The sequence below is a fragment of the Ruegeria sp. R14_0 genome (assembly GCF_017743975.1).
Classification (GTDB): Bacteria; Pseudomonadota; Alphaproteobacteria; order Rhodobacterales; family Rhodobacteraceae; genus Ruegeria.
In genome coordinates, this window is record NZ_JAGHRC010000003.1 from 284248 (window position 1) to 513055 (window position 228808).

General features: G+C 58.5%; 227 protein-coding genes, 4 tRNA genes and 1 pseudogene (2 of these 232 running past the window's edge). 82 read left to right on the plus strand and 150 right to left on the minus strand.

Features of this window, described 5'->3' with window-relative positions:
* The 8 genes from J7416_RS11145 to maiA form a co-directional block, all read left to right on the plus strand.
* Positions 1–721: the 3' portion of an MBL fold metallo-hydrolase gene (locus tag J7416_RS11145; RefSeq protein ID WP_209224839.1), read on the plus strand. It extends 230 nt beyond the left edge of the window; 721 of the gene's 951 nt are visible here — the last part of the coding sequence; its start codon lies beyond the left edge, outside the window; it ends in the stop codon at positions 719–721.
* Positions 722–792: 71 nt separating this feature from the next.
* Positions 793–2415, plus strand: a complete 1623-nt coding sequence (locus J7416_RS11150) for an FAD-dependent oxidoreductase (protein ID WP_209224840.1) — start codon at positions 793–795, stop codon at positions 2413–2415.
* 5 nt (positions 2416–2420) lie between these two features.
* Entirely contained in the window at positions 2421–2609 is a 189-nt protein-coding gene (locus J7416_RS11155) for a DUF2783 domain-containing protein (RefSeq protein WP_170422352.1), read from the plus strand.
* A 19-nt stretch (positions 2610–2628) separates the two neighbouring features.
* Complete coding sequence (locus J7416_RS11160; RefSeq protein ID WP_209224841.1) at positions 2629–3663, plus strand: TRAP transporter substrate-binding protein; 1035 nt, start codon at positions 2629–2631, stop codon at positions 3661–3663.
* 3 nt (positions 3664–3666) lie between these two features.
* The gene (locus J7416_RS11165; RefSeq protein WP_209224842.1) at positions 3667–4215 is read left to right on the plus strand and encodes a TRAP transporter small permease; all 549 of its coding nucleotides are present in this window, start codon (positions 3667–3669) and stop codon (positions 4213–4215) included.
* On the plus strand, positions 4212–5528 hold the full coding sequence (locus J7416_RS11170; protein ID WP_209224843.1) for a TRAP transporter large permease: 1317 nt from the start codon (positions 4212–4214) through the stop codon (positions 5526–5528). The genes J7416_RS11165 and J7416_RS11170 overlap by 4 nt, the downstream gene beginning before the upstream one ends.
* 45 nt (positions 5529–5573) lie before the next feature.
* A complete protein-coding gene (locus J7416_RS11175) occupies positions 5574–6119 on the plus strand; it encodes a VOC family protein (RefSeq protein WP_170422358.1) in 546 nt (181 codons plus the stop codon).
* A gap of 87 nt (positions 6120–6206) precedes the next feature.
* Positions 6207–6839, plus strand: coding sequence for a maleylacetoacetate isomerase (maiA, locus tag J7416_RS11180; protein ID WP_209224844.1), 633 nt, complete (start codon positions 6207–6209; stop codon positions 6837–6839).
* A 243-nt stretch (positions 6840–7082) separates the two neighbouring features.
* On the opposite strand, the gene J7416_RS11185 is transcribed toward maiA, so the two are convergent.
* The 9 genes from J7416_RS11185 to J7416_RS11225 all read right to left on the minus strand — a co-directional run bounded on the left by J7416_RS11185 (position 7083) and on the right by J7416_RS11225 (position 15328).
* Positions 7083–7511, minus strand: a complete 429-nt coding sequence (locus tag J7416_RS11185; protein WP_209224845.1) for a MarR family transcriptional regulator — start codon at positions 7509–7511, stop codon at positions 7083–7085.
* A gap of 186 nt (positions 7512–7697) precedes the next feature.
* Positions 7698–8426, minus strand: a complete 729-nt coding sequence (locus J7416_RS11190) for a metallophosphoesterase family protein (protein ID WP_209224846.1) — start codon at positions 8424–8426, stop codon at positions 7698–7700.
* 118 nt (positions 8427–8544) lie between these two features.
* Positions 8545–9354, minus strand: a complete 810-nt coding sequence (locus J7416_RS11195) for an HpcH/HpaI aldolase/citrate lyase family protein (RefSeq protein ID WP_209224847.1) — start codon at positions 9352–9354, stop codon at positions 8545–8547.
* A gap of 14 nt (positions 9355–9368) precedes the next feature.
* Positions 9369–10169, minus strand: a complete 801-nt coding sequence (gene hpaH / locus J7416_RS11200; RefSeq protein WP_209224848.1) for a 2-oxo-hept-4-ene-1,7-dioate hydratase — start codon at positions 10167–10169, stop codon at positions 9369–9371.
* Positions 10166–11020 carry a fumarylacetoacetate hydrolase family protein gene (locus tag J7416_RS11205; RefSeq protein ID WP_209224849.1) on the minus strand — a complete coding sequence of 285 codons (855 nt, stop codon included), beginning with the start codon at positions 11018–11020 and terminating at the stop codon, positions 10166–10168. The genes hpaH and J7416_RS11205 overlap by 4 nt, the downstream gene beginning before the upstream one ends.
* Positions 11017–12414, minus strand: coding sequence for a pyridoxal-dependent decarboxylase (locus tag J7416_RS11210; RefSeq protein ID WP_209224850.1), 1398 nt, complete (start codon positions 12412–12414; stop codon positions 11017–11019). Before J7416_RS11210 ends, J7416_RS11205 begins: the two co-directional genes overlap by 4 nt.
* A gap of 85 nt (positions 12415–12499) precedes the next feature.
* Complete coding sequence (gene hpaD / locus J7416_RS11215) at positions 12500–13342, minus strand: 3,4-dihydroxyphenylacetate 2,3-dioxygenase (protein ID WP_209224851.1); 843 nt, start codon at positions 13340–13342, stop codon at positions 12500–12502.
* A 91-nt stretch (positions 13343–13433) separates the two neighbouring features.
* Positions 13434–14942 carry a 5-carboxymethyl-2-hydroxymuconate semialdehyde dehydrogenase gene (gene hpaE, locus J7416_RS11220; protein ID WP_209224852.1) on the minus strand — a complete coding sequence of 503 codons (1509 nt, stop codon included), beginning with the start codon at positions 14940–14942 and terminating at the stop codon, positions 13434–13436.
* Positions 14939–15328 carry a 5-carboxymethyl-2-hydroxymuconate Delta-isomerase gene (locus J7416_RS11225; protein ID WP_209224853.1) on the minus strand — a complete coding sequence of 130 codons (390 nt, stop codon included), beginning with the start codon at positions 15326–15328 and terminating at the stop codon, positions 14939–14941. The genes hpaE and J7416_RS11225 overlap by 4 nt, the downstream gene beginning before the upstream one ends.
* A 109-nt stretch (positions 15329–15437) precedes the next feature.
* On the opposite strand from J7416_RS11225, the gene hpaR reads away from it, so the two are divergent.
* Positions 15438–15914, plus strand: a complete 477-nt coding sequence (gene hpaR / locus J7416_RS11230) for a homoprotocatechuate degradation operon regulator HpaR (protein WP_247744242.1) — start codon at positions 15438–15440, stop codon at positions 15912–15914.
* A gap of 4 nt (positions 15915–15918) precedes the next feature.
* Here hpaR and J7416_RS11235 read toward each other — a convergent pair whose 3' ends face one another.
* The 8 genes from J7416_RS11235 to J7416_RS11270 are packed head-to-tail and all read right to left on the minus strand — an operon-like array spanning position 15919 to position 24468.
* Positions 15919–17271: an aminotransferase class III-fold pyridoxal phosphate-dependent enzyme gene (locus J7416_RS11235; RefSeq protein ID WP_209224854.1), complete on the minus strand. Its 1353-nt coding sequence runs from the start codon at positions 17269–17271 to the stop codon at positions 15919–15921.
* The gene (locus J7416_RS11240; RefSeq protein ID WP_209224855.1) at positions 17268–18083 is read right to left on the minus strand and encodes an IclR family transcriptional regulator; all 816 of its coding nucleotides are present in this window, start codon (positions 18081–18083) and stop codon (positions 17268–17270) included. Before J7416_RS11240 ends, J7416_RS11235 begins: the two co-directional genes overlap by 4 nt.
* Positions 18084–18794 (minus strand): type 1 glutamine amidotransferase, encoded by a 711-nt coding sequence (locus J7416_RS11245; protein ID WP_209224856.1) that lies wholly within the window; start codon positions 18792–18794, stop codon positions 18084–18086.
* Between the two features lies 1 nt (position 18795).
* On the minus strand, positions 18796–20088 hold the full coding sequence (locus J7416_RS11250) for a glutamine synthetase family protein (protein ID WP_209224857.1): 1293 nt from the start codon (positions 20086–20088) through the stop codon (positions 18796–18798).
* 7 nt (positions 20089–20095) lie between these two features.
* Positions 20096–21352 carry a cytochrome P450 gene (locus tag J7416_RS11255; protein WP_209224858.1) on the minus strand — a complete coding sequence of 419 codons (1257 nt, stop codon included), beginning with the start codon at positions 21350–21352 and terminating at the stop codon, positions 20096–20098.
* A complete protein-coding gene (locus J7416_RS11260; protein ID WP_209224859.1) occupies positions 21333–22937 on the minus strand; it encodes a tripartite tricarboxylate transporter permease in 1605 nt (534 codons plus the stop codon). The genes J7416_RS11255 and J7416_RS11260 overlap by 20 nt, the downstream gene beginning before the upstream one ends.
* Positions 22937–23470, minus strand: a complete 534-nt coding sequence (locus J7416_RS11265; protein WP_209224860.1) for a tripartite tricarboxylate transporter TctB family protein — start codon at positions 23468–23470, stop codon at positions 22937–22939. Before J7416_RS11265 ends, J7416_RS11260 begins: the two co-directional genes overlap by 1 nt.
* Before the next feature lie 59 nt (positions 23471–23529).
* Positions 23530–24468 carry a tripartite tricarboxylate transporter substrate-binding protein gene (locus J7416_RS11270; protein WP_209224861.1) on the minus strand — a complete coding sequence of 313 codons (939 nt, stop codon included), beginning with the start codon at positions 24466–24468 and terminating at the stop codon, positions 23530–23532.
* A 175-nt stretch (positions 24469–24643) separates the two neighbouring features.
* Here J7416_RS11270 and J7416_RS11275 point away from each other — a divergent pair, with 175 nt between their 5' ends.
* The 4 genes from J7416_RS11275 to J7416_RS11290 are packed head-to-tail and all read left to right on the plus strand — an operon-like array spanning position 24644 to position 29622.
* The gene (locus tag J7416_RS11275) at positions 24644–26128 is read left to right on the plus strand and encodes an aldehyde dehydrogenase (RefSeq protein ID WP_209224862.1); all 1485 of its coding nucleotides are present in this window, start codon (positions 24644–24646) and stop codon (positions 26126–26128) included.
* A 44-nt stretch (positions 26129–26172) separates the two neighbouring features.
* The gene (locus tag J7416_RS11280; protein WP_209225081.1) at positions 26173–27438 is read left to right on the plus strand and encodes an aminotransferase class III-fold pyridoxal phosphate-dependent enzyme; all 1266 of its coding nucleotides are present in this window, start codon (positions 26173–26175) and stop codon (positions 27436–27438) included.
* Positions 27435–28367, plus strand: coding sequence for a homoserine kinase (locus J7416_RS11285; protein ID WP_247744243.1), 933 nt, complete (start codon positions 27435–27437; stop codon positions 28365–28367). Before J7416_RS11280 ends, J7416_RS11285 begins: the two co-directional genes overlap by 4 nt.
* Positions 28368–28389: 22 nt before the next feature.
* Positions 28390–29622, plus strand: coding sequence for a Tm-1-like ATP-binding domain-containing protein (locus J7416_RS11290; RefSeq protein ID WP_209224863.1), 1233 nt, complete (start codon positions 28390–28392; stop codon positions 29620–29622).
* Positions 29623–29751: 129 nt separating this feature from the next.
* Here the strand turns inward: J7416_RS11290 and J7416_RS11295 are convergent, their stop codons facing one another.
* The gene (locus J7416_RS11295) at positions 29752–30459 is read right to left on the minus strand and encodes an IS6 family transposase (RefSeq protein ID WP_209224864.1); all 708 of its coding nucleotides are present in this window, start codon (positions 30457–30459) and stop codon (positions 29752–29754) included.
* A gap of 245 nt (positions 30460–30704) precedes the next feature.
* Entirely contained in the window at positions 30705–31574 is an 870-nt protein-coding gene (locus J7416_RS11300) for a LysR substrate-binding domain-containing protein (protein WP_209224865.1), read from the minus strand.
* Positions 31575–31691: 117 nt separating this feature from the next.
* On the opposite strand from J7416_RS11300, the gene J7416_RS11305 reads away from it, so the two are divergent.
* Both J7416_RS11305 and J7416_RS11310 read left to right on the plus strand, forming a co-directional pair.
* On the plus strand, positions 31692–33233 hold the full coding sequence (locus J7416_RS11305) for a trimethylamine methyltransferase family protein (RefSeq protein WP_209224866.1): 1542 nt from the start codon (positions 31692–31694) through the stop codon (positions 33231–33233).
* Between the two features lie 16 nt (positions 33234–33249).
* Positions 33250–34341, plus strand: coding sequence for an aminomethyltransferase family protein (locus J7416_RS11310; RefSeq protein WP_209224867.1), 1092 nt, complete (start codon positions 33250–33252; stop codon positions 34339–34341).
* Positions 34342–34567: 226 nt separating this feature from the next.
* Here J7416_RS11310 and J7416_RS11315 read toward each other — a convergent pair whose 3' ends face one another.
* Positions 34568–35185: a crotonase/enoyl-CoA hydratase family protein gene (locus J7416_RS11315; protein WP_348540262.1), complete on the minus strand. Its 618-nt coding sequence runs from the start codon at positions 35183–35185 to the stop codon at positions 34568–34570.
* On the opposite strand from J7416_RS11315, the pseudogene J7416_RS11320 reads away from it, so the two are divergent.
* A pseudogene (locus J7416_RS11320) lies at positions 35138–35275 on the plus strand (DUF2924 domain-containing protein); the annotation flags it as partial. The gene J7416_RS11315 and the pseudogene J7416_RS11320 overlap by 48 nt on opposite strands.
* Entirely contained in the window at positions 35272–36954 is a 1683-nt protein-coding gene (locus J7416_RS11325) for a recombinase family protein (RefSeq protein ID WP_209224868.1), read from the plus strand. The pseudogene J7416_RS11320 and the gene J7416_RS11325, both read left to right, overlap by 4 nt.
* A 375-nt stretch (positions 36955–37329) precedes the next feature.
* On the opposite strand, the gene J7416_RS11330 is transcribed toward J7416_RS11325, so the two are convergent.
* Positions 37330–37419 (minus strand) — tRNA-Ser (locus J7416_RS11330).
* A 202-nt stretch (positions 37420–37621) separates the two neighbouring features.
* On the opposite strand from J7416_RS11330, the gene J7416_RS22840 reads away from it, so the two are divergent.
* From J7416_RS22840 to J7416_RS11370, 8 genes are all read left to right on the plus strand, one after another.
* The gene (locus J7416_RS22840; RefSeq protein WP_209224869.1) at positions 37622–38830 is read left to right on the plus strand and encodes an SPOR domain-containing protein; all 1209 of its coding nucleotides are present in this window, start codon (positions 37622–37624) and stop codon (positions 38828–38830) included.
* A gap of 16 nt (positions 38831–38846) precedes the next feature.
* The gene (locus J7416_RS11340; protein ID WP_348540263.1) at positions 38847–40013 is read left to right on the plus strand and encodes a D-alanyl-D-alanine carboxypeptidase family protein; all 1167 of its coding nucleotides are present in this window, start codon (positions 38847–38849) and stop codon (positions 40011–40013) included.
* Positions 40010–40636 carry a dTMP kinase gene (gene tmk, locus J7416_RS11345; RefSeq protein ID WP_209224870.1) on the plus strand — a complete coding sequence of 209 codons (627 nt, stop codon included), beginning with the start codon at positions 40010–40012 and terminating at the stop codon, positions 40634–40636. Before J7416_RS11340 ends, tmk begins: the two co-directional genes overlap by 4 nt.
* Before the next feature lie 7 nt (positions 40637–40643).
* Positions 40644–41765 (plus strand): DNA polymerase III subunit delta', encoded by a 1122-nt coding sequence (locus J7416_RS11350; RefSeq protein ID WP_209224871.1) that lies wholly within the window; start codon positions 40644–40646, stop codon positions 41763–41765.
* Complete coding sequence (locus tag J7416_RS11355; protein ID WP_209224872.1) at positions 41762–42568, plus strand: TatD family hydrolase; 807 nt, start codon at positions 41762–41764, stop codon at positions 42566–42568. The genes J7416_RS11350 and J7416_RS11355 overlap by 4 nt, the downstream gene beginning before the upstream one ends.
* Positions 42565–43362 (plus strand): MBL fold metallo-hydrolase, encoded by a 798-nt coding sequence (locus tag J7416_RS11360; RefSeq protein ID WP_209224873.1) that lies wholly within the window; start codon positions 42565–42567, stop codon positions 43360–43362. The genes J7416_RS11355 and J7416_RS11360 overlap by 4 nt, the downstream gene beginning before the upstream one ends.
* A gap of 64 nt (positions 43363–43426) precedes the next feature.
* The gene (locus J7416_RS11365; protein WP_209224874.1) at positions 43427–44359 is read left to right on the plus strand and encodes an AEC family transporter; all 933 of its coding nucleotides are present in this window, start codon (positions 43427–43429) and stop codon (positions 44357–44359) included.
* Positions 44360–44429: 70 nt separating this feature from the next.
* Positions 44430–45122: a CbiX/SirB N-terminal domain-containing protein gene (locus J7416_RS11370; protein WP_209224875.1), complete on the plus strand. Its 693-nt coding sequence runs from the start codon at positions 44430–44432 to the stop codon at positions 45120–45122.
* Between the two features lie 16 nt (positions 45123–45138).
* On the opposite strand, the gene J7416_RS11375 is transcribed toward J7416_RS11370, so the two are convergent.
* The 5 genes from J7416_RS11375 to J7416_RS11395 form a co-directional block, all read right to left on the minus strand.
* Positions 45139–46149, minus strand: a complete 1011-nt coding sequence (locus tag J7416_RS11375; RefSeq protein WP_209224876.1) for a diguanylate cyclase — start codon at positions 46147–46149, stop codon at positions 45139–45141.
* Positions 46146–46733 carry a heme NO-binding domain-containing protein gene (locus J7416_RS11380; RefSeq protein ID WP_209224877.1) on the minus strand — a complete coding sequence of 196 codons (588 nt, stop codon included), beginning with the start codon at positions 46731–46733 and terminating at the stop codon, positions 46146–46148. Before J7416_RS11380 ends, J7416_RS11375 begins: the two co-directional genes overlap by 4 nt.
* Before the next feature lie 121 nt (positions 46734–46854).
* A complete protein-coding gene (locus J7416_RS11385; RefSeq protein ID WP_209224878.1) occupies positions 46855–48414 on the minus strand; it encodes a trimethylamine methyltransferase family protein in 1560 nt (519 codons plus the stop codon).
* Positions 48415–48534: 120 nt separating this feature from the next.
* On the minus strand, positions 48535–49227 hold the full coding sequence (locus tag J7416_RS11390) for an HAD family hydrolase (protein WP_209224879.1): 693 nt from the start codon (positions 49225–49227) through the stop codon (positions 48535–48537).
* A 25-nt stretch (positions 49228–49252) separates the two neighbouring features.
* A complete protein-coding gene (locus tag J7416_RS11395) occupies positions 49253–49537 on the minus strand; it encodes a DUF3572 domain-containing protein (protein WP_209224880.1) in 285 nt (94 codons plus the stop codon).
* A gap of 87 nt (positions 49538–49624) precedes the next feature.
* Between J7416_RS11395 and J7416_RS11400 the strand changes: the two genes are divergently transcribed.
* Complete coding sequence (locus J7416_RS11400; protein ID WP_209224881.1) at positions 49625–51013, plus strand: diguanylate cyclase; 1389 nt, start codon at positions 49625–49627, stop codon at positions 51011–51013.
* A gap of 5 nt (positions 51014–51018) precedes the next feature.
* On the opposite strand, the gene J7416_RS11405 is transcribed toward J7416_RS11400, so the two are convergent.
* The 4 genes from J7416_RS11405 to J7416_RS11420 are packed head-to-tail and all read right to left on the minus strand — an operon-like array spanning position 51019 to position 52923.
* The gene (locus J7416_RS11405; protein WP_209224882.1) at positions 51019–51492 is read right to left on the minus strand and encodes a periplasmic heavy metal sensor; all 474 of its coding nucleotides are present in this window, start codon (positions 51490–51492) and stop codon (positions 51019–51021) included.
* Complete coding sequence (locus J7416_RS11410; RefSeq protein WP_247744245.1) at positions 51489–51842, minus strand: hypothetical protein; 354 nt, start codon at positions 51840–51842, stop codon at positions 51489–51491. The genes J7416_RS11405 and J7416_RS11410 overlap by 4 nt, the downstream gene beginning before the upstream one ends.
* Positions 51835–52449 carry an RNA polymerase sigma factor gene (locus J7416_RS11415; protein ID WP_209224883.1) on the minus strand — a complete coding sequence of 205 codons (615 nt, stop codon included), beginning with the start codon at positions 52447–52449 and terminating at the stop codon, positions 51835–51837. The genes J7416_RS11410 and J7416_RS11415 overlap by 8 nt, the downstream gene beginning before the upstream one ends.
* 6 nt (positions 52450–52455) lie before the next feature.
* A complete protein-coding gene (locus tag J7416_RS11420; protein ID WP_209224884.1) occupies positions 52456–52923 on the minus strand; it encodes an EF-hand domain-containing protein in 468 nt (155 codons plus the stop codon).
* Between the two features lie 190 nt (positions 52924–53113).
* Between J7416_RS11420 and J7416_RS11425 the strand changes: the two genes are divergently transcribed.
* Positions 53114–53512: a DUF983 domain-containing protein gene (locus tag J7416_RS11425; protein ID WP_209224885.1), complete on the plus strand. Its 399-nt coding sequence runs from the start codon at positions 53114–53116 to the stop codon at positions 53510–53512.
* Positions 53513–53537: 25 nt separating this feature from the next.
* Positions 53538–54239 carry an NUDIX hydrolase gene (locus J7416_RS11430; RefSeq protein WP_209224886.1) on the plus strand — a complete coding sequence of 234 codons (702 nt, stop codon included), beginning with the start codon at positions 53538–53540 and terminating at the stop codon, positions 54237–54239.
* A gap of 23 nt (positions 54240–54262) precedes the next feature.
* On the opposite strand, the gene J7416_RS11435 is transcribed toward J7416_RS11430, so the two are convergent.
* The 34 genes from J7416_RS11435 to J7416_RS11595 form a co-directional block, all read right to left on the minus strand.
* The gene (locus J7416_RS11435; RefSeq protein ID WP_209224887.1) at positions 54263–55930 is read right to left on the minus strand and encodes a ribonuclease J; all 1668 of its coding nucleotides are present in this window, start codon (positions 55928–55930) and stop codon (positions 54263–54265) included.
* Positions 55927–56706, minus strand: a complete 780-nt coding sequence (locus J7416_RS11440; RefSeq protein ID WP_209224888.1) for a type III pantothenate kinase — start codon at positions 56704–56706, stop codon at positions 55927–55929. The genes J7416_RS11435 and J7416_RS11440 overlap by 4 nt, the downstream gene beginning before the upstream one ends.
* An 11-nt stretch (positions 56707–56717) precedes the next feature.
* Positions 56718–57467, minus strand: a complete 750-nt coding sequence (locus J7416_RS11445) for a biotin--[acetyl-CoA-carboxylase] ligase (RefSeq protein ID WP_209224889.1) — start codon at positions 57465–57467, stop codon at positions 56718–56720.
* A 54-nt stretch (positions 57468–57521) separates the two neighbouring features.
* Positions 57522–58964 (minus strand): NADH-quinone oxidoreductase subunit NuoN, encoded by a 1443-nt coding sequence (nuoN, locus tag J7416_RS11450; RefSeq protein WP_209224890.1) that lies wholly within the window; start codon positions 58962–58964, stop codon positions 57522–57524.
* A gap of 15 nt (positions 58965–58979) precedes the next feature.
* Entirely contained in the window at positions 58980–60524 is a 1545-nt protein-coding gene (locus tag J7416_RS11455; protein ID WP_209224891.1) for an NADH-quinone oxidoreductase subunit M, read from the minus strand.
* Complete coding sequence (gene nuoL / locus J7416_RS11460; protein WP_209224892.1) at positions 60524–62671, minus strand: NADH-quinone oxidoreductase subunit L; 2148 nt, start codon at positions 62669–62671, stop codon at positions 60524–60526. Before nuoL ends, J7416_RS11455 begins: the two co-directional genes overlap by 1 nt.
* A 7-nt stretch (positions 62672–62678) precedes the next feature.
* Positions 62679–62984 (minus strand): NADH-quinone oxidoreductase subunit NuoK, encoded by a 306-nt coding sequence (gene nuoK, locus J7416_RS11465; RefSeq protein ID WP_005984024.1) that lies wholly within the window; start codon positions 62982–62984, stop codon positions 62679–62681.
* 4 nt (positions 62985–62988) lie between these two features.
* Complete coding sequence (locus J7416_RS11470; protein ID WP_209224893.1) at positions 62989–63591, minus strand: NADH-quinone oxidoreductase subunit J; 603 nt, start codon at positions 63589–63591, stop codon at positions 62989–62991.
* A complete protein-coding gene (locus J7416_RS11475) occupies positions 63588–63995 on the minus strand; it encodes a carboxymuconolactone decarboxylase family protein (RefSeq protein WP_209224894.1) in 408 nt (135 codons plus the stop codon). Before J7416_RS11475 ends, J7416_RS11470 begins: the two co-directional genes overlap by 4 nt.
* Positions 63992–64684, minus strand: coding sequence for a DUF4259 domain-containing protein (locus J7416_RS11480; RefSeq protein WP_209224895.1), 693 nt, complete (start codon positions 64682–64684; stop codon positions 63992–63994). The genes J7416_RS11475 and J7416_RS11480 overlap by 4 nt, the downstream gene beginning before the upstream one ends.
* The gene (gene nuoI / locus J7416_RS11485; protein WP_039524264.1) at positions 64684–65178 is read right to left on the minus strand and encodes an NADH-quinone oxidoreductase subunit NuoI; all 495 of its coding nucleotides are present in this window, start codon (positions 65176–65178) and stop codon (positions 64684–64686) included. The genes J7416_RS11480 and nuoI overlap by 1 nt, the downstream gene beginning before the upstream one ends.
* Positions 65179–65180: 2 nt before the next feature.
* Positions 65181–66218 carry an NADH-quinone oxidoreductase subunit NuoH gene (gene nuoH / locus J7416_RS11490; RefSeq protein WP_209224896.1) on the minus strand — a complete coding sequence of 346 codons (1038 nt, stop codon included), beginning with the start codon at positions 66216–66218 and terminating at the stop codon, positions 65181–65183.
* Between the two features lie 207 nt (positions 66219–66425).
* Positions 66426–68447: an NADH-quinone oxidoreductase subunit NuoG gene (gene nuoG, locus J7416_RS11495; RefSeq protein ID WP_209224897.1), complete on the minus strand. Its 2022-nt coding sequence runs from the start codon at positions 68445–68447 to the stop codon at positions 66426–66428.
* 3 nt (positions 68448–68450) lie between these two features.
* Complete coding sequence (locus J7416_RS11500; protein WP_209224898.1) at positions 68451–68855, minus strand: DUF5333 domain-containing protein; 405 nt, start codon at positions 68853–68855, stop codon at positions 68451–68453.
* A gap of 98 nt (positions 68856–68953) precedes the next feature.
* A complete protein-coding gene (locus tag J7416_RS11505; protein ID WP_348540264.1) occupies positions 68954–69304 on the minus strand; it encodes a hypothetical protein in 351 nt (116 codons plus the stop codon).
* A 71-nt stretch (positions 69305–69375) separates the two neighbouring features.
* Entirely contained in the window at positions 69376–69879 is a 504-nt protein-coding gene (locus tag J7416_RS11510) for a DUF3291 domain-containing protein (protein WP_209224899.1), read from the minus strand.
* Positions 69876–70292, minus strand: coding sequence for an MAPEG family protein (locus J7416_RS11515; RefSeq protein ID WP_209224900.1), 417 nt, complete (start codon positions 70290–70292; stop codon positions 69876–69878). Before J7416_RS11515 ends, J7416_RS11510 begins: the two co-directional genes overlap by 4 nt.
* A gap of 5 nt (positions 70293–70297) precedes the next feature.
* Entirely contained in the window at positions 70298–71596 is a 1299-nt protein-coding gene (gene nuoF, locus J7416_RS11520; protein WP_209224901.1) for an NADH-quinone oxidoreductase subunit NuoF, read from the minus strand.
* A 12-nt stretch (positions 71597–71608) separates the two neighbouring features.
* Positions 71609–71830: a DUF5337 domain-containing protein gene (locus tag J7416_RS11525; protein WP_209224902.1), complete on the minus strand. Its 222-nt coding sequence runs from the start codon at positions 71828–71830 to the stop codon at positions 71609–71611.
* A 33-nt stretch (positions 71831–71863) separates the two neighbouring features.
* Positions 71864–72970: an NADH-quinone oxidoreductase subunit NuoE gene (nuoE, locus tag J7416_RS11530; protein ID WP_209224903.1), complete on the minus strand. Its 1107-nt coding sequence runs from the start codon at positions 72968–72970 to the stop codon at positions 71864–71866.
* Between the two features lie 21 nt (positions 72971–72991).
* Entirely contained in the window at positions 72992–73534 is a 543-nt protein-coding gene (locus J7416_RS11535) for a hypothetical protein (RefSeq protein WP_209224904.1), read from the minus strand.
* Positions 73531–74754, minus strand: a complete 1224-nt coding sequence (locus J7416_RS11540; protein ID WP_171092178.1) for an NADH-quinone oxidoreductase subunit D — start codon at positions 74752–74754, stop codon at positions 73531–73533. The genes J7416_RS11535 and J7416_RS11540 overlap by 4 nt, the downstream gene beginning before the upstream one ends.
* The gene (locus tag J7416_RS22805; protein WP_280636839.1) at positions 74754–74876 is read right to left on the minus strand and encodes a hypothetical protein; all 123 of its coding nucleotides are present in this window, start codon (positions 74874–74876) and stop codon (positions 74754–74756) included. The genes J7416_RS11540 and J7416_RS22805 overlap by 1 nt, the downstream gene beginning before the upstream one ends.
* A 1-nt stretch (position 74877) precedes the next feature.
* On the minus strand, positions 74878–75054 hold the full coding sequence (locus J7416_RS11545; RefSeq protein ID WP_170422563.1) for a hypothetical protein: 177 nt from the start codon (positions 75052–75054) through the stop codon (positions 74878–74880).
* A gap of 2 nt (positions 75055–75056) precedes the next feature.
* Positions 75057–75659: an NADH-quinone oxidoreductase subunit C gene (locus tag J7416_RS11550; RefSeq protein ID WP_209224905.1), complete on the minus strand. Its 603-nt coding sequence runs from the start codon at positions 75657–75659 to the stop codon at positions 75057–75059.
* Positions 75660–75670: 11 nt separating this feature from the next.
* Complete coding sequence (locus J7416_RS11555; protein ID WP_037307875.1) at positions 75671–76204, minus strand: NADH-quinone oxidoreductase subunit B; 534 nt, start codon at positions 76202–76204, stop codon at positions 75671–75673.
* Positions 76195–76560, minus strand: a complete 366-nt coding sequence (locus J7416_RS11560; protein WP_209224906.1) for an NADH-quinone oxidoreductase subunit A — start codon at positions 76558–76560, stop codon at positions 76195–76197. The genes J7416_RS11555 and J7416_RS11560 overlap by 10 nt, the downstream gene beginning before the upstream one ends.
* Positions 76561–76736: 176 nt before the next feature.
* A complete protein-coding gene (locus J7416_RS11565; protein ID WP_209224907.1) occupies positions 76737–77525 on the minus strand; it encodes a crotonase/enoyl-CoA hydratase family protein in 789 nt (262 codons plus the stop codon).
* A 9-nt stretch (positions 77526–77534) separates the two neighbouring features.
* Positions 77535–78389: a hydroxymethylglutaryl-CoA lyase gene (locus tag J7416_RS11570; protein WP_170422569.1), complete on the minus strand. Its 855-nt coding sequence runs from the start codon at positions 78387–78389 to the stop codon at positions 77535–77537.
* Positions 78390–78455: 66 nt separating this feature from the next.
* A complete protein-coding gene (locus tag J7416_RS11575; RefSeq protein WP_209224908.1) occupies positions 78456–80384 on the minus strand; it encodes an acetyl/propionyl/methylcrotonyl-CoA carboxylase subunit alpha in 1929 nt (642 codons plus the stop codon).
* A gap of 3 nt (positions 80385–80387) precedes the next feature.
* A complete protein-coding gene (locus J7416_RS11580; protein ID WP_209224909.1) occupies positions 80388–80813 on the minus strand; it encodes an ASCH domain-containing protein in 426 nt (141 codons plus the stop codon).
* Positions 80813–82417: a carboxyl transferase domain-containing protein gene (locus J7416_RS11585; protein ID WP_209224910.1), complete on the minus strand. Its 1605-nt coding sequence runs from the start codon at positions 82415–82417 to the stop codon at positions 80813–80815. Before J7416_RS11585 ends, J7416_RS11580 begins: the two co-directional genes overlap by 1 nt.
* Positions 82414–82890 (minus strand): hypothetical protein, encoded by a 477-nt coding sequence (locus tag J7416_RS11590; protein WP_209224911.1) that lies wholly within the window; start codon positions 82888–82890, stop codon positions 82414–82416. The genes J7416_RS11585 and J7416_RS11590 overlap by 4 nt, the downstream gene beginning before the upstream one ends.
* Positions 82887–84413, minus strand: a complete 1527-nt coding sequence (locus tag J7416_RS11595; RefSeq protein ID WP_209224912.1) for an AMP-binding protein — start codon at positions 84411–84413, stop codon at positions 82887–82889. Before J7416_RS11595 ends, J7416_RS11590 begins: the two co-directional genes overlap by 4 nt.
* A gap of 136 nt (positions 84414–84549) precedes the next feature.
* On the opposite strand from J7416_RS11595, the gene J7416_RS11600 reads away from it, so the two are divergent.
* On the plus strand, positions 84550–85155 hold the full coding sequence (locus J7416_RS11600) for an OmpW family outer membrane protein (protein WP_209224913.1): 606 nt from the start codon (positions 84550–84552) through the stop codon (positions 85153–85155).
* Positions 85156–85208: 53 nt separating this feature from the next.
* On the opposite strand, the gene J7416_RS11605 is transcribed toward J7416_RS11600, so the two are convergent.
* The 3 genes from J7416_RS11605 to J7416_RS11615 form a co-directional block, all read right to left on the minus strand.
* Positions 85209–86372, minus strand: a complete 1164-nt coding sequence (locus J7416_RS11605; RefSeq protein ID WP_209224914.1) for an isovaleryl-CoA dehydrogenase — start codon at positions 86370–86372, stop codon at positions 85209–85211.
* 155 nt (positions 86373–86527) lie between these two features.
* Positions 86528–87718, minus strand: coding sequence for a DegT/DnrJ/EryC1/StrS family aminotransferase (locus J7416_RS11610; RefSeq protein ID WP_209224915.1), 1191 nt, complete (start codon positions 87716–87718; stop codon positions 86528–86530).
* Between the two features lie 39 nt (positions 87719–87757).
* Entirely contained in the window at positions 87758–88429 is a 672-nt protein-coding gene (locus J7416_RS11615) for an HAD-IA family hydrolase (RefSeq protein WP_209224916.1), read from the minus strand.
* 133 nt (positions 88430–88562) lie between these two features.
* Here J7416_RS11615 and glmU point away from each other — a divergent pair, with 133 nt between their 5' ends.
* From glmU to J7416_RS11635, 4 genes are read left to right on the plus strand one after another with little or no spacing between them, the layout of a single operon-like run.
* Positions 88563–89918, plus strand: a complete 1356-nt coding sequence (gene glmU, locus J7416_RS11620; RefSeq protein WP_209224917.1) for a bifunctional UDP-N-acetylglucosamine diphosphorylase/glucosamine-1-phosphate N-acetyltransferase GlmU — start codon at positions 88563–88565, stop codon at positions 89916–89918.
* Between the two features lie 3 nt (positions 89919–89921).
* A complete protein-coding gene (glmS, locus tag J7416_RS11625; protein ID WP_209224918.1) occupies positions 89922–91745 on the plus strand; it encodes a glutamine--fructose-6-phosphate transaminase (isomerizing) in 1824 nt (607 codons plus the stop codon).
* 3 nt (positions 91746–91748) lie between these two features.
* Positions 91749–92291, plus strand: a complete 543-nt coding sequence (locus J7416_RS11630; RefSeq protein WP_209224919.1) for a pyridoxamine 5'-phosphate oxidase family protein — start codon at positions 91749–91751, stop codon at positions 92289–92291.
* A gap of 8 nt (positions 92292–92299) precedes the next feature.
* Positions 92300–92986, plus strand: coding sequence for a DNA alkylation repair protein (locus J7416_RS11635; RefSeq protein ID WP_209224920.1), 687 nt, complete (start codon positions 92300–92302; stop codon positions 92984–92986).
* Here J7416_RS11635 and J7416_RS11640 read toward each other — a convergent pair.
* The gene (locus J7416_RS11640; RefSeq protein ID WP_209224921.1) at positions 92974–93396 is read right to left on the minus strand and encodes a hypothetical protein; all 423 of its coding nucleotides are present in this window, start codon (positions 93394–93396) and stop codon (positions 92974–92976) included. The two genes, J7416_RS11635 and J7416_RS11640, sit on opposite strands and share 13 nt — an antisense overlap.
* A 90-nt stretch (positions 93397–93486) precedes the next feature.
* Between J7416_RS11640 and moaA the strand changes: the two genes are divergently transcribed.
* Positions 93487–94494, plus strand: coding sequence for a GTP 3',8-cyclase MoaA (moaA, locus tag J7416_RS11645; RefSeq protein ID WP_209224922.1), 1008 nt, complete (start codon positions 93487–93489; stop codon positions 94492–94494).
* Between the two features lies 1 nt (position 94495).
* Positions 94496–95794, plus strand: coding sequence for a 3-deoxy-D-manno-octulosonic acid transferase (locus J7416_RS11650; RefSeq protein ID WP_209224923.1), 1299 nt, complete (start codon positions 94496–94498; stop codon positions 95792–95794).
* A gap of 81 nt (positions 95795–95875) precedes the next feature.
* Here J7416_RS11650 and J7416_RS11655 read toward each other — a convergent pair whose 3' ends face one another.
* The 7 genes from J7416_RS11655 to J7416_RS11685 all read right to left on the minus strand — a co-directional run bounded on the left by J7416_RS11655 (position 95876) and on the right by J7416_RS11685 (position 103824).
* Complete coding sequence (locus J7416_RS11655; protein WP_209224924.1) at positions 95876–97039, minus strand: M20 aminoacylase family protein; 1164 nt, start codon at positions 97037–97039, stop codon at positions 95876–95878.
* 59 nt (positions 97040–97098) lie between these two features.
* Entirely contained in the window at positions 97099–98241 is a 1143-nt protein-coding gene (locus tag J7416_RS11660) for an MFS transporter (protein ID WP_209224925.1), read from the minus strand.
* 70 nt (positions 98242–98311) lie between these two features.
* The gene (locus tag J7416_RS11665) at positions 98312–99589 is read right to left on the minus strand and encodes a DUF3422 domain-containing protein (RefSeq protein ID WP_209224926.1); all 1278 of its coding nucleotides are present in this window, start codon (positions 99587–99589) and stop codon (positions 98312–98314) included.
* Positions 99590–99696: 107 nt separating this feature from the next.
* Entirely contained in the window at positions 99697–100053 is a 357-nt protein-coding gene (locus J7416_RS11670; RefSeq protein WP_209224927.1) for a VOC family protein, read from the minus strand.
* 157 nt (positions 100054–100210) lie between these two features.
* Positions 100211–101662, minus strand: a complete 1452-nt coding sequence (locus tag J7416_RS11675; RefSeq protein WP_209224928.1) for an NAD(P)(+) transhydrogenase (Re/Si-specific) subunit beta — start codon at positions 101660–101662, stop codon at positions 100211–100213.
* Positions 101663–101675: 13 nt separating this feature from the next.
* Positions 101676–103247: a Re/Si-specific NAD(P)(+) transhydrogenase subunit alpha gene (locus J7416_RS11680; protein WP_209225085.1), complete on the minus strand. Its 1572-nt coding sequence runs from the start codon at positions 103245–103247 to the stop codon at positions 101676–101678.
* Between the two features lie 127 nt (positions 103248–103374).
* Positions 103375–103824 carry an isoprenylcysteine carboxylmethyltransferase family protein gene (locus J7416_RS11685; protein ID WP_209224929.1) on the minus strand — a complete coding sequence of 150 codons (450 nt, stop codon included), beginning with the start codon at positions 103822–103824 and terminating at the stop codon, positions 103375–103377.
* A gap of 220 nt (positions 103825–104044) precedes the next feature.
* On the opposite strand from J7416_RS11685, the gene kynU reads away from it, so the two are divergent.
* Positions 104045–105238 carry a kynureninase gene (gene kynU / locus J7416_RS11690; RefSeq protein ID WP_209224930.1) on the plus strand — a complete coding sequence of 398 codons (1194 nt, stop codon included), beginning with the start codon at positions 104045–104047 and terminating at the stop codon, positions 105236–105238.
* On the opposite strand, the gene J7416_RS11695 is transcribed toward kynU, so the two are convergent.
* The gene (locus tag J7416_RS11695; RefSeq protein WP_209224931.1) at positions 105231–105809 is read right to left on the minus strand and encodes a TetR/AcrR family transcriptional regulator; all 579 of its coding nucleotides are present in this window, start codon (positions 105807–105809) and stop codon (positions 105231–105233) included. The genes kynU and J7416_RS11695 overlap by 8 nt on opposite strands.
* 99 nt (positions 105810–105908) lie before the next feature.
* Here J7416_RS11695 and J7416_RS11700 point away from each other — a divergent pair, with 99 nt between their 5' ends.
* Together J7416_RS11700 and J7416_RS11705 are read left to right on the plus strand one after the other, a co-directional pair.
* On the plus strand, positions 105909–106373 hold the full coding sequence (locus J7416_RS11700; RefSeq protein ID WP_209224932.1) for a (2Fe-2S)-binding protein: 465 nt from the start codon (positions 105909–105911) through the stop codon (positions 106371–106373).
* Between the two features lie 3 nt (positions 106374–106376).
* Complete coding sequence (locus J7416_RS11705; RefSeq protein WP_209224933.1) at positions 106377–108617, plus strand: molybdopterin cofactor-binding domain-containing protein; 2241 nt, start codon at positions 106377–106379, stop codon at positions 108615–108617.
* Positions 108618–108663: 46 nt separating this feature from the next.
* Here the strand turns inward: J7416_RS11705 and J7416_RS11710 are convergent, their stop codons facing one another.
* The 3 genes from J7416_RS11710 to J7416_RS11720 all read right to left on the minus strand — a co-directional run bounded on the left by J7416_RS11710 (position 108664) and on the right by J7416_RS11720 (position 112252).
* Positions 108664–109443, minus strand: a complete 780-nt coding sequence (locus tag J7416_RS11710) for a gamma-glutamyl-gamma-aminobutyrate hydrolase family protein (RefSeq protein WP_209224934.1) — start codon at positions 109441–109443, stop codon at positions 108664–108666.
* A 225-nt stretch (positions 109444–109668) separates the two neighbouring features.
* The gene (locus J7416_RS11715) at positions 109669–110094 is read right to left on the minus strand and encodes a heme-binding protein (protein ID WP_209224935.1); all 426 of its coding nucleotides are present in this window, start codon (positions 110092–110094) and stop codon (positions 109669–109671) included.
* A gap of 25 nt (positions 110095–110119) precedes the next feature.
* Positions 110120–112252 (minus strand): malate synthase G, encoded by a 2133-nt coding sequence (locus J7416_RS11720; RefSeq protein WP_209224936.1) that lies wholly within the window; start codon positions 112250–112252, stop codon positions 110120–110122.
* A 204-nt stretch (positions 112253–112456) separates the two neighbouring features.
* Here J7416_RS11720 and pepN point away from each other — a divergent pair, with 204 nt between their 5' ends.
* The 5 genes from pepN to J7416_RS11745 all read left to right on the plus strand — a co-directional run bounded on the left by pepN (position 112457) and on the right by J7416_RS11745 (position 118988).
* Entirely contained in the window at positions 112457–115009 is a 2553-nt protein-coding gene (gene pepN, locus J7416_RS11725; protein WP_209224937.1) for an aminopeptidase N, read from the plus strand.
* Positions 115006–115434, plus strand: a complete 429-nt coding sequence (locus tag J7416_RS11730) for a hypothetical protein (protein ID WP_209224938.1) — start codon at positions 115006–115008, stop codon at positions 115432–115434. Before pepN ends, J7416_RS11730 begins: the two co-directional genes overlap by 4 nt.
* Positions 115435–115634: 200 nt before the next feature.
* Positions 115635–116822, plus strand: a complete 1188-nt coding sequence (locus J7416_RS11735; protein ID WP_247744247.1) for a hypothetical protein — start codon at positions 115635–115637, stop codon at positions 116820–116822.
* Positions 116823–116892: 70 nt separating this feature from the next.
* A complete protein-coding gene (gatB, locus tag J7416_RS11740; RefSeq protein WP_209224940.1) occupies positions 116893–118404 on the plus strand; it encodes an Asp-tRNA(Asn)/Glu-tRNA(Gln) amidotransferase subunit GatB in 1512 nt (503 codons plus the stop codon).
* 164 nt (positions 118405–118568) lie between these two features.
* Positions 118569–118988, plus strand: a complete 420-nt coding sequence (locus J7416_RS11745; protein WP_209224941.1) for a DUF4177 domain-containing protein — start codon at positions 118569–118571, stop codon at positions 118986–118988.
* A gap of 9 nt (positions 118989–118997) precedes the next feature.
* Here J7416_RS11745 and J7416_RS11750 read toward each other — a convergent pair whose 3' ends face one another.
* Positions 118998–119369, minus strand: coding sequence for a VOC family protein (locus tag J7416_RS11750; RefSeq protein ID WP_209224942.1), 372 nt, complete (start codon positions 119367–119369; stop codon positions 118998–119000).
* A gap of 40 nt (positions 119370–119409) precedes the next feature.
* On the opposite strand from J7416_RS11750, the gene J7416_RS11755 reads away from it, so the two are divergent.
* Positions 119410–119946: a winged helix-turn-helix transcriptional regulator gene (locus J7416_RS11755; protein ID WP_209224943.1), complete on the plus strand. Its 537-nt coding sequence runs from the start codon at positions 119410–119412 to the stop codon at positions 119944–119946.
* Between the two features lie 18 nt (positions 119947–119964).
* Here the strand turns inward: J7416_RS11755 and J7416_RS11760 are convergent, their stop codons facing one another.
* Entirely contained in the window at positions 119965–120219 is a 255-nt protein-coding gene (locus J7416_RS11760; protein ID WP_209224944.1) for a BolA family protein, read from the minus strand.
* A gap of 106 nt (positions 120220–120325) precedes the next feature.
* Here J7416_RS11760 and J7416_RS11765 point away from each other — a divergent pair, with 106 nt between their 5' ends.
* Entirely contained in the window at positions 120326–120952 is a 627-nt protein-coding gene (locus J7416_RS11765; protein WP_209224945.1) for a DnaJ domain-containing protein, read from the plus strand.
* A 38-nt stretch (positions 120953–120990) separates the two neighbouring features.
* Here the strand turns inward: J7416_RS11765 and J7416_RS11770 are convergent, their stop codons facing one another.
* Entirely contained in the window at positions 120991–121995 is a 1005-nt protein-coding gene (locus tag J7416_RS11770; protein ID WP_209224946.1) for a Hint domain-containing protein, read from the minus strand.
* Between the two features lie 283 nt (positions 121996–122278).
* Between J7416_RS11770 and J7416_RS11775 the strand changes: the two genes are divergently transcribed.
* The 5 genes from J7416_RS11775 to J7416_RS11795 all read left to right on the plus strand — a co-directional run bounded on the left by J7416_RS11775 (position 122279) and on the right by J7416_RS11795 (position 128283).
* Positions 122279–122884 (plus strand): PEMT/PEM2 methyltransferase family protein, encoded by a 606-nt coding sequence (locus tag J7416_RS11775; protein ID WP_209224947.1) that lies wholly within the window; start codon positions 122279–122281, stop codon positions 122882–122884.
* 148 nt (positions 122885–123032) lie between these two features.
* Entirely contained in the window at positions 123033–124019 is a 987-nt protein-coding gene (gene cobS / locus J7416_RS11780) for a cobaltochelatase subunit CobS (RefSeq protein ID WP_170422659.1), read from the plus strand.
* Positions 124020–124139: 120 nt separating this feature from the next.
* Positions 124140–126017, plus strand: coding sequence for a cobaltochelatase subunit CobT (gene cobT / locus J7416_RS11785; protein ID WP_209224948.1), 1878 nt, complete (start codon positions 124140–124142; stop codon positions 126015–126017).
* A 69-nt stretch (positions 126018–126086) separates the two neighbouring features.
* Complete coding sequence (locus J7416_RS11790; protein WP_209224949.1) at positions 126087–127877, plus strand: aminopeptidase P family protein; 1791 nt, start codon at positions 126087–126089, stop codon at positions 127875–127877.
* A 64-nt stretch (positions 127878–127941) separates the two neighbouring features.
* The gene (locus J7416_RS11795; RefSeq protein WP_209224950.1) at positions 127942–128283 is read left to right on the plus strand and encodes a DUF427 domain-containing protein; all 342 of its coding nucleotides are present in this window, start codon (positions 127942–127944) and stop codon (positions 128281–128283) included.
* A gap of 14 nt (positions 128284–128297) precedes the next feature.
* On the opposite strand, the gene J7416_RS11800 is transcribed toward J7416_RS11795, so the two are convergent.
* Complete coding sequence (locus J7416_RS11800; protein WP_209224951.1) at positions 128298–129623, minus strand: FAD/NAD(P)-binding protein; 1326 nt, start codon at positions 129621–129623, stop codon at positions 128298–128300.
* Between the two features lie 605 nt (positions 129624–130228).
* On the opposite strand from J7416_RS11800, the gene J7416_RS11805 reads away from it, so the two are divergent.
* Entirely contained in the window at positions 130229–131596 is a 1368-nt protein-coding gene (locus J7416_RS11805) for a DUF3179 domain-containing protein (RefSeq protein ID WP_209224952.1), read from the plus strand.
* On the opposite strand, the gene J7416_RS11810 is transcribed toward J7416_RS11805, so the two are convergent.
* The 17 genes from J7416_RS11810 to J7416_RS11890 form a co-directional block, all read right to left on the minus strand.
* Positions 131593–133278, minus strand: a complete 1686-nt coding sequence (locus J7416_RS11810; protein WP_209224953.1) for a chloride channel protein — start codon at positions 133276–133278, stop codon at positions 131593–131595. The genes J7416_RS11805 and J7416_RS11810 overlap by 4 nt on opposite strands.
* A gap of 100 nt (positions 133279–133378) precedes the next feature.
* Positions 133379–135028, minus strand: coding sequence for a DNA repair protein RecN (gene recN / locus J7416_RS11815; protein ID WP_209224954.1), 1650 nt, complete (start codon positions 135026–135028; stop codon positions 133379–133381).
* Between the two features lie 35 nt (positions 135029–135063).
* Positions 135064–135906 (minus strand): outer membrane protein assembly factor BamD, encoded by an 843-nt coding sequence (locus J7416_RS11820; RefSeq protein WP_209224955.1) that lies wholly within the window; start codon positions 135904–135906, stop codon positions 135064–135066.
* Positions 135907–136033: 127 nt separating this feature from the next.
* The gene (gene lpxC, locus J7416_RS11825) at positions 136034–136954 is read right to left on the minus strand and encodes a UDP-3-O-acyl-N-acetylglucosamine deacetylase (protein ID WP_209224956.1); all 921 of its coding nucleotides are present in this window, start codon (positions 136952–136954) and stop codon (positions 136034–136036) included.
* Between the two features lie 213 nt (positions 136955–137167).
* Entirely contained in the window at positions 137168–138787 is a 1620-nt protein-coding gene (gene ftsZ / locus J7416_RS11830; RefSeq protein ID WP_209224957.1) for a cell division protein FtsZ, read from the minus strand.
* Positions 138788–139136: 349 nt separating this feature from the next.
* The gene (locus J7416_RS11835) at positions 139137–139550 is read right to left on the minus strand and encodes a hypothetical protein (RefSeq protein ID WP_348540265.1); all 414 of its coding nucleotides are present in this window, start codon (positions 139548–139550) and stop codon (positions 139137–139139) included.
* Complete coding sequence (gene ftsA, locus J7416_RS11840; protein ID WP_058279582.1) at positions 139537–140871, minus strand: cell division protein FtsA; 1335 nt, start codon at positions 140869–140871, stop codon at positions 139537–139539. Before ftsA ends, J7416_RS11835 begins: the two co-directional genes overlap by 14 nt.
* Positions 140872–140879: 8 nt before the next feature.
* Positions 140880–141875, minus strand: a complete 996-nt coding sequence (locus tag J7416_RS11845) for a cell division protein FtsQ/DivIB (RefSeq protein WP_209224958.1) — start codon at positions 141873–141875, stop codon at positions 140880–140882.
* Positions 141863–142780, minus strand: a complete 918-nt coding sequence (locus J7416_RS11850) for a D-alanine--D-alanine ligase (RefSeq protein WP_209224959.1) — start codon at positions 142778–142780, stop codon at positions 141863–141865. The genes J7416_RS11845 and J7416_RS11850 overlap by 13 nt, the downstream gene beginning before the upstream one ends.
* Positions 142781–142888: 108 nt before the next feature.
* Positions 142889–143818 (minus strand): UDP-N-acetylmuramate dehydrogenase, encoded by a 930-nt coding sequence (gene murB, locus J7416_RS11855; RefSeq protein WP_209224960.1) that lies wholly within the window; start codon positions 143816–143818, stop codon positions 142889–142891.
* A gap of 53 nt (positions 143819–143871) precedes the next feature.
* Positions 143872–144162 carry a hypothetical protein gene (locus tag J7416_RS11860; RefSeq protein WP_209224961.1) on the minus strand — a complete coding sequence of 97 codons (291 nt, stop codon included), beginning with the start codon at positions 144160–144162 and terminating at the stop codon, positions 143872–143874.
* The gene (locus tag J7416_RS11865) at positions 144159–144413 is read right to left on the minus strand and encodes a DUF2484 family protein (RefSeq protein ID WP_209224962.1); all 255 of its coding nucleotides are present in this window, start codon (positions 144411–144413) and stop codon (positions 144159–144161) included. Before J7416_RS11865 ends, J7416_RS11860 begins: the two co-directional genes overlap by 4 nt.
* Positions 144414–144424: 11 nt before the next feature.
* Positions 144425–144658 (minus strand): DUF2484 family protein, encoded by a 234-nt coding sequence (locus J7416_RS11870; RefSeq protein WP_209224963.1) that lies wholly within the window; start codon positions 144656–144658, stop codon positions 144425–144427.
* A gap of 76 nt (positions 144659–144734) precedes the next feature.
* Positions 144735–146144, minus strand: coding sequence for a UDP-N-acetylmuramate--L-alanine ligase (murC, locus tag J7416_RS11875; RefSeq protein WP_209224964.1), 1410 nt, complete (start codon positions 146142–146144; stop codon positions 144735–144737).
* A complete protein-coding gene (locus tag J7416_RS11880) occupies positions 146141–147238 on the minus strand; it encodes a UDP-N-acetylglucosamine--N-acetylmuramyl-(pentapeptide) pyrophosphoryl-undecaprenol N-acetylglucosamine transferase (protein WP_209224965.1) in 1098 nt (365 codons plus the stop codon). The genes murC and J7416_RS11880 overlap by 4 nt, the downstream gene beginning before the upstream one ends.
* Positions 147238–148401, minus strand: a complete 1164-nt coding sequence (gene ftsW / locus J7416_RS11885; protein ID WP_170422710.1) for a putative lipid II flippase FtsW — start codon at positions 148399–148401, stop codon at positions 147238–147240. The genes J7416_RS11880 and ftsW overlap by 1 nt, the downstream gene beginning before the upstream one ends.
* A 164-nt stretch (positions 148402–148565) precedes the next feature.
* Entirely contained in the window at positions 148566–148859 is a 294-nt protein-coding gene (locus tag J7416_RS11890) for an antibiotic biosynthesis monooxygenase (protein WP_209224966.1), read from the minus strand.
* Positions 148860–148993: 134 nt separating this feature from the next.
* On the opposite strand from J7416_RS11890, the gene J7416_RS11895 reads away from it, so the two are divergent.
* Positions 148994–150172, plus strand: a complete 1179-nt coding sequence (locus tag J7416_RS11895) for an NAD(P)/FAD-dependent oxidoreductase (protein ID WP_209224967.1) — start codon at positions 148994–148996, stop codon at positions 150170–150172.
* Here J7416_RS11895 and J7416_RS11900 read toward each other — a convergent pair.
* From J7416_RS11900 to mraZ, 9 genes are all read right to left on the minus strand, one after another.
* On the minus strand, positions 150169–150543 hold the full coding sequence (locus tag J7416_RS11900) for a glycine zipper family protein (RefSeq protein ID WP_209224968.1): 375 nt from the start codon (positions 150541–150543) through the stop codon (positions 150169–150171). The two genes, J7416_RS11895 and J7416_RS11900, sit on opposite strands and share 4 nt — an antisense overlap.
* Before the next feature lie 104 nt (positions 150544–150647).
* A complete protein-coding gene (gene murD, locus J7416_RS11905) occupies positions 150648–152048 on the minus strand; it encodes a UDP-N-acetylmuramoyl-L-alanine--D-glutamate ligase (RefSeq protein ID WP_209224969.1) in 1401 nt (466 codons plus the stop codon).
* A 150-nt stretch (positions 152049–152198) separates the two neighbouring features.
* A complete protein-coding gene (gene mraY / locus J7416_RS11910) occupies positions 152199–153281 on the minus strand; it encodes a phospho-N-acetylmuramoyl-pentapeptide-transferase (protein ID WP_209224970.1) in 1083 nt (360 codons plus the stop codon).
* A 39-nt stretch (positions 153282–153320) separates the two neighbouring features.
* Positions 153321–154712, minus strand: a complete 1392-nt coding sequence (murF, locus tag J7416_RS11915) for a UDP-N-acetylmuramoyl-tripeptide--D-alanyl-D-alanine ligase (protein ID WP_209224971.1) — start codon at positions 154710–154712, stop codon at positions 153321–153323.
* The gene (locus J7416_RS11920) at positions 154709–156190 is read right to left on the minus strand and encodes a UDP-N-acetylmuramoyl-L-alanyl-D-glutamate--2,6-diaminopimelate ligase (RefSeq protein WP_209224972.1); all 1482 of its coding nucleotides are present in this window, start codon (positions 156188–156190) and stop codon (positions 154709–154711) included. The genes murF and J7416_RS11920 overlap by 4 nt, the downstream gene beginning before the upstream one ends.
* A 22-nt stretch (positions 156191–156212) precedes the next feature.
* Entirely contained in the window at positions 156213–158000 is a 1788-nt protein-coding gene (locus J7416_RS11925) for a penicillin-binding protein 2 (protein WP_209224973.1), read from the minus strand.
* A complete protein-coding gene (locus J7416_RS11930; RefSeq protein ID WP_170422727.1) occupies positions 157997–158365 on the minus strand; it encodes a cell division protein FtsL in 369 nt (122 codons plus the stop codon). Before J7416_RS11930 ends, J7416_RS11925 begins: the two co-directional genes overlap by 4 nt.
* A complete protein-coding gene (gene rsmH / locus J7416_RS11935) occupies positions 158362–159354 on the minus strand; it encodes a 16S rRNA (cytosine(1402)-N(4))-methyltransferase RsmH (protein WP_209225087.1) in 993 nt (330 codons plus the stop codon). The genes J7416_RS11930 and rsmH overlap by 4 nt, the downstream gene beginning before the upstream one ends.
* A 4-nt stretch (positions 159355–159358) precedes the next feature.
* Complete coding sequence (gene mraZ, locus J7416_RS11940) at positions 159359–159862, minus strand: division/cell wall cluster transcriptional repressor MraZ (RefSeq protein ID WP_209224974.1); 504 nt, start codon at positions 159860–159862, stop codon at positions 159359–159361.
* A 903-nt stretch (positions 159863–160765) separates the two neighbouring features.
* On the opposite strand from mraZ, the gene J7416_RS11945 reads away from it, so the two are divergent.
* Positions 160766–160990, plus strand: a complete 225-nt coding sequence (locus J7416_RS11945; protein ID WP_209224975.1) for a DUF1127 domain-containing protein — start codon at positions 160766–160768, stop codon at positions 160988–160990.
* A 410-nt stretch (positions 160991–161400) separates the two neighbouring features.
* Here J7416_RS11945 and J7416_RS11950 read toward each other — a convergent pair whose 3' ends face one another.
* The gene (locus J7416_RS11950) at positions 161401–163794 is read right to left on the minus strand and encodes a UvrD-helicase domain-containing protein (RefSeq protein ID WP_209225088.1); all 2394 of its coding nucleotides are present in this window, start codon (positions 163792–163794) and stop codon (positions 161401–161403) included.
* 178 nt (positions 163795–163972) lie between these two features.
* On the opposite strand from J7416_RS11950, the gene J7416_RS11955 reads away from it, so the two are divergent.
* The 3 genes from J7416_RS11955 (at position 163973) to J7416_RS11965 (ending at position 169154) form a co-directional block, all read left to right on the plus strand.
* Positions 163973–165127 carry an alpha-hydroxy acid oxidase gene (locus tag J7416_RS11955; RefSeq protein ID WP_209224976.1) on the plus strand — a complete coding sequence of 385 codons (1155 nt, stop codon included), beginning with the start codon at positions 163973–163975 and terminating at the stop codon, positions 165125–165127.
* A gap of 127 nt (positions 165128–165254) precedes the next feature.
* Complete coding sequence (locus J7416_RS11960) at positions 165255–168692, plus strand: pyruvate carboxylase (RefSeq protein ID WP_209224977.1); 3438 nt, start codon at positions 165255–165257, stop codon at positions 168690–168692.
* A 78-nt stretch (positions 168693–168770) separates the two neighbouring features.
* Complete coding sequence (locus tag J7416_RS11965) at positions 168771–169154, plus strand: MAPEG family protein (protein WP_209224978.1); 384 nt, start codon at positions 168771–168773, stop codon at positions 169152–169154.
* A 15-nt stretch (positions 169155–169169) separates the two neighbouring features.
* Here the strand turns inward: J7416_RS11965 and J7416_RS11970 are convergent, their stop codons facing one another.
* The gene (locus tag J7416_RS11970) at positions 169170–169322 is read right to left on the minus strand and encodes a hypothetical protein (protein WP_209224979.1); all 153 of its coding nucleotides are present in this window, start codon (positions 169320–169322) and stop codon (positions 169170–169172) included.
* Between the two features lie 148 nt (positions 169323–169470).
* Here J7416_RS11970 and J7416_RS11975 point away from each other — a divergent pair.
* The 4 genes from J7416_RS11975 (at position 169471) to J7416_RS11990 (ending at position 171260) form a co-directional block, all read left to right on the plus strand.
* Positions 169471–169545, plus strand: a tRNA-Gly gene (locus tag J7416_RS11975).
* Between the two features lie 34 nt (positions 169546–169579).
* Positions 169580–169654: transfer RNA gene (locus J7416_RS11980), tRNA-Gly, on the plus strand.
* A gap of 86 nt (positions 169655–169740) precedes the next feature.
* A complete protein-coding gene (locus tag J7416_RS11985; RefSeq protein WP_209224980.1) occupies positions 169741–170607 on the plus strand; it encodes a GNAT family N-acetyltransferase in 867 nt (288 codons plus the stop codon).
* A gap of 50 nt (positions 170608–170657) precedes the next feature.
* The gene (locus tag J7416_RS11990) at positions 170658–171260 is read left to right on the plus strand and encodes a hypothetical protein (protein ID WP_209224981.1); all 603 of its coding nucleotides are present in this window, start codon (positions 170658–170660) and stop codon (positions 171258–171260) included.
* Between the two features lies 1 nt (position 171261).
* Here the strand turns inward: J7416_RS11990 and J7416_RS11995 are convergent, their stop codons facing one another.
* Entirely contained in the window at positions 171262–171501 is a 240-nt protein-coding gene (locus J7416_RS11995; RefSeq protein WP_209224982.1) for an Lrp/AsnC ligand binding domain-containing protein, read from the minus strand.
* 154 nt (positions 171502–171655) lie between these two features.
* On the opposite strand from J7416_RS11995, the gene hisB reads away from it, so the two are divergent.
* Together hisB and hisH are read left to right on the plus strand one after the other, a co-directional pair.
* A complete protein-coding gene (gene hisB / locus J7416_RS12000) occupies positions 171656–172243 on the plus strand; it encodes an imidazoleglycerol-phosphate dehydratase HisB (RefSeq protein WP_209224983.1) in 588 nt (195 codons plus the stop codon).
* Positions 172244–172882, plus strand: a complete 639-nt coding sequence (gene hisH / locus J7416_RS12005) for an imidazole glycerol phosphate synthase subunit HisH (protein ID WP_209224984.1) — start codon at positions 172244–172246, stop codon at positions 172880–172882.
* A 4-nt stretch (positions 172883–172886) separates the two neighbouring features.
* Here hisH and J7416_RS12010 read toward each other — a convergent pair whose 3' ends face one another.
* A complete protein-coding gene (locus tag J7416_RS12010; protein ID WP_209224985.1) occupies positions 172887–173288 on the minus strand; it encodes a DUF2147 domain-containing protein in 402 nt (133 codons plus the stop codon).
* 134 nt (positions 173289–173422) lie between these two features.
* Here J7416_RS12010 and hisA point away from each other — a divergent pair, with 134 nt between their 5' ends.
* Positions 173423–174145 (plus strand): 1-(5-phosphoribosyl)-5-[(5-phosphoribosylamino)methylideneamino]imidazole-4-carboxamide isomerase, encoded by a 723-nt coding sequence (hisA, locus tag J7416_RS12015; RefSeq protein ID WP_209224986.1) that lies wholly within the window; start codon positions 173423–173425, stop codon positions 174143–174145.
* A gap of 78 nt (positions 174146–174223) precedes the next feature.
* Here hisA and J7416_RS12020 read toward each other — a convergent pair whose 3' ends face one another.
* Complete coding sequence (locus J7416_RS12020) at positions 174224–174670, minus strand: DUF302 domain-containing protein (RefSeq protein ID WP_247744248.1); 447 nt, start codon at positions 174668–174670, stop codon at positions 174224–174226.
* A gap of 417 nt (positions 174671–175087) precedes the next feature.
* Between J7416_RS12020 and J7416_RS12025 the strand changes: the two genes are divergently transcribed.
* From J7416_RS12025 to J7416_RS12040, 4 genes are all read left to right on the plus strand, one after another.
* On the plus strand, positions 175088–177133 hold the full coding sequence (locus J7416_RS12025) for a fused MFS/spermidine synthase (protein WP_247744249.1): 2046 nt from the start codon (positions 175088–175090) through the stop codon (positions 177131–177133).
* A gap of 148 nt (positions 177134–177281) precedes the next feature.
* Positions 177282–178043 carry an imidazole glycerol phosphate synthase subunit HisF gene (gene hisF / locus J7416_RS12030; RefSeq protein WP_209224987.1) on the plus strand — a complete coding sequence of 254 codons (762 nt, stop codon included), beginning with the start codon at positions 177282–177284 and terminating at the stop codon, positions 178041–178043.
* Positions 178040–178357, plus strand: coding sequence for a phosphoribosyl-ATP diphosphatase (locus J7416_RS12035; RefSeq protein ID WP_209224988.1), 318 nt, complete (start codon positions 178040–178042; stop codon positions 178355–178357). Before hisF ends, J7416_RS12035 begins: the two co-directional genes overlap by 4 nt.
* A 73-nt stretch (positions 178358–178430) precedes the next feature.
* Complete coding sequence (locus tag J7416_RS12040; protein ID WP_209224989.1) at positions 178431–179006, plus strand: hypothetical protein; 576 nt, start codon at positions 178431–178433, stop codon at positions 179004–179006.
* 5 nt (positions 179007–179011) lie between these two features.
* Here J7416_RS12040 and J7416_RS12045 read toward each other — a convergent pair whose 3' ends face one another.
* The 4 genes from J7416_RS12045 to rlmB all read right to left on the minus strand — a co-directional run bounded on the left by J7416_RS12045 (position 179012) and on the right by rlmB (position 181307).
* A complete protein-coding gene (locus J7416_RS12045) occupies positions 179012–179482 on the minus strand; it encodes a CoA-binding protein (RefSeq protein ID WP_209224990.1) in 471 nt (156 codons plus the stop codon).
* 198 nt (positions 179483–179680) lie between these two features.
* On the minus strand, positions 179681–180133 hold the full coding sequence (locus tag J7416_RS12050) for a YHS domain-containing (seleno)protein (protein ID WP_209224991.1): 453 nt from the start codon (positions 180131–180133) through the stop codon (positions 179681–179683).
* A 105-nt stretch (positions 180134–180238) separates the two neighbouring features.
* Positions 180239–180394, minus strand: coding sequence for a hypothetical protein (locus tag J7416_RS22845; RefSeq protein WP_348540267.1), 156 nt, complete (start codon positions 180392–180394; stop codon positions 180239–180241).
* 139 nt (positions 180395–180533) lie between these two features.
* Positions 180534–181307 (minus strand): 23S rRNA (guanosine(2251)-2'-O)-methyltransferase RlmB, encoded by a 774-nt coding sequence (gene rlmB / locus J7416_RS12060; RefSeq protein ID WP_209224993.1) that lies wholly within the window; start codon positions 181305–181307, stop codon positions 180534–180536.
* Between the two features lie 116 nt (positions 181308–181423).
* Between rlmB and J7416_RS12065 the strand changes: the two genes are divergently transcribed.
* Positions 181424–181507: transfer RNA gene (locus tag J7416_RS12065), tRNA-Tyr, on the plus strand.
* Positions 181508–181595: 88 nt separating this feature from the next.
* Here J7416_RS12065 and J7416_RS12070 read toward each other — a convergent pair.
* The 7 genes from J7416_RS12070 to J7416_RS12100 form a co-directional block, all read right to left on the minus strand.
* Positions 181596–182717, minus strand: coding sequence for an alanine racemase (locus J7416_RS12070; RefSeq protein ID WP_209224994.1), 1122 nt, complete (start codon positions 182715–182717; stop codon positions 181596–181598).
* On the minus strand, positions 182714–183961 hold the full coding sequence (locus tag J7416_RS12075) for a D-arabinono-1,4-lactone oxidase (protein ID WP_209224995.1): 1248 nt from the start codon (positions 183959–183961) through the stop codon (positions 182714–182716). Before J7416_RS12075 ends, J7416_RS12070 begins: the two co-directional genes overlap by 4 nt.
* 86 nt (positions 183962–184047) lie before the next feature.
* Entirely contained in the window at positions 184048–184569 is a 522-nt protein-coding gene (locus J7416_RS12080) for a DUF2478 domain-containing protein (RefSeq protein ID WP_209225091.1), read from the minus strand.
* Between the two features lie 72 nt (positions 184570–184641).
* Positions 184642–185307: an NnrU family protein gene (locus J7416_RS12085; protein WP_209224996.1), complete on the minus strand. Its 666-nt coding sequence runs from the start codon at positions 185305–185307 to the stop codon at positions 184642–184644.
* Between the two features lie 109 nt (positions 185308–185416).
* Positions 185417–187483, minus strand: coding sequence for an ABC transporter permease subunit (locus J7416_RS12090; protein WP_209224997.1), 2067 nt, complete (start codon positions 187481–187483; stop codon positions 185417–185419).
* Positions 187480–188529 carry a betaine/proline/choline family ABC transporter ATP-binding protein gene (locus tag J7416_RS12095; protein WP_209224998.1) on the minus strand — a complete coding sequence of 350 codons (1050 nt, stop codon included), beginning with the start codon at positions 188527–188529 and terminating at the stop codon, positions 187480–187482. Before J7416_RS12095 ends, J7416_RS12090 begins: the two co-directional genes overlap by 4 nt.
* A gap of 10 nt (positions 188530–188539) precedes the next feature.
* Positions 188540–189490, minus strand: coding sequence for an ABC transporter substrate-binding protein (locus J7416_RS12100; protein WP_170422782.1), 951 nt, complete (start codon positions 189488–189490; stop codon positions 188540–188542).
* A 417-nt stretch (positions 189491–189907) separates the two neighbouring features.
* On the opposite strand from J7416_RS12100, the gene J7416_RS12105 reads away from it, so the two are divergent.
* On the plus strand, positions 189908–190570 hold the full coding sequence (locus J7416_RS12105; RefSeq protein ID WP_209224999.1) for a DNA-3-methyladenine glycosylase I: 663 nt from the start codon (positions 189908–189910) through the stop codon (positions 190568–190570).
* 41 nt (positions 190571–190611) lie between these two features.
* Complete coding sequence (locus tag J7416_RS12110) at positions 190612–191304, plus strand: hypothetical protein (RefSeq protein WP_209225000.1); 693 nt, start codon at positions 190612–190614, stop codon at positions 191302–191304.
* Positions 191305–191307: 3 nt separating this feature from the next.
* Here the strand turns inward: J7416_RS12110 and J7416_RS12115 are convergent, their stop codons facing one another.
* Positions 191308–191706: a cytochrome c gene (locus tag J7416_RS12115; RefSeq protein ID WP_209225001.1), complete on the minus strand. Its 399-nt coding sequence runs from the start codon at positions 191704–191706 to the stop codon at positions 191308–191310.
* Positions 191707–191797: 91 nt separating this feature from the next.
* On the opposite strand from J7416_RS12115, the gene J7416_RS12120 reads away from it, so the two are divergent.
* On the plus strand, positions 191798–192235 hold the full coding sequence (locus J7416_RS12120; protein ID WP_209225002.1) for a DMT family transporter: 438 nt from the start codon (positions 191798–191800) through the stop codon (positions 192233–192235).
* Here J7416_RS12120 and J7416_RS12125 read toward each other — a convergent pair.
* The 3 genes from J7416_RS12125 to J7416_RS12135 form a co-directional block, all read right to left on the minus strand.
* Entirely contained in the window at positions 192219–192905 is a 687-nt protein-coding gene (locus J7416_RS12125; RefSeq protein ID WP_209225003.1) for an ABC transporter ATP-binding protein, read from the minus strand. The genes J7416_RS12120 and J7416_RS12125 overlap by 17 nt on opposite strands.
* Complete coding sequence (locus tag J7416_RS12130) at positions 192898–194193, minus strand: lipoprotein-releasing ABC transporter permease subunit (RefSeq protein WP_209225004.1); 1296 nt, start codon at positions 194191–194193, stop codon at positions 192898–192900. Before J7416_RS12130 ends, J7416_RS12125 begins: the two co-directional genes overlap by 8 nt.
* 64 nt (positions 194194–194257) lie before the next feature.
* Positions 194258–195244, minus strand: a complete 987-nt coding sequence (locus J7416_RS12135) for a DUF6492 family protein (protein ID WP_209225005.1) — start codon at positions 195242–195244, stop codon at positions 194258–194260.
* Between the two features lie 336 nt (positions 195245–195580).
* Between J7416_RS12135 and J7416_RS12140 the strand changes: the two genes are divergently transcribed.
* A complete protein-coding gene (locus J7416_RS12140; protein ID WP_209225006.1) occupies positions 195581–195940 on the plus strand; it encodes a hypothetical protein in 360 nt (119 codons plus the stop codon).
* On the opposite strand, the gene J7416_RS12145 is transcribed toward J7416_RS12140, so the two are convergent.
* Together J7416_RS12145 and proS are read right to left on the minus strand one after the other, a co-directional pair.
* The gene (locus tag J7416_RS12145) at positions 195937–196830 is read right to left on the minus strand and encodes a glycosyltransferase family 2 protein (protein ID WP_209225007.1); all 894 of its coding nucleotides are present in this window, start codon (positions 196828–196830) and stop codon (positions 195937–195939) included. The genes J7416_RS12140 and J7416_RS12145 overlap by 4 nt on opposite strands.
* A complete protein-coding gene (gene proS, locus J7416_RS12150; RefSeq protein WP_209225008.1) occupies positions 196814–198154 on the minus strand; it encodes a proline--tRNA ligase in 1341 nt (446 codons plus the stop codon). Before proS ends, J7416_RS12145 begins: the two co-directional genes overlap by 17 nt.
* Positions 198155–198322: 168 nt before the next feature.
* Between proS and J7416_RS12155 the strand changes: the two genes are divergently transcribed.
* From J7416_RS12155 to J7416_RS12175, 5 genes are all read left to right on the plus strand, one after another.
* Positions 198323–199687 carry an FAD-dependent oxidoreductase gene (locus J7416_RS12155; RefSeq protein ID WP_209225009.1) on the plus strand — a complete coding sequence of 455 codons (1365 nt, stop codon included), beginning with the start codon at positions 198323–198325 and terminating at the stop codon, positions 199685–199687.
* The gene (locus J7416_RS12160; protein WP_209225010.1) at positions 199687–200661 is read left to right on the plus strand and encodes an isopenicillin N synthase family oxygenase; all 975 of its coding nucleotides are present in this window, start codon (positions 199687–199689) and stop codon (positions 200659–200661) included. Before J7416_RS12155 ends, J7416_RS12160 begins: the two co-directional genes overlap by 1 nt.
* 89 nt (positions 200662–200750) lie before the next feature.
* Positions 200751–201824 (plus strand): AI-2E family transporter, encoded by a 1074-nt coding sequence (locus J7416_RS12165; RefSeq protein ID WP_209225011.1) that lies wholly within the window; start codon positions 200751–200753, stop codon positions 201822–201824.
* A gap of 1 nt (position 201825) precedes the next feature.
* Positions 201826–202503: a DnaA/Hda family protein gene (locus tag J7416_RS12170; protein ID WP_209225012.1), complete on the plus strand. Its 678-nt coding sequence runs from the start codon at positions 201826–201828 to the stop codon at positions 202501–202503.
* A gap of 61 nt (positions 202504–202564) precedes the next feature.
* On the plus strand, positions 202565–204109 hold the full coding sequence (locus J7416_RS12175) for a Ppx/GppA family phosphatase (protein ID WP_209225013.1): 1545 nt from the start codon (positions 202565–202567) through the stop codon (positions 204107–204109).
* A gap of 3 nt (positions 204110–204112) precedes the next feature.
* On the opposite strand, the gene J7416_RS12180 is transcribed toward J7416_RS12175, so the two are convergent.
* The 6 genes from J7416_RS12180 to scpA all read right to left on the minus strand — a co-directional run bounded on the left by J7416_RS12180 (position 204113) and on the right by scpA (position 209569).
* Positions 204113–204487 (minus strand): hypothetical protein, encoded by a 375-nt coding sequence (locus J7416_RS12180; RefSeq protein ID WP_209225014.1) that lies wholly within the window; start codon positions 204485–204487, stop codon positions 204113–204115.
* 37 nt (positions 204488–204524) lie between these two features.
* Complete coding sequence (locus J7416_RS12185; protein WP_209225015.1) at positions 204525–205520, minus strand: endonuclease/exonuclease/phosphatase family protein; 996 nt, start codon at positions 205518–205520, stop codon at positions 204525–204527.
* 3 nt (positions 205521–205523) lie between these two features.
* Positions 205524–206204 (minus strand): molecular chaperone DjiA, encoded by a 681-nt coding sequence (locus tag J7416_RS12190; RefSeq protein WP_170466360.1) that lies wholly within the window; start codon positions 206202–206204, stop codon positions 205524–205526.
* Between the two features lie 9 nt (positions 206205–206213).
* Entirely contained in the window at positions 206214–206738 is a 525-nt protein-coding gene (locus tag J7416_RS12195) for a GNAT family N-acetyltransferase (RefSeq protein WP_209225016.1), read from the minus strand.
* Positions 206735–207337 (minus strand): VOC family protein, encoded by a 603-nt coding sequence (locus tag J7416_RS12200; RefSeq protein WP_209225017.1) that lies wholly within the window; start codon positions 207335–207337, stop codon positions 206735–206737. Before J7416_RS12200 ends, J7416_RS12195 begins: the two co-directional genes overlap by 4 nt.
* A 105-nt stretch (positions 207338–207442) precedes the next feature.
* Positions 207443–209569 carry a methylmalonyl-CoA mutase gene (gene scpA / locus J7416_RS12205; RefSeq protein ID WP_209225018.1) on the minus strand — a complete coding sequence of 709 codons (2127 nt, stop codon included), beginning with the start codon at positions 209567–209569 and terminating at the stop codon, positions 207443–207445.
* Between the two features lie 168 nt (positions 209570–209737).
* On the opposite strand from scpA, the gene J7416_RS12210 reads away from it, so the two are divergent.
* Positions 209738–210184 carry a DUF4174 domain-containing protein gene (locus tag J7416_RS12210; protein WP_209225019.1) on the plus strand — a complete coding sequence of 149 codons (447 nt, stop codon included), beginning with the start codon at positions 209738–209740 and terminating at the stop codon, positions 210182–210184.
* Between the two features lie 76 nt (positions 210185–210260).
* Here the strand turns inward: J7416_RS12210 and J7416_RS12215 are convergent, their stop codons facing one another.
* Positions 210261–212306, minus strand: a complete 2046-nt coding sequence (locus tag J7416_RS12215; protein WP_209225020.1) for an acetyl/propionyl/methylcrotonyl-CoA carboxylase subunit alpha — start codon at positions 212304–212306, stop codon at positions 210261–210263.
* A gap of 117 nt (positions 212307–212423) precedes the next feature.
* Entirely contained in the window at positions 212424–212627 is a 204-nt protein-coding gene (locus tag J7416_RS12220; RefSeq protein ID WP_170422834.1) for a hypothetical protein, read from the minus strand.
* A gap of 650 nt (positions 212628–213277) precedes the next feature.
* On the opposite strand from J7416_RS12220, the gene J7416_RS12225 reads away from it, so the two are divergent.
* Complete coding sequence (locus J7416_RS12225) at positions 213278–214429, plus strand: DcaP family trimeric outer membrane transporter (RefSeq protein WP_209225021.1); 1152 nt, start codon at positions 213278–213280, stop codon at positions 214427–214429.
* Positions 214430–214515: 86 nt separating this feature from the next.
* Here J7416_RS12225 and J7416_RS12230 read toward each other — a convergent pair whose 3' ends face one another.
* The 3 genes from J7416_RS12230 to J7416_RS12240 form a co-directional block, all read right to left on the minus strand.
* Entirely contained in the window at positions 214516–214869 is a 354-nt protein-coding gene (locus J7416_RS12230) for a hypothetical protein (RefSeq protein WP_209225022.1), read from the minus strand.
* A 127-nt stretch (positions 214870–214996) separates the two neighbouring features.
* Positions 214997–215482: a DUF6497 family protein gene (locus J7416_RS12235; RefSeq protein ID WP_247744250.1), complete on the minus strand. Its 486-nt coding sequence runs from the start codon at positions 215480–215482 to the stop codon at positions 214997–214999.
* A gap of 87 nt (positions 215483–215569) precedes the next feature.
* Positions 215570–217102 carry an acyl-CoA carboxylase subunit beta gene (locus J7416_RS12240; protein ID WP_209225023.1) on the minus strand — a complete coding sequence of 511 codons (1533 nt, stop codon included), beginning with the start codon at positions 217100–217102 and terminating at the stop codon, positions 215570–215572.
* A gap of 183 nt (positions 217103–217285) precedes the next feature.
* Between J7416_RS12240 and J7416_RS12245 the strand changes: the two genes are divergently transcribed.
* Positions 217286–218491, plus strand: a complete 1206-nt coding sequence (locus J7416_RS12245) for a multidrug effflux MFS transporter (RefSeq protein ID WP_209225024.1) — start codon at positions 217286–217288, stop codon at positions 218489–218491.
* Positions 218492–218555: 64 nt separating this feature from the next.
* Positions 218556–219956 (plus strand): helix-turn-helix transcriptional regulator, encoded by a 1401-nt coding sequence (locus J7416_RS12250; RefSeq protein WP_209225025.1) that lies wholly within the window; start codon positions 218556–218558, stop codon positions 219954–219956.
* Between the two features lie 70 nt (positions 219957–220026).
* Here J7416_RS12250 and J7416_RS12255 read toward each other — a convergent pair whose 3' ends face one another.
* From J7416_RS12255 to J7416_RS12280, 6 genes are all read right to left on the minus strand, one after another.
* Entirely contained in the window at positions 220027–220266 is a 240-nt protein-coding gene (locus J7416_RS12255) for a YdcH family protein (protein ID WP_170422847.1), read from the minus strand.
* A gap of 90 nt (positions 220267–220356) precedes the next feature.
* Positions 220357–222015 carry a choline dehydrogenase gene (betA, locus tag J7416_RS12260; protein WP_209225026.1) on the minus strand — a complete coding sequence of 553 codons (1659 nt, stop codon included), beginning with the start codon at positions 222013–222015 and terminating at the stop codon, positions 220357–220359.
* Positions 222016–222083: 68 nt separating this feature from the next.
* Positions 222084–223592, minus strand: coding sequence for a choline-sulfatase (betC, locus tag J7416_RS12265; protein WP_209225027.1), 1509 nt, complete (start codon positions 223590–223592; stop codon positions 222084–222086).
* A complete protein-coding gene (gene betI / locus J7416_RS12270; RefSeq protein ID WP_209225028.1) occupies positions 223589–224161 on the minus strand; it encodes a transcriptional regulator BetI in 573 nt (190 codons plus the stop codon). The genes betC and betI overlap by 4 nt, the downstream gene beginning before the upstream one ends.
* An 87-nt stretch (positions 224162–224248) precedes the next feature.
* On the minus strand, positions 224249–225157 hold the full coding sequence (locus J7416_RS12275; protein WP_209225029.1) for a DMT family transporter: 909 nt from the start codon (positions 225155–225157) through the stop codon (positions 224249–224251).
* Between the two features lie 40 nt (positions 225158–225197).
* Positions 225198–225797 carry a LysE/ArgO family amino acid transporter gene (locus J7416_RS12280; RefSeq protein WP_209225030.1) on the minus strand — a complete coding sequence of 200 codons (600 nt, stop codon included), beginning with the start codon at positions 225795–225797 and terminating at the stop codon, positions 225198–225200.
* An 86-nt stretch (positions 225798–225883) separates the two neighbouring features.
* On the opposite strand from J7416_RS12280, the gene J7416_RS12285 reads away from it, so the two are divergent.
* Positions 225884–226774, plus strand: a complete 891-nt coding sequence (locus J7416_RS12285; protein WP_209225031.1) for a LysR family transcriptional regulator ArgP — start codon at positions 225884–225886, stop codon at positions 226772–226774.
* A gap of 9 nt (positions 226775–226783) precedes the next feature.
* Here J7416_RS12285 and J7416_RS12290 read toward each other — a convergent pair whose 3' ends face one another.
* Both J7416_RS12290 and J7416_RS12295 read right to left on the minus strand, forming a co-directional pair.
* Positions 226784–228058: a permease gene (locus J7416_RS12290; RefSeq protein WP_209225032.1), complete on the minus strand. Its 1275-nt coding sequence runs from the start codon at positions 228056–228058 to the stop codon at positions 226784–226786.
* 170 nt (positions 228059–228228) lie between these two features.
* Positions 228229–228808 carry the 3' portion of a YebC/PmpR family DNA-binding transcriptional regulator gene (locus J7416_RS12295; protein WP_209225033.1) on the minus strand. Its footprint extends 161 nt past the window's final position, so the window shows 580 of its 741 coding nt (coding positions 162–741); its start codon lies off the right edge, out of view; its stop codon occupies positions 228229–228231.

The window sequence follows — 228808 nt, forward strand, 5'->3', positions numbered from 1 at the left end:
GACCCACTACCATGCCGTTCGTGTTCTGGGTGCCAGCGCTTTTGGCGCGCAACAGATCCTGATGTCGGACATGGCCCGCGCCATGGTCGTGGAACGGGGTAAAGAGGACTGGGATAGCGAGTTCCAGCGCTTTCCCCGCCTGTTCGAAGGCCATGAGAGCATTCCCGGCCTGACTTGGCCGACCACCACCTTCAGCGACACAATGACCGTTTATCTGGGCAACCGCCGGGTCGATCTGATGCATCTGGGGCGCGCTCATACCGCGGGCGATATCGTCATCCATGTGCCTGATCAGAACGTCATGTTTACTGGCGACATCGTGGAATATCACTCCGCCTGCTATTGCGGCGACGGGCACTTTGGCGACTGGGGCGATACGCTGGATCAGATCAAGTGGTTTGACGTCGACGCAATTGCGCCAGGTCGAGGCGATGCTTTGGTGGGCAAAGACATGGTCAACGCTGCCATCGAAAACACGCGTGACTTTGTCGAAAGCACCTACCGCCCCGCAGCCAAGGTCGCGGCACGCGGCGGGTCCCTGAAAGAAGCATGGGATGCCGTGCGGGCCGAGTGTGATCCCAAATTCGCCAGCTACGCGATCTATGAACACTGCCTGCCCTTCAACGTCGCCCGCGCCTATGACGAGGCGCGCGGTATCGATACTCCCCGCATCTGGACCGCTCAGCGCGATTTGGAAATGTGGGAGGCCCTGCAGGGGTAAAAAGCGTCGGCCCGGCTGCTCGGCCGGGTTTCCAACCAAAGCGAAACGCGCGCAGCCAGAGGACAAAACAGATGTTCGATGATCGATATACGCTTGCCTACAAGCGTTATCCCTACAAGAAGTCGACCGATCAGGATGCTGCGACTCCGGTGCGTCATCCCGTCGTTGTGATGGGTGGTGGCCCGGTGGGTGTCGCCACAGCGCTGGACCTTGGGCGTCAGGGCATTCCGACACTGGTACTGGATGACCACGAAGGTGTCGGCATGGGATCGCGTGCCATTTGCTTCGCCAAGCGCTGCCTTGAGATTGCGGACCGCTATGGATGCGGAAAACCGATGGTCGACAAAGGCGTCGTCTGGAACCTTGGCAAGGTCTTTCACAAGGATGACCAGGTATTCGAATTCAACCTTTTGCCCGAAGAAGGTCACGAATACCCCGCCTTCATCAACATGCAGCAGCCCTATTTCGAAAGCTACCAGCTGGATCGTTTCGAAGAACTGCAGAAACAGGGCGCGCCGATCGAAATTCGTGGCAAGAACCGTGTGGATGCGGTCGAGGTTCACGACGACCACGTCACCCTGTCGATCATGACGCCGGACGGCCCTTACACTCTTGAAGCAGACTGGCTGATCGGCTGCGATGGAGCGTCCTCACCTCTGCGGACGATGTTGGACCTTAATTTCACGGGCAAAGTCTTTCAGGACAGTTTCCTGATTGCCGACATCAAGATGAAAAACGACACCTTCCCGACGGAACGCTGGTTCTGGTTCGAACCGTCGCACGGATCGGGGGCCTCTACCCTGCTGCACAAGCAACCAGATGACGTTTGGCGCGTGGATTTCCAGATCGGATGGGATGTCGACCGCACCGAAGAGATGAAGGAAGAAAACATTCGCCGCCGCCTCGACGCATTCTTGGGGGACGGGGTTGAATATGACTTGGTCTGGTCATCCATCTACACATTCCAATGCAAGCGCATGGACAGCTTCCGACACGGCCGCGTGTTCTTTGCGGGCGACGCAGCCCATCAGGTGTCCCCATTTGGCGCGCGCGGCGCAAATTCGGGCATGCAGGATGTCGATAACCTTGGTTGGAAGTTGGGCATGGTCATTCGGGGCGAAGCCCCCGAAAGCCTGTTGGAGACTTACGACGCCGAACGTATCCACGGAGCGGACGAAAACATTCTGAATTCGACCCGGTCCACCGATTTCATCACTCCGAAAACCGATGCAAGCCGCACGTTGCGCGATGCCGTTCTGTGCTTGTCGCAAAAGTATGAGTTTGCGCGCCCGATGGTGAACTCAGGTCGGTTGTCGGTCCCCTGTACCTATGATGGCTCACCGCTCAACTCGGCGGATGCGTTGGATGGCCCGTCGCGATCTCGTCCCGGTTCGGTCTGCCCGGATGCTCCGCTAGGTGGTGATTTCCTTCTGTCCAGACTTGGCGACAAATTCGTCTTGATGACCATCGATGCAGATGCGCCCGATATGATCGAAGAAGACGGCATTAAAGTCACGCGCCTCGCCCTGTCGGTCAAGGACGACAAAACCGGTGCGCTGAAAAAACGGTATCTGGGTGAAGCCGACAGCGCTGTTTACCTGATCCGTCCGGATCAGCACGTGGCAGCCCGCCGCCCCAGCTTTGACGAGAACTCAATCCGCGCATCCATCCGACGCGCTGTCGGTAAGGAGTAACACCCATGACTGACTTGATCTTGACCCCGAACATCGACGGCGTCGACGATTTCTACGCTGAGCTTCTGGCCGCTCATGAGGGGTTGGAGAAAGACGAAAGCGATGCATTGAACGCCCGCCTGGTCCTGGTTTTGGCCAACCATATCGGCAACCGCTCGGTTCTGAGCGAGGCGATCAAAACTGCCGCGAATTAATCCATCTAGGGAGGATACCATGAAACTGAAATTTAAGGCCCGTGCCCTTGCATGTGTTGGTGCTACGGCCATCGCTATCTCGTTTGCATCGGCCTCGATGGCCGAGACGACGCTGGCCCTGTCCAGCTGGCTGCCGCCACGCCACCCGATCGTGACAGGCGCGATCAAACCCTGGGCAAAACAGGTTGAAGAGGTTACGGACGGTCGCGTCACTGTCCGCGTTCTGGCCAAGCCACTTGGCCCGCCGCCCGCACACTATGATATGGCGGCCGATGGAATTGCCGACATTACGTACGGCCTGCATTCCTTCACCACGGATGACCGTTTCACCCGTTCGCGGATCGGCCAGTTCTCATTCATTGGCGATGATGCTGTGGCGGGTTCCAAGGCGTTCTGGAACGTGTATTCCGGTCCTTTGGAAGCGCAGAAAGAGCATGAAGGCACCAAGTTACTGGGACTATTCGTGCACGGCCCGGGTATGCTGCACAACAACGTGCGCAAGATTGAAACCGCAGATGATTTTGCTGGTCTGAAGATCCGCGTTCCGGGCGGCTACATTTCCGATCTGATGTCTGGCATGGGCTCGACGACGCTCTTCATGTCCTCGGGCGAGGTCTATGAGAAACTGTCTCGCGGTGTGATTGATGGGGTGACCTTCCCCTACGACGCGCTTGCCGCCTTCAAGCTGACCGAGGACGTCAAATACACGATGACGGTGCCCGGGGGCCTCTATAACACCACCTGGTTCATGGTGATGAACGAGGACAAGTGGAACGAGATCTCGGCAGAAGACCAGGCCGCCATTGAAGCAATTTCTGGTGAGGCTTTTGCCGCGCTGGTTGGCGAAGCTTGGATCGGCGCGGACGAGAAGGGCAACGCAGCCGCAGAAAAAGCCGGGATCGAAGTCTATGAAGCCCCGGCTGCTGTTTTGGACACGATCAAATCCCAGGCAGCAGATGCCGAAACCGCTTGGTCCGAAGCCATCTCGGCAGATGGTTACGACGGAGCGGCGGCTTTGGAAGAACTGCGCAAGCAGGCAGGCGTGGACTTCTGATCCATGGAGCGGCTTCGCCATCGTTTCCCCGACCAGCCCCCGGAAGAGGGGCTGGATATCGGGCTGCTGCTAGACAGATCACTTGGTGCGGGTGCCGCTCTGATCCTGTTTTGTCTGATCCTGATCACTTGTGTGGATGTGATCGGGCGCTACTTTCTGAATGCACCTCTGACCGGTGCATTCGAACTGACTGAAATTCTGTTGGCAGCTTTGGTGTTCCTTGCGCTTCCGTTGACGACAGAACGACGGGAACATGTCGAAGTTGACTTGCTGAACATGGCCCTCGGCAAACATGCCCAGCGCCTGCTTTCGGCCTTTGCCGGGCTTTTTTCGGCGGCGCTTCTGGCCACTTTCTCGTGGCGCCTGTTCACCCATGCGGCCAAGGCGGCCCACGACGGTGCCGTTAGCAACGCACTAGAAATTCCGCTGGCGCCCTTTGGCTATCTGGCGGGCGTGTCCTGCATGGTCTCCGCCTTCATTGCCTTTCTGCGCGGGTTTCAGCCGCCGAAAGAACGTAACGCCGACAAGACCGCTCCGGAGGCTTTACCGTGATTGAATCCCTCATCGGTTTCGCAATCCTTCTTGGGCTGATCCTGTTACGGGTGCCGATTGCCTTTGCCATGGCCGCAGTCGGAGGCTTTGGCTTTGCCTATATGCGCGGCTGGGAACCAGCCTGGGCGATGACCGGCCAAGTGGCGTTCGATACCGCTTTGTCCTACAGCCTGTCAGTCATTCCGCTCTTTATCTTCATGGGCAATGTTTTGGCCGGATCTGGTGTCGCGCATGGCCTTTTTGCGGGCGCTGATCGCTTGTTCGGCAGGCTGCGCGGTGGTTTGGCCATGGCGTCGGTGTTCTCTTGCGGTGGATTTTCTGCAGTGTGCGGGTCCTCGCTGGCAACAGCGGCAACCATGTCCAAGGTCGCCATGCCCTCGATGCGCAAATTTGGCTATGATGACCGGCTCGCGACCGGCTCCATCGCTGCCGGAGGAACGCTGGGCATTCTGATCCCACCCTCGGTCATCCTGATCATCTATGGGCTACTGACCGAAACCAACATCGCCAAATTGTTCATCGCCGGTATCATTCCGGGCATCATCGGTGTTCTGCTGTATCTCGGCGCAGTGATGGTTGCAGTTCGCGTGAACCCTGCCCTCGCACCCGAAGAAGAGAACACCGAACCAATGAGCCGAACCGATCTGGTTGGTGTCTTCTGCGTGCTGGGCCTGTTTCTGTTCATCATGACCGGGATCTACGGCGGGTTTTTCACCCCGACCGAGGCGGCGGGTATGGGCGCAGGTGCATCCGTGCTGATCGCAGCGGCCTTGCGGACCATGACGTGGAGCGCATTCTTCACGGCAACAATGGATTCCATCCGCGCGACCGCGATGATCTTTGCGGTCATCATCGGGGCGGAACTCTTCACCAATTTCATCAACTTCGCCGGGCTACCTGATGCGTTGTCCAGCTTTGTGATCGACAACGAAATGCCGGTCTGGGCCGTGATCGTGTTCATCATTGTGGTCTATTTGGTGCTCGGCTGTGTGCTGGAAAGCCTGTCGATGATCTTGCTGACAGTGCCCGTCTTCTACCCGCTGATGTTCGAGCTGGAGTTTGCAAACGAACTGCTGCTCGACCCGGAAAACGCACTGATCTGGTTTGCCATCGTCGTCGTCGTTGCGACCGAGATCAGCCTGATTACACCTCCGGTCGGCATGAATGTCTTCGTGCTCAAAGGCGTTCTTCAGGACGTTTCTCTGGCCACAATTTTCAAAGGCGTCCTGCCCTTCTGGATTGCTGACATCGTGCGGCTGACGCTTCTGATCCTCGTTCCCTCACTATCGCTCTGGTTAGTGGGACTGATGTGAACCGCGCGACCCCTTAAATCTTGCCTCTCAAGAAAGGAGGACACGATGAAAATCGAGAAAATCCACCACGTCGCCTATCGCTGCAAAGACGCCAAGGAAACCGTTGAGTGGTATGGAAAGATGCTGAACATGGATTTCATCCTCGCCATTGCCGAAGATCATGTTCCCTCGACCCACGAGCCGGACCCCTACATGCATCTGTTCCTGGATGCGGGCGACGGTAACGTTCTGGCGTTTTTTGAACTGCCGACCAAGCCCGAGATGGGGCGCGACCCGAATACGCCGATCTGGGTGCAGCACATCGCTTTCAAGGTCAAAGACCGTGCCACACTGATTGAATTCAAGGAACACTTGGAGGCCAACGGCGTCGAAGTCCTTGGCGTGACCGACCATTCGATCTTTCACTCGATCTATTTCTTCGACCCCTCGGGCCACCGGATCGAGCTGGCTTGCCCTGATCCTGACGAAGAAGCCATGCTGGCACGGATGGACGAAGTGAAATGGCTGATGCTCGAAGATTGGTCAAAGACCAAGAAAGCACCCAAGCATGCCGATTGGCTGCACGCAAAAGAGCTCAACAAAAACGCCTGATGCGCTGCCCGCGGCGGATATCCGATCCGGCGCGGGGCACGTTTGCCGCGGCATATACGCGAAACACTAGGACCATTGGGGAAGGTCATGAAACTCTACTCTTATTGGCGTTCTACGACCTCATACCGGGTTCGGATTGCCCTGAATCTCAAGGGGCTCAGCTATGAGATCTGCCCCATCAACCTGGTCGCCGGAGAGCAGAAAGGGCCCGACTACACCGCCCTCAACCCCGGCAAAGGCGTTCCAACACTTGACCTTGGGGATGGCACGCTTTTGACCCAGTCGCTGGCGATCATCGAATATCTGGACGCCACGGTGCCCGAGCCTCGGCTGTTGCCAACAGACCCGCTGCAGCGTGCTCGCGTACAGGCTGCGGCTCAGACCATTGCGATGGACATCCACCCGGTGAATAACCTCAGGGTCATGTCATATCTCAAGGCCAATGAGGGGCTGACAGCTGACGGCCAGCTTGACTGGTTTCGCCATTGGATGGCCGAGGGGTTTGCCGCCTATCAGGCATTGTTGCCCAAAGGCACGGCCTTCAGCTTTGCGGACAGTCCTGACCTTGCCGATATCTGCCTTGTTGCTCAGCTGTTTAATGCGCATCGCTGGGGCGTAGATATGTCCCCCTTCCCTCGCCTACTTGAAATCGAGGAGCGCGCTCTTTCCCTTTCAGCGTTCAACGACGCACGCCCTGAAAACCAGCCTGATGCGACCTAAAATCAAATCATGAACTCTATCTTTCGTGGGTCAGAAGTTCGCACACTGCCTCGACAGACATTCCGCTCGTTAACCCGGCCTGGCCTCCTTTAAGGTAATGAGGCACTCACCTTTGGCGGTGCGGTCCGAGGCGACAATTTTCGTTTGGGATTTGGCGAATTCACCGGCCCTCCGCGGACAGCGCATCACCTGTAGCGTCATCAGCACCTTGGGCTGAGGTCAACTTTCCCAATGCACAACCGACTAGCTGGTCTTAGCGACTTTCAATAGCGCCGAAATACCTTGCTCCAACGCTTCACGATCTTCGGGGGCCATCGCATCAAGCATGCGGTTGGCGCGTTCCTGAACCTTTGGCTGCAAATGCTGAAACTGGCGCACCCCTTCGGGCGTACAACGATAGACACGGATCCTGCGGTCCTCGCCCGAGATCTCGCGAACGATAAGTCCCTTGTCATCAAGGCGCTTTGCAGCCCGGCTGACTTGTACTTTGTCCAAAGTTGTCCGATGGGCCACGTCCAACGACGTCATACTCTCTGCGTTTGCGAGCAAGAACAACAACCGCCATTCCTCTCGCGACAGACCCAGTTCACGCTCATAGACGTCCGTTAGATTTCTTGAGAAAGCTTCAGACGCCACAGCCAATCGGTATGGGAAAAATGAATCTAGCTGCATACTCGTTCAAAGGTAATTCAGTATGGTTTCATCTGCAACGATTTGTTTTTTTCGAGCGCCCCAGACCAAACTTCGATCTGTTTTCTGTGCTCTATCAGAATTTATCGGCCGGGATCATGTCCGGGTACATTTCGCATCCCGATCCGTCTCTTGATCCAATCCGCAAAGCAAGGCTTTCGAAACCAGTCAGGGCGCAAGCAGCTTGCGACCCTGCGCATCTAGCGTCCAACACTGAGTTCCTTCCAATACCACTGCGGTCAGCGCGTGCCCATATCCTGCTCCGGTATCAATATTGACCCGATTACCATGATGTTCTGGCGCCGGCACGTGGCTGTGCCCGTGTACGATCAGCCAAGGATACTCACCTTCATGATCCAAAAACTCCCCGCGTATCCAGATCAGATCATCGCGGTCTTGTTGGTCCAAAGGAATTCCCGGTCGAATACCCGCGTGGACAAGTAACACGTCCCCGGTCAGGTGGAAGGACTGCAGATTGCTCATAAAGTCCAGATGCGCCTGCGGTACGACCTGTTTGGCTTGCGCGTGAACCTGATAAATCCGATCTCCGTCCTCGACCTCTACCCCGTAGGACTTCAACGTCTCAACACCGCCAATCCGAGGATGAAGCCAGTGATAGCCGACGAGCAGGCGGGCATCGTTGCGCGGATAGTCCTCTAGGAACATCGCGTACATCTGGTCGTGGTTCCCACGGAGAAAGGTCCAGTTTTTGCCCTCGGCTTGGCCTTGGATCAGAAGGTCAAGAACGTCTCGGCTATGGGCACCTCGATCAGTGTAGTCGCCAATAAAAACCACCTTGGCGTCTGGGCCACCGTCGCGCTCGATCCGCGCCAGTGCATCTTGCAGCATATCCAACTGGCCGTGGATATCACCGATTGCGTAGATTGGTTCTGACATCATCTCCTCGTGTCACATCACGCAATGGGCCGGTTATTGGGTCCACTCGATCTCAAAATCTTCCCGAAAGGCAAAGCGGGTTAAGTGCGCTTCGATCACCTCTTGCCACTTTGTTAAATCACCCGGAGGTCTCGGCGGCGTCGGATGCGACCTGTTCCGGCAGCAAGCTCAATGCTGTTTGTGCAGCCTGCCGTATCGCCTTTGCAAACAACGTGACGTCGATATCGGTGGCCAGAAATGTCACCCCCAGGTCCAGACACTTGCGCTGCATTACCGGATCGAGCGTCAGGATGCCCGCCGCCTTGCCCGCCGCAACGATACGTTGCAGCGCGTCCAAAACCGCCTCAACGACTTCGGGGTGTCCCGCATTTCCGATATGTCCCATGTCCGCTGCCAAGTCTGCCGGTCCGACGAAAACGCCATCCACATCCGTGGTCAAAATGTCATCCAAAGCCGCCAGTCCAAGACGATTTTCCACCTGAACCAAAAGGCAAATCTGCTCGTCTGCCGTTTTCAGGTAATCAGGAATGGCGGCGAACCGGGATGCGCGCGCCAGGGATGAGCCCACACCCCGGACCCCATGAGGCGGATACCGCACAGCTCGCACCAGTTGCCGCGCCTGATCACCGCTTTCCACCATTGGAACAAGAATGCTTTGAATCCCGGCGTCCAAGTATTGCTTGATCATCCAGGTCTCGCCAATCGGCAGGCGCGCAACTGCAGCACTACCCGACCCTTCGATCACCCGCACCTGTTCAAGGATCGAGCGGAGATCGTTTGGTGCGTGTTCACCATCGACCAACAGCCAGTCAAAATCCGCAGTCGCGGCGATCTCGGCGGTATAGGCGTTGGCCATTCCGATCCAGCAACCGATCTGCGGATGCCCGGCCGTAAGCGCTGCTTTAAATGAATTCTTTGGCGCGGGCATATGCGACGCTCCTTTCAGGCAAAATTGATATCGACCGAGCCGAATGGCCCAAAATCTGCGTGGATTTCTGTGCCGGGCGGGCATTCGACGGGGCGGATAAAACTACCAGACAGGATGATCTGCCCGGGTTCGATGCTTTGGCCATATTGTGCCATGCGACGGGCCAGCCAGACGACGCTTTCGATCGGGTCGTTCAATACACCCGCGCCCAGACCGGTCTCTTCGATCTCACCATTGCGGAAAGTCAGCGCGCCTACCCAGCGCAGATCGAAGGCGTCGACCGCGTGGCGTTCTGTGCCCAAAACGATGCCAGCATTGGCGGCATTGTCGCTGATTGTATCGTAGACGGTGCGCGCCTTGCCACTTTCGGGGTCTATACGCTGAATGCGGGTGTCCAGAATTTCGATGGAGGGCGCGACATAGTCAGTGGCGGCAATCACGTCTTCGCGCGTGACGTTTTGGCCCCCGACGGAGGACTTCATAATGAACGCAATCTCGGCCTCAATCCGTGGCTGTATGAAGCGACCAGCAGGGACTGTACCGCCATTCCCGAACGCCATGTCATCGAACAGGATACCACTGTCGGGAATGTCGATATTGAGCGCACATTGCATCGCCTTGGAGGTCAAGCCGATTTTCCAGCCTATGACCTTGCGCCCTTCCGCCAGCTTTTGCCGGTAGATCGCATTTTGCACGGCATATGCGTCATCCATCCCGATCTCAGGGTGGCGCAGGCTCAGCAGACCGATCTGCTGTCCCGTGCGTTCTGCCTGCAGCAGATCGGCCGCGGCGTGGGCGTGATCTTCGGGCGTCATGGCTGTTCATCCTCGACCGTGTTGCGCAGCGTACCAATACCGTCGACCGAGACTTCAACAACGTCACCCGGGGCAAGATACTTTGGCGGATCAAACCGCGCACCTGCGCCGGTGGGTGTTCCGGTGACAATGATGTCCCCCGGCTGCAGCGTCATGAAGGTCGAGATATACTCAATCTCGCGCCTGATCGGGAACATCATTCGGTTCAGGGTATCGTCCTGCCGCAGCTCGCCATTCACGTGGGTCTGAATGCGCGCGTCATCCAATTGCGCTGCGTCGGTAAACGGCACCAGCCACGGGCCGATCGCACCGGAATTATCCCAGTTTTTGCCTTGGGTTACGTTGAACTTTGCATGTCGAACCCAATCACGAATTGTACCTTCGTTGCACAGGGTCAGCGCCGCAATATGGTCATACGCGTCCGCTTGCGAAATCCTGCGGCCGGACTTGCCGATCACGATGGCCACCTCTCCTTCATAGTCCAGCGTGTGGTTTTCCGGCGGACGGATCAACGGACGGTTATGCCCTGTGAAGCCACTGGCAAAGCGTGGGAACAGTGACATGAACTTTGGCTGCGCGCTGCCATCTTTATATTCCGCATTCCGATCCGGGAAATTCACACCAACACAAAGGATACGGCGCGCATCCGGCATCACCATTTCATAGGTGAAATCGGTATGTGTGACAGGTTTTCCTTCGGCTGCGCGGACCAACTGGTCGAAGGCGCCGGCGGCGATCACCTCATAGAGGCTGGCGTGTTCAGAGAAGACCTCATTCAGCGCAATTGCACCGCTATCGGTGATTGCTCCGAAAAACGTTTTTCCATCAGTGGCATAGGTTGCAAACTTCATGCAAGCGTCTCCCAAACCTCATGAATGACATCTGCGGCCATCAGCACGTCATCCCGTGTTGTATCGAACTGCCCGACCTGAAAGCGGATGATTTTGCGACCGTCGAACATGCCCTGCGTCAGGTAAATCCTGCCGTCATCGTTCAGCGCGTCCACCAACTGTTGCTGCATTTCATCATCGCCGGGGCAGCGGAAGGAAAACAGGCTGAGGATCGGGGCGGTCGTGATCTCGAACCCCTCCATTGCCTCAATTTTCTGAGCAACTTCGTTGGCCCAAGTCACGTGGTTTCGGATACGCGCGCGCAGCCCGTCGAGACCATAGGACCGCAACAGAAACCAGATTTTCAACGCACGGAAGCGGCGGCCCAGCGGGATCGTCCACTCGGAATAATTTGTGACTTCTGCCCCCGTGGTCTTCAGGTACTCAGGCTCAATTTTCAGGGTGTTGAGCTGCGGCGTTGCGTCCTTCAGAAACTGGATCGCGCAATCAAACTGTGCCCCCAACCATTTATGCGGATTAAACACGATACTGTCATAGCGCTCGGCCCCCGCCCACAGAGCGTCGCGGAATTCGGGACAAATCATGGCGGACCCGGCCCAGGCGGCGTCCAGATGGGTGTAGAGGTCGTGCTTGGCAGCGATATCCGCTACGGCCTCCAGATCATCACAGGCACCGACACCTGTGCCCCCGGTGATTGCGATGATCCCCGCGGGGACGTGCCCGCCCGCGATATCGCGTTGGATTGCGGCCTCCAGCATGTCGGGGTCAATGGCGAATGTCGGCCCGTGCGTAGGCAGCTTTACCAGATTGTCCTGTCCGATACCGGCAACCCAGCAAGCCCGGTCAATCGACGAATGAACCTGGTCCGAGCAATAGATGCGCAAGGCCCCCTTGGCGTTCAGCCCCTGTCGATTGCCGGTAAAGCCCGTCGCACGCTCGCGCATGGTCAGGACCGCCGACAACGTCGCCGAGGACGCGCTGTCCTGAATGACCCCGGTCATACCGTCAGGCAGGCCAAGTGCCTGACGCAGCCAATCAACCATTACGCCTTCAACTTCGGTCGCGGCGGGCGAGGTCTGCCACAACATGCATTGCGCAGCGATTGTGGTGACCAGCATCTCTGCCAGCATTGAAGGCGGTGCGGCGTTAGCTGGAAAATAGGCGAAGAAACGGGGATGCTGCCAATGCGTCATCCCCGGCATGACGATCCGCTCAAAGTCACCCATGATGGCTTCCATCGGCTGTCCTGTTTCCGGTGGCGATGGTTCAAGCTGACTGGAAATGTCCCCCGGTGCAGTTTGCGCCCGAACCGGGCGTTCTGACAGGGTTTGGTGATAGTCGGCAGCCCATTTGGAGATCTGCTGCCCCCACTGTGCAAATTCGTCCCAGTCCATGCGTTCGCTTTCTTCTACCGCAATCTTCGATCAGGATTGATCGTCGCGGATTGTGTGCAAGTAAGTGTGTTGAGTTGCGCCGGATTCAGACCGAAAAGCTGATGTTTGCCTGACCCGTTCCCGAGCTGCCAAAGTAGGGGGTATAGATATCGATCTCGCCCTTGTAGCTGCCCCACCCAAGCGCGCCGAACAACAGCGCCGTGTCGTTCATCGCGCATTCTCCTGTGCATTTTTTGGCGTAATCAGGAAGAAGCTCCAGGAATTCTTCAAACCGCCCTTGTTCCCAAAGTTCTATAACTCTCAGGTCCATCTGGCGATTGAACTCACCATTTACGGCATTCAGCCCATCGACCGAGCGTTCGTTTGGCGTGAAATCATGGCTCAGCGAGCCAGATGCCAGGATCGAGACGTTACGACCCGAGCGCCGGATGCCTTCGGCGATGGCCTCGCCCCAAACACGGTTTTCCTGAATTGACGAGAACTGGTTGACCGCAACAGGCAGCACCCGCGCGTTCACCCCGTCATTGATGAAGTGCATCGGCAGCAGCGTGCCATACTCCATGCCCATGTCGGGATGCGAATGACCCAAGGCCCGTTCCCCTCGCTCGCGCAGAACGTCGAGAATGGTTTCGCCCAGTTCCTGATCGCCTTGATAGTCGAATTCCATATCCGCCAGCATGTGCGGCAACTCATGACTGATGAAGCGCCCCTTGTGGTGCGCTTTCGTATTCAAATGGAAACCCTGATTGGTGATCCAGTGCGTATCGAACACAACAAACGTATCTACTTTGCGATCAATCGCATCCTGACGCAGGCGCGCATACCCATCGATGGCGGGTTGCCGGATGCCTTTGTATTTTGGCATCGTATGGGACATCCAGATGCTAGGCACATGCGTGATTTTCGCAGCCTGTACGATCTTTCCCATGACAGTTCCTCCTTATTGCGATGGGGATAGCCCGGATTTCACGGGCTGAGTATAGGATACCCGGCCCGATTTCGGCACCGGTTTCCCCAAATCATTTGCCCAGCTGAGTGATCTTGTGCTGACCGGTGGCGAAACCGATGTGCTTTTGCTCCATATAGAACTCGAACGACCAATCGCCGCCGTCCCGCCCAATGCCAGACGCTTTGACACCGCCGAATGGTGTCGGCAAGTGGCGGACGTTTTCCGAGTTGACCCAGATCATTCCCGCCTCCAGCCGATCCGTAAAGCGCAGGGCGCGCGTCAGGTCATTCGTCCACACGTATCCGGTCAGACCATAGGGCGTGTCGTTGGCTATCTGCAGCGCTTCCTCTTCGGTCGAGAACGGAATTGCAGTCAAAACCGGGCCAAAAATCTCTTCGCGCGCAATGCGCATCTGGTTGTTGGCATTGGTAAACAGCGTTGGACGAACGAAGTAGCCCTCGTCCCCTACCGTCATCCCACCTGCGGCTATGGTTGCGCCATCTTCTTTTGCGATGTCGAAATAGCTTGTGACCTTGTTAAAGTGCTCCTCGGTCACCAATGGTCCGATCTCGGTCGCCGGGTCCAAGGGATGACCGACCTTGATCTTGTTCACCCGCTCGACCAGCTTGGCCTCGAACGCCTCCTTGATGGTGTCCTGAACCAGCAGACGCGAAGAGGATGTGCAGCGTTCACCGTTGATCGAGTAGATCATGAAAATCACGGCATCCAGAGCGCGGTCCAAATCGGCATCATCGAACACAATAACCGGGTTCTTGCCGCCCAATTCAAGATGGTTGCGCTTGAGCGTATCTGCCCCCTGCTTGGTGATCAGGCTGCCCGTGCGGCTTTCGCCCACAAACGCAATCGCGCGGATTTTTGGATGCTCGCACAGAGCCTTACCGGCATCTTCACCGAAACCGTTCACGGTGTTCAAAACACCTTTAGGCAGCCCAGCCTCTTCGGCGATTTCCACCAGCAAACGGGCTGTGAGGGGGCTGGCCTCGGCTGGCTTGTGAACCACCGTGCACCCAGCCGCCAGCGCGGGCGCGATTTTCCATGTGGACAGCATAAACGGCGTGTTCCAGGGGGTAATTACGCCAACAGGCCCAATAGGAACGCGGGTTGTGATATTCATCAGTGTCGGCGATTTCAAATGCTGACCATCCCGCGCCTGCACGACCTGATCCGCAAAGTACCGAAAGTTCTCGGCCCCGCGCAGCGCCGCCTTGGACATGAATTTCAACGCCTGGCCAGTATCCCAACATTCGCAAAGGGCGATTTCTTCGGCCCGCGCCTCGATTGCCTCGGCCACACGGATCAGGATCTTGCGCCGCTCGTTTGCCGGCATGTCACGCCAGTCCGCAAAGGCGTCAGCTGCAGCATTGGCTGCAGCGTCGATGTCGTCCGAGTTACCTTGGGCCACCTCGCAAATTACGCTTTTGTCGACAGGTGACGTATTCAAAAACCGACCCGCGGCCCCTTCCCGGTTTTCGCCCGCAATACGGTTCTTTATTCCGTCTTCCTGAAAACGCGCCAGCAGCCCGTGCAGCTTTTCAATGTTCTGCTCCAATGTACTCATTTCGGTTCCTCCAGATGATCGCGGATTGTGCCGCATTTCGGGGAAAGCTTTGCATCGATTTCACGCAACTCGGACGACAGTGCGATCGAATGCGTTTTCATTACGGGGGCAAGAAAACTGCGGGCGGTCTCAAACAGCTGCGTGATGACTTCCTGCTTGACCGCGTCGCTCCTGCCCTCACGCAGGCGCACCGAAACATCCACGAACCCGTGTTTGGCGTCGCCATCAGCAATCGAATAGTGATCAACGCGTGTCGCGCGCACGCGCAATCCCGCCATGGGCAATGCGTCCAACTCAGTAGCAGATTGCCTGATCGCATCGCACAGCCCGGCCATATCCACCACGTGCTCAAGGTTTCCGGAGTATTCGATATGGATGTGCGGCATGGCCCTACCCATCATTACTTGCGATGTTAATTAATATTATTGCTATCGGATGTTGCGGCATCGAGTCAATCAATTTATTTAACATGTGATGTAAATTGAGGTTGGTTCCTTGCCAGACGCGCCACAAATCCAAAATGCCACCACCCTTCCCACAACGACGCAGTCCCTTCCGGTGTCGCTGATCCGCGCGCGCGAGGCGGTCATGGCACCCATCCGCAAGATGCTGCAGAAAGCCGGCATTACAGAGCAGCAATGGCGCGTTTTACGTGTCCTGAGTGAGAACGGGAGGACAGACGCCGGTATGCTGGCCAATCGCGCCGCACTCATGTCGCCCAGCCTCAGCCGGATCATTCAGTCGATGGAAAACTCAGGGCTGGTGTCCCGCGAGGCCGACCAAAACGACCGCCGCCGTCAGTACATCTCAATCACGGCCTCTGGCCAGGCAATCATCGACACCCATTTGGCCGAGGCATCGGACATCGCGGCATATTACCGCGACATCCTCGGAGACGAAGACCACGACACTCTCGTCGCCTTGTTGCAAAAGCTTGCGTTGGGTCTCGACGACCAAAGCCAGGATACTTAGGGGATCACACCGACCCCAGGCCTTTGTCCAAAGACGTGAGAAGCGTGTTCACGTCATCCTCGCTCAGAACCAGAGGCGGAGAGAGAATGATGTTGTTACCCGACACACGCACCATGGCACCGGCGTCATAAGCCGTTTTCTGCACCTTACCGATCGTCGCTTTGTCGATCGGGGCCTTGGTGCCCCGATCGGAAACAAGCTCTAACGCACACATCAGACCATATCCGCCGCGCACGTCACCGACCAGATCGTACTTCTCACCCAGTCTCTTAAGGCCAGCATGCAGTTGCTCACCGCGCGCTGCGGCATTGTCTTTGACGTTCAAGCGCTGCGTTTCTTTCAGGCACGCAATCGCGGCCGCGGCGCCAACCGGATGTCCGGAATAGGTGTACCCCGACCCGATTGCGGCCTTGCCGGAGGTGTCATTTTCGAAAACGTCCGAGACAGCATCGCTGATCATCACCGCGCCGAACGGGAAGTATCCGTTTGTGATCGCCTTGGCCGTCACGGCCATGTCCGGCTTTACCCCAAAACGTCGCGACCCGCTCCACGCGCCGGTCCGCCCGTAGGCCGTAATCACTTCATCCGCGATCAGCAGAATTCCGTGCTTGGAACAGATCTCGCGGACTCCGGGCATGAAGCTTTCGTGCGGGGGGATCACCCCACCTGCGCCCAAGACAGGCTCCATGATCATCGCCGCAATGGTCGAGGGATCCTGGAACTTGATCTCATCCTCCAGCGCCGCAAGACACAGTTGCGCCAGCTTTTCCGGGTCGGTTTCACCAAACGGGTTTCGATAGGTGTACGGCGAAGGAATATGATGGCAGCCGGGCATCAGCGGTTCGTATTGCGTCCGGAAGTTCGAGTTTCCGTTTACCGATGCGCCCAGCGTATGCGTTCCGTGGTAGCCTTTCTTGAGGCTCAGAAACTTCACCCGCCCAGCTTCGCCCCGCACTTTGTGATACTGCCGCGCAAGGCGCAGAGCGATCTCTACGCCGTCTGACCCTCCAGACGTAAAAAACGCGCGCGACAACCCATCCGGTGCAAAGAACTCACGCAGCATCCAGCTGAGCTCGATCACCAGATCGTTGGTCGTTCCGCGGAAAATTGAATAATAAGGCAGCCGGTTCAACTGTTCCGAAATGGCATCTTTCACTGGCTGGCACGAGTAGCCCAGATTTACGTTCCACAGGCCGCCTACCCCGTCCACAACTGAGTGGCCATCGACATCGGTGATACAAACACCTTCGCCGCCGACGATAATCTCGGGCGGGTTCGCAAGGCTGTCGGCAGGGTGAGCCATCGGATGCCACAGGTGGCGTGCATTGTTTTCTTTGAGGAAATTGCTGTCCTTCATGAGATCACCTGTTGTGTCATGGTTTCGTCGCCCCATTGCAGCGGCAAGTCATCGAAGTCGCGGGGGAACGTGCCACCCAGGGCAGTTGAGGCGCGTTTGGCCTCTTTCAAAAGCTTCAGTGCGATGTCGCGCAGTTTCTCCGGCTTGGCGCGTACACTTGGAACGGCAACGGCCAATGACCCAAGAACACGCCCGCCCTCTCCGAACAGAGGCACACCAACCGAGGTTACGCCCTCGTCAAATCCACCGGTTACCGTGGCAACGCCGAACCGGCGCACATTGTCGATTTTGCCTTTCAGAACTGCGGGGTCAGAAATCGTCTGATCCGTGTATCTGGCAAGCGGCCGGCTCATGACGCGTGTCTGCCATTCGTCGGGACAAAAAGCCAAGGCCGCAAGGCCGGATGACGTTGCATGCAGCGGCAACATCTCGGAGATGTCGAAATTCACCTGAATGCCGTGAAGACTGGGGTCGAAGTGGACCACCGGGGACAATGCGTCGCCTTGCAGCAGGCTGGCATGGGCCAGTTCGCCCACGGCTTCGGACAGCTCGAACACGATTGGCTGCAAGAGTTTTCGTACCGGGAAAAGCGTCTCACGCAGGGCAGAAAGCCTGAGCAGCGCCGGTCCAAGCCGATACGCGCGTGTATCGGGGTGTTGTTCAAGAAACCCGTTTTCCGCGAGCTCTGTCAGATGGCGATGCACCGTCGCCTTGTCACGGCCGGTAAGGCGTACAAACTCTCCCAATCCGATTTCTGACCGGTCACGGGCGAAATGCGAAAGAAGATCGAGTGCTTTTGTGATCGTTCCCATTTAACGCCCTCCGTACTCGAAGAATGCTGCAATTTCATTCGCAAATGCCACGCGATCTGCAGGGCCTTGCTCAATCGATGCACGCGCCACGCGGGTGACTTCTTCGCCAACATAATCGGCATATTCTTCGACAAGGTCCGCGATGAACTCTTTGGTCATTTCGGGGTGATGCTGGACGGTGAAAACATGGTTCCCGATGGCATAGCCCGCGATTGGGCAACCCGGGCTTTCAAACACTCGCTGAGCACCATCGGGCAAAGCGCCGACCTGTTCGATATGCGACCCATACAGCTGCCATCCATTCCGATGGTTCGACCAAGGCGCAAGCGCGACGCAATTGGTTTCGATCCGGCCATGCGCCCAGCCTTCCGGATTTCGAACAATTGGTGCGCCCAGAGTCTTTGCAATGATCTGATGCCCGAAACATGCGCCAAAAATCGGAACTTTACGGTCAGTGAGGTCTTTGATGAGCCCTTCAAGCTGCTGCATCCATGGCTCATTCTCGGTGACTGACGCGGGGCTTCCGGTGATCATCACCCCGTCATATTCCGAAAGGTCGTCGGGGAATTCTCCCTTGCAAACCCAAAAAGCCTCGACCTCCCAATCGGGGCGGACTTCGGTAATCAAAGTGGCGAATTTTTCGTCATCCAACGGGCGCGCCTTTGCAAAGGCGCTAAAGTCGGTGTTGGTGACAAGGGTCGCAAGTCGCATATCAGATAAACCACACGTAAAAGTCGAGCAGAGCGTCAGGCTCCAGTTCGCGCGTCTTACGGAATTCCCGCTCCTTCATGAAGGCATGATTTTCAACCAACTCGCGCCCGACCGCATCGACCAACGCCGTGTCGGCCTGCAGGTCTTGAATCGCCTTGCGCAAGTTGGGGGCCGTACCGGTACGGGCGTCCACCGTGTCAAAGCCGTCTCCGGTCTCGATGGGTGGTAAGTTCATCTTGCCCTCATACCCAAGCCGGGCTGCTTGCAGGACAGCTGCGGCTGCGGTGTAAGGGTTGGCGCTGGCGTCAGCCATACGATGCTCCAGACGGGCTTTTGCGCCACCCTCCCCAGACACGCGCGTCGTGACACCGCGGTGATCGCCGCCCCAGTTTTTCCAGTATCCGGAAAGGGATGAGGGCTGCAGGCGGCGATACGATCCCGCGGTAGGCGCGATCAGACCGGCCAACCCCTCGTGATGGTGAACAAGGCCCGCAAGGCAACCGCGCGACAGGTCGTTCAGATGGTCCGGGCCACCGACCTCACCGGTCGCCAGCGCATTCTTGCCCTCGGCGTCCTGAAACGAGAAATTGATGTGCATGCCGGACCCACCAAGCTCTGACAGCGGCTTGGGCAGGAATGTCAGGACAATGCCGTGGTCCAGAGCAATCTCGCGCGCCATCTGGCGGAAAAGGACGATGTCATCCACGGCGGTCAGCGCGTCATCGAAAGTCAGAGTGTACTCGAACTGAGGGCTGTCATACTCGGCCGTGATCAGATCCAGCCTGAACCCCATTTCCAGCGCCTTGTTCCAGATCACGTCGTTGATCCGCATAGGGTCCGCAAAAGGCCCCGTACCGTACACACCGCCACCGGGTGCATCGTAGGGGCGCAACCGGCCATCTTCACCGCCTTGCAAAGCGTAAGCCTCCAGCTCGATCCCAAGCATCGGTTTCAAACCGTGCTTTTCCCAATCGGCCACCGCGCGCTTCAAGGCACCGCGCGGACATAAAGACAACGGAGAGCCATCGGCGTCATACAGATCACCCAAGACAATCGACGTATTGGGCTCCCAACCCTTGCGAACGTCGTCGCCGCGCCAGCGCAATTCCATATCCGGCGCGCCTTCGCGCACCTTCGCATGCGGCGCATCCAGCAGAAGATCACGGTCGTAGTGCACGCCGAAGGTTGCACGTGCAAAACGGGTCGAGGCATCACCGATCTTGCTGGCGGGCGTGTACTTGCCGCGTGGGATCGACAAGTGATCGATGAATAAAGCTCGTAAACGGTTGGACATTTGAAACCTATTGCAAAGTGACGCGAACAGGCATCCGTTTGATGCCGTTTACAAAATTGGATCGGACAAAGGCCTCGGGCCCTTCAGGTTCGATGGTTTTGATGCGTTTTACCAATTCCTCGAACAGCACCCGCACCTCAAGCCGAGCCAGATGCATTCCCAGACAAACATGCGGCCCGCCCTGCCCCCATCCCAGCTGGCGATTGGGCTTGCGTGACAGGTTCAGGCGATACGGGTCTTCGAACATGGTCTCGTCCCGGTTGGCGGAAATGAACCAGTAAAGAACCTTGTCGCCTTCCTTGATCTGCTGACCATGGACTTCGACATCCTTCATCGCCGTCCGGCGGAAATAGGTCGCGGGTGAAGCCCAGCGCACAATCTCATCTGCGGCTGTGCCCCAAACCTCACCCGATCGCATCTCTTCCAGTAGACCATCCTGCCGCGCGATCGCCTGAATCCCTGCCGCGATGGAGTATCGGGTTGTGTCATTGCCCGCAGCAACCAACAGGCAGAAGAAGTTTCGGAACTCGGTTTCCGAGATCGTTTCACCATTTTCATCGGGCTGCAGAATGAGGTGAAGAATACCACTGGTGTCACCGGTCGCATTTTTCTTGTCCATAAGCGTGCGAGAATACTCGTACAGCTCGGCACCTGCGGGCGAGTTGAACGGCATCAGGCGATAGGCGTCCGTCTCCATCTTGTCGACCACGTGTTCGGTGAAATCCGGATCGGAGTTGGCCATCAAGGCATCACCTTTGTCCACCAGCCATGGCAGGTCTTCGTCCGGAACCCCCAGAATTTGGCCCAGCATCCGCATCGGTAGTTCCCGCGCGATGTCGCGCGTCGCGTCGAAACTTCCCTTTTCCAACGCCTTATCCAAAATCGGGCCGCAGAGATCGCGAATCTGATCCTCGAAACCGGCCACAACTTTGGGCGAGAACGCCTTGGCCACTTTCATGCGCACTTTGCGGTGCTCTGTCCCATCGGTTTCCTGAAAGGTGCGACGGGCCATGTATTCCTCGTATGTCTGATCCTCCATACGAATGCCACGCGCAGATGAGAATGTTTCGACGTCCCGCACCATTTTGTCGATATCCGCGTGGCGGGTGATGGACCAATACCCCTTGCCGCCCTCGAATTCGGACCAGTGGCAGGGTGCTTCGCGCCGTAACCGGGCGAATGTGTTGTAAGGCGCGCCGTCGGCGAAACTGTCATGCGAGCCGAGGTCCGCGAACCCGTCGTCTTCAGGAACCCACATGGTCATAGAAACGCCTCCGTCTTTGTTGTTTCTTGCGATTTTCAAAGTGTCGATGCGAACGGCCCGAAATCCGCTTGGCAAAAGTGTTGGATGCCTTTTTCTGCATCGAACGGCGATCAACAGGCCGCCATTCCCGCCAAACCCGCCAGATAGTCGAAACGAGGATGATCACGATGATGCAGAACAGCAGGAACGCGATTGGGCGATCAATGAAGTCCAACGGGGTTTTGACCCGCGCCAGGGACGCCCGCAGCTTGACCTCCATGATCCCTCCCAAGACCATTCCCAGGATGATCGGAACGATTGGCATATTCAGGCGCTTAAGGACAAACCCAAGCAAACCGAACACAGCCGCGATGATGCAGTCCATCGCAGAGTTACGGATCGAGTAAACGCCCACAAAGCTGAGCAACAGGATGCACATCCCCAGAAAGCGGTTTGGAATACGCGTCAGGTGGACAAGCCAACCCGTCGAGACCAAAAGGAAGCCAACCACTATGACGTTCAGGACCAATAGCGCGATGTACAGCGCGACGACAAAGTCCATGTCATTCTGGAACAGCCCCGGCCCCGGCACGACGTTGTGCACATAGAAAACCGACAGCATCATCGCCGTCAGGGCTTCACCCGGAATGCCCAGCGCCAACAGCGGGATCATGGCCGCCGCAGGGACAGCGTTGTTGGCCGTTTCCGACGCGATCAGCCCTTCGGACGAGCCATGGCCGAACGCTTTGGGGTTCTTCGACAGCTTGCGCGCCGACGTGTAGGACATGAACTGAGCCGTGAACTCCCCGACCCCCGGGATCATGCCCATGACCACACCAAAACTGGCCGAGATAGCCGCAACGCGCGGATGACGGGCCAGTTCCCGAAAACCCTGGAACAACGAGCCGCGCGACCGGGGCAGCCGGATCTTCTCATCATCCATCGTCAGCAACAAAAAGGCCTGCGACAGCGCGAACAGGCCCAGAACGACCACGATCAGGTCAAGACCACCCGCCAACCAGCTCTGCCCGAAGGTGAAGCGGCGCGTATAGGCAGCCGGCTCCAGACCAACTGTTCCGATCAGGATGCCAAACCCCGCAAGCGCGGCCGCAATCGCCATCTGGCCTTTGTGGGCGACGACCACCAGCACAAGGCCAAGCAAGGCTGCAAGGAAGATCTCACGAGAGCCGAACATTGGCGCGATTTTCGCAAGCACAGGCGACAGAAAGATCAGGCAGATGACCGAGAACAAGCCGCCCAGAAAGCTGGCTGAATAGGCCAGAGACAGCGCTCGCCGACCCTCGCCCCGCAATGTCATCGGGAACCCGTCATATGTGGTCAACGCATTCACGGCCGTGCCGGGCGTGTTGATCAGGATTGCGGGAATGGACCCGCCATACATTGACGAACCGTAAATACCCAACAGCAGCGTCAGCCCTACAATCGGATCCATCGAGAATGTCGCGGGCAACAAGATAGCAATGGCAACAGCTGGCCCGACACCGGGAATGGCACCGATGGCCACGCCACCGACGGCGCCCACCAGCAGGGCAAGCATCACGTCCCAGCGCGCCAGAACGTCAACGGCTGAAAAGATCAGATCCATCAGAGATACACCAAAAAGAAGGTCCGGACCGAGTCCGGCAGGAACTCGTAGATTTGCGCGCCCGGAATACTGACGCCCAGAAACCCCTTGAACAGCACAACCATCGCAATCGCGAAAGCGGCTGCAATTCCCACTGCAAGTCGCGTCCGATAACCCAAGCGGTACGTAAGCGCGCAGGCGAAGACGATGCTCATGGGCATGAAGCCTAGGCGCGGAACGGCCGCAACGTAGACCAGGAACCAAACGAGAAATTCCAAAGGCTCTGCCCAACGACGCGCTTCGACCCAATCCAGTGCATTGGGTTTTCTGCGTCGCATCAAGCGGTAATGGACCGCAAAGCCCGCAAGCATCGTGATCAGCGCGATTGCCGGCCACAAACGAGGCTGGCTGCCGATATTGCGCGCCTTTTCGGTCCATTCAGTCTGATTGCCGATCTGCGACAGCAAGACCAAAGTTACGATCAGACCTGCAACAACAAACACAACCTGACCGGATGTCTTCGTCTTGACCTGTAAAAGCTCGGAATTGTCCATTCGAAGTTGACCCTAGCAGAGTTGAGAGGGCGCGCTCGCGCCCTCTCGCAAGATCGCAATTACTGGCCCAAAGCTTCTGAGATGGTACCCAGTGTTGCTTTGTCTTCTGCGATAACAGCAGCGCTTTCGTCAGCATTCAGCCAGTAGACCAGCGCACCAGTTTCTGCGGCCAATTGTTGTGCCCGCTCGCTTTTGACCGTTTTCTCGGCAACGGCAGCAATCTTGTCGCGCACATCCGCCGGGGTGTCCTTGGTCACGAACAGGCCGTTCCACAGGGAAATGTCCAGGGTCGGTTCAACTTCGCCAATCGCTGGCGTGTCAGGCACCTTGCTGATCCGCTCACCCGTGATCGAGACCAGCACATTCACGTCGTCAATGCATGGCAGGATGAGTTGCAGCGTGGTGTTGATCACATCCGCATCGCCAGAGGCCAGCGTGTTGCAATCCAACGCGTCAAATGCAGCGTCCCCGCCCCATTCAAACCCCATGGTCGAAGACAGGGCTTTGGTGACTTGGGTCGGCGTCAGAACATCGCCAAAATGCCCCAAGAAGACTTCGTTTTCCTTGGCATAGTCAGCCAGCTCCTGCATCGACGAGTATGGAGCATTGCCAGAGGTGGCGATGACAAACGGATAAGTCAGAAAGATACCAATCGGATCGAACTTCTCGGGCGTCAGTTCGGGAATATCGATCTCATGACCGATCAAGGAAACCGCCGGAACGAAAGAGCCGATGGTGTAGCCATCCGCTGGGGCCGTTGCCACCTCGACCGCGCCGGGGAACGGACCACCACCACCGCCGGGCTTGTTCACCACCGCCGCTGGCACGCCGTATTCCGCCTGAAAGTCTTCGGCGATCATCCGCGTCAGCACGTCTTCCAAATCGCCCGGAGGCCACGGAACAATAAAGCTCACGGGTTTTTCGGGGTATTCGGCCAGGGCCGAACCGGCCAGACCAATAGCAAGTGCGGCCAGTGCGGCCTTGGCTTTGTTGGACATATCATCTCCCTGCGACGCGTCGCTACGTTGGTTTATTATTTGAACCTTTAGTATCATTTATTTTGAATTGGATTCTTCACCTGTCAACAAAAAAATCATCATTGACAAATGCAGGTTTAAAGTTCGACACTTTTTTTGACACCTGAGGTTCATTATTCAAACCATGAGGCCCAACTTGGACACTGCAAGAATTGAGGAACTTCGGTCCCGCGCCATTCCACCGGCGCGCCACCTGATTGAAGGCACCCCTCACCAGGCATCAGACGGCGGCACATTGGACGTTGTTTCGCCCATCGACGGTTCGATCCTGACGACCATGCCCAAGGGCACGCGAGACGATGCGCGGCTGGCAATCCGTTCCGCGCGATGTGCTTTTGACGACGGAAGGTGGTCCGGGTTGCCCCCCTCTTCTCGCAAGAAAACACTGCTTAAGTGGGCTGATCTGATTGAAGAAAACGCGGAAGAGCTGGCCGTTTTGGGTGTGCGCGATAACGGCACGGAAATCGGAATGGCCTACAAGGCCGAGCCCCTCAGCGCCGCTGGAACGATCCGCTATTTTGCCGAAGCGGTCGACAAAATTTACGGAGAGATTGCCCCTACAGCTCCGGACGCACTTGGACTTGTGCATAAACACCCGGTCGGAGTTGTTGGTGCGATCGTGCCGTGGAACTTTCCTTTAATGATCGGCAGCTGGAAGCTGGGCCCAGCGCTTGCTGCGGGCTGCACAGTGGTTTTGAAACCCGCAGAAACAGCCTCGATGACCCTGATCCGTCTGGCCGAGCTTGCTATCGACGCCGGACTGCCACCCGGCGTTTTCAATGTCGTGACCGGAGAAGGCGCTGTCGTTGGGGCCGAAATCGCGGAATCTCATGATGTCGATGTTCTGGTTTTCACCGGATCTGGCGCGACGGGGCGGCGGTTGATGGAGGCCTCGGCGAAGTCCAACCTCAAACGCGTTTATCTGGAGCTTGGCGGGAAATCCCCAAACATCGTCTTCGCCGATGCACCTGATTTGACCGAGGCCGCGAAAGTGTCAGCCGCTGGTATTTTTCGCAACTCCGGTCAGGTCTGCGTTGCCGGGTCGCGACTGCTGGTGCAGCGCGATGTTCACGACAAACTCGTCGAGATGTTGGTCCAGAATGCCGAAGCCATGCGGGTTGGCGACCCGCTGGATCCAAACACCCAAGCGGGCGCTGTGAACTCGGAAAACCAACTGGCGCAGAACCTTGCGTTCGTTGACGAAGCCCGCGCCGCCGGTCGCACCATTGCCACGGGCGGCACGCGTATCCTGCAAGACACAGGCGGGACCTATATGGCGCCCACGATCATCACGGACGTGCAGCCCGATGACCGCGTCGTCTGCGAAGAGGTTTTTGGCCCGGTTCTGACGGTGCAACCGTTCGACACCGAAGAAGAAGCAATCGCACTGGCCAACGCATCAAAGTTCGGTCTGGCTGCGGGCCTGTGGACGGCCGACCTATCGCGCGCTCATCGTATGATCGCCAAAATTCAGGCCGGTGTGGTGCACGTCAACACCTATGGCGGCGCGGACATCACCGTACCGCTGGGCGGGGTAAAGCAATCCGGAAACGGGCATGACAAGTCCTTGCACGCCTTCGATAAATACCTGGACTTAAAGACTGCGTGGATAAAACTCTGAGACGAGGATTTTGCGTGACCCTTCCTTCTAAGTCAGTCGAACTTATGGAACGCAGGGCCAAATTGTTGGGCCCTAACGTTTCGACGTTTTATGACGAGCCCGTGCATTTTGTGAAAGGCGAAGGCGTTTGGCTGTGGGACGCCGATGGCCGCAAATATCTGGATTGCTACAACAACGTCCCCCATGTCGGGCACTGCAATCCGCGCGTGGTCGAGGCGATCTGTCGTCAGGCGTCGACCCTGAACACTCACACGAGATACCTGCACGACGGTATTCTTGATTACGTCGAAAAGCTGACGGGAACCATGGATGCCTCACTCGACACCGCCATCCTGACCTGCACCGGGTCCGAGGCCAATGACATCGCGCTGCGTATGGCCGAAGGAATGACGGGCAAACGAGGCATCATTGCAACCGACGCAACATATCATGGCAATACCGCGCTGGTCAGCCAACTGGGCAAGTCTAATGTGCCCACAGTCGGGTTCGGGCTGGATCAATACTTCAGGTTCGTCGACGCCCCGGACAGCTATCGCAACCCGGACCCGGATGGTGCGGTTTTTGCCGACGCGGTGGCCGAACAGATCGCCGAACACGAAAAGTCCGGCGTTGGTTTTGCGGCCTTGGTCGTTTGCCCCTATTTTCTGAACGAAGGGTTTCCAGATCACCCCGAGGGATGGTTGAAGCCCGTGGCCGAAGTTGTTCGAAAGGCTGGTGGTCTTTTGATCTGTGACGAGGTTCAATCGGGCTTTGGACGCACAGGCACGCATATGTGGGCGCATCAAAAAATGGGCGTGGTGCCGGATGTCGTCACGATGGGCAAACCGATGGCCAATGGGCATCCGGTGGGTGGCGTGGTTACACGCGGCGAAATCCTCTCGACCTTCCGCAAGGGGTACCGCTACTTCAATACGTTCGGCGGGAACCCGGTCTCCTGTGCCGCGGCGATGGCCGTCTTGCAGGAAATGGACGATCATGACCTGATCGAAAATGCGAAAACCGTCGGAGAACATGCGCGTTCGCGGCTGACCCTCTTGAAGCAGAGGTACGAGTTTATTGGCGATGTCAGAGGATCAGGCCTGATATTCGGCGCCGAAATGGTTCTGGACCGTGAAAGCAAGGAACCCGCCAGTGCGTTCACCGATCGCGTTATCAATGCCATGCGCCATCGCGGCATTATCCATTCCAAATTGGGCAGGCATAAGAACACCCTGAAAATTCGCCCCCCGATGCCATTTTCAATCGAAAATGCGGACCTTCTTTTCGATACGCTGGACGAAGTTCTAGCTGAAACGCCCCTGACGCGATGAAAAAGATCGTAGAGAAGGCCCTCCTCCAATGGGGCATGGAAGATGCCGAATGGTCGTTGGTGGCTGCGCGCGAAAACCACGTCTACCGCGTGCGTGACGGAACAACCTCCTACGCATTGCGTCTGCATCGCGAGGGCCTGCACACAGCTGCCGAGCTTCGATCGGAACTCCAATGGATGTCTGCGGTTGCGACGAACGGCGTAAGTGTGCCTTCCCCTATCGCGACTAAGAATGGGGCGTTTCTGATTGAGGTCGAAGGAATAAATGTCGATCTGTTGGATTGGTTGCCAGGCCGCCCGCTAGGCGCGACCGAGGCGAGGCTTGAGACTGATAACCGAGCGGCAACATTCAGGGCAATTGGTCGCGAAATGGCCAGGCTGCACAAAATCAGCGATGACTGGTCACCGCCCGATAGCTTCACGCGCTGGTCTTGGGACCGTGCCGGACTTCTGGGTGATACTCCGCTTTGGGGCCGATTTTGGGAAAACCCCACCCTAAACAAAGAAGATCAGGCGCTTCTTACACACTTTCGTGAAAAGGCAGATCACGAACTGCGTCAGCTTGAGCACAGCCTGGACTATGGCCTGATACACGCGGATCTTGTGCGTGAAAACGTGATGGTAGACGGCGACAAAATAAGGCTGATCGATTTCGATGACTCTGGCTATGGTTTCCGACTGTTTGATCTGGCCACAACGTTGATCAAGAACCGGGAGGAGCCGGATTTCGAACAGCTGCGCAGGGCCCTGCTCGATGGATATCGGTCCGAACGTCCCATCAATACCGATCAGCTGGATTTATTCCTGGCCTTACGCGCCACATCTTACGTTGGATGGATCTCGTCCCGATTGGAAGAAGAAGGTTCTTCAGATCGCAACATCCGATTTATTGAAACCGCCCGAGAGTTGCTGACTGAATATCTTGATTAATGCGCACGCAGGAGAGGAACACATGACCCAAAACACAGTTCTGCTGATTGGCACCTACGACACAAAAGAACCTGAGATGCGTTTCATCGAGGACGTGGTCAAAGCGCAAGGTGCCAACGTTCTGACGATGGATGTCTCGGTTCTTGGAGATCCGGAACGTGCGACAGACATCAGCAAACACGACGTGGCTGCTGCGGGCGGAATGACAATTGAAGAGGTCATCGCGCAGGGGGACGAAAACAAGGCCTTCCGCGTGATGTCTGCAGGCGCAGCCAACGTCGTGGCACGCGCTTATGCCGAGGGGCGCTTTCAAGGCATGCTGGCAATCGGCGGGACGATGGGCACTGATCTGGCGCTGGATTGCGCTCAGGCGCTGCCAATGGGCGTTCCGAAATACATCGTTTCGACCGTGAGCTTCTCGCCCCTAATCCCGCCGCATCGCCTGGCCCCTGACATTCAAATGATCCTCTGGGCCGGTGGGCTATATGGAATGAACTCGATCTGCCGATCGTCTTTAAGCCAGGCGGCAGGCGCGGTCGTCGGAGCGACCAATGCAGCGATTGAGCTGGATCGCAGCAAACCGCTGATCGGGATGACCAGTCTTGGTTCTTCCTGTCTGCGCTATATGAAAACCCTGAAGCCCGCCTTGGAGGAACGTGGTTTTGAGGTCGCTGTATTTCATTCAACAGGCATGGGCGGCATGGCGTTTGAAAAACTCGCCGGTGAAGGTGCTTTTGTCTGCGTCATGGATTTCTGCATGCAGGAATTTGGGAACCTGATGGCTGGATCGGTGGTGTCCAGCGGTAAAGACCGCGTGACAAACGCCGGGCGGGCCGGAACCCCGCAAATGGTGGCACCGGGAGCGCTGGATCTGTTGGATTTTGCCGGTTGGCAGGACATCCCGGATCAATACGCTGATCGCCCCTTTCACGAGCACAACCGCCTGATAAAAAGCTCGGTCTTTACCGGCGAAGAACGCCGTGCCTGGGTCCGGGAACTCGCCAATCGCCTGGAGGCTGCGACAGGACCCGTTCACTTTTTCCTGCCCGCGCAGGGTGTCGAAGCCTGGGACAAGGAAGGGGAAGAGGCCCATGACCCGGACGCATTGGCCGATATGGTGGACGAGATTCGAAAAGTGATGCCGGACCGGGTGCCGACAACCGAACTGGACGCCCATATCAACGATCAGGCCTTTAGTGCTGCTGTATTGGCACAGTTCGATGCCTGGGTTCAAAGCGGAACAGTTTCATCTTAGAACAGGCAGGCGGGCGTTTCGCGAAATGTTCGGCTCGCTGGAAATCACTGCCACAGGCGGCCTCTCGGCTGCGCGGGGTGCTGTCAGACTAATTCGAACCGGTCTAAGTTTGCTGCGGAAACCGCGAACCTATCCCGAACAAAGCTGACGCCACTCGCTAAGAGCGGCGGCGCGGGTCAGTTTGAAGGTGTCTCGACTGGCTAGCGATCTTTCCTGGTTGAAGTGGTTGTAGAGAGAGGAATGGACGGAGGCGAATTTCTGTAGACTTCGCTTACGCCTGAAACGTTGCATGGCGCGTTCGCGTCGTCGAAACGGTAGGTGCGAGTTCTCGACGCGGTTATTGAGCAACCTGCCCGTCATTTGCTTTTCCAACGCACCCAAATCTCTGAGCGCCGCCTTGTAGGATGCAAAGCGATCTGTGACAACTTCTTCAGCTTTGCCGTGCCGCTTCATCAATTTCTTCAGGAATTTCAGTGCTGCAGCCTTGTTTCGACGCTTCGTGACGACGGCCTCAAGCACTTCACCTTCGTGATCAACGGCACGCCAGAGGTAGTGGCGTTTGCCGTTCACTTTCACGAATACTTCGTCCACGTGCCACTTCCATTTTGAAAAGGCTCGGAGTTGCTGAACCCGCTTTCTTGGGATCTCCGTAGCAAAAACCGGACCGAACCTGTTCCACCAGTAGCGGACCGTTTCGTGGCTCTCGTCGATCCCGCGTTCGTGCAGCAGATCTTCGACATTCCGAAGCGAGAGCGGAAAACGAATATACAGCATCACCGCCAGGCGGATGATCTCAGGACTGGTTTTGAAGTACTTGAAAGAGGCAGGTCTGGTCATGGGAAAAAGCCACGCAACCGCCCTGCACGCCTCAAGCCAAGTTCTTCTGACAGGACCAGAGGGAGTGTGGCTCATCTGATTGGATTGATTATGCGGCGGATTTGCGGCATTCAAATTGCTGCAGCGCGGCCTGCATTTGCGGTTATTCGCGGCAACCGCAAAACTATTCTTGAAACACTCGCAAGATTGGAGAAAAGCCTGTTCGCGCAGAAACTCAAAGAAGCAATTCAGAAAGACTTGTCAGTCTATTGGGTTTGCAACCATCGTGAAAACGCAGCGACGCTGCCGTTGTAGGCAGCTTTCCGCGGGCGGACCAGAAAATAGCCGTAGTCCTGCAGCGCATGCGGAGACAATCGGAACAGCTTCTTCTCTGTCAGCTCCCTTTCGATCAGCGTGTCCATCAGAGCGATCCCCTGACCGTCTGTGACCGCTTGAACCCGCACGTTGGGGTCAGGGATGATCAGCGTGTCCCGTCGGGTCTGATGCGGCAACCCCGCGACATTCAGCCAGTCCGTCCAGGCGTCGCTGTCATCGTGATCCCGCAACAAGGTAAAGGTTGAAACCGCCTGCTCCCAGCCGAGCCGCTCTACCGTTTCCAGTGCTGCAGCATTGCCTGCGGGAAATGCCGGGCACGGCAGGAACGGCGTAACGTCGCCATCCCCCCATTGCCCGCTTCCCCAACGGATTGCGATATCAACACCTTGCGCTTCAAGGTCGAACAGCCGGATCATCGGTTGCAGCCTCAGCTGGATATCCGGATGCTCCTGCATGAAGGACATCAGTCGCGGCGACAGCCAACGGGCGGCGAAATAGGTGGAGACACCTACTGTCAAGGTTCTGGTGGAGAGTCCCTTGAGGGCCAGGACCCCGACCTCAATTTCTTCATAGTGGTCTTGGCAGGCAGCCAGCAGCTTGAGCCCGCCGGGCGTCAGCTCCACGCCGCGGGCGCTGCGTTGAAACAGAGCAAATCCAAGATCCATTTCCAGCGTTTTGACCTGATAGCTGACCGCGCCCTTGGTCATGTTCAGAGCTTCCGCCGCATCAGAGAAACTCCGGTAGTGGGCGATCTCGGCAAACAGGCGCAAGCTGTCGTGGTGGCGAAATTCTACTGGCATGAGGTCAAGCGTATAAAATTTCTAAACACCGTGAGCAAATAAAATCGATTGCTTGCGGACTGGTTTCACAAAATATGGAGTTCAAGAAACACTTCAGGAGCCGCAACGTTGGGAAATATGAACGCTCAAACCCATATCACCCAGCGCGGCAGATCGCGCCGGGACAGGTTGACCCGGCACAATGCGCCGCAGGTCACACCGGTATACCAATGCCGCAAGATCCCGGCCTACAATCTGCTGGACGAGGCTGCTCTTGTCCGCATCGAAGCCCAGGGGGAATGGATCCTGGAACACGTCGGGGTCGAATTCCGTGGCGACGAAACGGCGCTGGCGCTCTTTGCCGAAGCCGGCGCGCGAGTTGACGGTGTCCGGGTCCGGTTCGAACCGGGTCATGTCCGACAGTTGTGCAAAACCGCCCCGGCGGAGTTTCGGCTGCACGGTCGCGCTCCGGCCCGCAGCGTGATCCTGGGCGGCGACAATCTGGTGCTGATGCCCGGCTATGGCTCGCCCTTTGTCAGCGACCTGGAGAAAGGCCGCCGCTATGCCACGCTGGAGGACTTTGAGAATTTCGTAAAGCTTGCCCATATGTCGCCCGCACTGCAGCACTCTGGCGGTACAGTGGTCGAGCCTACGGACGTGCCGGTGAACAAGCGTCACCTGGATATGATGCTGGCCCATCTCACCCTGTCGGACAAACCCTTCATGGGGGGAGTCACTTCGGCGCAGGCCGCCGAAGACAGCGTAGAGATGGCGCGGCTGGCGTTTGGCGCGGAATTCCTGGATCAAAACGCAGTGATGCAGGCCAATATCAACGTCAACTCGCCGCTGATCTATGACGAGGTGATGTCGACTTCGCTGCGCATCTACGCGGCGGCGAACCAATGCGTTTGCATCTCGCCCGCCATCTTTGCGGGTGCCATGGGGCCGCTTTCGCCCGCGGCTGTCGCTGCTCAGACCCTGGCCGAGGCGATGGTAGGAATTGCATTGTCCCAGCTGGTGCGACCGGGCTGCCCGGTTGTGTTCGGCAGTTTCCATTCCTCGATGAACCTACGCACCGGTGCGCTGACTTTTGGCTCTCCGGAGGCGAATCTGACCACCATGGCGCTCAGCCAGCTGGGCCACAGGCTGGGGGTGCCGGTGCGCTCCGGGGGCGGCCAGGTCACGGCTTCCAATGCCGCCGACGGCCAGGCGATGCAGGACAGCACCGGCGCGATGTGGGCAACGCTATTGTCCGGCGGCCATCAGGTCTGGCACGCGGCAGGCTGGCTCGAAGGCGGGCTGGTAATGTCCTACGAGAAGTTCGTGATGGACCTCGACCATTGCGGCGCCATGCTTAAGATGCTGCAGGGGTTCAGCACGGACGACGAGGACTTTGGCCGCGACGCCTATGCAGAGGCCGGAACAGGCGAGAACTTCCTGTCCACCAGCCACACTCTGCGCCACTACACAACCGCCAATTTTGAACCGCAGGTGCCCGAAGGCGGCCCCTTTGAAACTTGGGACGAGAACGGTCGCCGAACCGCAGATCAGCGAGCCACGGCTCGTTGGCGGCAGATGTTGGTGGAGTATCAGCCACCGGACATGAACGACAGCGCCCGCGCAGACCTGAACACCTATGTGGCGGAGCGCAAAGCCGCCATGCCTGACGAATGGTATTGAGAAAGGACCAACGAGAATGACAGAAGAACTGAGCCGCACATCGGCGCTTGCTTCCCGCCATACCGCCCTTGGGTCGGGGCTGGAGGACTGGAACGGCATGGGCACGGCCTGGAGCTACAGCACCGATCCGAACGACGAACACGACGCGGTGCGTGAGCGCGCTGGCATGTTTGACATGTCGCCGCTGAAGAAGGTGTTTGTCCGCGGCAAGGACGCGCAGGCCGCGCTGGATCACTTGACCACACGCGACCTGTCTAAACTGGCCGCGGGCAAAGCTGCCTACCTCTGCGTTTTGACCGAAGCGGGCGGCATTGCCGACGACGCCATTGTCTCGAACAACGGCGGCGATGAATGGATGATCGTGCATGGCTCCGGCGATACCATGGCGCTGCTGCAAGCCTCGGCAAAGGGCCGCGATGTCTGGCTGGAGTTCACTGACGATCTGCACGACGTCTCGGTCCAGGGCCCGGCGGCGCTGGAGATCCTGAATGCCCATTGCGACATTGATCTGGCGGGACTGGGCTATTTTGAACATGCGCCTGCCGCCTTGTTTGGTCACCCCTGCCGGATCTCGCGCACAGGCTATTCCGGCGAACGCGGTTACGAGATCTTTGCCAATGCCGCGGTGATCACGGATATCTGGGACAAACTGGCAGAGGCTGGTGTCATGCCGTGCTCCTTCACCGCGCTCGACAAGGTGCGGATTGAGGCCGGGTTGCTGTTCTACGGCTATGACATGACCGAGGCGCACAGCCCATGGGACGTAGGTCTGGGCTTTACAATCAGCGCCACGAAGGGTGATTTCCGCGGCAAGGAGGCAGTGATGGGGGCAAAGGGACGCGAGAAGATTTCCAATGTCAGCCTCGACATTGACCATTCGGACATGGTGGAGGGCGGAGAGACCCTGCTGCTGGATGGTGAAGAGGTCGGCGTGGTCAATAGCCCCTGTTATTCGCACCGGATGGGCAAATCGCTGGCGCTGGCACATGTCCGCCCGGGGATCGCCGCTGGAACGGTTCTGCAGCTGAAAAGCGAGGCTCTTCAAACCGCCGCAACAGTGGTTGGCAGCCCGGTCTACGACCCACAAAAAACGCGGACGCATCAGTAACCCGGAGAAAAACATTCAGCGGGCCCGCGCGACAGAAATTGGACCAATAAACGCGCACGCCCACCTTTTCGGCAATTTGGACACCAAGGTTGTTTTTGCAAATTCTGCACTCTCCTCAAAAAGCCGAAACGAACAGACGCGGTCTTTAGGTGGGCGACATGCAGGCGTAGCAACTTGCCAATCCGTTTGCAGAATACAATTTGTGTGCCTGAAAGTTAGCCGACCTTCACTTGGCTGGATCAAAGGACTGGTTTCTCGTCCAGTCGAACGTACCCTGATTCCTTTCCTTCACCGCTTGTTTCCAGCCCACCTCTTCGACGCGGGCTTTGAAGTTCATACCCACCGGGGAATGGCGCGTGATGCCGTCGAATACAGTCGCAAGGCACTGAGTCTGATGGATCTTCTCTTCGACTAAGGAATTGATCACCATCTTCTGCATGGCCAACTGGTTGATCGGAACAGTTGCCATACGTCCGGCCAAGGCCTCGACAGCATCGTCCAATTGATCATCCGGAACCGATTTCAGTATCAGCCCCATCTGTGCGGCCTCAACGCCTGAGATTTTGTCACCGGTGTACATCATCCGCTTCGCCTTCTCCGGGCCCAGCCGATGCACCCACATCGCTGTGGTCGGGCATCCCCAGACCCGGATCGGCATGTAACCGATCTGTGCGGTATCTCCCATGATTGTAAGATCTGCGCAGAGCGCAATATCTGACCCGCCAGCGACGGCGAAGCCATGTACTTTGCACACGACTGGCTTCATCGCCCGGAACAGCGACATGAAGTTCTGGGTGTAGTGGACGTTACAAAGGACGGCTTTGTCTGGAACAGTCGGTCCCATCGCTCGCTCTCGGCCATCGCCCGAGAGATTACCGGCGCGCATTGGTCTGGGCCGCGTTTCTTCGGACTCTCTGGCAAGGGGGCCAAATGAGTCCGCGCCGCAAAACCCGATGCGCCATCTACACGCGCAAGTCCTCCGAAGATGGTCTGGATCAGGACTTTTATTCGCTGGACGCGCAATATGAGGCCTGCGCGGCCTATGTCGCCAGCCAGCGGCACGAAGGTTGGACCCTTTTGCCAGGGCGCTTCGATGATGGCGGGCTGTCGGGCGGCACCCTAGTGCGCCCTGCCCTTCAGCGCCTTCTTGAAGAGATAGATGCCGGGCGCATCGACATGGTTGTGGTCTACAAGATCGACCGGTTGACCCGCTCGCTTGCCGATTTCTCCAAGCTCGTCGAACGGTTGGAACAGGCGAACTGTTCTTTTGTGTCCGTCACGCAGGCCTTTAATACCTCATCTTCCATGGGCCGGTTGACGCTGAATGTGTTGTTGTCATTTGCTCAGTTTGAACGGGAAGTCACCGCCGAACGTATTCGCGATAAAATCGCGGCGTCCAAGAAAAAAGGGCTTTGGATGGGTGGCAACCTGCCTCTGGGCTATGACCGCCACCCCGATCCAAAAGCAAGAACGCTGGTGGTAGCTGAAGAGGAGGCCAGAACGGTCCGGCTTCTCTTTGGTCTTTATGAGGAACTGGGTTGTCTACGCAAAGTAGAAGAACGGGCAACAGCAGAAGGCCTCCGGTCAAAACGGGTCATTCGGACAGATGGCAGTGTGAAGGGGGATAGTCCGCTGTCACGCGGCCAGATCTACTATCTGCTGCGCAACCCAGTCTATCTAGGTAAAATTCGTCACAAGGATAAGATCTGGAACGGACAACACCCGGCGATCATCGATCAGGGCATTTGGGACTGTGTACAGGAGAAAATGCGACAGGCCTCGAACCGCTCCCGGGCACGCAGCGACTCCTCCGATGCGCACCAACACTCGAAAGATCCCGGCGCCTGGCTCACGGGTCTGCTGCAGGACGAAACAGGTGATCGGTTGACGCCAACCCACACCACACGCACAGGCCGACGGTTGCGCTACTACATCTCCAATCGACTGATCTCGGGCGGCAAGGATATCTCGGGCTGGCGACTGCCCGGCCCGGCGCTGGAACACGCGGTCATTGAAGTCATCGTCAGACATCTGCAAGACGCCGCCGCCGCGCATCAGGTACTGGCGCAGCCGGAGGCCGGGTCAGCCGAGGCGGTGCAGGTTTCAGTTGCGGATCTGGTGACCCGGCTTCAACGCCAAGGTGGTCAGGTCAGCGCTGCTCTACTGGCCAGCGGCGAAATTGCACGAGGACACATTGAACTCGAATTAAACCCAAAAACCCTGGCAAGCGCACTTGGCATTGCTGCGGACCATCTGCACCCGGATCTCACCCACGTCACCGCATCTTTCGTTCTGCGCCGCCGCGGCGTCGAGGCTAAGGTCATCGCCGGAGATATGGCACCCCAACCTGATCCCCACCTCCGGTCCATGCTGATCCGCGCCCATGGCTGGGCTCGTGATCTGAAATCCGGAGTTCAACTGATGGAAATTGCACGCCGCGAAAGCGTCCCCGGCGCCTTCATCCGCACCCGTGCTCAGCTCGCCTTTCTCTCACCAAAGATTCAGGCTGCGATTCTCGACGGCACCCAGCCACCTGAACTCGCACTCAAGCGTCTGGTCAGCGTGACCCATCCACTTGATTGGATTGAACAGGAGCGCCAGTTCGACTTCTGACACCTCCAGATCCGGCGTCCCAGATACAGGGTTCGCCCTCCCTGATCCGGCGGAACAATTCCCTGTTCCCGCGAGAAAATTCCCTGTTCCACTTTTTAGGGAATTTGCAACATAAACCTCTGAAAAACATACAGTTCCGACAGGTGAAATGACGGAACTCAGACCTGTTTCACGAAAATTCCCTGTAAATTGCCGGGTATCAGGGAAATCCAGCCCAAAGCGACCCCGCCAAAATGCAGCACTGAGACTGCGGCCGGAATTGCGCTCTGAGCGTACGATCTGCTCCGTCTCTGATTGAAAGCCCACGTGCCAACGCGCGGTAATTGCGGCACAATTCCGGGTCAGAAAATACAACTGGATTGAGACGAGTATGAGTGGCGGGGAGACAGGGATTCGAACCCTGGGGACGCTCTCACGCCCAACGGTTTTCAAGACCGCCGCATTCGACCACTCTGCCACCTCCCCGCGTGGGGCTGGGTCTAAGGCCATCGCGAACCGGTGGCAAGACCAAATAGGGAATTCTTGCCGAAGCGCGGGCTGCGCTCTTTCCATGACACTTTGGCCGCGTTATGATCCACAGGAAAGACCGGAGCAGGCTGGCAATACAGAACCAGTAAACGGCGGCGGGCCTCAAGAAGAGAGGTCCAATCAGGCAAGGGATGACAAAATGAAGCGAGCGACTGAGACACGCGCAAACCTGCAAGCGTTAGCGATGCTGGCCGCGGTTTCCGTGGTTTTGGCTGGTTGTGAAGAGGCGCTGTCCACGGATGGTGCCACGGTGGATGCCGAAAGTTCCCAGACAGACACAGATGGCTCGGTAGAGCTGTTCCCCGACCTAAGCGGCGGACCGAAAGAGTCTGTCGAAGCGCCCGAGGTATTCCAGGTGGCCGAAGCTGGCCTGTGGGATGGCCGCCCTTCTTTGGGTGGCATTTGGGTCGCACATCCGGACGTGACGCAACCCGAACGGGTCCGTATCAAAAATGCCCGGAACAATAAATCAGTGACCGGCGCGTTGTTCCGCCGGGAACGAGACCTGCCAGGCCCCGCCCTGCAACTTTCCTCGGCCGCGGCAGAAGAATTGGGCATTCTTGCCGGTGCCCCGACCGAGGTCGAGGTCGTTGCCCTGCGCCGCAAGAAGCCTGACCCAGAGCCAGAACCTGTCGACGAAAAACCCGAAGTCGAAGAAGCCCCTGAAGCTGCGGTGGAAACCGCAGCCGCAACGGACGCGCCCGCTGCGGATGCGCCTGCTGCGGATACTGCCGAAGCAGAGACCGCAGAATCGGAAAAGCCCGCCAAGCGCAAATGGTGGCAACGAAAGAAACCGGCAGCCGCTGCGGCGGGCACTGCGACAGCAGCAGCTGTTGCCGCTGATGCCGCAACCGACACGGCAGTTGACAGCGCCACCGAAGCGACAATCGAGGTGACCGAGGCTGCAACTGAATCCACGCCGTCGCTTGTGGACCCTGAGGTGACGGCGCCAGCTGAGCAGCCAGCCAAGCGAAAGTGGTGGCAACGGAAGAAGCAGAACGAAATTACCGAAACGCCGTTGGACCCGATCGAGGGCGCAGCAGCCGCGATTGAGGCATCCGAACCCACCGTGGCCACAGCCGCGGCTGCAACAACGACGGCAACGGCATCATCGCTGTCCAAGCCCTTCGTTCAGGTCGGCACCTTTGGCGTGGAAGAAAACGCCAACAGCGCGGCCAACAAGATCCGCCGCAACGGTTTGAACGCCGAAGTGCGCGAACTGACCTCGGACGGCAAATCTGTCTGGCGCGTTCTTGTCGGCCCTGCCGCAACACGGTCAGAACGCAATGCCATCCAACGCGATGTCAAAGATCTGGGCTTTTCCGACGCGTTCACCGTCAAAAACTGAAACAAAGGAGGCTCCCGTGCTGTCCTCACTGCGATCATCTGTTTTGACCCTCGGGCTGGCACTGTTTGCCTTGCCCGCTCACGCCTTCGACACTCAGGCCCGCGCGGCTTATGTGATGGATCAGACGACCGGTACTGTTCTGCTGTCTAAGGACGCAGACCAACCTTTGCCGCCCGCATCCATGTCCAAGTTGATGACGCTTTATGTGGCGTTCGAGGCGCTGCGTGATGGTCGTCTAACACTGAATGAAACCCTGCCCGTGTCCGAACACGCGATGAGCTATGGCGGCTCGACCATGTTCCTGAACACACAAGACCGGGTGACGGTCGAAGACCTGTTGCGCGGCATCATCGTGTTGTCCGGTAACGATGCCTGCGTGGTCATCGCCGAGGCGCTCAGCCCTGACGGGACCGAAGCCGGATTTGCCCGCTACATGACCCAACGCGCCCAGCAGATGGGTATGGACCACTCGAACTTTGCCAACTCGAACGGCTGGCCAGCGGCCGGGCACATGATGTCGGTGCATGACCTTGCTGTTCTGGCCAATCGGCTGATTACCGATTTCCCGGAATACTATCCTTTGTTCGCCGAGGAAGAGTTTGAGTTCGACGGCCGCGCGCCTTCGAACAAACGCAACCGCAACCCGCTGCTGAAGCTGGGGATCGGTGCCGACGGCCTAAAAACCGGTCACACGCAAGAGGCGGGTTATGGCCTTGTCGGATCGGCCAAGCAGGGCGACCGCCGGGTGATCTTTGTTCTCACGGGTCTCGATTCCACCGCGCGTCGGGCAGAGGAGGCTGAGGCCGTGGTTAACTGGTCGTTTCGCAATTTTGTCGAGAGGACAGTTGCCAACACGGACAAACCAATAGCCGAAGCACAGGTATGGATGGGGGCGCAAAAGACCGTCGGGCTGGTACCCGAAGAAGAGCTGTCCCTGCTGTTCCCGGTCCTTGGCGACAAAAACATCGAAGCCGAAGTGGTCTATGACGGCCCGGTCAACGCGCCGATCGAAAAGGGCCAGAAGCTGGCCGAGCTGGTGATTAAACCCGAAGGCCTGCCAGAAATCCGGCGGCCTCTGGTGGCCTCGGAAAGCGTCGCGACCGGAGGCTTCGTGGTGCGCATGATGACCGTGGGCGGCATCGTCCTGACCGACGTAATCGGCAATCCATTGGACGCATTGTGACGAAATCCGGGTTGTTTCTGACCTTCGAAGGCATTGACGGGTCTGGAAAGTCATCACAAGCACGCATGCTGGCCGAACATCTGCGCGGCCAGGGCCGTGACGTCGTTCTGACGCGCGAGCCCGGCGGGTCCCCGGGCGCCGAGGAAATTCGCAGCCTTGTTCTGGAAGGTGATCCGGATCGCTGGTCGGCCGAGACGGAAATCCTGCTGTTCACCGCCGCGCGCCGTGACCATCTGGAACGCACGATCGAACCCGCTCTGGCCGATGGGAAAGTGGTGATCTGCGACCGCTTTGCCGATAGCACGCGCATGTACCAAGGCCTGTCACGTGGCGATCTGCGGGGTGTGGTGGACCAACTCCACAGCCTGATGATCCGGCGCGAACCCGATCTGACTTTGCTGATCGACATGGACCCGGAGATCGGCCTGTCCCGCGCCAAAGGGCGACAAGGTACCGAAGAACGGTTCGAAGATTTCGGCCTGGACCTGCAGCAACAAATGCGCGCGGGCTTTCTGGCCCTGGCGGATGAGTTTTCCGACCGTTTCCGGGTTATCGACGGCAACCGAGACATGGACAGTGTTGCACAGGATGTGACAGATATCGTTCTGCAAGCATTGCGATAGACGATAGATGAGCGACGACACCCCGACCCCGGATCAGGCCCCCGGTGCCCCGCACCCGCGCGAAACGCAGCGCCTGTTTGGGCAGGACGCGGCTGAACTGGCTTTCCTGAACGCCTTCAACTCTGAACGGCTGCACCATGGCTGGCTGATCACCGGCCCCCGCGGCGTAGGCAAAGCTACACTGGCTTGGCGGATCGCCCGGTTCCTGCTGGCGACACCTCTGGCAGAGGAAGATGGGCTGTTCGGCGCCCCGCCTCCGCCCGAAAGTCTAGAGATTGATCCGGAACACCCGGTCGCTCATCGTATTCTGGCCGGAGCTGAACCCGGGCTGGCGGCGATCACCCGGTCGCTGAACGATCAGGGTCGGCTGCGGAGCGAGATCGTTGTGGACGATATCCGCAAGCTGGGCAAATTTTTTGGCCTGTCCTCGACCGATGGCGGTCGCCGGGTGGTGATTGTGGATTCCGCGGATGAAATGAATGTCAGCGCAGCAAACGCCCTGCTCAAAATGCTCGAAGAGCCGCCGGCCCGCACCACTCTTCTGTTGATCTCGCACCAGCCCTCACGCCTTTTGCCTACAATCCGGTCCCGGTGCCGAACACTGCGACTGTCGCCGCTGGGACCCGATGATATGCAAGCCGCATTGATGCAGTCCGGCGCGCAGCTTCCTGAGAACAGTGACTATCTGGCCGCCCTGGCCGCCGGGTCCGTCGGCGACGCAGTGCGTTTGATCAACCTGGGCGGTCTGGAGATTTACGCCGAACTGATCGCCATTCTGGGCACCCTGCCCCGCATGGATCGCCAACGCGCGCTGGCCTTGGCCGAGGCCGCTGCGCAACGAGGCGCTGCTGAACGCTTCGAGCTGCTGTTGACCCTGATCGACGTCGCGCTATCCCGCCTTGCCCTGACCGGCGCAACCGGAAACGCCCCTATGCCCGAGGCCGCCCCGAATGAGGCCGAAACGCTGACCCGCTTGTCTGCCACCCCACACCAGGCCCGCAAATGGGCCGAGGTCGCCGCGGTGATCACAGCCCGTGCGCGCCACGGGCAGGCGGTGAACCTTGACCCTGCGGCTCTGGTCCTAGATACGGTATTCAAGATACAGGAAACCGCCGGTCAGAGCAGATGAGCAATACCCCCCAAATCACCGACAGCCATTGCCATCTGGACTTCCCCGATTTCGAAGGTCAGCTGGACCAGATTGTGGCAAACGCCGCCGAAGCAGGCGTGACCCGTATGGTGACCATCTGCACGCGCTTGCGGAATGAACCAACGGTCCGCGCCATCGCAGAGACCCATGCCCAGGTGTTCTACGCCGCCGGGACGCACCCCATGAGCGCCGCAGATGAGCCTATGGCGACGGTCGATGAACTCATTTCCCTGTCTGCGCATCCCAAGTTTGTGGGCATCGGAGAAACCGGGCTGGACTATCACTACACCGCCGACAGCGCCGAGGTGCAGAAACAATCCCTGCGCATCCATATCGAAGCGGCCCAACGCACCGGTCTGCCGCTGATCATCCACGCGCGGGCTGCTGATGACGACATGGCGCGCATTCTGGCGGAAGAACACCGCAATGCGCCCTATTTTTGCGTGATGCACTGCTTTTCGTCGACGGCCGAGCTGGCCAAGGCCGCTCTGGACTTGGGGTTTTACCTCTCCATGTCGGGCATTGCCGCCTTCCCCAAAAGTCAGGAACTGCGCGATATATTCGCCAGCGCCCCGGTTGACCGCATTCTTGTGGAAACCGACGCGCCTTATCTCGCGCCGCCCCCATACCGTGGCAAACGAAACGAACCCGCCTATACCGCCCACACTGCGCGCAAAGGGGCCGAGGTGTTTGGTATGGACTACGCTGATTTCGCTGCACAGACGCAGGCCAATTTCGACCGGCTGTTTACCAAGGCCGCGACCTACAAGGCGGCTGCATGACCGAATTGCGCTGCACAATCCTCGGCTGCGGATCTTCTGGCGGCGTCCCCCGGCTGGGCGGTCACTGGGGAGACTGCGACCCCGAGAACCCGAGGAATATCCGGCGCCGCTGCTCGATGCTAGTGGAAAGGGACGGACCGGATGGTACGACCTCGGTCCTGATCGACACCACGCCGGATATGCGCAGTCAATTGCTGGACAGCGACACCGGACGTCTGGATGGGGTGATTTACACCCACTCTCATGCGGACCACGTGCACGGCATCGACGATCTTCGCATGATTGTGTTCAACATGCGCGAACGCGTCCCCGTTTGGGCTGATGGCGATACGCAGAATGCCCTGTTGGGCCGGTTCGGCTACGCTTTCATTCAACCCGAGGGCTCGCCCTACCCGCCGATCCTTGATCTGAAATCCATCGATGGGCCTTTCGAAGTAGACGGACCCGGTGGTCCGATCCCGTTTCAACCTTTCAAGGTGAACCACGGATCAATCGACTCGCTGGGTTTTCGGATGGGGAATCTGGCCTATCTGCCCGACGTCGCCGAAATCTATGATGACGCCTGGCCAGCTATGGAAGGCCTGGATTGCCTAGTGATCGACGCGCTGCGCCGGACGCCTCATCCCACCCATGCACATCTGGAAAAAACACTGGGTTGGATCGAACAGTTGCAACCCAAACGCGCGGTTCTGACAAACATGCACATCGATCTGGACTATGCCACGGTCGATGCAGAAACCGCTGACCACATTACCCCGGCCTATGACGGAATGGTGATCCACCAGGCGCTATAAACCTCCACGCAACCGACACTCGGCACATCCGCCCGCCTGTCGGCCCATCCCGCAAAGTGGTGACATGCTCCAAAGCCTGATCGACGTCATTCTACCAGTTTTCCTTGTGATCGGAGCGGGTTACGCCTCGACCCGCTTGGGGTATTTCAAGGAAATCCACATCGACGGGTTGATGAAGTTCACCCAAGGCTTTGCAATCCCGTGCCTTCTGTTTTTGGCGATCTCGCATCTGGATTTGAGCGCCAGTTTCGACCCCCGGCTTCTGGCGAGCTTTTACACCGCAGCGGGATTATGTTTCACCGCCGGTCTGTTCGGCGCGCGTTTCATTTTTGGCCGCGATTGGGAGGATTGCGTTGCCATCGGGTTCTGCTGCCTGTTCTCAAACTCCGTCCTGCTGGGCCTGCCGATTACCGAACGCGCCTATGGCCCGGACAACTTGACGGGGAACTATGCGATCATCGCCTTCCACTCGCCCTTTTGCTACGGCGTCGGCATCACGGTGATGGAAGTGATCCGAAACCGAGGTCATGGCGGCCCTCGCATGGTCAAATCCATCCTGTCGGCCATGTTCCGCAACGCATTGATCCTTGGCATCGCACTTGGGTTTATCGTGAACCTGTCGGGGTTCAGTGTGCCTGCAGTCGTGGACGAGGCCTTGGGCCTCATTACCCGCGCTGCCCTTCCTGGCGCGCTGTTTGCGCTTGGCGGCGTGCTTGTAAAATACAAACCCGAAGGCGACCTGCGCACAATCGCGTTTGTCTGTCTTGTCTCACTTATGCTGCACCCCAGCCTTGTGTGGCTATTTGGTTCAACCGTCGGCCTGCCCCAGGACCTTTTCCGCTCGGGCGTTTTGAACGCAGCAATGGCCCCCGGGTTCAATGCCTATATTTTTGCCAACATGTACGGACGGGCAAAACGTGTCGCGGCCTCATCCGTTTTGGTGGGAACCGCCGTTTCGATCCTGACTGTCTGGCTCTGGCTGACATTATTAGGGTAGCTTTCGGTCCAACGGATTGACATTGCCGCGTCGCGAAACACCTATCGAAAAAACCACAGGAACAAGCTGAATGCCGCACGCCCTAATTGTCGCCCATGGCCAACCGTCCGATCCCGAACCTGCCGAGGCCGCGCTGGCCGCATACGCGGCCGAGGTCGATGCGTTTTGCGATGGGATCAGCGTAGGCTCTGCAACTCTGGCAGCACCAGGGCGACTTGAGGCGCGGCTGGATGCGCTTCCCGAAGATACTGTAATTTATCCGCTTTTCATGGCCAAAGGGTGGTTTGTGACCAGCGCCTTGCCCAAGCGTTTGGGCGCGCGTGCCATTCAAATCCTTGACCCGTTGGGCGTCGATGCAGACTTGCCCGGCCTCGCCGCTGCTGCGTTGCAAAACGCGCTGGCCCAACATGATTGGGACGCCGCGGAAACAAACCTTGTGCTGGCGGCGCACGGATCAGGCCGCAGCCGTAATCCATCGGCCGTAGCCAATGCGTTTGCCGCTGATCTGGCAGATCACCTGCCTTTCCGGTCCATCCGCGTCGGCTTTGTCGAAGAAGCTCCGTCCATTGCCGAAGCTGCAAGCAACGCAGGGGATAGGGCCCTGTGCCTGCCCTTCTTTGCCTGTACCGGGGGTCACGTCCTGGAAGATGTGCCGCGGGAGTTAAAGAGCGCTAAATTCAAAGGGCACGTTATGCCGGTGGTCGGGGACCTACCACCGATCAAACACCACATTGCCCGAACCCTCAGCAAAGCGTTTTCCTGAGACACTCCTGTTGAAATTAGTGAGAACTGGCTGTCTTGATCCCGGCTTCACCCAAGCTCGAGTACAGGCAGTGACGCGAGCGGCCCTGACGCTTGGCCTCATACAGCGCTTGATCCGCGGCGTTTAGCAGTTCTGCCGCGTCCGGAGTGTTGAACTGCGTAGACAAGGCGGTGCCAACACTGGCCGAAACCTGACAGGGTGCCCCTTGAAACATCATGGGCTGACGCAACCGCTTGATCAGACGCGCGGCAATATCGGACAGGACAGCTTCGTCCACGAGGCTTTTGAAAATGATGACAAATTCATCGCCGCCAATACGGGCAACCGTATCTTCATTCCGCGTCTCCTCCTCCATAATGCGGGCGGCCTGTTGGAGCACGAAATCCCCTGCTGCATGGCCCAGACGGTCATTTACGCTTTTAAAGTAATCAAGATCCAGATGCATCAAGGCAAAGGCGGAACCGCCAGAGATTAGGTGGCCGAGAACCAGGTCCATCGCCCGGCGGTTTTTTAGCCCGGTTAGCATGTCGGTAACGGCCTGCTCTTCGGCTGCCAGCATGGCGCCCTGCAATCGTAGGTTCAGCGAACGCGACGCCTCCATGGCAGCGGACTTTGCCTCAACCAGATAGAGCAGTTCGATAGCGAGATCCGTCCCTGAGAAATCAGCGCTGGTCAGAGCGTAATCCCGAACCGCATCCAGAATCGAAATTCCGAAAGACAGGTTGATGATGGCCCCATTGCCGTCCGGCAATGGCGCGATCAGCCCCTTTAGCGCGGTTCGGGGTTCGTCGTGAAACTTTAGATGCACTTTGCCCCCGGCCAAAGACAGCAGTGCCGGTATCGTTGTGATCGTACGGGGGCGAACCAATTCGAACAGATCCGGGAACGCCCGGCCTTTCATGGGCTGATCGGGTCGCAGTTTCTGCAAGGTCGGCCCGGCGTTCAAGATCTTGCCCTCACCGTCCACCATCACGAACATCGGGCACAAGGTTTCCAAAAGCGTTGAAAGGTTGGCTGTATCCATCATGTTCCTCGCGCTCCCAGATCGAAATGCCGTCCTTCGGCAAACGCGCTTTCCACCAGCACAATGGTGATCACCTCGACATCCCCTTGTTGCCCCTCATGCGACAACATCGCCAAAGCACCATAGTCATCAGCCACCGCCCGAAGTACACCGACCATCACGCTGGCATAGCCCGGCAAGCCAGGAAAGCAGTGCAGTTGGTACTCCGCCGGTGACACCTCGCACAGCTCTAGGATCGGCAAGCGCAGGTCTGAGACCGCCAGCCTGGCCCGGTCCGATAGATCATCGAGAGAATGCAAAAACTCGACATATGTCACGCCGCCGAACCGCAAAAGGCGTCGCAGACCTTCCATATTGGGGTGCGAGACAAGATAAGTCCCTAGATCCTCAAGTATCTCGGACTGGGGGCGATTGAGGTCCGCAGACAGCGCATCCAGAACGCGCGTGGTCATCGAATCCTCATAGATCAGCATCGCCTCAAACTCGGTGAATCCCAGTCCAGCTGCCTCAGTGACTCGCAGCCAGCAGGATTGCCCGTAGGTCGCGCAGACAAAGGACTGAATCGCCCGATTGATCAGACCATGCATAGGATGCCCCAGATTGGTTTACACCCCAATCTGCTCAGACAATCCTTAACAAATAGCCAAGGCGGATTTCCAAATTTCGAAAATCCAACCGAGTCTCAATCTGGAAGTCTTTGCATTTACACTAGAAATCAGTTGGCGCACCGCCCTCGGCCTTACGGCGGGCAACAAAATCGGCCAGTTCGTCACGGATGCCATCATCCATCGCCGGGGGCTCAAAGCTGGTGACGATTTCCTTGAACATGTGATGGGCACGTTCTGCCGTCCAAATGCCACCCGCAACATCCCAGCCTTCGTAATTTTTCCAATCACTCAGGAACGGCTGATAGAATGCGCTGGTGTAGCGATCCTGCGTGTGTTGAATGCCAAAGAAATGGCCATCATTCCCAACCGACTTGATCGCATCCAGCGCAATCTCATCCGGGCCGGTCGCTGTGATCTCTGGCTGCATATACCGTTGGATTTGCTGTAGAATCTCGCAATCCATGATGAATTTCTCGGGGCTGGCGATCAGACCACCCTCTAACCATCCGGCAGCGTGGTACACCATATTGGTGCCCGACTGCACCGCCGCCCAAAGCGAGTTGGACGTCTCCCATATCGACTGCCCGTCCGGCACGTTCGCGGCACAAACACCTGACGAGCGCATCGGCAAGCCATAGTAACGCGCCATTTGGCCGGTCATTTGGGTCGAGCGCATATACTCGGGCGTTCCAAAGGCGGGCGCGCCGGATTTCATGTCAACATTGGACGTAAACGTCCCGATAACGCAGGGAATTCCGGGCCGGACATACTGGAACAGGGCAATCGCGCACAAGGCCTCGGCCAGCGATTGCGCCACAGCCCCGGCCATCGTGACCGGCGCCATCGCCCCAGCCAGCGTGAATGGAGTCACGACAATCGCCTGCCCGCGCCGCGCAAGACGCAGGCACCCATCAATCATCGGGTGGTCGTGCTTTAGCGGCGAGGTGGAATTGATGTTGGTGTACATGTGCGGAGTCGCTTCGAACTCCTCATGGCTCAGACCACCGGCAATGCGCACCATCTCCATCACGTCTTCGACGCGCTCTTTGCCCAGCGAATAGGCATGCATCGCCTTGTCGGTGAGCGTCAGCTTGTCATAGAGCACATCCAGATGCCGAACGCTGGCGTGAATATCGACCGGCTCGACCGGGTAACCGCCCGCGAAATGGATGCAGTTAAAGTACTGCGTCAGTTTCAGCAGGTTCCGGCACATCTCACGATTGCCCGAGACCTTGGTGCCTATTTCTAGATCCCAGTAATTCGGCGGGGACGACACATTGCCGAACAACAGCGTTTTGCCACCCACCTCAATCGTCTTGTCCGGGTTGCGCGGTGTGATGGTAAAGCTGGAGGGCGCTTTGCCGATCATCTCCATCACGAAATCGCGGCCCATACGGACGTTGTCGCCGGTGATTGTGCAGCCGGCCTCTTTCAGGATGGCGATGGCTTCTTCGTTGTAGAACTCGATACCGATCTCTTCGAGGATGCGCATGGCCCCCTCATGGATTGCTTCGATCCCGGCCTGATCCAGCGGTTCCGTGGGCTTGTCGATATTGATCGGCGGGTTCCACGGCATCTGATCGATGACCGCACTGCCTCTACGTGCGGCTGCACCGGCCCGTCCCCCGCCGCGACGTTTGCGTGTCTGTGTGTCAGCCATAAGAGCCCTCCGGAACTTGCTTTTGGCAAGCAAGCACCGAAGTCAACAAAATCGCCGCTCTGTCTGCGACAAGGTTTGTCGGTTTTTTGTTCCGGACCGTCGAAATCGGTCACAAGCGGGTCAGTTTGCGGCCAACCAGGCGGGGATATGGCCAATATCCGGCAGCACCACATCCGCCATCGGCGCCAAAGCCTCGGCCGGGGCAAGGCCGGTCAAGACGCCGATCGTCGTCATACCCGCCGCGCGGCCTGCTTGCAGATCATGCAGACTGTCGCCCACCATCGCCACACGCGAGGGATCGACCCCAACATGCGAGGCAAATGCGATCAACTGTCCCGGTCCGGGCTTGAACCCATGCCCGCTGTCATACCCCGCGACAAAGTCGAAATGGTCGCGAATTCCAACCGAGGCCAGATGTTGCAGCGCAGGCATTTCGCCGTCATTCGTCGCTACCCCCAGCTTGAGCCCAGCCTGCCGTAAACCGTCCAGGAACGGGATCAGCGGAACAGCCGGGGCCTGCGGAGCAGTGGCTGATTCTACGTTTAAAACATCAATCAGCTCGTCGCGGGTCATGTCCGAGAAGTGGGCCGCTAGCGCGTCGGCGACTTCTTCGACCGTACCGGCGATGACGACGCTGTCTTCGGCGTATTCTTCTGAGACCGGGTCAAAACCAATCGCTTGGCCAAGAACAGCGATGCGTTCAGGATCACCATCCGACAGTTTTTCCAACACGCTGCGACCGAAACCGCCCCATGTGTTCGCAAAGTCAAAAAGTGTTCCGTCCTTGTCGAACAAGATCGCGTCGATGGGCATCATATGCTCCTGTCAGTGAGTTTGCCTATGTCCAGTGCACATCACCGCCACCGGACAGAACCGCCCGCGCCTGACCTGGCAGGTCATAGGGCACGGAATTGGCGTCACAAAAGGCGATCACCCACGAATCGTCAAGCATCAGAAATTCTAGAACCGAACTCAGAAACTCGGTCTCGCCGGCGCGCGCGCGCAGATCACCGGCGGACGCACCGGTCGAGCCCAGAAAGATCGGCAGCAGTTCATCATTTCCGACCAGCCATCCAAGGACATTCAGGGCAAGCGTTTCGGCAGATTGGGCGGTGATCGGCATAAAGCGGCCTCGGGCATGTGCTTGGAAAGGGTTTGTTAACCAGACTCATAAACACTTTGGCAACGCATGCAATCAACGGTGACTGATATGTCCGTGCAGGGAACCATCCTTGTCCTCGACGGGACTTCGACCAATCGCATAATGCTGAAGGTTCAGCTGACGGCGGCGTGGTATCACGTCGTTCAGGGCGACCGCCTGCATGGTCTGCCCGGGCTGCTGCGCCGCACGCGCCCCGATCTGGTGCTGGCCGCTCAGACACTGCCCGACGGCACCGCTGCGGATGTCAAACAGGTGGTGATGGCCGACCCGGATATGGTCGATGTTCCGGTGGTGGCGATTGCTCCGCAGAACGACAAGACGGCGCGCCTGAACGCTCTGGCCGAAGGGCTGGATGACGTGCTCGCCCATCCTTTCAAGGACACCCTGTTGCTGGCCCGCGTGCGCAGCCTGTTGCGTTCTCGCGCCGAAGCGCAGGAACTGAAGCTTGGAGGCGGATCGCAGCCCATCGGATTTGCCGAACCAGCCGCCACGCCGATCTCGCCCCCCAGATCAGCCCGTGTCGCCATTCTGGCGCAGACCGCGCGCACCGGTGCGTTGTGGATGAAGGCGCTGTCCGGTCGGCTGCGCCATAGCCTTTCGGCACACACGTCTTCCAACCTGCAGGCCTTGTTATCGGGCCCTGTTGCGGATGCAATCGTGGTCGAAGTTGGCAAAACCGCGCCGGGCTTAAGCCCCCTGGCCGATCTGAAATCGCGCGGGGCCACACGTAATACGGTGTTGGTTGCTGTGGTGGCCGAAAATGACACGGCGCTCGCATCCGAAGCCCTGGACCGCGGGGCAGATGCTGTCTGCATGGGCGGGTTCTGCGTCGAAGAAGTTGTGTTGCGCCTGGAGAACCAAATCGCGCGAAAAAACCGTACCGATCAGATGCGCGCGACATTGCGTCGGGGTATCGCGGAATGCTGGATCGATCCGCTGACCGGGCTGCACAACCGGCGCTATGCCATGCAGGCGATGGATCAGATGGCCAGAAAGCCTTCGCGCACTGGTCGCGGTTTCGTTGTTATGCTGGCCGACCTGGATCACTTCAAAGCCATCAATGACCGCTTTGGGCATGTTGGTGGAGACCTGGTTCTTACCGAAGCGGCCAAGCGTATGGAGCATACGGTCGGATCAGGCGGGTTTGTCGCCCGGATCGGAGGCGAAGAATTCATGATCGGCCTGCCCGACAGCTCTAGGGCCGAAGCGATGGAACTGGCCAAAACAGTGCGCAACTGCATCAGCAAGACGCCGTTCACACTGCCGGATTGCGAAACCCCAGTGCCGGTGACCATCAGTATCGGCATGACGTCGCCAAACCCACCCCTTCCTCAGAACGAACCGCTGGAGCGGCTGATCAGATCTGCCGACAGTGCGCTTTATGCCGCAAAGAAGGCCGGGCGGAATCAAGTCAGGGTCAGGCAGAGCGCCGCCTGACCCTCTCAGTCCTTTCTCTTGTGGCCGCGTGGGCCGTGTTTGACGACCTCTTCCAACCGATCAGCATACACCAGACGCTCTTCTGCGCTCATGGCGATAACCCGGGTCAGCCACTCCTGCTGCAGAGCATCCTGCAAATCCGCCATGGATTGTGCCTGTTGATCCAAAAGCACCTGAACTGCCTCTGGATCAAACGGCTCAGCCCGCAACGCCACGCTGAGCGCTACAAAGTCCTGAGAGCGGGTCTTGGCCCCTTTTCTGTGGCGATCAAAAAGCTCTCCCCGCATGGCCTTGCGCTCGTCCTTAGGCAAAGCCCGATAGAGTGCCGAACCAAAACCCGGCGGAGATTTCGCGTGATCACCCCCTTTGACGCGCAACACGGTGCCAAGCGCGACGCCGACGATCAAAAGGTTCAACGCCAGGGAAAGGATCAACAGTACCGACATCCAGCGGCTTTTGGGTTTGGGGCTATCGCTCATTCGGCGTCCTCCAGAAAACTTGTATCCAGGCTCAGGTCCGCGACCACAAAGCTGGTCTCTTGCGGATACAGGATCGTTGCCGGATCGGGCAAAAACCCGGGCGCGGAAAAGCCGATCCAGACCCCGGCCACACTCGCGGCGGCCAATCCGCTCATGCCTTGCCAGCCCCCGAGACCGGTCAGAATTCGCCTCCACGGCGGGGCCGCCTTGACTGGCTTGGGATTCAACCGGGCCAGCCGCACGGTTTCTGCATCGGTCAGAATGCGCACGGCCAGGTCATCCGGCAAGTCCTGACGGTCTTGTCGCGCCTGGGCGAACAACAGATCCAGATTGTCTTTGTCGTCAGTCATCGTCATACCCCAGTTCATCACGTCGTCCGGCCAGTATCGCCGTCAGAGACCGTTTTCCTCGTGCCGTCAGGCTTTCCACCGCTTCGACCGAAATCCCCATGATCCCGGCGATCTCCGGGTTGGGCAATTCTTCTATATGCCGCAAAACAACGGCTTGTCTTTGGCGATCCGGCAACTGTGACAGCGCCACCTGCAGCGCATCCTTGCGAGCCGCGTCCTGCAGCCGATCTGCGGCGCTAGCTTCTTCATCTTCGGGTTCCGGTACATCCGCCAACCTGTCTGGTGTCTTCTTACGGCGCAGATCAACGCAGAGGTTCAGCGTCACACGATAGAGCCATGTCGACACCTTGGCCTGACCCGGCACCCAGTCAGGGGCCATCTGCCAAAGGCGCATCATTGCCTCTTGCGTAACGTCTTCGGCCTCGGCCCGGTTGCCCAGAAACCGCAGTGCAACTGACAGGCTACGCGGCGCAAGCCGATCGGTCAGGACGCGCGCCGCGGCAGCATCGCCGTCGGCAAACTGCTGCAGCAAGGCATCGTCGCCCAGTTCGTCCGCGACGCAAGGCGCGTCGCGAACGTCTTGTGGAGCAGAGGTCAGATCCTCCATCCCGCATCAGCTGTCGTCAGAGTCCGCATTGCCACGTTTCTTGTGGCGCTTGCCCATTCTGTCTTTGGCATCGGCAAATTCCTGTTCCGAAATCGTACCGTCGTCGTTCGCGTCGACACGGTCAAACATCTTGTCAGCCCGGCGCGATTTGGGCAACTCGTCCTCGCTCAGAAAACCGTCCTTGTTGGCATCGTGGCGTTCAAACATCTTCGTCACGCGGTCGTTGACCCTCTGTTGGCCAGCGGCCTGCATTTCTTCGACGCTCAGCTGGCCATCGCCGTCAGTGTCAGCATTGGTGAATCGCTGATTCCGATGAGCCTGCATTTCTTCCTTCGTCACCTGCCCATCGCTGTTGGCATCAAGCTGTTCAAAGGTCACAGATTCGCGATCTTTGCCGCCTGCGGCCAAAACGGAAGTGCCGGTGATTGCCATGGCGGACACCACGATTGCCGGAATGAATTTGGCGCTTTTCATAACGTTTTCCCTTGTTTTCGCGGCACCATTGCCGCTGCTTACATAGGTTCAAACGCTGCTGGGATCGTTTTCCGTCGCTAAATTTCGAATCTTTTTGGAAGCCGTTCAGCGGTGCAAAGCGACGCACCCCCCTTTCCCCAAGCTCCAAACACGCGCTATATCGACTGCATTGAAACGCGCGAGTATCAAGATGACAGATCAGACGATCGAAACCACCAACGTGGAAGAGCGCCCGACAAAGGCTGCAATGATCAAAGGGTTCTGCGGCCGCTGCCCAAACTGTGGCGAGGGCAAGCTGTTGCACAGTTATCTCAAGGTGAACGACGAATGCTCGAACTGCGGGCAAGAATTGTTCCACCATCGTGCGGATGACGGCCCGGCCTATCTGACGATCCTGCTGGTTGGTCACCTGCTGGCGCCCGCGTTGCATGTGTCTTACGTCCATTGGCGGCCCGAGCCTATGACGATGTTCCTGATTTTCGCGATCGGCTGCACCGCCCTGTCGCTGTTCTTGTTGCCCCGGTTGAAAGGCGCCGTTGTCGCCTATCAGTGGGCGCGCCGCATGCACGGCTTTGGCCAGCCCAAGTGATCCGGGATCGCGGGTCGGACAACGGATGACGGTCGACAAGACAGCCATACGCAACGCTGCGACGGTCATCGTATTGCGGGACCGTCTGACCAATCCTTCAATTCTGATGGGGCAACGCGGTTCCAAGGCCGCGTTTATGCCGAACAAATTCGTCTTCCCCGGCGGAGCCGTTGACGCATCCGACGCAAATGTCGCCTTGGCAACGGATCTACCGGCAATTTGCCACGACCGTCTGGCCGAGCGATCCGAGGCCGGCTTGCAAAACGCATTAGCTGCGGCTGCTATCCGCGAGCTTTGGGAGGAAACCGGACTGATCCTGGGCCAGCCCGACCGCTGGGCAGGACCGATGACTGAGGATTGGGCGGGTTTTGCGCAAATGGGATACCGTCCATCGGCCCAAGCGCTTCAGTTCGTCTTTAGGGCCGTTACCCCGCCCGGACGTCCTCGTCGATTTGATGCAAGATTCTTCCTTGTAGACGCGAACGCGATCCAAAGTGATCTGGATGATTTCAGCCATGCCTCAGACGAGCTATCGCATCTGCAGTGGGTTCCGCTGAAACGGGCACGCGAGTTTGACCTGCCATTCATTACTGAGGTCGTTCTGGCAGAGATCGCGGCGCGGGTCACAGACCTGACGCCACCTGAAACCGTGCCGTTCTTTCTGAACAACGAGGAAGAAAACCTGTTCCTCAAGCTCCGCGGTTATTCAATGCCCGACGCGGACTGAGGGCGCGAGGCCCTCAGCCAGTCTTACTTCATACGGCTGATCACTGTCGTGACTTCGGGTTTTTTGCCGATTTCGGTTCTGGCCGTTTGGCGCACGATCCGGCGCATGGCCTCTTCCAATTTGTCATCGTCGCGCAAAGTCTTGGCATCGGCCCGCATCAGGAACTGGTTCAGGTCCTCTTCCAGCACCTCGACCAGAGACGCTCGGGATGATCCAAGCTCGGGCAGGCCCATCGTGTCGCACCACGGTTCGCCCAGCGGCTCGTCTTCTTCATCCAGAATGACGGTCACAGTGACGTGGCCATTCAGAGCCATACGAATACGGTCACGAACGACCCCGTCCAGAGCGCCGATTTTGACTGTACCGTCCAGATAGGTCCGGCCGGTTTCCACATAATCGACGACCTGCGGGGCGTTGCCAGTCAGGTCCACCATCGTACCGTTCACCGCCAAAATACCAGTGCGACCCCCAGCCTCGGCCAGTTTTGCGTGTTCCCGCAGATGGCGGTGCTCGCCATGCATCGGGATGACCATTTGCGGGTCGATCAGTGCATGCACCTTCTCAAGGTCCGGACGGTTGGCGTGGCCCGAGACGTGATAGAGGCCCGAGCTATCATCCACCACATCCACGCCCTTTTCGCTGAGCTGGTTCATGATGAAAATCACGCCCCGCTCATTGCCGGGGATGGTCTTGGACGAGAACAGGAACAGATCGCCCTCTTTCAGTTCGATGCTGCGGTACTTTCCCCGCGCCAGCTGAGCGCTGGCAGCGCGGCGTTCCCCCTGACTGCCGGTCACGATCAGCATCAGGTTCTGACGCGGCAGATCCACCGCCTCTTCGGCGCTGATCACTTTGGGAAAATTCGACAGGATGCCGGTTTCGGTTGCGGCCTCGATCATACGGCGCATCGCGCGCCCCAGAAGAACGACCGAGCGCCCTGCTCGTTCACCCGCCTCGGCCAATGTCTTCACCCGCGCAACGTTCGACGCAAAGGTGGTCGCTACGACCATGCTGTTGGCCTCTTCAACCAACTTGGTGATCTCGGGGCCAACTTCGGATTCCGACCGCCCAGCATGCTGAGAGAACACGTTGGTGCTGTCACAAACCAACGCCTTAACACCAGGCTTGGCGACCTCGGCCCAGAGGTCGGGATCAAACGGCTCACCCACCACAGGGTTGGTGTCCAGCTTGAAGTCACCGGAATGCACGATCCGCCCTTCTGGCGTGTCGATGACGAGGGCAGCGCTTTCTGGGATCGAATGCGAAACAGGCAGGAAGCCTACTGTGAACGGACCGGTGGAAACCTGTTCCGGCCAAGCGGAAACGGTGCGAACCGCATCCTCAGGGTGGCCATGTTCTTCCATCTTGCGCCGCGCGATGTTGGCGGTGAAAGCCCGCGCGTAGACAGGCGCACCCAGCGCTTCATAGCAATGCGCCACGGCGCCCACGTGATCTTCGTGGGCGTGGGTCACAAAAACGGCTTCCAACCGGTCGGCGCGTTCGCGCAACCACGAAATGTCCGCGTGGATCAGATCAACGCCCGGGGTGGTGTCCATATCCGGGAAGGTGACGCCCAGATCCACCAGGATCAGCCTTTCCTGCCCGGGCTTGCCATAGCCGTATACATAGGCGTTCATGCCAATTTCGCCGGCCCCGCCCAGTGGCAGGTAAATCAGTCGTTCACTGCTCATATCGAGCCATTGTCCTTGTTATAGCGATGAATCACGGTCAGGCCGTGCATCGTCAGATCATCTTCGATTGCGTCGAACCCCACGTCGGCCTGATCGAACAAAGGTGCCAACCCTCCGGTTCCAACGACTTTCATCGGCATTCCGTATTCGGTCTTGATCCGGGAAATCAGCCCCTCGATCAATCCGGAATAGCCCCAATACACACCTGACTGGATACAGCCAACCGTATTCGTACCAATCACTTTTTCCGGACGGGTAATGTCAATATGCGGCAAGGCAGCCGCACCCTGATGCAACGCCTCCAGGCTGAGGTTCACACCCGGCGCGATGATGCCGCCAACGTAGGCCCCATCCGCGGCAACAACGTCAAAGTTCGTTGCCGTGCCAAAATCGACCACAACGACGTTGCCACCGTGGCGATCAAACGCCGCGGCCGCGTTTGCCAGACGGTCGGGGCCCGGCACTGTGCCCTCATCCACCCGCGGGTTCATCGGCAGCAAGCATTCAGGCTTGCCAACGACCAGCGGACGACAACCAAAGAACCGGTCCGCAAAGACCCGCAGATTGAACACAACGCGCGGCACCGTCGAGGCGATGATGACATCTGTGATTTCGGCCTCGATCCCGTAGTGCTTCACCAGCGTCGAATACCAGGTGAAATAGGCATCCGCCGTACGCGCATGGTGGGTCGAGGTGCGCAGAGTGCACAGGAACGTCTCACCATCCCAAATCGAGAATACGGTGTTCGTGTTGCCGCAATCGATAGCCAGAAGCATCCGGGCCCCTTTCAGAAAAACACATCCGCCGCCGGAATGCTGACGCGGCCTTTGGCGGTGTTTAGGACAAGGTTGCCCCCGGCGTCCACCGTTTCGAATGTTCCGACCGTTTCCGACGCTGCGGTCCGGGCGGTAATGACCTCGCCCAATCGCGCTGCACGGGACAGCCAGGCAGTTCGGATTGGTTCGAACCCGTATGTGACGAACTGAGCCTCGTAGCCAGCATAAGCTGCGGCCAATTCAGTCAGAAAGTCCTCGGGCGTGACACTGGCCCCAGTTTCGGACAAAAGCGAGACGGGGCGAACTGCACCAGCCTCGACCGCATCTGCGCCGGGTGCCTCAGAGAGGTTCACACCGATCCCTATCGACAGATGCGAAACACCGCGTCCTTGCCCGGTGCTTTCCAGTAGAATGCCAGCCAGTTTGCCACCGTTCAGCAAAACATCGTTGGGCCATTTCAGCGACAATCCCGCCGCTCTGCCCGTGACCGCGACACAGGCGTCGAACAAAGCCAATGCCGCCACAAAGCTGCGCAGCGCGGCCTGCTCTGGATTGCCCTGAGGGCGCAGCAACAGGGTGGCTGCCAAGTTGCCTTTTGGGTTTGCCCACGCACGCCCCCGACGTCCGCGCGCGGCGGTCTGGTGATGGGCCATGATCCACACCGGGCCAGGCGTCGTCGGTGCGATGCGGGCGGCCTCGTTCAGAGTGCTGTCGACTTCTTGCAGGACGTGCAGCCCGTATCCCTGCGGCCAGCCTGTCATGTCAAAAAGGCCCGGTCCGCTGACCGAGCCCCCTGTTCTTGTCTGCTGCTCATATCAATTGACAAGTGTTGCCGCCGCCGCCGCTGCTGCGCCTTCGACGCCGAACTGATAGAACACACCGACCAGCATCAATGCGGCTGACCCCATGAGGGCAACCCAAAGAACCGGAGAGGCGTTTGTTTCGATCGGGTCCTCGTTCTCGGCTCCGAAATACATGTAGAACACGATCCGCAGATAATAGAACGCACCGATGACCGAGGCGATGGCTGAGACGATCACCAAACCGGTCAACCCCGCAGCGACACCCGCCTGCCAGACACCGAACTTGGCGAAGAAACCCAGCATCGGCGGCACGCCCGCAAGGCTGAACATCAGGATCAGAACGGCGAGCGCCTTACCCGGTTCCCGCTTGGAGTACTGTCGCAGCGCGTCGATATCCGTCACCGGCTTACCGTCCCGCTCCATCATCAGGATAAAGGCAAATGTGCCAATGTTCATGGTTACGTAGATGGCGAGATACATCAGCATCGCCTTGACACCCAACTCGGTCCCGGCGGCCAGGCCGATCAGCGCATAGCCCATATGAGCGATCGACGAAAACGCCATCAGGCGCTTGATGTCGCGCTGGCCAATGGCCGCAACGGCCCCCAGCAACATCGACAGAACCGAAAGCAGGACGATCACCTGTTGCCAGTCCTTGATCACCCCCCCGAACGCATCATGCATCAGACGCGCGAACAGGGCCATCGCGGCGACCTTCGGAGCAGTGGCAAAAAACGCGGTGATCGGGGTGGGCGATCCCTCGTACACATCCGGTGTCCACATATGGAACGGCACAGCCGAAACTTTGAACGCCAGCCCCGAGATCAGGAAGACCAGACCGAACAGCAGGCCCACCGAGATCTCGCCGTCCCGCACGGTTGTGATGATGCCCGAGAACAGCGTTGTGCCGGTAAAGCCATAGACCAGTGACGCGCCATACAGCAGCAAGCCCGAGCTGAGCGCGCCCAGAACAAAGTACTTCAGACCGGCCTCGGTCGATTTCGCACTGTCCCGGCGCAAGGCAGCCACGACATAAAGAGACAGCGATTGCAGCTCGAGCCCCATGTAAAGCGACATCAGGTCGCCCGCGCTGACCATCATCATCATGCCAACAGCGGCCAGCGCCACAAGCAACGGATACTCAAAACGCAACAGATCACGGCGGGCCATGTAGTCCTGGCTCATCACCAGAACCGCTGCCGCAGACAGCAGGATCGCCACCTTCGAGAAGCGCGCGAACCCGTCATCGATGAACATCCCGTTGAACGCGACGTTGGTGCCATCACCATTGGTGGCAATCCAGATCGCCAGCAGCGCCATCAAGCCTGCAGTGGTCCAGACCAAAACCGGCGCCAGCCCGTCCTTCGTTGTGTAGACAGCCCCCAACAGCGCCGCCATCGCATATACAGCCAGAACGATTTCCGGCAGGATTATTGTCAGATCAGCCTGGATCATATCTCCAAAGCCTCCTTACTGCGAAGCGGCTGTCTGGGTCACGGCCTCGGCCGCGGCCAGAGCCGTGTCATAGTTCGAAATCAGCGCGGCGGTGGACTGACCGATCACATCGGTCACCAGCGACGGGTAAATACCCAGCAGGATGGTCATCACGATCAGCGGCGCAAAGATCAGCCGCTCGCGCGAGCTCATGTCCGTCATCGCCTTCAGGCTTTCCTTGATCAGATCGCCAAAGACCACCCGGCGGTAGAGCCATAGCGCATAGCCAGCCGAGAAAATCACACCGGTCGCCGCCACTGCGGTCACCCATGTGTTGACCTGGAAGGCCCCCATCAGGGTCAGGAATTCTCCGATAAACCCGGATGTGCCCGGCAAACCCACGTTGGCCATGGTGAACAGCATGAAGACCAGCGCGTAGGCGGGCATGCGGATCACCAGACCTCCGTACGCATCAATCTCGCGGGTGTGCATCCGGTCGTAGATCACGCCGACACACAGGAAGAGCGCGGCAGAGATAAACCCGTGGCTGATCATCTGGAAGATCGCGCCATCAATGCCTTGCTGGTTCGCCGCAAAGATACCCATGGTCACAAAGCCCATATGCGCGACTGAGGAATAGGCGATCAGCTTTTTCATGTCTTCCTGCACCAGCGCCACCAGCGAGGTGTAGACCACGGCAATCGCCGACATCCAAAGCACCAGATCGGTCATCACCGCCGAGCCCACAGGGAACATCGGCAAGCTGAACCGCAGGAAGCCATATCCGCCCATCTTCAACAGGATCGCCGCCAGCACGACCGAGCCCGCTGTTGGGGCCTGAACGTGCGCATCCGGCAACCAGGTGTGCACCGGCCACATCGGCATTTTCACTGCAAAGGACGCGAAGAACGCCAGGAACATCAACGTCTGCATGCCTCCAACGATATAGACGCCCAGCACACTGAATCCTTCGGACGAGAACTGATGCGTCATCAGCGCCGCAATATCCGTGGTGCCCGCATCCGCATACATCGCAACCATCGCCACCAGCATCAGCACCGAGCCGAGGAAGGTGTAGAGGAAGAACTTGAAGCTGGCATAAATGCGATCCTTGCCGCCCCAGATACCAATGATCAGGAACATCGGGATCAGACCCGCTTCGAAGAACAGGTAGAACAGCACCAGATCCAGCGCCATGAACACGCCCAGCATCAGCGTTTCCAGCAGAAGGAAGGCGATCATGTATTCCTTGACGCGGTCGGTGACCTGCCAGCTGGCCAGAATGGTCAGCGGCATGATGAACGTGGTCAGCAGCACGAACAGAACGCTGATACCGTCGACACCCATCTTGTATTTAAGGCCCAGCAACCACTCACCCTCTTCCACCATCTGGAAGCCGGTGTTCGAGGGGTCAAAGCCGGTATAGATGCCGATCGAGACAAGGAATGTCACCGTGGTTGCCACCAGCGCAACCCATTTCGCATTGCGTTGCGCCGCGGCGTCCTCACCATGCAGGAACAGGGCCAGAATACCAGCGGCGACTGCAGGGATGAACGTGACGATGGAGAGGATGTTATCCATTATTGTGCGCCTCCGCCGATCGACATCCAGGTGACAAGGGCCGCAATGCCCAGAACCATCCAGAAGGCGTAAGTAAAGATGTAACCGGTCTGCGCCTTGCCTGCGAGGCGCGTGAAGAAGGGCACCACGCCCATCGCGACACCATTCAGGAAGCCGTCAATCGTATTGCCGTCACCGCGTTTCCACAGCAAGCGCCCAAGCGCCAAGGTGGGTTTCACGAAGATCGCATCATAGATCTCGTCAAAGTACCACTTGTTCTTGAGGAACAGGTACAGGGGTCGCTGGTTCTGCGCCAACCGCGCGGGCAGCGAGGTGTTCACAATGTAGAACCAATAGGCGACGACAAAGCCCAGCACCATGGCCACGAAGGGCGAGAACTTGACCCATTTGGGCACGGCGTGGGCATCGTCCAGAACCGTGTTGTCCGGAGCGATGTACAGCGCCCCCTCACCCGGTTCGCCGACAAAACTGTAGTGGTGCTTGCCACCGTGCTTGTCGTCACCTGCATGCGCCGCGTCCCCGTGGGCGTCGTCGGCATGGGCCGCGTCGCCGTGATCGGTGCCGTGATCCTCGGCCTCGCCATGCTCGGACGCTTCGGCAACAGGGATGCCATAGAACTTGCCGACCTGATCAACGTGGCCGAAGAAGCTGTTGAACCAGATCATACCGGCAAACACCGCACCCAGCGACAGAACGCCCAGCGGCACCAGCATAACCATCGGGCTTTCATGCGCGTGATCATGAGTGTGTTTGTCCCCGCGGGGTGTTCCATAAAAGGTCAGGAATATCAGACGCCAGCTGTAGAACGAGGTGAACACCGCGGCGATCACCAGCATCCAGAACCCGTAGGACGCCCCGGCCGCGTAAGAGCTTTCGATGATCGCGTCCTTCGACACGAACCCGGCAAAGCCGATGGGCGTTCCGAACAGCGTGACGATAAAGCTGGGGATACCAACGCCGGTAATGGCCAATGTCCCGATCATCATCGCCCAGAACGTATAGGGGATCTTTTTGCGCAGACCGCCGTATTCGGTCATCTCCTGCTCGTGATGCATGGCGTGGATCACGGATCCCGCACCAAGGAACAGAAGAGCCTTGAAGAAAGCGTGTGTGAACAGGTGGAACATAGCCGCCGAGTACATGCCCACACCAGCAGCCACGAACATGTATCCCAGCTGCGAACACGTCGAATACGCAATCACGCGTTTGATGTCCGTCTGCACCAGACCCACGGTCGCAGCGAAGAACGCCGTCGTCGCTCCCAGCGCAGTGACGAACCCGGTCGCACCCGGCGCGAACTCCATCAGCGGCGACATGCGGCAAACCAGAAAGACACCGGCGGTCACCATAGTTGCGGCGTGGATCAGCGCCGACACAGGTGTCGGGCCTTCCATCGCGTCCGGCAACCAGGTGTGCAGGATCAGCTGCGCCGACTTGCCCATCGCACCGATGAACAGCAGGACACAGATCACCTCAACCGCGTTCCATTCCCCCCAAAGGAAGCTCAGCTGCATCTGCGACAGGTCCGAGGCCGATGCGAAGATGTCCGAAAAATTGATGCTGTCAGTCAGGAAGAAGATCGCAAAAATCCCCAAAGCAAAGCCGAAGTCACCAACCCGGTTCACCACAAAAGCCTTGATCGCGGCAGCATTGGCCGAAGGTTTGCGATAGTAGAACCCGATCAGAAGGTACGAGGCGACGCCCACGCCCTCCCAGCCAAAGAACATCTGAACCAGATTGTCCGCCGTCACCAGCATCAGCATGGCGAAGGTAAAGAAGGATAGATAGGCGAAGAAGCGCGGCTTATAGCTCTCGCCCTCGCGCCATTGCGGGTCGTGATCCATGTAGCCGAAGGAGAATAGGTGAACCAGCGCAGATACCGTTGTCACCACGATCAGCATAATCGCCGTCAACCGGTCCAGACGAATGGCCCAGCTTGTCGACAACGAGCCGCTTTCAATCCAGCGCAGTATCTCAATCTGCTGGGTCACGCCGTCGAAGGTGAAGAACACGATCCAGCTGAGCAGACAGGCCAGAAACAGCAGGCCCGTGGCGGTCCACATGGCGGCCTTTTCGCCAATAAACTTCCAACAGAACCCGCAAATCAGCGCACCCACAAGAGGGGCAAAGAGGATGGTGGTTTCCATAGTGCTCTCAGCCCTTCATCATATTAACGTCTTCAACCGCGATGGTACCGCGGTTGCGGAAGAAGCAGACCAGAATGGCCAGACCAATCGCCGCTTCAGCCGCCGCCACGGTCAGAACGAACAGCGTAAACACCTGCCCGACCAGATCACCGAGGAAGCTGGAAAACGCCACGAGGTTGATATTCACCGCCAGCAGCATCAACTCGATGCTCATCAGGAGGATGATGACGTTCTTGCGGTTCAGGAAGAGACCGAAGATGCCGATGACGAACAGCGTCGCCGCGACCGTAAGATAGTGTTCAAGTCCGATCATCGTCTTAAAGCCCTTGCCCCGGTTTCACGTCCTTCAACTCCATCGCTTTGGCCGGGTCGCGCATCATCTGGCCGACGATGTCCTGACGCTTGATGTCCTGACGGTGGCGCAGGGTCAGCACGATTGCGCCGATCATGGCCACCAGCAGGATCAGGCCCGCCAGTTGGAACAGAAGGAAGTATTGATCGTAAAGGATGACACCCAGCGCCTCGGTGTTGTGGCGGTCCGTCGGAACCGGCTGCGCCAGATTGGCCGCAGCACCTTGCGCGCTGTCCCAGGCCCCGAAGGCCATGACGAACTGCATCAGGATGACCAGACCGATCAGCAGAGCCAGCGGCATATAGCGCGCCATCTCGGCCTTAAGCTCGGCAAAGTCCACGTCCAGCATCATCACCACGAAGAGGAACAGAACCGCGACCGCGCCGACGTAGACGATTATCAGCAGCATCGCCACGAACTCGGCACCCAGCAGAACGAACAACCCCGCCGAGGACAGGAACGCAAGGATCAGCCACAGCACTGAATGCACCGGCTGGCGGCTGATCACCGTGAACAGCCCGCCGGTGATGGCGCTGATGGCAAACAGGTAGAAGGCAAAGACGGTCATTGATCCTCATCCTCGTTATCGCCCATGACCTCTTGCGCCAGATCCAGCGCGCGAGTCATGGCCGGGATGCCGGCAAAGACCGACATCTGACCGATCGTTTCCACGATCTCTTGTTTCTTGGCACCCGCTTCCAAAGCATGGCGCACAGTCTGACGCACCGCCGCATCCGCCTGTGCGCCCTGACAGGTCAGCCCGGCCAACGTCAGCAGCAGGCGGGTCTTGGCGTCCAGCCCGTCCTTGTTGACGGTGTTGCCGAACATCATCTCCATGACCTCTTTCGGCATGGTTGGCCACAGCGCTTCGAACCCCTTGGGCGAGAAGTTCTCCATCGCCGGGTTCATCGCCTTGGCCATGTCCTGAGCCTGCTTCATCATCGCGGCGAACGGGTTCATCTCATCGGTCATTGTGTTTTCTTCTCCAGACCGTCTATCCGGGCGGTCAGCGCATCCAGGCTATCGACCACAAAGTACCGCATATTCGTGATGTCCTTGTGGATCAGGTTCATCTTGCGCACCAAATGGCGCAATACCTCGACCTGAGGGTCACCGTCCGCTTTATCCGCCAGGCGCTCGATTTCGGACATCATGTCCTCATACACCCGGTCGACCTCGGCGCGCAGCGCATCTTCTGGCGTCTCATCCGGGTGTGGAGGGTCGAAATCGGTGCTGAGGTCATGTGCCTTTGCTGCCGCAACCAATCTTGTTGTTAGGTCGTCAACGCTGGCACGCCAAGTTTTGGTTTCGTCAGTATCAGCCCAAAGCTCGGCCAGTTCCGAGTCGTCATCGCCCACCCGCTTTAGCGCGGCCAGCGCCATGCCTACGGTGTCGTCGTAAAATGTGAACGACTTTGCCAAATCAAATGACTGTTTTGCCCCGTCGAGAGGCTGTCCAAGGGCTGATGCTACGATTTCGGCACCGGCAATAGCCGCTGCGCCGGTGTCTGCCTCCATATCTTCTACCGTGGTCGAGAAAACCTCTTCAAAGGTCGCACGCACGGCCTCAGCCCGCTCAAACGGCTGATCATATCCGTCCAGCGACACCAGCAGGTCAGCCGCCGTATCATTGTCGAAGCTATGTGGTCCCCAGGTTCCCATCAGCGATACGGTGCGTCCATTTCAAGGTTACGGGCAATCTCGGCTTCCCAGCGTTCGCCGTTGTCCAGCAGTTTTTCCTTGTCGTAGAACAGCTCTTCGCGGGTTTCGGTGGCGAATTCGAAGTTCGGACCTTCGACGATGGCATCGACCGGGCAGGCCTCTTGGCAGAATCCGCAGTAGATGCACTTGGTCATGTCGATATCGTAACGCGTTGTGCGGCGGCTACCGTCCTCGCGCGGTTCGGCGTCGATGGTAATCGCTTGAGCCGGGCAGATCGCCTCACAAAGTTTGCAGGCGATGCAGCGCTCTTCACCGTTCGGATAACGGCGCAGAGCGTGTTCCCCGCGGAAACGCGGGGACAGAGGGCCCTTTTCGTGCGGATAGTTCACTGTGGCTTTGGGGGCAAAGAAATACTTCAGCCCCAACTTCATGCCGACCCAAAAGTCTTGCAGCAAAAAGTACTTGGCGGCGCGGGTGTAGTCGATTTGTGTCATAATCAGCCTCCTACGCTCCAACGCGCAAACGCGCCCCAGAACCAGTCAAACTTCGCCGCGAAGGCCACGAAAACCACCCAGGCCAGCGAGAACGGCAGGAACACTTTCCAACCCAGCCGCATCAGCTGGTCATAGCGGTACCGCGGTGTGATTGCCTTGACCATCGCGAAGAGGAAGAAGAAGAACGCCATCTTGGCGACCATCCACAGCACGCCGTCCGGCAGGCCCGGAATGGGCGACAGCCAGCCGCCGAAGAACAGCAGCGTGGTCAGCGCGCACATCAGGAAGATGGCGATGTATTCTCCCGCCATGAACAGCAGGAAGGGCGTGGCGGAGTATTCGACCTGATAGCCGGCGACCAGTTCCGATTCCGCCTCGGGCAGGTCAAACGGCGGGCGGTTGGTTTCCGCCAGCGCCGAGATGAAGAACAGGAAGACCATCGGGAAATGCGGCAGCCAGTACCAGCTGAAAAAGCCAAAGCGGCCGTCTTGCGCCTCGACGATATGGCCGAAGTTCATCGATCCGGTTGAGATGATCACGCCGATGATGATCAAGCCGATCGACACTTCGTAAGAGATCATCTGCGCAGCAGAGCGCAGCGAGCCGAGGAACGGGTACTTTGAGTTCGACGCCCAACCGCCCATTATCACGCCATAAACCTCCAATGAGGACACGGCGAAGACATAGAGGATCGCGACGTTGATATCCGATAGGACCCAACCATCATTGAACGGGATAACCGCCCAGGCAATCATCGCCAGAACGAAAGAGGTCAGCGGAGCGAGAATGAAGACCGTGCGGTCGGCACCAGCAGGGATGACGACCTCTTTAACCACATATTTCAGCGCATCCGCCACCGATTGCAGCAAGCCATACGCGCCTACCACGTTGGGCCCTCGTCGCATCTGGACTGCCGCCCAGATTTTGCGGTCGCCATAAACGAGGAACAACAGCGAGATCATCACGAACGCAACGACTGCAAGCACTTGCGCCAGAATGATGATGGCTATTCCGCCTGGGGTGTTAAAGAAATCAGCCATTGGTCCTCACACCGTGGGTATTCCGTTTTCCGCGCGCGATGCTCAGGCCAAGTGCCTGCGCATTGAGCGGCTGGGTCGGCGGGTAGGTGTAAACAGCATCTACAGCCTTCGCGCTACCCTTTTCATTGTGTCTCGCACGCATTTCTTCGCCACCCGCACCGCAGGTTGCAGAGCTGGCCGTGAAACGCGATATGAGACAGGTCTGGTTCATTCTGCCGCGATCTTCTCGCCTTTACGTGCCTGGGCCTGCGCCGAAAGTTCGGCCATCAGCTGCGACGCGCGTGCGATTGGGTTGGTCAGGTAGAAATCCTTGACCGCATTCCGGAAAGTGGCCTGTCCCAGAGGACCGGCGTCCAGCGACTGGACCTCATTCTCGATCACCTGGTCAATCTGGGCCAGATGCGGCACGACCTCGATCAACGCCGTACGCAGTTGCGCCAGAGAGTCATATGGCAGCGTCGCACCCAGCTCGGCGGACAGCGCTCGCAGGATGGCCCAGTTCTCTTTGGCTTCGCCCGGTGCGAAACCGGCGCGCATGGCAAGCTGCGGGCGGCCTTCGGTGTTCACGAACAGCCCGTTTTCTTCGGTATAGGCTGCACCCGGCAGGATCACATCAGCACGGTGGGCACCCCGGTCACCATGGCTACCCTGATAGATTACAAAGGCACCCTCGCCGATTTCGACCTCATCCGCGCCGAGGTTATAGATCACGTCTGCGGCGCTGACCGCATCCATGCCGCCTTCGTTGGTGGCATCCACATCCATCGCACCGACGCGCGACGCGGCGGTGTGCAGGACCAACAGCCCGCTTTCGGTGTTCGCGGCAATCTTCTGCGCCGCGGCCAGCACTGCAGCGCCATCGGCTTCTTGCAATGCACCCTGACCGACGATGACCAGCGAAGGTTTGCCCTTGATCGCGTCGTCGCCGCCCATGTCGACGACCTTTTGCAAGGCTGCGCGATCGTCGCCCACATGATGATAGTCATACGTCAGATCAACCGCTGACCCCACCAGAGCAATATCCGCCCCATGCGCCCACGCCTTTCGGATACGCGCGTTCAGGACCGGAGCTTCTTCGCGCGGGTTCGTTCCGATCAGCAGGATGCGTTCCGCGCTGTCAATATCTTCGATCGTGGCTGTTCCAACATAGGCGCCACGATTGCCCGCCGGCAGTTTAGCCCCATCGGTGCGGGATTCGACGACACCGCCCTGCCCTTCGATCATCTGCTTCAGTGCAAACGCAGCCTCGACCGGAGCCAAGTCGCCCACAATTCCGGCTGGCTTTTCGGCCCCTCTCAACGCTTCTGCAGCTTTGGTCAGAGCCTCGGGCCAGCTTGCGGGGCGCAGCTTACCATTTTCGCGCACGTAAGGTTTGTCCAGACGCTGACGCCGCAGGCCATCCCAGACAAAGCGGGTCTTATCGCTGATCCATTCCTCATTCACACCGTCATGGTTGCGCGGCAGGAACCGCATCACTTCGCGCCCCTTGGTATCGACACGGATGTTCGAGCCCAAGGCGTCCATCACGTCGATACTCTCGGTCTTGGTCAACTCCCAAGGACGCGCAGTAAAGGCGTAGGGTTTCGAAGTCAGCGCTCCGACCGGGCACAGGTCGATGATGTTGCCCTGCATGTTCGAATCCAGCGTCTGGTTCAGGTACGAGGTGATCTCGGCATCCTCGCCGCGACCCGTTTGACCCATCTGCGTGATCCCGGCGACCTCGGTCGTAAATCGCACGCAGCGGGTGCAACTGATGCAGCGGGTCATCGCCGTACCGACCAGCGGCCCCAGATCCAGATCGTCTACTGCACGTTTGGCTTCTTTGAAACGCGAGCCCGAGACACCATAAGCCATCGCCTGATCCTGCAGGTCGCATTCGCCACCTTGGTCACAGATCGGGCAGTCCAGAGGGTGATTGATCAGCAGGAACTCCATCACGCCTTCGCGGGCCTTTTTGACCATGGGCGAGTTGGTCTTGACCTGCGGTGCCTCGCCTTCCGGCCCAGGACGCAGGTCGCGGACCTGCATCGCGCAAGAGGCCGCAGGCTTCGGTGGGCCGCCTACGACCTCGACCAGGCACATACGGCAGTTCCCGGCAATCGAAAGACGCTCGTGATAGCAAAAACGCGGCACCTCGACCCCGGCCTGCTCACAAGCCTGGATCAGCGTCATCGCACCATCGACTTCGATTTCCTGCCCATCGATATTGATCTTGCGGAGGTCAGACATGGTCTAGTTCGCCCTCAAATACACGCCAATGGCGCTGTTTCTTTCGATTTCCTTCTGCCCCAATGAGCAAAAAGACGTCGGATTGTCATAGGATACACCGTTCGCAGCCAGATAAGCCTCGCCCTTGGCGCGCATACGGTCTTTTTCGGCATCCGACTCTACGTAGGCGCGGATTTCACTGTCCGAGTAACCGAGGCTATTCGCTTTGGATTTCAGACCCCACATCACCCCGATCGCCTTCAGTCTGCGTCCGCTGATCGACGGGCAGACTTCCGAAATCTCGTTTGCGATAGCGATGTAGTAGAGTTCGTTGTCGATCTCTTTGACTTCGCGCAAAGGCGGTTTGGCTTCGGCCACAGTCGGAAGCGCCAGAACCGACAGCAAAGCAAGCAGTTTCATACCAGACATGAGCATTCCTTTCGTCTTGGACGCTCCAAGTCGATCGGGCGCAGCGGTGCTATTCAATAACACCTTCTGCATCATGTGCTGATATGCAAAAAACCGCATCATGGGCGTTGGCACGCTCCTGCAAAGGTCAGCTGATCATCGGCAATGCGCAGGTTCTGCGGCTCGGTATCGGGGCCAACTTTCCAGTCAATTTTGGACGTGCCAAACGCGCTGATGCAGAATTTGGTGCCCTCATAGCGCCCAGCCTCGCGAGCGCCGTCCAGAGACGCAGACGCGCCACGCACCACAACCGTAAACTCGGTCGGTGATGCCCGTTTATCCACAGGTTTCGCTTTGGCCCGGAAAGCCTTGCCATCAAAGAGAATACGGTCGCTGGACGCCGTACCACAGGCTGACACCAGCAACAGCCCTGCAATGCCCGCCATAATTGTGAGTTTCGTTTTCGCCACTTTGGCCACTCCTGTCCGGAGGCTGGCGTTTGCGCGGCCGTAAGTAACAGACGATTGTGTCATCATCCCATTCACCCCGCCGCGACCTCGGCACAACGATTGTCGCGCCACTTGCTTGCCTGTTTCAATTCTGCCCATCCAAAGGCGTGTTCACTTGGGCCATCCCGGCGCAAACGTTCCAAACGTTCCAGCGCCTCATCCAGCCCCGGACGGTGCCCATTTGGGACCCACCACATCACGAAATGCTGGTCCCCCAGCAGCTCAAACCATTCCTGACGACGCTCGTAGAACTGTTTGTGGATGGTTCCCCATACAAACTGCTCAAGGCTTGCAACATCTTCCCAAACCGTCAGATTGGCCACAAACTGCGGATCTCCACCAATAGCGTTTTCGGTGTTCCCCGTTCCCGGCTCGCCCGATCCTTCCATCATCCAGACAAAGCCCGGCATCCGCTTGCCAAGGCCATTGACCCGATCAAGATTGGCCATGAATTCAGCAACCCGCGGATCGTCCGTCGGGGCCAACAGGCGGCCAACATTCAGTTCGGCCAGATGATATCCGCTGGGTTGTTTCAAAATGCAGCCACCAATGCCATCAGGCCGAGGATGACCATGCACGCCCAACCGCCCACGTAAGCCATGGACCGCAAACCGCTATTCGGTTTGCCAATACCACGCAGGTGGATCACCAGCATCACCACACGTGCAACCAGCGCAACTGAGGCCAAAAGGTTCACCCAGAACGGGTTTGCGCCCAACAGGATCGCCGCGACTGTAACCGCCAAAAAGGCCGGCAAGGTTTCCGTGCCGTTCAGGTAGGCCCGGTTCAGACGATAGGCCTTATCCGAATAGTCCTGCTGAGGCGTTGCGCCGGGTGCCAGCCCCTGGCCTGCCTTTGCCAGCGCCGAAAACGGCGACATGAACAGAACGATCAGGGTGAAAATCACCAATGACGCGATCGCATGAGAATATTGAGCATAGGCTTCCATTATTCCTACTCCGCCGCCATCGCACCCATACGGCCCGACTTCTGGGCCTTGATGCGGTCCTCGATCTCTTCGCGGAAGTTGCGGATGAGGCCCTGGATCGGCCAGGCCGCCGCATCTCCGAGCGCACAGATCGTGTGGCCTTCGACCTGTTTGGTCACATCGAACAGCATGTCGATCTCTTCCAGTTCGGCCTCGCCCTTCACAAGACGGTCCATCACGCGCATCATCCAGCCGGTGCCTTCACGGCACGGCGTGCACTGACCACAGCTTTCGTGTTTGTAAAACTTAGACAGCCGCCAGATCGCCTTGATGATGTCCGTGGATTTGTCCATCACGATCACCGCCGCTGTCCCCAGGCCCGAGCCCAGATCATTGCGCAGATGGTCAAAATCCATGATCGCGTCGCGCATGTGCTCGCCACGCACGCACGGCACTGACGAACCACCGGGGATGACGGCAAGCAGATTGTCCCAGCCGCCGCGAATGCCGCCGCAATGGGTCTCGATCAGTTGTTCGAACGGGATCGACATCGCCTCTTCAACTACGCAGGGATTGTTCACATGGCCCGAGATGGCAAACAGCTTGGTGCCTGCGTTGTTCTGACGGCCAAAGCCCGCAAACCAGTCTGCCCCACGGCGCAGGATGGTCGGCACAACCGCGATTGATTCCACATTATTCACCGTGGTTGGGCAACCATAAAGACCCGCGCCCGCCGGGAACGGAGGTTTCATCCGCGGCATGCCTTTCTTGCCCTCAAGGCTTTCGATCAGCGCGGTTTCTTCGCCACAAATATAGGCCCCGGCCCCGTGGTGCAGGAAAAGATCGAAATCCCAACCCGAACCGGCCGCATTCTTGCCCAGCAGACCGGCGTCATAGGCCTCATCAATCGCGGCTTGCAGAGCTTCACGCTCGCGGATGTACTCACCGCGCAGGTAGATGTAGCACGTATGTGCGTTCATCGCGAAAGACGCGATCAGGCAGCCTTCGATCAACGTGTGCGGATCATGGCGCATGATCTCGCGGTCCTTACAGGTGCCGGGCTCGGATTCATCAGCGTTCACGACCAGATAGGCCGGGCGACCGTCGCTTTCCTTCGGCATGAACGACCATTTCAGACCAGTTGGAAAACCCGCACCGCCACGACCACGTAGGCCCGAGTCCTTCATCGTCTGGATGATCCAGTCACGACCCTTATCGATCAGGCCAGCTGTGCCATCCCAATGCCCGCGGGCCTGCGCGCCTTTCAGCGTCCGCTCGTGCATCCCGTAGATGTTGGTAAAGATCCTGTCCTGATCCTTCAGCATCGTGTCTTACCTTCAGCTATCCTGACGCATGCGCCAGAGTTGAAAAATGTTCACGCCCGCATAGATGAACCCCGCCAATGCGGCGAAATCAAAGAGCAGCGCATAGCGCCCCGGCAAACCCAGCGCGGGACCAATGAACAGGGTCATGGCAAGCCAAAACAGCATGGTCACGGCGATGACCACCCCGATGTGTCGGCCCTTGCGGGCGATGGCTTGCTCTTTGTCCTTGTCCATCTCACTTTGGTGCCCCAAGGGACACCTTCCATCCTAGTCTTCGTAAGTGCCGTCTTCCTTGGCACGCTTCGCAAAATCCGTTTCTTCGCCCTTTGCCAGTTGGGCCGCTTGGGCAATCCAGCCGTCCCGCTCGATCCGGCCCTTGAACTTAAGCCGGGTGTCGACCCAGGCCACCTCTTCCGGTGTCCATGCGGCAATCTGGTCGAAGTGGAAGAAACCAAGCTCGTTCAGTGTCTGCTCCAGCTTGGGGCCAACCCCTTTGAGCATCTTGAGGTCATCCGCCTTTCCACCCCGAGCTGCGGTCAAGGTTTCGGGCTGATCCTCTTGAATTTCGGCTTTTTTTGCCTCTTCGGCCTGCTTGGCCGCAGGCTTGGCGGGTGCCGGCGCTTTTGGTGGTTTTGGCGCTGCCTTGGTTGCTGTCGCCTTGCCATCCTTACCCAGCCACGGCGTCAGGATCGGAACCTCGGTCCCGTCGATGCGCTTGACCGTATCCCCCAGATCGTCCGCCAATTCGACACTGGCGTTATACTGCGGCTTTCCAGCCTCATAGTCCTTAAGGCTGGTCAAACCGTTCAACGGCTCTGCCGCGTATCGCCCGTTCTGCGGGCCGGGGGTCGGAACTTTGCCAGCCGCAAGATCGTCGAGGATTTTGCCAAAGCTCTCGGCGGTCAGGTCCTCGTAGTAATCCTTACCGATCTGCGCCATCGGAGCGTTGGTACAAGATCCGAGGCACTCTACCTCTTCCCAGCTCAATTTTCCATCAGCGGACAGTTCATGCGGCTTGGCCGCGATCTTGTCTTTGCAAACCGCAATCAGATCTTCGGCTCCGCAAATCATGCACGACGTCGTGCCGCACACCTGAATATGCGCCGCAGACCCAACCGGTTGCAGTTGGAACATAAAGTAGAACGAGGCCACTTCGAGCACGCGGATATAGGCCATGCCCAGCATATCGGCGACGAATTCAATCGCCGGACGGGTCAGCCACCCCTCCTGCTCCTGCGCGCGCCACAGCAGAGGGATCACCGCACTGGCTTGGCGGCCTTCGGGGTATTTTGTAACCTGCGCTTCGGCCCATTGCTGGTTGGCAGCGGTGAAGGCAAAGCTTTCGGGTTGTTCAGGGTGAAGACGGCGGAGCATTACAAATCGTACTTTCTATACCTATTGACCTGTTTCTACGGTCCATAAAGTTGTACCTGCACTTTGATGTTCGGGTCTTGGGTCAACACTAACGGCGTTCTGGTTCGTCGCGAGCAGGCGCACGCCTTTAGGCGTGAGCAGTGACAAACTGTCGCCAAATCTCACAACCATTGAAAGCGCACGATTGTCTTGACGACCGGCACCGTTCTTCAATCCGACCAACGCAAATTCGTATTCAAGGTCATTGTAGGTCAAAAATACGCCCTCCTCGTCCCACTTTTGCGCAAGAAAGTCAGCGTCCAAAAGTGGGTTATGCTCAACCAAGGCCTCGTGTATTCTCTCAATATCACCTTCGCTAAGGTCTTTGTGATTGTGAATTGTCACATTCTCTGCTTCTAAGTGTTGAGAGTGGGTAGTCTTAATTTGTTCCCACGCCTCAAGTTCCTTTTGAAAATTCAGATAAAAGGCCAAAAAGCCTGCCATTCCACCAATTGCAGCTGACCCAAGTGCTAATATCGCCAGAACGCTCTTTGAAATATCTCCCAGAGACTTTACGTTGCTCACCGATCAATCTCCCCAAACACCACATCCATAGTACCAATGATCGCCGCAACGTCCGCCAGTTGGTGACCCTTCGCCACGTGGTCCATGGCTTGCAGGTGCAGGAACCCCGGCGCGCGCAGTTTGGCGCGGTAAGGTTTGTTGGTGCCGTCGGCGACCAGATAGACGCCGAACTCGCCCTTGGGGGCCTCTACGGCGGCGTAGACCTCACCTGCGGGGACGTGGAAACCTTCGGTATAGAGCTTGAAGTGATGGATCAGGCTTTCCATCGAGGTCTTCATGTCCGAGCGTTTCGGCGGAGTGATTTTGCCGCGTGCCAACACGTCACCGGGGCATTCGCGGATTTTAGCGATGGCCTGACGGATGATCAGCAGCGACTGGCGCATCTCTTCCATACGGACGAGATAGCGGTCATAGCAGTCGCCATTCTTGCCGACGGGGATCTGGAACTCGAACTCGTCATAGCATTCATAGGGCTGCGCGCGGCGCAGATCCCAAGCCAGACCGGAGCCACGGACCATCACGCCCGAGAAGCCGTATTTCTGGATGTCATCCTCGGTCACGACACCGATATCGGCATTGCGTTGTTTGAAGATGCGGTTTTCGGTCAGCAGACCGTCGATGTCATCCAAAACGGCGGGGAATTCGTGGCTCCATGCCTCGATATCGTCCAGCAATTCAGGCGGCAGGTCCTGATGCACACCCCCGGGGCGGAAATAGGCGGCGTGCAGGCGGGCACCACAGGCGCGTTCGTAGAACACCATCAGCTTTTCACGCTCTTCAAAGCCCCAGAGCGGCGGCGTCAGAGCACCGACGTCCATCGCCTGCGTGGTCACGTTCAGCAGGTGGTTCAGAATGCGCCCGATCTCGGAATACAGCACCCGGATCAGCGAGCCACGGCGCGGCACCTCGACCCCGGTCAGCTTTTCGATGGCCAGACACCAAGCGTGTTCCTGGTTCATCGGAGCAACGTAGTCCAGACGGTCGAAATACGGCAGGTTCTGCAGATACGTCCGGCTTTCCATCAGCTTTTCGGTGCCACGGTGCAGCAGGCCGATATGCGGGTCGCAACGCTCGACAATCTCGCCGTCCAGCTCAAGCACCAGACGCAGAACCCCGTGCGCCGCAGGGTGTTGCGGGCCGAAGTTGATGTTGAAATTGCGGATCTTCTGTTCCCCGCTCAGCGCGTCCGTGCTGCCGTCATCATATCTTGAGCCGTCCATCAACGCCCCCGTTTCTTTTTCGCTTCGGCCCGAACCCGAACCTTTTCAGCCTCAGCCGCCTTTGCCGCAGCCCCGGCCAGCAGCACGCCCAGCGCGCCTAAAACGATCAATTCGCCCATCATGTCAGCGGCGCTCCATCTCTTGCAGCTTCATCGCCATCATCCACAGCAGGACAATCACAACCGGAGAGATGATGCATGCAAACGCCCAGTTCTTGTTGATCCCGAAATGCGGCAACAGCTTGATCATCGGTACGACAGTCGCCACCACCAAGACTATCCAGATCAGGAACTCGAACATGATTAGGTCTCCTGTTTCTCATCCCCGGGTAGAATGTAGTTCGCACCTTCCCATGGGGACATGAAATCGAACTGACGGTATTCCTGCACCAGGCTAACCGGTTCATAGACCACACGCTTTTGCGCCTCGTCATATCGGACTTCGGTGTAGCCGGTGGTCGGGAAATCCTTTCGCAGCGGATAGCCGCGGAAGCCATAGTCGGTCAGGATGCGTCGCAAGTCCGGGTGGCCCGAGAACAGGATGCCAAACATGTCGAACACTTCGCGCTCGAACCAATTGGCAGAGGGGTGTACGTCGACGATCGAGGGTACCATGTCCTCTTCGCGGATCGACACCCGCAGGCGGACACGCTGGTTCTGATACATCGACAGTAAGTGGTAGACGACGTCAAAACGTTTCGCCCGCTCGGGATAGTCCACACCGGTAATGTCGACCAGGGTCGAGAATTTACAGTTCTGGTCGGATTTCAGGAACTCCACGAACTCTACGATGTTCGAAGGTGCCACATCCACATTGAGCTCGCCGTGAGTGACATCCCACGACAGCACGCAATCCGCCCGTTTAAGTTCCAGCTGTGCGCCGAGTTCCTTGAGTGCTTCGCTCATCAGCTCTCTCCTCAGCGTACGATGGTGCCGGTTCGGCGGATTTTACGTTGCAACTGCATCAGGCCGTACAGCAATGCCTCAGCGGTCGGAGGGCAGCCGGGGACATAGATGTCCACCGGAACGATACGGTCGCAACCGCGCACGACGGAGTAGGAATAGTGGTAATATCCACCACCATTCGCGCAGGACCCCATCGAGATCACATAGCGCGGCTCGGGCATCTGGTCATAAACCTTACGCAGCGCAGGGGCCATCTTGTTGGTCAGGGTCCCGGCCACGATCATCACATCCGACTGGCGTGGGGACGCACGTGGCGCAATGCCAAACCGTTCCGCATCATAACGCGGCATCGAGGTGTGCATCATTTCGACCGCGCAACAGGCCAGACCGAATGTCATCCAGTGCAACGATCCGGTGCGGGCCCAGTTGATGATGTCCTCGGTCGAGGTCAGCAGAAAGCCTTTGTCCTGCAGCTCGGCATTCAGGGCCTGGGTGGCGACTTCCTTGTCGACGCCGGCGGTGTTTGCACCCGTCATCACTCCCATTCCAGCGCCCCTTTCTTCCATTCATAGGCAAAGCCGATGGTCAGAACGCCCAGGAACACCATCATGGACCAGAAACCCACGTCGCTAATGTCTTTGAAGCCCACCGCCCACGGGAACAGGAAGGCGATCTCCAGATCGAAAATGATGAAAAGGATCGAGACCAAGTAGAAGCGAACATCAAACTTCATCCGCGCATCGTCGAAGGCGTTGAAACCGCATTCATATGCGCTGACTTTTTCGGGATCGGGATTGCGAACGGCCAGTACAACGGCCGCCAGAATCAAAACGATTCCAAGGCCCACAGCTACGGCCAGAAACACCAGAATCGGGAGGTACTCCCGCAATACGTCTTCCACGTACAGCTCCTTTCCTGCGCATACCCCAAAAGGGAGCGCCGTCAATTGGCGTGTTGACTGGACATTCTCTATCCGCGCGGGGTCAGAGGGTCAACCGAACACAAACGCGCAGGGGGCTAATATTCATCTTGGCGCAGCCCCGGCATGCCCAGTCTCAACTGCGTTGCAGGTAGTGCCTAAACCTTACTAATCCATGCAGGTTTTCGTTTTTCAAAGAACGCACCGATTCCCTCTCTGGCCTCGTCTGTTTCCCACCTGTCGACCAGTTGACCAATTGTGTGATCGATCACGGCATCGTCAATGCGTGGGCCCAGTTGCCGGACCAGTTGTTTTGCGGACGCAACCGCCCCCGGCGCACAGGAAAGATACGGGTAAACTTCGGCCTCAATCGCATCGTCAAGCGCATTGGCGGGTACTGCCTTGGCCAACAAGCCAAGCTCCACCGCCTCGCTCGCACCGAACAATCGGGCGGACATAAACACCCGGCGCGCGCGGGCTTCGCCCATACGTGCTATGACGTAAGGACCAATCGTCGCGGGGATCAGACCCAGCTTGGTTTCGGTTAGGCCCATTTTGATCGTATCCGCGCCAATCGCCACGTCACAGACCGAGGCCAACCCGACGCCCCCGCCGAAGGCGTTGCCCTGCACCGCTCCGATCAGCGGCTTGGGCAGCGTGTTCAGTGCCTGCAGCATCTCGGCCAGCTTGCGCGCTTCGACAAACCGGGTCTCGGATTCTGCCGCCATCTGTGCCTGCATCCAGCCCAGATCTCCGCCCGCGCAAAAGCTCTTGCCAGCACCGGTCAGAACAACAACGCGCACCGCCTCGTCAGCGCCCAACTGTGCTGCAGCCTGTGTCAGCTCGGTGATCATCTGCGCCGACATGGCGTTGTGCTTTTCGGCGCGGTTCAGGGTCAACGTAGCTACGCCGCGGTCATCCGTGGCCAGCGAAAGTGTTTCAAACATAACTGCTCCTTACTCGGACCGCATGGCGCGCGCCATTTGCGCGGCTTCTTCGATGATACCCAGACCGATCCCGGTCTGATATCCAAGCCGTTCCAGATGGGCGACAACCGCCTCGGTCGCCACGTTCCCAGCCGCGCCCGGAGCATAAGGACAACCACCCAAGCCCCCCACGGCACTGTCGAAAACCCGAACGCCCAGCGCCAACGCGGCGTCGATATTGTCTATGGCCCGCCCATTGGTGTCGTGAAAATGCCCCGCCAGCCGGGTCATCGGCACACGCTCGCGCACCGCCAGAAGCATATGGGCGATCGTGTCGGGCGTCCCCTGCCCGATCGTATCGCCCAGCGATACCTCATAGCACCCCAGCGAGAACAGACGATCCGCGACCTCGGCCACCTTCTCGGGCGGGGTCGGCCCGTCAAAGGGGCAATCGGTCACGCATGAGACGTACCCGCGGACCGGCAAGTCGATGTGACGCGCGGCCTCGAGGATCGGAGTGAAACGTTCGATCGACTCCTCAATGGTCGCGTTGATATTGGCTTTCGAGAACCCCTCGGAAGCTGATGCAAACACCGCGATCTCATCCGCTTTGGCTGCCAGAGCGTCCTCGTACCCGCGCATATTGGGCGTCAGGGCGGCATAACGGACCCCGTCTGCCCGCGTGATACCTGCCAGCACATCCGCGCTGCCTGCCATTTGCGGCACCCATTTGGGTGACACAAAGCTAGCGACTTCGATGCGGTTGAACCCCGCGCGGCTCAGGCAATCGACCAGTGCCACCTTTTCGGCCACGGGGATCTCGCGTTTTTCATTTTGCAATCCGTCACGCGGACCCACCTCGAAGATTTCGACCCGATCACCCATGGCTGTGCCCTTTTCTGATTGCCGCGTTCATTTCGACTGTGCCACGTCGCGCGGAGACTGGACAGATCATTCCTCTTCCAGCCGAACCAGCGCCGCACCGGCCTCAACCTGCGCTTCGTCTTCGGCCAGAACCTCGGCCACAACACCGTCGCGGGCGGCTAGAAGGGAATGCTCCATCTTCATGGCCTCAAGGATCGCCAGTCGATCACCTTCCTGAACCGCCTGACCGACCTGCGCAAACACGGCTTTGACAAGCCCGGGCATCGGGGCCTCAATGACATTGGTATCGCCTGCAGCACTGGTATCGCGTTCCAACGGATCAACGATCTCAAAGACTTGCCCGTAGTTTTCGAAAACGGTGACCTGCGCGCCCGCAACCACCACATGCGGCATTGCGGAGCCATCGATCATCCACCCACCTGAATCACGCTCGGCAAGTATCGTCTTTTCACCCACCTGCCAGATTTGCCGCGACGGTCCTTCGACCTGAACGTCCAAGTCGATGACATCGCCCGCGTGAAGCTGAACTGCGCGATGCAGGGGTGCCCAAAGCGAGAATCCGGTTTCCTCATTCGTGTCGACTAGGTCCAAAGCCACCATCGCAGCCGCAACCAGTGACTTTGCGGAGGCCGGCTTGGACTCGACCAGCGCCTCCAAGTCGCGGCCGATCAGGCCGGTATCGACATCGCCCGCGGCAAATCCGGAATGGCGCGTCAGTGCCCCAAGGAAACTCAGATTGGTGACTGTGCCCGCAACCTCGGTCCCTTGCAGGGCACGGTGAAGCTGTTCCAGTGCGACCGCACGTGTTGGTCCATGTACGATCACCTTGGCGATCATCGGATCGTACCAAGGGCTGATTGTATCGCCCGCGCGCACTCCGCTATCAGCGCGGCACCCTTCGGGGAATTGCAGGTGGGTCAGCGTACCGGTCGCAGGCAAAAATCCTTTTGGAACGTCCTCGGCATAGAGGCGTGCTTCAAACGCATGTCCAGTGATCGTCAAATCATCCTGCTGCATCGGCAGGCTCTCCCCTGCCGCGACGCGCAGCTGCCATTCAACCAGATCGACACCCGTGACCGCCTCGGTCACTGGATGCTCGACCTGAAGACGCGTGTTCATCTCCATGAACCAAAAGCGATCCGGGCGCAGACCGTCAGAGGCATCAACGATGAACTCAACCGTCCCTGCCCCTTTGTAGCCAATCGCCTCGGCAGCACGCACGCCCGCCTGCCCCATCGCTTCGCGCATTTCAGCGGTCATGCCCGGGGCCGGAGCCTCTTCGATCACCTTCTGATGGCGGCGCTGCAGTGAACAGTCCCGTTCGAACAGATGCACCGCATGGGTTCCGTCGCCGAAGATCTGAACCTCAATGTGGCGCGGCTTGGCGACGAATTTTTCAACCAGTACCGCATCATTGCCAAAGGCTGTTCGCGCTTCACCCCGGGCGCTGTCCAAAGCGGCGCTGAAATCCTCGGGGCGGTCGACAAGTCGCATGCCTTTGCCACCACCGCCAGCGACTGCTTTGATGAGTATCGGATAGCCGATGGTGTCGGCCGCGCCTGCCAAGTGCTCGGGGTCCTGATTGTCACCGTGATAGCCGGGCACGACAGGAACACCCGCCTGCTCCATCAAGACCTTGGCCGCATCCTTCAGCCCCATTTTTCGGATCGCGTCTGCCGACGGGCCAATAAAGACCAACCCCGCCGCTTCAACGGCGTCGACGAAGTCCGGGTTTTCAGAAAGAAAACCATACCCGGGATGGATCGCCCCTGCGCCAGTGTCCAGCGCAGCCTGAATGATCATATCGCCTTTCAGGTAGCTCTCTGCCGGGGCAGCGCCGCCAATATGCACCGCCTCATCCGCCATCTGCACATGCTTGGCGGATGCATCCGCATCAGAATAGACAGCTACACAAGCCACACCCATCTTCTGCGCCGTTTCCATGACCCGACAAGCAATCTCACCCCGGTTGGCAATCAGGATTTTGTTGAACATCTCTTACCCCTCAACTGCCAGATCTTCGATCAGGCGGAACCGTTCACACAAAAGCTCCATCTCTGGATCGAAACCTCCATTGCGTTCGAAATAGAGGCGATGATCTGTGCGCCATCCTTCAAGCGTCTCGTTTTCGCCTTCGGCCAATGCGAAGTCTTCGGACATATCGCAGAAACGACAAACCGAAACATCGACGGTCTCTATAACCAAGGCTGGACGGCCGTCCCATTCCAAAGCGACGTCGCGCCGCCCAACGACCGGCGTTTCCGGGCTGCCATCCGGATAGTCTCTCAACGCACCACAGGTTGCCGTTTTTTGACCCGCGCGAACCAGTGCCAGCAACTCAGCACTCAGCTCTGCGCTATCCCCGAATTTGAAGGTTTGCGCGCCAGGATAGCGGGCCAGTACTTCTTGCAATCCCATTGTCATTACATCCTGAACACGCCGAAACGTGTCTCCTCAATCGGGGCGTTCAATGCGGCGCTCAGAGATAAAGCCAGCACATCGCGGCTTTTTCGCGGATCGATAATGCCGTCATCCCACAAACGCGCCGAGGCATAAAGCGGATGCGACTGTTCTTCGAACATCTCCAGCGTTGGGCGTTTGAACTCGGCCTCTTCTTCGGCAGACCATGTTCCGCCCTGCCGCTCGATCCCGTCGCGTTTTACGGTGGCCAGAACGCCTGCAGCCTGCTCGCCACCCATCACCGAAATCCGCGAATTCGGCCAGGTCCACAGGAAGCGTGGCTGATAGGCACGACCGGCCATGCCGTAGTTTCCGGCACCGAAGGAACCACCGACAAGCATCGTGATCTTGGGCACCGATGTCGTGGCGACCGCCGTCACCATCTTGGCCCCATGCCGCGCGATGCCCTCGTTTTCATACTTCCGTCCGACCATGAACCCGGTGATGTTTTGCAGGAACACCAGCGGGATGCGACGTTGCGAGCACAGCTCGACAAAATGCGCACCCTTCTGTGCGGCTTCCGAGAACAGAACGCCGTTGTTGGCAATGATCCCGACAGGGCAGCCTTTGACATGGGCAAAACCGGTCACCAGCGTCTCACCGAACCGAGGTTTGAATTCGTCGAACCGAGAGCCATCAACCAGACGCGCGATCACCTCGCGGATATCGTAGGGTGTGCGCAGATCGGCCGGAACAACGCCAAGGATTTCCTCAGGATCATAGGCCGGATCTTCGGGGCTGGCCCAATCCACCGTCTGCGGTTTGCGCAGGTTCAGCGAGCCGACCGCCCGACGCGCCAGCGCCAGCGCGTGGGCGTCATCTTCGGCCAGATAATCCGCCACGCCGGACAGGCGCGTGTGAACGTCGCCGCCGCCCAGATCTTCGGCGCTGACCACCTCACCAGTCGCGGCCTTGACCAGAGGCGGCCCGGCCAGAAAGATCGTCCCCTGCTCTTTCACGATGATCGTGACGTCCGACATCGCGGGGACATAGGCGCCGCCCGCTGTGCACGAGCCCATCACCACAGCGATCTGTGCAATCCCCTTGGCGCTCATCCTCGCCTGATTGTAGAAGATGCGGCCAAAGTGGTCGCGGTCGGGAAAGACCTCATCCTGATTAGGCAGGTTCGCGCCACCGCTGTCGACCAGATAGATGCAGGGCAGTTGGTTTTCTTCGGCAATCTCCTGCGCACGCAGGTGTTTCTTGACTGACATCGGATAATAGGTGCCGCCCTTCACGGTGGCGTCGTTGCAGACCACCATGACTTCACGCCCCTGCACGCGGCCAATCCCGGCGATTACACCGGCGCAAGGGGCTGCATCGCCATACATCCCATGCGCCGCCGTCGCGCCGATCTCCAGAAACGGAGACCCCGCGTCCAGCAGGTTCGCCACACGACGACGTGGCAGCATCTTGCCCCGAGATTCATGCCGCGCGCGGGATTTTTCACCCCCGCCCATACGGGCTGCTTCGGCAGCGGCGGAGATTTGCGCCAACGCGTCCAGATGCGCTACGCGATTTGTCTTGAAGCCCTCAGAGGTGGGCATGGCTTTGGATGTGAGTTTCATTTGGTTACCTCGTCGGCAAGACGTTGCAGGTGCCGCCAATTAACCCAGTTCCCTGCACTTAAGTACATTTCACACCATGTATCTGGGGGAATTTCTTCGCTAGGAGATGCATCACAAACATCGAAAACGCCTTCGACCAATTGGAGGCGCTGTCGCTCATAGCGACGTGCTGCACTGCCCGACGTTCCAATACTCTGGGGCACAGTGGTTTTGATTTCTGCCGAAACTGCATCGACATGCTCGGAAAGGCTGACCAGACATTGCAGTCGTTCTTCGACGACACGGCCTATTGTGCAATAGTCGACGGCGATACCTATACAGTTGGTATCCATCGTCATTCCATTGTTATGCTGGGTTAATAGCGCGCAACCGTCGAACCACTCCAAAACTTCGATCGGATTACCCGAGCTTTCTGCCCGCACCGTGCAAACGCCTGCCAAAATTATAGAAAAGGCGAGCATCAAGTGTTTCATTCACTGGCCTCCCCCGCCGCCCGCGCCTTCAATTCCTTCCGGATCACTTTCCCCGTCACAGTCATCGGCAGTTCCTCCAGAAACGCCACCTCGCGGGGATAGGAATACTGCGCCAGACGGTCCTTGACCCAATTCTGCAACTCCTGCTCCGCCGCCTCAGCCCCCGGTTTCAAAACCACATAGGCCTTGACGATCTCGGTTCGCAGCGGGTCCGGCTTGCCGACCACGCCCACCGTGGCCACAGCCGGATGGGTCAGCAGGCAATCTTCGATCTCGGCCGGACCGATGCGGTAGCCAGCCGACGTGATCACATCGTCATCGCGACCGACGAAGCGCAGGTAGTCGCCCTCCCACACGCCTCGGTCTCCGGTGATCAGCCAGTCGCCTCTGAACTTCTCAGCCGTCGCCTCGGGCCGGTTCCAGTATTCCAGCAGCATCGAGGCGGAACCGCGTCGGATGGCCACGTCGCCCTCTTCGTCGGTCGGAGTGCCGTCTTGGTCAATCACTGCAACCGCGTGACCCCGCACCGGCTTACCGATGCAGCCGGGGCGCACGGGGAAGTCCTCGGCGCAGGAAGACACCACCATGTTGCACTCGGTCTGGCCGTAGAATTCGTTGATCGTCAGGCCAAACGCCCGCTGGCCCCAGGCCAGCATTTCAGCGCCCAGAGGCTCTCCGCCCGAGGCGACAGAGCGAAGACCTGGAATCGCCTGATCCGCCGCCTTCAGCATGCGCAGCGCGGTGGGCGGAAAGAACACATTGCGCACCCCGCCGCGCGCGACGACATCGGCGCAGGCCTCGGGCGTGAATTTGTCCAGACGGGCTGCGACCACCGGAACGCCCAGCGCCAAGCCAGGCATCAGCACATCGAACAACCCGCCGATCCAGGCCCAGTCCGCCGGGGTCCAAAGACAGTCGCCCTCGCGCAAGTTGTTATGACTGGTGGACACACCCGGCAAATGCCCGGTCAAAACACGATGGCCGTGCAGCGCACCTTTTGGGCTGCCGGTCGTACCAGACGTATAAATCAGGACCGCAGGGTCTTCGGGGCCGGTATCCGCATACGGCACATCGTCTCCGCGCTCGCCGATCTGGTCGACCATCAGCGGTTCTGCCAAATCCCCCAGCAGTGCAGCACCGTCCGGATCCGTCAGCACAACCTGCGCGCCAGCATCGCCGACGCGAGACCGCAAGGCATCTTGCTTAAAGAGTTTGAACAACGGAACCGAGATCGCTCCGATTTTCCAAACCGCCAGATGGGCTGCCGCGCACCACGGCGACTGGCTGAGAAGGACACCGACGCGATCCCCCGGCTGCACCCTTTTCAACAAGGCACGTGCGATCCCGTCTGCCATTTCGGAAAGCTGCCCATAGGTGATCCGCCGCACATCTGCCCCGGTCAGGTCAATCAGCGCGACCTGATCTGACGCCTGCGACAAGCATTGGCGCGCCATGTTCAGACGATCTGGGATATCCCAGCCGCCCGCTGCACGCAAACCCGGTATGCGCCTAGCTTCTAGCACAACTAAAAACCCTTATTTCCCGGTATGTTGAGCGGAATGCCAACACCGGCCCCGTCACATAGATTTGATGCAGATCAGAGTGCGGCGACCGCACCGCTGTCAAACCAGTGTCATCAACTGAATCAAAGGCAAGATCATGACCAATAAACTCGCCGCTTTGACACTTTCGACCGCGCTGGTGGCGCTTGCCGCCCCTGCCTTTGCCCAATCGCAGGGCGACTGGACCGTCGGTGTTGGTGTCGGTTACCTGAACCCCAAATCCGACAACGGAACACTGGCCGGGCAGAGTGCAGAAATCGACTCGGATACTCGTCCGATCTTCACCGCCGAGTACTTCATCCGCGACAATCTGGGCATCGAACTGCTGGCCGCAACGCCGTTCAAGCACACGGTGACTCTGGGCGGAAGCACCGAAGCCGGCACCGTCAAGCACCTGCCGCCCACCTTGTCGCTGAACTATCACTTCCCGACCAACAGCGCGTGGAAGCCTTATGTCGGCGCTGGCTTGAACTACACTTTCTTCTTCGATGAACAATCGGCGTTGGGTGACCTGAAAGTCGACGACTCGTTCGGCGTCTCGCTGCAGGCCGGCCTGGACTATATGGTTTCGGACAATGGCGCGGTTCGTTTGAACGTACGATGGTTCGATATCGACTCGGACGTTACGCTGAACGGAACAAACATCGGCAAAGCCGAGATTGACCCGTACCTTATTGGCGTTTCCTACGTCCATAAGTTCTGATCCTTTACAGAAAGACGTCTCGCAGGAACCTCGTCTGCGAGGCGTTTTTTGCATCAGAGCATCTCAGCCATCAGTTCGCGGCCGATCAGCATCCGGCGGATTTCGCTTGTGCCCGCACCAATCTCCATCAACTTTGCATCGCGGAAGATGCGGCTGACCGCCGAATCTGCCAGGAACCCGGCCCCACCCATCGCCTGAACAGCCTGATGCGCCTGTGTCATCGCTTGTTCTGAGGCGTAAAGACAGCACGCCGCTGCATCCTGACGGGTCACATCCCCGCGGTCGCAAGCCTTGGCAACCTCATACACATAGGCCCGGGCCGAGTTCATCGCGGTATACATATCCGCGATCTTGCCCTGCATCAGTTGGAAGCTGCCGATCGGTTTGCCGAACTGTTTGCGTTCGGCCAGATACGGCATGATCTCATCCAGACAGGCGGCCATAATTCCGGTCCCGATCCCGGCCAGCACCACACGTTCATAGTCAAGCCCGGACATCAGAACAGCGACGCCTTTGCCCTCTTCGCCGAGAACGTTGTCGAACGGCACCTCGACGTCTTCAAAGATCAGTTCAGCCGTATTCGATCCACGCATCCCCAGCTTGTCGAAATGGGGCGACGTGGAAAAACCCTTCATCCCCTTCTCGATCAGAAAGGCAGTGATCCCTTTGGACCCGGCCTCTGGGTCTGTCTTGGCGTAAACGACCAGAGTATCCGCGTCGGGTCCGTTCGTGATCCAGTATTTGTTCCCGTTCAGGCGGTAGTGATCATTACGCTTTTCCGCGCGCAGTTTCATCGACACCACGTCTGACCCGGCCGACGCCTCAGACATTGCCAATGCGCCGACATGCTCACCCGAGATCAGGCCGGGCAGATACTTCGCCTTTTGCTCATCTGTTCCGTTCAGCTTGATCTGATTGACGCACAGATTCGAATGCGCGCCGTAGGACAATGAAACCGAAGCCGACGCCCGCGCGACTTCTTCCACCGCGATGGTATGTGCAAGGTAAGTCATCCCTGCCCCGCCATATTCCTCGGGCACGGTGATCCCGAGCAAGCCCAAGTCACCCATCTCTTTCCACAGCTCGTTCGGAAATGCGTTCGAGGAGTCGACCTCAGCCGCCATGGGCTTAACCCGCTCCTGCGCCCAACGATGCACCATTTCGCGCAGGGCGTTCACGTCTTCTCCCAGATCAAATTGCATGGTTGCCGTGAACATATGCGATCTCCTCCCTCGCATTAATGAACAGTTGTTCAATAAATAGCAGCGATTCTGAACAGGGTCAACGACGGCGTCCCAAAAACAAACCGCCGCCCTGATCAGGGCGGCGGCTTCAAACAATCAAGCGTGCGCTTACAGCGCACACAATTGGATTACGATTGATAAACGGCACCAACTTCGGACCGGATGATCCGGGCGATCAGCCTGCAATCGTCCAGCGAAAAGGTCAGCGGAACCCGCATATCCACGATCCCGGCCAGAATCCGATCACTTTCGGGCAGTGGGCTGCTGTCGGCATAGCGCCAACTGTCATAGCGCGAGGTGAATCCGTTGGGTTCGGCCCCGCCGAACCATTTCAACTCGACACCACGTGCGGCACATCGCTCGATCACATCGTTGATCCGATCCGCAGACCAGTCCAACAATAGAAATTGGATCGACGATCCGACAAAAGTCTCATCGTCGGGCCGATCAACGATGGTCAGGCCTGGCGTATCGCGCAGACCTTTTTCGATCTCAAAATAGCGCTCATTCCAGCGCTCAACCTGACGGTCCAGATCGCGCAATTGCGGGCGCAGGATCGCTGCCCGCAAATTGTCCATTCGGCCCGAGACATTGGGGGTGTGATACTTGATCCGCTCAAAAACCTCGGGGCCCGGCGCGGCAAGGTGGCGCTCATACAGCATGTAGGACCCGGACAGCATCGTCGCTTTGGCCGCCAATTCTTCGTCATCGGTGATCAGTATTCCGCCCTCACCCGAATTGACGTGTTTATAGGTCTGACAGGAATAGCACCCGATCGCGCCCTGCCGACCCGAAAGTTGCCCGCGCCATGCCGCCCCCATCGTGTGGGCGCAATCCTCGATCACTATGACGCCCGCGGCGTCGCACATCTGCATCAATCGATCCATGTCGCACAGATGACCACGCATATGGCTCAGCATCAGAACGCGCGCCTGATCCAGTTTGGCCTCAAGATCGTCCAGATCAATCGTAAGCCCTTCGGTCACGCCCACGAACACGGGGCGCGCACTGACCGAGGCGATAGAGCCCGGGACCGGTGCCAGTGTGAAAGCGTTGGTCAGAACCGGGTCACCCGGCTTGACCCCCACAGCGCGCAGGGCCGTGGCCAGTGCATAACCGCCCGACGAAACGGCCAGACAGTATTTTGCACCCGTCTGGGCGGCAAATTCCTGTTCCAGCAAGGCCGTTTCGCCCAACTCGCCAGGAACGACGTTGTATCTGTGAAGACGCCCATGGCGCAAAACAGCCAAAGCGGCTTCAACTGCCTCTTCGGGGATGGGTTCCTGCTGGGTAAAGCTACCAGTGAATGTCTCTGTCATATGGGTGTTTTGGTCCTGCAAAGGCGTCGGGTCAAGGGACTAAGCCGCCACACCGATCAACTGAGCGACCACATCCGGCAGATCGTCGAAGTGATGCAACAGCGCTTCGGGTTCCAAGGCAGCCATATCTTCGCCCGAGGGTCCGAACGTCACCAGAACCGAAGGAACACCCGCGGCCCGCGCTGTATTTCGGTCGGTATCTGAATCTCCAATCAAGACACAAAGGTCAGGATGGCCCCCTGCCCGGCGCGCCGCCTCACGCAAAGGTTCGGGATCAGGCTTGCGAACCGGCAGCGTGTCCGCCCCCACTAGCGAGGCGAACTGATCGCGCACCCCAAGTTTGGTCAGCAACTGGTGCGCCAGGGCTTCGGGTTTGTTGGTGCAGATACCAACTCCATAGCCAGCAGATCTCAATTCTTCGACCGCGCCCAACGCACCGGGATAGAAATGCGTATGGGTATCGATGTCCTTGGCATAAGCCTCAAGCAACATTGGGTAATAGGTCTGCACGGTCGCATCATCATAGGCCCCGACCCGCTTCAGCCCGTGGGTCAGCATCATCCGCCCACCACGCAGGGCAACCCCTGCATCCTCGGTATGCACCAGAACATCCCCATGCCCCATATGCCGGAAACAGTGGTTGGCAGCCGCCAACAGATCGCCCGACGTATCGGCCAGGGTTCCGTCCAGATCGAAGATGACTGTGCGCATATTGCCTCCTGATTCGGCGGGTCTTCGCCGCAAGTGTTGCAAACGGCAATCTTGTTTGATGCCCGTACCGCTTGCGCGTTTGAATTCAGCGGATAAAACGGGCCGCAACAAAACACAAAGAGAAATCGTTTTTATGAGCACCGCCCTTGTTATCCTTGCCGCCGGAAAAGGCACCAGGATGAATTCGGATACCCCAAAAGTATTACACCCGATCGCCCAGACCCCAATGCTGGTCCACGCAATGCGCGCAGGTGCCGTTCTGTCGCCCGAGCGGACGGTCATCGTCACCGGCCACGGTTCGGAAGCCGTCGCTAAAGTTGCGGCAGCTGAAGATGAAGCCGCGCAGATCGTGGTTCAGGAAGAACAACTGGGAACGGCCCATGCCGTTGCGCAGGCCCGCGAGGCACTGGCAGGGTTCGATGGGGACGTCATTGTCCTTTATGGCGATACACCCTTTATCGATCCCAGAACGCTCGAGCGCATGATCGAGGCGCGCGCCTCGTTTGATCTGGTCATGCTTGGTTTTGATATTGCCGAAGTTCAGCCACGCTATGGCCGGTTGATCATGGACGGCGACAAACTGGTCGAGATCATCGAGTACAAAGATGCAACCGAAGAGCAGCGCGCCATTCGCTTTACCAATAGCGGGCTGCTTGCCTGCGACGCGAAACAGCTGTTCGAGCTGATCGATGAAGTCAGCAACGATAATGCCTCGGGCGAGTATTACCTGACCGAGATCGTGGCGCTGGCCAATGCGCGTGGGCTATCCGCGACTGCAATCAAATGCGACGAAGCCGAGACCCTGGGCGTGGACTCTCGCGCCGATCTGGCTGCGGCAGACGCCGAATTCCAGACCCGCGCCCGCAACGAACTGCTGGCCCTGGGTGTGACGTTGATGGCCCCCGAAACGGTTTACCTGGCCGCCGATACAATTATCGGGCGCGACACGGTCATTGAGCCCAATGTCGTCTTCGGCCCCGGCGTCACCGTTGAAAGCGGCGCAACGATCCGAGCGTTTTCTCACCTGGAAGGCTGCCATGTCAGCCGCGGTGCCATCGTCGGCCCTTATGCCCGCCTGCGCCCCGGCACAGAACTGGCCGAGAACACGCGCATCGGCAACTTCGTCGAAATCAAGAACGCCGAGATCGCCGAAGGCGCAAAGGTCAACCACCTCAGCTATATCGGCGATGCCTCGGTCGGCGCGACGACCAACATTGGCGCGGGAACGATCACCTGCAACTACGACGGCGTCATGAAGCATAAGACGACTATTGGCGAAAACGTCTTCATCGGCTCGAACACCATGCTGGTGGCACCCGTGACTGTGGGCGACGGCGCGATGACGGCAACCGGAACCGTGGTCACGCGCGACGTCGAACCCGATGCACTGGCTGTAGGGCGAGCCAAACAAGACAACAAGCCCGGTTACGCGCGCAAATTGTTTGAAATGCTGAAGGCGAAAAAGGCTCGCCGGAATAAAGGGGCCTGATCAATGTGTGGAATTGTAGGGGTATTGGGCGATCATGAAGCCGCGCCCACTTTGGTCGAGGCACTCAAACGTCTGGAATACCGGGGTTATGACAGCGCCGGGATAGCCACGGTGAATGACGGTGCACTGGGACGTCGCAGGGCGGTGGGCAAATTGGTCAACCTGAGTGACTTGCTGGTGCATGATCCCCTGCCGGGAAAATCCGGCATCGGCCACACCCGCTGGGCCACCCATGGCGCACCATCGGTCACCAACGCGCATCCGCATCAGGCCGGCCCTGTGGCAGTCGTGCATAACGGGATCGTTGAAAACTATCGCGAGTTGCGTGCCGAACTAGCCGAAAAGGGCATCAGCTTTGTCACGGAAACTGACACCGAAACCGTGGCTCTGTTGACGGAATACTACCTGAAAACCGGCCTGTCCCCAGTTGAGGCTGCGTTCCAAACCATTGACCGCCTTGTCGGTGCGTTTGCGCTGGCGTTTCTGTTCGATGGCCAGGACGATCTGATCGTAGCTGCGCGCAAGGGCTCTCCGTTGGCCATTGGCCACGGGGATGGAGAGATGTATGTGGGCTCGGACGCGATCGCGCTGGCACCGCTGACCAATCGCATCACCTACCTTGAAGAGGGCGACCGCGCCGTTCTAACCCGCACCTCGCTTGAGATCCGCACCGAGTCCGGCGAACTGGCCAACCGCGAGATGCGGCAGATTCAACTGGACCACTCGCAGACCGAAAAGAATGGTCACAAGCATTACATGGCCAAAGAAATTGCAGAACAGCCCGTAGTGATTGCCGACGCCATCCGGTCTTACCTGCCCAGCGGCGGCGATCAGATCGTCTTGCCCGAAGAAGGGTTGGATTTCACCAAGCTGGACCGCTTGACCATGGTGGCTTGCGGAACAGCGTTCTACGCCTGCCTGACCGCGAAATACTGGTTCGAGCAACTGGCCCAAATGCCGGTTGAGGTCGATATCGCCAGTGAGTTCCGGTATCGCGAACCTCCGATCCCGGGGCGCACACTAGCCTTGTTTGTCAGCCAGTCAGGCGAAACAGCCGACACGCTGGCCGCACTGCGGTATTGCGAGGGTAAGGCAGACAAGATCGTCTCGGTCGTGAACGTTCCCGAAAGCTCGATCGCACGTGAAAGCGATATTGCACTGCCCATTCATGCGGGTGTCGAAATCGGTGTGGCCTCGACCAAGGCTTTCACCTGCCAGCTGAGCGTCTTGCTGATGCTCGCGCTCAAGGCCGCAGCGGATCGTGGCACCCTGACCGATGAGGAACTGGCTGATCACTATGCCGCGCTGCGCGGGTTGCCGACTGTTCTGAACACCGCGCTTGAACAAGGCCCGGCGATCAAGTCCTCGGCACAGCGCCTGTCCGAGGCCCGCGACGTCCTGTTCCTGGGCCGGGGTCTGATGTACCCGCTGGCGATGGAAGGTGCGCTGAAACTAAAGGAAATCAGCTACATCCACGCCGAAGGTTACGCGTCCGGAGAGCTTAAGCACGGCCCCATCGCCCTGATCGACAAACACATGCCCGTTGTGGTCATGGCTCCGCGCGATGCAGTGTTCGACAAGACGGTTTCGAACATGCAGGAAGTCATGGCGCGCAAGGGAAAAGTCATTTTGGTGTCGGACGACGACGGGATCGCCGAGGCGGAAGACGGAGTCTGGAGCAGCATCCGAATGCCCCATGTACACACCAGCCTTGCACCGATCCTCTACTCGGTGCCCGCGCAACTGTTGGCCTATCATACAGCGGTCGCAAAAGGGACGGATGTAGACCAGCCGCGCAACCTGGCAAAATCCGTTACGGTGGAGTGAAAAATGGCCAAGCAATTCCCGGAAATCGACGAGACCCAGCGGAAATTCATCGAAGAACAGCATCTATTCTTCGTTGGCACCGCCGCACCTGACGGACGGGTCAATATCTCGCCCAAGGGCATGGACTCGCTGCGGGTACTCGGCCCAAACCGGATTGCTTGGATGAACCTGACCGGCAGCGGCAATGAAACTGCCGGTCACCTGCTTGAAACTGACCGCATGACGCTGATGTGGTGTTCATTTACGACGCGACCTCTGATCCTGCGCACCTATGGCACCGCGCGCACGCTGCATCGGGGTGACGCGGGCTGGGATGAACTGGCCGAGCTTTTCCCCGATCATCGGAGTGCCCGGCAAATCTATGACCTGGATGTTGATCTGGTTCAGACCTCTTGTGGATATGCGGTGCCGTTCATGGACTACCGCTCGGATCGCGATACGATGCAGAAATGGGTCGATGGAAAGACGGACGAGCAGATCAAGTCCTACTGGGTCGAGAAGAACCAGCAGACCATTGACGGAAAACCCACCGGCACCGCAAGCTGAACCCTAACATGCTTGCGCCCTATCTAGATCAGATCAAAGCTCACGCAGACCCGGATCGCGGGGAACAGATGGCCGCCTATCACAAGGTCGACAGACCTTATCTTGGGGTGGCCAATCCTGTCCTGAATGATCTGACCAAAGCGTGGCGGCAAGAGCTGGACGTGCCCGCGCGCGTGGAACTGGCGGGTGCCTTATGGCAGACCAATATTCACGAGGGTCGCGTCGCCGCCGCCAAACTGCTAACGCAGGCCCGCATTCGACCGGACGATGCCGCGTGGGACTTACTGAAAAGCTGGTTGCCCGATTTTGATGCCTGGGCCGTGGCAGACCACGCCTGTATGGCGATGCAAAAGCGCCTTTCGGCGGATCCAACCCGTCTGGATCAAGTCGAGCACTGGACAACGTCCGACCATATGTGGACTCGCCGTGCCGCTATGGTGGCCACCCTACCATGGACGAAACAGAACCACCCCAAACCGGACGACCTGATGCGGCGCGACCGTATCCTGGGCTGGGCAGCCAGCTATGTGCCGGACCGCGACTGGTTTATTCAAAAGTCCATTGCGTGGTGGTTGCGCGAGCTGTCGAAACACGACCCTGATCGGGTGATCGCATTTCTGAATACCCATGGCGCAGACATGAAGCCTTTTGCACGAAAAGAGGCCGGCAAATTTCTGAAGGGTCAGTTGGAATAGACTTCCAGCTCGACCAGCTCATCAAATGGCAGCAAAAGTGCCCGCATCGCATCCAAGGATAACCGGCTGCCGCCGCTGGCCGGGCCGGACGCGGGCACCAGCGTGATATAGGCCTGCGCGCCGGTTCGGGGCACGACAACGCGGCCTGTGAATTCAGTCTCGACCAGCGGAGTTTCCAGCCACCGGCCCGGCGTCGTTGGATCGCCTAGGCTGGCAATTGTGGTCCTTGGGCCGACCCAGCCTGCTGCTGTCGTGGCCGGAACAGGTTGCGGTTCGACCACGTTTTCTTCGGCAACAGCGGGCGTGCCGTCTTCGGCAGGCGTGTCGCCACCAAAGACGCGATCCGTCGTGGATCGCACTGTTTCACAGCCCGCCAGCAAAACACACAAAGTCAAAAGCGAATACCTCATACCCCAAACTTATCGCCCCCGGTTCAAGTGCACCAGCGCAAAGCACAGTTCGCCCTTGTCGCAGGGCGGTTGCCGCTTTACCTATGAGGCATGACAGCTCCGCTTATCGACCCGTTCGCTCGTGCCATCACCTATCTCCGCGTATCCGTCACGGATCGCTGCGATTTCCGTTGTGTCTATTGCATGTCCGAAGACATGACCTTTCTGCCCAAGAAAGATCTTCTGACACTGGAAGAACTGGACCGCATGTGTTCAACCTTTGTGAAGCTGGGCGTCGAAAAGCTGCGCATTACCGGGGGTGAGCCGCTGGTGCGCCGCAATATAATGAGTTTTTTCAATTCGATGACCCGCCATCTGGAAAGCGGCGCACTAAAAGAACTGACCCTGACGACCAATGGCTCGCAATTGCACCGTTTCGCGGATGACCTGTACGCGGCAGGTGTGCGCCGGGTGAACGTGTCTCTGGACACTCTGGACGAAGACAAGTTTGCCAAGGTCACCCGCTGGGGTCGCCTGAAACAGGTGCTGAACGGGATCGACGCCGCACAAAAGGCGGGTCTGCGTGTCAAGATCAACGCCGTGGCTTTGAAAGGGTTCAATGAACCCGAACTGCCCAGGATCACCGAATGGTGTGCCGAGCGTGACATGGACCTGACCTGGATCGAGGTCATGCCAATGGGCGATATCGGCAACGAAGACAGACTGGACCAGTATTGGTCCCTCAAGGATGTCCGCAAGGAATACGAGAACCACTATTCCGTGACCGATTTGGCGGAACGAACCGGCGGCCCGGCGCGCTATGTAAGGCTTGAGGAAACGGGCCAGAAAATTGGCTTCATCACACCCTTGTCACATAACTTCTGCGAAAGCTGCAACCGCGTGCGCCTGACCTGCACAGGTGAGCTGTACATGTGCCTCGGGCAAGAGGACATGGCCGATCTGCGCGCGCCATTGCGTGATCATCCCGATACCGAACAACCGCTTGAGGACGCCATTCGCGCGGCGATCAACCTCAAACCCAAGGGCCACGATTTCGACTATTCCCGACAGGCTGTGGATGGGCAAATGACCCGCCACATGAGCCATACGGGCGGCTAGCATGCCAAACAGAACTGACCGGCCGACGCTGCTCTACCACCTGTATTGCGGCCTCACTTCTGTTGCCGCACCTTTGGCATGGCGCACAGTGCGCAAGAAACTACACGCCGCAAACGTCCCCGAGGCACGGCAGCAGGAGCGCCTCGGCCACGCCAGCCAACCCAGACCCGACGGCCAATTGATTTGGTTCCACGCGGCCAGCGTAGGAGAGACGCTATCGGTCATCAGCCTGATCAAGCGTCTGGGCGAACGCCTGCCCAAGGCCCAGTTCCTGATCACGTCAGGCACGCCGACTTCGGCCGCGCTGATTGAAAAACGCATGCCGCCGCGCGCGCGCCACCAATACCCTCCGCTCGATACCGCCGCCGCAGTGCGGCGTTTTCTTGATCATTGGCATCCCGATGCCGCGATCTTTGTCGAAAGCGAAATTTGGCCTCGCCTGATCGTCGAAGCATCTCGCCGAGGAACCCCTCTGGCGCTGCTCAATGCACGTCTTTCCGATCGCTCCGTCGCGGGTTGGAAAAAGCGGCCCGAAACCGCTGGCTTCATTCTGGGCCATTTCACACTGTTCCTGACCCAGAACGACAAAACAGCAAAAAACCTGATCGACATGGGTGCGCGCCCCGATCGCGTGCAACCGGGTACCAATCTCAAAGCAATGTCAGACCCTTTGCCGGTGGATCAGGCAACACTGGAAGACATACGGCCACAAATCGCCGGTCGTCCGATCTGGATCGCCAGCTCGACCCATGCAGGCGAAGAGGAAACGGTTCTGGCCGCACATACCGAATTGATGAAACGCTGGCCAGACCTTCTGCTGCTGCTGATCCCGCGGCACCCAGAGCGGCGTGGTGAGGTTGCCAACCTGTTGAACACCGCCAGCCAAACGGCTGCCTTCCGGTCCAATGGCGACCGGATCACAACGCAAACTCAGGTCTATGTGGCTGACACATTGGGTGAGACCGGCACATGGTACGCGCTCTGTCCCATCGTGTTTCTGGGCGGTTCACTCAAGGAAATTGGCGGCCACAACCCGTTTGAGCCCGCGCAGGCTGGCGCCGCTGTGATTACCGGCCCTGGTTATTTCAACTTCGCGGAAACCTTCGCCCCACTGATCGAAAGCGGCGGCGCGATCGAGGTCAAGTCCCCACAACAACTTGCCAACGCCGTGGCGCATTGGTTGTCAGAAGACAGCGCGCTGGCAACAGCCCGGGCCAGTGCAAAATCTTGCGTGAACACCCAAAAGTCCGCATTGGACGACGTGATCGACACCTTGTGCGATACCCTCGACCTCGCCTGAAGGCAGGTGGATCCAACTTCATCTGGCTAAAAATATCCCGGGGAGTGCGAGGGGCTGGCCCCTCGCATTGCCCCAGTTTCATCACGCTGCCGGCATCCGTTGTTCAACGATCCCGGCCCACCAGCTGCACCCGGCCGGAATAGCCTCGTCATTGAAATTATACTCCGGGTGATGAACCGCCGCGGTATCACCATTGCCCACCAGAATATATGCCCCCGGCCGCTCCTCCAGCATAAAGGCAAAGTCCTCGCCGCCCATGATCAAAGGCGCCTCGTCGCAATTGCCGGCAACAGAACGCGCGACATCCGCGGCAAAATCAGTTTGTTCGTTACTGTTCACCATCACCGGATAACCTCGGTAATAGGTAACATCTGCGGTACCGCCAAAGGTGGTGGCGACGCCCGCGCAAATCTCATGAATTCGTTTTTCCGCCAGGTCACGCATGTCTTCGCTCATGGTGCGCACGGTCCCTTTCAGCTTCACGCTTTGTGGGATCACGTTGAACGCATTCGAAGACGTCTCGAATGATGTGACAGAAACCACGACCTGGTCCACCGGATCCGCATTGCGTGCAGCAATCGTTTGCAATGCCAGAACCGCCTGCGCCGCCATCACGGTTGTGTCGACCGTTTCATGCGGCTTTGCGGCATGTCCGCCCTTTCCTTCGAAAGAGATATCGAACTGATCCGTTGCGGCGAAGAACGCCCCGGACCGGATGGCGAAGCTGCCCACCGGGCGGCCCGGCCAGTTGTGCATGCCATAGACCTCCTGAATACCCCAGCGGTCCATCATGCCGTCCTCGCACATCTCGCGCCCACCGCCGCCGCCTTCTTCGGCGGGTTGGAAGATCACGACAACGGTGCCGTCAAAATTTCGCGTCTCGGACAGGTATTTCGCGGCCCCCAAAAGCATCGCCGTGTGCCCGTCATGCCCGCAAGCATGCATCGCGCCATCGGTTTTCGAAGCGTAATCCAGGCCCGTCGCCTCATGGATCGGCAACGCATCCATATCCGCGCGCAGCCCAATCACCTTGCCGCTTGTATCCGCCCGGCCCTTGATCACGCCAACAACGCCTGTGCGGCCAATGCCGGTTACGACCTCATCACAACCAAACTCGCGCAACCTTTCTGCAACCAAAGCGCTGGTGCGATGGGTTTCAAACAGAATTTCAGGGTTTTCGTGAATGTCGCGCCGCCACTCGGTGATCTCACCCTGCAATTCGGCGAACCGGTTCTTGATCGGCATTTTGGTCTCCTAATAATAGTTCCTTCGGCCCACAGCCCCTATCTGGGGCCGCTGGCAGTTCAATCCAAATCGACAGGCCGAAGTGCGCCGGACAGAAGGACAATGAAAACGGCCAGTGGTAACAAAGCCGCAAAAGCTATTCGCAATGTAAACATCTCTGCGAGAAACCCAATAAGGGGTGGACCAATCAATAGCCCTCCGTAACCCAATGTGGCAACACTTGCGATCGCCTGCCCCGGCGGTACGTCAGGATCCGAGGCCGCCCGGCTGAAAGCCAGCGGCATGATCACCGCATAACCGATCCCCATCAAAGCAAAACCTGCCAAAGCAAGCGCCGCCTCTCCGGCGGAGACCACACTGAATACCCCCAGCGCCGCGCAAACCCCACCAAATCGCGCCGTAGCAGCGGGTCCAAAGCGCATGATCACGACACCGCCCGCCAGCCGAAATGCAACCATCGCCACCGAGAAAACGGCGTAACCCAGCGCCGCAACACTTTCGGTGGCACCGGTGACATCGCGCAAGAAGATCGCGCTCCAATCTGCAACTGCGCCTTCGCCCAACGCACCGCACAGGGCTGTGAACCCAACCAGGATCAGCGCCCCGGAAGGCAGCGCAAACACCTGCCCGCCGGTCGAAACCGCCCGTCGCGATGTCCAACGCACCCACGACAAGGCCAGCGCCAGCCCGACCACGACCCCGCCGGCCAACAAAAAATGCTGCATCACGGTCAACTGCATCTGCACCGCAGCAAACCCGCTGAGCGCCCCCAGCCCGGCCCCGAGGCTCCACATAGCATGGAACGAGGACATGACAGGTTTGTCGAAAGCTTGCTCAACCTCGGCCGCCCAGGCATTCATCGCCACGTCCATCGAGCCGTGGAAAGCCCCGAACACAAACAGAAAGGCCGCCAGCGCCCAGAACCCGCCTGCGAAGGCCAGCAAGATCAAGGACAGCGTATAAAGAACCGCGATGTAGCGGGTCAGGCTGACCGCTCCGAACCGGTCCGTCAGCCGTCCGGTAATCGGAAATGAGCACACCGCGCCTGCGGCCATGAACAACAGCCCGTAGCCGAGCGCCTCATGCGTCAGATCCAACCGATCCCGAACCGCAGGAATACGCGAGGCCCAGATACCGAACAATGCGCCGTTCAGGATGAACATGGCGGCTACGGCCCGCCACGCCGCCACGATTCCGATCATGGGAAACCCTTAGTGCCAGATGCCAAACTCTGCTGTTGTACAGCTTGCCGGCGCGCTGGCAAATACAGTTTCACTCCAGCTTCTTGCGAATCTTCCGAACGGCAAACCAAACGGCCAGAACAACCGGGATTGTCACAGCGGCTGTCAGCATCCCTTTGCTTATCCCAACCCCGGTCAGCGGATACAGAAGGTAGCTGACCAACGACACTGCATAGTAACTGATGGCGACCACAGACAGCCCTTCGACAGTGTGCTGCAGGCGCAGGGCCAAATCGGCGCGGCGATCCATACTTTCCAGCAACGCCTGATTCTGTGCGCTGCGTTCGACATCCACACGCGTGCGCAACAATTCCCCGGCACGGATCGCCCGGTCCGACAGGGCCTGCAATCGACGCTCGGTAGATTTGACCGTGCGGATCGCCGGATCGTATCGGCGCATCATGAAATCGGCAAAGCTCTGCCCGCCGCCAAACCGATCTTCTCGCAGGACCTCAATGCGTTGATTCACGATCGCCTCGTAGGCTCCTGTGGCACCAAACCGAAACGAACATTTGGCAGACAGTGTTTCAAGCGCGATCGACGTCGACAACAGATCCTGCAACAACGCATCCGGCTGGGCTGTGTCGTCATTCATCTGCGCCATAATCTGTGTCAATTGCCCATCCAATGCACCGATGCGCGGCATCAACTGTTTGACGCGGGCAAATCCCAGCATCGACATCGCTTTATAGGTCTCAATCTCGCACAGACGTTGCACGATACGCCCGGTTCGCCGCCGTCCTGTGCCCTCGGTCACAAACATCGCAAACCGCATGTGCCCAGCCGGATCGATGCGAAAATCGCAGGCGCAGATTGCGGCATCATCCAGCACACGCGCCACCGCCAGACTTTCAGGCTCGAACCACTCGGCAAGTTTGGATCGGATGGCCTCGTCGCTCTCACGCTCGACAACACGCACCATCGCAGAGGTGACGCGTTGTCCTGGGCTCGCCATCAGCCAATCAGGTGGAAACACCTCAAAATCAGCCGGGTTGAACGCGCGGTCACTCACATTCTGAGAGATCGCTGTATAGGTCACAAACTCGGTGTGCTGCTCCCATTTCAACCAATGACGTCCGATCTGCCCCGCGTAATGCGTGGCGTCCGGCTGAGGATGCTGCGCACCGTGGCGATCCAGAAGGTTGACCAGATGCTCCAAGTCTTCACGACGATCGCGCGCGACGGCGGCCTCAGATTTCTTGATGGCCAGAAACACCACGGTGCAGGGTGTCGCTGCAATCGGAAACGGCCGCGCGTGCAGTTCGTTGGCCAGCGCATAGCGCAGCGGGTGGTCATCTATCGGCGTCATAAAGGGCTCCGTCTGGTTCCCGGCACTATACGACATCCGCGACGCGCATCAATTCTCTTTTTATTTCATATACTTACAGGGATACGACGGTATACAAATCCGCTATCTCATTGATTTGGCTGCCACAGCTCGATCGGATTGCCCTCGGGGTCGTGAATCCGTGCGAATTTGCCAACCTCGCTGTCCCACTCGGCGTTGGTCTCCACAGTGATCCCCGCGGCCTCTAACTGAGCGGTCAGCGCCGCAAGATCATCGACCCGAAAATTGATCATCCACTGTTGCTCGGCCCGTCCGAAATACTCAGTGTCCTGTGCGAAAGGAGCAAATACCGTGTAACCATCGCGTTGTTTCCAAGGCACCGGGTCATAGTGATTGACACCCAGATGCTCCTCGTACCACGCACTCAGCGCCGCCGGGTCCCGCGCGCGGAAGAACACACCGCCAATACCGTTCACTTTCTCCATCGGCACCTCCCAAGCACATTACCACCAGCAGTGTAGCATAATCCGCAGGCTTCATCTGGCCCCAAATATCCTGGAGGTCAGGAGGCAAAGCCTCCTGCAAAAGAAAATAGAAAAGGGCGCCCGCAGGCGCCCTTTGCAATTTGTTTGTTTCGCGTGCTCAGTCGATCATGGGCAGCAGCTTGTCCAAGCTCGCCTTGGCGTCGCCATAGAACATGCGGGTGTTCTCTTTAAAGAACAGCGGGTTTTCGATGCCCGAATACCCGGTGCCCTGACCACGTTTCGACACGAAAACCTGCTTGGCCTTCCAGCATTCCAGAACCGGCATGCCGGCGATGGGGCTGTTGGGATCTTCCTGCGCCGCAGGGTTTACGATGTCGTTCGAACCGATGACAATCGCCACGTCTGTGTCCGGGAAATCGTCATTGATCTCGTCCATTTCCAGCACGATGTCATACGGCACCTTCGCCTCGGCCAGCAGCACGTTCATGTGGCCCGGCAGACGACCGGCAACCGGGTGGATCGCAAAGCGCACGTTCTTGCCTTTGGCGCGCAGCTTACGGACCAGTTCGGAAACCGACTGCTGAGCTTGCGCAACAGCCATGCCGTAGCCGGGAATGATGACCACGCTGTCCGCGTCGTTCAGAGCTGCGGCAACCCCGTCAGCTTCAATCGCGACCTGCTCACCTTCCACTTCCATCTGCGGACCCGAGGTGCCGCCAAAGCCGCCCAGGATCACGCTGACAAAGTGACGGTTCATCGCCTTACACATGATGTAGGACAGGATCGCACCTGACGAGCCCACCAGCGCACCAACCACGATCAGCAGATCGTTGCCCAGCGAGAAGCCAATCGCCGCAGCTGCCCAGCCCGAGTAGCTGTTCAGCATCGACACAACCACCGGCATGTCCGCACCACCGATACCCATGATCAGGTGATAGCCGATGAACAGCGCCGCCAGCGTCATCAGGAACAGCGGGAAGAAGCCGCCCGATGCTGTGTACCAGATCAGACAGATCAGCGAGAGACCCGCAGCAGCCGCGTTCAGCGCATGGCCGCCGGGCAGCTTGGTTGCCGCCGAGGTCACTTTGCCCGCCAGCTTACCATAGGCCACGACCGAACCGGTAAAGGTAATCGCACCGATGAAGATGCCCAGGAACAGTTCCACATGCAGGATTGTCAGCTCGGCCGAGGTCTTCTTGGCGATCAGTTGGGCAAAGGCCCCCAGACCGTCCATCTGAACCTCTTTTGCGGCGTCGGCGATGGCGAATACTTCGGCAACATTCTGGATCTCAAAATGCGCGTTGTAGCCAACGAACACAGCCGCCAGACCGACCAGCGAGTGCATCGCCGCCACAAGCTGCGGCATCTCGGTCATCTGGACGCGCTGCGCCACGTACTGACCGATCAGACCACCGCCGATGATCAGCAGAAGCGACAGCAGCCACAGGCCGGAACCCGGGCCAACCAACGTGGCAAAAACCGCCAGCGCCATACCGACAATACCGTACCAGACCGCGCGCTTGGCGCTTTCCTGGTTCGACAGACCGCCGAGCGAAAGGATGAAAAGGACAGCCGCAACAACATAGGCGGCAGTGGTGAAGCCAATCATCTACCCGGCCTCCTTAAGATTTCTGGAACATGGCGAGCATGCGCCGGGTTACGAGGAAGCCGCCGAAGATGTTGATCCCGGCCATGAAAACGGACAGCGCCGCCAACAGAATAACCAGAAACGACCCCGATCCGATCTGCATCAAGGCCCCAACGATAATGATCGACGAGATCGCGTTGGTGATCGCCATCAGTGGCGTGTGCAGCGAATGCGCGACGCCCCAGATCACCTGGAAGCCTACAAACACGGCCAGCACAAATACGATGAAGTGCTGCATGAAGCTGGCCGGAGCGACCAGCCCCACCAGCAGCATCAGCGCGCCGCCGACACCCAGCAAGGTGAACTGCTGTTTGGTCTGCGCTTTGAACGCCGCGATCTCCTGCGCCTTTTTCTCTTCCGGTGTCAGTTCCTTGGCCTCGGGCTTCTTTTGCGCCGCGATGGCCTGAACCTTAGGCGGCGGCGGCGGGAAGGTGATCTCGCCTTGATAGGTCACGGTCGAACCGCGGATCACGTCATCTTCCATGTCGTGGTTGATCTGACCGTCCTTCTCGGGCGTCAGATCAGCCATCATGTGGCGGATATTGGTCGCGTACAACGACGACGACTGAGCCGCCATCCGGCTGGGGAAGTCGGTATAGCCGATAATGGTCACGCCATTGTCGGTCACAATCTTCTCATCCGCGACGGTCAGCTTGCAGTTGCCGCCTTTTTCCGCCGCGAGGTCCACGATGACCGAGCCCGGCTTCATGCTTTCGACCATATCCTTGGTCCAAAGCTCGGGCGCCTCGCGGTTCGGGATCAGCGCGGTGGTGATCACGATGTCCATCTCGGGCGCAAGTTCACGGAACTTAGCCAGCTGTGCGTTGCGGAATTCCTCCGACTGAACCGACGCATAACCGCCGGTGGCCGCGCCGTCCTGCTGTTCTTCTTCGAAGTCCAGATAGACGAACTCGGCCCCCATCGATTCGACCTGCTCGGCCACTTCGGGGCGCACGTCGAACGCATAAGTAATCGCGCCCAGCGAAGTTGAGGTCCCGATCGCGGCCAAACCGGCGACGCCAGCCCCAACGATCAGCACCTTGGCGGGCGGAACCTTACCAGCCGCGGTCACCTGACCGGTGAAAAAGCGGCCAAAGTTGTTACCCGCTTCGATCACCGCGCGATAACCCGCGATGTTTGCCATCGAAGACAGCGCGTCCATCTTCTGCGCGCGGCTGATGCGCGGCACCATTTCCATTGCGATGACGTTGGCACCTTTGGATTTCGCCAGCTCCATACCTTCTTCGTTGCCCGCCGGGTTGAAGAAGGAAATCAAGGTTTTACTCTTGGTCAGGCGCTTAAGCTCGGCCTCGGAGGGTTGACGCACTTTGGCGATGATATCGGCTGCTTTCCACAGCGCAGCTGCGGTCTTGATGACTTCAACGCCGGCGGCTTCGTAAGCTGCGTCCGAGAATCCCGCTGCAGCACCAGCGCCTTTCTCGATCAGGCATTCATAGCCCAGTTTCTGCAACTGCACGGCAGAATCGGGCGTCATCGCGACGCGGTTCTCACCGTCAAATATCTCTTTCGGTGTGCCTATTTTCACTGGCATTCCCCCTAATTTTCACTCTGACCGAGCGGGTGGTCGGTATTGTTTGTTAAGCAAAGGTGTATCTTGCGCAACATTATTTCGCAAGCGCAGCATATTTACGTTGTGTCATTACCACATAACTTCAGATCCACCTTCGGGTTTGGCGTTCGTATCGCGCGAAATCGGCGCGGAAAGTCCTGCGCATTCGGTTCTCTTCCGGCACGATGAAACGGCGCTCCAACAGCCAGACAAAGACGGGAACCAGAACCAATGAGGCGACGGCGTCGAACCGCAGGATCAGGCCGGTCAGGATCAGGACATCGCCTGCATAAATCGGGTTCCGACTCCGTTTGAAGATACCGGTCTGCACAAGTGAGCTGGGGGTTTCATGCGGCATGATCGTTGTGCGATGCCGACGAAATTCGGCTGCAGCCAAGGCGATCAGGATCACTCCTCCACCAATCAGAACGCCGCTGAGTAGGTCGGTTAATCCACCGTACAGCGACAACCCCATTGGCATGTACCGTGCCTGTATCCATGCCAGCACGGCAAATCCCAACAACCAAACCGGAGGGATATCGATGTTACGCATGTCGGGCTGACTTTCGTTCCGGCAATGGCGAACATGTCGCGTTTTCACGATCACCTACCGCTTTTCGACCTCAATAGCAAAACTACAGTTGGTCGCAGGGCAAATTGCTGGTCCTCACCAGCCCAACCGCCACCCCCAGAAGTAGTCAATCGTGGACAGGGCCCCACGGATCAGTTAGCCAGTCTAAACCAATGTTTTCCGATGCATGCACAGGATCACGATGACCGATTTTGCCGCTACAAAAGCCAAGTTCGATTTACCCGAAGGCGTTGTTTATCTGGATGGAAACTCGCTGGGGCCTTTGCCCCGCGCCGCGGCGGCGCGGGTCAATGAGATGTTGGTTTCGGAATGGGGGCAGATGCTGATCACCGGCTGGAACAAAGCCGGATGGATGGCGCTGCCGACCGGTCTGGGGGATCGTATTGGCCAACTGATCGGTGCCGAACCCGGCAGCGTTGTGACCGGGGACACCCTGTCGATCAAAGTCTATCAGGCGGTCGCCTCGGCGTTAGATCTGTACCCGGATCGCAAGGTCGTTCTGTCGGACAACGGCAATTTCCCATCCGATCTTTACATGGTCGAGGGCCTGCTGCGCTCGCTCGGGTCGGATTACGAGTTGCGCGTCGTCGCTCCCGAGGATGTCGCCGACAACCTGACCGATGATGTTGCCGTCCTGATGCTGACCGAGGTCGACTACCGCACCGGACGTATGCACGACATGAAAACACTGACCGAGCTTGCCCATGCGAACGGAACGATGACCGTTTGGGATCTGGCCCATTCGGCGGGTGCAATCCCGGTGGATCTGGCGGGGTGCAACGCCGATTTCGCCGTGGGCTGCACCTACAAGTATCTCAATGGCGGCCCCGGAGCGCCTGCCTTCATCTATGTCGCGCCGCGTCTTGCGGACAAGGCTCAACCCGCCCTGTCTGGCTGGTTGGGTCACGAAGCTCCGTTCGCCTTCGATCTGGACTACCGTCCCGGACATGGCATCGAACGAATGCGGGTCGGAACACCGCCAATCATTCAGATGACCGCCCTTTCCGCGGCGATGGACATCTGGGACACGGCCGACATCCACGACGTGCGCGCCAAGTCCATAGAGCTGACCGAGTTGTTCATACATCGGGTCGAGTCCACCTGCCCCGACCTGACATTGGCAAGCCCACGCGACCCCGCCCGGCGCGGAAGCCAGGTCTCATTCCGCTTTGAGAATGGCTATGCCGTGATGCAGGCTTTGATCGCGCGCGGCGTGATCGGTGACTTTCGAGCGCCCGACATCATTCGATTTGGCTTCACGCCGCTTTACATCGACGAGCACGATGTAGAACAGGCCGTTGAAACCTTGGCAGATATCATGAGCAATCGCCTGTGGGATGCACCAGAGTACATGGTGCGCCAGCGCGTTACCTGACCTCCAGGCCTGCGCCGATCAGCGTTGCGAATTGCTCGGTGCGGGCCTCATACTCTTCGACCCCAGTGACGCTGACCTTTAATCCTCTCAAAGCGGTCGTGATCAACGTGCCCGTCTCCAGAGCGCTCGCATGCAAACGAACGCGCCCGGCCTTTTCTTCCCGGGCCAGCCATGCGCCATAAAGCTGCGCCAAGTCGGCCTCGCCCTGCGCAATGATTTCACCCGACATGGATACTGAAGTGTCCAGCAACTCAAGCCCATGGGAAGACGCCAGGATTGTTGAGATACCCTCGGTCTGCGCTGCAATCGCACGAGTCAATATTTCGGTCACCGAACCCTGCGTTGACAACGCCTGTGCCACTGCAGCGTGCTTCGTAGCATAGTACAGTTCCGTCAGCTTGGCGACGATTGCCTCTTTGTTTTTAAAATGAAGATAGACAGCTGGGCGCGACATCCCCGCGCCGCGCGCGATGTCATCCATCGACGTTTTGCGGAACCCGTAGGTAGCAAAAGCTTGAAAGGCAGAGTCCAGGATCGCCTTCTGCCGTGTATCTTCTTTTAAATCGGTCATTCCAAAACTCGTGACACTTTCTGTTCATTTTGTCAATTGACATGCTGACACTTTCCGCTAATTATGTCAGAAACCAGCCACAACCAAGAGAGGTGCGCCATGGCGACCGACCTGAAGATCAATGGAAAGCAACATCAGGTAGACCTGCCCGATGACGTACCCCTGCTCTGGGTTTTGCGAGACGAAATCGGCCTGACCGGAACCAAGTTCGGCTGCGGCGTTGCTGCGTGCGGGTCGTGCACAGTTCATATCGATGGCGAGGCCGTACGGTCCTGCCAGGTGGCGCTGTCGGATGTTTGGGGTGATGTGACCACGATCGAGGGGCTGGGCACACCGGATGCCGTGGGTGCGATTCAGCAGGCCTGGGTCGACCATCAGGTGGCGCAATGCGGTTACTGCCAGTCGGGGCAGATCATGCAGGCTGCGGCGCTTCTGGCCGAAAATCCCGCACCAACAGACGCGGACATCGATGACGCCATGCAAGGCAACCTGTGCCGCTGTGGCACCTACCCCCGCATCCGCGCCGCCATTCACGATGCGGCATCCAAGCTGAAGGAGGCGTAAGCTATGGCATCCGTTGGAAAAATCCTTCGCCGCACGTTCCTGATTGGCTCAGCTGCGATTGTGGGCGGTGTAGCTTTCGGCGCCTATTATGTAAGTCGTCCGGCTGCGAACCCTCTGAAACCGGCCGATGGTGAAACCGCGCTCAGCCCCTTTGTTCTGATCGACCAGAATGGCGTCACCTTGTTTGCGCCCCGGGCCGAGATGGGCCAAGGCGTTATGACCACCTGGGCCGCCCTGATCGCCGAAGAACTGGATGTCGAACTGGACCAGATCCGCGTTCTGCATGGGCCGGCTGCTGCGGCCTACTACAACTCGGCGCTTGTTGGTGAGGGGTTGCCAAACAAGGGCTACGACATCTCTGACTTCCAGCACAATCTGGGCGAAGCTCTGGGTGTTCTGGGCCGAACTCTAAGCCTGCAGGTCACTGGCGGTTCAACGTCAATGAAAGATGGGTTCGAGCGTATGCGTGAGGCGGGCGCGACCGCCCGCGAAACGCTGAAGCAGGCTGCAGCCGATCGTTTGGGCGTGGACCGAGGCCAATTGAAAACCGAAAATGGCGAGGTCATCGCACCGGACGGAACACGTATCCCGTATACCGAGTTGGCCGAAGCTGCCGGTCAGATTGAACCTCCCCACGTCGAACTGCGCGACCCGACCAACTGGCGTTTGCTGGGCCAGAACCTGCCGCGCGTCGATGTGGTTGGCAAATCTACCGGCACCGCTGAATTCGGCATAGATGTTCGCCCCGAGGGTCTGAAATTCGCCTCCGTCCGCATCAACCCGAAACTGGGTGGCGAGATGAGAAGCTTTGACGCGAGTGCGGCGGAAGGCATGCCGGGCGTCGAAAAGGTTGTAGACCTCGGCAACGGCGTGGCCGTGATCGCCACCAACACATGGCTGGCGATGCAGGCCGTTGAGGCGATTGAGCTGGACTGGGGCGATGCGCCCTACCCGCCAGAAACCGATGCAATCTTTGCGGAAATCTCCAAGGCTTTTGACACAGCCCCCAATTCGACCATGCGCGACGACGGGGATGTGGACACTCTGCCTGACGGCGCAACCGAGATCACCGCAGAGTACACGGTGCCCTATCTTGCCCACTCCACAATGGAGCCCATGAACGCGACTGCGTTGTTCAACGGCAATTCGCTTGAGCTGTGGTGCGGCAACCAAGCTCCGACGCTCATTCAGATACGTGCCGCCAACACGGCCAATCTGGATAAAGAGGCGGTTCAGATCCACACCACGTATCTTGGCGGCGGATTTGGTCGCCGGGGCGAGCTGGACTTTGGTGAGATCGCCACAAAAGTCGCAATGGCCATGCCCGGTGTTCCGGTTCAGACGACCTGGAGCCGTGAAGAAGATATCCGTCACGACTACTACCGTCCCGGCGCGATGGCGCGGATGCGCGGCGCGGTCAAGGATGGCCAGGCCGTTCTGATCGACGGCAAGGTCGCAGCGCAGTCCTGCACGCAACAAGCGGTTCAGCGCTATACCGGCATTCCCGGAGGCGGCCCGGACAAGGTGCTGGTCGAAGGGTTCTTTAACCAACCCTATGCGGTGCCGAACTACCGCATGAGCGGGCACATTGCTGATCTGAATATCCCAGTCGGCTTTTGGCGCTCGGTCGGGAACAGCCATAATGGCTTTTTCCATGAGACCTTCATGGACGAGATGGCCCATACCGCCGGTCGTGATCCGCTGGAGTTCCGGCTGGAGCTGGCCAAAGCTGAACACGCCCCCTCAGCGGGTTGCTTGCAGGCGGTGAAAGAAATGTCCGGCTGGACGGGCCAAACCCCCGACGGCGTTGGCCGTGGCGTGGCGATGACCTACAGCTTTGGCACGCCGGTCGCTCAGGTGATCGAGGTTGTCGACGAGGACGGCACCATCAGGATCGCGAAGGCCTGGATCGCCTGCGATGTCGGTCTTGCACTGGACCCCGGGACTGTCGAGGCGCAGATGTTCGGCGGCATGATCTACGGCCTGTCAGCGGCCGTCATGGGCGAAATCACATTCGCGGACGGTGAAGTTGAACAGTACAACTTCCCTGACTACGACGCCCTGCGGATGCACAACGCGCCTGTAACCGAGGTAAAGATTCTTGAAACCAACCGCCACATGGGTGGTGTGGGCGAGCCGGGAACCCCTCCGTCAATGCCTGCGCTTGGCAATGCCCTGTTCGACCTGACGGGCGAGCGCGCACGCACCCTGCCCTTGGTCAATCAGTTCAATCTGCTGGTTTGATCTTGCTGCGCCGGTCTGGTCCTTCTCTCCCGGACCGGCGCAGTTCTTATGCCGTTTGCTGAATCAGCGCGGTGTCTGATCCTGTTGCCCAGGCATGAACCGCTGCGCCAAAGGCCTTGAACAGAGGGCGCGAAACCGGATCATTTTCTGCATCCCATTCCGGGTGCCACTGCACGGACAGCGTAAACCCTGGTGCGTCCTGAATATAGATCGCCTCGGGTGTGCCATCCGGGGCATACCCTTCGATCACGACGCGGTGTCCTACCGTCTTGAGCCCCTGCCCGTGCAGAGTGTTGGTCATCACCTCAGTCGCGCCCATCAGCTTGTGAAAAACACCGCCCTGGTTCAGCGTCACGACATGGCGCAAGGCGAATTTCTCTTCCAGCGTTCCGTCTGGGGGCATGCGATGGTTCATGCGGCCCGGCAGATCGCGGATTTCGGGGTAAAGGGTCCCGCCCATCGCCACGTTGACCTCTTGGAACCCCCGGCAGATGCCGAAAAACGGCTGCCCGCGTTCAACACAGGCCCGCACCAGCGGCAGAGTGATCGCATCGCGGGCGCGATCGAACTCGCCATGCGCCTCGGTCGCGGCCTCGCCATATTCCTCGGGGTGAACATTGGGACGTCCGCCGGTCAGCAGAAACCCGTCGCACACCTCTAGCAGTTCGTCGACCGACACATAACGCGGATCGGCAGGGATCAGCAGCGGCAGACAGTCCGACACATTTGCGATAGCGTCCGAATTCATCGTCCCACCGGCATGGGTTGGATACTGATCATTCATCAAATACGAGTTGCCGATGATACCGACGACGGGTCGAGACATTCTGCGTTCCTGTGCTGTTTCCTTGCTTGGGAAAAACTATCGGCAGGTCCAAAAGCGCGCAATAGCACAAGCCCTGCGTGTCAGCGCAAGTTCTTGTTCAACACCGCACAGGTCTAAAGACGCTTGAATTTTGCGGAATACTGGACCAACTGCCCAGATTTGCGGCACCCGGTGCAAGGTGGTTTTGATCGGAGAGCCGGAAGGGCTCTCCGAAATAACCCCGGATCAGATCTCGCCGGTCAGGCCCGCAACTTCGATGCCCGCCAATGCGGCGGTAGCATCGTTATCGGATGTGTCGCCCGTTACACCAACGGCCCCGATCACAGCGCCCTTCTTGTCGCGCAGCAGGACGCCGCCAGGAACCGGCACGACCTGACCGCCATAGACCCCATTCACAGCGGCCATAAAATAGGCCTGCGCCTCGGCCCGCTGCATCTGCGCGGTGCCCGCCATGCCCAGCATGACCGCACCATACGCTTTACCATGCGCGATCGCGAACCGGCCCGGAGCTGCTCCGTCTTCGCGCTCGAACGCGATGACGTGGCCGCCCGCGTCCAGAACGACGACGGAAAGGGGCTTCAGTTCCATCTCACGACCTTTTTCAAGGGTTTTGCGGATGACTGTGCGGGCTTTGCGGAGGGAAACTGCCATATCGTATCCTATCGTTCTTGCGGCGTTAAAGGCTGGCTTTCAGTTCCAGACGGCGGGCGTGCAGGACCAGCTCGGTATAGCCCGAGGGTTGCATGCGGCCCTTAAAGACCAAATCGCAGGCCGCTTGGAAAGCAATTCCGTCAAAGCCCGGTGCCATCGGGCGATAAGCAGGGTCACCTTCGTTCTGACGATCTACCACCGCGGCCATCTTTTGCATCGCGGCCATAACCTGTTCTTTCGAAACAACATCATGGTGCAGCCAGTTGGCCAGCGCCTGGCTAGAGATCCGGCAGGTCGCGCGATCCTCCATCAGGCCGATGTCGTTGATGTCCAGCACTTTGGAACAACCGACGCCCTGATCAACCCAGCGCACAACGTAGCCCAGAATACCCTGAGCGTTGTTTTCGACCTCACGCGTGATCTCATCCGAACTCAGGTTGCGGCCACCCAACAACGGTATGGTCAGCAGATCGTCCAGAGTGCCCCGCGCACCACCCGCAGCCAGCTCATCCTGACGGGCCAGTACGTCGACCTTGTGGTAGTGGGTTGCATGCAAGGTTGCGGCCGTCGGCGACGGAACCCAGGCGCAGGTCGCACCGGATTGCGGGTGGCCAATCTTGGCCTCAAGCATATCGCCCATCCGGTCAGGCATCGCCCACATACCCTTGCCGATCTGTGCCTTGCCCTTCAGGCCACAGGCCAGGCCGATATCGACGTTGCGATCCTCATAAGACGCAATCCACGGTGTATTCTTGATGTCGCCCTTGGGCAGCATCGGCCCAGCTTCCATCGAGGTATGAATTTCGTCCCCGGTCCGGTCGAGGAAACCGGTGTTGATAAAGGCCACGCGCGATTTTGCGGCGCGGATACACTCCTTGAGGTTGGATGAGGTGCGACGCTCCTCATCCATGATACCCAGCTTTACTGTATTGCGCGGCAGCCCGAGGATGTCTTCGACCATGTCGAAAATCTCGACCGAAAAGGCGACTTCGGCTGGCCCGTGCATCTTGGGCTTTACCACATAAACCGACCCGGTGACCGAGTTGCCACCTTCGCGCTGCAGATCGTGCATGGCGATCAAAGTGGTGCAAAGCGCATCCATCAGCCCCTCACCGATCTCATTGCCATCTGCGTCCAGAACCGCAGGGTTGGTCATCAGGTGCCCCACATTGCGCACCAGCATCAGGGAACGGCCTTTCAGAACGCCGGCCCCACCGTCGACTGACGTGTACGCCAGATCATCAGCCAGTTTTCGGGTAAAGGTGTTACCGCCCTTGGTGACCTCTTCGGTCAGATCGCCTTTCATCAAGCCCAGCCAGTTACCATAGGCAACGACCTTGTCTTCGGCGTCCACGCACGCGACCGAATCCTCGCAATCCATGATGGTGGACAACGCCGATTCCAGACGAACGTCAGCAATCCCAGCCGGGTCAGTTGAGCCAATATTGCTGGATGGGTCGATCACAACTTTGATGTGCAAGCCGTTGTTTTTCAGCAGAATAAACTCGGGGCTCTCGGAGTCTCCACCAAAACCGACAAACCGCGATGTGTCAGCAAGCGCGGGCACCAGCGCGCCGCCTTCGACATGCAAGTCTGACACCTCTGCCCAAGAGCCATTGGCAAGCGGCACAGCATCGTCCAGAAACGCTTTGGCCCACGCGATTACCCGGGCTCCGCGTTCGGCGTCATACCCGCCGCCCGAGGGCAGATCCCCCATCGCGTCAGTTCCATAAAGCGCATCGTACAAGCTGCCCCAGCGCGCATTGGCTGCGTTCAGAGCAAAGCGCGCATTGGTGATCGGCACCACCAACTGGGGCCCAGGAGTCGCTGCGATCTCGGGGTCGACATTCGCGGTTTCGATTTGAAAATCTGCGCCTTCTTCGACGAGATACCCGATCTCACGCAGGAAAGACTGATACGCTTCGGCGTCGTGCTTTTGACCTTGGCGCTCAAGATGCCAGACGTCGATCTTGCCTTGAAACTCTTGTCGCTTGGTCAGAAAGGCGCGGTTCTTGGGGCCCAGTTCAGTGACCATGCGCGCAAGGCCGTCCCAGAAGGTGTCTGCTGTCACGCCTGTTCCGGGTAGGGCCCGCCCCTCGATGAACTCGGCCAGGATGGTATCCACCTGCAATCCGCTACGCGCCTGTCTGCTGCTCATATTCTCTCTCCCCGGAATGTGCACGACTGTATGCCGTCAGCATTTAGGATGAAAGTTTCCGATAGGCAACTTTTGATATCACTTAGCGGTAAAAGTTTCTTACCAATTAAAATTCCCAACAGTGTTAGTCATGAGCAGCACCGCTTGCAGCCGACCCGCACAGGCCATAGTTTCGCGCCAACACGAAATGATGCGAGGCCCCCGATGCGCGACGCTGCCCCCACGACAATTTACCTGAAAGACTACACACCCTTCGGCTTTCTGGTGGACAGTGTACACCTGACGTTTGACCTTGCTGCGCATGCCACCCGCGTCACCTCACGCATCGCCTTTCGCCCGAACCCCGAGGCCAGCGACAAAACATTCTTCCTGCATGGCGAAGAACTCAAGCTCATCCGCGCCTCTATCGACGGGGTCGAGATTTCCCCGGTTGTCACCGACAAGGGCCTGACCGCCGACGCCCCCGACGCGCCGTTCATTTGGGAGGCCGAGGTCGAAATCGATCCCGGAAACAACACCGCGTTGGAAGGGCTCTATATGTCCAACGGCATGTACTGCACGCAGTGCGAGGCCGAAGGATTCCGCAAGATCACGTTCTACCCCGACCGCCCGGATGTGATGTCCACCTTTACCGTGCGCATCAATGGCGACCTGCCAGTGCTGCTGTCCAACGGCAACCCGTCAGGCAAAGGCGAAGGTTGGGCCGAATGGACCGATCCCTGGCCCAAACCCGCCTATCTGTTCGCGCTGGTTGCCGGCGAGTTGATTGCGCATCCCGGCCAGTTCACCACCATGTCCGGCCGCGATGTCGAACTGAACCTCTGGGTCCGTCCGGGAGACGAAGGTAAATGCGCCTTTGGTATGGAAGCCCTGAAAAAGTCCATGAAGTGGGACGAGGACGTCTATGGCCGTGAATACGACCTGGACGTGTTCAACATCGTTGCCGTGGACGACTTCAACATGGGCGCAATGGAGAACAAAGGGCTGAACATCTTCAACTCCTCTGCCGTGCTGGCCAGCCCCGAGACGTCAACCGATCTGAACTTTGAGCGGATCGAGGCGATCATCGCGCATGAGTATTTCCACAACTGGACCGGCAACCGCATCACCTGCCGCGATTGGTTCCAGCTGTGTCTGAAAGAGGGGCTGACCGTGTTCCGCGACGCGCAGTTCACGTCCGACATGCGCTCGGCCCCGGTGAAGCGCATCCACGACGCCATCGACCTGCGCGCGCGACAATTCCCGGAAGACAACGGCCCCCTGTCACACCCGGTCCGGCCTGAGAGTTTTCAGGAAATCAACAACTTCTATACCGCGACGGTTTACGAGAAAGGTGCCGAAGTCATCGGCATGCTGAAACGCCTGGTCGGCGACGACGCCTATGCCAAAGCGCTGGATTTGTATTTTGACCGCCACGATGGGCAGGCTTGCACCATCGAGGACTGGATCAAGGTGTTCGAGGATACGACTGGTCGCGACCTGACCCAGTTCAAACGCTGGTACAGTCAGTCCGGTACGCCGCGCGTAACGGTTACCGAAGACTGGAATGACGGCACTTACACCCTGACTCTGGCCCAACGTACAGACCCAACCCCTGGTCAGTCCGAGAAACTGCCCCAGGTGATCCCGGTGGCCGTCGGTCTGCTGGGGCCAAACGGAGACGAAGTACGGGGGACGGAGGTTCTGGAACTCACTGAAGCCGAACAGAGCTTCCAGTTCGCCGGACTAGCAGCCAAGCCCGTTGCCTCGATCCTGCGGGATTTCTCGGCCCCGGTGATCCTTGAACATGACCACACGGATGCCGGGCGCGCGTTCTTGCTGGCCCATGACACCGACCCGTTTAACCGTTGGCAGGCGGGGCGGTCACTGGCCGAGGACACGCTGCTGCGCATGATCCTTGAAGACGCCACACCCGGCGCGGACTATCTGGACGGCATCCTGGCCGTCTTGCGCGATGGAGAGCTGGACCCAGCCTACCGTGCGCTGATGCTCGGCCTGCCCACACAGTCGGAGCTGGCCGCCGCCCTGCACGATCGTGGCGCAACGCCCGATCCGATGACGATTTGGACAGCGGTTGAGACCCTGCGGCAGGCAACCGCTCAGCACGTTCAGGATTTGCTGCCACGGCTGCATAGTGAAACGCTGATTGACGCGTCCTTCGGCCCGGACGCTGATCAGGCTGGCAAACGCGCTCTTGGCGGTGCGGCCTTGGCGCTGACAGCACGTCTGGACGGCGGCGCGCGCGCGGCCGAGGAATACAGCGCATCCGGAAATATGACTCAGCAACTCAGCGCCTTGTCCTGCCTGCTGCGCGCAGGCAAGGGTGAAACCGAATTGGCTGCTTTCTACGACCAGTGGAAGCACGATCGTCTGGTCATGGACAAGTGGTTCGGCCTGCAGGTCGCCATGGCCTCGCCCGATGAGACCGCCGACATCGCCCGAACCTTGACAGAACATCCCGATTTCAACTGGAAGAACCCGAATCGCTTCCGTTCGGTCATGGGAGCCCTTGCAATGAACCATGCAGGGTTCCACCGTGCCGACGGGGCTGGATATGCGCTGCTGGCGGACTGGCTTATCCAACTGGATCCGGTGAATCCGCAGACCACCGCACGGATGTGTTCGGCTTTCCAAACCTGGAAACGTTATGACGCAAACCGTCAGGAACTGATCCGCGCACAAATGACCCGCATCGCAGAAACGCCTGAGTTGTCGCGTGATACGACCGAGATGGTCTCGCGCATCTTGGACGCATGACCGAGTTCACCTTTTCGCGCAACAACAGGGCGCCGCGCACAGTCGGCGTCCTGATTTGCGTCTACGCAGCTCTGCTCGCCTTGGTGATGATGTTCGAGGCTGCGTGGTGGTTGGTCGCGTTGCTGGCGCTGCCCACCCTACCGGCTTTGTGGGACGTCGCGCAGAACACCAGTGCCGGGCTGAGCCTGAATGAGAGCAAGCTGAAATGGTTCACCGGCACCCGAGAAGCCGAGATTGATTGCGCCGATATCGACTATATCCGCTTTGACACCCGCTGGGATTTTTCTGTGCGCGTTTCTCTGGTGCTGAACTCGGGAAAACGGATTCGGTTGCCAGATGAATCAACACCCCATCACCGGGAATTCGAGCAGGTGTTGCAACAGGCAGGCTTTCGCGTTGAGCGGCACCACTTTGTCGCATTTTGAAACAATAAGTCCGAGAAAGCCGCACTGGGCAAAATTTGCGATCATTGCCGCTCAAAAAACTTGATCGAGAAGGTATTTCCGGCAAAGATTTCAACCTGAAGTACCTGTTTTTTGTTCCGAGTGTCTCCATGTTCCGGTTTGTAAGGGACCGTTTGTCCCGATCCCGCCCCGTTTCCAGTCCATCAACGCCACACAAGTGCTTGGCTGATTCAGCTCCTGCGTCGGTCTTGCCGGATCACGGGCGGCTGAACATCCCGCTGGCCGATATTCAGGCGCAGGACGACATCGGGCGCAATTGCATTGAACAAGGACGCTATCTCGCACGTCAGGATCGTTGGGCGGAACTGTCCGATTTGATGCGCACCGCAGACGAGTCGCGCGAAACTGCGCCGGATGGGATGCCAATCGCGGAATTGCTGGCCTTTGGCGCGCGCGCCGATGTGGTTCTGGCCGCCGAGCACGCCTTGTCCGATGCCATGGCGCTGTCGGAATTCGACGTGCTGAGTGGCATTTCGGAACTGGAAGACGAGATGCGCGCGTATGCAGAAGACCCGATGATCGCGCTGGTCGTGGCGCTGGCGCATATCGACCTGGCATGGGCGTGGCGCGGGACATCAAATGACGCAACTTTGCCTGCGCTGCATCAATCCCGATGCGCTGCGCATTTCGACAGGGCGGCTGCAATTCTGCCAAAATGCCGCGCGGCAGCGGCAAGCAGCCCGATCATCGCCTCAGCCTGCTGTGCTCTGCTGGCAGGCCAACGCAAAGCGCATACGCGCGTTGCCGGAGAATATGAACGCCTGATTGAGCTTGATCCTTTGAACCAACGGCACATGCGCGCCTTGGGCACGCATCTGCTGCCACGCTGGTTCGGCACCTATGACGAACTTGAGGTCCATGCCCTGCGTATTGCAGCCCGTACCCAACAGACCTGGGGGGCTGGCGGCTATACTTGGGTGCAGTTCGACGCCATCGCCCTCGATGCCGAGGCCTGCGCCCAGTTGGATGTCGATTACTTCCTTGAGGGCATGCACGATATTCTGCATCGACGCCCTGATCAGCAAACGGTCAACATGCTGTCGGCCTATTGCGCCACCACGATTCAAAAAGGGACCGGACAGAATGAGAAGGCCGATGCGGTTCGCAACCAGATTCATGACGCCGCACACTGGCTGATCCGCGATCACCTGACCGAGTTGCACCCCCTGATCTGGGCCCATGCGGCGAACGGGTTTAACAACAGCGTTCGGATCAGTTCACCCGAACGCTTTGCAGCGCGCGGACAACGCGACGCGTTGCGTGCAATTGGCGATCTGTTCCGCGATGAGCTGCGCAGCGGGCTGGACGTCACCTTTACGCCAACGGGTTTGCGCCTGTCGGGACACTGATTCCCCCTTGCCCCTCGCCCCTGCCGGGCCTAATACGCAGGCTTAGACTTCTGCGGAAATGAGGCGCGCCATGCTCGACCTGACATACGAAATGCCCAAACCCAAAACCATTGCCGGGGCCAAACACGATTGGGAACTGGTCATCGGGATGGAGGTGCACGCTCAGGTCTCATCCAATGCCAAGCTGTTTTCCGGCGCATCAACCCAATTCGGGGCCGAGCCGAACTCGAACGTGGCCTTCGTGGACGCGGCGATGCCGGGGATGCTGCCGGTGATCAACGAATACTGCGTTGAGCAGGCCGTCCGCACCGGTCTGGGCCTGAAGGCGGATATCAACCTGAAATCGGCATTCGACCGCAAGAACTACTTCTACCCCGACCTGCCGCAGGGCTATCAGATTTCCCAGCTCTACCACCCCATCGTCGGCGAAGGTGAAGTGCTGGTCGAGATGGGCGACGGCACCGCGCGCATGGTGCGCATCGAACGCATCCACATGGAGCAGGACGCAGGTAAATCCATCCACGACATGGACCCGCATATGTCCTTTGTCGACCTGAACCGGACGGGCGTCTGCCTGATGGAGATCGTGTCGCGCCCCGATATTCGAGGCCCCGAAGAGGCCGCCGCCTATATCGCCAAGCTGCGCCAGATCATGCGCTATCTGGGCACCTGTGACGGAAACATGCAGAACGGCAACCTGCGGGCGGACGTGAACGTCTCGATCTGTTTGCCGGGTGCGTATGAAAAGTACCAAGAAACGCAAGATTTCTCGCATCTGGGCACCCGCTGCGAGATCAAGAACATGAACTCGATGCGCTTTATCCAGCAGGCGATTGAGGTCGAAGCCCGTCGTCAGATCGCCATCGTCGAAGGTGGTGGCAAAGTCGAGCAGGAAACCCGCCTGTATGATCCGGACAAGGGCGAGACGCGGTCGATGCGGTCCAAGGAAGAAGCGCATGACTACCGCTATTTCCCCGACCCCGACCTGCTGCCGCTGGAGATTGAACAGGCATGGGTCGATGACATCGCAGCCAAGCTGCCAGAACTGCCCGATGACAAAAAGGCGCGCTTCATCAGCGAATTCGGGCTCACCGACTATGACGCGTCCGTCCTGACTGCCGAGGTCGAAAGCGCCGCCTATTTCGAAGAGGTCGCACAGGGCCGCAACGGCAAGCTGGCCGCGAACTGGGTCATCAACGAGTTGTTTGGCCGGCTGAAGAAAGAAGACCACGAGATCACCGACTCGCCCGTGTCTCCGGCACAGCTGGGAGGAATCATTGACCTGATTTCTTCGGATGCCATCTCGGGCAAGATCGCCAAGGACCTGTTCGAAATCGTCTACACCGAAGGCGGTGACCCGGCACAGATCGTCGAAGACCGCGGCATGAAGCAGGTGACCGACACCGGCGCGATTGAATCCGCACTGGACGAGATCATCGCCGCCAACCCGGCACAGGTTGAAAAAGCCAAAGTGAACCCGAAACTGGCGGGCTGGTTTGTCGGTCAGGTGATGAAAGCCACTGGTGGCAAGGCAAATCCAAAGGCCGTGAACGAACTGGTCAGCAAAAAGCTGGGATCGTAAACATTTCTACTTGAACAATTTTTGGAACAGGGCACGCGTTTACCGCTGGGCCCTGTCACGCCCTCGCGCAACAGATGACACAGAATTTGCCGACAGGGCGATGATGACTTTTCGAAACCCGGCAACATGTTAGATTGCTTGGGATCGGCAACCAGGAAGATCTGATGCAGCGTTACGAATACAAAGTTGTCCCCGCCCCGCAAAAAGGCACAAAGGCGAAGGGCGTCAAAACCGCCGAAGGCCGGTTCGCTGTGTCAATCGAACAGGTTCTGAACCAGATGGGTGAGGATGGCTGGGAATACCAGCGTGCGGAATTGCTGCCCAGCGAAGAGCGCGCCGGACTGACCAGCTCAACCGTCAATTGGCGCAATGTTTTGGTGTTCCGGCGCGAGGCCGAAATTGCTTTCACGTCGACTCGCGAAACGGTCGAGACCACTGAGAGCGACGAGAGCGCTCCGATGGCGCACCCTGTCCCGGGACCGGATGACGTCGAAGCCCCCGCTCCGATCTCAGAAGAACCGAAAGATCCCCCGTTGACCTTGAAGCCCGCAGACCTGTCCGAAAAGGACAAAGAGCAGACTTAAAAGCACAAGCTACTGGCTCAGATCCTGAGCAAGCATGAGCGCATTGCCGTCGGGGTCATAAAACGTCGCCGTGCTGACCATCCCCTCGATCGTTTCGGTTTCCCCATCGAACTTGACGCCCGAAGTTTCGAGCGCCTGTCGTGCTTCTGCAATGTCGGACACCCCAAAGACCGGCACCGTGTTTCCTGGCGCAGGCTCGGCCTGTTCGCCTAGACCCAAAGTAACCCCTGCGGTTTTGGTCTGCATCTCGCTCCACCCCGCCTCATCGATATGGTGGATCAGTTCGAATCCAAGCTTGGTATTGTACCATTCGGCGCTGGCGTGCCTGTCCCGCACGGACAGGGCCAGGGTTATCGTATTGTCCAAAGAAACAAGAGGCATCGCACTTTTCCTATGTCTAAAAATAAAGTAACTATACTTTATGGACATAGCGATTCTTGTCAAGCTGACGTCCCGCGCCTGGTCTTTGAACATTCTGGCGTCAATGAATTCAGGGATCCCGGGGCGACAAGCGCCCTTGTTGGCCGCGACCAGCGCCAGCCGAACGGCCTTCGCCCAAAGTCTGGATCATCTGATGCAACTTGGGCTTCTGGAACGAAACCCTGGCCACGGTCATCCCTTGCGCCCTGAGTTTCGCCTGACCAAGACAGGAGCCGAGATCGCGCAGACTGCCACGCGGATTGTCCAGGCTGTACCTGACGACACTGAATTCGCGCTGCTCAGACGCAGTTGGACTGCACCGATCCTTGCGCTGACCCATCGGCCTCAACGGTTCTCGGCGTTGAAGTCCGGGCTGATTACAATCTCTGACCGGGCGCTGTCGACATCGCTTCAACGGCTGGAAGACAGCGCGTGGATAGAACGTGAGATTGATGCAACCCTCAGGCACCCATTCCCCACTTACAGAGCGGTGAACCAGGGATTCGCGGTCAATCAGGCCATAGCACTCGTGGCCTGACCCAGGGTTAAGGGAGGTTTACGTGTCGATGTCCAATGCCAGCGCATGGATGCGCGGAACGACATCGCCCAGGGCCTTATGCACGGCACGATGGCGCGCGACGCGGGATTGACCTTCGAACGCACTGGCGCGGATGCGGACGTTGAAATGGCTTTCGCCACCTTCCTGAAAGCCCGCATGTCCTCGATGGCTTTCGCTGTCATCCACCACCTCTAGCTCGCGCGGATCAAAGGCGGTTTGCAGGCGGGTACGGATTTCGTCGGTAACGGACATTTTTTGCTCAGCGGCAAAATTTTTGCCGCCCCCCTCTTCTACTTTCGGCTGCTTAGACTAAACTGCTGCCTCCGAGTCGAAAAGATGTGTTCGTAAGGATCAGAGCATGACGAAATCAGACCCCTTCGGATTTGACATGTCCGTTTCCAGCGCCAAGAAAAAGAACCCGCGCGGGCGTCGGGGTATGTCTGGCGCGTCTGAAACCTCGACGCGTATCTGCGATCACGAGGGTTGCAACGAACCCGGCAAGTTTCGCGCCCCCAAGGCGCCTGATGTACTGGACGACTTCTATTGGTTCTGCCAACAGCACGTCCGGGAATATAACAACAAGTGGAACTTCTTCGACGGCACCACCGAAGCCGAGCTAAACGCACAGCGCTCCAAGGACAAAGTCTGGGAGCGTGAGACCAAACCAATGGGCGACCCCGAGGCGCGTGCCTGGGCCCGTCTGGGCATCGAAGACCCGCATCAGGTGCTCGGCGCGAACAGCACGCAGAATAAGGGCCGCACCACAGGTGGTGGCGGCCGCCGCCTGCCCCCAACCGAGCGTCGCGCGATTGAAATTCTGGAAGCCAAAGACAGCTGGTCCAAGGCTGAGGTGCGCAAAGCCTACAAGAAGCTGATCAAGGTCCTGCACCCGGATATGAACGGCGGTGACCGCAGTCAGGAAGAGCAGTTGCAAGAGGTCGTCTGGGCCTGGGATCAGATCAAGGACAGCCGGAACTTTAAGTAGCGCCGCAGATTAGACCAACTGCCCACGTTGTGATCAATTCAGATCGGCAAACTCTGCCGCGGATCGCAGTTTACCCATTCGGATTGCAAGACCTGCGCCTCGTACGCTTTGAGGGAACGTCGCGCGAGAGACGAGAAACCTTGGGACGCACCATCAAGCTTGGAACCGAAGATTTCGCGAAGCTCCTGCAAACCTTCTGAACTCATTGCAACCAAGGCTTCGTCACCAAGGTACAGACTTTCGGACGGCGCGCCTTCGGCGAACAAGATCTCGTGCCTGTCTAACAAGACATGGACATAGGTCACCCCCTTTTCGGGCTTGACCACACGCACTCCGGGCAGCCCAACCAGATGTCGGGCGGCCACCAGCGCCTGAGTTTCGCCGAACAACAGTTCAACAAACGGTCCGGTCACAAGCATTCGGTGTTGCGGCGAAACACGCAAATTCCGCTCGGGACAATTTGGACCGAGAGCGTTCTTGGCAATCTCAATCGGGTACAGAGCCGGGTTTGTTTCCAGCTGTTCAGGCGAAAGGAATGCGGATTCGGCCCAGCGAATTGGCTGCGCCCCATGATCCATGGTGACAACAAGGTCGTCCGGACTGAGATGCTCGATCGGAATGTCTCCGTCTGGGGTGCGGATCAGCGTGCCCAGCGAATAGCAGATGACTTCAATTTGAATGGTGACCGTTTGAAACGCCTCGCCACCTCGAAATTCCCCACCCGGGTTGAGTGCGACCCCGACAACGCGAACTTCGAACGTGTCTGTTACGACATCGCCCGGATCGAGACTATCATAATAGTCGGGATCGACTTCATAGGTCCATTCGCCGGTGAAGAGGTTGATCGATGCCGTTCCATTGTCAGGCTGATCAGAGATTTCAAAGAAATCTCCGATGACGGTCCAATTGTCATTCGGGACTGAAACAGTTCCGTCCAGATCGCCCATCGCAGGCAGTGGTGGGTCACCGCTTACAGTTCCAGTCGTGTCCCCCGACACAGTGACCGTTACTGCGTCGAACGGATCAATTGGCGTAGAAACCATACGCGTTACCCTCACCAAAGCGACCGCATTCCAGTCGGAAAAGCGCGTGCCTCAAACCTAGGCCCGGCCGGTCAAAACAAATACACACATTCTGTTCTTTGATTAAATGTTAGAATCGTTGGGAAAAGAATGCAAATCCGCACCGAAATCATCGCGACTTGCTAACGCTAAAATACCTTCAGCGGTTTTACTCAACTTGTTACAAACCCTTGTTACAGCCTGACGCACGGGCTGCAATTCGCGCCCATATCCGACCTGAGACTTGCCCCAATTGGAACGCGATATGGAACACCTCATCTACATCTTGCACTCGATTTCACTGGGGGTCGCTATTGGCTCAGCTGTTTTGCTGGGCTTGTACCTCGCACTGAACCTGCGCCTTCCGCGTTTGGGTCTATGGCCCAGCGCCAGCGGCTGGCGGCATCATACGGCGTTTGGGTTGTTCCGACTGTTCTGCGGCGCGACCGTTGTCTTTGCGCTGTCTGAGGTTTGGGTGAATGGCTGGGGCCATTGGGTGCGGTACGTGATCGGGGTTCCGATCATGGTGCTGTCGTTTGGGATCACGCTCTGGGGGTATCGCTTTCTGGGCCTCGACAATACCTATTGCGAAAGCGACGGGCTGGTGACCGGAGGGATGTACGCCTATTCGCGAAACCCTCAATATGTGACATCAGTTCTGGCCACGATTGGTCTGGGCATTGCAAGCGGATCGTGGGTGACATTGGCACTCGCGGCAGCCCTGTTCTTTATCTACTTTCTCTTCGTGTTGAACGAAGAACGCTGGCTGCTGCAGGGATATGGCCGCGCCTTTCAGGAATATATGCGTTCCACGCCGCGTTTTGTCGACGAACGCAGCCTGATGAGGGTCCGTGACGCGATCCTCAACTAACAGCCGATACGCGTGATAAGGCCAGTTTCAAAGAAACATCCGCCTAACTTCTGACGCGCGCGGCTTTCCCTTGCCCTTGCCCGCAATATGTTGCACCACACACGGGTTCAAACCCGGCAATGCGGGCCAAAGGATAAGGACAAGGCGAATGGCTGACGGATCGATCGACGTAAACGCAAAACCCACCGAAGAAATCTCGGTCCGTGATGTGTTCGGTATTGATACTGACATGGCGGTGAAAGGTTTTGCCGACCGCAGCGATCGTGTGCCTGCGATCGACCCGACCTACAAATTCGACCCCGAGACGACGCTGGCGATTCTGGCAGGCTTCAGCCACAACCGCCGGGTGATGATCCAAGGCTATCACGGCACGGGTAAGTCGACCCATATCGAGCAGGTCGCAGCCCGTCTGAACTGGCCTGCCGTGCGTGTGAACCTCGACAGTCACATCAGCCGGATCGACCTGATTGGTAAGGACGCCATCAAGCTGCGCGACGGCAAGCAGGTCACCGAGTTCCACGAAGGCATCCTGCCCTGGGCTTTGCGTAACCCCGTCGCCATCGTATTCGACGAATACGACGCAGGCCGCGCGGACGTGATGTTCGTGATCCAGCGTGTGCTGGAGCATGATGGTAAGCTGACCCTTCTGGATCAGAACGAGATTATTACTCCGAACCCGAATTTCCGCTTGTTCGCCACCGCGAACACGGTGGGTCTGGGCGATACAACCGGCCTCTACCACGGCACGCAACAGATCAACCAGGCGCAGATGGACCGCTGGTCGCTGGTTTCGACGCTGAACTACCTCAGCCACGATGCTGAGACGATGATCGTTTTGTCAAAAGCACCGCATTACAACACGGAAAAAGGCCGCAAAACCGTCAGCCAGATGGTCACCGTCGCTGACCTGACCCGGACTGCCTTTATGAACGGCGATCTGTCCACCGTCATGAGCCCCCGGACCGTGATCAACTGGGCACAAAACGCCGAGATTTTCCGGGATGTGGGCTATGCCTTCCGCCTGTCCTTCCTGAACAAGTGCGATGAGCTGGAGCGCCAGACGGTTGCCGAGTTCTATCAGCGCTGTTTTGACGAGGAACTGCCGGAAAGTGCCGCGAGCGTGAGCTTGGGGTAAACTGTTGAATTGCGCCCTCGACGGGCGCAATGCCTCCGGCGGGGATATTTTTGGCCAGATGAAAGCGGATCCGGTTTCACGTTGTTGATAATCGGGGCGGCAATGTGAAAGGCTTGGGACATGGCACAAAAGAACGACAACCCTGCTGATCCATTTAAGAAGGCGCTGGCCGAGGCCACCAAGGTCATGGCCGACGATCCTGAGTTGTCGGTCAGCTATACCGTCGACCCTTCGGGCCTGTCGGGCGAGTCGATGCGCTTGCCACAAGTCTCTCGCCGGATGACGCGTGAAGAAGTTTTGCTGGCGCGGGGTACCGCGGATGCTCTGGCGCTGCAGCGCAAGTACCATGACGATGCGACGCATAATCGCTATGCCCCTCCGGGAGATATGGCGCGGGACCTCTATGAAGCTATGGAGGTTGCCCGGTGTGAGGCGATGGGCGCGCGGGATATGCCCGGCACCGCCAGCAATATCGACGTCAAGATCGGACATGAAGCGCTGCGCCGTGGGTATGACCAGTGCAAGCAGCCTGCGGATGCGCCGCTTGCGGTCGCTGCGGGGTATCTGATCCGTCATCTGGCCACCGGGCGGGATCTTCCGCCTGCAGCTGAAAACATCATGAACCTGTGGCGCGGTTTTATCGAGGAACAGGCCGGCGGGACGCTGGAAAACCTGCAGGACATCCTGTCGGATCAAGCCGAATTTGCCAAATTCGCGCGTCAGATGATCAAGGATCTGGGCTACGGCGACCAGTTGGGCGAAGACCCGGATGAACTGGACGAAGATCAGGAAGATCAGGCCGAAGACGACGCCGAAGAGCAGCCTGATCCTGACAGCACCGGTCAGGATGATCAGGACGAACAAGAGGCCGATGCAACCCCTGAGCAAACGCAGGAAGAGCAGCAGGATCAATCTCAGGCTCAGGTCTCGATGGACGAGATGGCCGATGAAGAGATGGGCGACGAGGCCGAGATGCCCGAGGGCGAAGCGCCGTTGGAGCCACCTGCCCCACCGCCTGCATCCGAGGCCGACCCGGACTACAAGGTCTATCTGAACACCTATGACGAAGAGATCATGGCCGAAGATCTGGCGGAACCTGCAGAGCTGGAGCGTCTGCGGGCCTATCTGGATCAACAGTTGGAACCGCTGAAAGGCGCAGTCAGTCGACTGGCCAATAAATTGCAGCGCCGCCTGCAAGCTCAGCAGAACCGCAGCTGGGAGTTCGACCGTGAGGAAGGTATTCTGGACGCGGGCCGTTTGGCGCGTGTTGTGGCAAACCCGACAACGCCGCTGAGCTTTAAGGTCGAGAAAGATACCGAGTTCCGCGATACGGTCGTGACCCTGCTGCTGGACAACTCAGGCTCAATGCGCGGACGTCCGATTTCCATCGCGGCGATCTGTGCCGACGTTCTGGCCCGAACGCTGGAACGCTGCAACGTGAAGGTCGAAATTCTGGGCTTTACCACTCGTGCGTGGAAAGGCGGTCAGGCACGCGAGGCGTGGCTGAACGATGGCCGCCCGCAGCAGCCCGGACGTCTGAACGATCTGCGCCACATCATCTACAAGGGCGCTGACGCGCCTTGGCGCCGTGCGCGACCCAATCTGGGGTTGATGATGAAAGAGGGCCTGCTGAAAGAGAACATCGATGGCGAGGCACTGGAATGGGCGCATCGTCGGATGCTGGCGCGGCGTGAGCAGCGCAAGATTCTGATGGTGATCTCGGATGGTGCGCCGGTCGACGATTCAACGCTCAGCGTAAACCCCGCGAATTATCTGGAAAAGCACCTGCGCGATGTGATCGCCATGGTCGAAAAGCGCAAGATGGTCGAACTGCTGGCCATCGGGATCGGCCACGACGTGACCCGTTATTATGACCGCGCGGTAACAATCACGGATGTTGAACAGCTGGCAGGTGCCATGACAGAGCAACTGGCGGCGCTGTTCGACAGTGATCCTCGCGCACGCGCACGCGTTATGGGGATGAAAAAGGCCAGCTAAGCTGGCCTTGCCTCCGTCTTCAGTCTTTACCAAAAATGAAGGGCCAAGCCCTATTGCAAGAGGTGTCTCATGTTCCAGTCCTTCGAAGTCACCGCGCGCCCGGAACAGGGCCCGCCCCGTCTGGCGGCGCTGCGGGCAGAGATAGCCCAAGAAGGTTTGGACGGATTTCTGATCCCGCGCGCCGATGCTCATCAAGGTGAATATGTTGCCCCGCGCGATGCACGTCTTGCATGGCTGACCGGGTTCACCGGTTCGGCTGGGTTCTGCGTGGCATTGACCGATATTGCAGGTGTCTTCGTGGATGGACGCTATCGCACGCAAGTCAAAGCACAGGTTGCGGATGACTTTACCCCGGTCGACTGGCCCGAAATCAGCCTGAGCGCCTGGCTGAAACAGCAATTGCCGAGCGGTGGCAAGGTTGGGTTTGACCCTTGGCTGCACGCGACAGGGCAAATCTCGGCCGTGCAAAAAGAACTGGACGGAAGCGGTATCGAATTGGTGCGCAGCGAAAACCTTGTCGATCGGATATGGCCCGATCAACCTGCCCCGCCGATGAACCCGGTGAAGGCACATCCGATTGAATTCGCAGGCGAGACGACCGAAAGCAAAATTCAGCGGCTGGCAAATGATCTGCAGCAGAATGGGCGCAGCGCAGCTGTCATCACGCTGCCCGACTCGATCATGTGGCTTCTGAACATCCGTGGCTCGGACATCGGGTACAACCCGGTCGCTCATGGTTTCGCAATTCTGCACGCAGATGGACGCGTCGACCTGTTCATGGCCGAACAGAAGCTGACCGACGTACGAGACCATCTGGGCGCTGGTGTGCAGGTTCACGAACCCGCAGCGTTTCTTGACGCGGTCGCTGAGTTGCAAGGCGCGGTTCAAGTCGATCCGGGCACCCTGCCCCAAGCCGTTGCGGACGTGTTAGGCGATAAGATGCGGGCCGGTGGAGACCCCTGCGCCTTGCCAAAGGCCCGCAAAAATGCGGCAGAGATTGCTGGCAGCGCCGAGGCGCATTTGCGCGATGCCGCAGCCGTCATCGAAACGCTGTGCTGGCTGGACGCTCAGGCTCCTGGCACCCTGACCGAGATCCAAGTCGTCACAAAGCTGGAAGAAAACCGCCGCCGCGATAACGCGCTGCAAAACATCTCGTTCGATACGATTGCCGGCACTGGGTCTAACGGGGCGATCATGCACTACCGTGTCACCGACGAGACTGACAGTGTGTTGGAAAATGGGCACTTGCTGGTTCTTGATAGCGGCGGACAATATCTGGACGGCACCACTGACATCACCCGCACCATAGCCATCGGCGATGTGGGGAATGACGAAAAAGCCTGCTTTACCCGTGTGCTGAAAGGCATGATCAACATGTCCCTTCTGCGCTGGCCTGCCGGTCTGGCCGGGCGGGACATCGAGTGTATCGCACGCGTCCCCCTGTGGGCTGCCGGACAGGATTTCAATCACGGGGTCGGCCACGGTGTTGGTGCGTATCTGAGCGTCCATGAAGGACCGCAGCGTCTGTCCAAAGTCAGCCATGTACCTCTTGAACCGGGCATGATCCTGTCCAATGAGCCCGGTTACTACCGCGAAGGTGCCTTTGGCATTCGGATCGAGAACCTCGTGGTCGTGCAGGATGCCCCCTCACTTCCAACCGCAGATCCCGAACGTGCGATGTTGAACTGGCGGACGCTGACCTTTGTCCCGATTGACCGTCGGTTGATTGTTGTCGATATGCTTACGGCAGACGAGCGCGACTGGCTGAACGCCTATCACCGAGACGTTGCAGAAAAACTGCGACCAAGGCTGGGCGTTGACGCTCAACTGTGGTTGGATGCCGCAACAGCACCAATCTGACACTGAACTGTCACATAAACTGTGCAGAGGAGTGATCCGAAAGAACGACGAGGGAAAAGAAAAGATGGCCGAAATAACTATCCGCAAAGCAACCGGCAAATGGAGTGTTCGATCCGGTGGCGCTGTCCTCGGCGAAAGCGTGAACGCGCTGGAACTGTTGGAAGGGGATCTGGAACCGGTGATCTATTTCCCACGTGCGGATATCGGCATGGCGTTTCTGGACCAGACCGACAAGGTCACGCATTGCCCGCATAAGGGCGACGCGACGCATTTCTCGATCGTCAACAAGTCTTCGGTAACGGAAAACGCGGCCTGGAGCTATGAAGACCCGATCCCGGCGGTGGCCGAGATCAAAGGCTATGTGGCCTTCTACCGTGTGGATTCCGTCAAAGTGGAACAGATTTAAGGGCGGCTTTTCCGTCAGATCGCCTCTCTGACCCGTTCAGCAAGCGCCATGTCGTGGCGCACCCGCCCATAGGCCTGAGCCATGGATGTCAGGGTATGCGGCTGGCATCCGATCTCAGTCAGGCAAGAGGCATCGACAACCCGTACTCGGCCCTCAAAGGCTGTGTCGACGGCTTGGTCCACCGGCTCTTTGCCCGTGCCCAGTGTCAAGTTGTGATAGTGGAAACCCTGCCCCGGCGCGGTAATGCCCAGATTGTGCCGCACGCGATGTGATGCAAGCCATTGCAGCAGACCCTGCAGCATCTTATCTTGATCGGGTTCAGGCAATTGGGTCGCCTCGATTGGTCCCTGATCCGGCCGATAGCGAAACTGCACATATGTTCTGCGCGTCCAAATACGTACCGGTTGTACAAAATCAATGAAACGCCCCATGCGCCACCCGCGCAGACGCGGCCCCAGACCCAAGGTCGTCGTCACCAGACTAACCGGCGCTTGTGACACAGCGTAGACCGAGGCGAACAAATCGCAACGCCCATCATTTCTCTGTTTGAGGGTGAGGGCGTTGAAATTTCCCCGGTTCATGTAATCCCGCGGTGACCCCAACGCGCGCCCAAGTCCCAGACAATTGATGGTATAAGGCGCGTGATCCAGAAAACCGATCTCGGCAACCTGCGGCAGGCTACGCGCCAGCAAGGTCGCAGTACCCAAAACACCGGCGGCCAGAAAAACGTGTCGCGCCCGAATCTGCGTGCCATCGTCCAGTGACAGGCTGACAGATTGCTGATTGTTCTCGATACGTTGAACCCGACCCGCGCGCACCTCAATCTGAGCGATTTCCGACAGGCGGTTTTCAACGGCCTGCGCCATCGCTCTCAGGCCACTATCCGGTTCATCCTTGGTTCCGACCAAAAGGCGTGGCGCGCTTTGTTCAAGCCCCTCGTCCAACTGTACTTTTCGGACACCGCCAATCACGTGCAGGTCTCCTTGTACAGCGTCGCATGCGGCTTTGTATTCGGCCCAGGATCGAAGGAAATCCCCCTGCCCCCAAGGGTCGTCGTTGTCATAAACTTGCAGCTGTTTGCCCCAGTAATTGGCAAGCCCACCTATCTCTGCCGCGACAAACATGGGCGGCGCGTCGCCGGATACATCTGTGCGCTCGGCCAGGCAGGCCGGTTGTTGCCGTTCATACGCGACCGAAACGATTTTGGCCGGACCGCCTTTGCTGGGCTCGGACGCAGCGCCGGTTACCACCACAACCGAACCCGAAAAGCCGCGCATCGCGGTCAGAGCGGCGTACCCAGCAGGGCCCGCACCAATCAGTGCGACATCAAATACTTGCATAAAATGAACCTATGACTGCCATCCGTGGCCTTGGCGACCAGCCGGTCACAAAACGAGCTCGGCTCGGAAGGCGTGAAAACAGAAAAACAGGATTGGAGAGAAAGTCTTTGGTTTGGGAATTCTTGCTTACACGTCTTGGTGCAGCAAACCTGCGGGAAAAACAAATGGAACGGAAAACGGGATGCAGAAATCGCATGTTCTAAGTGCCTCCGTTAACGAAAGTTCCAGTTCAAAATTAATTCAATGCCGCTATGCCGTTCAAGTTTCACGAATTTCACAGCCCTTCGACGCCCAAAACAGGCGAGGTACGTTGGTTCGATAAACACAGTCGTTCGCGGCGATATTGACTGATAATAACGAAAAACCCGCGTTTGGATCAAGAAATCGCAGAAAACGGGCCGGTTTCGCGCCGGTTTTGCAAGTGACGCTTCACAAGCAAAATCCCGCCAAGAAGTACTGTTTTACGTGTATTTGCGCCGCTTACTTCGGAGAAATTCGCCAATTTCACAACTTCGTGCGGTGCTCACAACGTACTCACGCGGCTGTTGCATGCATTTGATCCATCATGGGTGCACACTGTCATCAGTCATCATCCAGAGGGTGCCATGTCACTTACCCGTCGCCGTTTCGCAGGATCCGTTGGGGTCGGGCTGATACTGCCCGGCGCGCTTTCGGCTCAACAGGATCCGGTTCTTGAAGCCGTACGTTCAACCTTGTTTGGCAGCGCGGCAGAGTTCGAACAGGGCATGGCCTTCCTGCGAAAGCGAGGCAATCCGGATGTTGTTCCGGCCCTTCTGAGCGGCATGCGATTTGCCCGGCGGCGCAGCGATGAAATCGCGCAGGTTATGCGCGACCTTACCGGACAAACCATCGGTACTGATTGGTTCGACTGGATGCTTTGGCAGGAACGGAACCCTCAGATTGTCCCGCACCCATCGCTGATCCCCTTCAAGCGCGAGGTCCTGTTGGGAATCGACGGCAACTTTGACGTGTTTCTGAAGCCCGAGTATCTGCAACGCGACCGGATGAAGATCCGGCTGGAGGAGATCGCCTGGGGCGGTGTACGCAAGGACGGCATCCCCTCGCTGGATAACCCGGCGCTGATCCCGGTCGCGCGGGCGGACTATCTGAAAGACGACGATCTGGTTTTTGGCGTATCAATCAACGGGGATGAACGGGCCTATCCGCTGCGGATCATGGGCTGGCACGAGATGTTCAACGAGGTGATCGGCGGTGTCCCGGTCGCGTTGGCCTATTGTACATTATGCGGCTCGGGGATTCTGTTTGAAACGCAGGTGTCCGGCCGCCAGAAACCTTTGGTGTTTGGGTCATCCGGGTTTCTGTACCGCTCGAACAAGCTGATGTTCGACCGGCAGACGCACTCTCTTTGGAACCAGTACACCGGCAAGCCGGTCGTTGGTCCACTTGTGAACAGCGGTATCGAGCTGAAGCAGCGCCCCGTCGTCATCACCACATGGCAAAACTGGAAGGCATCTCATCCCAAAACACAGGTTTTGTCCCGCAATACCGGGCACCGCCGGAACTATGGTTCGGGCGTGGTGTATCAAGAGTACTTTGCATCGCCCGAATTGATGTTCCCTGCCCTTGTGGACCAGTCGCGTCATCAGCAAAAAGACTATGTGTTCGCTATTCGTCAGTTCGGCGCGGCCCGGGCTTGGCCGCTGGATGCGTTCAACCGGGCGCGGGTCATCAACGATGCGATTGCCAGCAAGCCGCTGGTCTTGATCGGCAACGCGGACAAACGCGCAGTGCGGGCCTATGAAAGAAGGTCACACACATTTATCGCCTCAGACGGCAGCCTGATCGATGAAACGGGTCAGAAATGGACCCTGACCGAAGAGGCTCTGATCGGACCGAATGGCGCAGAGATGCCCCGAGTTGCAGGCCATATTTCGTACTGGTTTGCCTGGGACAACTACCTGGGGGACGCCGCTACCGTCTATAGGCGCTAGGAGTGTTCCTCGGCCGCAGTGGCGGCCAGCGCCCGGTTGTACGCCTTCAGCGCATCGATGTGGTACAGCGCACCAACCGGCTTTTCGGTGCCATCCGACTGCACGATCACAACGGGTATGCACGGGATGTCGTCCCGGTCGAAGTAAGGCATCGCGGCCTCAAGCGTTGCGCTGGCCGCGACACACAAGCCCTGCCCGATAAGCTCCTGCGCCTGCTCCTCGGTGATTGAGCGTGGATCGCCAAGCGGCCGCATAACGGCCCCTGCGCGCAACATGGCCAGAAGGTAGGCTTGCGGCCCAGCGGCCAGATGTACGTTGCGGCGTTCCAGCTGCGTCAAGAAGAACGACCGGTCCACCAGCCGAGAGGCCAAAGCAGTCGACATCGAGACCGACACCATCACGGCCAGACCAATCTGCCAATCTCCGGTCAATTCAAAGACGATCATTGTCGTCGAAATCGGTGCCCCCAAAACAGCCGCCGCAACAGCGCCCATGCCAGCAAACGCATACAACGTATGGGTGCCGGACACATCCGGCAGCAACCCGGTGGCGATCAATCCAAACGCCAACCCCGTCAACGCTCCGATCATCAGCGAGGGCGAGAACACACCGCCCCCCATGCGCCCACCCATGGTGATCGCGACGGCAACCGTTTTGATCACGGCAAACAAGATGGCGAAGGTCAGGGTCAGGTCTCCGGCCAGTGCGCGGATGGTTGTTTCATACCCAACGCCGATGATGTGCGGGAACCAAATCGCCAGAAGCCCCAGCATAGCCCCCGAAACCGCCGGACGCAGCCAGCGCGGAAGGGACAGGCGGTTTTGGATATGATTGCCGATATCCTCAGCAAAAAAAATCGACCGCATCAACAGTAGAGAGACCAAACCGCAGATCAGGCCAAGGATCAGGAAAGCAGGCAGTTCGACGTAGAATTGCAGCGAGCCGGGCGTATCCAGCACAAACTCGGTCACGTCACCATATTCCAGCCGGTTGATCACTGTCCCCGCGACCGAGGCGATCACAATGGGTGCAAAGGCGTGCACCGCAAAGTGGCGCAGCACGACCTCAAGCGCGAACAGCGCTCCTGCGATGGGAGAGTTAAAACTGGCCGAAACAGCAGCAGCGACGGCGCACCCCAACAGATCGCGCCCGGTGATGCCATCGGCGTGGATCCGGTTGCTGACCCAGGTCGAGATCACGCCGGCCATATGCACCACCGGTCCTTCCCGCCCCGTCGATCCCCCGGTGCTGAGCGTGATGAGCGAGGCAAAGAAAGAGGCGATACCCGCCTTGCTTTCGACCCTGCCATCGGTCACGGCGGCCCCCTCGATCACATCAGCCACGGATCGCACGCGCCCGTCGTCGGTGAATTTGTGCAAGATGACCCCGACGATCAGGCCTCCGATGATGGGAATGATCAGGATCAGGAACCACGGCAGCTTTTCCGCGTGGCTGTGCAGCAGCAAAATGTCATCCGTGTCATAGACATAGGCCTGTAGCGACCGGATCGCCTTGCGAAACCCCAGCGCCATGAAACCGGCGGCGATACCAATGGCCAGCGCGATGAACCAGAACTGAATCTGGCTGGGCCCGCGTCGCAGCATCACCCGCCAAGCGTCCTTGATCGCGGCCAGAGCCTGATTGAGCTGGTTGCGCAGAACGGTGCGGGTTGATTGGGTCATTGGCCCTCGGGGATCACATCTGTCCCCTTAGTAAGCCACGGAGCGCCCTGATAAAAGTGAGATCGCGACGGTTTGATTACAGGAAAGCGGCAGAAATGCCTCAGGCGTCCAAAAGGGCGCGCGCGGCGGCGCGCGCCTCATCGGTGATGGTGTCGCCTGCGACCATACGAGCGATTTCGTCCACACGATCAGGTTCGGCCAGCGGCACAACGGTGGACAGCGTTTGCCCATCCATGACCTGTTTCTGCACCCGCCAGTGATGCGCCGCGCGGGCTGCCACTTGCGGCGAATGCGTTACGACCAAAACCTGCCCGCCACCCGCCAGCGCGGCCAATCGCCGGCCGACCGCATCAGCGGTCGCACCGCCGACGCCGCGGTCGATCTCATCGAATATCATCGTGCGGGCGCTGTCATCCCCGGCCAGACACACCTTGAGCGCCAGAAGAAAGCGGCTGAGTTCACCGCCCGAGGCGATCTTGTTGAGCGGTCCTGACGGTGCACCGGGATTGGTTGCAACAGTGAAGGCCACAGCATCAATCCCATCGGGACCGGCGTCTGTGGCCGCAATTTCGGTTTGGAAAACGGCACGCTCCATTTTCAGCGGAGCGAGTTCTGTCATCACCGCGGCATCCAGGTGACCGGCGGCCTTTTGCCGCGCAGCACTCAGTTCGGCCGCTGCGTCGTCATAAGCGGCTTGAGCATCTTCTACGGCAGCCCGTTGTTCCGCCAAATCCGCGTCTCCAGCATCCAGCCGGCTCAGGCGGTCGCGCAACGTATCAGCAAAAGTACCCAGATCATCTGGCGCGACATCGTGTTTTCTGGCTAGCGCGCGAATGGCAAACAACCGTTCCTCGGCCTGCTCCAATTCCGCTGGGTTAAAGTCCAAAGCCTGCAGACACGCGTTGACCCCGTCCTGCGCCTCGCCCAGTTCAATCAGCGCACGTCCAAGGGCTGCAATTGGCTCTTCCAACTGGCCCCCTGCATTGTCTGACACACCCTCAAGCCACCGCACGGAATCCGCCATGGCCCCCTCGGCACCGTCTCCGCCCAACAGGGCAAAAGCACGGGCAACATCGTCACGAATGCGTTCGGCCCCCTGCATCATACGACGCCGGGCATCCAGTTCCGCGTCCTCGCCCGGTTGTGGGTCAAGCTGGTCCAATTCAGCCACCGAGTGCCGCAGAAACTCTTCTTCTGCGCGCATCGCCGCAAGGGTTTCTTCGGTCTTCGCAAGCGCCTTTCGCGCACGGGACATCTCGGACCATGCCGTCCGGACCTTTACCAGTTCCGGGGCCACTCCGGCGTATTCATCCAGCATGGCGCGGTGACCGCGCGGGTTCAGCAACCCGCGATCATCATGCTGGCCGTGCAACTCGATCAGCGTTTCGGACAGCGCGCGCAGCACCTCGCCCGAACACCGACGGTCGTTGACCCATGCGGTTTTACGCCCTTCGGCCGTATTCACGCGCCGCAGGATTAATTCCTCGCCTCCGGGCAAGCCAGCCTCGGCCAGGATCGCATGCGCTGGGTGGTCTTCGTGCAGTTCAAACTCAGCAACCACTTCGCCCTGCGCTGCGCCTTGGCGAACCAATTCAGCCCGACCACGCCAGCCCAGAACAAACCCCAGCGAATCCAGAAGGATCGACTTGCCCGCCCCAGTCTCACCGGTCAACGCGTTCAGACCCGGCTGAAACGTCAGTTCCAGCCGGTCGATGATCAGCATATCGCGGATATCGAGGGCGCGCAGCATCGGGTCTTAGCGTCCCACCCCTTTGGCCATGGCGATTACAACCACTCACCCTTGATCGTCTGGCGGTAGATCGTGCTGAGCCAGTTGTTGCCGCGGCTCTTCAGATCTAGCCCACGCGACGTCAACAATTTATAGCCCGCATCATACCATTCGGACGACTGGTAGTTGTATCCCAGAATGGCCCCGGCCGATTGCGCCTCGTCCACCAGCCCCAAGGCCAGGTAGGCTTCAATCAGACGATATAACGCTTCTGCGGTATGAGACGTGGTCTGGAAGTCTTCGACGACGACCCGGAACCGGTTTATCGCCGCCGAATAGTGATCCTGACGCAGATAATAGCGCCCGATCTCCATCTCTTTGCCCGCCAGATGGTCAAAGGCCAGATCGAACTTCAGAACCGCAGACGTCGCGTACTCACTGTCGGGATAGACCTCGATCACGGTGCGCAGGGATTGCAGCGCTTGAAAGGTCAGCCCCTGATCGCGTCCGACCTCATCAATCTGATCATAGTAGCTGAGCGCCAGAAGGTACTGCGCATATGCTGCGTCTTCGTCGGCGGGGTAGAAATCAATATACCGCTGTGCGGCGGCACGGCTTTCTTCGTAATTCTTGTCTGAATGATACGAGAACGCCTGCATGATCAACGCGCGCTTGGCCCAGTCGGAGTAGGGGTACAGGCGCTCGACTTCCGAGAAATACCACGCCGCATCATCCGAACGATTCTGCGACAGCTCGAACTCGCCACGCGTGAAAATCTGTTCGGGGGTGAACCCTTCCAGGTTCTGATCGCGGTCTGCGCCTCTCCCAGCGCACGCCGTCAAAACTGCTGTCAGAAGAATCGCGCTTGCGAACCTGACTGCCGCTTTGGTGCCAACCATTCCGCCTATCCTTGTCGTATTACTTGACGGGGTTATGCCCCGGATTAGGCCATGGTCTAGCACATATAATTCCGGTGCAAAACGCCTTATGCGCTCAATGGCGGAATTGTCGTCAGAGTTGATCCAATCAGGCGACTTCCGGGATTTCGTCCCAAACCAACCCCTGCCCCGGCAGACGTGCAGCCTGTTCGGGTGTGCACAGAATCGGACGCACCGCGCCGGGTGTTTCGAACAGTTTGCGCAGCAGGGTATTGGTCATGGCGTGACCCGATTTGTCCCCGGTGAAGTGGCCAAGAATCGGTCCACCCGCCAGATAAAGGTCACCCAAAGCGTCCAGCATCTTGTGGCGCACAGCTTCATCCGCATGGCGGAAACCGCCAGGAGTCAGCACTTCATCGCCTTGCACAACGACCGCGTTTTCCAATGTCCCACCCAAGGCGAGGCCGTTTTCACGCATCGCTTCGACGTCGGTGCGACGGCAGAATGTCCGGCAATCAGAAAGCTCGCGCGCAAAGGACCCATTGCGCATGTCCAGACGTTTGGTCTGGCTGCCGATTGCGCCGTCTTCAAAGTCGATATGAAAATCGATGATCAGACCGTCTGCCGGTGCAATTGAAGCGCTTGCGCCTTCGCGTGTGGCGGTGACCGGCTTCAGCACTTCGTAAGCCAAAACCGGGCTGGCCTGACGACGTACACCTTTGGACATGATTCCGCGCACGAAGTCGATCGACGATCCATCCATGATCGGAACTTCGGGTCCGTCAATCTCGATCAGAGCGTTGTGCACGCCACAACCGGCAAGCGCCGCCATAATGTGTTCAACTGTCGAGACCGACACGTCTGCGTCGTTGATCAGTCGGGTGCACAGCGGGGTACGCTCGACAACGTCATAGATTGCAGGGATGAGGGCATTGCCCAGCTCGATATCCGTCCGCTTGAACCAGATGCCGTGACCAGCAGCTGCCGGTTTCAGGACCATCGTCGCAGGCTTGCCGCTGTGCAGCCCGACGCCTGTAAACGTGACCGGAGATTTGAGCGTATGTTGCAAACTGAACCTCGAAGAGTGGTGTCCGACCTGAGCGGGCCGTGTTGGACACTCAGTTAAGGAAGCAGGCGTCAAGGCTCAACTCACTCTTTGTAACCGAATGAAACATGTATGTAACAGATCGGCAAATCCCTGCTCACACCCCATTAAATAACTGTAAATCAATCGAAAAGGGCCGCCATTTGGCGACCCTTTGCATTCATTTTGTTACCGCGATCAGTTCGCCTGACGCCGCAAAAAGGCGGGGATTTCGATCCGATCCTGCTCGGGGTCGGCCTCTTCCCGTGCAGGTGCCGTAGCGTCAGATTGGCGCAAAACGGGCTGCTGGCGGGGCTGCTGGGCCGGTGTGTCGGCAGCGTGACCGGTCATCCGATCGATGAGGCGATTGAACCCAAACCGGGGGCGATCATGGCCTTCTTCCTGCGGTGCAGGGGCTGGCTGTGGCGCGGTCGGGCGAACCATCGAAGGGCTGCGCTCGGACGCTGGAACGTTCTGAACCGCGGCCTGTAGACGCTGCAGCGCCTCGGGCGATGGTGTACCCGCTGCCGGTTGAGGCTGCGGCGCGACGTAGTCTTCGGGCGCAGGCTCAACCGGTTCGGGGGTCGGCTCGAATTCGGCGACGCGCGGCTGATAGGCCGGCGGCGGCAAGCCATCATCGTCCTGTTCCGCACGTGGCTGGAACTGAGGTTGCGCTGGCTCCTGAGGGGTTTCAAACAGCGAAGGCTCACGGTTCACTTCCGTTTGCGGTGCTTGTTCAACGGTTTCCGCAGCAACCGGTGCTTCTTCCTGCACTGGCTCTTCAGCCGATACCGTGCGTGTCAGCGGCGCCGACATGGAACGGCGCGCAACCGGCACGTCGTCAGTCTTTTCGCTGGCGTCGATACCTGTTGCAACGACCGACACACGCATGCCGCCTTCCATGGCGGTATCCAGCGTCGAGCCGACGATGATGTTCGCCTCGGGGTCCACTTCTTCGCGGATGCGGTTGGCGGCCTCGTCCAGTTCGAACAGGGTCAGGTCGTGCGAGCCGGTGATGTTGATCAGAACGCCCTTTGCACCCTTCAGACTGATTTCGTCCAGCAGCGGGTTGGCAATCGCCTTCTCGGCGGCCTGCACGGCGCGATCTTCGCCGGTGGCCTCGCCTGTCCCCATCATTGCCTTGCCCATCTCGTCCATTACGGCGCGAACGTCGGCAAAGTCGAGGTTGATCAGGCCGGGACGAACCATCAGGTCTGTGACACCTTTAACACCTTGATACAAAACGTCATCTGCCATCGAGAACGCTTCGGTAAAGGTGGTCTTTTCATTGGCCAGGCGGAACAGGTTCTGGTTCGGGATAATGATCAGAGTGTCGACGACCTTTTGCAGCATCTCAACGCCGTCTTCGGCCTGACGCATACGCTTGGCACCTTCGAACTGGAAGGGTTTGGTCACAACGCCTACGGTCAGCACGCCCAGCTCACGCGCGGCCTGCGCGATGATCGGCGCGGCCCCTGTGCCGGTGCCACCACCCATGCCGGCGGTGATGAAGCACATATGCGCGCCCGCGAGGTGATCCACGATCTGCTCAATGCTTTCTTCGGCAGCTGCCGCACCAACGGTCGGACGGGCCCCTGCCCCCAGACCTTCGGTGACTTTGACACCCAGCTGCACCCGCGCCGAAGACTGGCTTTGCTGCAGCGCCTGTGCATCGGTGTTGGCGACTACAAAATCGACGCCATCCAGCTGCTTTTCAATCATGTTGTTGACAGCGTTGCCGCCTGCACCACCAACGCCAAATACTGTAATCCGAGGCTTCAGTTCGTCGTGCCCGGGCATCGAAAGATTCAATGTCATGCTCTGTCCGCCTGTTTTTTTGACCCGCCAAAGCGGTGTTTTTCTTACCTATCCTTCGCCAATCCTACCGTTCGAAACGACAAACGTCACGCCAAAAATCGCGTGATTCCACAAAATATGGAGGAAATAAGGCGTTGACCGGCAGTATTTCGCATACGCTGCCAGATGTTGCGGAAAGAACTCAATGTAGCACAAAACAGGCGACTTGCGCGCGGCTATCAACCGACGCTTCACCAAGAGGACTCGCTAAACTGTCAAACTGCGGAAAACTGCTCAGGTCCTGCCGCGGGCCTCTGACGGGCCTTGTGGATATCTTGCGGGATAAACGCGCTGGCCGCAACCCATTTGTTTAGCCAATCGGGGTACTTGGACAGTTCACACCGTCCTCAGTGATACTGCGAACCTCTTGAATTTCAGCGTTTGCAAATGTCGCCAACCTGACCATCAGGCGGTCTTCGTGCAAAAAGGGCCACCAGCACACCGGGATGCCATCTGCGTCATCATCATACAGAAAGCATATCTGCTCGTTCGGCGTAGTGATTTGCCCGTAAACGCACCCGCGCCCCACCATTCGCCAGACCGATAACGTGGGGCTCAGGAATTCCTCAATGCCCACAAGTTCCCCCGTGGGGTAGTCATGGAACATGACGGTTTTGCCCTGGACTGCGCTCAGGAACGCTTCGGGGGTGATGCGCGTTTGTGCCTGGGCGGTGAGCGGCGCCAGGATCAGCGCTGCTGCGACCGCCAGCTTACCAATTGTCACGGAACCAGCGCACGGCCCGCTTGAACGGGCGCGCGGCATAGGTGTCGACCGGGATTTCGAAATCCCACCATTCGTCCTGCGGATGTGCAGCAAACAGGCTGAGACCAACGGCCGACGAGAATCCTGGCCCCGTCGCCGATTGCGGCAGGCCATGCACGCGCAACGGACGGCCAAGGCGAACGCGCTGCCCGAGGATTCGGGTTGCAAGACCGTCCAGCCCCATGATCTGGCTGCCACCACCGGTCAGCACAATCTGCTGACTTGGCATATGCTCGAACCCGGCCGCATCCAGGCGGACGCGTACTTCTTCGAGGATTTCTTCGACGCGGGGGCGCATGATTCCGATCAGCTCGGCGCGGCTGACGGTGCGGCGGTCGTGTTCCCAGTCGCCGGTATCGCCACCAATATCGATCAGGTCTCGGTCATCTGCACCGGTTGCGTGGACACCGCCGTTAAATGTCTTGATCCGTTCGGCCACCGAGGCCGGGATACCCAGCCCCATCGAAATATCCGAGGTCACATGATCGCCGCCCATGCGCACGCAGTCTGCGTAAATCATGTGTTTCTTCATGAAGATCGACACGCTCGTCGTGCCGCCACCCATGTCGATGCAAGCGGCACCCAACTCTTGTTCGTCTTCGACCAGCGCGGAAACCCCGGACACATAGGCCGAGTTCGCAATCCCGGCGAGTTCCAGATCGCACCGCTTGATGCAGCGCACGATGTTCTGAATCGCGGTCGCATCGACCGTCAGCATATGCATGTCGACCGCCAGGCTCTGCCCCATCTGACCGCGCGGATCGATCAGGCCCGAGCGGTTATCGAGCGCGAAATTCACCGGTTGGGCGTGCAGTACCTCGCGCCCTGCCCCGTAATCCGGCACGTCGCATGCGTTCAGCACGCGGCCCACTTCTGCCTCGGTCACAACCTGACCCTCCAGATCGACCTGAGCGTCCAGTCCGTAAGACCGAGGGTTGGCCCCTGAGAAACTGGCGATGACGTGATCCACGCGAATATCGGCCATTTTCTGAGCTGCCTGCAGCGCAGTGCGAATGGCACGTTCCGTTTCCTGCATGGCAGTGACTTCGCCAAACTGAACGCCGCGCGACCGAGTTGTCGCCGCTCCAATCACGCGAAAACCGGTTTGCCCTGCCATCGACCCGATCGTGTTGTCCTCGCTCAGCCGACCGGTTCCATCGAAACGCAGCACAAGGCAGGCAATCTTGGAACTGCCCACGTCGAGAATGGCGACAACACCGCGCTGCATCGCCTGTCTGCGCATCTGCCGCATGGCCCGTTGGGACTGATATAGATCGGTCATCATGGTCGTTACTGCTCGCTACTCACGTTCACTTTTGTATTCCACCAGTCTTCGCTGGCGGCTTTGGTCATTCTGATCGTCGGACGCTGCCCAAGGCGCATGTCGACCACGGCCACATCGCGTTCCAGAAGGTCTTGCACCTCATTTACGGCCAGCACACGCTCCAGTGCTCGAACCGGTCGCTCGGTCGGCAACATGATGCGTTGACCGCGATCCAGCACCAGGTCCCAGCGCCGTTCACCGATCCGCACCAAACCGCGTACGCGCCCACCCAAACTGCGGGCGGTGGTCAGCAGCGCCAGCGCCTCGCCGACATGGGCGTCCGCACCCTTGCCTGCGATCAGAGGCAGGTTGGGATGATCCTTGCGCGACGCGATACGTTCCACATGCGCGCCGGTTTCGTCCAGCAATTCGATGCCGCGGCGCGTACGCCAAACAATGACAGGCTGGCGTTCAACCACGTCCACTTGCAGGATGCCACCGGGGCGCACCCGCACCGTGGCGGATTTCACAGGGTTCAACCCAGTGATCGTGTCCCGAATTTGCTCAACGTCCAAATCCCACGAACTGATAGGGAAATCCAACGGCACAACTTCGCGAATATCCTCGGACAGGTTCGTTCCCGCCCCATCGATCGCCATCAGATTGACCATAAATTCGGGACGCTGCTGGATCGAAGTCTTGATGTCCATCACGTAGGCGACAACAGCATCGCGCCGTTCCTGCGCGCCGAAATAGATGCCAACTGCCGCACATACCGCCAGAATCGGCAAACCGATCTTCAATCCGCGTCGAATACCCGGCGTCAGCATCCACCGCTGCAAACGATAGCTGAGGCGCGACGGGGCCGGGTCGAACCGGTCGCCCTTGCGGTTGAACACCCCGCGCAGGCGCAGTTTGGGCTCGGCCCCTGTCCGTGCACCGGATGCGAAGTCGGCGTCGGGGCCGGAGAGTGGTTTGGGGCGATGCACCACGGGCGCGCGCTTGGCTTTCAACGGTCGCATGAGGCGTCCTCCACCATCCAGGCGCAAAGCTGTCCGAATGTCATACCCATATGCGCAGCCTGTTCCGGCACCAAAGATGTCGGTGTCATGCCCGGTTGCGTGTTGGTTTCCAGCAGGAACAACCCCTCGGCGCCCATACTGTCATCCCAGCGAAAATCCGTGCGGCTGACGCCCTTGCACCCCAATGCATCATGGGCGCGCAACGCGTAGTCCATGCAGCGGTCAAAAATGTCGGCCGGAATGTCAGCCGGAAGAACGTGCCACGACCCGCCGGGCTTGTATTTGGCGTCATAGTCGTACCAGCCGCCATCGGTCATGATCTCGGTGACAGTCAGGGCACGGTCATTCATTACGGTCACGGTCAGTTCGCGCCCCGCGACATATTTCTCGACCATTACCTGATCGGGCATGTCGTCAGATAGTTGCGGCGGGCCGTTGGATCCCTCGTGCACGATGTAAATTCCGACGCTGGAGCCCTCGTTGTTGGGCTTGGCCACATAAGGCGGCTCCATCACGTGAACTTCGACCACTTCGACCTTGGGGACGATTACGCTGGGCACAATTGGCAGGCCAACGGCCTCGTAAACCTCTTTGCTGCGCTGCTTGTCCATGGCTAGGGCCGAGGCCAGAACGCCGGAATGCGTGTAAGGGATACGCATCCATTCCAATAGGCCTTGCACACAGCCATCTTCGCCCCAGCGTCCATGCAGGGCGTTGAATACAACGTCTGGCTTGATCTCCAATAGGCGCGCATAGAGGTCGGGACCTGCGTCCAGCTCGACCACTTCAATGCCTTCTCCCACAAGAGCGGCTGCGCATTCGCGCCCAGAGCTGAGAGACACCTCGCGTTCCGCCGAGGGGCCACCCATCAACACCGCCACTTTGGGGTTTGTCCTGCTCGACATTCCCAACGTGCGCCTCAATGTCCCCGGACCTTATGTCGTGGTCCGTACTGCGTTTATGCCTTTGATCCGTCGCCTTAAATTGCCTGTTATAGTCTGACGGGTGCGGCTTTATTCTATCAACGGATCACCGACCCGCATGATTTCCCACTCTAGCGTGATGCCGCTTGTTTCGTAAACCTTTTTTCGTACTGCTTCGCCCAGACCTTCAAGGTCAGCAGCGGTGGCATCTCCGGTATTGATCAGGAAATTCGAGTGCTTTTGGCTCATCTGCGCACCGCCAAGCGTGGCCCCGCGCATACCGGCATCGTCGATCACCTTCCACGCCTTGAGGTCATGCACATCGTCCGGCCGCCCAGTCGAGGAAAACCCGGCCGGGTTGCGAAAAGTCGACCCGGCGCTGCGATCCTTCGTGGGCTGCGTTTCATCACGCTTCTGCAATTGCGCGGCCATCCGGGCGTGCAGCTCTTCGGGATCGCCCGCAGGCCCTTTGAACGTGGCCGAGATCAACACCGCCCCTTGCGGCAAATCGGACTGGCGATAGCGGAAGTTCAGGTCGTCGGGAGTCAGATCCACGACGTCGCCCTGCCGGGTGACAATCGTCGCCTTTTGCAGCACGTCCGCCGTATAACTGCCGTAGCAACCGGCATTCATCCGCACCGCGCCTCCGATCGAACCGGGGATGGTGCGCAAGAAAGTCAAATCAACACCTGCATCCGCCGCCTTGCGCGCCACATGCGCATCCAACGCCGCGGCGCCTGCAGTGACGGTGGCGCCATCGACAGAAATCTCGTTGAACCCGCGCCCCAGCCGGATCACTACAGCCCTCAGGCCGCCGTCGCGGACGATGAGGTTTGATCCGACGCCCATTGGGAAAACAGGAACGTCTGCTGGCAAATTGCGCAGAAAGGCTTGCAGGTCTTCGACATCCGCCGGTTGGAACAAATAGTCCGCAGGACCGCCAACACGAAGCCATGTCAGGTCGTTGAGTGATCTTTGTTCGGTTAATTTTCCGCGAACCGGAAGCGAAGTCAGTGTCATAGGCGCGTTCTATATCTGGTTTTCCGGGATGTCATCCATCGAACGGAAAAAGATCAGCGATTGCGACGCATCTTCTTTATCGCACCAATCACGCCACCCAAGACTGAGCCTGAAAGAGCAGGGAATACCAAAGACCACGCCAATGCGACCGTCAGAAAATCTGCGTCATCCGGCGGCCCGTCACCACTTGAGGGGAACAGATACGCGATACTAATAGCTGAAACCGCGAATGCCAAAAACACGATCCATGTAAATCCGCTTCTGGACAAAAAATGGGCTACGGCCATAGCAGAAAGGAATGAAACAACAGCCAGGCAACAAAAAGCTATTATTGCAGCCGTCATTCAAAACTGCGCCCAACCCGCCGCAACCAGCGCCCGAGATAGATCACCGGCCAGCGCAGCACCGACATGCCTGCCGCCAGAACGATCAACCCGATCCACGGTCCGTTCTGTAGGGTTACATATCCCAGGATCGGAATTCCCAGCGCAATCAGAACGTATGCGCGGGTCCAGTGGTTATCCTTGCTGGGGATCATCGCCAGAACATTCGCGGCGATCCCCCACAGCGCGGCCAAAACAATCGACCAATTCATTCCGCGACCTCCTACCCGGTCCAACGTCGCCAGTAATAACGGATCGGATTGCGGAACATGGATGCAAAGACAGCAAAGGCCAGCACCGAGAAGAACCAGCCAAAGTCATGACCCAACCAAACGATCAGCGCAGGTGCGGAAACAAACAGGACAACGCCTGGTGGAAATTGCAGGCGCATCGGCAACATGGCTACGACCGTCGAGGCCAAAACCCACAAGCCAGATAATAGCACTGAGTAAACCACATGCCCCTCCAAGGACGATCGTTTCTGCAACCGCGACACCACACTTTAGAGTTGCACGGCAACAGAGTCCATTCCGTCAAACGGCCTGCTTATGCTGCAGGCGCTCGGGCAGCCCATTGGCCCAGGCGCTGATCGTCCCGGCCCCGAGGCACACCACCATGTCGCCGGGGCGGGCCTGTTCGCGAACAAGACGCTCCAAATCGTTTTCGTCCAGCAAAGCACGTGCATGACGGTGGCCGTGCCGGATCAGGCCCTGTACCAGATCATCTCGGCTAGCCCCTTCGATCGGGTCCTCTCCTGCGGCGAAAACCTCGGCGATGGCGACAACGTCCGCGTCGTTGAAACAGGTGCAGAAATCATCGAACAGGTTGGACAGACGAGAGTAGCGGTGCGGTTGATGCACAGCGATAACGCGGCCGTCGGTCGCCTGACGCGCAGCTTTGAGGACGGCTGCGATTTCCACCGGGTGATGACCGTAATCGTCGATGATGGTAACGCCATCGACCTCTCCGACCTTTGTAAAGCGGCGGTTCACCCCACCGAAATTGGCCAGCGCGTCACGGATTTCCGAGGCTTTCATACCCAGATGACGGGCGACAGCCACAGCAGACAAAGCGTTCGAGACGTTATGGTCACCGGGCATCGGAAGGGTGCAGCCTTCGATCACCGTGTCTTCATACTGCAGGTGGATGTCGAAATGCGCCACGCCGCCTTTGTACGTCAGGTTCACCGCCCGCACATCTGCCTGTGCGTTGAACCCATACGTACGCACCCGACGGTCAGAGATGCGGCCCACCAGTGTCTGCACTTCGGCATGGTCGGTGCAGCAGACAGCTAGACCGTAGAACGGCAGGTTCGACACGAACTCGTAGAATCCATCTCGCAATTTGTCGAAATCGCCCCAGTGCTCCATGTGTTCAGGGTCAATGTTGGTGACAATGGCAATCGTAGCAGGCAGGCGATTGAACGAACCGTCGGATTCATCCGCCTCAACCACCATCCATTCGCCCTGCCCCATCCGCGCGTTCGAGCCATAGGCATGGATGATACCGCCATTGATCACGGTCGGATCAAAGTCTCCGGCCACCATCAACTCGGCCATCATGGTGGTCGTGGTGGTCTTACCGTGCGTGCCCGCAATCGCGATATTTGATTTCAGGCGCATCAGCTCGGCCAGCATATCGGCGCGGCGCACCACTGGCAGACCCTGCGCGCGGGCGCCGTCCAGTTCAGGGTTACCCGGTTTGATCGCAGTTGAAACCACGACCACGGCTGCGTTTTCAAGGTTCTCGGCGCGCTGCCCTACAAAGATCTCCGCACCAAGGCTTGCCAAACGGTCGGTGATCTTGGACGCCTTCAAGTCGGACCCCTGCACCCGGTAACCAAGGTTCAAAAGCACCTCGGCAATCCCCGACATCCCGATCCCACCGATCCCCACAAAGTGGATCGGCCCTACATCTTGCGGCAGTTTGGTTGCTGGATTCATGTGGTCTCCTTCTGCGCCAGGTTTTCGACGAGGGCCACCAGACGTTCGGTCGCGTCGGGGGCACCGGTAGAGAGGGCGGCATGGGCCATCTTTTGCGCGGCTTCAGGGTTTGTCAGAACTGCGGTGATTTGCTCGGTCAACGCGGAAACGTCAAGCGCGTTTTCGGGGATCAGAATCGCGCCGCCCGCCTGAACCAGCCCACGTGCGTTTGCGGTCTGATGATCGCCCGCCGCGGCTGCGAAGGGGACGAGGATCGAGGGGCGTCCAATGACCGAGATATCGGCAACGCTGGACGCACCGGATCTGCTGATCACAAGCTGCGCGTCAGACATGCGGCGAGGCACATCATCGAAGAAGGGCAGCACCTCGGCGCGGATGCCATGCTCGGCATAAAACGCGGTCACCCGCTCGCCGTCCTCGTCGCGCGCCTGATGGGCCACACGGATATGGTGGCGCAGGTTTTCGGGCAATGCTGCAATGGCATCGGGAACCACGTCGCTGAGGACGCGCGCCCCTTGCGAGCCGCCCATCACAAGAACCGACATAGGATAATCGCCCGGCGGGATATACCCCGCAGCGGCGCGTTCCAGAACAGCCGCGCGAACTGGGTTACCGGTATGAATACCCTGCGCGCCCTCGGGCAAATCCGTGGGCCAAACCCCACAAGCGACCTGGGCCACGCGCTTGGCAAACAGCTGATTGACGCGTCCCAGAACACCGTTCTGTTCGTGGATCATGCGGGGAATGCCCAGCATGGTCGCCGCACCCAGCGCCGGGATCGACGGGTAACCGCCAAAGCCCACGACCACATCCGGCTTATCGCGCATCATCTGCATTGCCATGCTGGTAACGCCACCAGCTATTTTGGGCCCGACCAGAGCCTTGGCAGCCAGACCGCCGCGCGCGAACGTGGCCGAGGCGACCTCGACAATTTCAACTGTTTGCGGAAAAGCTCCGGTATAACGCGCGCCGCGTTCATCCGTGGACAAGCGCACGCGCCAGCCTTTTTGCAGCATCGCTTCGGCCAGTGCCTGCGCCGGGAACATATGGCCCCCGGTGCCGCCAGCCGCAATCAACAGGTAAGGTTTCCCCATTATCCTCTTCCGCGCAGAATATCGCCAAGTTCGCCCTGTGGGCGGCTTCGGGTGAAGGCCAGCAACATGCCGACAGCTATACCGCCCGCAATCAGGGAAGAGCCGCCGTAGCTGACAAACGGCAGGGTCATACCCTTGGCTGGCAGCAGACGCACCGCAACACCCATGTTTATCATTGCCTGAACACCGAACATGCAGGCCAGACCGGTACCTGCCAAACGGATGAACATATCGCGCTCGCGCATCAGCCGCAGCAGTGAGCGTACAACGATCAGCGCATAAAGCGCGATGATGATCAGCACCAGGATCAAGCCATATTCCTCGGCCGCGACCGCGATGATGAAATCCGTGTGGGCATCGGGCAGAGACCACTTCACCTGCCCCTCACCCACGCCGACGCCGAACAACCCACCTTCGCGGATGGCGTTGGTGGCATAGCCAAGCTGCGTGGTCGGATCGACCTCTTGGTTCAGGAACCCGTCAATCCGACGGGCAAAGTGTTCCGAGTTCGAATAGGCAAACATACCGGCCAGAACAACGACCCCGGCCATGCCAACCAGCAACAGCATCGGCGCACCAGCCACGAAATACATCACGCCCCAGCCAAACAGGATCAGGCAGGCCTGCCCAAAGTCAGGCTGTAGCACCAGCATCGCGACAATCGCCATGCACAGCGCAAAGGACCACAGCCGTCCCGGAGGGCCGTTGATTTCTTGCGAGGCAGCCAGCAGCCACGCGGCCACGACGACGAAGCCGGGTTTTAGGAACTCGGACGGTTGCAGCGAGGCAAAACCCAGCGAGTACCAGCGCACCGCCCCTTTGCCGAAATCCGTCCCGAAGACCGGCAGGAAGGCCAACGCCACAAAGGCGCCTAGAAAGCCCAGCACCGCCAGACGCCGCACCAGCGTCGGGGACATCATCGAAGTCAGCAGCATCGCAATCAGTGCTAATCCGCCGAACAGGGCCTGCCTCTCGACATAATGGAACGGGTCAAAGCCGTTTCGGCTGGCCAATGGTGGTGAGGATGCCAACCCCAGCAACAACCCGATGACAAACAGGATCAGAACGCAGGACATCGTCCAACGATCAATCGTCCGCCACCATTTCGGAAGAATCGGTTCGCCGCGCTGGTCCTGGACCGCGCCATACACCATCTCAGTCATGAGATACCGCCACTCTCTGCCTCGTTAACGTCCCGTTTTCGGGATCTGATTGAGAGTCTACAGGGATTTTAGCGCTTGGGCTAGCGGAATGACGGGCAAGCACGGAATTTGGTGGCCGAAAGCCGCCACCGCGAATGTGGTGACCATTTTCTGACAATCCGAGGCTAAGCAACCAGGTCGTAGTGTTTGATCGTTCTGGATTCGACCAGTTCAGCCTCCGCCGGATCAACATGAGGGCTCGTATAGTCGTCTCCGACAAAAGCTCTCAACGCGTTCAGGCTGCTCCAGACCATGACAAAGCTGAACTCGCGAGGCGTTTCCTTGCGTGGAGCCCCCGGTAAAACTTGGACGATGCCATCCGTGTTTTGCATCAGAGGAATCGCTGTCTCGTGAAAGAATTTTGAAAACTCGGCTTCTTTGCCGGGCCGAACTGTGACTTGGAAAATCCGCATGATCATTTGAACGTCCTCCTATTCAGCGGGCACGATTGGATTTCTTGCAGGGCAAAAGCATAGCACAAGACCTCATCGCTTCTTCCCGATGACATTCGCTTCCACTTGATATCTCCGCCATTTCCCGCCATGCGCTGCGTATGACCTATGACACGATCATCCTTGGCGCCGGTGCTGCCGGTATGATGTGCGCCGCCCATTGCGGCGGGCGCGCTTTGGTGATCGACCACGCGAAAGCTCCGGGTGAGAAAATTCGCATCTCGGGCGGTGGGCGTTGCAATTTCACCAATATGTACGCGGCACCCGGAAACTTCCTGTCGCAGAACCCGCATTTCTGCAAATCCGCGCTGGCGCGGTACACCCAGTGGGATTTCGTAGATTTAGTCGGTCGTCACGGCATCGCATGGCATGAGAAAACTCTGGGGCAATTGTTCTGTGACGGGTCATCCAAGCAGATCATCCAGATGCTTCTGGACGAAATGGAGCGTGTCGGAGCCGAACTGTGGATTCGGACCGAGGTTAAAGATCTGCGCAAAACCGATCACGGCTTCGCGTTAGAAGTCGACCGTGATGGGCAGCGCCACAGCCTGACCTGCAAGAACCTCGTGCTGGCCACCGGCGGCAAGTCGATCCCCAAGATGGGAGCAACCGGGCTAGCCTATGACATCGCACGACAGTTCGGCTTGACTATGACCGACACCCGCGCGGCGTTGGTCCCGTTCACATTCTCAGACGGCAAGTTCAAGGATTTGTCCGGCGTGTCCCTGCCTGCCCGCCTGTCAAACGACCGCACCAGCTTTGACGAGGCGCTCTTGTTCACCCATCGCGGGTTAAGCGGCCCGTCTGTGCTGCAACTGTCGTCCTATTGGCGCGAGGGTGAGGCGATCCGGGTCAACCTGATCCCCGACCTGCCCCTGTTCGACCTGCTGCGCGATCAACGCCAAAGCGGCGGGCGCAAGGCGCTCACAACCGAGTTGGCGCGTCATCTGCCTGCTCGGTTGGTGGATTATCTCAGCCAGCATATCCCGATGCCGGGCAATCTGGCGGATCAGTCCGATACGGCGTTAGCCACCCTGATATCCGCCCTCTCCGACTGGGAGCTGACGCCCTCGGGCACCGAAGGGTATCGCACCGCCGAGGTCACTCTGGGTGGGATCGACACGGATGGCATGTCGTCAAAAACAATGGAGGCCAGGGATGTCCCCGGCCTCTATGCGATTGGCGAAGCGGTGGATGTCACCGGCTGGTTGGGCGGCTACAATTTCCAGTGGGCGTGGTCGTCAGGCTACGCCGCCGGAACTGCAATCGCCTCCCGTTAGCCGACGACGTTGTAACCGCGACCGCGCATGCAGTTGCGCACGACCACTTCCTGGTTCTGGGTGTTCTGGATGGCACTTGCGCCGGCACCGACAAGGGCACCTGCGACTGCAGCGCGGCCAAGATCGCTGGCGCTGTCGTCGATGATCGCCTTGGTTCCCGCAGCACCCGCTGCACCGATCGCAGCAGCACCGGCCGTGTTACCGTCAACCACCGGCTGCGACCGTGCCAGCGCCTGACACTGCGCCAGATCAGCATTGTAGTTCGGGCCGACCGGACCATCGACAATCGGCTGATAGTTCGCGCCGGTGTTGGTGCAGGCCCCTACGGCCAGAATGGCGGGCAGGATCAGAGAAAACTTATGGAACGACATGGTCATAACCTCGTGTTAAATTTGCGGGCAAGCAAAACCATTAATTTTGGCGCGTCAAGCTGATAGCCGTCAGCTTCGCCCAACCGGCGGTCTATTGCAAACGGCTATTGCGGCAACCGTTGCTTGACCTGCGCCACGAAGTCCTCTCCGCGCTGTTCGAAATTGTCATATTGATCGAAACTGGCCGCCGCCGGAGCCAGAAGGACGGTTTCACCGGGCTGCGCATCATTCATCGCTTGCGCGACCGCTTCGCACATTGTCGTGCAGACCTGCGCATCGGCATCTAGCTGCATGGCAAAATGCGCGGCTTCGCGCCCGATCACGTAGGCTTTGACCACCTGATCCGCCGCTGCGTTCAATGCGGAAACCCCGCCCTCTTTCTCGAGCCCGCCACAAATCCAGCGGATTTGCTTAAATGCGCTCAGGGCTTTCAGCGCGCTGTCGACATTTGTGGCCTTGGAGTCGTTGACGTACGTAACACCACCCGCCTCGGCAATAACCTGGCTGCGGTGCGGCAGGCCGGGATAACTGTGCAGCGCATCTTCGATCACCCGCGGAGCCAAACCCAACGCGCGACAGGCCGCATAAGCCGCGCAGGCGTTCTGGTGGTTGTGTGCCCCCGGCAGCCCCTTGATTCCACGCAGGTCAATTGACCCCGCTTGCCGCCCTTTGCGGTATTCCGACAGGAACCCTTTGCGCGCAAAAACCTGCCAACCGGGACCGGTTAGCTTACGCGCGACCGACACACGAATGACGCGGTCATCGGTCGGTCCTTCGGCCAGCTGACCGGCCAAAAATGCGCCCTCCTTTTCATCGATCCCAATTACGGCCCGATCCGGCCCACCTTCGGCGAACAACCGGCGTTTGGCCGCGAAATAGCCCCCCATCCCGCCATGGCGATCCAAGTGGTCAGGCGTCAGGTTGGTGAACACGGCCACATCCGGCGTTAGCGAACGGGCCAGTTCGGTCTGATAGCTCGACAGCTCCAGCACCACAACCGAGCCATTACCGCTAGGTTCGATATCCAGAACGCCCCGCCCGATATTGCCCGCCAGCTGCGCCTCGCGCCCGGCCTCGGTCAGAATGTGATGGATCAGCGCAGCGGTGGTGGATTTTCCGTTCGACCCGGTTACCGCGATCACGCGGGGCGGCGTGTCATAGCTGCTCCACTCTGGTCCGGCAAATGACCGAAAGAACAGCCCGATGTCATTGTCGACCGGAACTCCGGCCTCCAGCGCAGCAACTACGACCGGGTTCGGCTCTGGATACAGATGAGGGATACCGGGTGAGACGATCAGCGTGGCAATGTCATCAAACGCCCCATGACGACGCAGATCAACGCAGATAAACCCCTCGGCCTCGGCCTTTTCGCGGGCCGCTGGGTTATCATCCCAGCATACCGGTTTGGCCTTGCCTGCCACCAGCGCGCGCGCGGTGGCCAGCCCCGACCGGCCAAGCCCCAGAACCGCAACCTTCTGTCCTGAAAACCCTTGGACCGGGATCATGCTGAACACCCTCTTTTGACTTTGAATTGGCCGCCACACTGCACCGAAGACTTCCCCGATGACAAGGGCAGCAAAAGGCTCGCGCGGCAGCGCGAGCCGGGCCCAACAGGTGGCAGGTGGACCGCAGGTCCGCCGAACCTGGCGGGAGCTCTACCGGACTTTCAGCGTCGCCAGTCCGATCATCGCCAGGATCAGCGAGATGATCCAGAACCGGATCACGATTGTAGGCTCAGCCCAGCCCTTTTTCTCATAGTGATGATGGATCGGTGCCATCAGGAACACGCGCCGCCCTGTGCGCTTGAAATACAGCACCTGAATGATCACGCTCAGCGCTTCGACCACGAACAGACCACCCACCACGGCCAGTACCAGCTCGTGCTTGGTGGCAACCGCGATCGCGCCCAGAGCCCCGCCCAGCGCCAGCGAGCCCGTGTCGCCCATGAACACCGCCGCAGGCGGTGCATTATACCAAAGGAACCCAAGTCCCGCGCCAAACAGGGCTGAGGTAAAGATGAATATCTCCCCTGTCCCGGGCACGTAGTGCACATCCAGATACTCGGTGAAGTCGACCCGACCCACGGCATAGGCAATCACACCCAGAGTCGAGGCCGCAATCATCGCCGGCATGATCGCAAGCCCGTCCAGACCGTCCGTCAGGTTCACCGCGTTAGCCGCACCGACGATCACGATGATCGAGAACGGGATGTAGAAAACGCCCAGATTGATCAGCGTATCTTTGAAGATCGGCAGCGCCAGTTGGTTCTGCAACGCTTCGGGGTGGTGCAAAGACGCCCATAGCGAGGCCAGAACTGCGATGATGACGCCCAGCGCCAAACGCATGCGACCCGAAACACCCTGAGTGTTCTGCTTTGACACTTTCGCATAGTCATCTGCAAAGCCAATCGCCGCATAGGCCATCGTTACAAATAACACCATCCAGACATAAGGATTGTCCCATCGCGCCCAGATCAGGGTGGATGTCAAAAGCGCGCCCACAATCAGTAAGCCGCCCATGGTCGGTGTACCTGCTTTCGAGAAATGTCCCTCTGGGCCGTCATCCCGGATCGGTTGGCCCTTGCCCTGTTTCTTGCGCAGCACGTTGATCAACGGCTTACCGAACAGAAATCCGAAAATCAGCGCAGTCAGAAAGGCGCCGCCAGCGCGGAACGTGATATAGCGGAAGAGGTTGAAAAAATCTCCTCCGTCCGACAGGGCGGTCAACCAATAGAGCATTACAGAACCTTTCTCACACTGAGGCGGCGGGCGTAGTCATCAATCAAGCGCGCCCCCTTGCCCCATTTTACGCAAACCGTCAACAATCTGTGCCAGCGCCATGCTCAGCGATCCCTTGGCCAGCACGGTGTCGCCATTCTGAATCAGCTCGGGAAGCTTCGCCGACATCTCGGCACTCGTCTCGAACCAGAGCCCGCGTTTGTTCGTCGGAAGCGCATGGTGCAATGCCTGCATCAGTGGCCCGACACAGTGCACCTTGTCCACGCGCTGCATGGCCGAAACATCGACCATCGCCGCGTGCATGGCGACCTCATCTGCGCCCAACTCTTTCATATCGCCCAGAAAAGCGATGCGCCTTTGCCCTTGGGCGGCGGCCAGCACATCCAGCGCGGCCTCCATCGAGGTCGGGTTGGCGTTATAACTGTCATCCAGCAATTCGATCCGCCCCCCGTCGGCCAACGCGATCTGTTCTCGCACGCCGCGCCCTTTGACCGGCGACCATCCGCCGAGGCCCGAGATCGCCTCGTTCAGATCAACGCCCATTTCGACGCAGGCCGCCAGGGCCCCCAGCGCGTTCATGGCAAAATGGGTTCCAGCTGACTGCACATCAAACTCTATCGGCTGCCCGCCAACCGTTGCCGTCGCATGCACCGAGTCGGATTGCTGCGTTACACCGGTCAGGGTGTAGTCAGTGCCTTCGCGTCCAAACTCTACCGCCTTGGCTCCATGATCCCGAGCGCAATCGCGCAAGATATCCGCATGTTCGATATCGGCGTTCACGATGGCCGAACCGCCTTCGGTCAGGCCGTCAAAGATTGCCGCCTTTTCATGCGCGATACCGGCCACCGAGTCGAAGGCCTCAAGATGCACAGCTGCCACGGTCGTCACCAGCGCCACATGAGGGCGGGTTTGCTGCGCCAACGGAGAGATCTCTCCGGGGTGGTTCATACCGATCTCAATCACCGCGAATTCAGTGTCACGCGGCATCCGTGCCAGCGTCAACGGCACACCCCAGTGGTTGTTGTAGCTGGCGACACTCGCATGGGTTTTTCCCTGCGTTTCCAATATCGTGGCCAGCATTTCCTTGGTCGACGTTTTACCAACACTGCCCGTTACGCCCAGCACCCGCGCGTTGGATCGTGCGCGACCAGCCTGACCCAGCGCTTCCAACCCGGCCTGCACGTCATCCACGATCAAAAGGGGCGCATCGTCAGCTACGCCCTCGGGAATGCGAGACACCAGAGCCGCGCCCGCCCCCTTTTCCAACGCTTGCGCGACGAAATCATGCCCGTCCCGCGCCGCCTTGAGGGCCACGAACAGATCGCCGGGCTGAATGGTGCGCGTGTCGATGGAAACCCCGTTGACCACCCAATCGGTTGTGGCCCGTCCGCCGGTTGCTTGGGCGGCCTCCGCCGCAGTCCAAAGCGTCATGCGACCCTCCCATCCAAAGCGGCCACGCTGATACTAGCCTGCTCGGCATCATCGAAGGGCAAGACTTGATCACCAACGATCTGGCCAGTTTCATGCCCTTTGCCCGCGATCAACAACGCGTCGCCCGGTTGCAGCGCGTCTATCCCACGCAGGATCGCCTCGGCGCGGTCTCCGACTTCCGTTGCGTCCGGCGCGCCCTCCATGACGGCGGCGCGAATGATCGCGGGGTCTTCACTGCGCGGGTTGTCGTCGGTGACAAAGACCACATCAGCGTTGTTGGCGGCGGCTTGCCCCATCAATGGACGCTTGGTGGCATCGCGATCCCCGCCCGCGCCAACGATGGCGATCAGGCGACCCATCACATGCGGGCGCAACGCCTTGAGCGCGGTCGCCACGGCGTCTGGCGTATGGGCATAATCCACAAACACCGCCGCGCCGTTTTCCCGCGTCGCGGCCAGTTGCATGCGGCCGCGGACGGTGGTCAGATGCGGCAGGGTCTCGAAAACACGCTCGGGCTCATCCCCAGCCCCGATGACAAGGCCGCAGGCCAGCAGGATGTTTTCGGCCTGAAAGCCGCCGATCAGGTTCAGGCGGGTTTGGAACACTTTGCCTTGCCACGAAAACCGCAGATCCTGCCCCGTTGCGTCAAACCGCTGGTTGATCAAACACAGGTCAGCCTCCCCCAACCCAACGGTCAGCACCTTCTGTCCGCGCTCTTTGGCGATCCGGCGGACCTGAGCGCCTTTCGGATCGCTCATGTTGACAACAACAGTGCCGTCCTGCGGTAAAACCCGATCAAACAGGCCTGCCTTGGCGTTGAAATATGCCTCGAACGTCTCGTGATAATCCAAGTGATCCTGGGTAAAGTTCGAAAACCCTGCAGCCGTCAGTTGCACGCCGTCCAGGCGGCGCTGCTCCAGCCCGTGCGAGGACGCCTCCATCGCGGCATGGGTCACACCGTTCTCGGCGGCCTCAGACAGGCAGCGGTGCAGAGTGATCGGCTCAGGTGTTGTATGCGCAAGCGGAGCGGTCCAAGCTCCTTCGACCCCAGTTGTGCCCAGATTGACGGCGGCATGGTCCAGTTCGGTCCAGATCTGACGCACAAATGTCGCGACAGAGGTTTTCCCGTTGGTGCCGGTGACCGCCACGATGGTCTGAGGCTGTGCACCGAACCACAGCGCAGCACTTCCCGCCAATGCCTGACGCGGGTCTTCCACCACGATCAGGGCCGCGTCGGATGCGGCCAGTTCATTGGCGGCAATCTCGGCCCCTTCGGCGTCTGTCAGGATGCCCGCGGCCCCCATGCGCAAGGCATATTGGATGAACTCACCGCCATGCACCCGCGTTCCGGGCAGGGCTGCAAACAGGAACCCGTCCTTCACCTCTCGGCTGTCGACAGCCAATCCGGTGATGTCGGGATTGGCCCCGCCGCGCGCGGTCAGGGCCAGTTGGCTGAGTTTCTTTGTCCTTGTGCCCATGACCCACCTCTTGCCGGACAGCTTAATTTGAGGTCAGCGTTATAGCAGCGCCCGCATCAGGCTCAAGCCGGGGACGCAGACCCAAAAGGGGTGCGATGCGGCCAATCAGTTCGGCGGCTACGGGAACTGCTGTCCACCCCGCCGTACGGCGCTTTTCGCCGTAGGCGACGATCGAGGGTTCATCCAGCGTGACGATCAGAACGTACTTCGGATCATAGGCCGGGAACAGCGTAGCAAAGGTCGAGATGACCTTGTCATCATAATACCCGCCGCGCGGCTTGGGCTTGTCTGCCGTGCCGGTTTTTCCCGCCACTTCGTAACCTGCGACATCGCCAAAGCTGGCCGTGCCATCCGTTACCACGCGGCGCAGCATTCCTTGGGCCTGTTTGGCGGCGCTTTCGGACATGACACGTGGCCCGTATTGCGGCCCGTTCTTGCGCAGAATCGTCGGGCTGACATAGTGCCCACCATTGGCAATCGCGGCATATCCGGCGGCCAGGTGCATCGGGCTGGTCGACAAGCCGTGGCCGTAGGAAATGGTTACTGTACTCAACTCACCCCATTTCTTGGGCTTGAGCGGTTCGCCCCCCTTGGCTTCGACAATCTCGAATGGCGTGGGATCGAACATGCCCAGTGCTTGCAGGAAATCCTGTTGCCGCTGCGCGCCGATTTGCAGCGCCAGCCGTCCGGTGCCCCGGTTCGAGCTGTGGACGATCACGTCTGCAACGCTGATCTTACCGTAGTTCTTGCCATTGAACTCCCCAATCGGGAAACGTCCGATCTTCATCGGCCCCGTGGTGTCGATGATTGTGTTCGAGTTCACAAGACCCAGCTGAACCGCCTGAGCGGCCGTGAAAATCTTGAAGACAGACCCCAGCTCATAGACACCCTGCACATAGCGGTTGAACAGCGGACTGTCCGAGGGATCAAAGCCGGATGTCGGCGGACGCGGTCGATCATTGGGATCGAAAGACGGCAATGAGGCCGCCGAGATCACCTCGCCCGTATGCGCGTTCATCAGAACCGCCGACGCGCCTTTGGCATTCATGATCTTCATGCCGCCGTATAGGACCTGCTCGACAGCGGCCTGAACGGTCAGGTCCAGCGACAGCTGCAGCGGTTTGGTTCCATTCGCAGGATCGCGCAGATAATCGTCGAACTGCTTTTCGACGCCGGCAACGCCAATCACCTCAGCGGCGCTTACGCCTTCGCGGCCAAAGCTGGACCCACCCAGAATATGCGCGGCCAGACGCCCATTCGGGTACAGTCGCATCTCACGTGGGCCAAACAGTATGCCGGGATCCCCAATATCGTGCACCGCCTGCTTCTGCTCAGGCGAGATACGTTTTTTGATCCATAGGAACTTACGGTTACCGGTGAAGTCCTTGACCAAACGCTCTTTTTCCAGATCAGGGAAAATCGCAACCAACTGATCCGCCGCTGCTATCGGGTCGATCATCAAAGGCGGCTGCGCATAGACCGAATAGGTATCCAGATTGGTCGCCAGAATGCGCCCTTCGCGGTCCACAATATTGGCGCGCTGCATCGCAATGGCCGCACCGGGGGCCGAGGCGACAGGCTCTTGCGCCTCGGACGTGGCCAGCATGCCCATCCGAACACCCACCACCGAGAAGGCACAAAAGAAAAACAGACCCAGCACCAACAAGCGCCCCTCGGCCCGTGCGCGGGCGCGGTCTTTCATGTCTTCGTGGCGCTTGTGGATGTTCTCACGTTCGATGGCTTTGGGGTTCTCTCCGCGCGCACGTGCGTCGAGGATACGAGCCAGTGGGCGCAGGGGTGTACGGGTCATGGGATCTGCACCTCACCCAGCGCCTGAGTATCGGTGATCGCCTGCAGCTCGATCGGGTCGACAATCGGCAAATCGGGATCCTCGGCATAAGCGATCTGGTCCGCGCGACCGAACTGTTCGGCCCGCAACGGCAATAGACCCAGACGCTCGAAGTTCAAATCGGCCAGCTCGCGCAAGCGGTCAGGACGGTTAAGATAGGCCCATTCCGCGTTTAATACGGCCAGTCGCACCTGCGCCATACCGATTTGACGCTGCAGGGTCTGGGTTTCCTTCACGACCTGCTGCGTACGGTAGTTCTCTTGATAGGCCCACAACGCCAGTCCGAATACGGACAGAGCAGTCAACACATACAAAACACTCTTCATTTTGCCCTTCCCCCTAGTTGCGGCATTCCAACGGCACGGGCCTCAATTTCCCCCGCCGGAGCCTCAGTCCGAATTGCGACGCGCAGCTTGGCCGAGCGCGCGCGCGGATTCTCTTGCAGTTCCCGCTCATCCGGGCCCACCGCTTTGCGGGTCTTGAGCGTGAACTGCGGCTGTTCCTGTTCGATCTCGGGCGCATAACGGTTGGCGCGTCCGGTTTTGCCCGCACGGGACTGAAAGAACCGTTTTACCATCCGGTCCTCAATCGAATGAAAGGTGACCACTGCCAGCTGCCCGCCCGGTTTCAGCGCACGCTCGGCAGCCATAAGGCCCCGATACAGCTCTTCATATTCCGCATTCACCGCGATCCGCAGACCCTGAAAGCTGCGCGTTGCAGGGTGGGACTGCCCCGGTTTGGGACGTGGCAGGCAGGATTCGATGATCTCGGCCAACCGCAAGGTCGTTGTAATCGGTTCTTCGGTCCGGGCTTTTACAATTGCTTTGGCAATGCGGCGGCTGGCGCGCTCTTCTCCGTAGTGAAAAAGAATATCCGCCAATTGCGCCTCGGTCGCGGTGTTGACCAGATCAGCGGCACTTTCGCCCTCCTGACTCATGCGCATGTCAAGCGGGCCGTCTTTCATGAAAGAAAATCCGCGTTCGGCCAGATCCAATTGCATCGACGACACGCCGAGGTCCAATACAACCCCATCCAACCCCTGTGCATATTCATCCATGCGGGAAAACACGCCAGGCTGCATCACCAGCCGGTTGCCATACTGCGCCGCCCAATCCGCCGCCATTTCAAAAGCCAACGGATCACGGTCGACGCCGATGACCTTGTCGGCCCCGGCATCCAGCAAGCCACGAGTATAGCCACCCGCCCCGAACGTCCCGTCCAGCCAGACACCCGACACGGGCGCAACTGCCGCCAGCAATGGGCGCAGCAGAACGGGGATATGAGGTTTACCGGAAGGGTATGCAGCGCCGGCCATGCCGTTACGCATCCCCGATGCCATCAAGGAACTCCAAAGGATCGAAATCCTCTGGCTGTTCGTCCAGCCATTCTTCGGCCGCGGCCAGTTCTTCCGAATCGTAGGTTTCCGGCTTCCAGATCTGGAATGTGTCACCGGCGGCAATAAAGAAGGCCTCGCCCTCAAGCCCGATCTTGTTGCGCAGCTTCGCTGGCAGCACCAGACGGCCGGTTTCATCAACTGTGGTCGGGAACGACTGACCGTGGAACATCCGTTGCAACATTTTCCGCTGCATCGATCCGCGCGGCAGCGCGTCGATCTTGGCGTCAACCTCGTCAATCGCCTGCATGGTATAGCATTCAAGGAACTTGCGGCGGTGGTCACCGTAGACAATCACCAGTTCAGGAGTATCGCCGGGCTGCCAGTTCGGATCAGAGGCTTCAAGCACACGGCGAAACGAGGCCGGGATCGACACCCTGCCCTTCGTATCCACCTTGTGGTGGCTTTCACCTCTAAACCTGCGCGCCAAGACGACTGTCCCTTTCGCTTGCGCCCCACCTAAATTTCTTGTCCCCCCGGATGAAAAACGGCGGGTTGATCTGCTGCCACTGATCAACCCGCCGCATTGACCCGCTGAGCGGGATGTCCAGCTGCGCGCGCCACCTGGGGGGATGTCTGCTCGCCCGCGCGCCGGATCTCTTGATTGATGAAAGCGAGATGCCTGTATGAAACCTGATTAGTCTTTTTGGTTCGGGGTCGTTTGGCGCCCCATGTGCCTCGTCCTCATCGGATGAATAAGGGATGCCATGGGAATTTATGGAAATCAACAGGAAATTTTTACACTCACCGCTTGTACGGCGCTATAGATGAATTTTAAATTGAAGAAAATCAGGGTCGAGATACTATTTGTAGATGAAGCCTATTACTCAAACACTAAATAAGCTAAAAAAATGGCATCGCCCAATACGTCCCACGAATTCCCAGAAAAATTCTCCGATTATCGAGATTCTCAAAAAAACCAGCAAATCGGGTGATTTTTGCAACGAATCGCGCAGCAGGAAAACAACGCTAATCTCGGGATTTTTGGGTCACTACAAGCGTTGCCCATGATTTCCCATACACGCTCGCCAACTACATTCGGGCACTTGAGAGTATTCTGAATGCACAAGATTTAACGAAACCTGCCAAAATACTTCGCACCACTTTCAAACCTGAAATATCAGACTGAAACTTTCCCTTGCGGAAGATGACTCAAAAAGCCCTGTTTTATTGGTCTTTTTGACAGATCATATTCAACCAATTGATATCTATGCATTTGCTGCATAGCAGCATTGATGTCGCAGGGTATTGTGCAATCGCAGCATTTGCCTATTTTCAGTCTCAAGCAAGCGCCGGACATCACCGGCAACAACGAATAGATCGAGTTAAGCAAATGGCTGTAGCAACACAGAACACCGCGCTCAAAGGCGCACCGGTAACTGGCCTGACTTCGCTGTTTGAGGCCGCAAAAACACGGTTCGCCCGGTACCGCATTTACCGCCAGACGGTTAACGAACTGTCTGAGCTGTCGAACCGCGAACTGGCTGATCTGGGCCTTCACCGCTCGATGATCCGCCGCCTAGCCCTGCAAGCGGCCGAAGATTACGTCGCACGGTAAGCGACACAGAAACACCGAGATCAGGTCCTTCCTCCTCCCTTTAGGACCTGTATTTCAGCGGCAGCGTCTCTCCTCCTCCCTGACGTTGCCGCACCTTATACCGGCCCTGAACGCCGGAACATGATACACCGGGTACTCCTCCTCCCTTTCCCGGTGTTGAAAGCGCGCGGCGACGTCTCTCCTCCTCCCTGACGTCGCCGCGTCTTCCTCATACCGGGGTCAAACCCGGGTTCGGATACATCAGGGCTTTCCTCCTCCCTGCCCTGGTGTTGAAAAGAACGGCGGTTCCCCCTCCTCCTCCCTGGGAACCGCCGTTTTTGTTTCTTCCAGCACATGAAAAAGGCGCCGCAGTTGACACCGGGCGCCCTCACAAAGAATCGAGCATGTGCCGTCAGGCACATTCCTTTTGATTAAAACGGAACATCGTCCTTGGCGGACAGAAACCGTGAGACGACCTTTTTGGTCCCTGCCTTATCGAAATCCACCTCGACCTTGTCGCCCTCGATGCCGATCACAGCTCCATAGCCGAACTTCTGGTGAAACACTCGCTCGCCCAAGGTAAAGCTGGCTACAGCCGTTGCGTCGATCACCGTGTTTCGGCTCTCGCGCGGTTGCGAAGTTCCATACTGGCCCTGCCGCGCCTGCATCCGCTTCCACCCCGGAGAGTTATAAACATTTGCCTCTGCAGCGCGGGTTTCGATGCCGGCAGTCTGCTGACCACCACCATACAGGCCGGGTGGCGTCAGGACTTCAACGTGTTCCTCAGGCAGCTCATCGATGAAACGTGACGGCATGGCGTTCTGCCACTGGCCAAACACCCGCCGATTGGCCGCAAAGGATATCGTACAGACTTCTTCCGCCCGCGTGATGCCCACATACGCCAGCCGCCGCTCTTCTTCGAGCCCCTTGATCCCGGATTCGTCCATGGATCGCTGCGACGGGAACAACCCGTCCTCCCAGCCCGGCAGAAACACGGCAGGAAACTCCAGACCCTTTGCCGCATGCAAGGTCATGATCGAGACCTTGGCCCCGTCACCCTCCTGCTCGTTGTCCATGACAAGGCTGACATGTTCCAGAAACCCCTGGAGATTCTCGAAATTGTCCAGCTGGTTGACCAGTTCCTTAAGGTTTTCCAACCGCCCCGGTGCTTCCGGCGTCTTTTCGTTTTGCCAATGCGCGGTATAGCCGGACTCGTCCAGAATGATTTGGGCCAGTTCGATATGCGATACCTCAGGCTCGCCAAACCGCAACGGCGCGCCATCATCGATGACCGTGTCATCCTCAACCTCAATCCGAGGGCCACGGGTCATACCGTTCCAACGTGCCAGCCCGTCGATCAACTCGCGCAGCGCCTTACCGCCCTTGCCCTTGATCAGACCGTTATCGACCGCGATCCGGGCGCCATCGACCAGTGACACTCCGTTTTCACGTGCCGTCATCTGAATCGTCTGCTGCGCCTTGTCCCCAAGGCCACGCTTCGGCGTGTTTACAATCCGTTCGAACGCCAGATCATCGCCGGGGCTGACCACCAGTCGGAAATAGGCCATCGCATCGCGAATCTCCATCCGTTCATAGAATCGCGGGCCACCAATAACCTTGTAGGGCAGACCGATCGTCAGGAACCGGTCCTCAAACGCGCGCATTTGATGAGAGGCACGCACAAGAATCGCGATTTCGTCCAGATTGAAGGGCCGCACCCCGCGGGTTCCGCCCTGCATCGCGTCGATCTCTTCCCCGATCCAACGGGCCTCTTCTTCGCCATCCCAATGGCCGATCAACCGAACCTTTTCACCATCCTGCGCATCGGTCCAAAGTTCTTTGCCCAGCCGACTTTCGTTGCCACGAATGACATTGGACGCGGCCGCCAAAATATGTGGGGTCGAGCGGTAGTTCTGTTCAAGCCGCACGACATAAGCACCGGGAAAATCCTTCTCAAACCGCAGGATATTGCCCACCTCAGCCCCGCGCCAGCCATAAATTGACTGATCATCGTCCCCCACGCAACAAATGTTCTTATGCGCCCCGGCCAGCAACCTCAGCCAGAGGTATTGGGCGACGTTGGTATCCTGGTACTCATCCACAAGGATGTAACGGAACCAACGCTGGTATTGCTCCAGCACATCCTGATGGGTCTGAAAGATAGTGACCATGTGCAGCAGCAGATCACCAAAATCCACCGCGTTCAGTTCGCGCAAACGCGTCTGGTATTGCGCATAGATTTCGACGCCTTTGTGGTTATAGGCCCCGGCATCAGCAGCAGGAACCTTGTCCGGCGTCAGAGCCCGGTTTTTCCAATCGTCGATGATTCCGGCCAGCATCCGCGCGGGCCAGCGCTTGTCATCTATATTTGCCGCCTGAATCAACTGTTTGAGCAATCGCAGCTGATCGTCTGTATCCAGAATGGTGAAGTTCGATTTCAGATCGACCAGTTCTGCATGTCGCCGCAGCAACTTGACGCAAATCGAGTGAAACGTGCCCAGCCATGGCATCCCTTCCGCTGGTTGGCCCAAAAGTCTTCCAACGCGATTTTTCATCTCGCGCGCAGCCTTGTTGGTGAAGGTCACCGACAGAATCTCGTTCGGACGCGCCCGTCCGGTGCTGAGCAGATGGGCAATTCGCGCCGTGAGGGCCTTGGTTTTACCGGTCCCCGCCCCGGCCAGCATCAGAACAGGCCCATCCAGCCGCTCAACCGCGTCGCGTTGTGCCGGGTTCAGCTCATCCAGATAAGGCATGGGGCGCGCGGCCATCGCGCGTGCGGACAGTGATGCGCCTTCAAAGGCGTCCATTTCGTCGAAACTGCTCATACCGATAAAACTACGCCGGATGGGCGGCGAGGGAAAGGGTTTGTTCACGCCTTGTTCGCCCTATTTTTCCCGGATCAGTGAACATCATTCAGCGCGGCGGATTGTGCGCGTGGGATGCCGCAATCGGTCAATGGCCTAAAATCCTTGCCGAATCGCGCCTTAGGTCTGATCAATCCGTATGGATCTTCATAGTCGTTATCCCGGCATTGCCGACCTGAAACACCGCGCGCAGCGCAGAATTCCGCATTTCGTGTGGGAGTATCTGGACAGCGGCACCGGGGTCGAGGCCACCTTGCACCGCAACCGCGCCGGGTTGGATCGCGTTGGGTTTCTGCCCTCAATCCTGCACGGCCCGATGGAGTTCGATACATCGACCACGTTTCTGGGCCAAACCTACCCTCTGCCTTTCGGCGTAGCCCCAATCGGCATGGCGGGGTTGATCTGGCCTGATGCCGAAGGCCACCTGGCCCGTGCCGCCGCCAAAGCCGGGCTGCCGTTCACTTTGTCAAACGTTGCCAGCCAAAGTCCGGAAGACGTCGCGCCTTATCTGGGGGAAAATGCATGGTTTCAACTATATCCACCCAAGGATCCCGATATTCGCACGGACCTTTTGCAACGGGTGCGCGACGCTGGGTTCACAACTCTGGTGATGACCGCAGATGTGCCGGTCGCGTCCCGGCGTGAACGTCAAACACGCTCGGGCCTGACCAATCCGCCCAAATTGACTCCGCGCCTGCTGGCCCAAGTGGCGATACGACCGGAATGGGCACTTGGGATGGCGCGTATCGGCCCACCGCGGATGCGGACGCTGGACAAATACACCGACACTTCAAGCAACCTGCCGCCATCCGCCCATGTTGGATACCTGCTGCGCACGTCTCCTGACATGGAATATGTGCGATGGTTGCGTGATGCATGGGACGGCCCGCTGATTGTCAAAGGCGTGCAACGCCCAGAAGATGCCGCACCCCTCCAGCAGGCCGGCGTGGACGCGATCTGGATCTCGAATCACGGCGGACGTCAATTCGATGGTGCCCCTGCAAGCATCGAGGCCCTGCCCGCGATCCGTGCCGCCACGGATCTGCCTCTCATCTTTGACAGCGGGATCGAAGGGGGGCTCGACATCCTGCGCGCCAAAGCATTGGGAGCAGATTTCGTGATGTTGGGGCGTGGGTTCATGTACGCGCTCGGCGCTTTGGGGGCCAAGGGGCCGGACCATGTCATCGACATTTTGCGACAGGATATGCACTCGAATATGGGCCAATTGGGCGCCGAGTCGCTGGCTGACCTGCCGCCGATCACACCGCTTGCCGATGCCGCGATGCAGCGCTAGAAGAAAGATAGCGCTAACAGAGGGCGTTTGCGAGCGTTAACATGCCGGTTCTACCCAGAACGACTGATATACGTGCGCGTATTGTCCGCCTATCAACACGGCCAAACAAGTAGGACCGGGACCCGACATGACTGACTTCAACAAGATCCTGATCGCCAACCGCGGCGAGATTGCCATTCGCGTGATGCGCGCGGCCAATGAGATGGGCAAACGCACCGTCGCTGTCTTCGCCGAGGAAGACAAGCTGGGCTTGCACCGTTTCAAGGCGGACGAGGCATATCGCATCGGTGAAGGGATGGGACCGGTTGCGGCATATCTTAGCATCGACGAGATTATTCGTGTGGCGAAGGAATGCGGCGCCGACGCAATCCACCCTGGCTATGGCCTGCTGTCCGAGAATCCGGACTTCGTCGACGCCTGCGTCCAGAACGGCATCACCTTCATTGGCCCTAAAGCCGAAACCATGCGCGCCCTGGGCGACAAGGCCAGCGCGCGGCGTGTAGCCATTGCAGCAGGCGTTCCGGTGATTCCCGCGACCGAGGTTCTGGGCGATGACATGGACGCAATCCGCGCCGAAGCCAAAGAGATCGGCTATCCGCTGATGCTGAAAGCCAGCTGGGGCGGCGGCGGGCGCGGCATGCGTCCGATCAATTCGGAAGACGAGCTGGAAGAAAAGGTTCTGGAAGGCCGCCGCGAGGCTGAGGCCGCCTTTGGCAACGGCGAAGGGTATCTGGAAAAGATGATCACCCGCGCCCGCCACGTTGAAGTGCAGATCCTGGGCGACAAACATGGTGAGATTTACCACCTGTACGAACGGGATTGCTCGGTCCAGCGCCGGAACCAAAAGGTCGTTGAACGCGCCCCGGCCCCTTATTTGTCCGAAGAACAGCGCGCCGAGATTTGCGAACTGGGTCGAAAAATCTGTGCCCATGTAAACTATGAATGCGCCGGTACCGTCGAATTCCTGATGGATATGGAAACCGGCAAGTTTTACTTCATCGAGGTGAACCCGCGCGTACAGGTGGAACATACCGTCACCGAGGAAGTCACCGGCATCGACATCGTTCAGGCGCAGATTCTGATCGCCGAGGGCAAAACGCTGGCCGAGGCCACGGGTGCCGCAAGCCAGGCAGACGTGCACCTGACCGGCCATGCCCTGCAAACCCGGATCACTACCGAGGACCCGCAGAACAACTTCATCCCCGATTACGGCCGCATCACCGCCTATCGATCGGCCACCGGCATGGGCATCCGTCTGGACGGCGGTACGGCTTATGCGGGTGGCGTGATCACGCGCTACTACGACTCGCTGCTGACCAAGGTCACGGCAAAGGCCCCGACGCCCGAGGCGGCCATTGCCCGCATGGACCGCGCTCTGCGCGAGTTCCGTATTCGCGGCGTCAGCACCAATATCGACTTTGTCATCAACCTGCTGAAACACCCGACCTTCCTGTCGAATGAATACACCACCAAGTTCATCGACACGACGCCAGACCTGTTCACTTTCAAGCGCCGTCGCGACCGGGGCACCAAGGTGCTGACCTATATCGCCGACATCACGGTAAATGGTCACCCCGAGACCAAGGATCGCCCGGAACCGCGTGCCGATCTGAAAGAGGCCAAGGCACCCGCGCCCAAGGCCGAGCCGCAGATGGGCACCCGCAATCTGTTGGAGCAAAAAGGCCCGCAGGCTGTTGCCGACTGGATGAAAGCCCAGCGTCAGTTGCTGATCACCGATACCACCATGCGTGACGGACATCAGTCGCTGCTGGCGACGCGGATGCGCTCGATCGACATGATCAAGGTGGCCCCGACATATGCGGCCAATCTGCCGCAATTGTTCTCGGTCGAATGCTGGGGCGGCGCGACTTTCGACGTTGCCTATCGCTTCCTGCAAGAATGCCCGTGGCAGCGCCTGCGCGACCTCCGCGAGGCAATGCCCAACCTGATGACCCAGATGCTGCTGCGCGGCGCGAATGGCGTAGGCTACACCAACTACCCCGATAACGTGGTGCAGGAATTCGTGCGTCAGGCATCTGAAAACATTGATGTTTTCCGCGTGTTCGACTCGCTCAACTGGGTCGAGAATATGCGCGTCGCGATGGACGCGGTCGTCGAGAACGGCAAGATCTGCGAAGGCACCGTTTGCTATACCGGTGACATTCTGGACCCGGATCGTGCGAAGTATGACCTGAAATACTATGTCGGCATGGCGAAAGAGTTGCGCGACGCAGGCGCGCATATTCTGGGTCTGAAAGACATGGCTGGTCTGCTGAAACCCGCCTCGGCCAAGATCCTGATCCGCGCTCTGAAGGAAGAAGTCGGCCTGCCGATCCACTTCCACACGCACGACACCGCCGGCATCGCCAGCGCCACCATTCTGGCCGCGTCCGAGGCGGGCGTGGACGCGGTGGACTGCGCGATGGACAGCTTCTCGGGCAACACCAGCCAAGCAACGCTGGGCACTGTCGTCGAGGCGCTGCGCCATACAGATCGTGACACCGGCCTGGATATCAAGGCCATCCGCGAAATCAGCGATTATTTCGAGGCGGTCCGCGGTCAGTACGCAGCCTTCGAATCCAGCCTGCAAGCCCCGGCATCCGAGGTCTATCTGCACGAGATGCCCGGCGGTCAGTTCACCAACCTCAAGGCGCAGGCGCGCTCGCTGGGGCTGGAAGAACGCTGGCATGAGGTCGCACAGATGTATGCGGACGTAAACCAGATGTTCGGTGACATCGTAAAGGTGACACCGTCGTCCAAAGTCGTCGGCGACATGGCACTGATGATGGTCAGCCAGGGCTTGACCCGTTCCGACGTGGAAAGCCCCGAAGCGGACGTGGCCTTCCCCGACTCGGTCGTGGACATGATGCGCGGCAACCTGGGTCAGCCTCCGGGCGGTTTCCCGGACACCATCGTCAAGAAGGTGCTGAAGGACGAAGCGCCCAACACCAACCGCCCCGGCAAAGACGTACCGCCCGTTGATCTTGAGGCCACACGGGCCGAGTTGTCCCAGTTGCTGGAAGGCAAAGAGGTCGATGACGAGGATCTGAACGGCTATCTGATGTATCCCAAGGTGTTCCTGGATTACATGGGTCGCCACCGGATCTACGGTCCTGTTCGTGCGCTGCCGACACGGACGTTCTTTTACGGCATGGAACCGGGCGAAGAGATTGCCGCAGAAATCGACCCCGGTAAGACTTTGGAAATCCGCTGTCAGGCCATCGGTGAGACCGACGAAAAGGGTGAGGTCAAAGTGTTCTTTGAACTCAACGGCCAACCCCGCGTGATCCGGGTTCCCAACCGTTTGGTGACGTCGACCACCCAAGCGCGGCCCAAAGCCGAAGCAGGCAATGCCAACCATATCGGCGCACCGATGCCGGGCGTGGTGGCCACCGTCGCGGTAAGCGCGGGACAAGAGGTCAAGGAAGGCGATCTGCTGCTGACCATCGAAGCAATGAAGATGGAGACCGGCATCCACGCCGAGCGTGACGCCACGGTCAAGGCTGTGCATGTCCAGCCCGGCGGCCAGATTGACGCAAAGGACCTACTGGTCGAGTTGGAATGAACAGCCTAACGTTCTAGGCAACCAAGGGCCGCTCGGGCAACCGGGCGGCCTTTTTCATAGCCCAGAAAGGATCAGATCATGCTGTCTATCACTCCCGTCTATGCCGCGTTGCTGGCCCTTCTCTATGTCGCGCTGAGTGTGCGGGTCATCATGCAACGCCGAGGCGACAAGATATCCTATGGCGATGGCGGCAACACTGATATGCTCAAGGTGATGCGGACGCATTCCAATTTCGCGGAATACGCACCGTTTGCTCTGCTGATGATTGCGATGGTCGAACTGCAAGGTGCTGGCGCCTGGCTGGTCAACCTGCTGGGGCTGGGTATTCTGTTCGGTCGCGTACTGCATGCCTATGGCTTTGGCCGCAAACCCCAGATCGTGATACTGCGTCAGATCGGCATGATGTTGACTTTTTCCGTCCTGGTCATCGCGGCAATCGCCAGCCTTCTGCTGGCATTGTAAGCCCTTTGGCCGGGGTTACCCCGCCAAAATTCGCGTTTCGATTCGGGGGGCTTCGTTAAAGTGCGGTTGCACGTCCCCCAATCGCTCCTCCTCTTTCCCTGCAAGGGTTGCGGCCAATACAATCATTGCAGCAAGGGCCGCCATTTTGAGGTCTTTCAGATGCGCCATTTGTTCACCTCCACCGTTCTTATTCTTCAAAGCTCTGGTTCTTGAACGATTAACGGGCGCAGTTCCGTCGCAAATAATTTTCCGCTTTTTTGTTTTTTCCGCTTGCAGCCACGCGTGGGAATTTATACATCCCTCCTCACTCAACGGCGCGGGCGTAGCTCAGGGGTAGAGCATAACCTTGCCAAGGTTAGGGTCGGGCGTTCGAATCGCCTCGCCCGCTCCATTGAGAGGCCGAAAGGTCAAAATATGTATCTGATGCGGGCGTAGCTCAGGGGTAGAGCATAACCTTGCCAAGGTTAGGGTCGGGCGTTCGAATCGCCTCGCCCGCTCCAGATACCAAACTCTTCAAACAAGCTGGTTCTTTCGATGTCATTGCGGCATCTTCGGGGTTGTATGCAACCACGACGGGGACGCGCCCATGCCAGAATACGTTATTCGCGCTTTGACAGCGGATGAGGTCCAGACAGCCGTTGATTGGGCAGGTCAGGAAGGCTGGAATCCCGGCTTGCATGACGCGGTCTGTTTCCGCAGTTCCGACCCCGAGGGATTCAAGGGCGGTTTTCTGGATGGGCAGATGATCGCGTCGGCCTCGGCCGTGAATTACGACGATAACTATTCGTTTTTAGGGTTTTATATCGTCCGGCCCGAATACCGCGGATCGGGCTATGGGCTGCAGGTAGCCGAGGCCGTCAAGGCACATTGCGAACACCGAAACATGGGTATGGACGGTGTGGTTGAGCAACAGGACAATTACCGCAAGTTCGGTTTTACGCTGGCCTATGACAATTACCGGTTTTCGGGCATCGCGGGTGAAATCCTGAACTCCTTAGGTCGGTCTTCGCATGACCAAATTGCGCCTCTGGAAACACTCACCGATGCGCTGAGAACTTATGACCGGGGCCTCTTCCCTGCCCCGCGCGAGATATTCCTGAAGGCCTGGCTTGATGCCCCAAATCACGTCTCGCGCGTGTTTGAAGACAACGGCCAAATTCGCGGATACGGAACGCTGCGGCGCTGTCTGAGCGGATACAAAGTCGGGCCCTTGTTTGCCGACACCACTGCGATTGCACAGGCCCTGCTGGTATCGTTGCTGAGCACCTTGCCAGCCGATCAAATGGGCTCCGAAGTGTTCATCGACATGCCTAACCCCAACGCTCAGGCCATGGCATTGGCGCAACAGTTGGGGTTGACCAAAGTGTTTGAAACCGGCCGGATGTACTCCAGTCACGCGCCCGAGATCGATCTGAACCGGATTTATGGTATTACGACGTTTGAGCTGGGGTGAACCCGCACCAAGACGGGCCCCCAATCTTTAGAACAAGGACGTTTCAAGTGATGCCAAAAGCCAACCAGAAGCGATTGCTGCTTGAGATGTTTGAAAACTTGCCGGGCGTCGGCTTTATGCTTCTGCTTCGGGCAACGGACGACCAGCAACTTGCTGGATGGGTTGGCACCGCCCTCGCGTTCGGTGTTTGCGTTCTCTATGCCCGGAACATTTTGCGACCCCAGCCAATCCTGCTGGGGATCAACCTTTTCATGGTTGTCATCACTCCGCTGATCCAGGGGCTGGTTCATTTTGGCGACCGCACTGCGGCAACCCTTTTGATCGACAACATTCCGACACTTGTTTTGCTGAGCGTTTTTGTCGTCGGACTTGTTTTGACAGCCTTCGCACCGAACGGATTTCTGAACTACCAACCGGACAATGCCAAACAAAAGCGCGCGCATTGTGCTGTTTTGCTGACCTTGTGCGCAGGCGGCATCCTTTGGACATTGTGGGCCGGAGACAACTATCTTGTCTCACTTGGCGCACCGCTGATGGTGCTTTTTGGCGTGCACCAGTTGCTCCGCGCCGGAACAACGGATCAGCGAACGCACAACGGTGTGGTTTTGGCGGGTGCCTCACAGCCCGGAGCCACGTCCGAGGCAGCGATCTGACCTAGAACGCCTTGAACGTCATCGTGGTCAAAGACCGTTCGATATTCGGGATCACCAGCAGGTTTTCGTTGATGAAATGACCGACATCGTCCATCTCGGGGATGTAGAGCTTGAGCAGCAGGTCATATTCGCCGCTGGTCGAATAAAGCTCGGAGTGAATTTCGCGCAGCGCAATTTCTTCGGCGACCTTGTAGGTGGTGCCGGGTTTGCAGCGGATCTGGATGAATACGCAGGTGGACATGGGCCGTGCCTTGTTGATTGAATTGCCCGCAGGCTGGCATGGGCTGCGACCGGGCGCAATCCCCTGCAACAGTTTGCGGTGAATACCACACTTGGTCTGGATAAGGCGGCCCATCCGCGTCTATAAGCGCGCCTGTAGCAAAAGGAATTCGCCCATGCGCAGCGCAAAGATCAGCCGTCAGACCGCCGAGACCGAGATCTCGGTCGAGGTCAATCTGGACGGCACCGGCACCTACGACAACCAGACCGGTGTTGGCTTTTTTGACCATATGCTGGACCAGCTTGCGCGCCATTCGCTGATCGATATGACGATCCGCGCCAAAGGCGACTACCATATCGACGACCACCACACGGTCGAAGATACCGGCATCGCGCTGGGACAGGCCCTGACGCAGGCCCTAGGCGACAAGAAAGGCATCCGGCGCTATGGCGAATGCCACCTGCCTATGGACGACGCACAGGTGCGTTGTGCGCTAGACCTGTCCGGTCGCCCCTTCCTGATCTGGAACGTGGATCTACCCACGCCCAAAATTGGCACATTCGATACCGAACTGGTGCGGGAGTTCTTTCAGGCGCTCAGCACCCATGGCGGCATCACACTGCACATCGACCAATTGCACGGGTTCAACAGCCACCACATTGCCGAGGCTGCCTTCAAGGCCGTGGCCCGCGCCCTGCGTCTGGCGGTTGAGACCGATCCGCGCAAAGCCGACGCGATTCCGTCCACGAAGGGCGCGCTGTAAATGCTGACAGCCATTATTGACTACGAGAGCGGCAACCTGCACTCGGCCGAAAAAGCGTTTCAGCGAATGGCACGCGAGGTCGATGCAGGTGAGGTCGTCGTGACCTCGGACGCAGATGTGGTTGCCCGCGCGGACCGCTTGGTTTTGCCGGGCGACGGCGCATTTCCAGCTTGTGCGGCCGAACTGCGTGGCCACAAAGGCATCTATGACGCGATGGTCGAAGCGGTCGAACAGAAGGGCCGTCCATTTCTGGGCATCTGCGTGGGCATGCAGCTGATGGCCACGAAAGGCCATGAATACACCGAGACCGATGGTCTGGGCTGGGTCGTGGGCGACGTGGTCAAAATCGAACCCTCAGACAGCGCGCTGAAAGTGCCCCACATGGGATGGAACGATCTGGTTCTGGAAAGTGACCATCCAGTCTTTGCTGGGGTGCAAACGGGCGACCATACCTATTTCGTGCACTCTTACCATTTCCGGGTCACCAATCCGGCCGAGCGGCTGGCTTATGTCGATTATGGGCAGGAAGTCACGGCCGTGATCGGCCGCGACACGATGGTTGGAATGCAGTTTCACCCTGAGAAAAGTCAGGATGTGGGCCTGCGTATGATCGGGAACTTCCTGACCTGGACGCCCTGAAGGGTTACTGAACCCGCGTCCAGTCCTGCCCGCGGCACACCAGACCACCCGCAACACATCCCTTGACGGTCAGCTCATTCTGGCTGTCCAGCGTCATTTTCGAGCTGTAGGTCTTGTCCCTGTCCGGTGCCCAGATCTTGCCGCCGCTATAGTTGCCGCCGCCATCGGGCACCATGTCCCAGATGATCTGTTTGCCCAGGTTTTCATATTCCAGCTGCTGATTTCCGTCCGCATCAAACGCGGAATCAATAGTGCCACAGATCGCGCTTCCGCATTCAGCGATCGAAACGTGCAGATAGCCGCCCGTATCGCCGGGTTGCGTTTTCCAAAGCCCGTCGACCGGGTCGGCGGCGAAAGCAGCGCTTGCCAGAACAGTGAACCCGGCTGCGAGTGTAAGTTTCTTCATGATGTTCTCCCTGTTTTGCTGCCACTCTGGCCCGCAGGTCAGCTGCGGGCAAGATTGACTTTGCGTCGCGTTGCATCCCCTGCCCCGCTTGTGCGATATCCCGCGCGAACACTTCTGATATAGGGCCGCCCGACATGATCCTCTACCCCGCCATCGACCTCAAAGACGGCCAGGCCGTGCGCCTGTTGCGCGGAGAAATGGATAAGGCCACCGTATTCAACGACGATCCGGCCTCTCAGGCGCGCGCGTTTGTCGAGGCGGGCTGCGAATGGCTGCATCTGGTGGATCTGAACGGAGCCTTCGCGGGTGAGCCAGTCAATGCCGCGCCGGTTGAGGCCATCCTGAAAGAATGCAACGTGCCTGCCCAGTTGGGTGGCGGCATCCGCGATATGACAACGATCGAAACCTGGATCGAAAAAGGATTGGCGCGGGTCATTCTGGGAACCGTTGCGGTCGAAAACCCCGACCTGGTCCGCGAAGCCGCCAAAGCCTTTCCCGGAAAAGTGGCCGTGGGCATAGATGCCCGCAACGGTATGGTCGCAACCAAAGGCTGGGCCGAAGAAACCAATGTCCAGGTTACCGATCTGGCCCGCAGCTTCGAGGACGCAGGTGTTGCGGCGATCATCTACACCGACATTAACCGCGATGGGGCAATGCAAGGGCCCAACATCGAGGCTACCGCGGATCTGGCCCGTGCGGTGTCGATTCCTGTGATTGCGTCGGGTGGAGTTTCGTCCATCAACGACCTGATCGCACTGCGAGACTGCGGTGTCGCGCTAAACGGCGCGATTTCGGGTCGCGCGCTTTACGACGGCGCGATTGATCTGGCCGAAGCGTTGAAAACACTGGGTAGCTGACGGGTTTGCTTATAAGGGGTTGCCGCCCTGATCAGGCGGCAACTCAACCATTTTCCCAAAACGAACGGTCTGACCGTGCTATTGCGCCGCGACCGAGGTCAGCTTGGCGAGCGCACCGCGCATCTTTTCGATTACAGGCGATTTCTCGACTTCGTCGAGTTCGTCCATCGTTTCTTTGGGATCCTCATAAGCCAGCCAAACCTGCCCATTTTCGTCTTCATAAGCCTGCACCTTAAGCGGCAGGAACAACCCTGCCCGAGGGTCAATCTGCATCGCAGGAGTTCCCAACGCCGGATTGCCAAAGATCAGAACCTGATTGGCCGGAATGCTCAGCCCGACCTTTTCGGCACCCGCTGCATGATCAACCCGTGCGAAAACGGTCGCACCCGCGTTGCCCACAGCGGCTTCAAGAGAATCCATCGCCTCTTGCACCGATTTGTTCGTGTTAACCTTGATGATATCGTCGGCCATGGCGGACATTGCCCCTCCAAAGGTCAGAATGGTTGCCAGAATTAGTTTTCGCATATCGATCTTCCTTCTGTAATTTTCACTGTTATTTCCACAAGTTTGCGAAATTCCGAGATCACAAATCCGGCATCGGCAAGGCTTTGCCGGTAGCTCACCAGTGGCCATGCAAGCCCATCCATCGACCGTTTTTCATCCGAGAACAATACGTCGCCGAAACAGACATTTTGCCCAAATTGGCCCCAACTTAGTCTTATTTCGTCTGTAGCGTCGCGGCAACGAACTCGAGCAGGGATTTCAGCCGTGAGCATTACAAGCACAGAGTTGTCAAACAATTCGTGGTTCAGAACTGCGATAGTATTCAGTTTTTGCACAACAATTTTTGTCAGTGCATCTTTGTTGTTCTTTGTTCAACCGCTGTTTGCCAAACTGGTCTTGCCCCAGATTGGCGGAGCACCCGCGGTCTGGACGACTGCAATGCTGTTCTTCCAAGTGGTGCTGATTGTTGGCTATATCTACGCGCACTTGCTCACTAAGTTGCTGTCTCTGCGCTGGCAGCTTGTGACCCATCTGGTGTTCTGGGCGACTGCCCTGACTTTCCTTCCCTTGTCGGTCAGCGAAAGCTGGAGCTACGACGCATCCAGTTCCACCGCTTGGCAGACCCTTAAGCTCTTTGCCCTAGGCGTTGGCCTACCCTTTGCGGTTTTATCCGCAAATGCGCCCTTGTTGCAGGCTTGGTATGCGCGTTCAGGCGGTCCTTCGGCAGATGATCCCTACTTCCTTTACAGCGCCAGCAACGTCGGCTCTCTGCTGGCCCTTTTAGCCTTTCCTCTGCTGGCGGACCCTCTTTTGGGCGCACGTGAAACCAGCAACATTTGGTCGGTAGGCTTTGTCATGTTTGGCGGTCTGTTGCTGATCAGCGGATTGGTTACAGTGCGCGGGGCGAACACCTTCGCCGCAGCGCCCACATCCGATGTCGCCTACAGCACACCCAAACTGAAGCAGATTGCGAAATGGGTCATCATCGCATTTGTGCCTTCGTCGCTGATGCTGTCCTTCACCACAAAGGCAAGTACCGACCTGGGCTCAATTCCGCTGATTTGGGTTATCCCACTTGCAACCTATCTGTTGTCGTTCATTTTCGCCTTTGCAAAACTAAAGAGCCTGAGCGTCAGGTCCCTTCAGATGCCGATGCTCATGGCGTTGGTGCTTGGCACCGTGCTGCTGACAAAAATCATCAACCAGCACACGACCGCCTTCATATTCCTATTGTATGTGCCCGTCCTGTTTGTGATCGCCCTGTACGCCCACAGACTGCTGTACGAAATGCGCCCACCAGCCGAGCAATTGACAGTCTTCTACATCGCCCTTTCGGTCGGTGGTGCGTTTGGTGGGCTGTTCAACTCCATCATCGCTCCGCTTGTGTTCTGGCAAGAGTTCGAAGCGCAACTGACCATGATTCTGGCAGGTGGATTGCTACTGTTTGGAACAGGTGCGATTACGCCGCGGGCCTTGGCACTCGGGCTTCTTGCAAGCTTCCCGATCCTTTATTCTGCCGGAGTGATAGGCACTTCTAACCCGTTTGGTGATGGGACATCGCAAGCTGTTGCCGTAATCTCGATGATGCTTGCTGCCTTTGTTTTGCTGCGAAATCAGTTGGCAGGCATTGTCGTGATCATTGCAGCGCTTTTGCTTCCCGCTTTCTGGGACAACGATGACTCGTTGTTCCAGGACCGTAGTTTCTTTGGAACACATAGGGTTTCTACTTTGGGCAATCAAAGGCTGTACCAAAACGGAACCACATTGCACGGCCTGCAATTTGAATCCGAGTTTGGCACGCGCCCCACGCCACAGACTTATTATTACCCAAAAGGTCCGATGGCACAGGTAATTACCTCCGAGTTTGGTCGCCAGTCCGACAGCATCGGTATCGTGGGCCTTGGGGTAGGAGCGTTGTCCTGCTACAAGCTTCCGACCCAGGAATGGGCCTTTTTCGAAATCGACGTCATGGTGGACCGAGTGGCGCGCGATCCCTCCTTGTTCACCTACATCTCAGAATGCGCACCAGACACGCCAACACATCTTGGAGATGCTCGGATCGTTCTGGCAAAGACGGATTACACTTTCGACATCCTGGTACTGGACGCCTACAGCTCGGACGCAATTCCGTTGCACCTGATCACCAAGGAAGCGGTGCAGATGTACACTGAACGTTTGGCTGACGACGGAGTTTTGGTTTTCCATATCAGCAACCGTTACTATGAATTGTCTGCACCGCTGGCGCGCATCTCCAAGGCTCTGGGGCTACACATGGCTTTGCAAGAACATTTCATCCCGGATGACACCGAAGACTTGGGAGCCAGCCACTCCATCGTCGTGATTGTCAGTCCGGACGAAACCAGGATCGATAGTTTTGTAGAGAACGGCAAATGGCAGCCCGTGCTTTCAGACGGACGGGAACCCTGGACCGACGACAAAGCCAATCTTTTGTCCGCGCTGAAATGGGAGCAAGACAAAAAGTAAAATCACAGTGGTTCTCAAGGTCGCGCACCGAGACACCACAGAAACAGGTCAACACAGTCAATCGCCCCGCCGATTTCCACAACTGCTTCAACGGCACTGGAATCGGCGGGGCTTTGACGTTAGAGGTGCGGCAGCAAAGGACGCTGCCATGTTGAAAACCCGCATTATTCCCTGTCTGGATGTCGCCGATGGCCGTGTGGTCAAAGGTGTTAATTTTGTGGGCCTGCGTGATGCGGGCGATCCGGTTGAATCGGCCAAGGCCTATGATGCCGCTGGCGCTGATGAGATCTGTTTTCTGGACATTCACGCCACTCATGAAAACCGGGGAACCATGTTCGACGTCGTGCAGCGCACGGCCGAACAATGCTTTGTCCCGCTGACCGTGGGCGGCGGCGTGCGGACCAAGGACGATGTACGCGCATTGTTGCTGGCTGGGGCTGACAAGGTCAGTTTCAACTCGGCCGCTGTCGCCAACCCTGATGTGATCGCAGAAGCCGCAGATCAGTTTGGCAGCCAGTGCATCGTCTGCGCCATCGACGCAAAAACCGTCAGCCCCGGTAAGTGGGAAATCTTCACCCATGGCGGCCGTAAACCCACCGGCATTGATGCCGTTGAGTTTGCCAAGACCGTTGTGGCCAAAGGCGCGGGCGAAATTCTGCTGACGTCGATGGATCGCGATGGCACCAAATCGGGGTTTAACCTGCCCTTGACCCGCGCGATCAGCGACGCAGTGGACGTTCCGGTGATCGCCAGTGGGGGCGTCGGCAATCTGGATCACCTTGTCGAAGGCGTAACGAAAGGCGGTGCCAGCGCTGTTCTGGCGGCCTCGATCTTCCATTTCGGCGAATTTACCATCCGCGAGGCCAAGGAATACATGGCCGCAGCTGGCATTCCAATGAGGCTGACATGAGCATCCTGCACGATCTTGCCGCCACGATTGAAGCCCGCAAAGGGGCCGAACCCGACTCGAGCTGGACGGCCAAACTGTTGGCCAAAGGCCCCGAGAAATGCGCCGAGAAGTTCGGGGAAGAAGCAATCGAGGCCATCATCGAAGCCGTAAAGGGTGATCAGGAAAAGCTGACATCCGAGGCCGCAGATGTGCTTTATCACCTGCTGGTCATGCTGGCGGCACGGGATGTAGCGCTGGATGATGTGCTGGCCGAACTCGCTCGCCGTCAGGGTACCAGCGGTATCGCGGAAAAGGCATCGCGCCCAAAGTCCTAAGCTTGGCTTCCGCCCTGCCCGTCTGCCCTGTATAGTACTGTGTCAGGGTATTGACCGACCGAGGGACACGGGAATGACCAGAACTCTGGCCGTTATTCTGGCTTTGCTTTCGCTTGCAACGCTTGCTGCCTGTTCTGCGCCACCGCCCCAGACCGGAGACGAGGTTCAACGGCTGGCAACTCAAATCCGCAGCCTTGGCCCCGACATCGACCCGAAAGAGGCCGACCGCGCCGCCCGCATAGCCTATTCCTACACTGCCCAACTGGTGCAGGAGTATGAAATCACCGACCCGCCCCTGATTCACAATGCCAAGGTCAACAAAGGCCTGCGTCCACGTGGATTGTGCTGGCATTGGGCCGAAGACATCGAACGCAGGCTAAAGCAGGAAAACTTCCAAACGCTGGAACTGCACCGCGCTATCGCCAACGCGGACAACTCGTTTCGCATTGACCACAGCACCGCCATTGTCAGCCGCAAAGGGGATACGATGTATCAGGGGGTTATTCTGGACCCATGGCGCTATGGCGGAGTGCTCTACTGGTCGCCCTTGGTGGACGACACGCGATACGAATGGGTGCCGCGCGACGTTGTGCTGGAAAAACGCCGGCTGGAACAGGTCGCCCGGATGAACCTCCAGCCTGGCACTTAAGTCCATCACAGCTTGGACGAAATCACCCCGGTTGCGAAACCGCCCATGCGCAGCTCACCAAATAACCGCTGATACTCGATTTTCGGGCAACGATTCATCACGACATCCACGCCGCGCGCTTGTGCTTTGGCGGCAGCTTCCGGATGCTCAACGCCGATCTGCATCCAGATTGTGCGAAGATCGGGAAAGGCCGACAATGCCTCGTCAACGATCGGCGGAACGGCCTCGGACCGGCGGAAAATATCCACCATGTCCACGGGTTCAGAAATCTCGGCCAAGGACGCCCGCACGGTTTGACCAAACAGCGCTTTCCCCGCATGGCCAGGGTTCACGGGGATGACCGTATACCCCTTCAAGGAAAGGTATCGCGCAACGTAGTAACTGGGCCGTACGGGATTCATCGACACGCCAACCACAGCAACAACCTTTGTGCGCTGCAGGATATCTTTCAGCAAAGAGTCTGTGTAATCCGTCATGCGGCCACCCTAGACGCGGTCAAGCCAAGAAAAAAGCGCCCAGGTCGAACCTGAGCGCCAGTTGTTGGAACGAGGGACAGTGAAATGACCCGCGGCAGTTCCGTTCCGCGGTCACTGTGACATTTAGGCATAAGTTCTGAGAAAAAAAGGGGTGCGTCGCTTTTTTGTGATGACAGGGTGAAAAAAACGATAGCCCGCCTAATCGTGATACAGAATGACCGGCCAGTTTTCTTCGGCCATCTCTATGAATTCGGCTCGGTCGCCGCGCCAAACCTTTTCAACCTCGGGCGAATGGGTCAGGTACAACCGCCCATCCACCATATCCCACAGCATGGGATCGGTGCTTTTCAGTAAACCTTGAGCCATTGCATAGGCGCAGTACCCGCCGAATTGAGGCGCGTATGCACGCGGATTGCTTTCAAACAGATCGCGATTCTCGGCCGAGGCGAAATGCCATTCCGCCCCTTTCCAGATCACCGCATATTCCGGCATACCCCTAACGGGGGCATTGCCCTGGAAATAAGACACAGGATCGAAACCCGCCATGACCGCGCCGTCTGATTCAAAATAGACGGGCATGTCCTGGGCGTGAGCAGCAGAGACGAGGGTAAGCGCAGCTATCGCGCCAAATAGTGTTTGTCTGATCGGCATTGTGAGTTCACGGTTACAAAGTCAGGGTATCAAAATGCAATCAATTTGCGCTCAGAACACCCCAATTAACGCGCTTGTGAACACCTGTGTCAGGCTGCGCGAGCGTTAATCAAAAATATCCTCGACCACATCCCAGGCCTCGTCCATGACACGCGCAAAAATGCTCTTTTTCTTCTTTTTCTTTTTGTTCTTGTAGGGTGGTGCCGACGAATAGCTGTCTCGCTTCGGTTTGCTGTCACTCAGCTTGCGCTTGGGTACCATCTTGAGGTCATGCAGAGGAGCGCCACAGCTGGAACAACTCAGCTCGTGGCGTTGTTTTCCTTTCAGAACCAGCGCAGCACGGGTTCCGCAATAACAGCAGGTGACGATTTTGGATGGGCTTGGAATGGGACTCTCCTGTCTATCGGTGCTTTGACGCATATAGGGCAATTGCCGCGGCATTTGAGACGTTGAGCGAGCCAAACCCTCCGTCTGCGTCGATTTTCACCAATTGATCAACGGTTTCTTTGGTCTTTTGCCGCAACCCCGGCCCTTCTGCCCCAAGAACCAGAGCGACTGGCCGATCCAGTTTGCCACCCAATGCGGTTTCGATCGTGTCTTCGGCCTCGCCATCCAGCCCCAGCACGAGGAACCCCATACCTTGGAGCTCGACAATCGCGTCAGCCAAATTGCGCACCCGCAGATACGGCTGGCGTTCCAACGCGCCACTGGCCGTTTTTGCCAGCGCACCTGTTTCCGGAGCGGAATGGTGCCGCGTGCCGATAACCGCGCTCGCACCCAACACTTCAGCCGAGCGAAGAATCGCACCGACATTGTGTGGATCCGTGACACGGTCCAACAGGATGATTCTGGGATGCTCGCGCCCAATGCAGTTTTCGGCCAGCCCACCCCAGTCCAGCGGCTTGACCTCAAGCGCGGCACCCTGATGTACAGAACCTGGATCAATCGGCGCGGTGAACTTACGCGGGTCGACCATTTCGGCCTCGACCCCAGCAAATTCAATGGCTTCCGCCAACTTGTCCCGCGCATTGCGCGTTACGATCAGGCGCAGTTTATGCCGGTTCGGATTCATCAATGCATCCCGAACAGCGTGCAGACCAAACAGCCACACGGTTTCAGACGCTGCAGCTTTGCGCGCCTGTTCCTTTTCGACGACCCACTTGGGTTTCTTCATTTCTTGGGCCTCCGGGCCGGGAATTCGGTTTCCTGCGCCAAAGCGGAATTTTCCTGTTGACGCTCCTTTAAGGCGCTAGTAATCACGCCTCCACGTCAGGTGCAACGCCTGACAGTGGGCGACAGGCCGCAAGGTGTGGCAGGGGACTGTAACTCCCTCGCGGAGACGCACGCCTGGTTCGATTCCAGGGTCGCCCACCATTCTTCCAAGCAATTGAAAGCAATGGTGTTGTGCAGCGGTGCTGCGCAGTTTTTGCCGCGATAAGTTGTGGTGCAACTCAATCGCCTTTTAATTCGGCAAGCATTCCCACTCATGAACGATCTTACCCGCTTTGATCGCCATTATCCGTCCGAACTGGTTCAACACGGCCTCGCTCTGAGTCGGACGCAGCAATGCGATATCGCCGGGCGTAACCGAAGCCGCGTTGGGACCTGTCCAGACCTCTTGATTGCTGGATCGGCCGAAAATCCCGGAATAACCAAAGCCTTCGGGAAAGACGGGCTTTGCCAGGAAATGTCCACCGAACACCGCGATATCCGTTTTCCGCCGCGGTAGAAAATCCAATCCTGGCAGTGCGTTACCCGGCAGCGCCTTGAGGACAGGCGTTGCAATGAATGCCGCCGGTTCAAAGGCCCGAGTTGTATCGTGGTCAAAATCGCTGGGCTTGACCAGAACTGACCCAAAGGCGACTTCGGTCGCCAGGCTGCTGGCAACATAGCTTTGAAATGTCAGGCTGCCGCCCGTGTTCAGACACAGGCCACGCCCATCATCCGGCAGGGCCGAAACACCGGCGCGAAACGCAGCAGCGCTAGCCTTTTCGGCGCGTTTGCGCAGCACGCCCGGAAGTTTGGCCAAATGCGCCTCGTACCCCATCACCCCAGCAAGCTGCCCGTAGGGATGGGTCGTGATTTGTTGCGCCAACTCCGCGACCTGCCCCGGGCGTATTCCACCACGATGCAAACCAATATCCAGCTCAAGCGACAGGCGCAGAGGGGTTTTACGGTCCGTAGCAAGGGTCAGGTATTCCCCAAGTCGGGCGGGTGTATCGATCAACCATTGAACGCGCCGCGCCGCGTCGGGGTTGCCCGACAACAGCCGCGCGGCCGACGTCACCGGCAAAGGTTTCCCCAGCAGATGGTCCGTGTCCGGCTCGGCCATCAACAGCGCCTGGAGCATTGGTTCAGAGAAGGTCATCAGCCCCGAGGTCGGAATGCGCGTGCGAATGAAATCCAGCAAGGGCAGGCATGGCAGGGATTTGGCGACCAATCGGCGCGCCAGACCAGCGTCGGCAGCGCTGTTTGCGACAGAGCAATTGCCATCCAACCGATCCAGATCAACGACTACGACGGGCTTATCCACGCCATAAGCGCGCAGGGTCTCCGACAGCGTTTTCAGATAAACGTCGGTCATGGGCGAAACAGCCGGGCGAGTGCTGGCGTCAGAAACTTTCCATTCGGATCAAGCTGTTCCCGAAGGGCGCAGAACCGATCAAAATCCGGATACATGGCCGAAAGATTCTTATATGTCAGGCTATGCATCTTGCCCCAATGGGGCCGCCCCCCTGCTTCGACGAACAGGGGTTCGATCGCATCGAAGTAACGCTGGTGATCCTCGCTTGCGTCGGTGTGAATAGCGATCGAGATACGCCTTCCTCCCTGAAACGGGGACAGACAGGCGGTGTCGCCCGCCGTCTGACGCACCTCGATCGGGAAATAGATGTCCTTGTGGTCGCGATGAAGGCGCGCGAGCACCTCTTGCAGAACGTCCCCAGCGACATCGGGTGGCAGATGATACTCCATTTCTTTGAACGGAATTCGCCGGTCGCTGCACAAAACCCGCCAGCTTTCGCCGACGTAATCCTCGTCCGACTGCGCCATGGTCAGCAATTTGAGCAAGGCAGCGCGCAGGCCCTCGCTGATCTTTCCTGCGCTGCGGGCGAGCTTCAGAACCTTCACGGCGATCATATCCAAATCGCGCGGCGCCTTGGTTTCCGCGGAATCGGTCAGCGCATGGCGGATCTCGACTGTTTTTCCGGTGAATGGGATGTAGAAGAACTCAAAATTCCGGTTCTCGGCCCATTTCTGGTGCATCGTCGCGAGGCTATCCTGAACCGAGTTCAGGTTCACTTGCCGGCGCAAATTGTACTTCGGAACGACAGAAATCTGAGCCTCGGTCAGCACGCCCAACATTCCCAAAGTGACCTGCGCCCTTTCCACAGGGATGTCGTCGGTGGTCAGAATATCCCCGTTCGCCGCAACCATCCGCGCAGCGGTGATCTCTGCGGCAAGGCAGGGCAGTTCCCGCCCGGTGCCGTGCGTCGCGGTCGAGACCGCACCAGCCAGCGATTGCGCGTTGATGTCGCCAAGGTTGCGAAAAGCCAGCCCCTTATCCCCCAGCGCGGGGGACAGGTCGCGCAACCGCGCGTTGGCATTGACCCAAACGCGGCCGTCTTCAACTTCACCCAAAGTCGGCAGGTTCAGCGCCGAGAGATCCAGTATCCGATCGCCACCGGCCACAATCGGGGTAAACGAGTGCCCTGCCCCCAACACCCGCAGGCTTTGGGGTTGCGCAATCGCTTGCTGTAGCTCGGCAATTGACGTTGGCCGCGCAATTGGTGTGTCAGCGCGCTGGTTTCCGGCCCAGTTGGTCCACATACTGTCTCTCCTCCGGATCAGAGGATTGCAGCACTGACAGAACGAAACAAGTCAGGATAACAGAAGCTTACCCTACGGGAGCTTTATCAGGCTGCGGCCACGCGCTGCGCGGTGACGCGGTCGAACCAGTCTGTGATGCTTTCGACACTCGGCTCGATCTGTTCGGCAGCACCACCGGTAAACGCGTCGAACTTTTCCCGGTTCAGGCCGTTCACGCCAACCAGCACGGGAATATCCTGCGCCAGCGCCTCGGCGATCACAGGGCGGAAACCACGCCCGTCGGCTTCATGCTTGCCGAATTTGTTGATGATCAGCAACTGCGGTGCATCGGCCAGAGATGAGGTCACATACCCCACCGCCTGCTCCAGCGCCGCGGGGTCCAGGCGACAACCGCGCGATTGCTCGCCAAGGGATTGCGAGATCCGAATGGTCTCACCCTCGGGCAGAACGCGGACATCCATGTCACATTTGCTGCTGTCGGCACATTCGGTGTTGGTTTGCACCACGCCCGCCAGGCTTGCGCCTTTGGACAACAGGTGTTCCGCAACCGCGCTGAGAAGACGATCCGTCGCCCCGCGGTCGGTGGTGGTGACATAGGCCAGATGCATCGAAGGACCCCTTGGTACAAATGTGTGACATTCCAGATAGCACGCAAGTCCCTGCACGACCACTCCTTTGCCTTACGGCGCCGGAGAAAGCCCAATCACAGGTGCGTGCAGGTGAAACAGAACCACGAAGATGGCAAGTGCGACCAGCCATACCCAAAGGCGCGGCCAGGGTTGTGGCGCGCGCAGAGACAGGCGGGCGGTATTTCGGGACAGTCGCGTCCATTCGGCCCCCATCTCGCGTTGCTTGCGGCGGTCGATCAACGCCATCCCAACCACTGCGAACGCTGCAAAAAGGCCAAACAGGATCACATGGGACAAGCTTCCATTTGCCAGCAGATGCGCCCCGGCCCACAGCATCAAAGCGGCAAGAATCGGGTGGCGCGTTGTTCGCAGAATACCCGGATTCTCAGGATCAAAGGGACGGTTCCCCATTCCGCCAAACGAAAACGGGTTTTGAACTGACAGACCCGCCACCGCCAACCAGCACACCACCGGCATCGCCAGCAACGGAGCCCAACGAAAGATGGCCAGTGGCGGGATAACCTCAACATAAGGCGCGCGGGCCGCAGCAACGATGAGCCATGCCAGAACAAGCAACGACAGCGCGGAATAGGCAGCGAAATAGCCCTTTCGGCCGAGCGTATTGATCAATCGACCTCGCACACCCGGACGCACCGGTATAGCGTGGCTGAGCAGAAAAGTGATCAAGGCTGCCAGAAAAAAGGCCCAACCGGTCATTGTTTTCTCCGAACATGTCACAAAAGGCCTACACGCCCAAAACCAAGCGGTCCTTGTCCGAAATCAAGTGTGGGCAAGAAGGGGCGAACGCGCCGCCCCTGCCCCAGGTTTATAGACCAAGTGCCTTGCGCTGTTCCTCGGCAAAGCCCTGCACGATACGATCGGCTATCAAAGCCAGGATTGCCATCGCCGCACCGGCCGAGATGCCCAGACCCACATCCGCCTGTCCCAAGGCCAGATAGATCGACTGACCCAGACCGGTCGTTCCGATCAGCGCCGCGATCACCAACATGGCAAAGGCATAGAGGATGGTCTGGTTCAGACCCAGCAGAATCGTCGGCGCGGCGTAAGGGGCACGAACATCGCGCATTATCTGCCACTCGGTCGCGCCGCTGGAGATTGCGGCTTCCATCATCTCGTCCGGGGTGTTGACCAGCCCATGTCGCGTGTATCGGATCATCGGAACGATCGCGTACGCGCAGATCGCCAGAAACGCCGAGAACTCACCAATCTGGAACACCATCAGAACCGGAATCAGGAAGACGAACAGCGGGATCGTCTGCAGCATATCGCAGATCGGGCGCACGACTTTCCAAACCGGGGACCACACCGCGCTGGCCAAACCTATCAAACCTCCGACCACCGCACAGGTGAACACCGCCGCACCGCTGAGGTACAGCGAGAGCAAAGCGCGCTCCCACAGTCCGGAAACCAGAATGGTGCAAAGAAGCCCAACCGACAGCGCCGCAAGACGCCAACCGCCCGCGACATAGCTGAGCGCGCCCACCGCAGTCAGGACAAAGGGCCAAGGTAGGTTCGATATTCCGGTCTCAAGCATGCCGATCAGAGTCAGGATGACCAAACCAGCGGTCAGTTGGCCGCGCCAAGCCATCAGACCTGCGACAGCACCGCCAAAAGCGAAAAGGCCATAGCTCATGCCAGACGTCCACTGAAAGCCCCAGGTAAAGGGCAATACCGCCTGGTCCAGGCCGATCCGCAACGGCAGCAGCACATAGAACAACGAGTTGTTCTTGAGCGCGTCCAACCACGGCCCGTTCGCTTGGGTAAATGCGGTCAGGCCGCTATCGACAGCCTCGGCCACCGGGTCCAACAGGGTCAGTTCGGACGGGTTCGGCAGCCACGCCCAGAAGGCAGCGGTGAACAGCGCGGTGAACCCAAGCACAGCCCAGACGACGCGCCGGTCGTACTGTTTGCGCTCGGTCGCCAGCGTCCCGCTCATGCGGTCAATGACCACGGCAAAAACCACGATCACGAGACCGGCCATCAGTGACTCGCCAAACTGCGCCTTGCGCATGGTCAGCAGAACTTCCCACCCGATGTCATTGAATCCGCCAATCACAGCCGCGATGATCACCATCGACAAGGCCGCCATCAGGCACTGGTTCACGCCCACCATGATCTGCGTTGCTGCGGCGGGGATTTCGACCTGAAACAACTGTTGAAACCGCGTGCCGCCGGACATGATCGCAGCTTCTTTGATCTCGGGCTCAACCCTCTCCAACCCCAGCATCACATTGCGCGCCATTGGGGGCGCTGCATAGATGGCCGAGGCGATCAGACCCACAACAGGGCCAAAGCCAAACAGAAGCAAAAGCGGGGTCAGATAGGCAAAGGTCGGTACCGTTTGCATTATGTCCAGCACCGCCTGAACAAAGGACTTCACGCGCGGCACTTCGTTGGCGAGGATGCCAATTGTACCGCCGACAGTTAGCGCGACAGGGACAGAAACGGCGACCAGAGCCAGCGTGTTCATGCTTTCGGCCCAGTACCCTGACGCCAGTACGAAACACAGCCCAAAGAATCCCAGCGCTGCCATGGGCAGGCCACCCAAATACCAGCCCAGCGCTGTGACCAGGCCGATCAGGATCGGCCAGGGCGTGCTGCCCAACAGAAAGTTGGCCCAGTTCATGGGATACGCCATCAGGTCGGAAAACAACCTCATCGCAGGTTTGATCCCGTTCAGAAACCAGTCGAGAAACGCACCAACCCACTGCGTCGCGGGCAGTTCCCATGCGGCTGGCCATTTGACCAGCCACGGGGCGACGCTTTCCAGAGCGAGGCAAAGCGCGCCGACCACCACCGTGATCAACGCGGCCTTGGCCCCAACCGTCAGCCGCAGGTCGCTTTGCGCGGGGATATCCGTGACGGCAGTCATGTTTCTTCCACCTGTAGCGCGGCCGCCAAATCAGAGGGATGAACTGTGCCAACAATGTTGCCAGCCTCATCACGAACCGGCACGGGCTCATACAGCTCCATGCAATGCGCCAGTGCGGCGTCCAATGTCATCGAAGTCGTCAAACCCGGATCATCAGGGCCGCGTTCGGATTCGTCGCGCATGACCGACGCGACCTTGGCGTGCTGACCTTTGGCCACGTCCTTCGAGAACTCGCGCACGTAGTCGTCAACCGGGCGCAGCACGATATCGGTCGGCGTACCGATCTGCACGATCTTACCGTCACGCATGATCGCGATGCGGTCCGCCAGTTTCAGTGCTTCTTGAATATCGTGCGTAATGAAGACGATGGATTTCTTCAGCGTCGCCTGAATGCGCAGGAATTCGTCCTGCAACTGGCGACGGATCAAGGGATCGAGGGCCGAGAACGGTTCATCCAGAAACCAGATATCGGGGTTCACAGCCAAGGACCGCGCGATTCCCACCCGTTGGCGCTGACCACCGGAAAGCTGGCGCGGAAAGCTGTCCTCGCGACCGTCCAGACCGACCAGCGAGATCACCTCTTGCGCGCGTGCCAGACGTTCCTTTTTTCCCACGCCCTGAACGCGCAGCGGGTAGGCCACGTTTTCGGCGACGGTCATATGCGGAAACAGGCCGAAATGCTGGAACACCATGCCCAGCTTTTTGCGCCGCAGATCGGTCAGCGTTTTCTTGGATGCACCAACGACATTCTCACCATCGACCCGGATCTCTCCGCCAGTACCTGGCAACAGCTGTGAGATACAACGGATCAGCGTGGATTTGCCGGACCCGGACAACCCCATGATGACGAACAGCTCGCCCTCTTTCACGTCAAAATTGGCATCCTGAACGGCCGGAATGAACCCGTGTTCGCGCAGATCAGAGGCGGCCTTGTCTGCGTCATTCCCTGACCGAGACAGCGCGTCGGTCAGGGCCTTATCTGCGCCTTGGCCAAACACCTGCCAGAGATTCCGGCAGGCGATGGCTGGCGTATTCGCGTCAGTCACTTAGGCGAACTCACTGCGTTGCTGCGTCAACAACCGGACGCCACTTGTCTTCGTTCTCGGCCATCCATGCGGCGACAACCTCTTCGACCTGACCGCCGTCAACGTCGATTGCGCCCATCATCGGCTGTTGATCTTCAACCGCCAACTCAAAGTTCGAGAGGATTTCAAAGGCTGCAGGCCATTTGTCTTCCATGCCGCTCCAGCTGGCCTTGAAGATACGCGACGGCGAGAAATCGCAATCGTTCACAGCGTTCGGGTTCGGACCCCATGCCGGGTCGTTAAAGCACGCCTCTTCACCGACCGGCAGGTCAACGAACTGAACGTCATAGGCCGACATCGCCCAATGCGGCTGCCAGAAGGTGATCAGCAAGGGCGATTTGCGCTCGGTCGAAGCGCGCAGTTCCGCGATCAGAGCCCCTTCGGAACCCGCGGGAACAGCTTTGAACGGCAGCTCAAGCCCAACCATACGGTCGGCACCGGGCGTGCCCCAGTCGGCCGGATAGTCGACCAGACGACCGCCGGGCAGAGTTTCCGCAGTTGCAAAGACTTGCGCGCAATCCTTCAGGGCTTCCCAAGCGGGCAGGCCCGGGCACAGTTCGGCCACGTGCGCCGGATAGGCGATGCCTTCCTTGGCATCCAGACCCAGATCGCCGATCTCAACAACCGTGCCTTCTTCGATCTTCTTGGCATACTCATCTGATACGTTGGACGACCAGATTTCCAGCGTTGCAGTGATGTCGCCATCCGCAATCGCCTGGAACTGGTTCATCATACCGGCGGTGACAAATTCGACGTTGTAGCCCGCGGCCTTCAGCATCTCGCCCGCGACGTGGGTCGTCACGTGCTGACCGGTCCATTCGTTGATCGCCAGTTTGATCGGCTCGTCCACGGCGCCCATATCGGCGGCATAGGCTGAGCCGGCTACCGTCATCGCCAACAGGCTGACACTGAGTTTTTTCATCGACATTCTCCCTGTCTTTTCTTTTCGTCGCCCTGCCCGGTGCAGTCTTTTGCACCGAAACGTGTGTCGGACGACATTACCATGTCGCAACATGCACAATTTTGGCCGCGAAAGGAAAGTGAACAGTTCGACTCCGGGCCGGATTTTTCGCCCAGAACCAAGCTGCAAGTCCCTACCTGTCGCAACCAGCATAACGCCCGCCCGTTTGTTTTTTGACTGTCTTTGCGGCCGGACGTTGATTGACGAGTCAATCACAAACCCGAATCCCCTGTTTTGTCGAGCTTTTCTTTCACCAAACCCGGTTTTTTCTTCCCCGCGCCTGTCTTCGCAGCGCATCTGCTCTCGAAACGCTACTGCCGTTTGAGACCTTGTAAACCGGCCTTTATCAGGCAAACCTGCTGGCGAAGGAGGAAACATATGCGCCATTTTGATGAGGTTTTTGAGATAGCGGCCGACCGCCATGGTGGCACAGCGGCATTGGAGCAAAAACTAAGCAAACCCAAAAGCTTAGACGAACTGGCTGCCATATCGGATGACCGCTGGCTGTCGATCATCACAAAAACCATCTTTCAGGCCGGGTTCAACTGGAAGGTCATCGAGAACAAATGGGACGGTTTCGAAGTTGCATTTGATGGGTTTGACGTGGGGCGTTGCGCCTTCATGGATGACGAAAAATTCGATGCCCTGCTGCAGGACACGCGCATCGTGCGCAACGGGACCAAGATTGCAGCTGTTCGCGACAATGCCGCTTTTCTGCTGGAACTGCGCGAAGAAGGCGGCGCGGGTCGGGTGCTTGGGGGCTGGCCCTCGACAGACTATGTCGGACTGCTGGCAATGCTGGGCAAACGCGGCTCACGCTTGGGTGGTACATCGGCACAATATGCCATGCGATTTGCCGGGCGTGACAGCTTCATTCTTTCGCAAGACGTCACGGCGCGTTTGATTGCCGAAGGCGTTGTCGACAAAGCGCCGACTTCGAAAAAGGCAATGGCAGCGGTGCAAGACGCATTCAACACATGGATGGACCAATCAGCGCGATCGCTCACAGAAATAAGCCGCGTTTTGGCAATGAGCGTTTGATAACGGCTTGCAGCGCGGGCGCTTCGCATTAGGGTTTGCTCATGGCAGTCCGCATTTTGATGACGCTACTTCTTTTGATTGCAGCCTGTGGTCGTCCGTTGACCGATCAGGAACGCGCCTTTGCAAGCGCCGTGCAGGGTGAGACGCTCAACCTGGATCGCGTGCGTTTGGTCGAAGGCGCCCCAGTTGTGCCGATTACTTTCTACCGCAAAGATCGGCCCCGTCTGGCCTGCCGCGAGCGCATTCTGCCGCCGACCGAAGAGGGCGTCGTGACTGCAAAGCCCGCCGCGGTTGCCTTGTTCAACAAGGTTTATTTCACCAAAGACTGGTACCTTGAGGACTATATGTCCGACTTCCCGGATCAGATGGATCTGATTGCCGCGATGTTGCTGGCGCATGAGTTGACCCATGTCTGGCAGTGGCAGAACCGCGAGGTCACCGGCTATCACCCCTTACGCGCCGCGGCTGAACATGGCGGGCAAAAAGACCCCTACTTGTTTGACCTGGACACATCGCCTGACTTTCTGTCCTACGGGTTCGAGCAACAAGGCGCGATCGTAGAAGAGTATGTGTGCTGTCGCGCGCTCGACCCGACTGCACCGCGGACACAACGCCTTCACGACATGCTGGGCGAGCATTTCGACCTGTCCCCCCTGCCCGGCGCGCAACGCGAACGCGCCGTTGTCATCCCGTGGAGCGGGGCAAAGGTCGAAGGAATTTGCCGCCAGGGCTAAGGCCTACTGAAGCGTCTGCAGATACGCCACCAGATCCACAATCGGCTGGCTGGTCAGGATCGGCTGGCCGTCCGGTGTTTTCATTGAGGTATCCTGCCCCTCAAAGTAGGGCCCGTAGACCGGCATCGGGCTGCCATGGCTGACCAAAGGATCCCGCCCGTCGATGCGCGCCACGACGCGAGCGGTTGGGAACACACCATCTTCCGAGGCCAATTGCGTCAGATCAGTGGGTTGTATCACCAACACGCCAGCCATCGGGCCATGCCCGGTTGCCTCGATCCCGTGGCATGTCGCGCAATAGTGTTGATACAACTCGGCCCCGGTTTCAACATTTTGCCCCACGGCCTGAGACGCCAACGCCGCAACGCCTGCGCAAACGGCTCCGAACATCGGTCTGATCATCGCATCCTCCTGTCACGATTGACATTTGCAGGCTTGCTCGACGGCCAGCTTGGCGCAATGATCCAGATCAACGAAGGCGGAGGTACGGGCCATGACACAATATGCAGCCATTATGCTGGCAGCCGGGATCGGTGTCCCAATCCTGGCGGCCTTGAACGCGGCACTGGGCAAGCTGATCGGATCGCCAACGACCGCCGCTGTGATCCTGTTCGCGATTGCCTTTGCCGCGTCAGCTTTGGTGATGCTGTTGTTCCCCGGGTTCGAAGCTTTGTCCAAGGTCGCGCAGGCCCCGAAACACCTGCTGTTGGCTGGGGTTCTGATCGCGTTCTACGTTCTTTCGATCACCCACGTCGCTCCGCATTTCGGGGTCGGGAACGCGGTGTTCTTTGTGCTGCTGGGACAGTTGATCAGCACCGCGGCCATTGACCATTTCGGTCTGTTCGGCGCGCAGGTGACGCCGCTGACATTGATACGCGCCGGAGGCATTGCCGTGATGGCCGTTGGCGTCGCCATCACTCAACTGGCTTGAGAACCCCTGCCTCCAGCCGCAGCTTTCGGTCCATCCGCGCGGCCAGATCCATGTTATGCGTGGCAATCAGGGCCGAGAGCCCATCATCCCTTACCAGCGCCATCAAGGCGTCAAAGACCTGATCCGAGGTTTCGGGATCCAGATTGCCGGTTGGCTCGTCCGCCAGCAAAACACGCGGTTTATTGGCCAAAGCGCGGCAGAAGGCGACGCGTTGTTGTTCGCCACCAGACAAGGCGGCAGGGCGGTGATCAGCACGCGCAGCGACGCCAACGCGATCCAGCAAAGTCATCGCCCTGTCCTGCGCTGCTTTCTCGGAAACACCATTGGCCAGTTGCGGCAGGGTGATGTTTTCTAACGCAGTGAATTCAGGCAGCAGGTGGTGGAACTGGTAGACAAAGCCCACATCCTGCCGACGCAAAGCAGTGCGGGTCCGGTCGCCCTTGCCTGCCACGTTCTGACCGGCGATTTCGACCGACCCGTCATCCGGCCTGTCCAGCAGGCCAGCAATATGCAGCAATGTTGATTTGCCTGCACCTGAGGGCGCGACGAGCGCAACAGCCTCACCGGCCCGCAGTTCAAGATCGACGCCGCGCAATACCTGAACTTCTCCGGGTGTGCCTTTCAGATAGGTCTTGGTCAGACCATCCAGCCGCATGGTAACGTCATTCATAGCGCAGCGCCTCAACCGGGTTCAGCCGCGCCGCGCGGCGGGCGGGAAAATAGGTCACGATGAAAGACAACCCCAATGACAAGCCAATCGCCTTGAGCACATCCGACAGGTGCAACTCGGCCGGCAGTGAATAGATGCCGCGAATGGACGGGTCCCAGACGCCGCCGCCCATCACGTAATTCACAAACGAGAAGATCGGATCGATATAGATCGCAAACAAGCAGCCCAGGATCACGCCCATTGCGGTGCCAATGATCCCGGTGAATGCCCCGCAGATGAAAAACACTCGCAGAACCGAACCCTCGCTCAGACCAATGGTGCGCAGGATACCGATGTCGCGGCCTTTGTTTTTGACCAGCATGATCAAGCCGGACACGATGTTCATCGCCGCGATCAGGACAAGGATCGACAGGATGATGAACATCACGTTGTCCTCGACCTCCAGCGCACGCAGAAAGCCTCCGGATGCATCCTGCCACGTCCAGATTTGGCTGCGCTCACCTGCTGCCTCAAGGATCGGGATGAGGATCGGCGTCAGTTCTTCTGGTCGCTCAACCATTACTTCGATTTCGTCGGCCACACCTTCGCGGTTGAAGAAGCTCTGAGCTTGCTCGAAGGGCATGTAGACGCGGGTGCGGTCGATGTCATACCGACCGGCCGAGAACACGTAGACCACGCGATAAGCATTCACCCTCGGCGACGTCCCAAAAGCGGTCTTTACTCCATTTGGCGAGGTGAGCTTCACTGTATCGCCCACCGTGGCACCGATGCTACGCGCCACGCCCGAACCGATGGCGATCACGTCCTCGCCATCCTGGAATTCGGCCAGATCACCAACCGCCTGTTCGCTTTCCGCCACGCCGGGCAGATCGCGCAGGTCATCCGGGCGGATGCCAAAGACCTCAACCCCGCTGCTGCGGTCGCGATTTGTGATCAGTACCTGCCCCTTAACCAACGGAGCCGCGCGTTCGACGCCCGGCACTTGCGCAATGCGTGCAGTCCTTTCGTCGTAATCAGAAATCTGGCGGATCAAGTTGCCCTGTCCGTCGAACTCTCCGGCGGAATAGACGGTCACATGCGCGTTGGCCCCCAGAATAGTTCCCACAAACTCGGCCCGAAAACCCGAGCGTACGGCCAGCGTGGCAATCAACGCAAAGACAGCCAAGGTGATACCGATCAGCGAGATCCATGTCATCACGCTGACGCCGCCCTCGGCACGGCGCGCGCGCAGGTAACGCCAGGCGATTTTCCATTCAAAAGGGGCAAAGGGCGGGGGTGTTTTGGCCATGCCTGCTCCGGTTCGTTGGTTGTCGCGACCCTTTCGGCATTTCGCCGGATGGTCAACCCGGTTGTCAGCCCGTCAGGCTGGCCGTGCGGTTCAGCACCTGTTCAGCGTGTGACCGATCACATATGCCACGGTGTTCCAACTCGGCAAAGACGCGGTCGCGCAGATTGACCGGCAACTTCGACAAGGCCCGGTTATGTAGGCCCAATGTCAGAGCCGCCGGGTCTTCCAACATGGCCAGCTGCGTCTCGACCACCTCGGGCGAATAAGACGGCCAAATCCCGATATTGCATTGCGCTTTGTCTTCGAACCAAGGCGCATAACCTTCCGACGATTTCAGGCAAAAGGCATTCATCAGCATGAACTCGGACGGCCGCCTGCGCGACCCGAATAATGACTGGACCGAGCCATAGAGCGCGTTGATCTCATCCAGCAGGGCCAAAACCAGCGAACGTCGCACCGCGAAAGGTGTCGAAAACGTCGTCGTACGCAGACCGCTCAGATTGACCTGAGGCGCACCCAACGCATCTAGACTTTGAAGCAACCAATTGCGGTGAAACTCGCTTTCGACGTTGATGAACGCCATGCGCGCCGCGCCGCTATCCGCGAAAAACTCGGACCCGTCAAAGCTGCGCAGAAAAAGGTTCTTAGTGTCCAGGATCACCATGTTCTCTGTGGCCGCGACCCGCGCAGCACCCAGTTTGAGCACTTGCTGACTTCGATAACCGTTGGTCCCGCGCCAACCGTGTTTGCGCGCTCCGGGGATACGAAAGCGGTTTTCGATCAGAACCCGGTCTGAGAAAGACCGGCGCGCGTATTGACCGGGCTGCAACAACAGCTCATCCCCGCCTACCACCTGAACCTTCTGCCGATGCGGCCCATAAGCATTCAGAATGGGCTCGATCTGCGTCCGCAGCCTGTCTTCGTCGGAATCGTTCAGGATCACGTGGATCGAACCAACTTGGTCGGGGTCAACAAAACGGGCAAAGGAAAGCGCCTGAAGTTCCAGCAGAGGGAAGTCCTTGGAAAACACGACCGTTGCGAAGCTCAGCAAATCAAGGACCCTTTCTTAGTTTTGGGTCGTGTATCAGCAAAACCCGACCTGTCCAATTCGCGGCAAGCAACGCAGATGATGCGAATCAGTCTGATCTTTCCAAAAGGGGGACTCGGGCTATAGGTGTCTACATAACCTCGAAATACACCACTGGTTGTGACGCAATTCACAGACAACCCCGCATTGTTTCAGGTATGAAGTCAATGTGAGCATGGCGAGGCAAACTGAACTCAAAATGCAACATTCGAAACGCAACTTTATTTCGCGTTTTGCTTATTTTTAGAAACTTTGTCACCCTGATTGTGGGGGAATACATTTTTAGAGCGGGGGTCGCTCATGAGTATTCGAATTGAAAATGAAAACCCGGGCACAATTTCGGCCCGGCAAGCATCAACAGAATTGGATTGCGAAACCGCCGTTTTACTGCGTGCGACAATCCTTCCGGTCTTTTCCAGCGCAGCAAGTTGGGCGGGCCTGACAGACATCCTGAAAGACAAAGGATATCGCCTTGTTTTTCGGGACGGACGGATGTGCATCACGGATCACACGACCGGAGATCGGGTGTGCGGTCTGCACTTTCTAGGCCTTGAACTGAAAGATCTGGTTCGGCGCCTGGGTCGTCCAATTGTCGTCGCACGAGGTCAACAAGCGGACGGAGACGTTCTGACTGCACGACCGGTCGTTGGCCGCGCCTAAAAGCTGCGCCAGAACTGCACGGACCGGCGCGTGGTTTTCCAAAGGCTGTGACGTGCCGCGGCTTTGATGGCGTCCGACGTTCCGGGCTTGAGCAGACGTTCCAAGATCAATGACGCTGGCATGTGCCCGCGCCGGTAAAACCGGAAAAAGTCTTGCTGGGTCAAGTCCCGCGCCGCTTTGAAACCGTCATAATACTCAACCCAGACACGCGCGTAATCCTCGGCGGTGACAACAACATCGTCGGTCACGCCGCGTCCCCAGAACATGGATATGGGATCGTCGGTGCGTTCGCCCTGATACCCTGCGGTCAAAAGGCGCAGCATCAGGTCGTAATCGGCAGCAACCCGGAATTGCGTATCATGACCGCCCAGCGCCATAAACACATCCCGCTTCAACAACACAGAGTTATGGCAGAATGGCATTCTCTGTAGGATCGCCGTCAGCGACATTCGTTTTTCGCGACTTTCCGAGCCGTCCTCGTACCGCCGCAACGTCGAGCCGTACAGGAAATCGGGCCGCGTGGCTTCCAGCCGGTCCGCAACGGTGTTCAGAATGTCATCGGACGCCAGCGAGTCATCCGAGTTCAGAAACAGCAGGTACTCGCCACGGGCGGCCTGTGACCCTTTGTTCATCGCGTCATACAGACCGGTATCCGGTTCGCTGAACAGCCGTGTACGCGGGGCATCTGCGGTCAGGTTCTGCAGAAACGCGACCGTTCCGTCGGTCGACGCGCCGTCCTGAATGATATGCTCGGCCCGGCCGCAATTCTGACGCGCCATGCAGTCGATCACCTCGCGAAAGCTCTCCTGCCGCTCTTGCGACAGCAGGTTATACGTCGCGGTGATGACTGAGATCAGCGGCGCGCCGGAGGGATCAGCCGACGCGCTCATAGATCTCGGCGATCTTGGTGACGGCGGCCTCGGGGCTCAGTTCTTCGCTTTCACCGGTGCGGCGGCAGGTCAGCTCGACCACGCCGTTCTTCAACCCGCGCGGCCCGACGGTGATGCGCCACGGCAGACCGATCAGGTCCATGGTGGCGAATTTGCCCCCTGCCCGTTCGTTGCGGTCATCATAAAGCGGCTCCAGCCCCAATGCGGTCAGTGCGCCGTAGATCTTGTCGCAAGCTGCATCAGCCTCATCATCGCCCTGCTTCAGGTTGACGATTCCGCAATGGAACGGGGTCACGCCTTCGGGCCAGATAATACCCTTGTCGTCATGGCTGGCCTCGATAATTGCACCGACCAGACGGCTGACGCCGATACCGTGGCTGCCCATGTGAACCGGCGTCGGCTTGCCGTCGGGGCCCTGAACCGTTGCGCCCATGGCTTCGGAATACTTGGTGCCGAAGTAGAAGATCTGACCAACTTCAATCCCGCGCGCCACACGGCGGCGCTCTTCCGGAACCTCGTTGAACAGCGCCTCGTCATGAGTTTCATCCGTGCGGGCATATTTCGAGGTGAACTCTTCGAGGATTGCCTGACATTGTTCGCGGCTGTCGTAATCGATTTGACGGTCCCCGAAGGTCAGATCAGTGACCGCGCTGTCATAGAACACTTCGGATTCGCCTGTATCGGCCAGTACAAGGAATTCATGCGTGTTGTCCCCGCCAATCGGGCCCGAGTCAGCACGCATCGGGATGGCTTGCAGCCCCATACGCTCGTAAGTGCGCAGATAGGTGACCAAATGGCGGTTATAGGCGTGCAGCGCGTCCTCTTTCGTCAGGTCGAAATTGTATCCGTCCTTCATGTAGAATTCGCGGCCCCGCATCACGCCGAAACGGGGGCGGATTTCGTCGCGGAATTTCCACTGGATCTGGTACAGGGTCAGCGGCAGGTCTTTGTAGCTGTTGACGTGGCCGCGGAAGATGTCGGTGACCAGTTCTTCGGCGGTCGGCGTGAACAGCATATCCCGGTCATGGCGGTCTTTCATGCGCAGCATTTCCTGACCGTAATCGTCATAACGCCCGGATTCGCGCCACAGGTCTGCCGATTGGATGATCGGCATCTGAATCGCGATGTGGCCCGCGCGGGCCTGTTCTTCATGGATGATGTTTTCCAGCTTGCGCAGAACCTTGAAGCCCAGCGGAAGCCAGGAGTAAATCCCGGCCGAGGCTTGCTTGATCATCCCGGCGCGCAGCATCAGCCGGTGGCTGACGATCTGAGCCTCGGAGGGGTTTTCCTTGAGAACGGGCAGAAAGTAACGGCTGAGGCGCATTGTCGAACCTTTAAGGGTGAATTTGAACTTAGAAGGTTGATTATGCCAAAGCCCCGCTGGGGGCAATCGGCCATTGGTGTTTTTACGACTGCCGCTCAGTCGGTTTTTGATTGACCCGCCAGTCAGGTTTCCTGAATGTAACGGAAATGTAAAATCCATGAGGCGCCGATGCAGACCATTCAGGAACCCGCCCGTCAAATCCCCGTTGTTCACCAAACCGACGTTCTGGTCGTAGGATCCGGCCCCGCCGGGTTGGCCGCAGCCTTGGCCGCGGCGCGTGCTGGGGCCGAGGTATCTCTGGTCGATCGCTTTGGCTGCATGGGTGGCAACATTACTGCTGTGGGCGTCGAAGGGTTTGCCTGGTACCGGCACGAACAAACGGTCGAAGCAGGCGGTATAGGCATGGAATTCGAAACCCGCGCCAAGGACATGGGTGCAGCGGTCCCGGAAAGCCAATCGCTCAGCTACGAACTGGACAGCGAAGGGTTCAAGCTGGTGGCCGACAAATTGGTCGAAGAGGCTGGCGTCCACCCAATGCTGCACCGCCAGTTCGTCGCTCCGATCATGGAGGGGGATCGGATCACCGGCATCATCACCGAATCCAAAGCGGGGCGCGAGGCGATATTGGCTAAGGTCGTGATCGACGCCACCGGAGATGCAGACGTCGCCCATCGCGCGGGCGCCCCGACCCATAAAACCGCCCGCGAAGATATGATGGCGGCCTCGGTCATGTTCCATCTGGCTGGCGTCGACAAACGCGCCTTTATGGAGGGCGTCAAGGCCGACCCGCAAACTTACAAGGACTGGGGCGGCGGCGGCGAGTGGAACATCGAAACCAGCGGCAAAGAGGACGACATGTTCTCGCCCTTCGTGCACAAGCCGTTCCAGCAAGCCATTGATGAGGGGCTGATCCCGCCGCATCTGAACACCATCGCTGGCACTTGGGGTGCAATGCACGATACGGGCGAGCTGACCTATATGAACCTCATCCATCTGGCCGAGATCGACGGCACCGATCCTGATAGCCTGACACAGGGCGAGATCGAAGGCCGCCGTCAGTCGATGCTGGCGATTGACGCGCTGCGCCGGTTCATGCCGGGGTGCGAAAACGCGCGGTTGCGGAACTTTGGGATGACAATCGGCATCCGCGACACCCGCAAGATCGACGCGGTTTACAACATGACCGAAGAAGACGCCCGCCATCAGGGCCGGTTCGAGGATACAATTGGCATCTACCCCGAGTTCATTGACGGCTATGGCATCCTGATCCTGCCGACCACGGGGCGGTATATGCAGGTGCCGTATCGCTCGATGCTGCCCAAAGGCGTAAAAGGCCTGCTGGTCGCTGGCCGCTCGCACGGTTCGGATAAAGTTGCCCACGCCGCCACCCGAAACATGGCCTGCTGCGCGGTCATGGGTCAGGGTGCGGGCATCGCCGCCGCGCTATCATTGAAAAGCAATCAGGATGTGCACGAATTGAATCTGGCGCCCGTGCACAAAGAGCTGGACCGTCAAGGTGTCAGGATTCACTGATGCAGACCATTCCCACGATCGATATCTCTCCGCTGCATGACACTGCGCATCCGGACCACGGCGCTACAGTCCAGCAGATTCTGGACGCATGCACCGACATCGGGTTCCTGTCGATCACGGGCACCGGCATTTCGCTGAATACCGTCGACGCGGTGCGCGCCAAAGCGCGTGCCATCTTTGACATTGATGAGCAGAGCAAATGGGATCAGGCCATTACCCGCGACAACTATCGCGGTTACATCCCCATGGGCTTTTTCACACCCAATGACGGTTCGGGCAAAGCCGACAAATACGAAGGATATAAGCTGCATTTCGAAACCGCCCAGGATCATCCGGTTCGGCAGGATTGCGCGCTATACGGCCCGAACCTCTGGCCAAAGGAAACGCCAGAGGCGCGGAATGTAATTTTGGAGTATTGGGCACAGCTGGACTGCGTGACAGATTTATTGCTGGGCGCGCTAGAGATCGGTCTGGGCCTGAAACCAAACGTCTTGAAGGACGCTTTCGTCACGCCGATGACCAACATGACACTGCTCCACTATCCGCCGCAGGCCCCGGACGAAGAAGGTTATGGCATTCATCCGCACAAAGATACCGACGCTCTGACGATCATCGCCCCGGATCCAGTTGGCGGGCTGGAAGTTCAAACGCGCGACGGTGGCTGGATCACTCCGGATTGTCCGCCTGGCGGCTTTGTCGTGAATATCGGTGATATGCTGGAGCTGTGGTCGGGCGGTCGTTTGAAATCCACGCCGCACCGGGTCTTCAACACGTCCGGCAAGGAACGCTATTCCTTTCCCTATTTCGCGGTTCCGCGCCACGATGTGGTTGTTAAGCCGCTGTTGCCGCCCCTGCCCGGATTTGACCGGCCTGCCGTTCACTGCGGCCATTGGTCCGCAGAAATCTGGCGCACCAACTGGCCCGACGAGACCGCAACGGATGACACGCCAGAGCTTGGGACGCTCAGGTCCTGAGCCGCGCAAATCGTCAGGCATGAACCGCTTGCATCAACGCGCCGCATAAGCGAAGAACACCGGGAAGAGCAAGAACCAAGGGGGCAAGCATGGCGCTGCCGGTAAAGGATCAACTCAGATACTGGGGCGTAGCGGCTGCCATTTTTGTGCTGTTGTTGTGGGCCCTTGGCGATGTCCTGCTGCCCTTCGTGATAGGCGGTGCCATTGCCTATTTCCTTGATCCTGTCGCGGATCGCCTGGAAAACCTTGGGCTGTCGCGCATGGCAGCCACTGCAATCATTACAGTTGTTGGCATTCTGGGCTTTGTCCTGATGATCCTGATGGTTGTGCCCGCATTAATCACCCAGCTGATCGAGCTGGTTGAGGTGATGCCCAGCCTGTTCCAGCAACTGCGCGGTTTCATCGAAAAACAGTTCCCATCCCTTCTGGACGCCGAATCCAACTCGCACCAGGCTTTGGTATCGCTTGGTGAAACACTGCAGTCCAAAACCGGTGATGTGTTGCAGTCCGTGGCGGCCTCGGTCGGGTCAGCGATTAACGTCGTGGTCCTGTTGGTCATCGTTCCGGTCGTTGCGGTCTATATGCTGCTGGACTGGGACCGCATGATTGCCCGCATCGGAGAGCTGCTGCCCCGCGACCACGCCCCGACGATCAAACGTCTGGCGGGTGAAATTGACGCAGTTCTGGCCTCATTCGTGCGCGGCATGGGTACCGTCTGTCTTATTCTGGGGACCTACTACGCTGTCGCTTTGATGGCGGCGGGTCTGCAATTCGGCCTGATCGTTGGCTTTATCGCCGGACTGGTCACCTTCATCCCCTATCTTGGTGCTTTGATCGGTGGCACTTTGGCGATCGGTCTGGCCCTTTTCCAGTTCTGGGGCGACTGGGCGCATATCGGTCTGATCGCTGGCATCTTTGCTTTGGGTCAGGTGACTGAGGGTAATTTTCTGACGCCCAAACTGGTGGGGAATTCGGTGGGTCTGCACCCTGTCTGGTTGCTGCTGGCCTTGTCCGTGTTTGGCGCGTTGTTTGGCTTCGTTGGAATGCTTGTGGCCGTACCTGTTGCCGCTGCTCTTGGTGTTCTGGCGCGGTTTGGAACCTCCGTCTACCTGCACAGCCGTCTTTATACCGGCCTTGAAAGCACGGATCAGGAAGACGCTTGATATGGCCCAGCAGCTGAGCTTTGACCTTCCGGCCAAAACTGCGCTGGGGCGTGAGGACTTTTTTGTATCCCCGGCAAATGCGCTGGCGGTTGCCATGATTTCGGCAACCTCATGGCCGGGCAACAAACTGGTGCTGAGCGGCCCCGCCGGAGCAGGCAAAACCCACCTGGCCCATGTCTGGGCGGCCGAAACGGGTGGGCGGATCATCCTGGCTTCGGACCTACGGCACGAGGATGTGCCCGATCTGGCCCGCACCGCCGTGGCGGTCGAAGACGTGCCCATGATCGCGGGCGATCCAGAGCAGCAAAAGACGCTGTTTCACCTGCACAACCTGGTGTTGGCAGAAGGCAACGCGCTGCTGATGACCGGGCGGCTTGCGCCGAAATTCTGGCAACTGCCGCTGCCGGACCTGCAAAGCCGGATCGAAGGCGCGCACCACGTGGCGCTTGATCCGCCAGATGATGCCCTTCTAGGTGCGGTTCTGGCCAAGCTGTTCGTGGACCGGCAACTGAACCCCAGCCCCGATGTCATCGCCTATCTGGTCAAACACATGGACCGACGATTTGAATCCGCGGCCAATGTCGTGGCACAATTGGACCAGTTGGCTCTTGCGGAAAAGCGCGACATTACCCGGGCACTGGCCGTGCGTGTTCTGAACGCGGACATGGATGATGTCTAATCTGCCCGTTGACCCACACCCGGTCATCTCGCATTCTGCACCCGGAATATCTGGAAGAGACATGGATCAGACTGTCGAAACCGAAATCCCTGACTGGGGGCCGTTCGGAAAGCCCTTGTTCGACGATCCCGAGGCCCGAGCCCTATCGCGGGTCGGCGTCGTCGATGTTGGATCGAACTCGGTCCGTATGGTGATCTTTGACGGCGCGGCTCGATCACCTGCGTATTTCTACAATGAAAAAGTGATGTGTGAGCTGGGCGCAGGCCTGTCAGACACGGGGCGCCTTAATCCGGTCGGCCGCAAACGCGCGCTTTCTGCCCTCAGCCGGTTTGCTCGTCTGGCAGACGATCTGGGGCTGCCTGGGTTGCACGTAGTGGCAACCGCTGCAGTGCGCGAGGCCGAGGACGGGCCCGACTTTTGCGCCGAAGTTCAGGCCGAGACCGGCCTGACGGTGTCGGTCATCAACGGCGCGGAAGAGGCACGCTTGTCCGCGCAGGGCGTTCTGCTGGGATGGCCCGGTGCTTACGGTCTGATCTGTGACATCGGCGGATCGTCAATGGAACTGGCCGAGATCGGCGACGGCGAAGTTGGCCGCCGCGTGACCTCGGCGCTGGGTCCGCTGAAACTGCGGGACATCAAGGGCGGACGCCGGGCACGCAAGGCACATATCAAGACTACGATGGAGAGCCTTCGCGACAAAATGGGCCCGCAGCGCGACCGACTTTTCCTTGTCGGCGGCAGCTGGCGGGCCTTTGCGCGTCTGGATATGTTGCGCCGCGGCTATCCACTGAACGTCCTGCACGAATATCGCATGACCACCACACAGGTGCGCGAGACCATCAAATTCATCGAAAGCGGTGATCCGGAGAAATTGCGGAGCGCAGCGGGTGTATCAAGCTCGCGGATGGCATTGATCCCTTATGCGATGGATGTGCTGGCGCGTCTGATCCGCACCTTCAAACCCAAGGACATTGCAATCTCAAGCTATGGGATTCGCGAAGGTTTGCTGTACGAGCAGATGCCTCAGAACCTGCGCGACCGTGATCCGCTGATCGAAGCCAGCCGCTTCTCCGAGGCCAAGGATGCCCGCCTGCCCGGCTTTGGCAAGCTGTTATTCGAATTTGTCATGCCGATTTTCAAATCGGCCACACCTGCGCGTGTACGCCTGATCAAAGCGGCCTGCCTATTGCATGATGTCAGCTGGCGCGCGCATCCCGACTACCGAGCCGAGGTTTGCTTTGACAACGTGACGCGTGCCAATCTGGGCGGTCTGAAACATTCAGAACGGGTTTTCATCGGGCTAGCGCTGCAGCACCGCTATCGCAACAAGCGCGAAGGCAACCGGTTCGCTCCTTTGTATGAGTTGCTGGACGAAAAGGAACAGAAACAGGCGGAAATTCTGGGTAAGGCGATGCGCTTTGGAGCCATGTTGTGGATGAAAAGCGACGCCAAAATGGGCACGTTGAAATTCTACCCCAAGAAGCGCCAGCTTGAACTGATCCTGCCAAAGGCGGCAAGCCCATTGTTCAGCGAAGTCGCGGTGTCGCGGCTGAACTCTCTGGGCAATGCGTTGAAATCGGAAACCCGCGTTATCGTCAAAGGCTGAGCCCTAGATTTCGGTTTCACCTTCGGGCGCACTTTCGGGCAATTCCGGTTGCTCATCAGGTGCTTGCGGCGGTTTCTTGCGGATGATTATATCACCGTTTGGCAAAATCTCGGGCGCTTCATAAGCGCTCCAGTCCTGAATCTCGCCCGCCAGTTCGGCAAGCGCAGGCCCCATTTGCTCGATAAAGGATTGCATGGCCGGACCGAATTGATCTGCCAATCCCAGCAAATCCTCAAGCGCGGGCTCCATCTCTTGGCGCAGGCCTTCAAAAAACAGCTCGGCCCCCTGCTCCATGAGGGATTTTGGGCCCTCGTCCTCAGCAACGGCTGGACCGGCCAGAACGGTGCAAAGCGCGCAGATCGGGATGAGACGTTTCATACGGGAACCATAATGCAACCGCGCTTGAGTTGAAAGATCACAGCTCAATATCAAGCGTCACCGGGAAATGGTCCGATGCGGTCAGCAATGCCTGCTGCAGATCAGGGGTCGATTGACAGATCGGGTCGTCAAACGGATGCCAGATGCGCCAGTTCGGCCGACGATCCCGGAGACCATCGCTGATCATGATATAGTCCAGCAAAGCTTCAAGATACTGACCTTTGTCGGGCTGGGCAAAGCGCGCGGTTGACGGATGCCGACCCACATCTGACCCATTCGCTGTCACGGCGTGAGGATCGAACAGCCCCGTTTGCAGCAGAATTTCAACCGAAGACCTGCCGAACAGGTGTTCGAACTCATCTAGTCCGGGACCATCGTTGAGGTCGCCCAACAGGATCACATGCTCATCTGCTGCCAGATGCGCTTTGATCCGTCGGCTGAGCCAAATCGCCTGGGCCAACTGCTTTCGGCGGTTTGCTATAGAAATCCGGATCGCTTCGTCCCGGCTTTCAGCCCCATGCGGGGCTTTTGACTTCAGATGCGCCCCAATCAGGCGGAGGTGTTGCCCCGAGATGGTTTCGATAGCCAGTTCCATGGGCGGCTTTGAGAACTGCACCTGATCTTCCGTCGCATCAATATCGAGATCGATATTGAACACCTGATCGAAGCTTGGGGCCGACCTGTCGCCCTCTTTCGGGTCATGACGCGGCTTCAGAACGTGCGGATCGTAAAGCAAGGCCAATTCCTGATGGGTGTCATTGGCAAACCCCATTACCGCATTGCTGGTACGCAATTCGAATGCCTCGGCAAACCTTTGAAGTGCGCGCACCGTGTTCTGCGTTTTTCCTGTGTTAGGAGCCTCGACGATCAGAACGGCGTCCGCATCGATGGCCGTCAGAACCTTGGCAATCGCTTCGACCTGTTGAGCCTTGGTCACATCGTGCCGACCGGACCAGCTGTCATCCACGATCAGCTTGTCTTTGCGATCAAAAAGATTGGCGAACCATTCGATGTTATAGGTCGCCAAACGCATGGCTCAGGCCCGCGCACCGTTGATTTCATCCCAGGCCCGGTTGATGTCGATCATCTTTTTCTCGGCCAAGCGAATGGCCTCTTCGGGCACACCGCGCGCCATCATCGCATCCGGGTGCGTATCCCGGACAAGTTGCCGCCAAACCTTGCGGATATCGGGCAGCGGCATGTCGCGCGGCACACCCAGAACCGTATAGGGATCGTTTGGCGCATCGGGTACAAACCGCGCGCGCAGCGCCAGGAATTGCGCGTCGGTCTGGCCGAAAATGCGGCTGACTTCTTCCAGAAACTCGTTTTCATTCGGATGATAGAATCCATCCGCCATAGCGATGTGAAAGAGCCCCTCCATCAAATCGCAAAGCGTGGTGCTGTCTTCCGAGAACATGCGCGCAATTTTGCGGGCATAGTCTTGATAGCCCGCAACATCCGTACGCGCCATGTTGAACACACGTGCGGCACCTTCCTCGTCATCACGGGCAATCTGGAAAACATCCCTGAAAGCCGTGACTTCGTCTCTGGTCACCTGCCCATCGGCCTTGGCCATTTTCGCACCCAACGCGATCACTGCGATTGTAAACGCCACCGAGCGTTCGGGGGGCGAGCGCAGCTTTTCAAAAACGGCTGTAAGGCTTTCGCCCTGTGCAAGTGCGCTGAGCGCATCGGATATGCGGGTCCAGATCGACATGAGCGCACCCTAGCGCCCCTGATCGCGCGTGTCAGGTGCGACAGATATGTTCGTGCCAAGAATTTTCTGCATCAGAACAAGGTCCAGACGTTTACCCCATTTGAACCCGACCTCGGGCATGCGGCCAACTTCGGTGAACCCGATCGCCGCGTGAAAGGCTATCGCACCGGGGTTCGCAGATGAAATCCCGGCCACAAGCACATGCACGCCTTGGGCGCGCGCAACGTCTTCCAGAGCGCGGATCAAGGCCCGGCCCGTTCCCTGCCCCCGGGCTTGCGGCGCCAGTTGGATCGTCAACTCACTGCAATCCGCGTATCCCGGACCGGACCGAAAGGGGCCATATGTGGCGAAGCCAAGCACCTCGCCGCCCTCATCCGCGACCAGATAGGCGGGGCTGCGCGTTTCGATGTCCTGGGCGATGCTGTCAGCACTGCGCTCTGTGGTGGTGAAGGTCACAAGCGTGTCGCGGATGATCGCATTGGTGATCGAAGCGACCCCTTTAGCATCGGAAGCAGTGGCTTGCCTGATCCTCATTCCAATATGCGCACGCCGTGCGGCGTCTCGAACTCTGCCCGCAGCGCAGCTGGGCCGGTGTCGAACACGACGCCGTCCAACGCTCCGAGCAAGCGGGCCAAGTCCAGCGCGTCAGGGTGATACACGACCAATCGTTGCAACCTGCAACCGCTGTCACGCAGCATCGTGGCCGGGTGCAAATCGCCTTGCCACTGAATCAGCGCAGGGAAAAGATTGTCAAAAGGCAGCCGACCATTCGGAGGAACTGCCATCTGCCAGCGCAGCGCACCCCGGGCCAGGTCAATCGGGTGCCCTACCCCATCGGGAAAAATGGACAGAGCAGCCTCAATGTCCGGAACGCGACAAATCCAGTTGCTCAGCCGGGGTGTCCCCTTGAACCGATCCAGATCAAACCACCTTGTTCTCTCGGGGTTTGGCGCACTGGGATCAATCGCGATCACTTCGAGGTAGAGGCCATCACGCAGTCCCAACAGGCGGTTATATGTGCCGAATTTCTCGTGCTTTCCACCATCCTGTAAGGGCACGCCCAAAGCCTGTTCGAGGTGGGCTGATGCCTCTTCCAGTGTTTCGCCCGCAACGGCCAGATGATCCAGTAACATGCGCGCCCTCCTATGAAAAACGACCAGACCCAACAGGATCTGGTCGCATGTTTTCTTCAAAGTCGCGGGATCACAAGATTTTTTGGCAAAAAATCTCGGCCCGCGTTACGCTTTGGCTTCGCCAATCAGGCGCAGGATGTCCTGTGCAGCTTCGGGAATGTTGGTGCCCGGACCAAAGATCGCCTTTACGCCGTGGTCATATAGAAACTGGTAATCCTGCTGCGGGATCACGCCGCCGCAAATGACGATGATGTCCTCGGCACCGGCTTTTTTCAGTTCTTCAACCAGTTGCGGGGCAAGGGTCTTGTGACCCGCTGCTTGCGAGGAAATCCCGACCACGTGTACATCGTTGTCAACAGCATCCTGCGCGGCCTCGGCAGGTGTTTGGAACAGCGGGCCCACATCCACGTCAAAGCCGATGTCAGCAAAGGCTGTTGCGATCACCTTTGCGCCCCGGTCATGGCCGTCCTGACCCATCTTGACCACCAGCAGCCGCGGTCGGCGGCCTTCTGCTTCGGCGAACTCTTCGATGGATTTCTGGATCGCGGCAAAGCCTTCATCGCCCTCGTAAGCCGCGCCATACACACCGGCCAGCGTTTTGACCTCGGCGCGGTGACGGCCGAATTCCTTCTCCATTGCCATGCTGATCTCTCCTACAGATGCACGGGCGCGGGCGGCTTCGACTGCAGCGGCCAGCAGGTTTCCGCCCTCGCGGGCAGTTTTCGTCAACGCGTCCAGCGCAGCCTGACACGCGGCCTCGTCGCGGGTGGCACGGATACGTTCCAGACGCGCGACCTGAGCCTCGCGCACGGCGACGTTGTCGACGTCCAGAATGTCGATCGGGTCTTCCTGTTCCTTGCGGTATTTGTTGACGCCGACGATAACCTCGTCACCCTTGTCAATCATCGCCTGCCGACGGGCGGCGCTTTCTTCGATGCGCAGTTTGGGCATTCCGCTGGCGACGGCCTTGGTCATACCGCCCATCTCTTCGACCTCTTCCATCAGGGCCCAGGCCTTTTCGACCAACTCATTGGTTAGGCTTTCGATGTAGTACGACCCGGCCAGCGGATCGACCACATCGGTCACGCCGGTTTCTTCCTGAAGTACCAACTGTGTATTCCGCGCGATGCGGGCCGAGAAATCGGTCGGCAGCGCAATCGCCTCGTCCAGAGCATTGGTGTGCAGCGACTGCGTGCCGCCCAAAACCGCACTCATCGCCTCATAAGCGGTGCGGATCACGTTGTTATAGGGGTCCTGTTCCTGCAAGCTTACGCCCGAGGTCTGGCAGTGGGTGCGCAGCATTTTGGACCGTTCAGATTTCGCACCAAAGTCGGTCATCACCCGGTGCCAAAGCGTACGCGCCGCACGGAGCTTGGCGATCTCCATGAAGAAGTTCATGCCAATGGCAAAGAAGAACGACAGACGGCCTGCAAACTTGTCCACGTCCATGCCGGCCTCTGTTGCGGCCCGGACATATTCGCGCCCGTCAGCCAGCGTGTAGGCCAGCTCTTGCACAAGGTTCGCCCCGGCCTCTTGCATATGGTAGCCCGAGATCGAGATCGAGTTGAATTTCGGCATCTCATTCGAGGTGAATTCAATGATGTCCGAGATGATCCGCATCGAAGGTTCAGGCGGATAGATATAGGTGTTGCGCACCATGAACTCTTTCAGAATGTCGTTCTGAATGGTGCCGGACAGTACGGATTTGTCGTGGCCCTGCTCCTCACCCGCGACGATGAAATTTGCCAGAATCGGGATCACTGCACCGTTCATGGTCATCGAGACCGAGACCTTGTCCAGCGGGATGCCGTCGAACAGGATCTTCATGTCCTCGACACTATCGATGGCCACACCGGCCTTACCCACATCGCCCACAACGCGCGGGTGATCACTGTCATAGCCGCGGTGGGTTGCCAGATCGAAGGCGACCGAGACACCCTGCTGACCCGCTGCCAGATTGCGACGGTAGAAGGCGTTCGACTCTTCTGCGGTCGAAAATCCCGCATATTGCCGGATCGTCCAGGGGCGGCCAGCATACATCGTCGCCTTCACACCACGCGTGAACGGGCCAAAACCAGGTAACGACCCCATATGCGGCAGATCTGCGGTATCTTCCTGCGTGTACAGAGGTTTGACGTCGATACCTTCCAGCGTTTCCTTGGTCAGGTCGTCCAACGGGCGTCCGCGCAGCTCTTTCTCGGCCAGCGCCTGCCAGTCTTTCGTATCGGTCATTGCGTGTTCCTTTTCTCAATTCGGGTCGCGGACAGGATTAACCTGCGCGATTTGACGTTCGGTGCCGCCCGCTGCGGCATGGGTGAACGCAATATTTTGATGGCTGCGTGCATTTCGCCGGTCGCATTCACCGGCACAGGGGCTATATTCAATCGAACAGGAGGCCCCATGACACGAACGCTTGCCCTTGTTTTATCGGCACTATTCCCGCTGGCCGCGATGGCCGCTGACGGGGCTGCACCCGCTGAGGACGAGTTTGTCCGCCCAGCAGGCGACAGCGATCTTAGCGAATTTCTATGGGTCAACCGGCCCATCGTTGTCTTTGCCGACACCCCGGCAGATCCGCGCTTCCAGCAACAGATCGACATGCTGGTCGAAGGCGAAGCGGCCATGCGGGATCGCGATGTGATCGTGCTGACGGATACCGACCCGTCCGCGCGGTCTCCGATCCGATCGCAACTGCGGCCGCGCGGGTTCCAGATGGTGTTTGTCGATAAGGACGGCGTCGTCAAACTGCGCAAACCGTCCCCGTGGAGCGTGCGAGAGATTGGCCGCTCCATCGACAAGACGCCCCTGCGCGAACGCGAAATCCGCGAACGGCGCGAGGGCGGCTGAACGCATTTGCCACGCCCCAAACCCCCGGCGCAAAACGCCGGGACACCCTTGGGATATGGCAAAAGCAGGGTCATGATCACTCGAACTCGATGATCACATCGTCCACGGCAAGACTGTCGCCGGGGCCAGCGTTGACCTTGGAAACAACGCCTTTCTTCTCGGCGCGCAGGATGTTCTCCATCTTCATCGCCTCGATCGTGCACAGCGCCTGGCCTTCCTGCACTTCCTGCCCTACTTCGACATCGATCTTCACGACCAGGCCGGGCATCGGGCAGAGCAGCATTTTCGAGGTATCGGGCGGCAGCTTTTCGGGCATCAGCTTGGCCAGTTCTGCCTGACGCGGACGGCGCACATGTACCTTCATATCCGCACCACGGTTGCGAATGCGGAACCCGCCCGAGATCTTGCCGACCTTCAGAACCAGCGGGCTGCCATCGACATCCAGAACGGCCAATTGGTCACCCGGCGTCCAGTCCGACGCGACGCGCAAGGTCTGCCCGTCCTCGAATTTGATCGTTGCACCTTCTTTGTCGGCGCCGACGCGAACCGCGAATTCCTTGCCTTGCACGGACACAACCCAACGGTTGCCGACTTTACGCTCGTGGTTGTCCATCCGACCGGAAACGCGCGTCCGGCGGATTTCAGAAACACGGTACATCGCAGCGCAGGACGCTGCGATCCGGCGCAGATCACTTTCGGGCAGTTCAACACCTTCGAAGCCATCCGGATACTCTTCGGCGATGAAGGCCGTGGTCATATCACCGCTGACAAACTTCGGGTGATCCATCACCGCCGACAGGAACGGCAGGTTATGACCGATGCCTTCGACCTCAAAGCTGTCCAATGCCACACGCATCGCCTCAATCGCGGCTTCACGGGTTGGAGCCCATGTGCACAGCTTGGCGATCATCGGGTCGTAATACATGCTGATCTCGCCGCCTTCGTAGACGCCGGTATCGTTGCGTACAGCCGCCTCGCCCTCGGGCGCCTCACCCTGCCATTTGCCGTTCACCAGCATCGGGCCAGAGGCAATTTCCTGTGGCGGACGATAGCGGGTCAGACGTCCAATCGACGGCAGGAAGTTGCGATATGGGTCCTCGGCATAAAGACGGTTTTCAATCGCCCAACCAGTCAGTGTCACGTCGTCCTGCGCTATCGTAAGCTTCTCTCCGGCGGCAACGCGGATCATCTGTTCCACCAGATCGACGCCGGTGATCAGTTCGGTGACCGGGTGTTCCACCTGCAGGCGGGTGTTCATTTCCAGAAAGTAGAAGTTCTTGTCGCCATCGACGATGAACTCCACAGTACCCGCGCTGGCATAGTCTACGGCTTTGGCCAATGCGACCGCCTGTTCACCCATTGCCTTGCGGGTTTCGGGGTCCAGGAACGGCGACGGCGCTTCTTCTACAACCTTCTGGTTCCGGCGCTGGATCGAGCATTCGCGCTCGCCCAGATAGATGCCGTTGCCGTGGCTGTCGCAGAGAACCTGAATCTCGATGTGACGCGGCTGGGTCACGAATTTCTCGATGAAAATCCGATCGTCGCCGAACGAGTTCGCAGCCTCGTTCTTGGACGACTGGAAACCCTCGCGCGCTTCGTCGTCGTTCCACGCGATCCGCATGCCTTTACCACCGCCACCGGCGCTGGCCTTGATCATGACGGGGTAACCGATGTCATTTGAAATCTTGACTGCTTCGTCGGCATCTTCGATCAGTCCCATGTAGCCGGGAACGGTCGAAACCCCCGCGTCCTGAGCGATCTTCTTCGAGGTGATCTTGTCGCCCATGCTTTCGATCGCACCCTTGGGGGGGCCGACAAACGCCACGCCTTCGGCCTCAAGTGCCTCGGCGAATTTCGCGTTTTCCGACAAGAAGCCATAACCGGGATGCACCGCCTGCGCGCCGCTTTGACGGATGGCATCCATGACCTTGTCGATCACGATGTAAGACTGGTTCGCAGGCGGTGGGCCGATGTGAACCGCCTCGTCTGCCATCGACACATGCAAGGCGTTCTTGTCTGCGTCCGAATAAATGGCAACGGTGCCGATACCCATTTTGCGGGCGGTCTTGATAACCCGGCAGGCAATCTCACCCCGGTTGGCGATCAGGATCTTGTTAAACATGGAACGTCCTTTGTCTTGGTGTTCTGAAAACGCAAAATGCCGCCGCGGAGAGTATTCTCCACGACGGCACGATGCGTGATGACGGTCGGGGCGACGCGCGCCCCGGAAAACCCGGTTCTACCTACAGGTGTTCTGTGTCTTGCAATACAGGACGTTGCCTGCCGCGCCGACCACGGCACCGAACAGCGGGTCCGAGTTGAGAACCGCTGCGCCGACCGCGCCTGCGCCGCCGCCAAGCAGCGCCTGCTCGCCTGTATTGTCACCGCAGGCAGCAAGGCCCGCACAGGTCGCCATTGCAAGGATGAGTTTCGAGATGCGCATGGTAACTGCCCCTTTTGGATTCTTGATGCGTTCGGGGGCAGATGTGGGATTCCGGCCTTGTTATTCAATAACAGGCAGTCCTGACCGAGGTTTTGCGCAGATTTGTGCCGCTTTACGCATAGTACATGCGCAAAGAAAAACGCGGACAGGACTTTGTGAAAATCACAAGCCTGCCCGCGGAAGGAAGGGGTACGGAATAGTAGGTGCATGTGCGACGCAGGCAAAGTAGAGCCGCACGGCTTGGACAGGTTGCTAGGCACAATCAACGGCGTAAACAAAGTATTGTTTCTGGTAAGGATTCCGGCTGGAAATCGCCCATTAGGCGAATAGGCGCGCAGATTCGTGCCGAGGCGCCGTGTTGCATGGGATGCCTGCCCGGACGACGAAACCGTCACAGTTCCGTTACAAAACGTCCTGACAAGCTGCGTTTCTGCACTTGCATCATCACGGGTTGCCAAAGGCGGTGTTGGAAATTCCTTTCTGGATCGCAAAAGGTTAACCGATCTGTTCACCCTAGTGTGAGTGCAACTTGGAACCCGTGCACGTTTCCTTGAGAAATCAGATGCTTCCAGTCCCTTTCTCGTGATTTCCTTCAAAACGCCTTGCGTGGAACGGTTCGCGTGCACACTCGCACACAAGGAAACATCTACATGATTGCAAAGAGAAAAACGGCATTGCTGCTTGCCGTATCCGCGCTTGGTTTGTCCGGAACGGTCGCTGGCGCGCAAGATGCCCAAACCCAAGCCGAACTTGATGCACTGCGCGCCCGTGTCGAAGCCCTTGAAGCCGGAAAACCCGGTGCTGGCACCGGCGACCTGCGAATCGGAAACACCACGCTTGATGTTTACGGATACGTGAAGGCTGACTTCTTCTTCGACACCGATTTCGAATTGGGCGACTTGGCGGATGCGACCCGAATTGGTGAGCCGGCGAATGCGACAAGCGGGAGTTTTGGGGCCACCGTGCGCCAGTCTCGGATCGGACTTCGCACCAACACGCCGTCTGCCATCGGCGACATCTCGGGCCAGTTGGAAGTTGATCTGTTCGCCTCTGGCGGCAATGCCGAGTTCCGCCTGCGCCATGCCAACATCCGCATCGGAGACAACTGGCTGATCGGTCAATACTGGACAAACTTCCAGCCGCTGGACTCCTACCCAACGACCGTCGAGTTCAACGGCCCGGTTGGCATCCCCTTCGCCCGCGTCCCGCAGGTGCGCTATACAAACACCATCGGATCGGACACAACCTTTGCGGTATCGATCGAAGAGAACGTCGGTGGCTCGAATTCGGATGATCCGGTTCTGACCGGCTCGATCGAATACAACTCGGGCACCTATCTTGCCCGCGCCTCGGCCTTGTACGGCAAAGCCCAATCCGGCGCGGTCGAAGTGGATCAGACGGGCTATACCCTCTCGGCAGGCGTTCGGCCCTGGCAGGGTGGTTTGTTTCAGGTCAACTATGTCGATGGCGAAGCGCTTGGTCCCTATCTGATCGCTGCTGGCGACGCGATCGTCAACGGGCAGGCCAACGATGTGGACGGCTTTACCGTCGAGTTTCGTCAGGACCTCAGCGCCAAATGGAATGTCGGCATCGCCTACGGGCAAGAGAACTACGATCTGCCGACATCGACTGGAACCTTGTCCTTTACCGAAGTTGAAACGATCCACGTCAACGCATTTTACAAGGCGACCGACAATCTGACCCTCAGCGCCGAGTTCTTCTATGGCGAACGTAACGATGCGCCGACCGGGCGCACTTTCGACAGCAACCGTATTCAACTGGCGGCCCAGCTGAATTTCTGACCGCACATACCTGCCCTGCCCCTTTGCGGGCAGGGTACCGGGCCGGGATGGCCGCAAAGTGTTATGTACGACAGCGGATTGCACGATCAGCGGAACCCGTCGAAGATGTCCGGGAACGAAATCCGCCCCGCGTCCGGATCAATCACCAGCAGCGCGTCATAGCTGGCGGGGTCAAACGGATCTTCCGCCGGAACGACCTCACGTTCAAACAACCAACTGAGGCGACCCGCATCCAGGTTGCCCCTTTCAAACGGCTGATCGCCGAAATGCGCCCATAGCGCCTCCATGAAGGCCGCATCCGCACGCTTGTCTGCTGGTTTGCGATCACGAAACCGCTCGCGCCGGGTCAGCGGCGTTACGCCCTTGGGGTTGGCGCGGCGAATGGTGAACTGAAAATCCGTACCCGGCAGGCGTCCGGGAAAACCGCGATGTTTCAGCATGGCGTCACCTCAGCCGAACCGGGGATTAATTCGTAACACCCATCACAGGATGATGTCATTTTGCGCACCTCCAAAGCCGCGTCGCTGTTCAGAAATGCTCTGACGTGATGAACAGAGAGATTCATGGTCAAAGCCCCTCCCAGATACACCGGGACTGTTCCAGCCGGTAGGCTTCAAAGTATTGGGTCGCGTCAGGGGTTGCGCGGCCAAACTCGATCGGACGGTCGGACAGGGAAATGACCACGCGGGCGGGTTCAAGTTCGTACTTGGCCACATAAGCAACCGCCAAAGTCTGGCACAAGTGCTCCATATCCACCGCCGCGATATCATAGCCGATGCGGCCAACGTCTGACCCGATACGCGGAGCGATAAAACGAAAGCGGACCCAAAGTTCGCCGGGATTGTCATCCAACAGAACGTCACTCAGGTGGACAGGCTGGCCCGAAGGGACCGGCAGCAGATTTTCGTTTTCAGCCAGAACAGGAGACCCAATGCCCAAAAGGGCCAAGACTAGGGCGCGATCCCGGACCTGCCATAAGCAAGCTCCTCTCTCCGGGATCGCGCGCGCATGGCTTTTGGCCCGCGCTTTTCTATGTCCGATGGGGAAAACCATTTATCAGTTGTGGCCTCAAAGTCAATTTTTTCCGAAGAATCTGCCCTGACCACATGTCTGGCCGGGCAGATCAATCGGTGTTTCCGTTTACAGCGGAATATTGTCGTGCTTTTTCCAAGGGTTTTTCAGCTGCTTGCTGCGCAGACTTGCAAACGCGCGCGAGACACGGCGGCGGGTTGATTGCGGCATGATCACCTCGTCGACAAAGCCACGCTCGGCAGCGACGAAGGGGTTCGCAAACCGATCTTCATAGTCAGCCTGGTGCTGCGCTGTTTTCTCGGCATCGCTCAGGTCCGCACGGTGAATGATCTCGGTCGCGCCTTTCGAGCCCATCACCGCGATTTCCGCCGTGGGCCAGGCATAGTTGAAATCACCGCGCAGGTGTTTGGAGGCCATAACCACATACGCACCACCATAAGCTTTGCGTGTGATTACGGTGACTTTCGGCACAGTTGCTTCCGCGTAGGCGTACAGCAACTTAGCACCGTGTTTGATAACGCCGCTGTATTCCTGCTGCGTACCAGGCAAGAAACCGGGTACATCCACGCAGGTCAGTATCGGGATTTCAAAGCAGTCACAGAAGCGCACGAACCGTGCCGCCTTACGCGAGCTGTCGATGTCCAGACACCCGGCCAGTACCATAGGCTGGTTCGCCACAACGCCAACAGTCTGCCCTTCGAGGCGAATGAAACCAGTGATGATGTTCTTGGCAAAGTCTTCCTGAATTTCGTAGAAATCGCCCTCATCCGCCACTTTGGTGATGAGCTCTTTCATGTCGTAGGGCGTGTTCGGGTTATCCGGGACCAGAGTGTCCAGTGATGCTTCGATTCGATCGGGTTCATCAAAGAATGGGCGAACCGGCGGCTTTTCCTGGTTGTTGAGCGGCAGAAAGTCCACCAGACGGCGAACCTCGGCCAAAGCTTCGACATCGTTTTCGAACGCTGCATCCGCAACCGAGGATTTTTTGGTGTGGGTCGACGCACCGCCCAGTTCCTCGGCAGTGACCACTTCGTTGGTGACTGTCTTCACCACGTCCGGGCCCGTCACGAACATGTAAGACGAGTCCTTGACCATGAAGATAAAGTCCGTCATCGCCGGGCTGTAAACCGCGCCACCGGCGCAGGGCCCCATGATCACGCTGATCTGTGGCACAACACCCGAGGCAGTCACGTTGCGTTGAAACACTTCCGCATAACCTGCCAGCGACGCCACGCCTTCTTGAATCCGCGCACCACCCGAGTCGTTGATACCGATCACGGGCGCGCCATTCTGGACTGCCATATCCATAATCTTGCAGATCTTTTGCGCATGCGTTTCCGACAGCGACCCGCCGAACACCGTAAAGTCCTGGCTGAACACGTAGACCATGCGCCCGTTGATCGTGCCCCAGCCTGTCACAACGCCGTCGCCCGCGGGCTTTTGTTTTTCCATCCCGAAATCGGTGCAACGGTGGCTAACGAACATGTCGAACTCTTCAAAGCTGCCTTCGTCAAGCAGCAGCTCAATCCGTTCACGTGCCGTCAGCTTGCCGCGCGAGTGCTGCGCATCGATGCGCCGTTGTCCGCCACCCAGCCGTGCGTCGTTGCGACGGTCTTCAAGTTCGGAAAGGATGTCTTTCATAGCGATGATCCCCTGTAAAATTTGGCGCGACACTATACGCTGAGCAAGAAAGACCAAAGCGCCTTTCCGCAAATTTGCAAACTATTGCCAATTACATTGATGAATATTGTAAACTTGCAAATATTGCGCCCACAGGATCAAGACGGATGGCATTCCATTCTGCGCTCATTATACAGATGAACCATGCAGTTTAGTTCTTCTTCGGCGCACCGTACGCCGCCAACCATTGGCAACCTTGTTTTGCTGTCCGGCCTGTCCGCGCTCAGCCTGAACCTGTTTCTTCCCAGCCTGCCAAATATGGCCCTGCATTTCCAGGCAGACTATAAGGTCATGCAGTTGTCGATTGCCCTGTATCTTCTGGTCAACGCGGTCCTGCAAATCCTGATCGGCCCACTTGCTGACAAGGCAGGGCGACGACCCGTCCTGCTGTGGGGGCTGGCTCTTTTTCTGATCGCCACACTGGGCTGCATATACGCCCCAAACATCGAGATTTTTCTGGCTTTCCGGATGTGCCAGGCGGTCGTTGTCGTCGGCATGGTCCTGAGCCGAGCGGCTGTGCGGGACATGTACGATCAGGATCAGGCTGCGTCGATGATCGGCTATGTCACCATGGGTATGGCCGTGGTCCCCATGATTGGCCCGGCAATCGGAGGGCTGCTAGAAGAGAGTTTTGGCTGGAAAGCGAACTTTTGGCTTCCCTTCGCACTGGGTGTGCTGACACTGATTTTGACCTATTCGGATTTTGGCGAAACCTCGGCCAAAAGCGGTAAATCGCTGGTCCAGCAGTTTCGGGAATACCCCGAATTGCTGCGGTCGCCGCGGTTCTGGGGCTATTCGCTGTCCTCTGCCCTGTCTTCAGGCGCGTTCTTTGCCTATCTGGGTGGCGCCCCCTTTATCGGCACCGAGCTGTTTGGCCTGAGTGCCGCCGAGGTCGGCATCTACTTTGGCGCACCTGCCGTCGGCTATTTCGTCGGGAACTTTGTCAGCGGCCGCTACTCGGTACGCTTCGGCGTAAACCGGATGGTGCTCTGGGGATGCTGGCTAAACGCAGGCGGCGTAGCGATGTCTGCCGTTTTGTTCCTGGCAGGTTTTGGTACGGCCCTCAGCTTTTTTGGCTTCATGACCTTCGTCGGTATCGGCAACGGGATGACGATTCCCAACGCGACCTCGGGCGCGCTATCCGTGCGCCCTCATCTGGCGGCCACCGCCTCCGGCCTGAGCGGAGCCATCATGCTGGGCGGCGGCGCGGGTCTCAGCGCTTTGGCTGGCACCCTTTTGACACACGAAACCGGAGCCATGCCTTTGCTGTGGTTGATGTTAGCCACAGCCGGACTGGCGGTCTGCGCAATTCTGTCTGTCATCCGACGCGAACGGCAATTGGGGCTGTAACGCGCTTGCCTACGAGGGTTTGCAAAGTTAGCCTGCCGGAATAGGAAAGTTGCAAAGGCCCGTCATGGCGACTCAAAAGCTATACGCTGGTGCGAAACTGCGCGAAATGCGCACGCGCCTGTCTCTGACCCAAAAGGAATTCGCTGCAAAATTGGGCGTGTCCCTGCCCTATCTGAACCAGATGGAGAATAACAACCGGCCGATTTCGACCACGGTTGTACTGGCGCTGGCGCAGGAATTTGGAATGGACGTGACCGAATTGAGCACCGGCGACAGCGAGCGTTTGGTCTCGGACATGCGCGAAGCCTTGGCAGATCCCGTCTTTGACGATGCCGTTCCGCCGCTTGCTGATCTGCGCCTGACCGCGTCGAATGCACCGGCGCTGGCGCGGGCCTTCATTGCGCTGCACAGGACGTACCGTCAAACGCATGAACGCCTCGCGTCTCTGGACGAGGCGCTGGGGCGCGAGGATGCCCAGATTCAGGCGAGCCCATGGGAAGAAGTCCGCGACTTCTTTCACTATTGCGACAATTACATCGATGCGGTCGACCGCGCAGCGGAACGGTTCGCAAGACGGGCCAGCGATGCGGGTGGAATACGCGCTGCTGCACTCGACAGCCTCTCTGAACGTGGAATCCGGGTTCAGTTCCCCGAAATCGAGGAAACGAGGAAGTATGACCCCGAGAACAAGACTTTGCTGCTGTCGTCCCGGACCACACCGCAAACCCAGGTGTTTCAACTGCTGCTTCAGGTCGCGCTGATCAGCCAGGACAAGTTGCTGGAGGCAACGCTGGACTTTGCCAAATTCCAAAGCGAAGAAGCCCGCGCAATTGCCAAGATCGGGCTGGCGAACTACTTCGCTGGCGCATCGTTGATGCCATATGCCGAGTTTCTGGCCGCGGCTCAGGAATACCGCCATGACCTGGAACTGCTGAGCAACCGGTTCGGTGCCTCAATCGAGCAAGTGGCGCACAGGCTGTCGACGCTGCAACGCCCCGGCGCAAAAGGCATCCCTTTCTTCTTCGTCCGTGTCGATCAGGCGGGCACAATTACAAAAAGGCATTCGGCCACGCGTCTGCAATTTGCGCGTTTTGGCGGCGCATGTCCGTTGTGGAACGTTCACCGGGCTTTCGAAACACCCGGCCACTTCCTCCGCCAATTGGCGGAAACGCCTGACGGTGTGCAGTATATCTCATTGGCGCGGGATGTATCGAAATCCGGCGGTTCGTACGGGGCGCCCGTCCGCCGCTATGCCATCGCGTTGGGATGCGAGGTGCGCCATGCCGAAGCTCTGGTTTATGCCGACAACTTGGATTTCAATAATGCCAGCGCGTACGAACCAATCGGCATCTCGTGCCGTATCTGCGAGCGGCAAAACTGTCACCAACGCTCGGTCCCGCCGCTGGAACGCCGCCTGACGATCAACGCCCACACAAGAGGTACGTTGCCTTATGAGGTCACCTGACCTTTTGATAGCACTACAAATCGCATGGGAGGCGTATTTGAATCGACGGGGGCATATCCCCCGCCAGAACTTAGGCTTTTGACAGGATCGCCCAGATCTCGTCTTTCAGGGCCGCACGTTTCTTGCGCAGCTCAGTTTCAGCCAGATCTTCCATTGGCTCGACATTGGTCTCGGCACGGTGAACTTCGCGGTTGATCTCGTGATATTCATCCGCCAGCCGAGCAAAATGCGCGTCCGACTGCTTGAGCTGGCTCATCAGCTCGACCTTGTCCGGAAACTCTTGGGCCAGTTCGTGCGGGGTGTGGGACATTCCTGTTCGCTCCTAAAATATGTCGTTGCGATACAAGTCTAGTCGCCGCACCCCTACATCACTTTGACGCGGATCAAATCCGGCGTTCATTTACCGCTGTGCCACCGCCCACTGTGGGTGAATCCATGGCCGGTCATTGGCTGCCGGTAAGGCATCCTTGCCCAGCAAGTGATCCGACATCTTCTCGCCCACCATGATCGACGGCGCATTCAGGTTGCCGTTGGTGATCTGCGGGAAGATCGAGCTGTCAGCGACGCGCAAACCGTCGACACCGATCACCCGCCCCTGCGGGTCGACCACAGCATTCTTGTCGTCCGCCCGGCCCATTCGACATGTGCCGCATGGGTGATAGGCGCTTTCGGCGTGTTCGGCGATAAAGGCATTCAGTTCATCATCGGAGTGTACATCCGCACCCGGTTGGATTTCTTTCCCGGCATAGGGTTTAAAGGCATCCTGCCCAAAGATCTCGCGCGTCAGGCGAATACAGGTTCGGAAATCCTCCCAATCCTCTTCGTGGCTCATGTAGTTGAAGCGGATCACCGGCGCATCTTCGACCTTGGACGAGCGCAGCGTTACTGCGCCACGCGACGGTGAACGCATCGGACCGACATGGGCCTGGAACCCATGACCCTCTGCTGCCGCCTGGCCGTCATAGCGCACAGCCATCGGCAGGAAGTGGTATTGAATGTCCGGGTATTCGACACCGGGCTTGGACCGGATGAAGGCCGCGCTCTCGAATTGATTCGAGGCGCCCAGCCCGGTCTTGGTGAACAGCCATTGCGCGCCGATAAGGCCTTTGCTGATCAGGTTCCAGTGTTTGTAGAGCGTGATTGGCTGCAGCGACGCCTGCTGGATGTACAGTTCCAGATGGTCCTGCAGGTTTGCGCCCACGCCGGGGCGGTCGGCCACGACGTCGATACCGTGTTCGGCCAGATGTGCCGCGGGTCCGATGCCCGACAACATCAACAGCTTGGGCGAGTTTATGGACGATGCGGCCAGAACAACTTCGCGCCGGGCCCGGATGATTTCCGCCTTGCCGCTGCGGATTAACTCGACTCCGGTCGCACGACCGTTTTCCATCACCACCTTTGTGGCCAGCCCACGCACGATGTCGCAATTTTCACGCTTGAGTGCAGGTTTCAGATACGCATTGGCCGCGGACCAGCGCCGTCCTTTCCAGACGGTCTGCTCCATTGGGCCAAAGCCTTCCTGTTGCTCACCGTTATAGTCTCCAGTCACCTCATAGCCAGCCTGCTTACCCGCATCGACAAAGGCCTGAAAAAGCGGGTTTTCACGCGGACCGCGTGAGACATGCAGCGGGCCTTCGGAGCCACGCCAGGTTGGGTCGCCCCCATGACCACCATCGTGCCAGGTCTCCATACGCTTGTAATAGGGCAGCACATCCGCATAGGACCAGCCATCGGCCCCCATCTCGGCCCAGGTGTCAAAATCCCTCGCGTGCCCGCGGACGTAGACCATGCCGTTGATCGAGGACGACCCGCCGATCACCTTGCCGCGCGGACACGCCAACTGGCGATTGTTCAGATGCGGCTCGGGCTCGGACCGGTATCCCCAGTCATACATGCGCATGTTCATCGGATAGCTCAGTGCTGCCGGCATCTGGATGAACGGGCCAGCGTCAGTGCCGCCATGTTCGATAACCAGCACGGATGCTCCGGCCTCGCTCAGTCGATAAGCCATCGCGCATCCTGCGGATCCTGCGCCAACGATGACGAAATCTGCTTCCATATTCACTGCTCCTTTCCCGCCGCTGACCGGATGCCTCCGGCGGGAGTATTTTCAAAAAGATGAAGAGGTTATTCGCCACGCGGAAAGCGGGCGTTTTCCTCTACGACGTTAAGGTCCATGTGGTTGCGCATGTAGCGTTCAGACGCTTTTTGCAGCGGCTGGTAATCCCAAGGGTAGTAACCCCCCTGCCGCAGCGCCTCGTAAACGACCCAGCGGCGGGCCTGGCTTGCGCGCACGTCGGCGTCGAATTGATCCAGATCCCAGCGCGCCTTGGATTTAGCGCGCAGGGTCTCCAGCGTGCCTGTGTGTTCGGGTTTGTCGGCGAGGTTTTGAAGTTCGTGCGGGTCTGTGTCCAGATCGTACAACTGGTCTGGGTCCAGTGCGCAGCGGTTGTATTTCCACTTGCCATAGCGCAGCGAAACCAGCGGCGCATAAGATGCCTCAGCGGCGTATTCCATGGCGACCGGCGCGGTGCGTTCGGTGCCATTGGCCAGTGGCACAAGGTCTTCGCCATCGGTCCATGGCGCGATTTCGGCCATATCTACGCCCGCCAAAGCGCCAAGGGTCGGCGTCACGTCGATTGTTGAAACCGGCGTGTCGATGAGGCCTGCTGGCAAGTCCGGGGCCGAGATCATCAGCGGTACGCGGGCCGAGCCTTCGTAGAAGTTCATTTTGAACCACAACCCGCGCTCGCCCAGCATGTCACCGTGATCCGAGACAAACAGGATGATCGCCTCTTGCCGGGTTGTTTCCAGAACTTCCAGAATCTCACCGATTTTGTCGTCCAGATACGAGATGTTGGCAAAATACGCACGACGGGATTTGCGGATGTCGTCTTCGGTGATGTCGAAGCTGCGCCAGTCGTTGGCGTCAAAGATGCGTTTTGAGTGCGGGTCCTGATTGTCGTAGCCAAGGTCTGCGACCTCGGGCTGCAGATGTTCGCAATCTTCGTACAGGTCCCAGTACTTGCGGCGCGCCACATAGGGATCGTGCGGGTGAGTAAAGCTGACTGTCACGCACCACGGGCGCTCATCCTTACCACGGGCCAGATCGTACAGCTTGGCCTTGGCGTTATAGGCGACCTCGTCATCGTATTCCATCTGGTTGGAAATCTCAGCTACCCCCGCGCCCGTCACCGAACCCATGTTGTGATACCACCAGTCGATCCGCTCGCCCGGTTTGCGGTAATCGGGCGTCCAGCCGAAGTCGGCGGGGTAGATGTCGGTGGTCAGGCGATCCTCGAACCCGTGCATCTGGTCGGGGCCGACGAAATGCATCTTGCCGGACAGGCAGGTGTAGTAGCCCGCACGGCGCAGATGGTGCGCATAGGTTGGGATATCGCTGCGGAATTCGGCCGCGTTGTCATAAACACCCGTGCGCGAGGGCAACTGACCGGACATGAAACTGGCCCGCCCCGGCGCGCAAAGCGGCGAGGCCGTATAGGCGTTGGCGAACCGGGTCGACCGTTCCGCCAGTTTTTTCAGGTTAGGAGCGTGAAGCCATTCGGCGGGACCGTCTGGAAAGAGGGTCCCGTTGAGCTGATCCACCATCAGGATCAGAATATTCGGTTTTGTCATTTTTCAGCCTCGAGCAGAGTATTGAGGACACGCATTGCGTGGTTAACGGCCAGTTGCGGCTCAGCCGGGGCGCTGAGGGCGGCGCGGATGTAAAGCCCGTCGATCAGAGCGATCATGTTGACAGCGGCCTCTTCAGGATCGCTTAGCAAGGGGCGTAAGGCGTGGGTCAAGTTCGACCGGATTCGCGCCTGATAGATCTGCCACAGACGTAGGGCGTCATCATTTGTCTGTGCCAGAACATAAAAGGTCATCCATGCCGCAATAACATCCGGCGTAAAACAGGATGGGGCAAAACAGGCCCGGATAATTGCCTGTGCGCGGCCAAGTGGAGGGGCATTCTTCAGCTCCTCCCGGGCCTCATCTGCAAAATCGGACAGGATGCGGCGCATGGCGGCCAGAAAAATCTGATCTTTGCCGCCAAAGTAATGATGCGCCAGCGCACTGGACATCCCAGCCCGTTTGGCGATCTGGCTGACGGTTACATCAAGGGATTTCTTTGACCCGAGCTCGGCAATCGTTGCCTTGACGATCGCATCACGACGGATTGGCTCCATTCCGAGTTTCGGCATCGCTATCCCCTCACTACGTAAACAGTGAAAACGCTAAGGGGTTTTTATTGACTCGTCAATCAATAACGTTTTGAGCCGCCCTGATGCTCACAGTTTTGGCGCGATGCTGGGCGTCGTCAAGTTGCTGCGGTTCAAAACCGCCTCGCGCCAGGCGATGAAACTGACCGCCAATAGAATCACAGTTCCGCCCGCTACAACCCAGATGTCGACGCTTTCATGGAACACCAAAGCCCCAAGCAAGGTGGCCCAGATCAACTGTAGGAACGTAACAGGCTGCGTCACAGCAACCGGAGCGGCCTTGAGGGCAAGAGTCATGAAATAGTGTCCCATCGTCGCAAAACTTGCCACTAGAAACAAAACGCCCAGGTCGCGCAGGCTGGGCGGGGTCCAGACCGCAAGCGCAAAGGGGATCAACGCTATGGTCACCCAAATTGACATATGCGCGACCACCACCGAAGGCGGCAGATCACGTACCAGCACTTTGGCAATCAGGTAGGACCCGCCCAAGGTCAGGGCCGTGCCCAACATTGTGATATGCCCGGGCGAAATCTCACGAAAACCCGGACGCAAGATGATCAAAACACCAATCAAGGCCACGAAAATCGCTGCAATCCGGCGAAAAGCCAGCTTTTCCCCCAAAAACAGAGCAGCGCCCAGCGTGACGTAAACCGGTGTCATGTAGTTCATCGCCGTGACCTCGGCCAACGGGATCTGGGTCATCGAAAAGAACCACAACATGACAGCAAAGGCATGGACGACGCCCCGGGTGCCCAGCAAAACCAAATGCCGCTTTGTAAGGTGCGTGGTCAAGACCAGCCGAAGCGCTGGCAACAGAAAGATCAATCCGAACGCAAACCGAAGAAAGGCGGCCTGTATCGGGTCCATGGTTGACCCAAGCGACTTGACCAGGGCGGTCATGATCACAAAGGACAGGCCCGCCGCAAACATCCAAAGCATGCCTGTCAGCGGTCGATGTTGGGCGGCCAAACTTGTCATGTTAAGGGTTGAACACTGAAACCTCGGCCGAGGCAACCCATCACATCCAAACAAGCTTGGCAGCAATCGCCAGCATGACCAGACCGATCAGCAGATCTAGAACCTGCCACGCCCGCGCGCGTCTGAAAATCGGAGACAGTACACCCGCCCCGTATCCGAGCGAAAAGAAGAACACAAAGCTGGCCGTCATGGCACCGACAGCAAAGGCCAAACGGTCCTCATACTGCGCCGAGATCGACCCGATCAGCACAACAGTGTCTAAATAGACGTGCGGATTCAGCCAAGTGAACGCCAGAACAGTCAGCAGAACGGATTGCAGACTGGAGCGTTGGCCTTCGCCAATCTCCATCACCGCGCCACCGCGCCAGGCTGAACTCAGGCTGCGCAGACCATACCAAGTCAGAAAGAGCGCACCGCCATACCGCATGACAGTCTCGAACCACGGCATGGCTTGTGCCAAAGTTCCAAAGCCGGCGACCCCGGCAGCAATGAGGATCGCGTCCGACACCGCGCAGGTCAGGCACAATGGAAACACGTGCTCGCGCCGCAGCCCTTGTCTGAGGACAAAGGCGTTTTGGGCACCTATGGCCAGGATCAGGCTGAAGCCTAGTACGAAGCCTGCGATCAAAGATGTGGGCATGAGTCCTCCGATGTTCTGAGGCATTGACTAATCGCATGGCGGCCCTCTATCAAATTAAAGAAACTGATCTCACTTAAGTTGAGCTAATGCTACTGGACGCGAACCACCTGTCTGCTTTGTCCGCCATCCTGCGCCATGGCAGTTTCGACGCCGCCGCCTCGGACCTTTCGGTGACGCCATCAGCCATTTCCCAGCGGATCAAAGCGCTAGAGGATCGTGTCGGCGCAGCCCTGATCAACCGCGGAACGCCCTGCACCGCCACCCCGTTGGGTTTACGCATTGCGCAGCACGCAGAGGATATCGGACTGCTAGAAGCGAAACTGGCCCGCGAACTGACCCTGGATCAAGCGAGCGGCCCGGCCCGCGTCCGCATCGCGGTTCCAGCCGACGTTCTGGCGACGTGGTTCATCGACGCGATGTCGCAGGTCGACGGCCTGCTGTTCGATCTGGTCGTCGACGATCAGGACCACTCAGCAACATGGCTAAGACGCGGCGAGGTCAGCGCAGCCATCACGGTCGGAGGGGATACGATCCCCGGCGCTGACGCCCTCGCTCTGGGTGCTTTGCGGTACATTCCCACGGCGAACCCGGATTTCATGCAGAAGTGGTTCGCCGAGGGTGTGAATGCCAACACATTGTCCCGCGCGCCCTGCCTTACATTCAACCGAAAAGATGGTCTGCAAAAAGTGTGGATAGCACAACAAACCGGCCAACGTTTATCGCCACCATCGCATTTTCTTCCCTCTTCGCAGGGGTTTGTTGAGGCAGCTATTGCGGGATTGGGATGGGGTATGAATCCGATCAACCTTGCGCAAGATGCCTTGAAGAATGGCCGCTTGTGCCCCGTGCTACCAGACGCGCCGCTGGACGTCGGACTTACATGGCAGGTCGGGCGGGTCTTGTCCTCGGCGCTCGCGCCGCTGACGACCGCGGTTAGACGCACCGCTGCCAAAGCGCTTCTCCCTGTCGACACCTGAGTCGCCTATTCAGGATCCCACTGCCTTTTTGGTACTTGGCAGAACCACATGATAGCAGTTGATGGTCGCAAAAGCGCTGGTGGCGACTATGAACGCGATTGCCCAAACGACCTCGTGCATATGCGCGACACCTGCCAAGGCGGCGGAAAACAGCACCCCGGAAATCCGGCATATGCTTTTGACGGCAGCCGCCCCTTTCACCCGCTGGTCCTTGGGCGCGACGTCCAGAAAATATAGTTTTCTGGCGCTACTAATCCCCGTCACCGCCACAGTTACAATAAACAAGGCAACGGCGTGCAGGTGCACGTCATGATCCATGCCCCAAAAGTGCACCACCAAAAGCGCGCCGCCAGTGAAAGCAACCATCAGGTTACCGACCACCATCACGGCGCGGTGGGATTTCATGTTTACAAATTGCCACAGCGGAGCAGACACAAGATAGCCCGATGCCGACGAAATAATCATAGCAGTCAGCCCCTTGGCGGAACTGTGATGAGCTTCGGCAGCGATCAGAGCAAAGAACGGAACAGCCAGGGAAACAACGACAAGCGGCATACGCATAAGCATGTATCGGCGAAACCAAGCCTCATCGAACATGGCGGCGATATCGGTGAAGTTCTCAACGAACTTTCGCTTTCTCACAGGCTGCGGGTCGGCCTTTCCCTCGGGCGGCCCGGCCTCCTCGGACATCATGAGGATCGACAGGCCGGACAAAACGAAAAAGGTCACAGACACCGCGATGACCGCGGAATGGCGGGAAAACGGCGGGTTTTCCTTGGTGATTTCATGCACCAGAAGGGCGATTCCAATCGCCCCAAGCCCACCGACGCCCAGCTGCAGGTAGTGCATGACCATCCGCGATTTCGAATGCACGTGATCCCCCAACAGATCGGTGTACATAAGCGACTGGATTTCTTCGATCAGCCCGATCATGAAGAAGGCCGCCACAAAGGCCAGCCCGATGACCGGAACGACTCCGGTCGCTGCAACCACCAAGGCCATGACAAGACAGGCTCCAATGGCAACTTCGGTCATTGCGATTGCGCGTTTCTTCCGTTCCCGCGCCGCAATCGGTTGCGCCAGAAACACGTCCGATATCATGCTGCCAACCATGCGCACTGAAACCAATGCCCCGGCTATGAACATCGGCAGCTCTAGCGAGACCGCCAGAAACGGCAAAACAACGGACGGGCTGCCCAAAGTCCAGGCCACCTGAGACAAAATGCTTTGCCCGGCCAGAACCGGGACGTTTCTTTTTGACGTAGCCTGAGCAATGTCCGTCATTCGCTAAGCTTTGTTTCTCCGATTATTAATCGGCGCGTTATCCGCGCAGGGTCGGGTAATCTAGGTCCCTGAGCTTACTCAGTTCGGCCCTACCGGCCAAGAACCCTATGTGCACAATGCAAAAAACCCGACCAGAGGCCGGGTTTCTTAAGCTAACATCGCGATTCAGATCAGAGCTGCGCCATGACTTCGTCTGACGCTTCGAAGTTCGTGGTCACGCGCTGGACGTCATCGTCGTCTTCCAACGCATCCACCAGCTTCATCAGCTTCTGCATGTCTTCCAGACCCAGTTCGGTGGTCGTGGTGGGCTTCCAAACCAGCTTGGTCGACTCGGTTTCACCCAAGGCGGTCTCAAGCGCGTTCGACACTTCGTTCAGATCGGTGTCGGCACACCAGATGATGTGACCTTCGTCCGAGCTTTCGACATCTTCGGCACCGGCCTCGATTGCCGCCTCGAAAACTATATCCGCATCGCCAACGGTCGCCGGGTAAACCACTTCACCCTTACGTTCGAACATGAACCCGACCGAGCCGGTCTCACCCAGGTTGCCGCCGTTCTTCGAAAAGGTCGAGCGTACGGTCGAGGCGGTCCGGTTGCGATTGTCGGTCATCGTTTCGACGATCACGGCAACGCCGTTCGGGCCGTAACCCTCGTACCGGATTTCTTCGTAATCGTCGCCTTCACCCGCAACGGATTTCTTGATCGCGCGGTCGATCACGTCCTTGGGGACCGAGTTCGACTTGGCCTCT

Bases quoted from the DNA above. Each gene is read 5' to 3' on its own strand.
- J7416_RS12115 (WP_209225001.1), bottom strand. From the start codon at position 191,706: ATGATCAGACCGATGTTCGGAGCCGTTTGCGCAGGCGTTGCGGCGTTG.
- J7416_RS11185 (WP_209224845.1), bottom strand. From the start codon at position 7,511: ATGCAGCTAGATTCATTTTTCCCATACCGATTGGCTGTGGCGTCTGAA.
- J7416_RS11600 (WP_209224913.1), top strand. From the start codon at position 84,550: ATGACCAATAAACTCGCCGCTTTGACACTTTCGACCGCGCTGGTGGCG.
- J7416_RS12145 (WP_209225007.1), bottom strand. From the start codon at position 196,830: ATGAGCGCGTCGGCTGATCCCTCCGGCGCGCCGCTGATCTCAGTCATC.
- J7416_RS11310 (WP_209224867.1), top strand. From the start codon at position 33,250: ATGACAGAAGAACTGAGCCGCACATCGGCGCTTGCTTCCCGCCATACC.
- J7416_RS11770 (WP_209224946.1), bottom strand. From the start codon at position 121,995: ATGGTTTCTACGCCAATTGATCCGTTCGACGCAGTAACGGTCACTGTG.
- J7416_RS12130 (WP_209225004.1), bottom strand. From the start codon at position 194,193: ATGGCCAAAACACCCCCGCCCTTTGCCCCTTTTGAATGGAAAATCGCC.
- rlmB (WP_209224993.1), bottom strand. From the start codon at position 181,307: ATGAAGAAACCCAAGTGGGTCGTCGAAAAGGAACAGGCGCGCAAAGCT.
- mraY (WP_209224970.1), bottom strand. From the start codon at position 153,281: ATGCTCTATTGGTTGACCGCCCTGTCGGACGGAGGAGATTTTTTCAAC.
- rsmH (WP_209225087.1), bottom strand. From the start codon at position 159,354: ATGGCCGGCGCTGCATACCCTTCCGGTAAACCTCATATCCCCGTTCTG.
- J7416_RS11570 (WP_170422569.1), bottom strand. From the start codon at position 78,389: ATGGGTGATCGGGTCGAAATCTTCGAGGTGGGTCCGCGTGACGGATTG.
- J7416_RS11475 (WP_209224894.1), bottom strand. From the start codon at position 63,995: ATGACCGATGAGATGAACCCGTTCGCCGCGATGATGAAGCAGGCTCAG.
- J7416_RS12085 (WP_209224996.1), bottom strand. From the start codon at position 185,307: ATGACCGGTTGGGCCTTTTTTCTGGCAGCCTTGATCACTTTTCTGCTC.
- J7416_RS12040 (WP_209224989.1), top strand. From the start codon at position 178,431: ATGACCAGAACTCTGGCCGTTATTCTGGCTTTGCTTTCGCTTGCAACG.
- J7416_RS12075 (WP_209224995.1), bottom strand. From the start codon at position 183,961: ATGTGGACCAACTGGGCCGGAAACCAGCGCGCTGACACACCAATTGCG.
- J7416_RS11675 (WP_209224928.1), bottom strand. From the start codon at position 101,662: ATGATTGGCTTCACCACTGCCGCCTATGTTGTTGCGGCTGTCCTTTTC.
- J7416_RS12155 (WP_209225009.1), top strand. From the start codon at position 198,323: ATGCAGACCATTCAGGAACCCGCCCGTCAAATCCCCGTTGTTCACCAA.
- J7416_RS11240 (WP_209224855.1), bottom strand. From the start codon at position 18,083: ATGGGAACGATCACAAAAGCACTCGATCTTCTTTCGCATTTCGCCCGT.
- J7416_RS11380 (WP_209224877.1), bottom strand. From the start codon at position 46,733: ATGCATGGTCTGATCAATCGGGCGATTCAGTCCTTTGTCTGCGCGACC.
- J7416_RS12025 (WP_247744249.1), top strand. From the start codon at position 175,088: ATGCTGTTCTTCCAAGTGGTGCTGATTGTTGGCTATATCTACGCGCAC.
- betC (WP_209225027.1), bottom strand. From the start codon at position 223,592: ATGACAAAACCGAATATTCTGATCCTGATGGTGGATCAGCTCAACGGG.
- J7416_RS11285 (WP_247744243.1), top strand. From the start codon at position 27,435: ATGAAAAAGATCGTAGAGAAGGCCCTCCTCCAATGGGGCATGGAAGAT.
- J7416_RS11265 (WP_209224860.1), bottom strand. From the start codon at position 23,470: ATGGACAATTCCGAGCTTTTACAGGTCAAGACGAAGACATCCGGTCAG.
- J7416_RS11545 (WP_170422563.1), bottom strand. From the start codon at position 75,054: ATGTTCGAGTTCCTGATCTGGATAGTCTTGGTGGTGGCGACTGTCGTA.
- J7416_RS11400 (WP_209224881.1), top strand. From the start codon at position 49,625: ATGTCCGTGCAGGGAACCATCCTTGTCCTCGACGGGACTTCGACCAAT.
- J7416_RS12210 (WP_209225019.1), top strand. From the start codon at position 209,738: ATGACACGAACGCTTGCCCTTGTTTTATCGGCACTATTCCCGCTGGCC.
- J7416_RS11440 (WP_209224888.1), bottom strand. From the start codon at position 56,706: ATGCTTCTGGCTATCGATTGCGGCAACACGAACACCGTATTCTCGATT.
- J7416_RS11650 (WP_209224923.1), top strand. From the start codon at position 94,496: ATGCCAAACAGAACTGACCGGCCGACGCTGCTCTACCACCTGTATTGC.
- J7416_RS11985 (WP_209224980.1), top strand. From the start codon at position 169,741: ATGCCAGAATACGTTATTCGCGCTTTGACAGCGGATGAGGTCCAGACA.
- J7416_RS11270 (WP_209224861.1), bottom strand. From the start codon at position 24,468: ATGTCCAACAAAGCCAAGGCCGCACTGGCCGCACTTGCTATTGGTCTG.
- J7416_RS12160 (WP_209225010.1), top strand. From the start codon at position 199,687: ATGCAGACCATTCCCACGATCGATATCTCTCCGCTGCATGACACTGCG.
- J7416_RS11250 (WP_209224857.1), bottom strand. From the start codon at position 20,088: ATGTCCAACCGTTTACGAGCTTTATTCATCGATCACTTGTCGATCCCA.
- J7416_RS11235 (WP_209224854.1), bottom strand. From the start codon at position 17,271: ATGAAGGACAGCAATTTCCTCAAAGAAAACAATGCACGCCACCTGTGG.
- J7416_RS12225 (WP_209225021.1), top strand. From the start codon at position 213,278: ATGATTGCAAAGAGAAAAACGGCATTGCTGCTTGCCGTATCCGCGCTT.
- J7416_RS11795 (WP_209224950.1), top strand. From the start codon at position 127,942: ATGGCCGAAATAACTATCCGCAAAGCAACCGGCAAATGGAGTGTTCGA.
- J7416_RS11445 (WP_209224889.1), bottom strand. From the start codon at position 57,467: ATGACAGGCTGGCCGCAGGGATACGGGCTGCACGTCCTGCAAGAAGTC.
- J7416_RS11610 (WP_209224915.1), bottom strand. From the start codon at position 87,718: ATGACAGAGACATTCACTGGTAGCTTTACCCAGCAGGAACCCATCCCC.
- J7416_RS11290 (WP_209224863.1), top strand. From the start codon at position 28,390: ATGACCCAAAACACAGTTCTGCTGATTGGCACCTACGACACAAAAGAA.
- J7416_RS11405 (WP_209224882.1), bottom strand. From the start codon at position 51,492: ATGAGCGATAGCCCCAAACCCAAAAGCCGCTGGATGTCGGTACTGTTG.
- J7416_RS11700 (WP_209224932.1), top strand. From the start codon at position 105,909: ATGGCGACCGACCTGAAGATCAATGGAAAGCAACATCAGGTAGACCTG.
- J7416_RS11395 (WP_209224880.1), bottom strand. From the start codon at position 49,537: ATGCCGATCACCGCCCAATCTGCCGAAACGCTTGCCCTGAATGTCCTT.
- J7416_RS11565 (WP_209224907.1), bottom strand. From the start codon at position 77,525: ATGTTTGAAACACTTTCGCTGGCCACGGATGACCGCGGCGTAGCTACG.
- nuoE (WP_209224903.1), bottom strand. From the start codon at position 72,970: ATGCTCCGCCGTCTTCACCCTGAACAACCCGAAAGCTTTGCCTTCACC.
- J7416_RS11665 (WP_209224926.1), bottom strand. From the start codon at position 99,589: ATGACGCCGATAGATGACCACCCGCTGCGCTATGCGCTGGCCAACGAA.
- J7416_RS12045 (WP_209224990.1), bottom strand. From the start codon at position 179,482: ATGACGGATTACACAGACTCTTTGCTGAAAGATATCCTGCAGCGCACA.
- nuoN (WP_209224890.1), bottom strand. From the start codon at position 58,964: ATGATCCAGGCTGATCTGACAATAATCCTGCCGGAAATCGTTCTGGCT.
- J7416_RS11710 (WP_209224934.1), bottom strand. From the start codon at position 109,443: ATGTCTCGACCCGTCGTCGGTATCATCGGCAACTCGTATTTGATGAAT.
- J7416_RS12090 (WP_209224997.1), bottom strand. From the start codon at position 187,483: ATGACTGCCGTCACGGATATCCCCGCGCAAAGCGACCTGCGGCTGACG.
- J7416_RS11765 (WP_209224945.1), top strand. From the start codon at position 120,326: ATGACGAAATCAGACCCCTTCGGATTTGACATGTCCGTTTCCAGCGCC.
- murD (WP_209224969.1), bottom strand. From the start codon at position 152,048: ATGATCCCGGTCCAAGGGTTTTCAGGACAGAAGGTTGCGGTTCTGGGG.
- J7416_RS11150 (WP_209224840.1), top strand. From the start codon at position 793: ATGTTCGATGATCGATATACGCTTGCCTACAAGCGTTATCCCTACAAG.
- J7416_RS11880 (WP_209224965.1), bottom strand. From the start codon at position 147,238: ATGGGGAAACCTTACCTGTTGATTGCGGCTGGCGGCACCGGGGGCCAT.
- J7416_RS11810 (WP_209224953.1), bottom strand. From the start codon at position 133,278: ATGACCCAATCAACCCGCACCGTTCTGCGCAACCAGCTCAATCAGGCT.
- J7416_RS11925 (WP_209224973.1), bottom strand. From the start codon at position 158,000: ATGACCCGTACACCCCTGCGCCCACTGGCTCGTATCCTCGACGCACGT.
- J7416_RS12105 (WP_209224999.1), top strand. From the start codon at position 189,908: ATGCGCCATTTTGATGAGGTTTTTGAGATAGCGGCCGACCGCCATGGT.
- hisB (WP_209224983.1), top strand. From the start codon at position 171,656: ATGCGCAGCGCAAAGATCAGCCGTCAGACCGCCGAGACCGAGATCTCG.
- J7416_RS11995 (WP_209224982.1), bottom strand. From the start codon at position 171,501: ATGTCCACCTGCGTATTCATCCAGATCCGCTGCAAACCCGGCACCACC.
- J7416_RS11895 (WP_209224967.1), top strand. From the start codon at position 148,994: ATGACCTATGACACGATCATCCTTGGCGCCGGTGCTGCCGGTATGATG.
- J7416_RS11790 (WP_209224949.1), top strand. From the start codon at position 126,087: ATGTTCCAGTCCTTCGAAGTCACCGCGCGCCCGGAACAGGGCCCGCCC.
- J7416_RS11515 (WP_209224900.1), bottom strand. From the start codon at position 70,292: ATGGAAGCCTATGCTCAATATTCTCATGCGATCGCGTCATTGGTGATT.
- J7416_RS11965 (WP_209224978.1), top strand. From the start codon at position 168,771: ATGCTGTCTATCACTCCCGTCTATGCCGCGTTGCTGGCCCTTCTCTAT.
- J7416_RS11805 (WP_209224952.1), top strand. From the start codon at position 130,229: ATGTCACTTACCCGTCGCCGTTTCGCAGGATCCGTTGGGGTCGGGCTG.
- J7416_RS11360 (WP_209224873.1), top strand. From the start codon at position 42,565: ATGACCGAATTGCGCTGCACAATCCTCGGCTGCGGATCTTCTGGCGGC.
- J7416_RS11325 (WP_209224868.1), top strand. From the start codon at position 35,272: ATGAGTCCGCGCCGCAAAACCCGATGCGCCATCTACACGCGCAAGTCC.
- J7416_RS11730 (WP_209224938.1), top strand. From the start codon at position 115,006: ATGACCGAGTTCACCTTTTCGCGCAACAACAGGGCGCCGCGCACAGTC.
- J7416_RS11590 (WP_209224911.1), bottom strand. From the start codon at position 82,890: ATGAAACACTTGATGCTCGCCTTTTCTATAATTTTGGCAGGCGTTTGC.
- J7416_RS11960 (WP_209224977.1), top strand. From the start codon at position 165,255: ATGACTGACTTCAACAAGATCCTGATCGCCAACCGCGGCGAGATTGCC.
- J7416_RS12280 (WP_209225030.1), bottom strand. From the start codon at position 225,797: ATGCCCACATCTTTGATCGCAGGCTTCGTACTAGGCTTCAGCCTGATC.
- J7416_RS12020 (WP_247744248.1), bottom strand. From the start codon at position 174,670: ATGCGAAAACTAATTCTGGCAACCATTCTGACCTTTGGAGGGGCAATG.
- J7416_RS11670 (WP_209224927.1), bottom strand. From the start codon at position 100,053: ATGGAGAAAGTGAACGGTATTGGCGGTGTGTTCTTCCGCGCGCGGGAC.
- J7416_RS11715 (WP_209224935.1), bottom strand. From the start codon at position 110,094: ATGGCAGTTTCCCTCCGCAAAGCCCGCACAGTCATCCGCAAAACCCTT.
- J7416_RS12290 (WP_209225032.1), bottom strand. From the start codon at position 228,058: ATGACGGACATTGCTCAGGCTACGTCAAAAAGAAACGTCCCGGTTCTG.
- J7416_RS11385 (WP_209224878.1), bottom strand. From the start codon at position 48,414: ATGGCTGACACACAGACACGCAAACGTCGCGGCGGGGGACGGGCCGGT.
- hpaD (WP_209224851.1), bottom strand. From the start codon at position 13,342: ATGGGAAAGATCGTACAGGCTGCGAAAATCACGCATGTGCCTAGCATC.
- J7416_RS11300 (WP_209224865.1), bottom strand. From the start codon at position 31,574: ATGCCAGTAGAATTTCGCCACCACGACAGCTTGCGCCTGTTTGCCGAG.
- nuoL (WP_209224892.1), bottom strand. From the start codon at position 62,671: ATGGAAACCACCATCCTCTTTGCCCCTCTTGTGGGTGCGCTGATTTGC.
- J7416_RS12165 (WP_209225011.1), top strand. From the start codon at position 200,751: ATGGCGCTGCCGGTAAAGGATCAACTCAGATACTGGGGCGTAGCGGCT.
- nuoG (WP_209224897.1), bottom strand. From the start codon at position 68,447: ATGTCTGACCTCCGCAAGATCAATATCGATGGGCAGGAAATCGAAGTC.
- J7416_RS11375 (WP_209224876.1), bottom strand. From the start codon at position 46,149: ATGATGGATACAGCCAACCTTTCAACGCTTTTGGAAACCTTGTGCCCG.
- J7416_RS11930 (WP_170422727.1), bottom strand. From the start codon at position 158,365: ATGAAGAGTGTTTTGTATGTGTTGACTGCTCTGTCCGTATTCGGACTG.
- J7416_RS11605 (WP_209224914.1), bottom strand. From the start codon at position 86,372: ATGTTCACGGCAACCATGCAATTTGATCTGGGAGAAGACGTGAACGCC.
- J7416_RS11920 (WP_209224972.1), bottom strand. From the start codon at position 156,190: ATGGGCACAAGGACAAAGAAACTCAGCCAACTGGCCCTGACCGCGCGC.
- gatB (WP_209224940.1), top strand. From the start codon at position 116,893: ATGCTCGACCTGACATACGAAATGCCCAAACCCAAAACCATTGCCGGG.
- J7416_RS11820 (WP_209224955.1), bottom strand. From the start codon at position 135,906: ATGGTTGGCACCAAAGCGGCAGTCAGGTTCGCAAGCGCGATTCTTCTG.
- J7416_RS12170 (WP_209225012.1), top strand. From the start codon at position 201,826: ATGGCCCAGCAGCTGAGCTTTGACCTTCCGGCCAAAACTGCGCTGGGG.
- J7416_RS12140 (WP_209225006.1), top strand. From the start codon at position 195,581: ATGAGTATTCGAATTGAAAATGAAAACCCGGGCACAATTTCGGCCCGG.
- J7416_RS12285 (WP_209225031.1), top strand. From the start codon at position 225,884: ATGCTACTGGACGCGAACCACCTGTCTGCTTTGTCCGCCATCCTGCGC.
- nuoH (WP_209224896.1), bottom strand. From the start codon at position 66,218: ATGGCTGATTTCTTTAACACCCCAGGCGGAATAGCCATCATCATTCTG.
- cobS (WP_170422659.1), top strand. From the start codon at position 123,033: ATGGCTGACGGATCGATCGACGTAAACGCAAAACCCACCGAAGAAATC.
- J7416_RS11630 (WP_209224919.1), top strand. From the start codon at position 91,749: ATGGCCAAGCAATTCCCGGAAATCGACGAGACCCAGCGGAAATTCATC.
- J7416_RS12200 (WP_209225017.1), bottom strand. From the start codon at position 207,337: ATGTTACTGGATCATCTGGCCGTTGCGGGCGAAACACTGGAAGAGGCA.
- J7416_RS11845 (WP_209224958.1), bottom strand. From the start codon at position 141,875: ATGCGACCGTTGAAAGCCAAGCGCGCGCCCGTGGTGCATCGCCCCAAA.
- J7416_RS11295 (WP_209224864.1), bottom strand. From the start codon at position 30,459: ATGACCAGACCTGCCTCTTTCAAGTACTTCAAAACCAGTCCTGAGATC.
- J7416_RS11900 (WP_209224968.1), bottom strand. From the start codon at position 150,543: ATGTCGTTCCATAAGTTTTCTCTGATCCTGCCCGCCATTCTGGCCGTA.
- J7416_RS11755 (WP_209224943.1), top strand. From the start codon at position 119,410: ATGGACATAGCGATTCTTGTCAAGCTGACGTCCCGCGCCTGGTCTTTG.
- J7416_RS11350 (WP_209224871.1), top strand. From the start codon at position 40,644: ATGAGCGACGACACCCCGACCCCGGATCAGGCCCCCGGTGCCCCGCAC.
- J7416_RS11655 (WP_209224924.1), bottom strand. From the start codon at position 97,039: ATGCCGATCAAGAACCGGTTCGCCGAATTGCAGGGTGAGATCACCGAG.
- hisA (WP_209224986.1), top strand. From the start codon at position 173,423: ATGATCCTCTACCCCGCCATCGACCTCAAAGACGGCCAGGCCGTGCGC.
- J7416_RS11945 (WP_209224975.1), top strand. From the start codon at position 160,766: ATGGCTGTAGCAACACAGAACACCGCGCTCAAAGGCGCACCGGTAACT.
- kynU (WP_209224930.1), top strand. From the start codon at position 104,045: ATGACCGATTTTGCCGCTACAAAAGCCAAGTTCGATTTACCCGAAGGC.
- J7416_RS11415 (WP_209224883.1), bottom strand. From the start codon at position 52,449: ATGGAGGATCTGACCTCTGCTCCACAAGACGTTCGCGACGCGCCTTGC.
- recN (WP_209224954.1), bottom strand. From the start codon at position 135,028: ATGCTGCGCGCCCTCGATATCCGCGATATGCTGATCATCGACCGGCTG.
- J7416_RS11890 (WP_209224966.1), bottom strand. From the start codon at position 148,859: ATGATCATGCGGATTTTCCAAGTCACAGTTCGGCCCGGCAAAGAAGCC.
- J7416_RS11525 (WP_209224902.1), bottom strand. From the start codon at position 71,830: ATGGACAAGGACAAAGAGCAAGCCATCGCCCGCAAGGGCCGACACATC.
- J7416_RS11635 (WP_209224920.1), top strand. From the start codon at position 92,300: ATGCTTGCGCCCTATCTAGATCAGATCAAAGCTCACGCAGACCCGGAT.
- J7416_RS12110 (WP_209225000.1), top strand. From the start codon at position 190,612: ATGGCAGTCCGCATTTTGATGACGCTACTTCTTTTGATTGCAGCCTGT.
- ftsW (WP_170422710.1), bottom strand. From the start codon at position 148,401: ATGACTGAGATGGTGTATGGCGCGGTCCAGGACCAGCGCGGCGAACCG.
- J7416_RS11660 (WP_209224925.1), bottom strand. From the start codon at position 98,241: ATGATCGGAATCGTGGCGGCGTGGCGGGCCGTAGCCGCCATGTTCATC.
- nuoF (WP_209224901.1), bottom strand. From the start codon at position 71,596: ATGCTGAAGGATCAGGACAGGATCTTTACCAACATCTACGGGATGCAC.
- J7416_RS11950 (WP_209225088.1), bottom strand. From the start codon at position 163,794: ATGAGCAGTTTCGACGAAATGGACGCCTTTGAAGGCGCATCACTGTCC.
- nuoI (WP_039524264.1), bottom strand. From the start codon at position 65,178: ATGACACAAATCGACTACACCCGCGCCGCCAAGTACTTTTTGCTGCAA.
- J7416_RS11695 (WP_209224931.1), bottom strand. From the start codon at position 105,809: ATGACCGATTTAAAAGAAGATACACGGCAGAAGGCGATCCTGGACTCT.
- J7416_RS11555 (WP_037307875.1), bottom strand. From the start codon at position 76,204: ATGGGAGTGATGACGGGTGCAAACACCGCCGGCGTCGACAAGGAAGTC.
- betA (WP_209225026.1), bottom strand. From the start codon at position 222,015: ATGGAAGCAGATTTCGTCATCGTTGGCGCAGGATCCGCAGGATGCGCG.
- J7416_RS12120 (WP_209225002.1), top strand. From the start codon at position 191,798: ATGACACAATATGCAGCCATTATGCTGGCAGCCGGGATCGGTGTCCCA.
- J7416_RS11160 (WP_209224841.1), top strand. From the start codon at position 2,629: ATGAAACTGAAATTTAAGGCCCGTGCCCTTGCATGTGTTGGTGCTACG.
- J7416_RS11260 (WP_209224859.1), bottom strand. From the start codon at position 22,937: ATGGATCTGATCTTTTCAGCCGTTGACGTTCTGGCGCGCTGGGACGTG.
- J7416_RS11430 (WP_209224886.1), top strand. From the start codon at position 53,538: ATGACGGTCGACAAGACAGCCATACGCAACGCTGCGACGGTCATCGTA.
- J7416_RS12100 (WP_170422782.1), bottom strand. From the start codon at position 189,490: ATGAAAAAACTCAGTGTCAGCCTGTTGGCGATGACGGTAGCCGGCTCA.
- J7416_RS12220 (WP_170422834.1), bottom strand. From the start codon at position 212,627: ATGCGCATCTCGAAACTCATCCTTGCAATGGCGACCTGTGCGGGCCTT.
- J7416_RS11750 (WP_209224942.1), bottom strand. From the start codon at position 119,369: ATGCCTCTTGTTTCTTTGGACAATACGATAACCCTGGCCCTGTCCGTG.
- hpaE (WP_209224852.1), bottom strand. From the start codon at position 14,942: ATGAGTACATTGGAGCAGAACATTGAAAAGCTGCACGGGCTGCTGGCG.
- J7416_RS11280 (WP_209225081.1), top strand. From the start codon at position 26,173: ATGGAACGCAGGGCCAAATTGTTGGGCCCTAACGTTTCGACGTTTTAT.
- J7416_RS11705 (WP_209224933.1), top strand. From the start codon at position 106,377: ATGGCATCCGTTGGAAAAATCCTTCGCCGCACGTTCCTGATTGGCTCA.
- J7416_RS11500 (WP_209224898.1), bottom strand. From the start codon at position 68,855: ATGTCTGGTATGAAACTGCTTGCTTTGCTGTCGGTTCTGGCGCTTCCG.
- J7416_RS11420 (WP_209224884.1), bottom strand. From the start codon at position 52,923: ATGAAAAGCGCCAAATTCATTCCGGCAATCGTGGTGTCCGCCATGGCA.
- J7416_RS11205 (WP_209224849.1), bottom strand. From the start codon at position 11,020: ATGAAGTTTGCAACCTATGCCACTGATGGAAAAACGTTTTTCGGAGCA.
- J7416_RS11390 (WP_209224879.1), bottom strand. From the start codon at position 49,227: ATGCCCATCGACGCGATCTTGTTCGACAAGGACGGAACACTTTTTGAC.
- J7416_RS12230 (WP_209225022.1), bottom strand. From the start codon at position 214,869: ATGCTGAAACATCGCGGTTTTCCCGGACGCCTGCCGGGTACGGATTTT.
- J7416_RS11615 (WP_209224916.1), bottom strand. From the start codon at position 88,429: ATGCGCACAGTCATCTTCGATCTGGACGGAACCCTGGCCGATACGTCG.
- J7416_RS11190 (WP_209224846.1), bottom strand. From the start codon at position 8,426: ATGTCAGAACCAATCTACGCAATCGGTGATATCCACGGCCAGTTGGAT.
- J7416_RS11990 (WP_209224981.1), top strand. From the start codon at position 170,658: ATGCCAAAAGCCAACCAGAAGCGATTGCTGCTTGAGATGTTTGAAAAC.
- J7416_RS11455 (WP_209224891.1), bottom strand. From the start codon at position 60,524: ATGGATAACATCCTCTCCATCGTCACGTTCATCCCTGCAGTCGCCGCT.
- J7416_RS12125 (WP_209225003.1), bottom strand. From the start codon at position 192,905: ATGAATGACGTTACCATGCGGCTGGATGGTCTGACCAAGACCTATCTG.
- proS (WP_209225008.1), bottom strand. From the start codon at position 198,154: ATGCGCCTCAGCCGTTACTTTCTGCCCGTTCTCAAGGAAAACCCCTCC.
- glmS (WP_209224918.1), top strand. From the start codon at position 89,922: ATGTGTGGAATTGTAGGGGTATTGGGCGATCATGAAGCCGCGCCCACT.
- nuoK (WP_005984024.1), bottom strand. From the start codon at position 62,984: ATGATCGGACTTGAACACTATCTTACGGTCGCGGCGACGCTGTTCGTC.
- J7416_RS12010 (WP_209224985.1), bottom strand. From the start codon at position 173,288: ATGAAGAAACTTACACTCGCAGCCGGGTTCACTGTTCTGGCAAGCGCT.
- pepN (WP_209224937.1), top strand. From the start codon at position 112,457: ATGCGCGACGCTGCCCCCACGACAATTTACCTGAAAGACTACACACCC.
- murB (WP_209224960.1), bottom strand. From the start codon at position 143,818: ATGACACTGACTTCGCTTCCGGTTCGCGGAAAATTAACCGAACAAAGA.
- J7416_RS12070 (WP_209224994.1), bottom strand. From the start codon at position 182,717: ATGACCGACGTTTATCTGAAAACGCTGTCGGAGACCCTGCGCGCTTAT.
- scpA (WP_209225018.1), bottom strand. From the start codon at position 209,569: ATGACCGATACGAAAGACTGGCAGGCGCTGGCCGAGAAAGAGCTGCGC.
- J7416_RS11850 (WP_209224959.1), bottom strand. From the start codon at position 142,780: ATGTCGAGCAGGACAAACCCCAAAGTGGCGGTGTTGATGGGTGGCCCC.
- J7416_RS11155 (WP_170422352.1), top strand. From the start codon at position 2,421: ATGACTGACTTGATCTTGACCCCGAACATCGACGGCGTCGACGATTTC.
- J7416_RS11685 (WP_209224929.1), bottom strand. From the start codon at position 103,824: ATGCGTAACATCGATATCCCTCCGGTTTGGTTGTTGGGATTTGCCGTG.
- J7416_RS11255 (WP_209224858.1), bottom strand. From the start codon at position 21,352: ATGACCATGTGGGTTCCTGAAGACGACGGGTTCGCGGACCTCGGCTCG.
- ftsA (WP_058279582.1), bottom strand. From the start codon at position 140,871: ATGACCGATCTATATCAGTCCCAACGGGCCATGCGGCAGATGCGCAGA.
- J7416_RS11365 (WP_209224874.1), top strand. From the start codon at position 43,427: ATGCTCCAAAGCCTGATCGACGTCATTCTACCAGTTTTCCTTGTGATC.
- J7416_RS12255 (WP_170422847.1), bottom strand. From the start codon at position 220,266: ATGTCCCACACCCCGCACGAACTGGCCCAAGAGTTTCCGGACAAGGTC.
- J7416_RS11165 (WP_209224842.1), top strand. From the start codon at position 3,667: ATGGAGCGGCTTCGCCATCGTTTCCCCGACCAGCCCCCGGAAGAGGGG.
- J7416_RS11760 (WP_209224944.1), bottom strand. From the start codon at position 120,219: ATGTCCGTTACCGACGAAATCCGTACCCGCCTGCAAACCGCCTTTGAT.
- J7416_RS12050 (WP_209224991.1), bottom strand. From the start codon at position 180,133: ATGCCGATCAGACAAACACTATTTGGCGCGATAGCTGCGCTTACCCTC.
- J7416_RS12245 (WP_209225024.1), top strand. From the start codon at position 217,286: ATGCAGTTTAGTTCTTCTTCGGCGCACCGTACGCCGCCAACCATTGGC.
- J7416_RS11175 (WP_170422358.1), top strand. From the start codon at position 5,574: ATGAAAATCGAGAAAATCCACCACGTCGCCTATCGCTGCAAAGACGCC.
- J7416_RS11355 (WP_209224872.1), top strand. From the start codon at position 41,762: ATGAGCAATACCCCCCAAATCACCGACAGCCATTGCCATCTGGACTTC.
- J7416_RS22840 (WP_209224869.1), top strand. From the start codon at position 37,622: ATGAAGCGAGCGACTGAGACACGCGCAAACCTGCAAGCGTTAGCGATG.
- J7416_RS12080 (WP_209225091.1), bottom strand. From the start codon at position 184,569: ATGCATCTGGCCTATGTCACCACCACCGACCGCGGGGCGACGGATCGT.
- J7416_RS11720 (WP_209224936.1), bottom strand. From the start codon at position 112,252: ATGAGCAGCAGACAGGCGCGTAGCGGATTGCAGGTGGATACCATCCTG.
- J7416_RS11225 (WP_209224853.1), bottom strand. From the start codon at position 15,328: ATGCCGCACATCCATATCGAATACTCCGGAAACCTTGAGCACGTGGTG.
- J7416_RS11970 (WP_209224979.1), bottom strand. From the start codon at position 169,322: ATGGCGCATCTGAAAGACCTCAAAATGGCGGCCCTTGCTGCAATGATT.
- ftsZ (WP_209224957.1), bottom strand. From the start codon at position 138,787: ATGACATTGAATCTTTCGATGCCCGGGCACGACGAACTGAAGCCTCGG.
- J7416_RS11585 (WP_209224910.1), bottom strand. From the start codon at position 82,417: ATGAAACTCACATCCAAAGCCATGCCCACCTCTGAGGGCTTCAAGACA.
- J7416_RS12275 (WP_209225029.1), bottom strand. From the start codon at position 225,157: ATGACAAGTTTGGCCGCCCAACATCGACCGCTGACAGGCATGCTTTGG.
- J7416_RS11195 (WP_209224847.1), bottom strand. From the start codon at position 9,354: ATGCCCGCGCCAAAGAATTCATTTAAAGCAGCGCTTACGGCCGGGCAT.
- J7416_RS11860 (WP_209224961.1), bottom strand. From the start codon at position 144,162: ATGACGGCTGCAATAATAGCTTTTTGTTGCCTGGCTGTTGTTTCATTC.
- J7416_RS22845 (WP_348540267.1), bottom strand. From the start codon at position 180,394: ATGGTACCCAAGCGCAAGCTGAGTGACAGCAAACCGAAGCGAGACAGC.
- J7416_RS11305 (WP_209224866.1), top strand. From the start codon at position 31,692: ATGAACGCTCAAACCCATATCACCCAGCGCGGCAGATCGCGCCGGGAC.
- glmU (WP_209224917.1), top strand. From the start codon at position 88,563: ATGAGCACCGCCCTTGTTATCCTTGCCGCCGGAAAAGGCACCAGGATG.
- hpaH (WP_209224848.1), bottom strand. From the start codon at position 10,169: ATGACGCCCGAAGATCACGCCCACGCCGCGGCCGATCTGCTGCAGGCA.
- J7416_RS11955 (WP_209224976.1), top strand. From the start codon at position 163,973: ATGGATCTTCATAGTCGTTATCCCGGCATTGCCGACCTGAAACACCGC.
- J7416_RS11435 (WP_209224887.1), bottom strand. From the start codon at position 55,930: ATGAGCAGTGAACGACTGATTTACCTGCCACTGGGCGGGGCCGGCGAA.
- J7416_RS11315 (WP_348540262.1), bottom strand. From the start codon at position 35,185: ATGGGACCGACTGTTCCAGACAAAGCCGTCCTTTGTAACGTCCACTAC.
- J7416_RS12035 (WP_209224988.1), top strand. From the start codon at position 178,040: ATGAGCATCCTGCACGATCTTGCCGCCACGATTGAAGCCCGCAAAGGG.
- hisF (WP_209224987.1), top strand. From the start codon at position 177,282: ATGTTGAAAACCCGCATTATTCCCTGTCTGGATGTCGCCGATGGCCGT.
- J7416_RS11210 (WP_209224850.1), bottom strand. From the start codon at position 12,414: ATGGACTGGGACGAATTTGCACAGTGGGGGCAGCAGATCTCCAAATGG.
- J7416_RS11575 (WP_209224908.1), bottom strand. From the start codon at position 80,384: ATGTTCAACAAAATCCTGATTGCCAACCGGGGTGAGATTGCTTGTCGG.
- J7416_RS11550 (WP_209224905.1), bottom strand. From the start codon at position 75,659: ATGAGCGAAGCACTCAAGGAACTCGGCGCACAGCTGGAACTTAAACGG.
- J7416_RS11425 (WP_209224885.1), top strand. From the start codon at position 53,114: ATGACAGATCAGACGATCGAAACCACCAACGTGGAAGAGCGCCCGACA.
- J7416_RS12195 (WP_209225016.1), bottom strand. From the start codon at position 206,738: ATGAGGATCAGGCAAGCCACTGCTTCCGATGCTAAAGGGGTCGCTTCG.
- J7416_RS12235 (WP_247744250.1), bottom strand. From the start codon at position 215,482: ATGGTTTTCCCCATCGGACATAGAAAAGCGCGGGCCAAAAGCCATGCG.
- hisH (WP_209224984.1), top strand. From the start codon at position 172,244: ATGCTGACAGCCATTATTGACTACGAGAGCGGCAACCTGCACTCGGCC.
- J7416_RS11540 (WP_171092178.1), bottom strand. From the start codon at position 74,754: ATGGACGGCTCAAGATATGATGACGGCAGCACGGACGCGCTGAGCGGG.
- J7416_RS11370 (WP_209224875.1), top strand. From the start codon at position 44,430: ATGCCGCACGCCCTAATTGTCGCCCATGGCCAACCGTCCGATCCCGAA.
- murC (WP_209224964.1), bottom strand. From the start codon at position 146,144: ATGAATCCAGCAACCAAACTGCCGCAAGATGTAGGGCCGATCCACTTT.
- J7416_RS11580 (WP_209224909.1), bottom strand. From the start codon at position 80,813: ATGACAATGGGATTGCAAGAAGTACTGGCCCGCTATCCTGGCGCGCAA.
- J7416_RS11480 (WP_209224895.1), bottom strand. From the start codon at position 64,684: ATGGGAACCTGGGGACCACATAGCTTCGACAATGATACGGCGGCTGAC.
- cobT (WP_209224948.1), top strand. From the start codon at position 124,140: ATGGCACAAAAGAACGACAACCCTGCTGATCCATTTAAGAAGGCGCTG.
- J7416_RS11470 (WP_209224893.1), bottom strand. From the start codon at position 63,591: ATGACCGTCTTTGCCTTCTACCTGTTTGCCATCAGCGCCATCACCGGC.
- betI (WP_209225028.1), bottom strand. From the start codon at position 224,161: ATGCCGAAACTCGGAATGGAGCCAATCCGTCGTGATGCGATCGTCAAG.
- J7416_RS12175 (WP_209225013.1), top strand. From the start codon at position 202,565: ATGGATCAGACTGTCGAAACCGAAATCCCTGACTGGGGGCCGTTCGGA.
- J7416_RS12190 (WP_170466360.1), bottom strand. From the start codon at position 206,204: ATGTCGATCTGGACCCGCATATCCGATGCGCTCAGCGCACTTGCACAG.
- J7416_RS12180 (WP_209225014.1), bottom strand. From the start codon at position 204,487: ATGAAACGTCTCATCCCGATCTGCGCGCTTTGCACCGTTCTGGCCGGT.
- J7416_RS12240 (WP_209225023.1), bottom strand. From the start codon at position 217,102: ATGAAAGACATCCTTTCCGAACTTGAAGACCGTCGCAACGACGCACGG.
- J7416_RS11640 (WP_209224921.1), bottom strand. From the start codon at position 93,396: ATGAGGTATTCGCTTTTGACTTTGTGTGTTTTGCTGGCGGGCTGTGAA.
- J7416_RS12215 (WP_209225020.1), bottom strand. From the start codon at position 212,306: ATGTTTAACAAGATCCTGATCGCCAACCGGGGTGAGATTGCCTGCCGG.
- J7416_RS12250 (WP_209225025.1), top strand. From the start codon at position 218,556: ATGGCGACTCAAAAGCTATACGCTGGTGCGAAACTGCGCGAAATGCGC.
- murF (WP_209224971.1), bottom strand. From the start codon at position 154,712: ATGACGCTTTGGACTGCGGCGGAGGCCGCCCAAGCAACCGGCGGACGG.
- maiA (WP_209224844.1), top strand. From the start codon at position 6,207: ATGAAACTCTACTCTTATTGGCGTTCTACGACCTCATACCGGGTTCGG.
- J7416_RS22805 (WP_280636839.1), bottom strand. From the start codon at position 74,876: ATGATGGGCGAATTGATCGTTTTAGGCGCGCTGGGCGTGCTGCTGGCC.
- J7416_RS11745 (WP_209224941.1), top strand. From the start codon at position 118,569: ATGCAGCGTTACGAATACAAAGTTGTCCCCGCCCCGCAAAAAGGCACA.
- J7416_RS11800 (WP_209224951.1), bottom strand. From the start codon at position 129,623: ATGCAAGTATTTGATGTCGCACTGATTGGTGCGGGCCCTGCTGGGTAC.
- J7416_RS11775 (WP_209224947.1), top strand. From the start codon at position 122,279: ATGGAACACCTCATCTACATCTTGCACTCGATTTCACTGGGGGTCGCT.
- J7416_RS11245 (WP_209224856.1), bottom strand. From the start codon at position 18,794: ATGCGACTTGCGACCCTTGTCACCAACACCGACTTTAGCGCCTTTGCA.
- moaA (WP_209224922.1), top strand. From the start codon at position 93,487: ATGACAGCTCCGCTTATCGACCCGTTCGCTCGTGCCATCACCTATCTC.
- J7416_RS11865 (WP_209224962.1), bottom strand. From the start codon at position 144,413: ATGAATTGGTCGATTGTTTTGGCCGCGCTGTGGGGGATCGCCGCGAAT.
- J7416_RS12185 (WP_209225015.1), bottom strand. From the start codon at position 205,520: ATGCGTTTGGCGACCTATAACATCGAATGGTTCGCCAATCTTTTTGAT.
- J7416_RS11410 (WP_247744245.1), bottom strand. From the start codon at position 51,842: ATGACTGACGACAAAGACAATCTGGATCTGTTGTTCGCCCAGGCGCGA.